The following is a 225693-nucleotide window of genomic DNA, read 5'->3' on the forward strand; positions in this document are numbered from 1 at the left end:
AGATGTGTATAAGAGACAGCCCCCGCGCCCGCGCCCGTCCGCGCCTCCCGCCGCGCCACCGCCCGCGGATCCACCGCGAACACCGCCGCCACGATCGTCAGCACCGCGTACACCCCGAGGTACCCGCACAGGATCCACGGCGACCCGCCCCCGAGCTGCACGAACACCGCGGCCAGCAGCGGTGTCAGCCCCACCGAGAAGATCGACCCGATCTGGTACCCGAGCGACATCCCCGAGTACCGCCGCCCGGTCGGGAACTGCTCGGCGAACCACGCCGCCTGCGGCCCGTAGATGCTGTCGTGGAACACGCACATCCCGATCAGCGCCACGAGCGGCAGCAGCACGAGCGGCCCGGCGTCGAGGAACGCGAAGAACGGCCAGATGAGCACCGCGATGCCCACCGCCGACCAGATCGTCAGCACCCGCCGCCCGACCCGGTCCGACAGCCACCCCCAGAACGGCGTCGACACGAGCGACACCGCCGAGATCACGAGCACGGCCTGCAGCCCGGCGTCCGAGCCCTCCGGTCCGCGCACGTTGCCGAGGTAGGTCAGCGAGTACGTCGTCAGGATCGAGTACAGCGCCGGCTGCACGAGGCGCAGGCCCGCCGTCACCAGGATCGACCGCGGGTGCTGCCGGATCGCCTGCCACACCGGGAACCGTTCGACCCCACCCGAGGCGCGCAGCTCCTGGAACACCGGGGCGTCCTGCACGCCGAGTCGGATGACGAGCCCGACCGCCACGATCACCGCCGAGAACAGGAACGGCAGCCGCCAGCCCCAGGCCAGGAACGCCTCGGTGCCGAGCAGCGACCGCACGAGCGTGAAGACCCCGGTCGCCAGGAGCATCCCACCGGCCGACCCCATCTGCGTGAACGCCCCGAACAGCCCCCGGTGCCGCTCCGGCGCGTGCTCGACGGACAGCAGCGCCGAGCCACCCCACTCGGCACCGGCCGCGACGCCCTGCAGCAACCGCAGGAACACGAGCGCCACGACGGCACCGACCCCGATGGTCGCGGCGGACGGGATCACCCCGATCAGCGTGGACGCGATGCCCATCAGCACCAGCGAGGCGACGAGCAGCTTCTTCCGCCCGATCCGGTCGCCCAGGTGGCCGGCGATCACGCCGCCGAGCGGCCGCGCCACGAACCCGACGCCGTAGGTCGCGAACGACGCGATGACCCCGACGGCCGGCGTCACGGACGGGAAGAACGTCGGTGCGAACACCAGCGCCGAGGCCGTCGCGTAGAGGTAGAAGTCGTAGTACTCGACGGTCGTCCCGACGAACGACGCGAGGGCGACCCGACGACGGGTCGCGGTGGTCGACGGTGCGGCGGGACGGCCTGGAGGCGCGGTGACGGTGGTCTGGCTCGGCATGCCTCAGGAGCATGGTCGCGTCCAGGGCCGCGGGGAACACCGCGCGTAACGGGAGGTCACGTCGCTGTCGTCGGATGGTGCCCGCCGACCACGATGGGACGCATGAGCGATGCACCGAACCGCCCGCTGCGCTTCGCGGCCTTCGTCATGAACACGACCTCGCACATCCAGCACGGCCTGTGGCGGCACCCCGACGCCCGGCAGGTGGACTTCGACGACGTGACGCTGTGGACCGACCTGGCGAGGACCCTCGAGCGCGGCAAGTTCGACGCGATGTTCTTCGCCGACGTCGTCGGTACCTACGGCCCCGGTCGCGGCGACTACTCGACCAACCTGCGCGAGGGGCTGCAGATCCCCTCGAACGACCCCTCCGTGCTGCTGTCCGCGCTCGCCGTGTCGACCGAGCACCTCGGGCTCGCGTTCACCTCGAGCGTCATCCAGGCGCACCCGTTCGACTTCGCCCGCAAGGTCTCCACGCTCGACCACATCACCCGGGGCCGCATCGGCTGGAACGTCGTCACGAGCGCCCTCGACAGCGCCGCCCGGAACTTCGGGGCCGACCGGCTCGAGGAGCACGACGAGCGCTACGTCTGGGCCGAGGAGTACCTCGAGGTCTGCGCGAAGCTCTGGGAGGGCTCGTGGGAGGACGGCGCCGTGCTGAAGGACCCCGTCCGCGGCTACGCCGACCCCGACAAGGTGCACCGCATCGACCACCACGGCACCCGCTACGACGTGCAGGGCCCGCACCTGTCGGCACCGTCGCCGCAGCGGACCCCGGTGCTGTTCCAGGCGGGGTCGTCCCCCGCCGGCCGGGCCTTCGCGGCCCGGAACGCCGAGGCGCAGTTCATCCTGACCTCGAACCGGGACGCCACCGAGCAGCTCATCCGCGAGACCGGTGACCTGGCCGAGGCCGCCGGCCGGCAGCGGGACGACATCGCGTTCTTCCTCGGCCTCACCTTCGTCACCGGCTCCACCGAGGCCGAGGCGAAGGCCAAGGAAGCGGAGATCGACGAGTACCTGGCCGCCGACGGGTTCCTGGTGCACTCGAACCTCGGCTTCGACCCGGACACCGGCGAGCCCCTCGACCCGGACACCCCGCTCTCCGAGGTCCGCACCCACGCCGGGCAGTCGCACCTGCAGTGGCTCCGCGAGGCCGCCGGGGACCGCGAACCGACGATCGCCGACCTGGCTCGCCTGTCAGCGAAGCTCCGCGCCCGGGTCGTCGGGACGCCGGAGCAGATCGCCGACGAGCTCGCCGGCTGGCAGCGCGTGGGCGTCGACGGCGTCAACGTCATCAACTGGACGCTGCCCGGCTCCTACGAGGAGTTCGTCGACCACATCGCGCCGACCCTGCAGGAGCGCGGGCTGATGCAGTCCGAGTACCGCGAGGGGACCCTGCGCGAGAAGCTCTTCGGCCACGCACAGCTGCCGGGATCGCACCCGGCCAGGCGGTGGCGCGGGGCGTTCTCGGGGGGCTCTGGCGCCACCGCGCCGGCGACCGTCCCGGACGACGCGACCCGTGCGGTGGAGGTGCCCGCGTGACGCCGGCGACGACGACCGACGGAGCCGTGACGGGCCTCCCGGCCGACCGTCTGGCGACCCTGCGCGAACGCTTCGCGCCCGTGTTCGCCACCATCCGCGACGGCGCGGTCGAGCGTGAGCTCGCGTCCGGGAGGCCCGGCGACCGGCCGCTGCCGCACGCCGAGGTCCGGGCGCTCGCCGACGCGGGGTTCGGGCGGCTGCGCGTGCCGGAGGACCGCGGCGGCTTCGGGGTGACGCTGGTCGAACTCGCGCACCTGGTGGCGGACCTGGCGGCGGCGGACTCGAACATCGCGCACCTGTGGCGCGGACACTTCGGGTACACCGAACTGGTGCTGCTGCGGCCGCACTCCGCGTCACGCGACGAGTGGCTCGACCGGATCGTCGGCGGCGCGATCGTCGGGAACGCGACCTCGGAGCGGACCGGGACGACCCTGGCTGACATCTCGACGACGGTGACGCCTGCTGGTGATTCCCTCCGCCTCGACGGGCGGAAGTTCTACTCGACCGGCACGCTCTACGCGGACTGGATCTACCTGGCGGCGGACCGCGACGGGGAGCGCGTGACGTTCGCCGTCGACGCCTCCGCACCGGGCGTCAGGAGCATCGACGACTGGGACGGGTTCGGGCAGCGGTTGACCGCGTCCGGCACCACCGTGTTCGACGGGGTGTCGGTCGACCCTTCGGTGGTGTCGGCGTACCGGGACGCCCCGCTGTCGCACATCCAGGCCTTCTACCAGCTGTACCTGCTGGCGGTCCTCGCCGGGATCGGGCAGGCGGTGTCCGACGACGCCGTGGCCTTCGTGCGACCACGGACCCGCACCTACATCCACGCCAACGCGGCCGTGCCGGGGGAGGACCCGCAGGTGCTGGCGGTGCTCGGGCGACTGTCGGCCGGGGCGTTCACCGCCCGGTCACTCGTCGTCACCGCCGCGGGACTGCTCGACGGGGTCGTCGCCACGAACGAGCCCGGGGTCGGCGTCGACCGCGTGGTGCTCGACGCTGCCGAGAACGCCGTGTACCAGGCGCAGATCGAGATCGGGTCGCGGGTGATGCGGTCGGCGTCCGAGCTGTTCGAGGTCGGCGGGGCGTCCGCGGCCGAGCGGACGCGTGCGCTGGACCGGCACTGGCGGAACGCCCGGGTGGTGGCGTCGCACAACCCGGCGGTCTACAAGGAGCGGATGGTGGGGGAGTACGCGCTGCACGGGCGGGGGCCGGTGGGAGCGTGGGAGAAGTACCACGAGGTGGGGCCGACCCGGTTCTGAGGGGCGCGGCGGCTCGGGGGTGGTGCCGAGTCTCGGCCCTGCGGACAGTTCGTGGGCGCCGATGCCCGCGTGCTGTCCGGCTGGCCGAGACTCGGTTCGCTACGCCCAGCCGAGCTCGTGCAGCCGCTCGTCGTCGATGCCGTAGAAGTGGCCGATCTCGTGCACGAGGGTGGTGTGCACCTCGTCCTTGAGCTCCTCGACGGTGTCGCACTCGGCGAGGTGCTGCTTCCGGAACACCACGATGCGGTCGGGCAGCTCGCCGAAGCCGTACTGCCCGCGCTCGGTGGCCGCGATGCCGTCGTACACGCCGAACAGCTCTTCGCCGTTCTCGGGTTCGTCCTCGACGACGAACACCACGTTGTCGAGCCCGTCGACCATCTCGTCGGGTAGCAGGTCGAGTTCGTCGGTCACGAGTTGCTCGAACGCTTCGGCGGACATCTCCATCACGCAGGGATCGTCCCACACCGCGCTGACCACTCGCGGCTGACCACTCGCGGCGAAGCCGCACGGCGCCGGAGGTGCCCAGACAAACACGGAGGGAGAGCCCCGGTTGCGCCACACGCAACAGGACTCTCCCTCGACCGGGGTGAATAACGGGTCTCGAACCCGCGACCTCCTAGACCACAACCAGGCGCTCTACCAACTGAGCTATATCCACCATGTTCGAACCGGCTGACCGGCGCGACCACTCAATAGTAGTACATGCGGGACGGGGCGCGGACCACCCGTGTCGCTACTCGGCCGCGGGCTGCGCCAGCCGTGACTCCCACTTCGCCACGACGTCGGCCTGCACGGCGCGTACGTCGTCCGTGCTCGGGCCGGGCTCGGCGACGAAGCCGGCGCGGCGGTAGTACTCGAGCTCCCGGATCGACTCGAGGATGTCCGCGAGGGCCCGGTGCCCACCGTGCTTCTCCGGCGCGTTGAAGTACACGCGGGGGAACCAGCGGCGGCAGAGCTCCTTGATGCTCGACACGTCGACGCTGCGGTAGTGCAGGTGCCCGTCGACCCGCGGCATGTACTTCGACAGGAACGCGCGGTCGGTGCCGATGGTGTTGCCGGCCAGTGGGGCGGAGCCCTCGGCGGGGACGTGCTGGAGGATGTACTCGAGCACCTGGTACTCGGCTTCCGCCAGGCTCACGCCGTTCGGGATCTCCTCGATGAGCCCCGAGGTGACGTGCATGTTCGTCACGAACTCGTTCATGTTGTCGAGCGCCGACTGGTCCGGCTTGATGACGATGTCGAATCCGGGGTGCACGGGCTCGAGGTCGAAGTCGGTGATGACCACGGCCACCTCGACGAGTTCGTCGACCTCGAGGTCGAGGCCGGTCATCTCGCAGTCGATCCAGACGAGGCGGTCATTCGCGGTTGCCATGTCCTCGATCCTATTCCCGCGCTGCGTGCCTCCCGTACGTGCCGTTGCGCCCGCGCTGACCGCGCCCGCGCGTGCTCGCCCGTGCTCGGTCGTGCTCGGTCGCCCGTTCCGCGAGTTCCGCGCGTTCCGCCCGTTCCGTGAGTTCCGCGAGGCCGATCCGCGCGTCCGATCCGCGAGCGGGCGAAATGCCGCGGTCGCCCTGCGGACGCACCCGGATGTTCTGCCCGCTCGTCCAGGACGTGAGCCGCATGCGGTGCAGGCGACCGCCTGGAGGCTCATCGCGACCCCGGCAGGCCGCCCCGCGCCTCCAGGCTGTCGCTTCCACCCCGTCTGCCGCACCGATCCCACCCGGCTCCGCTTCGTCACCGCGAGCGGGCGAAATGCCGTGTCACCCGGCGGACGGACGGTGGTGTTCCGCCCGCTCGCCGACGGCGGCGCCCCGGTTGCGCCTTCGCACGCCGGCGTCCAGCCGAGCGGGCGAAATGTCGCGGTCGCCCTGCGGACACCCCCGGATGTTCCGCCCGCTCGTCGGCCACGTGAGCCGCGAGCACCGCAGGCGACCGCCTGGAGGCTCGCCGCGACCCCGGCAGGCCGCCCCCGCGCCTCCAGGTCGTCGCTTCCACCCCGCCTGCCGCACCGCTCCGGCCGACCGTGAGCCGACCGCGCGAACGGGCGAAATACCCGAGTCGCCCTGCGGACGAAGCCGGGCATTTCGCCCGCTCGCGAGGGGAAGGAGGGGGGCGTGGGGGAGAGAACCCGCGTGGGGGAAGCTCGCGGACGCACGAACGGGCGAAATGCCGACGTGCCCAAGGGGGACACTCCGGCATTTCGCCCGTTCGTGGGGAAGCGGGGAAGTGGGGAAGTGGGGAAGCAGGGAAGCGTGGCGCGGGTGGAGGGCGCACTTGCCCGTGGCTAGGCCATGTCGCCGGCGGTGATGGCCTCCGCCTCGACGCGCTCCGGCTCGGCACCGTCGTCGACGCGGCGCAGGACCCTCGTGGTGCAGAGGATCACGACGAAGGCGACCGCGACGGACGCGCCCGCGAAGACGTACGCCGCCGAGGGCGAGTACGCGTCGGCGAGCAGGGTCGCGACGGGCGGGGCGATGGCGCCGCCGATGAACCGGACGGCGGAGTAGGCGCTCGAGGCGACCGAGCGGGGGAGGTCGGTGGCCTCCATGACGCACTCGGTGAGCACGGTGTTCAGGACACCGAGCACCAGACCACCGATGACGACGCAGATGATCAGGCCGACCTGGGAGCGCACGACGAGGGCCGCGGCGAACAGGTCGAGCGCGAGCAGGGGCAGCGCGACCTTCAGCACGGTCGTCCGGCGCATCCGAGCGGTGAGCATCGGGGCGACCCACACCGACGTGATCGCGAGACCGACACCCCAGCCGAAGAACGTGAACCCGATCCCGAGCGCGCCGAAGCCGAGCGGGAACGGCGTGTACGCCAGCAGGACGAAGAAGCCGATGTTGTAGAACAGCGCGGTCGCGGCGAGGGCTGCGAGTGCCGGACGGGTCAGGGCGCGGAAGGGGGCGGAGAGCTTCGTCGGCGTGGGCTTCTCGAGGCTGCCGGTCTTCAGCAGGGCGACGATGGCGATGAACGCGACGGCCATCAGGGTCGTGACGCCGAAGAACGGGCCGCGCCAGCTCACCGAGCCGAGCAGACCTCCGACGAGGGGGCCGACGGCGATGCCGAGCCCGAGCGCTGCCTCGTACAGGATGATCGCCGAGGCGGTGCCGCCCGACGCCGCCCCGACGATGGTCGCGAGCGCGGTGGAGATGAAGAGCGCGTTGCCGAGGCCCCAGCCGGCGCGGAAGTCGATGATGCTCCACACGCTGTTCGACGTCGCCGCGAGCACCGAGAACACCACGATCAGGGCGAGTCCGATGAGCAGGGTGCGCTTCGCGCCGATGCGGCTGGAGACCCAGCTGGTGAAGAACATGGCGACACCGGTGACGGCGAGGTAGCTCGTGAAGAGCAACTCGGTCTGCGCCGGCGTCGCCTTCAGGGACGCCGCGATCGCCGGGAGGATCGGGTCGACGAGGCCGATGCCCATGAACGCGACGACGCAGGCGAAGGCGATCGCCCAGACCGCGGACGACTGCTTGAGGATGGAGCCGGACTGGCCGGCGGGTGCGTGGGCGTTCACGCGGGGATCTCCGTTCCGTTGGGGGTTGTCCGGGTGCGCTGGGCGATCAGGTTCGCCGCGTGGTGCAGGACGTCCCAGTCGTCGTCGGTCAGGTCGGCGAACAACGGGCCGACCGTGCTGGTGAGGGTGGAGCGCCAGGAAGCGAGCCGTTCGCGTCCGGCCTCGGTGAGTTCGATGAGCTGCCCGCGGGAGTCGTCCGGGTCGACGCTGCGGCTGACGAGGCCGTCGGCGAGCATGCCGGCGACGAGTCGGGTCATCGTGGGCTGCGCCACACGGGAGGCGGTGGCCAGTTCGCCGAGTCGCAGTGGCTCGTCGGTCTCGAGGATGCCGAGCGTGCGCCAGACCGCGGCGGACGTGGTGTTGCCCGTCGACTGGACGGCGCTGCGGATCAGGCGGTTGACGGAGACGAGGAGGGTCTCGATCGTCTGCTCACGCGGTGTTTCCATAGTTGAACTATATAGCCGTGCTATGCAAAATGCAACGGCGGGCAGTCGAGCGACGACGGCCCCGAACAGACTGCACCAGCCGCCGCCTGGTAGAAGGGAGGCATGAGCGACATCACCATCCACGAAGGCGACGAGTACACCGCGATCTTCCACGGCGGCCCCTTCGACGGCACGACCGACACCCGCACCGCCACGAGCGACGCGCTGGACGACGAGGTCACGGTGTTCGCCGACGTCGAGGGCCTGCAGACGGCCTTCACCTACCGCGCCACCAAGTCCCGCCAGGTCCTCGACCAGATCTCGGTCGAGTTCACCTACGAGCCGGAGGAGTCCGACCCGGTGGACGACCTGCAGGACCGCGGCGACCGCAGCGGCGAGTTCGACCGGGAGTAGAACCCCCACCCGCCGCGTTGCAGGACCACATGCAGCTCGACCTCTGGACGTCCGCCTTCTGTGCGCCGTGCGCCGCCGCCCGCCGGGTGTCGGCCGAGGCCTCGGCGCTCGTTCCCGGGCTCACCGTGACCGAACGCGACGTGGCGGCACACCCCGACGACGCGGAGGACCTCGGTATCCGGTCCACGCCCACGATCATCGTGCGGCAGGACGACGGCACCGAGGTCTTCCGTTCACCCGGCGTCCCGACCCGCGACCAACTCCTGCTCGCGGTGGCCAGGGCGCTCTGAACGAGCGGTCGCCGCAGCCGCAGCCGCAGCCGCCGCCCGAGCGGCCACCCCGGCGGCGGCCCCCGGCGCGGGTGCAGCGGCGCGGACCTCCGGATGGACCCCCGCGCGCTGCGACGTCGGCGCCGCCACCACGACGGGTGCCGGCGGATCGACAACCGCCCGCACACGTCGCGCCAGACGCTTCGCGCCCCTGATCGGCGCCCCGATGCTCAGCGCCACCAGCCCGAGCGGGCTGCGATCCGCCCCGCCGAGGGCGTTCTTCCGCTCCCACGCGCGGCGCAGCAGCCCACCGCGGCTCCGCCGAGCCGGCGCCCGGTCCACCAGGGCCCCGGCATCCCGTCGGGCCATGAGCTCCACCAGCCGGTGCTGCCAGTCGTCCTCCGAGGCCGGGTGGAAGTAGTTGTCCCGCATCCACTCCGGCCGGACGACACCGAACCGTCCGTCGACCAGGTTGACGGCGTCGCCCTCGAGGCCGCTCCCCACGAACACCTCGTTGATCAGGTGCCGCCCGATGCCGAAGTCGGTCAGCGTGAGAGCCGGGACGCCCCGCGCCGCCGCCTCGAGCACCGCGGTCGAGCTGATCGTCACGAGTGCCACCGCGCGGTCGAGGTGCTCGGCCATCGGCCCGCTCTCCACCACGAGGTTGGTCGGCGCGTCCGCCGGTACCAGGTCCGGGTAGGGGTGCTCCTCGCGGTGCGTCTGGTGCTCGCCGGCCGCCGCGCGCGTCTTGATGACGACGCGCCACTCCGGGTGCGCCCGTGCCGTCTCGACGAGCCACCGCACGATGATCGCCCGATCGGCCCGCTCGAACGGCACACTCGGCTGCGCCGCGAAGACGACGGAGTCGCGGACGGTCGGCCCGACACCGCCGACACCGCCGACAGCGTCGGTTGCGTCGGCACCACCGGTCGCGCCGGACCCCCGGGCGAACGGCAACGTGGCGAGCGCGAAGTGCGGCTCGACGCCGCCGTCGCGCGCCGTCTCCTCGTACGCGCGGACCTCACGGTGGCTGTGCAGCACGAACAGGTCGGCCCGGGCGCGGAAGAAGATGCCCTTCCACTTCGAGGGGAACGAGATCCCCGGCAGCCCCGACACCAGCACCGGCCGGTCCGGGATCCGCCGGTGCACCTCGTCGATCACGAGTTCGGCCACCGGTCCGATCAACGACACCAGGACGGCGTCCGGCGGGTCCTGGCGGAGCTCCTCGACGACGGCGTCGACGTCCTTCGGCGCGGGCGGTTCGCGGTGCAGGTGGGCGAGTCGCCGGTCGAGCCCGCGGAACGCCGACCGCAGCTGCTTCGGACTCGCTGACCGCGGGGTCGCCACGGTGCGCAGCTCCAGGTCCCAGTCCGCCGGGGCGCTCGCCAACAGGTGCGCGCCCCACTTCGCGAACGAGTCGGTGTCGACCAGGCCGACCACGCGTCGGACGCGTGGTGACGCGTCGGACGGGAGGCGCGCCTCCAGTCCGTCTGTCGGCCCGCCGCCGTCACCCGGCCCGCTCAGGGCGCTGGTCCCGTCGACCGGGCCGCTCACGCGCCGACGCGACGCAGCTTGGCGAGCGGTGCCTGCTCGCCGGCGGTCGGATGGGGACTGCATGCGCTCACGCGCCGACGCGACGCAGCTTCGCGAGCGGTGCCTGCTCGCCGGCGGTCGGATGGGGACTGCATGCGCTCACGCGCCGACGCGACGCAGCTTGGCGAGCGGTGCCTGCTCGCCGGCGGTCGGATGGGGACTGCATGCGCTCACGCGCCGACGCGACGCAGCTTCGCGAGCGGTGCCTGCTCGCCGGCGGTCGGATGGGGACTGCATGCGCTCACGCGCCGACGCGACGCAGCTTGGCGAGCGGTGCCTGCTCGCCGGCGGTCGGATGGGGACTGCATGCGCTCACGCGCCGACGCGACGCAGCTTCGCGAGCGGTGCCTGCTCGCCGGGGAAGATGCGCTTCACGCCGTCGCCGAGGGCGGTCTCGATGATGCGGAGGTCGCGGGCGAGCGTCTTCAGGCCGTGCGGCTCGAGCGATGCGGCGTGGTCGGAGCCCCACATCGTGCGGTCGAGCGTGATGTGCCGTTCGACGGCCGTGGCACCGAGGGCGACGGCGGCGATGGAGATCTGCAGGCCGGGCTCGTGGCCGGAGTACCCGACAGGGACGCCCGCGTACCGGTGGGCGAGGGTGTCGATCATGCGGAGGTTCGCCTCCTCGGCCGGCAGCGGGTAGGTCGAGGTCGCGTGCATGAGGACGAGTCGCTCGGTGCCGAGGGCCTCGACGGCGGCGTCGATCTGCTCGAGCGTGGACATGCCCGTCGACAGGATGACGGGCTTGCCGGTCGCGGCGACGGCGGCGAGCAAGCCGAGGTCGGTGACCGACGCCGAGGCGATCTTGTAGGCGACGACGTTGAGGTCCTCGAGGAAGTCGACCGACGGCTCGTCCCACGGCGACGCGAACCAGTCGAGACCGCGGAGGGTCGCGTGGTCACCGATCTCGATGTACTGGTCGCGGTCGAACTCGACGCGGTAGCGGTACTCCAGGTAGGTCATGTCGCCCCACGGGGTGCTGCGCGGGGTGTTCTTCATGTGCTCCGGCGTGGAGATCGCGGGGGTGCGCTTCTGGAACTTCACGGCCTGCAGGCCCGCGTCGGCAGCGACGTCGACGAGCTGCTTCGCGATGTCGACGTCGCCGTTGTGGTTGAGGCCGATCTCGCCGATGAGGTACGCGGGGTGGCCCGCGCCGATCGTGGACGTACCGATGGTGACGGTCATGGTGCTCCGTTCGGTGCGGGGGTGGCCCGCGTCGGGGATGGGTCTCGGGTCGTGGTGGGTGCTGGGGCCGCGGCGCCGACGCGTTCGTCTGCCGTGAAGTCGGTCAGCGCGCCGGCCAGCGCTTCGGCGAGGGCCAGGTCGGCCTCGTCGTCGACGTCGATCGCGCCGGCACCGTCGACGACGGCCAGCTCGACGCGGCCGTGGAACCGGTGCCGGTTCTCGAGGAACCCCGCCGTCCGCATCACGTAGAAGGCGCCGGTCTCGCGGTACTCGGGCTCGCGGTCCTGCCGACGGGGCCTGGTCGCAGCGTCGTGGTTCACCGCGACCGCCGTGCCGTCCGGGGCGGTCCGCCACAGGAACGCGTGCGACGGGGCGGCGGCGAACACCGCGTCGGCGTGCCCGTCGACCACGCGCGCGACGGCGGCGTCGAGGTCCGCCGGGTCGATGAACGGCGAGGTCGCCTGCAGGAAGACGAGGACTTCGGGCAGCGGGGTGCTGATCGCGTCGAGGACGTGCAGCAGGGCGGACTCCGAGGACGCCTCGTCCCCCGCGAGCTCGGCCGGACGGCGGACCACGGCGGCACCGGCGGCGACCGCCTCGGCGGCGATGGCGTCACCGTCGGTCGTGACGACCACCCCGTCGATGCGCGTGGCACGTCGTGCCGATTCGACCGCTCGACGGACCAGCGAACGACCCGCGACCGTGCGGAGGTTCTTGCCGGGGATCCCCTTCGACCCGGCGCGTGCGGGCACGACGGCGAGGACGGAACCGGTGGTGCGCATGCTCCGGACGCTACGAAGCGTGGGTGTCGCGGAGGGGAACGGGGAGCAGACGGCGGCCGACCGTTGGGCGACCGCCGAGCCCGGTCACGGCGACGCGGCGGGGTGTGCATCGAGCGTCTGAGGGCCGCTCGCCGCTACAATCGACGCTGCTCGCCTCCGTAGCTCAGTGGATAGAGCAGGTGGTTTCTACCCACCGTGCCGCGGGTTCGATTCCTGCCGGGGGCGCCGAAGACGAACAGGGCCGCCATCCTCTCCGGATGGCGGCCCTGTTCTCGTCGTGGTGGCTGTTACTCGTCGTGCTGGCTACTACTCGTCGTCGTCCGCGGCGCGGCGCCGGAGTTCGGCGGCGCTGATCGGCTGCGTGTACGGCGCCTCCGACGTCTCGTTCGCGTCGGCCGGCTCTGCGGGGGCCTGGTTCAGGCGGGTCGGGACGGACGTGGTGTTCGTCGCGCCGGGGGTGTCGACCCGGGGCGCCGAGGCGGGCGGGACGTCGTTCGCGGGTGCTCGATTGACGTGTGCGTCGGCTGCGGTGGGCGTCGCGACGGGGCGGTCGGACGAGGACGGACGGTCGTTCCGCGGTGCGCGGTCGGAGTCGCCGAAGGCTCGGGTGGCGCTGTCGTCGTCCACGACCTCGGTGTCGTCCGTGCCGCGGCCCTGGGCGGAGCGGAAGGGCGAGGTCGGGGTACCGAGCGCCGGACGGACCGGTGGTGCAGCCTCGTCGTCGCCGTAGACGCGGGTGGTGTTGTCACCGAACGAGCGTGTGGCGTTCGGGTCGGCGTTGCCGCGGTTCGGGTTCGTGCCCGCACCGCGGTTCACCGAGAACGACGGGGTCGTCCCGCCGGCAGCACCGACTGACGCAGCACCGGCTGACGCCGCACCGGGTGCAGCAGCGCCGGGCGCAGCAGCGGCCGGCGCCGGAGGGGTCGACGGCGCGGACGTGGGGCGCTGCGCCGGACGCAGCGAGGTCGTCGTCGGGGTGGGACGCTCGGCGGGAGCGGCCGGGGCCTTTGCCTGCGCCTGCGTGCGTGGGGCCTCGGCCTGGTCGGCGTTCCAGTCCTGCTGCCGCTTGATCAGGTCGGCGTCGGGGTCCGGCGACTCGAACTTCCAGCGCTCGAGGTCGGCCTTGAAGAGCTTGCGCGCACGGTTCGGTCGCGACTGCCAGTCGAGCAGGCGGTCACGGAACTCGGCGAGGGACTGGTCGGCCTGGAAGCTGAACGTCGACGAGTTCTTCTTGATGTCGGCGATCTCGTGCTGTGCCCAGTTGGCGGCCAGTGGCGCACCCTGCACGGGGAGCAGGCGCAGCCGGATGTCGGCGTCCTCGGCGAGGTGGTCGGCGTAAGCCCGCTCGTCGTGCCCGAGCGATCCCCACGCAGCTGCCTTGCGCGCAGCCGTCAGGATCGCGGCCACGGCCGCGTTCTTCGATTCGCGCTCCTGCAGCGCCACGACCCGCTTGGTCGCGCTGCGCCCGATGAGCGCCGCGATGACGCCCGCCACGACGATGGCGACGAAAGGGATCACAGCGCCCGAGAGCACCCGCCAACCCGTGTCGGACGAAGTCCAGTCGGTCAGGTCGTTCCACCAGTCCATGCGCGCACCATACCCACGGAACGGTCAGGCGTCGGGGACGCCGGACGGCGTTCCGTGCATCCCATCGCAGATGATTCCAATCTGGAACATCATGACCAGCGCAGGGTGTCCACGGCGTCGTCGGCGGACCACACGCTCGGCAGCTCGACGAACCGGCGCTCGGTCGCGACGTACCGGCGGGCACGGTACGCGGTGTCACCGGCGACGTCGATGCGGTCGACGTACCCGACGATCTCGCCGTTGGCCCGGGTGACCCGGCTCAGGTCGTCGCGGACGTCGAGGATCCGGTAGTCGCCCCGGGCGCGGGCCAGCGGGACGGTGCGGATCCGCAGTGCGGGTTCGGTGATGGTCTGCATCGCTGGCCTCCTGGTCGGTGTGGTGCCGACGCTACGGGGGACCACCGACACGCCGAGGGGTGCCAGCAGATCTGGGGAACAGGGTCTCCGCGCACACTGTTGTGGAGGAACGAGGCTGCTGCATCGGCGGCCCGGAGAGAGGGAGTGGCCATGACCACGTTCGTGCTCGCAGGTGGATGTTTCTGGTGTCTCGACGCCGTGTACCGCACGCTCCAGGGGGTGCAGGACGTGGTGTCCGGCTACGTCGGCGGGCAGGTCGAAGAGCCCTCCTACGAACTGGTGTGCACCGGCACGACGGGGCACGCCGAGGCGGTCGCCGTGACGTTCGACGAGTCGGTGATCCCGGCCGACGTGATCCTGGACGTCTTCTTCACGCTGCACGACCCCCGCCAGCTGAACCGTCAGGGCGCCGACGTCGGCACGCAGTACCGCTCGGCGATGTTCCCGGCCGACGACGCGCAGCGCGAGGTGTTCGAACGGGCCGTCGAGCGAGCATCCGACATCTGGGACGGCGGCATCGTCACCACCATCGAGCCGCTCTCGACGTTCTACCGCGCCGAGGAGTACCACCAGGACTTCTTCGCGAAGAACCCCGGCCAGGGCTACTGCCTCGCAGTCGCGCTGCCCAAGGTGAACAAGGTCCGGAAGGCCTACAGTCAGTACATCCTGGCGTCCTGACCCCGGGGCGGCAGGGCCACAAGGAGGTGGTTCGAACATGACGGACAACACGGGAACCTGGGTCGCCATCGGTCCGGCCGGAGCGGTGGGCAGCATCCACCGTGCGGCGGACGGCTTCGAGGTCGAGCTCTACGGACGCCGACGGGCGGGCGGGCCCTACCCGTCCCTCGAGTCCGCGAAGGGTGCGGTCCACGCCGCGCTCGGACCGTTGGCTGCCCGGCCCGAGTTCCGAGCACACTGAGCGGGTCTGTCCAGGAGGCCCGGGGGACTCGTCCTCCACAGGTTGCCTGATCGGATCCACACGCCACAGATCGAGCCCGGGGCCGCTGACGCGGCCCCGGGCTCCGTGACGATCGACGCATGAACGACATCATCACCGTCTGCGGAATCGTCGCCACCGAGCCCCGGCACCTCGTCACCGAGACCGGCATCGCCATCACGAGTCTCCGACTCGCGTCGCCCTCACGCCGTTGGGACCGGGCCACCGCCGCCTGGGTCAACGGCGCGACCAACTGGTACACCGTCACCGCGTTCCGGTCGCTCGCGTCGAACGTGTTCAAGTCCCTGAAGAAGGGTGACCGGATCGTCGTCGCCGGCCGGGTCCGCATCCGCACGTGGGAACGCGACGGTCGGGGTGGGACCTCGGTCGAGATCGACGCCGACGGCATCGGGCACGACCTGGCGTGGGGGATCAGCAACTGGGTCAAGGTGCCTCGACACACCTCGGACTCGGCGGTGACGCCGGGTGCCACCGCGGACGTCGACCCCCGGACCGGGGAGGTACGCGGCCCGACCCCGGACGAACCCGGGTCCGCTCCTGGGCACGACCAGGCCCGGGCAGACGGCGAGGAGCCGGTCGATCACGTCGAGCCCGACCACGTCGATCGGGACGACGAACACGACCACGATCTCGACGACGCCGGGCCGGTCGACGGCCTGCGTGACTTGGACGTACCCGAGGAGCACGAGCGTCCGGCCGCGTGATGCCCGTCCCGCGGATCAGTGTCCGACGGTCACCAGCGCTGGGTGATCATGCCGATGCCCGCCACTTCGGTCGTGTCCCAGTTGCCGCCCTTCGGCAGGCCACTCACACGGCCGTCCACCCAGAACGTCGCTCCCTGGACCGCCGGCGAGTTGACCTGGCGTGCCTTCAGACCGTGGAACGAGAAGTTCGTGTTCCACTTGCCCTGCAGGCCGCTCACGCCGGGCTTGTTGCGCACCGTGATCTTCACGTTGCGCATCGACGAGTGGACGACGTCGCCGTTCAGGCGGCCGTTCCCCTCGACGTTGAAGAACAGGCGCCCCTTCAGGTTCAGGCCGACCGCCGCGATCGTGTGGCCGTTCGCGAAGAAGGTCCCGACGTTGTTCGGGTAGAAGCGGAGTCCGACCGGGGTCACGTTGTGGGTCGCCGGGCCGAGGTAGCCGTACGTGAACTTGCCGTTCTGCACGCGCTCCCAGATGAACCGCGGCGCCCCCTTGCTCACGGTGGACCCCTTGTCGGACTGGATCCCCACGGAGAACGCGTTGTTGTACGCGTCGTGCACGTTGATGTACGACGAGTACCCGGTCCCGGCCCCGCCCTCGGTGATGTCGGCGGTGTACTCGACCAACGGTGTGCCGTGCGGGGCGACGGTGGCTGCCGAGGCCGTCGCGCCGGTGGGTGCGACGAGGCCGACTGCGAGTGCGACCGCTCCGACGAGGGGGAGCGCGAGCCGGCGGATTCGTGTTGTGGGCATGTCCCTGATCCTGATCTCCGTGTGGACGACGAGGCCTCTGGTGGAAGGCGAGGCAACGGTACGTCGAAGTGCGCCGATGCAACACCCCTTGTGCGCGTTCCGGCAGGGGGCCGGGTTCAGTAGACTCATCGGGATATGGCTGAGTACATCTACCAGATGGTCCGCGCCCGCAAGGCGGTCGGCGACAAGCTGATCCTCGACGACGTCACGATGTCGTTCCTCCCCGGTGCCAAGATCGGCGTCGTCGGACCGAACGGTGCTGGCAAGTCGACGATCCTGAAGATCATGGCGGGTCTCGACCAGCCGTCCAACGGCGAGGCGAAGCTCACGCCGGGCTTCAGCGTCGGCATCCTCATGCAGGAGCCGGAGCTCGACGAGAGCAAGACCGTGCTCGAGAACGTGCAGGAAGGCGTGGGCGAGATCCACGGCAAGCTCGCGCGCTTCAACGAGATCTCGGCGCTCATGGCCGAGCCGGACGCCGACTTCGACGCGCTCTTGGCCGAGATGGGCACGCTGCAGGAAGACATCGACGCCGCCGACGCGTGGGACCTCGACTCCCAGCTCGAGCAGGCGATGGCCGCGCTGCAGTGCCCCCCGGGGGACGAACTCGTCACGCACCTGTCCGGTGGTGAGAAGCGCCGCGTCGCGCTCTGCAAGCTGCTGCTCCAGAAGCCCGACCTGCTCCTCCTCGACGAGCCCACCAACCACCTCGACGCCGAGAGCGTGCTCTGGCTCGAGCAGCACCTGCAGCAGTACCACGGTGCCGTCCTCGCCGTGACCCACGACCGGTACTTCCTGGACCACGTCGCCCAGTGGATCGCCGAGGTCGACCGCGGCCGCCTGTACCCGTACGAGGGCAACTACTCGACCTACCTCGAGAAGAAGCGCGCTCGCCTCGAGGTCCAGGGCAAGAAGGACGCCAAGCTCGCGAAGCGCCTGTCCTCGGAGCTCGACTGGGTCCGGAGCAACACGAAGGGCCGCCAGGCGAAGTCGAAGGCCCGTCTCGCCCGCTACGAGGAGATGGTCACCGAGGCCGAGCGCACCCGCAAGCTCGACTTCGAGGAGATCGTGATCCCGGTCGGCCCGCGTCTGGGTTCGCAGGTCATCGACGCCGAGCACCTGCGCAAGCAGTTCGGTGAGCGCGTCATCATCGGCGACCTGTCGTTCACGCTGCCCCGCAACGGCATCGTCGGCGTCATCGGCCCGAACGGTGTCGGCAAGACCACGCTCTTCAAGACGATCGTCGGCCTCGAGCCCCTGGACGGCGGCACGCTGAAGATCGGTGACACCGTCCAGATCTCCTACGTCGACCAGACCCGCGGCGGCATCGACCCGAACAAGAACCTGTGGGAGGTCGTGTCGGACGGACTCGACTACATCCAGGTCGGCAAGACCGAGATCCCGTCCCGCGCCTACGTGTCGCAGTTCGGGTTCAAGGGCCCGGACCAGCAGAAGCGCGCCGGCATCCTGTCCGGTGGTGAGCGCAACCGTCTGAACCTGGCGCTGACGCTCAAGCAGGGCGGCAACCTGCTGCTCCTCGACGAGCCGACCAACGACCTGGACGTCGAGACGCTCGGCAGCCTCGAGAACGCCCTGCTCGAGTACCCCGGTTGCGCCGTGGTCATCACCCACGACCGGTGGTTCCTCGACCGCATCGCCACGCACATCCTGGCGTGGGAGGGCCTCAACGAGGACGGCACGCCGAACTGGTACTGGTTCGAGGGCAACTTCGAGGCCTACGAGGAGAACAAGATCGAGCGCCTCGGCGCCGATGCCGCGAAGCCCGGGCGCGCGACGTACCGCAAGCTCACCCGCGACTGACCCTCGTGGCGAGACTGCACGCTCCCATCCGCATGCGGTGGAGCGACATCGACGCCTACGGTCACGTCAACAACTCCGCGATGCTGCGCCTGCTCGAAGAAGCGCGCATCGTGGGGTTCTGGGGTGCGGACCCGGGTGAGGACCCGGACGGCGGCCTGCCCGAGCCGATCATCGACGGTCGGCCCGGTTCGGGCACCATGACGGTGATCGCGGGCCAGCGCCTCGAGTACCTGGCGTCGATCCCGTACCTCCGTCAGCCGCTCGACATCCAGATGTGGATCGGGCGGCTCGGGGGTGCGAGCATCGACGTCTCGTACGAGGTCTGGTCGCCGGCGGGGCATCACCCTGCCGTCCTGTACACACGGGCGACGACCGCACTCGTGATGGTCGACGCGGCGACGAACCGTCCGCGTCGGCTGACCGACACCGAGCGCGCTGCGTGCGAGCGCTACCTCGAGGAACCGGTGCAGTTCAGCCGGCCGTAGGCACCCGCATCATGCCCTCCTGGGCGACGGTGGCCAGCAGCTTGCCGTCACGGGAGAACATCCGGCCGAACGCGAGTCCCCGGCCGCCCTGCGCGCTCGGGGACTCCTGCGTGTACAGGATCCACTCATCGGCGCGACCGTCGCGGTGCCACCACATGGCGTGGTCGAGGCTCGCGCTCTTGACCCCCTTGGTGCCCCACGCGACGCCGTGCCGCCGCATGATCGGCTCGAGGATGGACAGGTCGCTCGCGTACCCGAGCACCGCACGGTGGAGCGCCGGGTCCTCCGGCAGGTCGCCCTGCACCCGGAACCAGACCGCCTGGTGCGGCACGTGCTCGCCCTGCACATCGACGAACACCGGTCCCTCGACGTGTCGCAGGTCGATGGACCGAGCGGCCCAGGCACGTGCGACCGGGTGGTCGATCGCGGACAGGATCGACGCGGCCGACGGCAGGGACTCCGGGTCCGGGGTGTCCACCGGGTACGGGTCCTGGTGCTCGATGCCGGTGTCGGGCACCTGGAACGACGCGATCATCGAGAAGATCGGGACACCGCGCTGGTACGCCTGCACGCGTCGGGCCGCGAACGACCGGCCGTCGTGGATGCGCTCGACGCCGAAGGTGATCGGCACGTCGATGTCGCCGGGCCGCAGGAAGTAGCCGTGCATCGAGTGGACGTCGCGTCCCTCGATCGTGCGCTGCGCGGCGACGATGCACTGTGCCAGGACCTGGCCGCCGAACACCCGTCCGCCGGGTGACCAGTGGCTGGCGCCGGTCAGGATCGTCTCGCCCGTGCTCGCGCCGGTGTCCTCGAGTCGCAGGGTCCGCAGGAAGTCGGGTTCGCCGTTCACGCTGTGCAGTCTACGAACGGCTGCCCGCCGCCGTCGCAGGTCGTCGCGCCCAGGCTGCGCGGTCCCGATGGCCGGTAGGATCGGGGACGACATGGGCAACTCGTTCACGCTTCCCGACGCCGCCTCACTCGGTGACCTCCGCACGTACCTCGGGCGTGCCGCTCGGATCGAGGACGGCTCGGTCCGGCTCATCGCCGACTCCGGCGTCCTGGCCGTCTACACGGCGATCCTCTACCCGCTCGGGCTGCTCGACGAACTGCCGACGGTGCTCGGTCTCCGCACGTTCTCGCTCACCGAGCCCGCGTCGATCGACACCGTGGTCCCGCTGCAGTCGCTCCTCGAGCGCCTCCGCCTGCTGGCCGAGGCGCAGGACGCCGAGCGCGCCGAGGGTGCCGACCCGACGCGGGCCACCCCGATCGAGGTCGAGCTGCCGCACGAGGTGCACACCGTGACGTGGGCGGCCATCTCCCCGCCCCGCGGTGGCTGGGTCCCGCTGCCGGACGTCTCACCGGAACTCCTCCGCCGAGCCACCCGCGACGGCATCGCCGAGGTCGCCGACGCCGTGCCGTCCAACGCGGGCGAGGCCATCGTCCGACGGATCCGTGCCGAGGTCTGGGGCCGACCGGTCCCCGGCGTCGAACACCTGCCCGCCGGTGCCGGCTTCGCGGGCGAGAGCCTCGGGTTCCTCGGGCACGACCCGGTCCGTCTGTTCGAGACGGGTCCGTGGAGCCGACTCACGACCTCGCGCGGCCACGTGCTCGTCAAGCGCCGCGCCTGGACCCTGAGCTCCTAGGGACGACGACGACGACGACGGCGACGACGACCGCGACGCCGCCGGGCCACCGTGGTTGGCTGGCCGCATGCACGTCTTCCTCACCGGTGCGTCCGGCTACATCGGCTCCTCCGTCCTCCGCTCCCTCGTGGCCCGCGGCGACGAGGTCACAGCGCTCGTCCGGTCCGACGAGAAGGCCCAGCACGTCCGTGACGCCGGTGGCCGTGCCCTGGTGGGCGACGTCACCGACACCGACGTCGTCGAACGGCTGCTGCACGAGAGCGACGGTGTGGTCCACACGGCATCGGCGCCGGGCGTCGACCCGGGCTTCATCCGCACCGCGATCGGTGCCCTGGGCGGCACGCCGAAGCCGTTCGTGCACACCGGTGGGATCTTCACCTTCGGCGACTCGACGGACATCTCCGAGCAGTCGCCGATCGACCCGCCGGCGTTGACCGCCTGGCGCGGGCCGAACGAGGCCCTGCTGCGGGAGAGCGACGTGCGGAGCACCATCGTCGCGCCCGGCATCGTGTACGGGCGCGGCGCCGGCATCCCGGCGATGTTCGTCAGCGACGGCGAGCAGCCGGTGCGGCTGGTGGGCGACGGCTCCCAGCGGTGGACGACGGTGCACGTCGACGACCTCGGCGAGCTCTACGTCCTCGCGCTGCACCGCGGCGAGCCCGACGGGTACATCGTCGCCGCGACCGGGGACAATCTGACCGTCCGAGAGGTAGCCGAGGCCGGGTCCCACGGTGCACCGGTCGTCCCCGAGAGCGTCGACGCGAGCCGCGAACGACTCGGGCGGGAGTACGCCGACGCCCTGCTGCTGCACCAGGAGGCGTCCGGCGCACACGCCCGGTCGACCTTCGGCTGGCGTCCGTCACGGCCGTCCCTGGTCGAGGACCTCGCCTCCGGCTCGTACGTGCGCTGAGACGCGCTGTCCGAAGACGCCGGCGTCCCGCGGGCACGAGAACGCGGGGACCGGCGGACGGGAGGCCCGTGGCGACGCCGCCACGGGCCTCCCGTCCGCCACGGGCGGCGTCCACCGCGCCGGTGTCGCGCCCGGCGCGCGTCAGTCGAAGGTGTTCGTCATCGCGTGGGCAGCGCGGTCGAGGTAGCCCCAGAGCTCGGCTTCGTCCAGGGGCGCGAGCTCGAGCGACTCGACCGCTTCGTGCATGTGGTGGAGCCAGCGTTCCCGGGCCTCGGACGTGATGCGGAACGGGTTGTGCCGCATCCGCAGGCGGGGGTGCCCGCGCTGCTCGCTGTAGGTGCCCGGGCCGCCCCAGTACTGCTGCAGGAAGGCGGAGAGGCGCCAGATCGCACCCTCGAGGTCGTCGGCCGGGTACATCGGCCAGATGACCTCGTCCTGCTGCACGCCCTCGTAGAAGCGACGGACGAGCCGGTCGAAGGTGGGGGCGCCGCCGATCCGCTCGTACAGCGACCCCGTGGCCGAGGCGCCGTGCTCCCCGACGCGCAGAGTGATCGGCTGGGCCGGGACGCCGACGGCGCTGGACGAGCCGGGCATGCCGAGCGAGCCGCGTGCTCCGGGCCCGCCCGTGCCGCTCGGGGGTGTGGGGTCGATCATCGGGGGTCCTTCCCGCTGTCGGGGTCGTCCGTGCGGATCGGCTGCCCGAGGATGTTGCGCTTGGTCCGCCGGGGCTTGGTGGGTGCCGGCGTCGGCTGGGTCCGGACGGTGCGCAGGCCGTTGATCGAGGTGGCGTTCTCCCAGCCCTCGGGCATGATCATCGCCATCGCGGGCAGGGTGATGCCGAGTTCGTCGACGGCGTGCTTCAGTCGGGTGCGGAGCTCCCGGCCGACGACGTCGAGCTCGGACGCGCGGGTCTTCACGACCAGGCGGAAGACCATGCCGGCGTCGGTGATGGACTGCAGGCCCCAGATCTCGGGCTTCTCGACGACCCGCTGCCGCCAGCGGGACTCCTGCGACATCGTGACGGCAGCCTTGAGCAGGGCGTCCTGCACGGCGTCGATGTCGGTGTCGTAGGGCACGGTGATGTCGACGAGCACGCGCGACCAGCCCTGCGACAGGTTGCCGACGCGCAGGATCTGGCCGTTCGGCACGAACCACAGGATCCCGTTCACGTCGCGGATCTGCATGACGCGCAGCCCGACGTTCTCGACGACGCCCGTGGCCTGACCGGTGTCGACGACGTCACCGACGCCGGCCTGGTCCTCGAGGATCATGAAGACGCCGGACAGCAGGTCCTTGACGATCGACTGGGCGCCGACGGCGAGGCCGGCGGCGACGAGGGACGCACCGCCGACGATGCCGACCGCGGCGCCCTTCCACACGGCAGTGGCGATGATGACGAGTGCGATCGCGACCACGACCACGGTGGCGAGGTTCTCGAGGACGCTGCCGAGCGTCCGGGTGCGCTGGACGACCCGAGCCGTCTGCACGGGCGACGCGATGAGGGCCTGGGTGTCAGCGGCTCCTTGGCGCTTCTTGACGCCGTTCACGATCCGGTCGACGACCTGCTTGATCATCCGGCGCAGGATCAGTCGGAGGATGATCGCGGCGATGATCGTGATGACGATCGTGATCGGCGCCTGCCAGGTGTCGACGAAGTCCGTGAACGCGTTCGAGAGCAGTTTGGACGTGTCTTCGGTCGTTGCAGCCAAGTTCATATCCGGTCGATGCTAAGCGGCGGGGCCTCGGCATCCCTGGAGGAACACCAAGACCCCGCCGGATCAGAGCAGGGGTCAGGCGTCGGCGGCCTGGACCCGGAGCGCGCGCTCGGTGCCCGCGAGGCTCTCGGACACGATGCGGCGCAGCGCCGGCGTCTCCGGGTGCTCCTCGAGCCACGCGGCTGCGGCGTCACGGAGCTCGGCCGACGCGAGCGGCGCCGGGTAGAGGCCCGAGACGATGGTGTCCGCCATGTGGTAGCTACGCTCGGCCCAGATGCGCGTGAGCACCTCGAAGTACTTCGGCACGAGCCCCTCGAGCAGCACCGGGCTGTTCACGTGCTGGAACCCGACCGTGGTCTGGCGCACGATGGCGTTCGGCAGCTCGGACGAGTCGACCAGCGACGAGAACGCCGCCAGCTTGCCCTCGGCCGTGGGGATCGTCGCCCGGGCGCGTGCCGCGGCCTGCTCGCCCGACGCGGTCTTGTCCGCGGCGAGCTCGGCGTCGATCTCGGCGTTGTCCGCAGCACCCGCGAGCACGAGGCCCTCGAGCAGTTCCCAGCGCAGGTCCGTGTCGATCTCGAGGCCCTGCAGCGTGACCGATCCGTCGCGGAGACCCTGCAGGGTCGCGACGTGCTCGGGCGTGGACGGGATCTGCGCGAAGAACTTCACGAACTGGAACTGCGCGTCCGAACCGGCCTCGGCCGAGGACGCGAGCTGCCAGAGCGTGTCGCCGACGGTGCGGACCGTGGCCTCGACCGAGCCCGGTGCCACGTAGTTGCGTGCGGTGAGCAGCAGCTGCGAGAGCGTCGTGCGGATGGTCGTCGACTCGGTCTCGGTCGCGATGTTGCCGAGCACGAGGCGGACGTAGTCGCTCGCCGGGGACTCGGCGTCGCGCGTGGCGTCCCACACCGAACCCCAGACGATCGAGCGGGCGAGCGGGTTCGCGATCGAGGCCAGGTGCTCGATCGCGGTGCGCCGGGAGTGCTCGTCGAGACGGATCTTGGCGTAGGCCAGGTCGTCGTCGTTCAGCAGCACGAGGTCGCCGCGCTGGACACCGACGAGCTCGGGCACCTCGGTGCGGGCGCCGTCGACGTCGATCTCGACGCGGTGGACCCGCTCGAGCTTGCCGCCGGCGGAGGCCGTGTCGGCCCCGAACGGCGCGGACTCGTCGTTCCGGAAGGCGTAGACGCCGATCGCCAGACGGTGCGGGCGCAGCGTCGGGTGGTCGGCGGGGGCTTCCTGCAGGACGGTGAACGACGTGATGACGCCGGACTCGTCGGTCACGATCTCCGGGCGGAGCGTGTTGACGCCCGCGGTCTCGAGCCAGAGCTTCGACCACTCGGTCAGCTCACGGCCGCTCGTCGCCTCGAGCTCGACGAGCAGGTCGCGGAGCTCGGTGTTCGAGTGGTGGTGCTTCTTGAAGTAGGCGGAGACACCGGCGAAGAACGCATCGATGCCGACCCAGGCGACGAGCTGCTTGAGGACCGAGCCGCCCTTCGCGTAGGTGATGCCGTCGAAGTTGACCTGGACGTCTTCGAGGTCGTTGATCGTCGCGACGATCGGGTGCGTCGAGGGGAGCTGGTCCTGGCGGTAGGCCCAGGACTTCTCCATCGCCTGGAACGTGGTCCAGGCCTCGGTCCACTCGGTGGCCTCGGCCGTGGCGATCGTCGAGGCCCACTCGGCGAACGACTCGTTGAGCCACAGGTCGTTCCACCACTTCATCGTGACGAGGTCGCCGAACCACATGTGGGCGAGCTCGTGCAGGATCGTGACGACCCGGCGCTCCTTGATGGCGTCGGTGACCTTCGACCGGAACACGTAGGTCTCGGTGAAGGTGACGGCCCCGGCGTTCTCCATCGCGCCGGCGTTGAACTCCGGCACGAAGAGCTGGTCGTACTTGTCGAAGGGGTAGGCGACGTCGAACTTCTCCTCGAAGTACGCGAAGCCCTTCCTCGTGATGTCGAACACGTACTCGGGGTCGAGGTACGAGGCGAGCGACTTGCGCGCGAACACGCCGAGCGGGATCGTCCGGCCGTCGCGGCTGGTCAGCTCGTCGCGCACGACCTCGTACGGGCCGGCGACGAGCGCGGTGATGTAGCTCGAGATGCGCGCGGTGGGCGGGAAGGACCAGGTCGCGACGTCGCCGTCGACGTGCGGCTCCGGCGTGGGGGAGTTCGAGACGACCTGCCACCGCGACGGCGCCGTCACGGTGAAGGAGAACTCGGCCTTCAGGTCGGGCTGCTCGAACACCGCGAACATCCGTCGGGAGTCGGGGACCTCGAACTGGGAGTACAGGTACACCTCGTCGTCCACCGGGTCGACGAAGCGGTGCAGGCCTTCACCGGTGTTCGTGTACAGCGCGTCGCTGACGACCACGAGCTCGTTCTGCTCCTGCAGGTCGTCGAGCTGGATGCGCACGCCGTCGTTCACCGCGGCGACGTCGAGCGCCGTGCCGTTCAGCGTGATGGAGTGCACGGTCTTCGTGATGGCGTCGATGAAGGTCGACGCGCCGGCGGTGGCGGTGAAGCGCACCCGCGTGGTGCTGCCGAAGGCCTCGGCACCGCGGGTCAGGTCGAGCTCGACGTCGTACGTCTGCACGGCGACGACGGCCGCACGCTCCTGGGCTTCGATTCGGGTGAGGTTCTCTCCGGGCACGCAACGCTCCATCTTCGCTGGGGACGCGGACGATCGGTGTCCGCGTACGGGGCCCCGGACGGCGTCGTGCGCCGGCGGGACGATGGGTTCCAGCCTAGCGACGCCGCGTACGCTCGCACCGTGACCGAGACGACTGTGGACAACCCGACCGACGCCACCACCGAGCGCACCGCCGTGGAGTTCTGGTTCGACCCGAACTGCCCCTGGGCCTGGATGACGAGCCGCTGGGTGGGTGAGGTCGCCGAGCATCGCGACCTCGACGTGACCTGGAACGTGATGAGCCTGTTCGTCCTCAACGAGGACCAGGACGTCCCGGACACCTACAAGGAGCGCCTGCACGCCGGCCAGGTCTACCCGCGCATCGTCACGGCGGCGAGGCTCCGGCTCGGACAGGACGTCGTCAAGCCGCTCTACGACGCCCTCGGCGAGCACATCCACCACCGCCAGGAGTCCGACCCGGAGCAGGTCGTCCCCGCCGTGCTCGCCGAGCTCGGCCTCGACGCCGACCTGCTCGAGTACGCCTGGACGGACGAGGTCGACGCCGCCGTGCGCGTCAGCCACCAGGACGGCATCGACCGCGTCGGCCAGGACGTCGGCACGCCGGTGATCGCGGTCGAGGGCACCGCGTTCTTCGGACCGGTCATCTCCCCGGCGCCCAAGGGCCAGGAAGCGCTCGACCTGTGGGACGGCGTCGTCGCCGTCGCGAAGTACCCCGGCTTCTTCGAGCTCAAGCGCTCGCGCACGGTCGGTCCGGTCTTCGACACCACCGACTGACGGACTGGAGGCACGTGGCGGCGCCGCCACGCGCCTCCAGACGGCACTGTGGTGGGTTCCGTCGGTGAAGTATCAGGGGATGCGGATCCACATGGGGGAGTCGTACAGCGTCGACCGCGCCGCGTCCGCGAGGACCGTCGCGGACGTCCGGACGGCCGCGTCCGGCGTCAGTCGACACGCGGAGGAGTTCGAGCGAGCGCTCGACGGACTCGCCGGAGCGGTGAGCGGAAGGCCGGTGATCGCGGCGGCGCTTCGATCGTTCGCGTCGGCGCGCACGGGGACCGCGATGCGGATCGGGACCCACCTCCAGGCGGTCAGCGCGGCCGGTGCGATCGCACTCGCCGCCGTCGACGAGGCGGACGATCAGATGGCGCGCACCGCCGACCACGCGGCAGAGCGATGAGCGGCATGGTCTCGGTCGCGTCGCTCGACGAGATCCGTCTCGACATGAGCGCCGTGGTGGACGCAGCCGCGACGCTCCGTGCCGCATCCGACGGCGTGCGGACCGCAGCATCGGACGGCGAGCACTCCTGGTCCACCATGCCGACGGCGTTCGAGATGCCCGGTGTGAGCGCCGCGACGCCCGCCATGACGCACCCGCGAGGTCGACACTCCCGAGGAGGTCGTCAAGGCATGGCGTGAGCTCAGCCGAGGCGGCACACTCGCTCCGGGATCGACACGCGATCGCATCCAAGTCGTCCTCCCTGACGGAACACGCGTCCAGTACCGACGCGACTCGGGAGGGCCAGTGGTCGAAGTACACAACTCGAAGACGTCGGAATGGGAGAACGTGAAGGTGCATCTTCCCGAGGGGTCGGCGCCGCATGACCTGCCCGACGACGCGATGCCGGAAGGATGATGTCGATGAACGAGTTCACCTACTACTGTCTGGCGTCTGTTCAGGACGGGACCGGCGAGAACCTCTGGGCCTGGACCGGCAACATCGAGAAGCGACGCCGTCGGCCGTTGGGGGAGACTCGTGAATGGCTCCTCGGCGTGCTCGGTCGTTTGCTCGAGCGTGATCTGGTGTGCGTCGGCAACTTCGAGGAGAACGGCACTGGGCGTGCCGGTTGGGAGACCTGGACAGGGAGCGTCGAGGCCGTCGTCGACAGAGTCGCGTCGATCTACACGGTCGACCTTGCTGCTGACGAGGTGCAGTACTGGCCGTGCTACCTGATGCGGACGGAGGCAGGCGCGCAGCTCTACGGACGAGAGCGATCGAGGCGAGAGCTCGCCGATGAGGACCCGGTCCCGCGACTTCGTGCGGTCTGGGACGAGGACGGCAACGTCATCGAAGAACACGGAGACGAGATCGTCGTCTGACGCCGGCCTTGAGTGCGTCCCCTCCTGAACGCATCGCTGTGGTGCTTCCGGACGGAACTGGCGTCCAGTACCGACGAGGCAGCAAATCCGGTGCTCCGGTCGTCGAAGTGCAGAGCAACGGTGCGAAGCCGGTCAAGCTGCACATGCCCAAGGGAGCCGACGCCCACGATCTGCCCGATGACGCATGACCAGAGGGATTCGAATGAACGAACTGACCTACTACGTCCTCGCGACGACCTACAACGGAACGGGCGAGAACCTCTGGGGCTGGGCAGCGACGTTCGAGATCGAACGACATCGTCCCCGCGAGGAGACGCGCGATTGGGTACTCGACAACCTTCGCCATCTCCTCGCCGAGGGGCTCGTGTCCGTCGGCACGTCCGCGCGGGACGGGCCCGGACGTGCCGGCTGGGACGAGTGGCAGGGCCCGCCTGACGAGATCGTCGAACGAGTCGCTGCTGTCTACACACTCGAGCCGGGCGACGTCGAGGTCCCGTTCTGGGATTGCTACATCATGGACACGCCGAAGGGAAATGCCCTGTTCGAAGCCGAGCGTGCCCGACGGATCGCCGCCGGCCTGGACCCTTTCGCACGGGATGACGGCATCTGGGACGAGGACGGCAACGTCATCGAAGAACACGGAGACGAGATCGTCGTCTGACGCCGGCCTCGAGTACGTCCCCTTCCCTGCAGAGGAAGTCCGCTCCATGCCGGACGGCTCCGTCGCCGCGATGCGTGAACCCCTCCCCGGGCACGAGGCCTACATCGACGCCATCCCGCCCGCTGACGCCGAGGACCCCCGGGTGCAGCGGCGCAGTGTCCGGCACGACGTCGGCCTCGCGCCGAGCCCGGAGCCAGCGCCGCGGACGCCCGAAGAGCAGCTGCTGCTCGACCTCACTGAGTTCAACCGGAACGGGTGCGCGACCGACCTCCGCGCCCTGCACCGTATGGCGCGGACCGACCACGAACCCGACGGCACCCGAGCCCGCGCGATGGCGTTGCGGTGCGTCGAGTTCGGCATCCGGCGGGGGCTCCTGGCGAGCGGGATGTTCGTCCGAGCAGGATCCGAACTCGCGTTCGTCGAACCCGAGCGGACTGCTGACGAGCAGATCGCGACCGTCCGGGGTCGCTACGCCAGCGCGCCCGTCGCCGGCGAGTCCGACGGTGACCTGGCGAACTCCGTGTGGCTGATGAACACGACGGACGGCGAGCGGTTCGCACGGACGCACGGCGCCGAGGCGGACGGGACCGCCGAACCGAGCGAGGCACGCTCGAGCGTCCCCGCGAGCAAGCCGGCGGTGGTCGTCCGTTCGCAGGGCGACGCGTGGGACGACAAGCACCACGAACTGCTCGCCGGCAACGTGTTCGAGGAGCTCCGGAACGGCCCACTCTCGTGGGACACGGGCATCGGCGACGATGCACTCAAGAGCATCGCCTGGGGCATCGCCGCGGAGATCGTCTACGCCTTCGACGTGAAGTGGTCGCCGAACTGGGTCGCGAAGGGGTACCCGCACCGGTGGCACGACGCGGACGGGTGGCACACACGGTGCAACGACTGCCTCGACGAGAGTCCGGCCGAGGCCGACGAAGCGGTCGCGTACTCCTGGTTCGCCGACCACCGTCCGATTGCGCACGGTGACATCGCGCCGCCGTTCCGAAGGTCGCCACCGCCCCTGGACGTCCCGATGCCGGGCACGGACTGACCGGCGACGGTCAGACGAGCGGCAGCCGCATCATCGTCAGGTCGAGCCACCGGCCGAACTTCCGCCCGACCTCGGGCACGACCGCGACCGTGGTGAACCCCAGGCGTTCGTGCAGGGCGATCGACCCCGTGTTGGTGCTGCAGATCCCGGCCATCATGACGTGCCGGCCCTCGGCGGTGGCGCGCGCGACCAACTCGGCCATCAGGGTCGTCGCGATGCCCCGGCCGCGGAACGCCTCGACCACGTAGACGCTGTGCTCGACGGTCTGCCGGTACCCGTCCGGCTGCCGCCACTGCGCGTACGCCGCGTAGCCGGTTACGACCCCGTCGACCTCGGCCACGATCACCGGGTACCCGCCGCCGTGCCGCTCGGCGAGCCACCCGTCGAAGTACGAGCGCGGGTGCGGTGTGTCCTGCCAGATGGCGGTGGAGTGCAGCACGGCATCGACGTGCAGGGCGTGCACGACGTCGAGGTCGGCCGGTGTGCAGTCGCGGATCACGACCCCGTTCGTCGCATATGCTGTCGTCATGTCTCACATCGTAGACGACTCGCACGCTGATCCCGCAACCGACGCCGACGACGCCTCGGTCGCCGAGCAGCGGGCGCTCGGTGAACGCCTCCAGCGCCTCCGCACGGAGCGGAAGTGGAGCCTCACCGAGCTCGCCGAGGAGTCCGGCGTCTCCCGCGCGATGATCAACCGCGTCGAACGCGGGGTCTCCAGCCCCACCGCGACGATCCTCGGTCGCCTGTCCGGTGCCTTCGGCCTGACCATCTCGCAGCTCCTCGACGATGCCCTGGAGCACGAGGTGCCCAGGGTGACGGACCCCGATGAGGCGCGCGGGGTCCAGCGCGGCGCGACCGCCGATTCCTGGACCGATCCCGACACCGGGTACCGTCGCCGTCCGGTCTCGAGCGCGACGTTCCCCGCCGACGTCACCGAGGTGCGCCTCCCGGCCGGCCGCGAAGTGGCCTACCCGGCGTCCGCCTACGCGTTCCTGCGGCACTGCATCTGGGTCGTCGACGGCGTGCTCGAGGTGGTCGTCGGCGGCGAGCCGACGCGCCTGGCCGCGGGGGACCGGATCGAGCTCGGCGAACCCGCCGACGTCGTCTACCGCAACCCCGGCGAGGACCCCACCCGGTACCTCGTCGTGGTGGTCCGCGCGCCGTAGGCAGTGGTGGTCCGCGCGCCGAAAGCAGTGGTGGTCCGGGCCCCGGAGCCGCAGGAATATGATCGGTTCCATGCGCATCCACCTCGGAACGGACCACGCCGGCCTCGAGTTCAACAAGACCCTCGCAACCCACCTGACCGAAGCCGGGCACGAGGTGGTGGACCACGGTCCGACCGAGTACGACGCGCTCGACGACTACCCCTCCTTCTGCATCAACGCCGCGCACGCCGTGGTGCAGGACCAGCGTGCCGGTGTCCAGGCCCTCGGTGTCGTCTTCGGTGGTTCCGGCAACGGTGAGCAGATCGCCGCCAACAAGGTTGAGGGCATCCGCGCCGCGCTCGTGTGGAACGAGTCGACCGCCCTGCTCGCCCGTCAGCACAACGACGCCAACGTCATCTCCATCGGCGCGCGCCAGCACACCGAGGACGAGGCGATCCGGTTCGTCGACCTGTTCATAGCCGAGCCGTTCTCCGGCGAGGAGCGCCACGCCCGTCGCATCGCCCAGCTCGCCGAGTACGAGACCACCGGGCTGATCGCCGGCCGCCAGATCGACGCGTAGTCCGGCCCGTCAGGGGTACCGGGTAGAACGGTAGTCATGCCCGAGGGTCACTCCGTCCACCGCATCGCCAACCAGTTCACCCGGCACTTCGTCGGCAAGCGCTGCGAGGTGTCGAGCCCCCAGGGTCGCTTCGCCGCCGGGGCCGCGCAGCTCGACGGCAAGCGCATGATCGCCGCGCGTGCGGTGGCGAAGCAGATGTTCCTGGAGTTCGAGGGCGACCTGTTCCTCCGCGTCCACCTAGGGCTGTACGGCGCGTGGGACTTCGCGGGCGTGATCTCCACCGCCGAGGCGCTGTCCGACGACGACGACCGCGAAGAGTCGCTCAGCTCGATCGGCGCACCGCGGCTCGCCCGCTACCGGATGGCCGAGCAGGAGCAGGCGGAGGACCCGATCGAGTCCTTCCCGCCGGACCCGGTCGGCCAGGTCCGGGTGCGGATCCTCACCGAGGACACCGTCGCCGACCTGCGCGGCCCGACCGCCTGCGTGGTGGAGACCCCGGCCGAGGTGCAGCGCGCGCTCGACAAGCTCGGCCCCGACCCGATGAACGACGACGGGCCCGATGCCGAGAAGACCTTCGTCGACAACGTCCGCCGTCGGAACGTCGCGATCGGGCAGCTGCTCATGGACCAGTCCGTCGTGGCCGGCATCGGCAACATCTACCGCGCCGAGCTGCTGTTCCGGCAGCGCATCGACCCGTACAAGCCCGGCAAGAAGATCACGGTCAAGCAGGCCAAGGCGCTCTGGGCCGACTGGTCGAAGCTGCTGCACGACGGCGTCCGCGACGGCCTGATGATGACGATGGACGACCTGTCCGAAGCCGACCACAAGAAGGCCCTGCGTTCACGCAAGGACCGGCACTGGGTCTACCACCGACAGGGCGAGCCGTGCCGGGTGTGCGGCACCGAGATCCGGATGGCCGACATGGCCGGCCGGAAGCTCTACTGGTGCCCGAAGGACCAGAAGTAGCGCACGGGGAACAAGTACGCCCGCCCGCTCACACCTCCCGGTGGGTGAACCGTCCGGCGACCGCCGTCCCGAGCACCCGCATGCTGCGCAGCGCGGCGGACGGTGCCGCCAGCGGATCGGACTCGACGAGCACCAGGTCAGCCACGTCGCCGACGGACACCCCGACCCGCCCGTCGGTGGACCCCTGCCACGCGACGAGTGCCGAGAGTCGTTCGGCCGGGTGCCACGGCGCTCGCCCGTCGCGGTCCCGCCCGACGGCCGCAGCCATCGACACCCACGGGTCGAGCGGCGCCACCGGAGCGTCCGACCCGAGCAGCAGGCGCGCTCCGGCCCGGGCGAGCGACGCGAAGGCGAAGGCCCGGTCGGTGTGCCCCGCCCAGTGCCGGTCAGCGATGTCCCGGTCGTCCATGGCGTGCTCGGGCTGCACCGACGCGGCGACCCCGAGCCGGGCGAACCGGTCGACGTCGGTGTCGACGAGCAACTGCGCGTGCTCGATCGTGCCGCGGGCCCCGACGGCTTCGAAGACGTCGAGCGCCAGGGTGTTCGCACGGTCGCCGATCGCGTGGATCGCGGGGACGAGTCCGGCGTCGACGGCCCGGCGGGTGATCGCGACGAGGTCCTCGAAGGCCCACGCGAGCACGCCGGAGCCGTCCGTCATCGCGGCGGTGCGGGTGCCCAGCGACCCGTCGGTGATCACCTTGAAGGGCCCCATCGTGAGCAGCCCCCGCGTGCCGTCGACCACGTCGCCGGTGCGCAGGCCCCGGGCGATCACGTCGTCGAGCTCGTCCGCGTACACACCGGACGCGACCCGGATCGCGTCGGTCCCGGCGTGGATCCGGCGGCGCCAGCGGTCGAGCCCGAAGCGCATCTCGAGGTCGACCACGCCCGTCACCCCGCGGACCGCCGCGGCCTCGGCAGCATCTGCCGCGTAGGCGTCGAGCAGGTCGTCCGGCACCTGCGACAGTGCTCCGGTCACGTCGAACGCGTCCTGCTCGCGCAGGACCCCGTCCTCGCCCGTGTCGAGCGGTCGGCCGACAGCAGCCGAGAAGTGCGCGAGCGCCAGCGCGTTGCACCACACCGCGTGCAGGTCCGCGCTGATCACGACGACCGGGAGGCCCGGTGCGGCACGGTCGAGTAGCTCGCGTCGTGCACGGCGCGGCCACATCCCGTCGCGGAAGCCGTGTCCGACCAGGACGCGGTCCGCCACGCCCGCCCGCGCGACGGCGGCGAGCAGGTCGGCGGTCGCCTCGGCGGAGTCGCAGCCGGTGACGTCGACACGGCGGCGGACGAGCGCCCACTGGTCGAAGTGCGTGTGGTGGTCGCGGAGCCCCGGGCCGAGCCAGGCGCCGGCAGCCTCGACCACGTCGGTGTCGACGCTCGTGGGGTCGAGCGTGCCCGCCCGCGCGATCTCGGTGACCCGCCCGTCGACGACGCGGACGTCGGCAGGGGCCCCGGAGGTGCCCACCCTGCGGACGGTGCGCAGCAGGATCTCGCTCATCCCCGCCGTCCCTCCAGGCTGTTCGCCGGGGACGGGACCGGCCGGACCCGCTCGACCTCGTCGGCGAGCGCCGGCGACGCGTAGGGGCCGTCGCCCCGAAGGCCGGCGACGATGCGGTCGATCACCTCGGGGGCCTTGTTCTGGGACAGCTTGGCGCGGGCGTCGAACCGGGTGACGCGGATCCGGATGCCGACGGTGCCCTTCGCCATCCGGCGGGCCGTCTCCTCGTCGATCTGCAACGACACGGGCGACGGCATGACCCGCTCGAAGTGGTCGACGAGCTCGCCGAGCACCCGGAAGTTCTCGTCGTCGGACAGGATCTCGGGGGTGCCCCAGACGTGGGCGGTGACGTGGTTCCAGGTCGGCACGAACTGCTCCGGCGGGTACCAGGCGGGGGAGACGTAGCCGTGCGGGCCCTGGAACACGACGAGGACCTCGTGCTGTCCGAGTTCGTGGGCGACCTCGTCGGGTCGGCCGACGTGGGACACCAGGACGAGGGCGTCCGGGTCGTCGTCGGGACCGGGGGTCTCGAGCAGCACCGGGTAGTGCGAGGCGACCAGCCCGGCCGCGGTGTGCGACACGATCGTCGCCCACGGGTTCCCGGTGATGAGGCGTCGGACCTCGTCGACGTCGGTCATCAGGAAGTGCGGTGTGTGGCGCATGCTCCGAGCGTGGCACAACGGGCCCGGTCGCGCGACGGGTGTCGTTTCGTCAGTGTTTCTGCGCGGTAAAACTCTCAGAGCGCATTGAAAGAAGTCTTGTGGTCGGGATTCGAACCGTCCTAGCTTTCCCACCACGACGACCGGGCAGGGATCCGGCCGCACCCGATCGAGGAGAGATCATGCGACGCAGGACGATCGCCGCGCTGGCCGCGGCGGCAACCTTGGCACTGCTGGCGACCGGCTGTTCGGCGGGTGGCGCGGCCGACGACGACGCTCCCTCGAGCCTGGTCTACGCGACCGGCGAGCCCGACCACCTGACCCCGGGCCGGCAGACCGTGGCCTTCGACCAGGTGATGAGCGTCTTCGCGCCGCTGACCCAGACCGACGCCGACGGCGACCTGCAGTACGTCGCGGCGAAGAGCGTCGAGAGCGATGACGCCACCACCTGGACGATCACGCTGCGGGACGGATGGACGTTCCAGAACGGCGAGGCCGTCACACCCGAGAGCTACGTGAAGGCCTGGAACCACGTCGCCTACGGCCCGAACGCGTGGGAGAACAGCGGTCAGCTCGCCGGGATCGTCGGGTACACCGACCTCAACCCGGCGAAGGGCACCCCGAAGACCAAGGAGATGTCGGGGCTCGAGGTCACCGGCAAGGACACCTTCACGGTCACGCTCACCCACGCGGACAGCCAGTTCCCCCTGCAGCTCAGCCAGGCCCAGACGGCGTTCTACCCCATGCCCGAGGCCGCCTACGACGACCTGGAGGCGTACGACGAGAAGCCGATCGGCAACGGCCCGTACGAGATGAGGAAGGCGTGGAAGGCGGACCAGGAGTTCACCGTCACGGCCTGGGCGGACTACGAGGGGACGAAGCCCGCCACCGACGAGGTGACCTTCCGCAGCTACTCCGACATGAACACCGCCTACACGGACGTCCTGGCCGGCAACGCCGACGTGCTGTTCCTGCCGACCGACAAGATGACGAGCGCGAAGGCCGACTTCGGTGACCGCCTGCACTCCTTCGACGCCCCCGGCATCGACTACCTCGGGTTCCCGCTGTGGGACGACCGGTACTCCGACCCCGACGTGCGCCGGGCGATCTCGATGTCGATCGACCGTGACGAGGTCAACGACGCGATCTACGGCGGCCTGTACGACCCGGCCACCGCGCTGACCCCACCGTCGATGTCCGGCACCGAAGAGGGCATCTGCGGCGACGCCTGCGAGTTCGACCCGGCAGCGGCGAAGAAGCTCCTCGCCAGCGCCGGCGGGTTCGACGGCACCATGACACTCGTCTACCCGGGCGGCACCGGCCTCGACTCCCTGTACGAGGCGTACGCCAACCAGATCCGGCAGAACCTGGGCGTCGACGCCGAGGCGAAGGCCACCACCGACTGGGCGTCCTACTACTCGGAGCTCACCGACAAGACCGTCGCCGGCCCGCACTTCGGCCACTGGGGCGCGCTGTACATCAGCCAGCAGAACACGCTCCGCGCGCTGTTCACCACGGCCGGCGGCTGCTCCCCGTGCACCGGCTACTACCAGTCCGACGACGTCGACTCGCTGCTCGCGAAGGCCGACTCCGCCGGGTCCCAGGACGAGGCGAACGGGTACTACACGAAGGCGCAGGAGGCGGTCCTCGAGGACTTCCCGATCGTCCCGACCTTCTTCGACAAGTACTCGTACGTCACGAGCGACAAGATCGCGAAGCTGCCGGCGGTGGCGGGCAGCCCCGTCATCGCGCAGATCGCCGTGAAGTAGGGCGGGCATGGAGCAGCACACCGTCCTCGACCTGGTCCGCGACGTCCCCGACCGCGACGGCTTCCCGCTCGTCGACGACCTGCACGCACGGTTCGCCGAGCTCGCCGCGGCACACCCGGACCGGGTCACGGTCACCCGGATCGGCACGAGCCGCCTCGGCGAACCCCTGCACAGCTACCGCATCGGCACCGGGTCGCACGCGGCCGTCGTGGTCGGCGGGGTGCACCCGAACGAGCCGATCGGTTCGTGGACGGCGCTGCACCTCGCCGAGACGGCCCTCGGCGACGAGCGAGTGGCCGGGCTCGACGTCACCTGGCACATCGTCCCGACGATCGACCCGGACGGCATGCGGCTCAACGAGGCGTGGTTCCACGACCCGCACGACCGGGTCTTCTACTCGCGGCACTTCTACCGGCCCGCCCCGGACAGCCAGGTCGAGTGGACGTTCCCGAACAGCTACAAGTCGGTGTACTTCGACCAGGTGCTGCCCGAGACGCTCGCGTTCATGCGGCTCATCGACGACACCGAGCCGGACCTGCTCACGTGAGCCTGCACAACGGCGAGATGGGCGGCGTCTACTACTACCTGTCCGAGGACCTGCCCGACGTCGTCGACACCCTGCACGCGGTGCCGGCCGCACTCGGGCTGCCGCTCGACACCGGGGAGCCGGAGTCCCCGTACCTGCGGGAGATCGGCCCGGCGGTGTTCGCGATGGACGGCATCGAGACGGCGTACGACTACCTCGAGGAGCTCGGCGTGGATCCCGGCGAGCACATCCACGGCGGGTCGAGCGCGGCGTGGGCGATGCGCCACGGCGCCCTCTGCGTGGTGGCCGAGCTGCCGTACTGGAGCCACCCCGACGCCGACGACCAGACCCCGACCGACGAGTCGTACGCCGACCTGCTGCGCCGGTGCGCGGACGAGCTCGGTGCCTCGGGTGCGGAACTGCAGGCGTTCCTCGACGAGGCGTCTCCGATGCTCTCGATCCCGTCCCCGTTCGTCGAGGCCTCCCGGGCGTTCGTCCCGATGCTCGTCGGGATCGCGGACACCGACCGCCGCCGGGCCGAGCGGGAACCGGCCGACCGGACGGCCACCGTCGCGGAGCGCTTCGGCTGCGAGGACCTCGTCCGCTGCTTCCGCCTGCGTTACGGCGGCATGCTCCTGCGGGCCGTCGAGGCGGAGACGACCGCCGGCACGGCGTCCGCGCCGCTCCGGCGGCTCCGCGACCGCCTGGCCGAGCGGTACGCGCACTGGCAGGCGGACGCGTCGACGGGTGCGCAGCCGATCCCGGTGGGGAAGCTCGTGGGCGTGCAGTACGGGGCGATCCTCGCCTGCGCGGCGCACGTGGCGAACCCGACCCGCGCCTCCCGACCGTCACTGGTCACCCCGGGAGAGCCTGGGCCCACGCCGCCGGTTCCGGACCGACGCGCCAGCGGCGGGCCGGCCGTGCCGGTGGGGAGAGGCGCGTGATGCGTCCGACGCTCGCCGTCGGTCGCCGACTCGGCGGCCTGGTCATCGTGTTCCTCGGGGTGACCTTCCTGATCTACGCGATGACGTTCGCGCTGCCCGGCGACCCGATCAAGGCGCTCGGCGGTGAGCGCCCCCTCACCGACTCGGTCGTGCGGGCGCTGCGGGCGGAGTACCACCTGGACCAGCCGCTGTGGCTGCAGTACGTGCAGTACCTGGGCGGCCTGTTCCGGGGTGACTTCGGCACCGACTTCAACGGGCAGTCCGTCGGCGAGCAGATGGCCTCGCGGTGGCCCGTGACGATCACGCTGGCGCTGAGCGCATGGGCGCTCGAGATCGTCCTCGGCATCGGGCTCGGCGTGGTCTCGGCGCTCAAGCGCGGCACCGTGCTCGACAAGACGGTGCTCGTCGGCACCATCGTCGTCGGCGCCGTGCCCGTGTTCGTGCTCGGCGTGGCCCTGCAGCTGGTGTTCTCGGTGCGGCTGCACTGGTTCCCCGTCGCGGGCGTCACCGCCGGGTGGCCGACCGCGTACGTCCTGCCGGCGTTCGTGATCGCCCTGTTCGGCCTGGCCGCGGTGTCCCGACTCACCCGGACGTCGATGATCGAGACGCTCGACGCCGACTACGTGCGGACGGCCCGTGCCAAGGGGCTCGCGCCGGGCCGGATCGTCGGCGTGCACGTGCTGCGGAACTCGCTCATCCCCACCGCCACCTACCTGGCGACCGACCTCGGGTACCTGATGGGCGGCACCGTCATCATCGAGGGCATCTTCAACCTGCCGGGTGTCGGCAACCTGCTGTTCCAGGGCATCCGTTCGCACGAGGGCGCCGTCGTCGTCGGCATCTCGACCGCCCTCATCCTGGTGTTCCTCGTCACGAGCGTGCTCGTCGACCTGCTGCACGCCGCCCTCGACCCGCGCGTCCGGACAGGAGCCTCCCGATGACCACCGAAGCCCTCGGCGCCACCGTCGAGCCCGTCGTCGGAGTCCGGCGCCGGCCACTGCTCGCCGCCGCACGGACGCCGGGGTTCTGGGTGCCCGGGTCGGTGCTCGTGGTGGTCCTGCTCATCGCGGCGTTCCCGCAGCTGTTCGCCGGGCTGTTCGGCCACGGCGACCCCCGGGTGTGCGACCTCGGCCGGAGCGGGGCGTCACCGACCGCCGGGCACCCGTTCGGCTTCGACCTGCAGGGCTGCGACGTGTACGCGAACGTCGTCTGGGGCACCCGGTCGTCGATCGCCGTCGCGGTGCTCACGACCCTGCTCGCCGGCATGGTCGCGGTCGTCGTCGGGACCGTCGCGGGCATGGTCGGCGGGTGGGTCGACGCCGTACTCGCCCGGCTCACCGACGTGTTCCTCGGCTTCCCGTTCCTGCTGGGCGCCGTCGTCGTGCTGAACAGCGTGGGGGAGCGGTCGGTGCTCACGGTGTCGCTCGTGCTCGCCCTGTTCGGGTGGCCGACGATGGCCCGGCTCGTGCGGTCGAGCGTCCGCAGCGTCCGGGGCGCCGAGTTCGTGCTCGCCGCCCGGACGATGGGGTTGTCGACGTGGCGGATCACCACCCGGTACGTGCTGCCGTCGTCGATCTCGCCGCTGCTCGTGCTCGCCACCATCACCGTCGGCGGGGTCGTCGTGTCCGAGTCGTCGCTGACCTACCTCGGCATCGGGCTGGAACGTCCGGCGATCTCGTGGGGGCTGCAGCTGTCCGCGGCGACGTCGCAGTTCCTCCGGGCCCCGCACATGCTCATCGCCCCGGCGGCGTTCCTCGCCGTGACCGTGCTCGCCGTCATCGCGCTCGGCGACACGCTGCGCGCCGCACTCGACCCACGTCGGCGCTGACGCGCCAGACTCGCTGCAGAACCGTTCTCGAAAGGACCACCGTGACCGACACCCTCTCCGCGTACCGGAAGACCCTGCCCTACATCCGGGAGTGGGTGTCGTACAAGGTGTGGCAGCTGCGGGTGCCCGGCGTGCAGGTCGCCGTCGGGTACGGCGGCGAGGTCCTGTTCGACGAGGCCTGGGGCTACGCCGACGTCGAGGCCGGGCGTCGGCTGACCACCACCGACCTGTTCCGCATCGCTTCGCACTCGAAGACCTTTACCGCGACGGCCCTGCTCCAGCTCGCCGAGCGCGGGTCGCTCCGGCTCGACGACACCGTCGGCACGTACGTCCCGGCACTGGTCGACGGCGGCTCCCCGCTCGCCGACGCCACCCTGCGCGAGCTCATGGAGATGGGTGCCGGCGTCATCCGCGACGGGCACGACGGCGACTACTGGTCCCTGCTCCGGCCGTTCCCCGACGAGCAGGAACTCCTGGCGCTCGTCCTCGACCGGGGCCAGAAGGTCCCGACCGGCTCGTCGTTCAACTACTCGAACCTCGGCTACTCCCTGCTCGGCCTGGTCATCGCCGCGGTGTCCGGGCGGTCGTACAACGACTTCGTGCGGGAGTCGATCATCGAACCCCTGGGCTTGCGGAACACCGGCCCCGACTGGGACCCCGCACGCGCCGACGACTTCGTGGTCGGGTACACCGGCTTCCACACCGCGCGGCACCGGCAGCGCATCGACCACGTCGACACCCGCGCGATGGCCGCCGCCACCGGGTTCCACGGCACCGCGTCCGACCTGGTCCGTTACTTCTCGCAGCACGTGATCGGGCAGGGCACCCTGCTCGACGACCACTCCAAGCGCCTCGCGCAGCGGAAGGCCTGGAGCGCCACCGACGACCCCGCCGCCCGGGGCTACGGCGCCGGCTTCATCGTCGACCGGATCGGCGGACGGGAGATCCGCGGCCACTCGGGCGGGTTCCCGGGGCACATCACCCAGTCGATGTTCGACCCGGCGTCCGGGCTCGTCGTGTCCGTGCTGACGAGTGCCGCCGCCGGACCCGCCACGCTCATCGCCACCGCGGTCATCGCCATGCTCGACGCGGCAGCCGACGCCGACGCCCCGGGGACCCCGGTGCCCGACGACGTGGACACCTCCGCCTTCACCGGGCGCTTCGCCAACCCGTGGGGCGTCACCGACGTCGCCCGGATCGGTGACCGGCTCGTCGAGGTCGACCCGTCCGGCGCCGAACCGATGGACACCCCCACCCGGCTCGAGGTCGTCGACGCCGACACCCTGCGGATGACCCACGGCAACCGCTTCGGCTCGGTCGACGAGGACATCACCTACACGCGCGACGACGACGGCACCGTCCGGGCGATCCGCGGCGGCGGCGGCATGTCGCAGGAGCCGTGGTCGATCCCGGAGGAGCGACCCGAGGCGGCCGCCGGGCTCGCCTCGTGACCGACGACAGGGGCACCGGCGACGGGGCCCCCGACGACGACCGGCTGCTCGGACCGGAGCGCCAGGCGTTCGTCGAGGAGTTCGCCCTGATGCTCAACGACGGCGCGGGCATGCCCCTCACCGACGCCCGGGTGCTCGGCTACCTGATGATGACCCGCGCACCGCACTCGTCGTCGTCCGACCTGCAGGCAGCGCTCGGCGCCAGCTCGGGGTCGGTGTCGATGGCCACCCGGCGGCTCGTCGACTCCGGGTTCGTGAAGCGCCACATCGTCCCCGGCGAGCGCAGCCACTACTTCCGCGCCGAGGCCGACGTCTGGGGCTCCTGGCTCGCCAGCGAACGGAAGTACCTCGACCGGCAGCGCGACATCATCGGCCGCGGGCTCGCCGTCGTCGAGGGTGCCGGCCGTACCGGCACGGGCGACGTGGACGCCGAGGTCCGCGAGCGCCTGCTCAACGGCCGCGACTACATGCAGTGGCTGCAGGGCTACCACCGCAAGATGCTCGAGGAGTGGGAGGCCTTCAAGGCCGCCCGCGACGACACCGACCCCCCGGAGACCCCATGAGCGGCACCACCGACGTCCTGATCGTCGAGCACCTCACCGTCACCTTCGACGTCGACGGCGAGGTCGTCCGCGCCGTCGACGACGCCTCGTTCACCGTCACCCGGGGCGAGGTCGTCGCGGTCGTGGGGGAGTCCGGCTCCGGCAAGAGCATGACCGCGATGACCGCGATGGGCATCGCCCCCGACGGTGCGCACGCCTCGGGGAGCATCCGGCTCGGCGACCTCGAGGTCATCGGCACCGACGAGCGCACCCTCCGGTCGGTCCGGGGCCGCAGCGTGTCGATGATCTTCCAGGACCCGTCCGCGGCCCTGAACCCGGTGTTCACCATCGGGTTCCAGCTCGCCGAGGCCGTCCGACGCACCGACGGGCCGCACGACCGCGCCGCCGTCCGGGAACGCTCGCTCGAGCTGCTCCGCGCCGTGGAGGTCCCCGAACCCGAACGCCGCCTGGGCCAGTACCCGCACGAGCTCTCCGGCGGGCAGGCCCAGCGCGTGATGATCGCGATGGCGCTCGCCGCCGACCCGGACCTGCTCATCGCGGACGAGCCGACGACAGCCCTCGACGTCACCGTGCAGGCCGAGGTCCTCGATGTCCTCCGCGCGCTGCGCGAGCGCACCGGCACCGCGATCCTGCTCATCACCCACGACATGGGCGTCGTCGCGGACCTCGCCGACCGCGTGGTCGTGATGCGCCGCGGACGCGTCGTCGAGACCGGCACCGCCGACGCGGTCTTCGCCGCACCGTCCGCCGACTCCACGCGGGAACTCCTCGCTGCGGTCCCGCGGATGGGCACCGGGTCCGGACAGGAGGCTCGGCTCGACCCCGCCACGGAGCCCCCGGCCGCCGTCCTGGACGTCCGGCACCTCGTGGTCGAGTACGGCGGCGCCCTGCGGGGGCGCTTCCGCGCCGTCGACGACGTGTCGTTCACCGTCGGCCGTGGCGAGATCGTCGGCCTGGTGGGGGAGTCCGGCAGCGGCAAGACCACCATCGGCCGGGCCGCGGTCGGCCTCGCGCCGATCACCTCGGGTTCGGTGGTCGTCGACGGCGCCGACGTCGCCGGCGCACGACGAGCCGCCCGCCGGCAGATGCGCCAGCACGTCGGCGTGGTGTTCCAGAACCCGCTCCGGTCGCTCAACCCCCGGTACACCGTCGGGCAGACCGTCGCCGAGCCGCTCCGCCAGATCCTCCGGCTGCCGGCGGTGCAGGTCGAGGAGCGTGTCGAGCGACTCCTCGCCGACGTCGGTCTCGACGGTGGGTACGCCGAGCGCTACCCGCACGAACTCTCCGGCGGCCAACGGCAACGCGTCGCGATCGCCCGCGCGGTGGCCCTCGACCCCGCGCTCCTGATCGCCGACGAGCCGACGAGCGCGCTCGACGTGTCGGTGCAGGCCCGCGTGCTCGACGTGTTCCGCGAGCTGCAGGAGCGCCTCGGGTTCGCGTGCCTGTTCGTCACGCACGACCTGGCCGTGGTCGACACCCTGTGCGACCGGGTCGTCGTGCTGCACGGCGGCCGGGTCGCCGAACACGGGACGCGCGACGCCATCCTGCGCTCGCCCCAGGACCCGTACACACGACGGCTCATCCAGGCCGCCCCCGTGCCGGACCCCGGGGAGCAGGCACGCCGACGCTCCGAGCGCCTGGCCGCCCGCGCAGGCTGAGGGGGGAGAGTCCGGGTCAGCGCACCTGGGCCGATGCCCACAGCACGCCGACGCCGCGGCCCACCGGGCGCAGCAGCGGCACCGCGACGAGCACCGCCGCGCCCAGGTACGCGACGGTCTGCAGCAGCCCCGGGAGCGCGAAGGCCACGCCGAGGGACTCCTGCGGGAGCGCCGTGAGGAGCACGGTCTCCGACAGCAGTGCGGTGACGAACCACGCCGCAGCCGCCACCGTGACGATCCAGCCGAAGGCCCGCTGCACACCCGGCGCACTCCGGACGGTGACGACGCCGAAGGCCACGAGCGCCGCCTGCGCGACGACGAGGAACACGTCGATCAACAGGCCGGGAACCAGCGACACGAGCGCGAGCACGGACACCGCGAACGTGAGCGCCCGGCGGTCCCGAGCACGCACCGCGGCGACGAGCACGACGACGGCGGCGATGCCGGCGACGACCGTGGCGCCGAGGAGCAGCCCGCGGGGCAGGTCCCAGGGCGCCAACCAGACCGTCCCGACCAGTCCGGCCGCCCCGAACACCAGCGCCGCCACCACCGCGGCCGCCGACACCACCCGTACCCCCGTGCTGCTCTGCATGCCCGCACCCTATGCCCCGGCACCCCGCCAGGGGAACACGCTCCCCACCGTTCGGCGCCCCGACGACACGCCCGTCCGGCCCCGGGTGCTCGTCCAGACGACGCGGTCGACTTGACTGTCGTTCGAACACACGTTCGAATACCGTCGTGGGACGGCGTCGTGAGAACCGGTGGCAGCCCCCGGAACACCCGGAGGTCGAGCGTCCGCGCGCGTACTCCCTGTCCGAGGACGCCCGCGGCGGTGACGTCTGCCACGCCGTCACCCCGAAGCCGGTCTGGGCGTGGGTCCAGTTCCCGACCTTCCACGTCCGGGTGAAGGCCTTCGCGAAGAGCTGGACCCGCGACGCCGTGCTGGTGGAGTGGGCGCAGTTCGGGCAGCAGGCCGAGGCGTGGGTGTGGCGCTCCGCGGTGAAGCACCGCACGCTCCGTGCCGACCGGGACAGCGCGAACCGGAGTCCGCAGAGCGCACTGCGTTGACTTCCGCCCGCACCCCGAGGATGGTTTAGCGAACACGGGTTCAGCAAGTAGCTCACTGATCGAGGCATCCGGTCCGGACCCCTGTTCCAGAAGGAGGCACCATGAAGAACGCAGCGGTGCCGTCCTGGGTCGCCCACGTGCTCACCCCGCCCGAGGTCATCAGCGCCTACGTCGAGCGTCGGATCAACGATCCGTCCCTCCTGTCGGGCGAGCAGTCGGAACCCACGTACGCAGACTTCCTGCGCGACGAGTAGACGGTCTTTTCCCAGGAGGCCCGGATCACGCACCGCTGTCGGCGGACGTGATCCGGGCCTCCTCTTCGTTCACCCCACCGGTCCGCCGCGTCGGCGACGCGCCGACAGCGTCACGCCGACGCTCGCGGCGGTGACGCACGCCAGGGCGACCGTCTCGAGCACCGTCAACCCCTCGGCCAGCACCACCAGGCCGGCCAGGGCGGCGATCGCCGGGCCGAGGCTCTGCAGCACGCCGAACACACGCGTCGGCATCCGGCGGAGCGCGAGCATCTCGAGGGCGTACGGCAGCACGCTCGACAGCACGGCGACCGCACCGAAGACGAGCAGGAGCGTCGGTTCGTGCAGGACGCCGTCGACCGCGGACCGGAGCCCGAACGGCAACGACACGAGCATCGCGACCACCATCGACACGACGAGCCCGTCGACGCCGGGGATCGCGGCGCCGACGTGCCGGTTCATCACGATGTAGCCCGCCCAGCACCCGGCGGCCAGGACCGCCCAGACGACACCGCCCACCTCGGTCACCGCGGTCGGGCCCACGCCGAGCAGCACGACCCCGGCGAGCGCCAGCACGGCCCACAGCGCATCGCGCCACCGCCGGGTGTGCACGAGCGACAGGGCGAGCGGCCCGAGGAACTCGATCGTCACGGCGACACCGATCGGGATGCTCGCGAACGACAGGTAGATGAAGACGTTCATGCCACCGAGCGCCAGGCCGAGCCCGATCGCACCGAGCCACTGCGCCCGCGTCCAGTGCCGGATCCGCGGGCGGATCACCAGGGCGAGCACGACGGCGCCGATGACGAGCCGGAGCGTGGCCGCCCCGACCGCGCCGACGTCGTCGAAGTGGGTCTTCGCGATCGCGGCGCCGAGCTGGACGGACACCATCGCGGTGAGGGCCAGCAGGGGCGCGGGGACCCGGTTCATCCCAGGTAGGCGAGGACGGCGAGGACACGGCGGTGGTCCTCTCCGGTGTCCTCGAGTGCGAGCTTGCCGAAGATGCTCGACACGTGCTTCTCGACGGCGCCGGTGCCGATCACCAGGGCGCGGGCGATGGCGGCGTTCGTGCGGCCCTCGGCCATCAGCCCGAGCACGTCACGTTCGCGCGGGGTCAGGGCTGCGAGCGGGTCGCGACGGCGGCTCATCAGCTGCGTGACGACCTCGGGGTCGAGCACGGTGCCGCCGGCGGCGATGCGGCGGACGGCGTCGTCGATCTCCTCGAGCCGGGTGACGCGGTCCTTGAGCAGGTAGCCGATGCCGGTCGCGCCGGCGGCGAGGACGTCCTCGGCGTAGGTGGCCTCGACGTACTGGGAGAGCAGGAGCACACCTGTCCGTGGAGCGATCCGGCGGGTCTCGACGGCGGCCCGGACGCCCTCGTCGGTGAAGGTGGGCGGCATCCGCACGTCCATCACCACGACGTCGGGTGCACCCTCGGGCAGGGTCGCCAGGAAGGCCCGGGCGTCGGAGTACTGCCCGATGACGTCGATGCCGGCCTCGTCGAGCACGCGGGCCAGGCCCTCGCGCAGCAGGACGGCGTCGTCGACGACGACGGCCCGGATGCGTGCTGCATCCGGGCCGTCTGTCATGCCGACCAGCCTAGTGGGAGCGCGGACGCCCCTGTGGGGTCACGACCGCTGGTTCGCCGCCGTCGGCACGCCGTTCAGGGCCCCGAGGGGGATCCGGGCGGTGGCCTCGGTCGGGCCGCCCTCGGGGCTCGAGACGACCAGGTCGCCGTCGAGGGCCCGCATGCGGCCGATCAGGCCCTCGATCCCGTGGCCCTGCTGCGGCCGGGCACCACCCCGGCCGTCGTCGGTGACGCTGACGGTCAGGTACCAGAGGCCCGAGGCGTCGACGACCAGGCCGAGGTACACCCCGGCGGTGGTGGCGCCGGCGTGCTTCATGGTGTTCGTCAGGAGCTCGCTCACCGTGAAGTACACGTTGCGCTGGATCTCCGTGGCGAGCTCCAGGCCCTCGGGCAGCCGGACGTCCAGGCCCACCGGGATCGGGGTGCGGGCGACCAGTGCCTCGAGCGCCGCGACGAGTCCGCGGTCGAGCAGGATCGGCGGGGCGAAGCCGCGTGACAGTGCGCGCAGTTCGTCGAGGGCGTCCTGGGCGTGCTCGGATGCCTCGCCGATGAGCTGCTTGGCCTTCTCGGGGTCCTTCTCGAAGGCGCGCTCGGCGGCGGACAGGTCCATGCGGAGTCGCACCAGCCGCTGCTGCGGGCCGTCGTGCAGGTCGCGCTCGATCTGGCGGAGTGCCTGCCCCTCGGCGGTGACGGCACCGGCGCGGGAGGCCTGCAGGCCGGCGACGCGCTGCTCGAGTTGCTCGGCCCGGAAGCCGCCCAGCAGGCCGAAGTCGACCCAGTAGTGCGCCAGGACGGACCCGCGGGCCCAGAGCGGGAAGAGCACGACCGAGGCGGCCATCGACAGCAGCCCGGCGACGCCGATGCCGGCCACCACGCCGTAGTCCCAGCTCGGGTACGACAGCCCACCCACGCCGCCGAACGCCCATGCGCCCGCCACGACGACCGGCCAGGTGAAACCGAGGATCAGCAGTGCGCCGGCCCCGACGGTCACGACCGCGACGAGCGGGTACACGACCGCGGCGTGCAGCAGGTAGAGCCAGTAGTGCGGGTTGGCGACGGCCGACCCCGTGCGGGTCCACCAGTTCTGCTGCCAGCGGGGCGTCCAGTCCACCGGGCGGATCGGCCTCGGGTCCGCCCAGCTCATGCGGAGCTTCTCGAACTGTCCGAGCCACCGCGCCACGAACAGCGCGATGAAGAACATGAGCAGGACGAAGGGGTTGAACAGGTCCCGGAACCCGCCACCGAAGATCGCCGTCGGGAACGCGAAGTACAGCGTGCAGAGCAGCACGGCGGTGAGCGCCATGTAGCCGAAGTCCCGCGGCAGGCGCTTCCACGCGTCGCGGTAGAACTGCCCGGCGGTCATGCCGGACCCGCGACCGGAACCACCGACCGGACCGGACCCGACCCGCGGGGTGGCGCTCCACGACGCCGGCGGGGACTGCGCGGCGTCCTGGGAGTCCTGGGGGTCCTGGTGGTGCTGGCGCGGGTACTGGGGCATCGGCTTGGTGGCTCCAGGGGGCACGGAGTCGCCCAGCGGGACGGTCTGGGCCTGGTCGGGCGAAGGCGTAGCGTCGTCCAGCGGGACGGTTCGCGCCTGGTCGAGGCGGTCGGTGTCGGTCATGCATCCAGCCTCGCGATCGCGGAGCCGTTCCCCCATCCTGCCCTCTCCCCACCCCGGGTGGGGTTATCCCCCCTCTTCCACGGACCGTCCGATCCACGCCCGCGCGTCCTGCCCGTGGATCACGCTCGTCGGATGGGTGATGCGCTCCGCGCACTGATCGACGCCGTCGGGCTCCAGGTCGGGCCGGGCACCGAGGTCCGGTCCGACGACGAGGCGTGGACGCTCGACTTCGAACCGACGGGCACCCGCGTCTGGGTGGCGACGCGGTCCCGCTCCGTGTGGATCCGGCGCGGACACGACATCGCGATCGTCGACGCCGGCACCGCTGCCCTCGTCGAAGGGCACGCGACGATCACGATCAGCACGGGCCCGGAGCGCTCCGGCCCGCCCGATGCCGCTGCGACGTACGCGTTCCCGCACGAAGCACTCTTCGCGCTGACCGGTGTCCTCGTCGGTGCCGCAACGCTCGGACCCCTCGCCGACGAGGTCCTCGCACTCCCGGCCATCGCGACGACCGGTCCGCCCGGGGCTCCCTCACCCGATGTCGGCCTCGCGCTCCGCCACATCGGGCACCTGGACGGCGGGAGGTGGCACGGCGCGCAGCAGCAGGCCCTCGCCCGACTCGTCGTCACGACGGTGCTCCGCGACAACCCGCCCCCGATGCTCGGCGACAACGGTCTCGCGCGAGTCCTCGACCGCCTGTTCGATCCCGCCGGTCAACCATCCGTGCGGGAGCTCCTCGTCGGCATCGACATGTCGGAGCGCACCCTCGAGCGCCGGTGCGTCGCAGCGACGGGATGCTCGCCCGCGCAGCTCGGCCGCTGGTACCGCAGTCTCGCCGTCCGGAGCGCGCTCAGTCGTGGAGACCGCCCGTCCGACGTCGCGACCCGCTTCGGCTTCAGCACGACGTCGTCCATGCGGCGGGCCCTCGAGCGGGTCCGACCCCCGACGAACCGCCGGTGACCGTCGACCGCGGGGGAAGGCAGTTCCGCTTCGCATCGATGACGGTTCTGGTTCACGATCCTCGGGTTTCGTGAGCCAGAACCGTCACGGCGCGGAGAAGACCACGTCGTCCCGCGCCGTCGCAGGTGCGGTGTGGCGCGCCGGTCGCGGCGGCAGCACGAGTGAGTCGTCGGCGCCGACCTCCGGAGCGGTCAGACGGGGGCGCGGCCGGTGGACTCGCGGACGCTCAGGGCGAGCGAGGGGCCCGCGCGTGACGGGAGCGGGGTGCTGGCGTCGATCTGCGCGCGCAGCAGGGTCGCCGCACGCTGCCCGAGCTCGACCGTGTCGCGGGTGAGCGAGGTGATCGCCGGCCGGACGAGCCGGATCATCGCCGAGTCGTCGAAGGACACGATCGAGACGTCGCCGGGCACCGCGACGCCCATCTCGCTCGCCACGCCCAGCCCGGCGACGGCGAGCACGTCGTTGTCGTAGACGATCGCGGTCGGTCGGACGCTCCTCGACAGCAGGGTGCGGGTGGCGCTCGCGCCGGCCTCGGCCGAGTAGTCCGTCGGTACCGAGACCGCGTCGTCGAGCCCCTCGTCGGCCGCGAACGCCCGGAGCCGGTCCATGCGCATGGCGGTGTGCTCGAACTCGGGCCTGCCGGCGACGTGCGCGATGCGCCGGTGCCCGAGGGCGTGCAGGTACCGCAGAACCGTGTCGGTGGCGTCCGAGTCGTCGATCCAGACCGTGGGTGCGGCGCCGTCGGGGGAGGGGTGCGAGCCGACGACGACGGTCGGCATGCCGAGGTCGGCGAGCAGGGCGAGCCGGGCGTCGTCGCGACGGGGGTCGATCACGATGACGCCGTCGACACGGTGTCCGCGCCACCAGTCCCGGTAGGTCTCGAGTTCCTCGTCCGCGTCACGCGCGACGAGCAGGTTCATGCCGACGTGGGTGCCGGCGAGCCCGAGCTGGATGCCGGAGATCAGGTCGCCGAAGAACGATTCCGTGCCCAGGGTCCGGGCGGGGCGGTTCAGCACGAACCCGATGGAACCGGCCTTCGCACCGCCGAGTGCCCGGGCCGCGGTGTGCGGCTGCCAGTCGAGCTCGAGGGCGATCTCGCGCACGCGGCGGCGGGTCTCGTCGGAGACACCGGGGCGGTCGTTCAACGCGAACGACACCGCGCTGATGGACACGCCGGCTCGCGCGGCGATGTCGGCGATCGTCGTTCGACGCTTGGTGGCCACGGGGTTGACTATAGCGCTTTAGTCATTCACAGTGGCTGCCACACCCGGGTTCGGTGACTGTTGCTGAACCGGTTCAGCTATGACGAGGGAGTCAGACGCCATGAGGACCACCACACGCATGACGAGGGGCCGCGCCACCGCGCTGCTCGCGACGGCCGCCGCGACGGCGCTCGTCCTGACCGGCTGCTCGAGCGGCGGGAACGCGGCCGACGGCGGCGACGGCGAGATCAGCGGCACCATCACCCTGCAGACCTGGGCGCTCACGCCGACCTACACGGGCTACCTCAACGGGGTCATCGAGGACTTCGAGCAGGCCCACCCGGACGCGAAGGTCAAGCTGCAGGACCAGCCCGGCGACGGGTACGCCGACAAGGTGCTCAGCCAGGCTTCGTCGAACAGCCTGCCCGACGTGATCAACCTGCCGCCGGACATCGCCCTGCCGCTGGCGAAGCGCGGGTTCCTGCAGGACGTCGCGAAGGACGACTCGAAGCTCGACAGCACGTACGTCGCCGGGGCACTGGCCTCGTACGAGTACAAGGGCGTCGACGGCACGTTCGGGTACCCCTGGTACCTCAACACCGACGTGAACTACTGGAACTCGACGATGTTCGCCAAGTGCGGCCTCGACGCGAAGAACCCGCCGAAGACCACCGACGAGCTGTTCACGCAGGCGAAGACCATGCACGACAACTGCCCGACCGACTACCTGATGAGCCGGAAGCCGGGCCTCGGTGACTTCACGCTCGCCGGGGTCAAGGTGCTCAACGCCGACGGCACGAAGTTCACCTTCGCCGACTCGTCGAAGGCCGCCGACCTGATCGACCGCTACAAGGACGCGTACCAGGACGGCTACATGCCCTCCAACGTGCTGAACAGCGACTACCTCGGCAACTCCACCCTGTTCACGCAGGCCAAGGTCGCCTGGACCACCGGTGGTGCCACCTCGCTCGCCGACTTCGAGAAGAACAACCCGTCGCTCAAGGGCAAGGTCACCGTCAGCCCCGCACTCGACACCCCGCCGCTCTACGTGCAGGGCCTGTCGGTCTCGAGCAAGTCGAAGCACCTCGCCACCGCCGAGGCCTTCGCGAAGTTCATGACGAACGCGAAGAACCAGGAGGCGTTCGCCCACGAGGTGAACATCTTCCCGTCCACCACGTCGTCGCAGTCCGACCCGTACTTCTCGAAGGACGACGGCACCGTGAACGGCGAGGCCCGGGTCCTGGCGAACGAGGCCCTGAAGACGGCGAAGGTCATCAACCCGGTCGAGGCGAACTCCGCGATGACGGACTTCCTCGACCAGCAGATCGCCCTCGCGATGAAGGGCCAGGTGGCGCCCGAGAAGGCGCTGCAGACCGCCCAGACCAAGATGAACAGCCTGCTGGCCAACGGCTGATCCAGCCCCGAAGAAGGAAGAGGGAGGATCGTCATGCGTGCCAACCGTTGGTACACGCCCTGGTTGCTCGTCCTGCCGGCACTGATCTGGCTCGTCGCGTTCAGCCTGTGGCCCTCGATCAACACGGTCCGGTTGTCGTTCACGAACGCCAGCCCGCTCGGCGGCGTCAGCCAGTGGGTCGGGGTCGAGAACTTCGAGACCCTGCTCGCCGACCCGCAGGTGTGGGAAGCGCTGCTCAACAGCGTCATCTACATGGCGGTGTGCCTGCCGCTGCTGACGGTCCTCCCGCTCCTCATCGCGGTGCTCGTGCAGCAGAAGCTGCCCGGGATCGCGTTCTTCCGCACCGCGTTCTACACGCCGGTCATCGCGTCCGCGGTGGTCGTCGGGCTCATCTGGACGTGGATCCTCGACGACCGCGGCGTCATCAACGAGATGGCGCAGGCCCTCGGCGTCGTGCAGGGCAGCGTCCCGTTCCTGACCGACCGGTGGCTGCTGCTCCTCAGCGCCATCAGCCTGACGGTGTGGAAGGGGCTCGGCTACTACATGATCATCTTCCTGGCCGCCCTCGGGAACGTCGGCAAGGACCTGCACGAGGCCGCCGCGCTCGACGGCGCCGGCGCGGTCCGGCGCTTCTGGTCGGTCACGATGCCCGGGGTCCGCGGCACCATGACGCTCGTCGGGATCCTGGTGTGCGTCTCCGCGCTCCGGGTGTTCAGCGAGCTCTACATCCTCACCAACGGCACCGGCGGGCCCGGCGGGCAGGACAACTCGCTCGTCATGCTCATCCAGCAGTACGCCCGCGGCTTCACCGGCAACCTCGGCTACGCGTCCGCCCTGAGCCTCCTGCTCTTCGTCGTGACGCTCGTGCCGATGCTCGCCCTCGCCCGGATGAACAGCAAGGCGGACAAGTGACGAACACGACCAGCACGACCGAACCCGTCATCGGCGGCGCGCAGGGCGCAGCCAGCCCGACGCCGGACGTGACCGGCGCGACGGGCGCGGGGCGGGCCTCCAGGCAGAACGGACGCGACGGACGCAAGCGGCGCCGCGCGGTCTGGGGCGTCATGTCCACCCGCGAGAAGGTCGTCCGCTACGTCCTGCTCATCGTGGTGCTCTTCATCACGATCGGCCCGTTCCTGTGGCAGCTGTCCACGTCGCTCAAGGGCGCTGGCGAGGACATCTACACGGCGAACCCGTCGTTCATCCCGTCCGAGCCGACCATCGAGAACTACCTGAAGGTCGCCGCCGCGATCCCGGTGTGGCGGTACATCGGCAACTCACTGCTCGTCGCCGCGATCGACGTGCTCGGCAACATCGTGTTCGCGACCCTCGCCGGCTTCGCCCTCGCCCGTCTGCAGTGGCGACACCGGAAGCTCGTGCTCGGCCTGTTCCTCGGCACCCTCGTGCTGCCCGGCGAGGCGACGATCATCTCGCAGTTCGTCACCGTGAAGGACCTCGGCCTCGCCGACAACCTGGTCGGCGTCGCCCTGCCCGGCATGATCGCGGCGCTCAACGTCCTGCTGATGTTCAACGCGTTCCGGCAGATCCCCGAGGAGATCGACCAGGCCGCGGTGATGGACGGTGCGAACGCCCTGCAGCGCCTGCGCTACATCTCGCTGCCCGCCGTGCAGGGGACCATCGCCGTCATCGCGATCTTCTCGTTCATCGGTGCGTGGGACGACTTCCTCTGGCCGCTCATCGTGCTGCAGTCGCCCGAGAACCTCACCCTGACCGTCGGGTTGCAGTACCTGCAGGGCACGTTCGCCACCGACCAGCGGATGATCGCGGCCGGCACCATGATCGCCTTCATCCCGATCGCCGTGATCTTCGCCGTCCTGCAGCGCTTCTTCTTCAAGGGCGTCGAAGAGGGCGGTGTGAAGGGCTGATGCGCTTCGGGGTCAACTACACGCCCTCGGTCGGCTGGTTCCACTCGTGGCTCGACTTCTCGCGGTCGGACACCGCCAGGGACCTCGAGGCCATCGCGTCGATCGGCGCCGACCACGTGCGCATCTTCCCGCTCTGGCCGGTCGTCCAGCCGAATCGGACACTCATCCGGCAGCAGGCCCTCGACGACGTCGCGACGGTCGTCGACCTCGCCGACTCGTTCGGGCTCGACGTCAACGTGGACGCCCTGCAGGGGCACCTGTCGAGCTTCGACTTCGTGCCGTCCTGGCTGGACAGCTGGCACCGCCGCAACATGTTCACCGACCCGGACGTGGTCGCGTCGACCGCCGCCTACGTCCGGGCGCTCGCCGGAGCGGTCGCCGACAGGCCGAACCTGCTCGGGATCACCATCGGCAACGAGGTCAACCAGTTCGCACACGCGCCGCACCCCGCACCGCACGCGATCACGGCGGAGCAGGGGCACGCGTGGGCGGCGGCGATGGTCGCGGCGGCGCGAGCGGGGCTGTCGGACGGGTCGTCGGGGTCGGCCGGGTCGTCGGGGTCAGCCGCGTCGTCCGTGTCGGTCGGCCTGGAGGCACGGCTCGACCCCGCCTCGTCGGTCCCGTCCGCCATCGGGTCGCGCCCCGGGCCGCTGGTCACCGTCGCGCAGTACGACGCGGCGTGGTACGACGACGCCCAGCCCTTCGGCCCGGAGCACGCGGCGGACCACGGTGACGCCACGGTCACACACTCGTGGGTGTTCAACGGCTCGGCGGCCCTGCACGGCGCCCTCGGGGCCGGGTCGGTGCGGCACGGGGAGTACCTGCTCCAGCTCGCCGCGGCCTGGAACCGCGACGCCGCCCGTCCGAACTGGCTGCAGGAGGTCGGGGCCCCCACCAACGTCGTCGACCCCGCCGACGCCGCCGCGTTCACCGAGCAGACCATCCGGCACGTCCTCGACGCGCAGCAGGTGCTCGGGGTGACGTGGTGGTGCTCCCACGACGTCGCCCGGTCGCTCGCGGACTTCCCGGAGCTCGAGTACGACCTCGGGCTGTTCACGAACGACGGACGACTGAAGCCCGCCGGCGAGGCGTTCGCCGCCCTCGCCCGCGCCGAGCACACCCGCGACGCCCGCGCCGCACCGCCGGCCACCGCGCTCGTCCTCGACGACGTGCTGTCCGACGGCACCGACCGGCGCGGCACCCGGGCCGACTGCGCCCCCGGCGGTCGGTTCGCCGCCGCCTGGCTCGCCCTGGCCGAGGCCGCGCCGGACGGCCGCGGCCCGCAGGTCGTCCTGCGCTCCCGACTGTCGGACACCGCGCTGCTGGCCGCCCGCGGCATCGACCGCTGCGTCGACGTGCCGTCCGACCTCGACACCACCACCGTCCGCGTCGCCCACCCGGCGACCACGCCCTGACCCCGGAAGGCCCCATGCACGACGACATCCCCCTCACCACCGGACGCGCCCGCCGGGTGCTCGACGAGCGGATCACCCCCGCGGTGCACGCGACCACGACGGCCCTCGAGACCGCCTGGCACGAGCTGCCGGGGGAGCCGATCCCCCCGACCGAGGGGCTCGCGCTCACGTTCGAACCCTACGAGGTCGGCACGCCGTGGGGTGCGGCCTGGGGCACGACGTGGTTCCGGCTGACCGGGACTGTGCCGACCGAGTGGGCCGGACGCCGGGTGGAGGCCGTGATCGACCTCGGCTTCGACAAGAACATGCCCGGGTTCCAGTGCGAGGGACTCGTCTACCTGGCCGACGGCACACCCGTGAAGTCGATCAACCCACGCAACCAGTGGGTCCTGGTCACCGAGCGGGCCGAGGGCGGGGAGACCGTCGAGCTCTTCGTCGAGGCCGCGTCGAACCCCGTCCTGCTCGACTACCACCCCTTCCTGCCGACGCAGGAGGGCGACGTGCAGACCTCGTCGTCGAAGCGCCTGTACGCCACCCGCCGGATGGAGCTCGCCGTGTTCGAGTCCGAGGTGCACGAACTCGCCCTCGACGTCGACGTCCTGCTCGAACTGCAGGCCGAGCTGCCCGCCGGACCCCGACGCATGCGGATCCTGCAGGCCCTCGACGACGCCCTCGACGCGCTCGACCTGCAGCACATCCCGGAGACCGCCGGTGACGCCCGTGCGGCGCTCGCCGAGGTGCTCGCCGCTCCCGCCGAGGCCTCGGCGCACACGATCTCGGCCGTCGGGCACGCCCACATCGACTCCGCCTGGCTCTGGCCCGTGCGCGAGACCATCCGCAAGGTCGCCCGCACCACCTCGACCATGGCCGAGCTCATCGACCAGACCGACGACTTCCTGTACGGCATGTCGAGCGCGCAGCAGTACGCGTGGATCAAGGAGCACCGTCCCGAGGTCTACGCCCGCGTCAAGGCTGCGGTCGAGGCCGGCCGGTTCCTGCCGATCGGCGGCATGTGGGTCGAGTCCGACACCGTGATGCCGACCGGCGAGAGCATCGTCCGGCAGTTCTCGCAGGGCCAGCGGTTCTTCGAGCGCGAGTTCGGCATCCGGCCCAAGGGCGTCTGGCTGCCCGACAGCTTCGGGTACTCGCCGGCGCTGCCGCAGCTCATGCGTCGTGCGGGCTTCGAGTGGTTCTTCACGCAGAAGATCTCGTGGAACCAGGTGAACAAGTTCCCGCACCACACGTTCCTGTGGGAGGGCATCGACGGGTCGCGGGTGTTCTCGCACTTCCCGTCGATGGACACCTACAACTCGCGGTTGTCCGGCAGCGAGGTCGCGAAGGCCTCCCGCCAGTTCCGCGAGAACCGACTCGCCACCGGCTCGATCGCCCCGGTCGGCTGGGGTGACGGCGGCGGTGGGACGACCCGCGAGATGACCGGCACCGCGGCACGGCTGGCCGACCTCGAGGGCAGCGCGAAGGTCCGCTGGGAGCACCCGGACGCGTTCTTCGACCGGGCGAAGTCCGAGCTGACCGACCCCCCGGTGTGGGTGGGTGAGCTGTACCTCGAGCTGCACCGCGCCACGCTCACGTCGCAGCACGGCACGAAGCAGGGCAACCGCCGCTGCGAGCAGCTGCTCATCGAGGCCGAGCTCTGGGCCGCGACCGCCGCCGCCCGCACCGACTTCGCCTACCCGTACGACGAACTCGACGCCCTGTGGCAGCAGGTCCTGCTCCAGCAGTTCCACGACATCCTGCCGGGCACCTCGATCGCGTGGGTGCACCGCGAAGCGGTCGAGCGCTACGCCGAGACGGCCGCGGCGCTGACCGCGATCATCGACCAGGCGCTCTCGGCGCTCGCCGGCACCGGAGACGCAGCCGTCGTCGTGAACCCGGCCCCGTTCCTCCAGGCCGGTGCACCAGCGCAGGGAGCGGTCCTGGCGACCGACGTGGCGGCGGCGACCGCGGTGTCGCTGACCGAGCAGGACGGCGGGTACGTGCTGGCGAACGACCTGGTGCGGGTCGTCGTCGACGCGCGGGGGCTCGTGACGAGCGCCGTCGACCTGGCGAGTGGGCGCGAGGCCATCGCGGCCGGCCAGGCGGCGAACCTGCTGCAGCTGCACCAGGACTTCCCGAACATGTGGGACGCGTGGGACGTCGACCGGTACTACCGGAACCGCGTCGAGGACCTGGTGTCGCTGTCGGCCCTCGACGCATCCGTCGACGAGGCCGGGGTCGCACGGGTCGTCGTCTCGCGGGTCTTCGGTGACTCGACGGTGACGCAGGAGATCGTCCTGGCGCCGGGGTCCCGCACGGTCGAGTTCGACCAGGTGACCGACTGGCACGAGACCGAGAAGTTCCTCAAGGTGGCGTTCCCGCTCGACGTCCGTGCCGAGCACACCGTCGCGGAGACGCAGTTCGGCGCGCAGAAGCGGGTGACGCACACGAACACCTCGTGGGAGGCCGCGAAGTTCGAGACCTCGATGCATCGCTACGTGCTGGTGTCCGAGCCGGGCTTCGGCGTCGCGCTCGTGAACGACTCGATCCACGGCTTCGACACCACGCGTGACGCCGTCGACGGGCACGTCACCACCACCGTGCGGCTGTCGCTGCTGCGGGCACCGCGGTTCCCGGACCCCGAGACCGACCAGGGCGTGCAGACGCACCGGTACGGCATCGTCATCGGCACCGACCAGCTCGGAGCCACGTCAGCCGGCGTGCGGATGAACGCGGGCGCGCGGACGATCACCGGGGCGCACGGCTTCGACCCGCTGGTGCAGGTCTCCGGCGACGTCGTGCTGTCGAGCGTGAAGCTCGCCGACGACCGGTCCGGCGACCTGGTCGTGCGCGTCTACGAGCCGTCGGGGCAGCGGGGGACCGGGGGCATCGAGGCCGACGGCGCGGAGTTCGGCCCGGCTGCCGAGGTGACGCTGCTCGAAGAGCCGCTGACCCCGGCCGGGGTGGTCGACGCGTCCTCGTTCGCCGTCGACGCCTACGAGGTCCGCACCTTCCGCTTCCCACGCGAGTGATCGATCCATCCACACAAGGAGGAACGCCATGAAGAAGTCCACGAAGTTCAGCATCGCGACCGTACTGGTCGCCATGCTCGCGGCACCACTGGTGCCCGCCGCAGCATCCGCGGCGCCCTCCTCGTCCGGGTCCAGCCACGGGCACGGGCACGGTCCGTCCCACGGCGGCGGTCACGGTCACGGGCACCACGCTGCGCCCACCAAGTCGGGGCCGACGAGCATCGCCTACGTCGAGGTGAACAACGACGAGCTCGCCAACGTCGGTCGGTACACGCTGGCGAACGGCGCGAACGCGTTCGACGTGGCGATCATCTTCGCCGCGAACATCAACTACGAGGACGGCAAGGCGGTCCTGTACAACAACGAGAACGTGCAGCGCACCCTCGACCAGGCCGCCACGCAGATCCGCCCGCTGCAGGCCAAGGGCATCAAGGTCACGCTCTCGGTGCTCGGCAACCACCAGGGCGCCGGCCTCGCGAACTTCCCGACGAAGGCCGCGGCGCGGGACTTCGCGGCGCAGGTGTCGGCGACGGTGAAGCAGTACGGACTCGACGGGGTGGACCTGGACGACGAGTACTCCGACTACGGCGTGAACGGTACCCCGCAGCCGAACCAGCAGTCCATCGGCTGGCTCATCAGTGCCCTGCGTGCGGACATGCCGGGCAAGATCATCTCGTTCTACGACATCGGCCCGTCGTCCGACGCCCTGAAGACGGCGAACCCGTCGATCGGTGGGAAGCTCGACTACGCCTGGAACCCCTACTACGGCACCTACACGGCGCCGACGATCCCGGGCCTGCCGAAGTCGAAGCTGTCCGCCGCCGCGGTCGACATCCAGAACACCCCGCAGGCCACCGCAGTGTCGCTCGCACAGCGCACGAAGGCCGACGGGTACGGCGTCTTCATGACGTACAACCTGCCGGGAGGCGACGAGTCGGCGTACGTGTCGTCGTTCACGAACGTGCTCTACGGCCAGGCCGCGTCGTACCGCTGACGCTCGCATCCTGACGGAGGCTCGCGCCCCGTGCTCCCCGGCTCCGGCCTGGAGGCGCGGGGCGCGTCCGTCGTCCGGTCCCGCTGGTCCGGGGGAGGCACCAGTTCCTCCTCGCGAATGACGGTTCCGGTTCGCAGACCCCGGCGATCGTGAACCGGAACCGTCATCCACCGAAAACGAATCCCGGCCCGGCGCGCTCGACGCCGCGGTCGTACGATCGCCGCATGGAGCTCGAGTTCCGCGGCGAGGTGATCGAGTGGCGCGGCCCGTCACCGTTCTTCTTCGTCGTCGTGCCGCCGGACGCCGCCGAGGTCATCGCGGACCTCGCGCCGGTGCTCACCTACGGGTGGGGTGTGATCCCGGCCCGCGTGACGATCGGCCCGGTGACGTGGACGACGTCGCTGTTCCCGAAGGACGGCGGGTACCTCGTGCCGTTGCGGGCGGCGGAGCGGAAGCGTGCCCGTGTCGATCTCGGTGACTCCCCGGAGATCACCCTCGAGTTCGCCGACCCCTGACGGGAGAGGTGAGGTTGTGGAGGGGATGACGGGAATCGAACCCGCGTAGCCAGTTTGGAAGACTGGGGCTCTACCATTGAGCTACATCCCCGCGCCTGCGCACCAGGCGCAGCCCGACCATCGTAGCGGACGAACGAGCACCGACATGCCGACGCGCGTCATCCCGAAGCCAGACCCCGGCGCCGCGCGGACCATCCGCTGGTCGCGGGTGGTCTCGTACGTGCTGGTGGTCCTCGCCGCCGCGGTCCTGTCCCTGCGCCCCGACCTGTTCGGCGATCCGCAGTCGCAGCCCGCGCACGCACTGCTGCACGTCTGGCGGATCGTCGTCGGACTGCTGCTCGCGGTCGCCGCACTCGGGGTCCAGGTGGCCGTCGGGATCCGTTGGCGACGCGGACTGCGACGTGCCGCTGACGACGACTGAACAACGTCCGGGAACAGCGCGGCGTCGGACCGCTAGACTCACCGGGGTCGCATGCGCCCTGCGCGTGCGCGGCCGATCCCTGGCACACACCAACGGGGCGTAGCTCAGCTTGGTAGAGCGCCCGCTTTGGGAGCGGGAGGTCGCAGGTTCAAATCCTGTCGCCCCGACCAGGTCCTTCGAGCACCACCGACCACACGAACGTCAACCAACAGGAGAACATCCCTTGGCCACCAGCACCGTCGACAAGGTGAGCGACACCCGCGTCAAGCTCACCGTGAACGTGACGCCGGACGATCTCAAGCCGAGCATCGACCACGCCTACAAGCACATCGCCGAGCAGATCAACATCCCCGGCTTCCGCAAGGGCAAGGTCCCGCCGGCGATCGTCGACCAGCGCGTCGGCCGCGGCGAGGTCCTGAACCACGCCGTCGGTGACGCCATCGACAACTTCTACCGCCAGGCGGTCGAAGAGCAGGAGCTGCGCATCCTCGGCCGTGCCGAGGCCGACGTCGCCGAGCTGCCGAACGTCGCGGACTTCACCGGCGACCTCGTCCTCACCTTCGAGGTCGACGTCCGCCCTGAGTTCGACCTGCCGGACTACTCCTCGTACGAGCTCACCGTCGACGCCGTCGAGGTGTCGGACGACGAGATCGAAGAGGAACTGCAGAACCTCCGCACCCGCTTCGGCACGCTCGTGACGGTCGACCGTCCGGCGAAGACCGGCGACTTCGCGCAGATCGACCTCACCGCCAGCATCGGTGACGACGAGGTCGACTCGGCCACCGGCGTCTCCTACGAGATCGGCTCCGGCGACCTGCTCGAGGGCATCGACGAGGCGCTCGAGTCCCTGACCGCCGGTGAGTCGACGACCTTCGAGTCGAAGCTCGTCGGTGGCGACCGCGAGGGCGAGACCGCCCAGATCGCCGTCACCGTCACCGCCGTCAAGGAGCGCGAGCTCCCCGAGGCCGACGACGAGTTCGCCCAGATCGCCAGCCAGTTCGACACCATCGACGAGCTCAAGGCGGACCTCAAGGAGCAGATCGCGAAGTCCAAGACCTTCGGTCAGGGCGCCGCGGCTCGCGACAAGCTCGTCGAGAAGCTCACCGAGGACGTCAACATCCCGATCTCGGAGCAGCTCATCGCCGACGAGGTGCACCGTCACCTCGAGCAGGAGAACCGCCTCGAGGACGAGGAGCACCGCAAGGAGGTCTCCGAGTCCAGCGAGACCGCCTTCCGCTCGCAGATCCTCCTCGACGCGATCGCCGAGAAGGAAGAGATCCAGGTCTCGCAGGAGGAACTGACCCAGTACCTCATCCAGGCCGCCGCGCAGTACGGCATGGAGCCGGCCGAGTTCATCAAGGTCATCGACCAGAACGGCCAGATCCCCGGCATGGTCGGCGAGGTCGCCCGTTCGAAGGCGGTCGCGACCGTCCTGTCGAAGGTGACCGTCAAGGACACCAACGGCGACGCCGTCGACCTGTCCGCCTTCACGGCGGGCGTCGCGCAGGAGCCGGCAGGGGACGCCGAGTAACGATCTCGACGCCACCAGCACGACTTGACGGGAGGCACGGTGCCAGCTGGCACCGTGCCTCCCGTCCGTCGTTTCCGCACCTTCGCATTGCCGACAGCGAACAGACGAGAACTGGTGCGTTGCACCCGATAAGTTCGACAACAAGCGACAACTGAACGGGAGCTTTTCCATGGCCGAAGCAACACTGAACCCCAGTGTTTTTGACCGCCTTCTGAGAGACCGGATCGTGTGGCTCGGCTCCGAGGTCCGCGACGACAACTCGAACGAGATCGCAGCCAAGCTGCTGCTGCTCGCCGCCGAGGACCCTGAGAAGGACATCTACCTCTACATCAACTCGCCCGGTGGTTCGATCACCGCCGGCATGGCGATCTACGACACGATGCAGTTCGTCCCGAACGACATCGTCACCGTGGGCATCGGCCTCGCCGCGTCGATGGGACAGTTCCTGCTGTCCTCCGGCACGCCCGGCAAGCGCTACATCACGCCGAACGCGCGCGTGCTGCTCCACCAGCCGTCCGGTGGCTTCGGCGGTACCGCCGCCGACATCCAGACGCAGGCCAAGGTCATCCTCGACATGAAGCAGCGCATGGCGGAGCTCACGGCCGAGCAGACCGGCAAGTCGGTCGAGCAGATCCTCAAGGACAACGACCGCGACAACTGGTTCACGGCGCAGGAAGCGCTCGAGTACGGCTTCGTCGACCACCTCCGCGCCTCGAGCGCCGAGGTCATCGGCGGTGGTGGCACCGTCGGCGACGGCGAGACGCCCACCAGCGCAGCCGAGCCCGACGCCCAGTCCTGATCACCACCGAAGAAAAGGAAACGAGAATGCATCTCCCCATGCTCGGTGGCGCGCAGAACGTCCCGGCTCCGTCCAATCGGTACATCCTGCCGAGCTTCGAAGAGCGCACGGCCTACGGCTACAAGCGCCAGGACCCGTACGCCAAGCTGTTCGAGGACCGCATCGTGTTCCTCGGCGTGCAGGTCGACGACGCGTCGGCTGACGACGTCATGGCCCAGCTGCTCGTGCTCGAGTCGATGGACCCCGACCGCGACATCGTGATGTACATCAACTCGCCCGGTGGCTCGTTCACCGCGATGACGGCGATCTACGACACGATGCAGTACATCCGTCCGCAGATCCAGACGGTCTGCCTCGGCCAGGCTGCCTCGGCCGCGTCGGTGCTCCTCGCCGGTGGCACCCCCGGCAAGCGCCTCGCGCTGCCGAACGCCCGTGTGCTGATCCACCAGCCCGCGACCCAGCAGGGTGGCGGTCAGGCGTCCGACATCGAGATCCAGGCGGCGGAGATCCTCCGCATGCGCACCTGGCTCGAGGAGACGCTGTCGAAGCACTCCAACAAGACGCCGGAGGAGATCAACCACGACATCGAGCGCGACAAGATCATGTCCGCGCAGGAAGCCGTGGAGTACGGCCTGATCGACCAGGTCCTCACCAGCCGCAAGAACCTGCCGGCGCTCGTCAAGTAGCACCAGCACGAACGACGAAGGCCCCGCACCGAACGGTGCGGGGCCTTCGTCGTTGCGCGGTGGTCAGTCGTCGGTGTCGTCGGACTCCGGGGCCGGCTTGCGACGCAGGAGCAGCAGCACCGCGACGACCACGCCGACCAGCACGATGCCACCGGCGCCGATCCAGATCGCGTCGGACGCCGCCGAGTCGCTCGACCCCGAGGCCGTGCCGGTGGCGGTGTCCGAGCCGGTGTCGTCGTCACCCGCAGTGGCGCAGGTCGGGGGCTTCGCCGCACCCGAGGCCGGAGTGAAGCCCGACGGTGCCTTCCAGGTGAAGGGGTACTCGTCGGACACGGTGTGCCCGTCGGCTGAGACGATCTGCCACTCGACGGTGTACCCGCCCGAGTCGCCGAGTGCGGCGGTCGTGGTCATCGACGGCCCCTCGACGTCGACGCAGCCGTCCTCGTAGTACCTGCCGTCGGGGCCGACGATGCGGAACGCGAAGCCCGACCCCGAGTCGCCGATGTCGAGCAGCTTGTCGTTCGTCGTGATGTCGAACGTCTCCGGCAGTTCGGTCAGGGTGCCGCCGACCTCGGGGTCGGACGAGACCAGGTAGTTGTGCGCGCTGGCCGGACCGGCGAGCCCGAGGACCGCACCACCGGCGATCGCGACGGCCGCGGCGGTCCCGGCCACGAGCCTCCAGGCAGAGGGCCGCGGGTGGGACCGACGCGAGCCGCGCCGCGTCACTTGGCGGAGCTCCGACGACGCGTGCCGGCGACGGCGACGACCAGTGCGACGGCACCGAGCACCAGGCCGCCGAGGCCGAGGAAGCGACCGACCAGGTCGGGGTCGCTCGAGGCGGTCGTGCCGGCGGCCTCGGCCGTCGGGGTCGCGGCGATCGGGTCACCGTCGTCGTCCGTCGCCTCGGCGGCGGTCAGCGTGATCGAGGGTGCCGGGTGCTCGGGCTCGGCTTCGCCGGCCTGCTGCTCCTGGTTCCACTCGACGCTGCCCTTCTCGCAGGTCTGGATCGCGGGGAACTCGACGAGGTCACCGGCCTTGCCGTCCGGCAGCGAGAACGAGAGTGCGAAGGTGTCGCGCTCGTCGGCGGGCAGGGGGGTCTTCGCGGTGTACGTGACGCTGGTGACACGCTCGGCGGCCGTCTCGGCGTGGTCCTCGTCCGATGCCGAGGCCGACGGGTCGGTGTAGGGCTCGGTCGCCTTCGTGATCGTCCAGTTCGGGTTCACGGTGGGCGTGACCTCGATGACGGACTCCGGCACCTGGAACTCGATCTTGGTGGTGGGGGAGCCGTCGCAGCCGTGCGGGACCGAGAAGGTCGCCGTGGTGTACGAGTTCGCTGCGGTCGACGTGGCCGTGGCGGACACGTGCGCGCTGGCCGTCGTGGCGCTACCGAGGACGATGACGGCCGCGACACCGAGGGTGACGGCGCCGCCGGCGGCGAGACGCTTCTGCATGGGGTTCCTTCCGGGGTGGTTCTGCACCTGCTGTTCTACAAGATGTAGAGAAGTCCGGATCACCGTAGCAGGGTCGCACGCCCAGGGCGAACGCGCGGGCGGATTCCGGAGGGGCATCGCGGTCGGTGTCACCGGTTGCGGTTAGGCTCGTGTCCACGACGAGGTGCCCACCAGCAGCGGTGCACCAGCGGTGGTGCGACAGCGCGGCCGACATGTCCAATCAGGGAGGCACGGGAATGGCACGCATCGGAGAGAGCGGCGATCTCCTCAAGTGCTCGTTCTGCGGCAAGAGCCAGAAGCAGGTCCAGCAGCTCATCGCCGGACCGGGCGTCTACATCTGCGACGAGTGCGTCGAGCTCTGCAACGAGATCATCGAGGAACGTCTGGCCGAAGCCGGCGAGGACACCTCGAGCGGGGACTTCGAACTGCCCAAGCCGCGGGAGATCTTCGACTTCCTGCAGGAGTACGTCATCGGGCAGGACCCGGCGAAGCGCGCCCTCGCCGTGGCCGTCTACAACCACTACAAGCGCATCCGGGCGCAGGGGCAGATCACCGCCGCCGAAGACCGCGACGACATCGAGATCGCCAAGTCGAACATCCTGCTCATCGGCCCGACCGGCTGCGGCAAGACGTACCTGGCGCAGACGCTGGCCAAGCGCCTCAACGTGCCGTTCGCCGTCGCGGACGCCACCGCCCTGACCGAGGCCGGCTACGTCGGCGAGGACGTCGAGAACATCCTCCTCAAGCTCATCCAGGCCGCCGACTACGACGTGAAGCGCGCCGAGACCGGCATCATCTACATCGACGAGGTCGACAAGATCGCCCGCAAGGCCGAGAACCCGTCGATCACGCGCGACGTCTCCGGCGAGGGCGTGCAGCAGGCGCTGCTCAAGATCCTCGAGGGCACGGTCGCCTCGGTCCCGCCGCAGGGTGGCCGCAAGCACCCCCACCAGGAGTTCATCCAGATCGACACGACGAACGTGCTGTTCATCGTGGCGGGTGCGTTCGCCGGGCTCGAGGACATCGTGTCCTCGCGCGTCGGCAAGCGTGGGATCGGCTTCGGGGCGCCTCTGCACAGTGCGACCGACCACCAGGACCTCTACTCCGAGGTGCTGCCGGAAGACCTGCACAAGTTCGGTCTCATCCCCGAGTTCATCGGCCGTCTGCCCGTCGTCACCACGGTGTCGCAGCTCGACCAGGCGGCGCTCATGCAGATCCTCACCGAGCCGAAGAACGCGCTGGTCAAGCAGTACCAGCGGATGTTCCAGATCGACGGCGTCGAGCTCGAGTTCGACCAGGGTGCGCTCGAGGCCATCGCGGACCTCGCGGTGCTGCGCCAGACGGGCGCCCGCGGGCTCCGGGCGATCCTCGAAGAGGTCCTCGGCCCGGTGATGTTCGACGTCCCGTCCGACGACGACGTCGCCCGCGTGGTGATCACCCGTGAGTCCGTGCTCGAGAACGCGGCGCCGACGATCGTGCCGCGACCCCGGGCCAAGCGCGTCGAGAAGTCGGCGTAGCCCTCCGGAACCACGAAACGGACACAGCACCTCGGAATTCCGTGGTGCTGTGTCCGTTTCTTGGTGCGAGCCGGGGCCGGTGCCCGTGCCGGTGTCGCCGCCGGGGACGGTGCCGGTGTCGCCGCCGGGCCTACTCCAGCCCGCGGCGCCGCAGCAGCGGGCCGACCTCGGCGTCGCGGCCGCGGAAGTCCCGGTACGCCTCCAGCGGGTCCTTCGCCCCGCCGACCCCGAGCAGCCGCTCGGCGAACCGCTTGCCAGCCCCGCGGTCCAGCCCGCCGTTGTCGCGGAACCACTCCACCGTGTCGGCGTCGAGCACCTCGGACCAGATGTACCCGTAGTACCCGGCGTCGTACCCGCCCGAGAACGTGTGCGCGAAGTACGTCGACGAGTAGCGCGGCGGCACGGCCTCGACCGCGATGCCGGCGGCGGCGAGGGCGTCTCGCTCGAAGTCCGCGACGGACGTCACCGCCGCGGCGTCGGCTGCCGAGAGCCGGTGCCACGCCTGGTCGAGCAGTGCTGCGGCGAGGTACTCGGTGGTGCCGAAGCCCTCGTTGAACCCCTCGGACTCGCTGAGCCCCAGGACGAGCTCGGGCGGCAGGGGCGCGCCGGTCTCGTGGTGCTTCGCGTAGTTCGCCAGCACGGACGGCCACGACAGCCACATCTCGTTCACCTGGCTCGGGAACTCGACGAAGTCCCGCTCGACGTTCGTGCCGGAGAACCGCGGGTAGGTGGTGCGGGCGACGAGGCCGTGCAGGGCATGCCCGAACTCGTGGAAGAGCGTCTCGACCTCGTCCTGGATGAGCAGGGTGGGGGAGCCGGCGGACGGCTTCGCGACGTTGAGGTTGTTGACCACGACGGGCAGGGTGCCGAGCAGCTCGGACTGCTCGACGACGGGGTTCATCCACGCGCCGCCGCGCTTGCCGTCGCGCGTGTAGAGGTCGAGCAGGTACAGTCCGACGGGCTCGTCGTCGTCGCCGGTGACCTCGAAGACCCGCACCTCGTCGTTGTAGCCGTGCAGGTCCGGGCGCTCGGTGAAGGTCAGACCGTACAGGGCGCCCGCGGCGTGGAAGACCCCGTCGTGCAGGACCCGGTCGGCCTCGAAGTACGGGCGGAGCGCGGTGCTGTCCGCGGCGAACTGCTCGCCTCGCAGGATCTCGGTGGCGTACGCCCAGTCCCACGACTCGATGTCGAAGCCGACCGTGCGCGACCGGACCGCGCGTTCGTCGTCGGCGTTCCGTGCAGCAGCGCCGACGAGCGAGGACAGCAGCCCGTCGACGGCCTCGGGGGTCTTCGCCGTCTCGTCGGCGGTGACCACAGCGGCGTGGTTCGGGAACCCGAGCAGCTCGGCGCGCTCCGCGCGGAGCCGGACGATGCGGAGCAGCACGTCGCGGTTGTCGTACTCGTTGCCGCGACGACCGCGGGCGAGCGAGGCGCGCATGATCCGCTCGCGCAGGTCCCGGTTCGCCAGCGAGGACAGCCACGGGTGTCCTGTGTAGAGCGGCAGCGTGATGAGCCAGCCGTCCAGGCCCCGGTCGGCAGCGGCGGCGGCCGCGGCGGACTTCGCACCGTCGTCGAGCCCCTCGAGCTCGTCCTCGCTGGTCACGTGCACGGCGGAGTCGTTGGTGTCCTCGAGCAGGTTCCGCTCGAAGGTCGTCGTGAGGGTCGAGAGCTCCTGGTTGATCGCGGTCAGACGCTCCTTGCCCGCGTCGTCGAGGCCCGCGCCCGCCAGGGTCATCTCGGCGTGCGTCCGCTCGACCAGTCGCAGCGCCTCGCCCGCCAGTCCGGCGGCCTCGGCACCGTCGAGCACCGCCTGCACGCGGGCGTACAGGCGGGAGTCGAGCGTGATCGCGTCGCGGTGGGCGGCGAGGAGCGGGGAGACCTCGGCCTCGAGGTCGTGCAACTCCGGGGTCGAGTCGGCCGACGACAGCGTGAAGAACACGTGGCTGACGCGGGTCAGCAGCTGCCCGGATCGCTCGAGTGCGACCAGGGTGTTCTCGACCGTCGGGGCGTGCGGGTCGGTGGCGATGGCCTCGACCTCGGCGCGCTGCTCGGCCATGCCGGCCTCGAACGCCGGTCGGTAGTGCTCGAGTCGCACGTCGTTGAAGGGCGGCAGGGCGTAGGGGAGGGTGCTCGGGACGTCGAACGGGGTTGCCATCTGCCCACCCTATGCACGGGTGCTGGAGTGCGTTCCTTCCCATGACGCCCGGACTGGGAAGCGGATTCGGGCGTACCTGGTCGAAACAACCCACCCGGTACGCCCGGAAACACCAGGTACGCCCGGAAACAACAGGTACGCCCGGAAGCACCAGGTACGCCCGGTACGCCCGAAACGACCAGGTACGCCCGGAACGACCCGGGGAGCGCACCCGCGCCCGGCGCGACCAGCGAGCGGACGGGAGGCCCGTGGCGGTCTCGCCACGGGCCTCCCGTCCGCATCGTGGTCGCGTGTCAGCGCATCGCGGCGTCGATCAGGGTCACCGCGGCTCGGCGCGCGTGCGCGGCCGGCGCCGTGGTGCCGGCGATGGCCGCGGTGGTCTGCGCGCCCTCGGCGAGCAGTGCGAGCTGCGCGGCGAGCTCTTCGGCGTGCTCGGGGTCGGTGACGACCTCGGCGGTGAGCCGCTGCACGAACCGCTGGAACGAGTCCTTGTGCTCGCGCGCGATCTCGGCGACCGCGGGCGAGGTCGCGCCGAGCTCGCCGAACGCGTTGATGAACCCGCAGCCGCGGAACGTGTCGTCGCCGAACCACGACTCGAGGAAGTCGTAGACCGCCAGGAGCTTGTCGCGCGGGCTGGCCGCAGCCTCGACCGCGCCGTGCACGCCCTGCTCCCACATGTCGTGGCGGCCGGCGAGCACCGCGGCGATGAGCTGCTCCTTGCCGGGGAACGCCGCGTACAGCTTCTTGAGGGAGACCCCTGCGCCCGTCCGGATCTCGTCCATCCCCACGGACTGGATCCCGCGCGTGTAGAACAGCTGGTCCGCGACCTCGACGATGTGTGCTCGGACGTCCGGCTCGACGGTGCTGGTGGCCATGTGTGTACCCCGTTCCCTGAGTGTTCACCGTTCTCGACTTGCGCCGGGAACGGGCGTTCTCTACTGTAGTCCACATCGGCGGAGAACGATCGTTCTCCGCGATACCCAGGGAAGGAACGATCATGGGTGCCATCACCGTCGGAACCGAGAACAGCGTCGACATCGAACTCCACTACGAGGACAAGGGCCAGGGGCAGCCGATCGTGCTGATCCACGGCTTCCCCCTCGACGGCAACTCGTGGGAGGGGCAGGTCCCGATGCTCCTCGAGGCCGGCTACCGCGTCATCACGTACGACCGCCGTGGCTTCGGCCAGTCCTCGCAGCCGTCCACCGGCTACGACTACGACACCTTCGCCGACGACCTGCACACGGTCCTCGAGACCCTCGACCTGCGCGACGTGATCCTCGTCGGCTTCTCGATGGGCACCGGTGAGATCGCCCGCTACATCGGCCGCCACGGTGAGGACCGGATCGCGAAGGTCGCGTTCCTGGCCTCGCTCGAGCCGTTCCTCGCCATCACCGACGACAACCCCGACGGCGCCGGCCCGATGTCGTTCTTCGAGGGCGTCGCCGCCGACGTGGCGAAGGACCGCTACGCGTACTTCACGAACTTCTACCAGGACTTCTTCAACCTGTCGGAGAACCTCGGCTCCCGCATCTCCGAGGAGCAGGTCCGCAACGCCTGGAACATCGCGGCCGGCTCCGGCTCGATCGCGTCCGCTGCAGCACCCCTGACCTGGCCGACCGACTTCCGCCAGGACATCCCGAAGGTCACCGTCCCCGCCCTGATCGTGCACGGCACGTCGGACAACATCCTGCCCATCGACGCCACCGGCCGACGCTTCACCCAGGCCCTGCCCGCGGCGGAGTACGTCGAGATCGAGGGCGCCCCGCACGGCCTGCTCACCACGCACACCGCCGAGGTGAACGAGGTCCTGCGCACCTGGCTCGCCGAGTCCTGATCCCTCGGCGATCACGCGGGCGCTCCCCGGAGGGGGCGCCCGCAGCGTGAGCACGAATGGTCGGGTCCCCACCGGGGACCCGACCATTCGTGCACACCGAGCGAGGTCCGCGCAGCGGACCACGCGCAGTGCGCCGCGCGCTAGTCCTCTTCGCCCGCGTCGTCGGGGTTGGTCACCTGGGCGTGCCCGAGCGCGTCGAGGTGGATCGAGGTCCCGTCGTCGAGCTCGACGATCGGCTTGCCCTCGAGGAACGTCAGGGTCCAGCCCCACGTCGCCGTGTCGACGGACTCCGCCGCGAGCTCGTCCTCGACCTCGCGCACGGCGACGACCATCACCTCGGGCAGTCGCGCAGGCGGCTCCCCACCCACGTTCCAGCGTGTGCCCAACTGCATCCGTGCCTCCAGTCCGTTCGTTTCGTGAGCAGGAATGGTCGGGTCCGCCTGACGGACCCGACCATTCCTGCTCACCATGCGTCGTGCGCGAGCCTACGACGCCGGCTGCTCCGCGAGCTCGATCTCGGTGACGGCGAGCTCGTCGCCGTCGACGAACGACAGGTTCTCGATCCGGCCCACGGCCGCCAGGTCCACCGCTGCGCGCTCGATGAGCACGCGCGTCTCGGCGGGTGCCGCCACGACCGCACGCGTCACGGGCGTCTTCTGCGACGCCTTCGCCGCCGTCTTCGCGCCGCGGATGCCGATGAGCGCCTGTCCGACGGCCGCGAGCAGCCCGGTGGGGGCCGCGTCGGTCGGCAGGTCGGCCGCGGTCGGCCAGGAGGCCCGGTGCACGCTGGTGTCGTGGGTCCAGGCCCACACCTCTTCCGTCGCGTACGGGAGGAACGGTGCCAGCAGCCGGAGCAGCACGTCGATCGCGCCGCGCAGCGCCAGGACCGCACTCGCCTGCGTCTCGTGCGTCGCGTCGGACGCGGTGCCGTAGGCGCGCTCCTTCACGAGCTCCAGGTAGTCGTCGCAGAACGTCCAGAAGAAGCGCTCGGTGATCTCGAGGGCACGGGCGTGGTCGAAGCCGTCGAACGCCGCGGTGGCCTGCTCGACGACCGCGCCGAGCTCGGCGAGCATGTCGACGTCGAGTGCCTCGGTGACGCTGGTGGCGCCCTCGGGCAGCGGGAAGCCGTAGACGAACTTCGCCGCGTTGAGCACCTTGATCGCCAGGCGGCGGCCGACCTTGATCTGCTTCGGGTTCTGCGGGTCGAACGCCGCGTCGGTGCCGAGCTTCGACGAGGCGGCCCAGTAGCGGACCGCGTCGGCGCCGTGCTGCTCGAGGATCGACAGCGGCGTGACGACGTTGCCCTTCGACTTCGACATCTTCTTGCGGTCGGGGTCGACGATGAAGCCGGAGATCGAGGCGTGCTTCCACGGGACCACGTCGGCCTCGAGCTGGCTGCGGAGCACGGTGGTGAACAGCCAGGTGCGGATGATGTCCTGCGCCTGGGGGCGGACGTCGTACGGGTACACCAGGTCGTAGAGCGCCGGGTCGGTCTCCCACTTGCCCGCGAGCTGCGGGGTGAGCGACGAGGTGGCCCAGGTGTCCATGACGTCGAGCTCGCCCTGGAACCCGCCGGGCACGCCGCGCTGGTCCTCGGTGAAGCCGGGGGCGGGCTCGGAGGCCGGGTCGACGGGCAGCTGCGCCTCGGTCGGCACGATCGGCTGGTCGAACACCGGGTTGCCGTCGGCGTCGAGCGGGTACCAGACCGGCAGCGGCACGCCGAAGAAGCGCTGGCGCGAGATGAGCCAGTCGCCGGAGAGGCCACCGACCCAGTTGTCGTAGCGGACGCGCATGAAGTCCGGGTGGAACGCGATCTCCTCGCCGCGCTGGCGCAGCGTGCTCTTCAGCTGCTCGTCGCGCGCACCGTTCACGATGTACCACTGGCGGGTCGACACGATCTCGAGGGGCTTGTCGCCCTTCTCGAAGAACTTCACCGGGTGCTGGATGGTCTTGACGTCACCGATCAGCTCGCCGGACTCGGTCAGGGCGTCGACGACGACCTTCTTGGCCGAGAACACGGTCTTGCCGGCCATCTCGGCGTAGAGCTCCCGGCCCGTCGCCGACTCGATCCAGGCGGGCTCGTCGGAACGCACGCGGCCGTCGAAGCCGATGATCGCGCGGTTCGGCAGCTGCAGCTCGCGCCACCACACGACGTCGGTGGTGTCACCGAAGGTGCAGACCATCGCGATGCCGGCGCCCTTGTCCTTCTGCGCCAGGTGGTGTGCCAGCACCGGGACCTCGACGTCGAACAGGGGGGAGCGGACCGTGGTGCCGAAGAGGTCCTGGAACCGCTCGTCGTCCGGGTGTGCCACCAGGGCGACGCAGGCGGGCAGGAGCTCCGGGCGGGTGGTCTGGATGACGACGTCGTCGCCGCCGTCGGTGCGGTGGAAGGCGATGCCGTGGTACGCGCCGGGCATCTCCTTGTCCTCGAGCTCGGCCTGCGCGACCGCGGTGCGGAACGTGACGTCCCACAGGGTCGGGGCGTCGGCCTGGTAGGCCTCGCCACGCTCGAGGTTGCGCAGGAACGCGCGCTGGGCGCTGGCCCGCGAGGTGTCGTCGATGGTGCGGTACGACTGGGTCCAGTCGACCGACAGGCCGAGCGTGCGGAAGAGCTCCTCGAACTGCTGCTCGTCCTGCACGGTCAGGCGCTCGCACAGCTCGATGAAGTTGCGGCGCGACACGGGCAGCTGGTCGGCGGCCTTCGAGGACTTGCCGTCCCCGCCCTCGAACGGCGGCGTGAACTCGGGGTCGTACGGCAGGGTCGGGTCGCAGCGGACCCCGTAGTAGTTCTGCACGCGACGCTCGGTGGGCAGGCCGTTGTCGTCCCAGCCCATCGGGTAGAACACGTGCTTGCCGCGCATGCGCTCGAACCGGGCCTTGAGGTCGGTGTGCGTGTACGAGAACACGTGGCCGATGTGCAGCGAGCCGGAGGCGGTGGGCGGCGGGGTGTCGATCGACCACACGGCGTCGCGGTGACCGGCGGCGTCGCGGTCGAAGCGGTAGGTGCCGTCCTGTTCCCAGACGGGCCCCCAGACCTGCTCCAGTCCGTCGACGCTCGGCTTCTCGGGCATGGGCTTGGTCATGGTGCACCTTCCGTCCGTGTGTGCGGCACCGAGTCCGTGATGAGGTGCCTGAGTGTTCCGCGCCTGACGCGCGGTGCCCCAATCGTAGCGGCCGCGCACGGGCGCGCAGCCGGACGACGGGCGGCTCGCGGCCATCGCCGATCGGCGCCTAGCACACCGAACTGTCGGACACGCCCGGAGCCTGCTAGTCTTCCTGGGTTTGTCCGGCGAGCGCAGGGTTCGCAGGAGCTGCAACGTCGCCGTCCGCCGGACGCCCGAAGGAAGCACCGCACCCCGGAGGAACGACTTGGCACCGAACAACGCACCCCACCAGCACGGCGATCGGCCGTTGCGCACGAAGGGCGCCGCGAAGCGCGCTCGTCGCGATCTGACGAAGGACGACGTCACCGTCGTCGAGGAGTCGCTGCTCAAGCGTGCCGTCGCGGCTGCCGCGCTCGGCAACGCCATGGAGTGGTTCGACTTCGGCATCTTCGCGTACCTGACGGTCACCATCTCGCAGGTGTTCCTGCCGCAGGGCGACCCGGCGGCGAACATCGTCGCCACGTTCGGCTTCTTCGCCGCCGCGTTCATCGTGCGCCCGATCGGCGGTGCCGTGTTCGGCCCGATCGGCGACAAGATCGGCCGCCAGAAGGTCCTCGCGCTGACGATGATCCTGATGGCCGCCGGCACGCTCATGATCGGCCTGATCCCGTCGTACGACACGATCGGCTTCTGGGCCCCGGTCCTGCTGCTCGTCGCCCGCTTCGTGCAGGGCTTCTCGACCGGTGGTGAGTACGGCGGCGCCGCGACCTTCATCGCCGAGTACTCGCCCGACAAGCGCCGCGGCTTCATGGGCTCGTGGCTCGAGTTCGGCACCCTCGCCGGCTACGTGCTCGGCGCCTCGATCGTCACCGGCCTGCAGTTCGGCCTGTCCGAGGACGCCCTGCTCAGCTGGGGCTGGCGCATCCCGTTCATCATCGCGGGGCCCCTCGGCCTGATCGGCCTCTACCTGCGTCTCAAGCTCGAGGAGACCCCGGCGTTCCAGAAGCAGCAGGAGCAGGCCGCCGAGCGCGAGGGCCAGAAGACCCCGTTCCTCAAGCTCTTCGCCGAGAACTGGCGCTCGCTCATCATCTGCATCGGCCTGGTCCTGGTCTTCAACGTGACCGACTACATGCTGCTGTCGTACATGCCGACCTACCTCGAGCAGAACCTCGGCCAGAACGCCACGTTCGGCCTGATCCTCATCGTCATCGTGATGCTGCTCATGATGGTCGTCATCACCTTCGGTGGCCGACTGTCCGACAGGTTCGGGCGCCGTCCGGTGCTCGCCGCCGGCTGCATCGGCTTCATCCTGCTGTCCTGGCCGGCCCTCAAGCTGGTCCAGACCGGCACCGGCGTCGGCGTCTTCGCCGGCCTGCTGATCCTCGGCGTCGTGCTGGTCACGTTCACCTCGACCATGCCGTCGACGTTGCCCGCGCTGTTCCCGACGATCATCCGCTACGGCGCCCTGGCGATCGCGTTCAACGTGTCGGTGTCGCTCTTCGGCGGGACCACCCCGCTCGCGACCGCCGCGCTCATCAACGCCGCGAAGGACGCCGGGTACGGCTGGGCCGAGGACATCCCCGCGTTCTACCTGATGCTCGCCGCCGTGATCGGCCTGGTCGCGGTGTACTTCACCAAGGAGACCGCCGCGAGCCCGCTCATGGGCTCCGGCCCGACGGTCGGCTCCGAGGACGAGATCGCCGGCGTCATCGAGGACTACAACGACCCGACGTCGGAGCTCGCGAAGTCCGACTGGGCGAAGGACTTCTCGACGAGCGAGATCCCGATCATCTCGGCCGACGCGGCGCAGAAGGAACCCTCCGGTTCCTGACCACGGGGCCGCGGTGACGTCACGCGCGCAGCGACAGTCCACGGGCGCGAGCGCGCGTGGACTGTCGCTCAGCCCGTGAGGTCGGTGGCGGACCCGTCGGCGGCGGGGCCCGCTGCCAGCCGCTCGGCGGCGTGCAGCAGCCGTGTGGTCACCGGGTGGGCGGGGTGCGCGAAGACCTCGGCGGCCGGTCCGTGCTCGACGACCGCGCCGCGGTGCACCACGAGGACGTCGTCCGCCATCCGACGGACCGCTCGCAGGTCGTGCGACACGAACACCATCGCCACCCCGGTCTCGTCGCGGAGCCGTTCGAGCAGCCGCAGCACGGCGTCCTGCACCGTGGCGTCGAGGGCGGTCACCGGCTCGTCGAGCACGATCACCTCGGGGTCGGTCGCCAGGGCGCGGGCGATCGCGAGCCGCTGCCGTTGCCCGCCGGACAGGGTGCGGGGGGAGCGGGACCGCAGCACGGGGTCGAGGTCGACCTGCCGCAGTGCCGCGTCGACCCGTTCGCCGAGCGCATCGCGAGCCCGCCGTTCGTCACCGCGCGAGAACGCGTCGGCGAGGACCCGCTCCACGCTCCACCGTTCGTCGAACGTCGCGCCGGGGTCCTGCACGACGGCCGCGAGCCGGTGCCGTCGTGGGCGTCGCTCGCGCTCGGGCAGCGGGACCCAGGGCTCGTCGTCGAGCGTCACCGTGCCGGCGTCGGGCGTCTCGAGCCCGAGGAGCATCCGCGCCAGCGTCGTCTTGCCCGAGCCCGAGGCGCCGATCACCCCGAGCACCCGTCCCCGCTCGAGCCCGAACGACACGTCGTCGACCGCGAGCAGCTCGCCGTACCCCCGCGAGAGTCCCTGCGCCGCGAGCACCCCCCTCGCACCGTGCGAGGTCGGCTCCGAACCGTGCGAGGGCGGAACGGCAGCGGGCGCCGCCGCAGCACCGGCCGCGCGCACCAGCGCCCGGGTCGCGGGGTGCGTCGGTGCCGCGAAGACCTCGGCGACCGCGCCCTCCTCGACGATCCGGCCCTCGTGCACGACGGCGACCCGGTCGGCCCACCCCGCGACGAGCCCCAGGTCGTGCGTGATGACGAGCAGTCCGGCGCCCCGTGTCTGCGCCGCCCGCAGCTGCTCCATCACGGTGACGGCGACCCCGGCGTCGAGCGCGGTCGTCGGTTCGTCGGCGACCAGCAGCGCGGGGGACCCGACGGTGGCCGCGGCGATGAGGGCCCGCTGTCGCATCCCGCCCGACAGCGTTCCGGCGAGCCGACCGTCGGTCGCGATGTCCGGGTCGAGGCCCACCGCGGTCAGGGCGTCGCGCACGGCGTCCACGCGCTCGGCCGCACGCATCTCGGTGTGCAGGCGGAGGCTGTCGGCGACCTCGCGCCCGACGGGGCGCAGCGGGTCCAACGCGCCCAGGGCCTCCTGGCCGACGTAGCCGACCCGTGATCCCCGCAGCCGGCGCCACCGCCGGTCCGTGTACCCGTCGACGTCGACACCGTCGACCGCGAACACGTCGGCCTGCACGGCGGCGCCGGGCACGGACAGGCCGAGCACGGCGCGGGCGGTGACGGTCTTGCCGGAGCCGGACGCCCCGACCAGGGCGACGCACTCGCCGGCGTCGACGCGCAGGTCGACACCGTGCAGGATCGGGGTGCCACCGATGGCGACGGTGAGCCCGCGGACGTCGAGGACGGCGCTCACCGCGTGGCCCCGGTCCGTCGGATCGCCCGGCCGAGCACGGTGACGGCGGTCGCGAGCACCACGATCGCGAGTCCGGGGAAGGTGCTCATCCACGGCGCGGTCTGCAGGTAGGTGCGACCGTCGGCGAGCATCGCGCCCCACTCCGGCGCGGGCGGGGGCGTGCCGACGCCGAGGTAGCTCAGCGCCGAGGCCCACACGACCGCCTGCCCGACGCCGAGCGTGGCGACGGCGACGACGGGCCAGAGCGCCGTCGGCAGCACGTGCCGGACCACGGTGCGGGCGGGGGAGCGGCCGAGCAGCACCGCCGTCTCGACCACCTGCGAACTCCGGGCGGTCCGGACCAGGCCGCGCACGATCCGGGCGTAGCCGGGAGCGGTCGCGAACCCGACCGCGAGCACCGCCGGCACCGGACCCGGACCGGTCACGGCGATGACGACCAGGGCGACGAGCAGCAGCGGCAGGGCGAACGCGACCTCGGTGACGCGGCCGATGACGGCGTCGAGCAGGCGTCCGGGTCGTCCGGCCCCGGCACCGAGTCCGGCGACGACGCCGAGCAGGACGCCCACGCCGCCGCCGATCAGGGTCGCGGCGACGCCGACGACGAGCGATGCCCGGGTCCCCGCGACCACCCGTGCCAGGACGTCGCGGCCGGACTCGTCGGTGCCGAACGGGTGCGCGCCGCTGGGCGCAGCCAGGGCGTCTGCGGGGTGCACCGCGAGCGGGTCCCCGCCGCCGAGCAGGGCGGGCCACGCCGCCGCCACGACGGCGACCAGGACGACCACCCCCGCGGCGATGCCGCCGGCGCCGAGCGTCCCCCCACGGACGCGCTCGGTGCCGGCGGCGGTCTGGTGGCCGGGCGCTCCGGTCTGGAGGCCCGGGTCGGCGATCCCGCTCACCGCGCGCCCGCCGGACGGCCGGGTCCACGGCGTCGCGCGTCGCCAGGGCGGGAGGTCGCGTTCCGTGCGGTGCTGCGCGGGTCGACGGCACGCTCGACCAGGTCGGCCACGGCGAGTACGACGACGTACGCTGCCGCCGACACCATCGCGATGCCGGCGACGAGCGGCATGTCCCGCTGGGTGACGGCGGTGACGAGGGCACGGCCGATGCCGGGCAGGGCGAACACGGACTCGACGACCACGGCTCCGGAGACGAGCGACCCGAAGGCCCACGCGGACAGCGCGATCCCGGGCAGCGCTGCGTGCCGGAGCAGGTGGCGTCCGAACAGTCCGACGCGGGTCTCGCCCCGGCCCCGGGCGGCGAGTGCGAAGGCCGAGCGCTGCGCGTCGACCACGCCGTCGCGCACGGTCTCGGCCAGGTACCCGGCGACCGGCACGGCCACGGTCAGCACCGGGAGCACCCACCCGCGCGCGGTGCCGTCACTGACCGCCGGCACCCACCCCAGGGAAGTGGCGAACACCACGATGAGCACGCTGCCGAGCCAGAAGTGCGGCATCACGCTCGCGGTGACGCTCAGGGCGCTGGTGAGCCCGGCGGCGATCCGGCCGCGCTGCGTCGAGGCCCACGCGGCGATGATCGCCAGCACCCAGGCGACGACGAGGCCGGCGACCGCGAGCGTCAGCGTGACGGGCAGCTGCTGGGCGAGGAGCGTCGCGACCGGGGTGCGGAAGGCGTACGAGTCCCCGAGCTGGCCGGTCACCAGGCGTCCGAGGAACACCGCGTACTGCACCAGGACCGGCTGGTCGAGGCCGTACTCGTGGCGGACCTGGGCGACGGCCTCGGCCGAGGCCTGCGAGCCCGGTCCGCCGAGGATCGCGAGCGCCGGGTCACCGGGGATGAGCCGGATCGCGACGAAGACGATCGTCGCGACGGCCCAGAGCACGCCGATGCCCCCGGCGAGCCGCCGGACGGCCCACCAGACCCATCGCATCCGGGTCAGCGGTCGATCCAGGCGGTGCCGAACCAGGGCGTCGAGACCGGGGTCGTCTGGATGCCGTGCACGGCCGAGCGCACCAGGAAGTGGTTCTGCTGGTCGTACAGGGGGAGCACCGTGCCGCTCGCCAGGATCGCTTTCTGGGCCTGCTCGTACAGGTCGGCGCGCTCGTCGGCGTCCGAGGTGCGGGCGGCCCGCTCGAGCAGCCGGTCGAGCGCGGGGTCGTCGAGCTGGGCGAGGTTCGCGAAGTAGCCGGACGGTGCCGGTTCGATGCTCGCGCTCTCGTACAGGATGCGCAGGACGTCGGGGCCGACCTTCGTGTACGGGGCGCTGACGAGGTCGTACTCGTTCGCTGCGAGGGCGGCGTACCAGCTGGACAGGTCGAGTTCGTCGAGCACGACCTTGAACCCGACGGCCTTCTCGGACGCCTGGATCTGCTGGAACAGGCTGCGCTCGGCCGGCACCGACTGGTTCGTCGAGACGGGGAACGTCACGGTGAGCTGCTGGCCGTCCTTCTCGCGGATGCCGTCCGAGCCGACCTTCCACCCGGCGTCGTCGAGGAGCTGCTTCGCCTTGGACGGAGAGTGGTCGAACCGGCTCTTCTCCGAGTACGCGAGCGGCTCAGCGCTCGAGAGCACCGAGTACGAGCGCTTCGCGGTGCCGAGGAACAGCGACTGCAGGCCGGGGTCGATCTCGGCACCGGCGATGAAGGCCTGGCGCACCGCTTCGTCGCGGAAGACCCCGTGACCGGAGTTCAGCTCGAGCCGGTTCGAGGCGCCGGGGCGCGGGGCGTCGAGGTCGCGGATCGCTCCCTTCGCCGACGCGGCCTTGAGCTGGTCGGGCTGGGCGTTGTCGATCACGTCGACCTGGCCGGACTGCAGCGCGGCGTAGCGCGAGGTCGAGTCCGGCAGGAACCGCCACGTGATGCCGGACAGGCGCGGCTTCGTCGCCCCCCAGTAGTCGGTGTTCTTCGTCAGGGTGACGCGGTCGCCGTGCTTCCAGCCGGTGACCCGGAACGGGCCGGTGCCGACGGGGGACTCGCAGTTCGTCGCCTGCTCGCGCTCGAGAGCCTTCGGGGACTCCATGCCCACCCAGGGCTGCGAGAAGGACTCGAGCAGCGCGCTGTCCGGCCGGCTCAGCGTCAGCGTGACGGTGTGCTCGTCGGTGGCGGTCGCCTTCGTGATGGACTGCAGTGCCAGGTAGCCGGTGCTCGAGGCGGTGGCCGGGTCCTGCACGTGCTCGATGTTCGCCACGACCGCAGCGGCGTCGAACGGGGCGCCGTCGGTGAAGGAGACGTCGTCACGCAGGGTGAACGCCAGGGTCTTCCCGTCGTCGCTCGTGGTCCACTTCGTCGCGAGCTCGGGTGTCGGCTTGCCGTCCTCGAGCCCGACGAGCTCCTCGATGTACTGCGTCGCCAGGAGCGCCTGCGGGTAGTTGCCGCCGACGTGCGGGTCGAGGCAGGTCGGTTCGGCGTCGCCGGAGGCGTAGGTGAGCGTGCCGCCCGCGACCGGGGTGCTGCTCCCGGTGCTCGTGCCCGGTCCGCTGCAGGCAGCCAGGACGAGCAGGACCGCCGAGGCGCCCGCGACTGCGGTGAGGGTTTTCTGTACTGAGTCCAAGATCATGGCGGATCGAGTCTAGCGGTTTACTGGGGCCCATGGACGAACCGATCCGCCGCGGTGGCCGCCCCCGACGATCGAGCGCCGAGGTGCTCGCGGACGCCGCCGCCGAGCTCTTCCTCGAGCAGGGGTACGGACGCACCACGGTCGACCAGATCGCCGCCCGCGCCGGGGTCAGCCGCGCGACGTTCTTCAACTACTTCCCGGCGAAGGCCGACGTGATGTGGCTCGAGCTCGACGCCGCCGTCGCCGGGCTGCCCGGGTACCTCGCCGCGTCGACCGAGCCGAGCGTCGTCCGGGCCGTCGAGCAGGCGCTCCTCGCCGCAGCCCGTGCCCACGACCCCGAGCGGGTTCCGTGGGCCGTCGCGCAGGCCGAGGTGATGGGCATCGGGCCCGAGCTGGTGGCGGGCGCCGCGGTCCGGGTGACGGCGCAGCACGAGGCCGTCGCCGCCTTCGTCGCGGGCCGCACGGGGGAGCAGCCGCGCTCGCTCTGGCCGCAGACGGTGTCCGGCGCGATGCTCGGGGCCGCCGCCGCTGCGTTCGGGGTGTGGGTCACCGACGGGGTCGGCCGCCGTGCGCTCGTCGAGTACGTCGCGGCGGCGCTCACCCCGGTGGTCGCGGGCCTCGACGCCCGCTGACACGCCGGCGTTTCGCCGCGACGAGACGCGATCGTGTTGCGCGAAGGTCCTGACGCAAGACGCGGTCGTGTCGGCACCACGCCCCGTTCCCCGCGAGACGCCGCCGAATTCGGCGGCGTCTCGCGCACGTGGCGGCGTCTCGCGGTGACGCCGGCGTCTCGCGGTGACGCCGGCGTGATGCGCAGACGCAGACGCCGGCGTCGTGCGGTGGGCGCAGCCGGTGGCGGGCCGGGAGGCTCGTTGCGGGCTGGTGCCGCGCCTCCAGTCCGGTGGTGGGCCGCGTTCTCGTGCGCGCAACACGCCGGCGTCCTCGCAAGACGCCGCGCAGCTCGCGAGACGCCGCCACGTTCGGCGGTGTGTTGGCGACCTGGCGGCGTCAGCGGAACACGACGGCGTTTCTCGGCCAAGCCACGACCCTCCCGACCGCCCGAAGCTCGCCCGACGCCCACCCGTCCGGCCTCGGACGCGTCACTCCGTGCGCAGGGTCCCCGCACCGCCGGACGCCACGTCCGAAGCGGTGCCGTCCCGGACGACCTCGGGCACGTCGCCGTCGGTCGGCACCAGCGACTCGTCGCCCGGGTAGCTCAGGGTGAGGACGGCCTCCTCGATGTACGGGCTGTCCTCGAGCGACTTCTCCACGTCACGCAACCGCACCGCCACGTGCTCCTCGGTCTCGTTGCCCGTCAGGTCGACGGCCGCGACGAGGTACACCCGCGACGGCCCCACGAACTCCAGGTGCAGGTAGGTGACCCGCTCGACCTGCGACCGGCCCAGCAGCTCGACGAGCACCGCGTTCTCGAGCTCGGGGGACGTGCTCTCGCCGAGCAGGAACCGGCGGTTGCGGTCGATCAGGACGATCGCGACGACCCCCAGCAGCACACCGATCGCGATGGAGCCGAGCGCGTCGAAGACCGCCAGCCCGGTGACCTGGTGCAGGAACACCCCGAGGAACGCCACGACCAGGCCGATCAGCGCCGCCGCGTCCTCGGCGAACACCGCACGGAGCGTCGGGTTCGACGACTGCAGCACGTGCCGCAGCACCGGGACCTTGCGCTTGGTCGCGGCACCGTGCGCCTGCCGGTAGGCCTGCAGGAAGCTCGTGCCTTCGAGCAGGAACGCGACCCCGAGCACGACGTAGTTGAGCACGACGTCCTCGGCCGGCCCGGTGTCCCCGAACTCCGAGATGCCGTGGTAGATCGAGACGATCGCACCGGCCGTGAACAGGCCGAACGCGGCGAACATCGACCAGATGTAGGTCTCGCGTCCGTACCCGAGCGGGTGCGCGGTGTCCCGCTTCTTGCCGCCGCGTCGTTCCGCGACGAGCAGGAACACCTCGTTGCCGGTGTCCGCCCAGGAGTGCGCCGCTTCGGCCACCATCGAGGCCGAACCCGAGACGAGCGAGGCGATCGTCTTCGCGATCGCGACGAGCAGGTTCGCCCCGAACGCGATCAGGACGGTGACGAGTGACTCGGGGCGTTCTTCTGCGGCCATCACTCAAGCATGCTCCCGTCCGGTAAAGTCGTGTTCCAAGAGCGTCGATCCGGCCATCACCGGGGAGCTTCCGGAAGAACGCGGAGCGCATCAGCGCCTCCGTCAGTAGAACCGGGCGGGTTCGGGACCGTCACCACCCCCGACACAGAGTGGTCGCACAGCGCACGTTGGGCGGCAAACGAGGTGGTACCGCGGAACCTGCTTCCGTCCTCGTGGAGATTGAGCGAACCCACAAGGAGTCCCGGTGCCGTACCCGTTGAACGCCGATGCCGATGGCGTCGTCCCCTCGCCGAGCTTCCCCGCCGTCGAGCGGGGCATCCTCGCCTTCTGGAAGCGCGACGACACGTTCCAGGCGTCCATCGACGCGCGCGAGGGCTGCCCGGAGTGGACCTTCTACGACGGCCCGCCCTTCGCCAACGGCCTGCCGCACTACGGGCACCTGCTGACGGGCTACGCCAAGGACGTCTTCCCGCGCTACCAGACCATGCGCGGCAAGCAGGTGCACCGCCGCTTCGGCTGGGACACCCACGGCCTGCCCGCCGAGCTCGAGGCGATGCGCCAGCTCGGCATCACCGAGAAGCACGAGATCGACGCCATGGGTATCGACGTCTTCAACGCCGCCGCCAAGAAGTCCGTGCTGCAGTACACCGACGAGTGGCAGGAGTACGTCACCCGCCAGGCGCGCTGGGTCGACTTCGAGGACGACTACAAGACCCTCGACGTCACCTTCATGGAGAGCGTGCTCTGGGCGTGGAAGCAGCTCTGGGACAAGGGCCTGGCGTACGAGGGCTTCCGGGTCCTGCCGTACTGCTGGAACGACCAGACGCCGCTGTCCAACCACGAGCTGCGCATGGACGACGACGTCTACAAGATGCGCCAGGACCAGTCCGTCACGGTCTCGTTCCCGCTGCACGGCGACCGCGCTTCCGCGCTCGACCTGGCCGGTGTGCGTGCGCTCGCCTGGACGACGACCCCCTGGACCCTCCCGACGAACGCCGCCCTCGCGGTCGGCCCGGACATCGCGTACGCGGTCGTCCCGGCGGGCCCTGGAGGCGCGGCTGACGGTGGCGAAGCGGGTTCCGCCTCGTACCTCCTCGCGTCCGACACCGTGGCCGCGCACGCGAAGGAGCTCGGCTACGCCTCGGGCGACGAGGCGCTCGCCGCCGTCGCGCGCACGCTGACGGGCGCCGAGCTCGATGGCGTCGAGTACGAGCGCCTGTTCGACTTCCTGGCCGAGCAGGAGGGGTACGACAACGCCTGGCGCATCCTGGTCGCCGAGTACGTCGAGACCGGGGAGGGCACCGGCATCGTGCACCAGGCCCCGGCCTACGGTGCCGACGACCAAGAGGTCTGCGCAGCAGCCGGCATCCCCGTCGTGCTGTCGCTGGACGAGGGCGGCGTCTTCACGTCCCAGTTCGGCGAGGTCGCCGGGATGCTCTGGTCGGACGCGAACAAGCCGCTGACGAAGGCCGTCCGCGACGCCGGGCGACTGCTCCGCCAGGCGTCCTACGAGCACAGCTACCCGCACTGCTGGCGGTGCCGGAAGCCCCTCATCTACAAGGCCGTCTCGTCGTGGTTCGTCCGCGTCACCGAGCTCCGCGACCGCATGGGCCAGCTCAACCAGGACATCAACTGGGTGCCGGACAACGTCAAGGACGGCCAGTTCGGCAAGTGGGTCGGCAACGCCATCGACTGGTCGGTCTCGCGCAACCGCTACTTCGGCACGCCTATCCCGGTGTGGCAGTCCGACGACCCCGAGTACCCGCGCACCGACGTGTACGGCTCGCTCGCCGACATCGAGCGCGACTTCGGCCGCCTGCCGCTGAACGGCGAGGGCGAGGTCGACCTGCACCGCCCGTTCATCGACGATCTGACGCGGCCGAACCCCGACGACCCCACGGGCAACTCGACGATGCGCCGGATCACCGACGTGTTCGACGTGTGGTTCGACTCCGGGTCGATGCCGTACGCCCAGGTGCACTACCCGTTCGAGAACCGGGAGTGGTTCGAGTCGCACAGCCCGGCCGACTTCATCGTCGAGTACATCGGGCAGACGCGCGGCTGGTTCTACGTCATGCACGTGCTCTCCACCGCGCTGTTCGACCGACCGGCGTTCCGGAACGTCATCAGCCACGGCATCGTCCTCGGCTCGGACGGCCAGAAGATGTCCAAGTCGCTCCGGAACTACCCGGACGTCTCCGAGGTCTTCGACCGCGACGGCGCCGACGCCATGCGCTGGTTCCTGATGTCCTCGTCGGTGATCCGCGGCGGCAACCTCGTCGTCACCGAAGAGGGCATCCGCCAGGGCGTCCGCGAGTTCATGCTGCCGCTGTGGTCGACGTACTACTTCTTCACCCTGTACGCGAACGCCTCGGGTCCCGACGGGTACCGGGCCCAGCGCCGGACCGACTCGACCGACGTGCTCGACCGGTACCTGCTCGCGAAGACCCGGGTCCTCGTCACCGACGTCCGGACGCACCTCGAAGCGCTCGACACCCCGCTCGCTGCCCAGGCCGTCCGCGACTTCGCCGACGTGCTGACGAACTGGTACGTCCGCCGCTCGCGCGACAAGTTCTGGACCGGGGCCGACGCGGACGCCGGGGTCGAGACCCGCGCGGCGTTCGACACGCTGTACACCGTGCTCGAGACCCTGACCCGGGTCGCCGCCCCGCTCGCGCCGCTCGTCACCGAGGAGATCTGGAAGGGCCTGACCGGTGGGCGCAGCGTCCACCTGACGGACTTCCCGGACCCCGACGAGTTCCGCGCCGACGACGCCCTCGTCGACGCGATGGACCGCGTGCGCGACGTCGCCTCGAAGGGGCTGGCGCTCCGCAAGGCCACGGGCAAGCGCGTCCGGCTGCCCCTCGCCACGCTGACCCTGGTGGTGCCGGACCCGGCGGCGGTCGAACCGTTCGCCGACATCCTGCGCGACGAGCTCAACGTGAAGCGCGTCGTGCTCGAGGAGCAGGCCGAGGAGTCGCTGGCGCAGTACGGCATCGAGCGGAAGCTCACCGTGAACGCCCGCGTCGCCGGCCCCCGCATCGGCAAGCAGGTGCAGCAGGTGATCCCGGCAGCCAAGAAGGGCGACTGGACCGCGACCGACTCCGGCGTGACCGTCGGCGGCGTCGACCTGATCGAGGGCGAGTACTCGCTCGACCTCACCGTGGCCGACGCCTCGGTGGCCGTGGCGTTCCTCGACGAGGGCGGCTTCGTGGTGCTCGACACCGTGACCACGCCCGAACTCGAGGCCGAGGGGCTCGCCCGCGACGTCGTCCGCGCCGTCCAGCAGGCCCGCCGCGACGCCGACCTCGACGTCAGCGACCGCATCGCCCTGACCCTCCGGGTGGACGACACGGCCGACGGCGCGGTCCGCGCGCACCAGGAGCTCATCGCGGGGGAGACCCTGGCGACGAGCGTCGAGATCCTGCCCCTCGGGGCGGACGACACCACCACCGACGTCGGTGACGGTGCGAAGGTATCCGTGGAGGTAGCACGCGCATGAGTGACGACGACCAGTACGACGACCACGAGGCGAACGAGGAGTTCGTCGGACACGACGAGTTCGACGGCCGCGACGAGGACGGCATCCGGATCCCGGTCGGCCCCTCCGGAGACGCTCCAGCCGACGCCGTGCCCTACGGGGGCGACGACGACGAGGTCCGCCGCGTCGAGGCCGCCCTGTACGCCCGCATCGGTGAACAGGCCCCCGAGCGCCGGCTGACCGCCACCCGCCGCGCCGTCGAGCTGCTCGGCGACCCGCACCTGGCGTACCCGGTGATCCACGTGACGGGCACGAACGGCAAGACGTCGACCGCGCGCACCATCGAGAGCATCGTCCGGGCACACGGTCTGCGCACCGGTCTGATGACGAGCCCGCACCTGGTGTCGATCCGGGAACGCATCGTGGTCGACGGCCAGCCGATCGCGGCGGACCGGTTCGTCGAGAACTGGGACGACATCGCCCCGGTGCTCGAGATCACCGACCGCGAGCTCGCCGACAAGGGCGAACTCCCGCTGACCTTCTTCGAGGCGCTCACCGTGCTCGCCCTGGCGTGCTTCGCCGAGGCGCCGGTGGACGTCGCCGTGATCGAGGTCGGCATGGGCGGCGAGTGGGACTCCACCAACGTCGTGCAGAGCCAGGTGTCGGTGTTCACGCCGATCGCCATCGACCACGCGAAGCAGCTCGGTGCCACGGTGGCCGAGATCGCCCGCACCAAGTCGGGCATCGTCAAGCCGTCGTCCGCCGTGGTGTCGAGCCGGCAGGTCCCCGAGGCCCTCGCCGAACTCGAGCGCGCCGCCGAACTCACCGAGTCCACGCTGGCCGTCGAGGGCGCCGTGGGCCCCTTCGAGCCGGTACCTGACCGTCGCGAAGCGGCGGGCAGGCCGAGCTCGCAGGGATTCAGCGTCGTCGACGTCACCCCGGCCGTGGGCGGACAGCTCATCACCGTGCAGGGCATCGCCGGCCGCTACGACGACCTGTTCCTGCCGCTGTTCGGCCGGCACCAGGCCGAGAACGCCGCCGTGGCGATCGCGGCGGTCGAGTCGTTCCTCGGCCGCGGGGCCCAGGCCCTCGACGAGGACGTCCTGTCCGAGGGCATCGCCGGCACGACGAGCCCCGGTCGCCTGCAGCCCATCGCGACCGACCCGACCGTCGTCGTCGACGCCGCGCACAACCCGCACGGTGCGAAGGCCCTGGCCGAGGCGCTGCCGGTCGCGTTCCCGTCCGAGCACGTCGTCGGCGTCGTCGGGATCCTCGGAGACAAGGACGCCCGCGGGTTCGTCCGCGCGCTCAAGGACACCGTCGCCACGTTCGTCGTGACGCAGCCGCCGGGGGAGCGAGCGCTCGACGCGGACGAGTTCGCCCGGGTCGTCGTCGACGAGGTCGGCGAGGACCGCGTCGTCGTCGAGCCGTCCCTGGCGTCCGCACTGCAGGAAGCGCGCAGCCTGGCCGACGAGGCGGACGCCGAGGACGCCCTCGTGCTCGTCGCGGGCTCCATCGTGATGGTGGGCGCGGTCATGGACCTCGTGCACCGCGAAGGCGAGGCGAAGTGACGGACGCACCAGGGGCCTCCCGGCCGGGCCGCGCACCGCGCACCCGGAAGCCGCGCCGCGAACGCGGGGCGCAGGAGAGCCTGCTCTCGATCACCCTGGTGCTCGAGGCGATCATGTTCTTCTTCCCCATGCTCGTCGTCTTCGGCAAGGGCACGCTTCCGCCCGCAGCGGCCTTCGGCGGCGGCATCGGCGCGATCATCGTCCTCGCAGCTGCCTCACGTCTGACGGGCAACCCCGCCGGTGTAGGGTTCGGGTGGCTGCTGCAGGCGGCCATCCTCGCCACCGGGTTCATCGAACCGTTCATGTTCGCGGTCGCCGTGGTGTTCCTGGCGCTGTGGGTCTTCTGCTTCGTCAAGGGCGGTCAACTGGACCGCCAGAACGCCGCGCGCCGAGCGGCCATGGGCGAGGACTGACCACCACATTCGACCCCGAACACAGGGAGTACTGCGTGTCCGACTTCGAAGAGACCCTCGTCCTCGTCAAGCCCGACGGCGTCGCCCGCCAGCTGACCGGTGAGATCCTCCGCCGGATCGAGACGAAGGGCTACGAGCTCGTCGACCTGAAGATGCTCACCGCACCGCGCGACCTGCTCGACGCGCACTACGAGGAGCACCAGGGCAAGCCGTTCTTCGAGCCGCTCGTCGAGTTCATGCAGTCCGGTCCGGTCGTCGCCGTGCGCGTCGCCGGCAACGGTGCGATCGCGGGCTTCCGCTCGCTCGCCGGCACCACCGACCCGACCTCGGCCGCGCCCGGCACCATCCGTGGTGACCTCGGCCGCGACTGGGGCCTCAAGGTGCAGCAGAACCTGGTCCACGGTTCGGACAGCCCCGAGTCGGCCGCGCGCGAGCTCGCGCTCTGGTTCGCCTGAGCGGCGGGCACGACGTGACGAACAACGACCGACCCACCAAGAACGAGCGGCGTCAGCACGCCCGAGAGGTCGCACGCCAGCGAGCCGACGCCGAGAAGCGCCGCAAGCGCCGCAACAAGTGGTTCCTGCAGGGCGGCATCGGCCTGGGCATCGTGGCGATCGCCGCGATCATCGCGATCGTCGTGGTGAACGTGAACAACGCGCCCGTGGTGTCCGCAGCGGGACCGAAGAACATGGCCACCGGGGCGATCCAGTTCACCGGCCAGGACGGCAAGGTCACCCCGGTGACCACGCCGGCCGTCTCCGCGACGGGCTCGGCCTCGCCGGTCCCGACTGCGAACAGCGACGGTGCCGTGACGGTCACCGAGTACGTCGACTGGGCCTGCCCGGTCTGCAAGCAGTTCGAGGCGGCCTACTCCGACCAGATCCTCGACAAGGTGAAGTCGGGCGACGTGACCTTGGCGATCCAGCCGGTGTCGATCCTCGACCGCAGCTACGCGGGCTCCCGCTACGCCAGCCGTGCCGCGAACGCCGCCATGTGCGTGGCGAACTACGCGCCGGACAAGTTCCTCGACGTGCAGACGCAGTTCTTCGAGAACCAGCCGGCCGAGGGCACCAAGGGCCTGACCAACTCCGAGATCGCGAAGCTCGTCAAGGCGGGCGGCGCGACAGGTTCGGACCTGTCCGAGTGCCTGTCGTCCGAGCAGTTCAAGGGCTGGGTGACGAAGTCCACGCAGGCCGTCACCACGAACGAGGCGCTCGCGGGAACGCAGGGCTTCGGCACGCCGACGATCGTCGTCGACGGCAAGCGCCTGGACGACCTGAGCACCGTCATCACCGCGATCGACGCCGCGGCGAAGTAACACTCTCCGAACGACCGACGGCCCTCGCTCCCATGCGGGAGCGGGGGCCGTTCGTCGTGCGGCGGGCGGGCGGTCGCGCGGTCGCGCGGCGAGGACGCGGCGGGACGGTGCGCGCGGCTAGGACGCCCTGCCGTGCTTCCGGACGAAGGCCGCGAACGCGTCGACGTCGGCGAGGGACGCCGCGCCGTCCGCGTTGTACTGCTGGCCGTCGACGATGATCGTCGGCGTGCTCGTGATCCCGTCGAGCGACGAGTTCGGCACCGGGTCGTTCATCGCCCGGTTGGTCGCGTCGGCGACCCACCCGGCGAAGTCCTGCCGGGTGATGCACGGTGTCACGGCCGGGTCCGTCGCCCCCGCTCCGCGCGCGAGGGACGCCAGCTCGTCGTTCGTGAGTCCGCGCGTGCTCTCCGAGGGCTGGTGTTCGTACAGCGAGCTGTTGAACGCCAGGAACGCGTCCGGGTCGTGGTCCGCCACGCAGGCGGCAGCCGCAGCCGAGCGGGTGGAGTACCGGGATCCGAGCGACACGCGGTCGAGCAGCCCGAGCGGATGCAGCTCGAGGGTCGCGGTGCCGTCCTCGACCCACTGCCGGATCCGGGACATCTGGGCCGTCTCGAACTGGTTGCAGTACGGGCACATGTAGTCCGCGTAGATCGTGATCGCGGTCTCGGAGCCGTCCTGCTCGGTCGGCGTCGGGGTCCCGCCGTCGGGCACCGCCCGCGTCTCGACGGGCACGATCCTGCCGTTGACCCCGGTGAGCAGGACGCCGTCGCTCGCCGTGTTGCGCGGCCCCGGACCGGCGGGCTGCACGGAGTTCGCGATCACCAGGACCACCACCGCGATCACCGCGAGGCCGCCGACGATGATCCCGCTGATGCCGAGTGTGCGGAGGCGGCGTCGGCGCGACTGCTCCGCCGCCCGTGCCGCTCGCGCGCGCTCACGTGCGGCGTCCCGGCGCGCCCTGCTGCTCTCGTTCTCGTTCATCGATCCCGAGCGTAGGGGCAGCGGGGACGGCTCAGAAGCTGGTGAGGACCGCGGGGAACTTGATGATGATCGTGACGATGATGACCAGGTAGTTCGCCAGCGCGAACGCCCAGCTGAAGGGCAGGAGCGACCGCCCGACACGCTGCGCTCCGGCGCCGAAGCGACCCTGGGCGGCGTTCCAGATCGTGAACACCCAGAACATCGGGATGGTCATCGACCAGACGAGCATGCACCACGGGCACAGGGCACCGATGACGAAGACGGTCTGCGTGAACAGCCAGGTCACGAACACCCACGCCAGGAGGACACCGGCGTTGAACGCGATCCAGAACCAGCGCGAACCGTTCCGGAACCCGGCGAGCAGCAGCACGGCGACGGCGATCGGCGCGACGAACCCCATGACGCCGAGCAGCGGGTTCGGGAACCCGAACAGGTGCCCCTGCCAGCTGGCCATCACGTCGGAGCAGTTGATGAACGGGTTCACGTCACAGCTCAGGACGGCCTTCGGGTTCTGGTACTTCGTGAACTCGTCCAGGACGAGCCGGAACGAGCCGAACAGGCCGACGATCCCGGTGACGAGCAGGAAGACCGCCATCGCGATCGGACGACGGGGGGCAGGTGCAGACGCGGTCACGCGGTCATCATCGCATGCGGGTTCCGGTGCTTTCGGGGTGTGGCATGCGATAATGCCTGGAGGTCGTGCGGCCAACCGCACACCGAAGAGAGCTTTCCGAGTGACGCCCCACCGGGCCGAACCCGGACGATCCGGTGCGGTGAGAGCGCACTGTGGTCGGGACAGCGTCACTCCGACGCCGAGCCGACCCGGGCCGGGTGCCCGGACCGGAACGGGCGCGGACGCAAGCGAAGTTGACGCAGACCGGTCACGAGACAGCGAGCGCGGGGGCGTCGACGCCGCCCGCCACAACTACAGAATTCCCGCCGCCCGAAAGGGTGCGAGTGGGGCCGAGGAGTGCACCAGTCCATGGTGGAGCAGAACAACGACAACACGACCAACGACGAGAACGCGCCGAAGCGCCGGAGCCGCCTGTTCGGCGGTCGCCGCGCCCGGTCGTCCGGCCAGGAGGCCCGTGGGGGCGCCGAGCAGGCACCCCACGCCGACGAGACCCTCGCGCTGACGGGCGGCGCTGACGCCCGTCCCGCGGCCAGCGTCGGGTCTCCCGACTCGCCGGATTCTCCCGATTCGCCGGACTCCCCGGCATCGCCCGTCGAGCCGACCGACACCGGGGCGGTCTCCGTCGCGGTCGAGGCCGTGGCCGACAGCGGTGCCGAGCCGCACGACGTGAGCACGCTGACCGGTGACCTGCCGGTCGTGACGGGCGACCAGCCGGGCACCGCGAGCGACGGGGCGGACGCGGACCGCGCCTCCCGTCCGGCCGATGCCGCACCGACGGCCGCGGCGAACGACGACGCCGCACCCGCCGACGAGCCGTTCGTGCCGAAGGCCACGAGCACGCTCAGCCTGATCTTCCACGCGCCGGTGCTGCCGGAGCTGCCGCAGCGCGCGCCCCGGTTCGAGCGCGATCGTGACCGCGACCGCGACCGCGACCGCGACGAGGACGACCGCTACGACCGCGAGGACCGCTTCGACCGCGATCGCGACCGTGACGACCGCGACGACCAGGGCGGCTCGCGCCGTCGCTCGCGTCGCCGTGGTTCGAGCGCCGACCGCGAGGCCCGCGAGCCGCGCGACCACCAGGAGCCGCGCCGCCGCGAGCCGGAGCTCATCACCGAGCCGCAGCGCATCAAGGGCTCGACCCGACTCGAGGCGAAGAAACAGCGCCGTCGTGACGGCCGCGACGCCGGACGCCGCCGTCAGGTGGTCAGCGAGGACGAGTTCCTCGCCCGCCGCGAGAGCGTCGACCGCCAGATGATCGTCCGCTCCAGCTCGTCGACGATCGAGATCGGCGTGCTCGAGGACGGCATCCTCGCCGAGCACTACATCACCAAGTCCGAGAACGTGTCGCTCATCGGCAACGTCTACCTCGGCAAGGTGCAGAACGTCCTGCCCTCGATGGAGGCGGCGTTCGTCGACATCGGTCGTGGCCGGAACGCCGTGCTCTACGCCGGTGAGGTCGACTGGAACTCCGTCGAGACCGGCAACCACGGTCGCCGCATCGAAGCAGCGCTCAAGCCGGGCGACAAGGTGCTCGTGCAGGTCACGAAGGACCCGGTCGGCCACAAGGGTGCCCGCCTCACCAGCCAGATCTCGCTGCCGGGTCGCTACCTGGTCTACGTGCCGAACGGCTCGATGAACGGGATCTCGCGCAAGCTGCCGGACACCGAGCGTGCCCGACTGAAGAAGATCCTGAAAGAGGTCCTGCCGGAGCACGCGGGCGTCATCGTCCGCACCGCTGCCGAGGGCGCGACCGAGGAGCAGCTCACCCGCGACGTGCAGCGCCTGACCAGCCAGTGGGAGGCCATCCAGAAGAAGGTCGCCGGCGGTCACGCCCCGGTGATGCTGCACTCCGAGCCCGACCTGCTCATCAAGATCGTCCGCGACGTCTTCAACGAGGACTTCACGAAGCTGATCATCGACGGCGAGGCCGCCGGCGGCACCATCGACGAGTACCTGTCGGCCGTCGCCCCGGACCTCAAGGACCGCGTCGTCCGGTACGAGGGCCCCGACTCGTTCGAGGAGTTCCGCCTCAACGAGCAGATCGACAAGGCGCTCGACCGCAAGGTCTGGCTGCCCTCCGGTGGTTCGCTCGTCATCGACCGCACCGAGGCCATGACGGTCGTCGACGTCAACACGGGCAAGTTCGTCGGGTCCGGCGGCAACCTCGAGGAGACGGTCACGAAGAACAACCTCGAGGCCGCCGAGGAGATCGTCCGGCAGCTCCGCCTGCGGGACATCGGCGGCATCATCGTCGTCGACTTCATCGACATGGTGCTCGAGGAGAACCGCGACCTCGTGCTCCGCCGTCTGGTGGAGTGCCTGAGCCGTGACCGGACGAAGCACCAGGTCGCCGAGATCACCTCGCTCGGCCTCGTGCAGATGACCCGCAAGAAGATCGGTGTCGGTCTGCGCGAGTCCCTCGACGAGGTCAACGCCAAGATCAACGACAACAACGCCGACCCGGGCCCGAGCAAGGGTCGTCGCAAGGGCCGTGGCGGGAACGGCAACGAGAACGGCCGGTCCGGCAACGGCGGGAACGGCAACGGGAACTCCGGTTCGTCGGGGTCGTCGAACGGGGCGTCCAGCCAGGCGCACCAGATCACCGACGACGTGAAGAACGCGCTGTCGCGGATCGCCGCCTCGACCCTGTCGCACGACGAGCAAGAGGCGGCAGCTGCTGCCGTGACCGCCACGGAGGCCGCGGCACCGTCGTCGGCCGACGCGTCGACCGGCACGGACAGCACGGGTGGCGAACAGCCGACCGGCTCGAAGCGTCGTCGTCGTGGTCGTGGAGGCCGCGGGGCTGACCAGCAGACCGGAGACCAGCAGAACGGCGAGCAGCAGGCCGCTGCACCGGCTGGGGCCACCGAGGCGCCGCAGGCACCTGCCGCCGAGCAGTCGGACGCACCGGAGTCCTCGGCCACCGCCGAGTCCGCCGTGGTCGTCGAGCCCGAGGCGCGCGCGCCGAAGGGCGCTGCTCCGGCCGTCACGGAGCCCGCGGCCGCACCGAAGGCGAAGGCCCCGGCCCGCCGTCGCGTGAGCTCGAGCGCCACCGTGACCCCGACCGACAACACCGTCGCGATCCTGGACATCCCGATCGCCGCGGCACCCAAGCGCGAGCCCCGCGCGGTCGCCCCGGACGCCGAGTCCCTGCTCGACTCGGTGCTCCAGGCGCTCCCGGAGCCGAAGCAGCCCGGACAGGGGCGCTCGCGCTCCCGCCGGGTCTCGTCGCCGAGCATCAGCGCTCCGGCCACGCCGACGGAGGAGCCGACCGACGACGCCGACGGCTCCGACGGCGCAGTGATCCTGGGGAACTGACGTGACGAACCCGGGCGACCCGCAGCAGCAGCGTGGGTACTACGGTGCGGGCTGGTCCCAGCCCGCACCGCCCGGCCCGGGTGCCCAGCAGCCCGGTGGCCCCGTGCCGCCGCAGCAGGGCGGTGTGCCGCAGTACGGGCGTCAGCCCGGTGCCGGCGCGCCGTACGCCCCACCGCGGCCGCCCCGTGCCCCGGCAGACCCGCGTCGGGCCTTCGCGCCCGGGGCATCGGTGACGAACACGGCCGGTGCGCTCATCGCCGTGGTGGCCCTGGTGCTCGTCGAGTTCGTGTCCGGGCTCTTCGGGCTGCTCGGCACCTCGCTCGTGGTCAGTCCGTTCCGGCACTACGGCGCCGGCACGAGCCTGCTCGGCAGCTTCACGACCGGAGTCTTCGTGGCGCCGTTCCCGTACTACGTCGGCGCGTTCCTGGCCCTGGCGTTCCTGACGCCGATCGACCGCCGCAGCCCGCTGCCGAGGCTCCTGCTCCGCGTGGTCCTCGCCGGCGCCGCTGGCACGGTGGCCCTGATGCTCGTCGGGGTCTTCACCGGGTCGCTCGGAGCGGCCACCGCCGGCGCTTCCCAGCTCGTCATCGACGTGCTCACGCGGCCGCTGCAGAACGGTCTGCCGTTCACCGTGATGCTCCTGGCGACCGCCACGGCGGCCTGGCTCTGGCTCGGTCGACCGCGCCGCGGACGAGGCACGTCGACGACCCCGGGCATGCCGGGCACCGTCCGACCCGCCGACGCGGTCCCGCCGTCGACGATCCAGCCGCAGCAGCAGCAGCCTCCGCAGCAGCCCCCGGCGAACCCCTGGGGCGGACCAGCGCCCCGCTGAGCCCGTTCCCGGCCCCTCGCACGCGCAGCCCTGCGAGCCGGCGGCGCGCCGTGCGAGGTGCCGCGTGGGGCGGACCCGCACCGGGCCTCCCGGCCGTCCTGAGGCGCTGTCAGAGGCCGCGCTTGTCGCGCTGCGCCACGCGCAGCCCACTGCGGATCAACCGCAGCACGAGCTCGCGACCGGTCACCGCCGAGGCGCCCGCGGCCACGAGTTCGTCGTACCGCGCGAGCGGGACGTCGTAGTGATCGTGGTCGAACGCACGGCGCGGCACACCTGCCCGCGCAGCGAACGCGTGGAGTTCCGCGTAGGATTCATCACTGACGAGGTGCGACCACAGTGTGTCGTGGGCGGGCCACGTCGGTGGGTCGATCAACACGGTCACCGTGCAATCGTACGGGTGTCGCCGTTTGACCGGACCCAGGGTGATCGAGTATTCTCGGTCCCTGGTGTCAGCGGGCCGTTCTGCCTGCGTCGCCGATCGGGCCCGGCCTTCCCGGGAGCCGCTCGTGCAGAAGTGGGCACCCGAGACTTCCCTCAAGCAGAGTTACGTAAGGATTTCCACGTGGTTTACGCAGTAGTGCGCGCCGGCGGCCGTCAGGAGAAGGTCGAGGTCGGCACCATCCTGACCATCGACCGTGCCAAGGCGGACGACAAGGGCAACATCGACCTCGCCCCCGTGCTCCTCGTGGACGGTGACAAGATCACGTCGGCGGCTTCCGAGCTCGCGAACGTGACCGTCACCGCCGAGGTGCTCGACGACCTCCGTGGTCCCAAGGTCATCATCCAGAAGTTCAAGAACAAGACCGGGTACAAGAAGCGCCAGGGTTTCCGCGCTGAGCTGACCCGCGTCAAGATCACCAAGATCGCGTAAGGGAGTCAACTCATGGCACACAAGAAGGGTGCGAGTTCCACTCGCAACGGTCGTGACTCGAACGCACAGCGCCTCGGCGTGAAGCGCTTCGGTGGCGAGGTCGTCAACGCCGGCGAGATCATCGTCCGCCAGCGCGGGACCCACTTCCACCCGGGCGCCAACGTCGGCCGCGGTGGCGACGACACGCTGTTCGCCCTCTCGTCCGGTTCGGTCGAGTTCGGCACCAAGGGTGGCCGCAAGGTCATCAACATCGTCAACGCGTAGTCGTTCGAACGACTGCAGCTGGAGGGGCGGGCCGAGTGCCCGCCCCTCCTTCGCTTTTCCCGCCGACGATCCCGTCGGCACAACGAAACACCAGGAGTGGACCATGGCGACCTTCGTCGACCGCGTGACCCTGCACCTCAGCGCGGGGCACGGCGGCAACGGCTGCGTGTCGGTCCGCCGTGAGAAGTTCAAGCCCCTCGCCGGGCCCGACGGCGGCAACGGCGGTGACGGCGGCGACATCGTGCTCGTGGCCGACCCGCAGGTCACGACGCTGCTCGGCTACCACCGTTCCCCGCACCGCTCGTCGAAGAACGGCCAGCCCGGCATGGGCGACCACCGCAGCGGTCTCAGCGGCGAGGTCCTCGAGCTCCCGATGCCCGTCGGCACCGTGGTGTACGACGAGTCCGGCGAAGTCATCGCCGACCTCACCGAGCCCGGCATGCGCGTCGTCGTGGCTCCCGGTGGACAGGGCGGCCTCGGCAACGCGGCGCTCTCCACCACGAAGCGCAAGGCCCCCGGCTTCGCGCTGCTCGGCACCGAGGGCTGGGCGGGGGACATCAGCCTCGAGCTGAAGACCATCGCCGACGTGGCCCTCGTCGGGTTCCCGAGCGCCGGCAAGTCCTCGCTCATCGCGGCCGTCTCCGCCGCCAAGCCGAAGATCGCGGACTACCCGTTCACGACCCTCACCCCGAACCTCGGCGTCGTCGAGTCCGGTGACACCCGGTTCACCGTCGCCGACGTCCCCGGTCTGATCGAGGGCGCGTCCGAGGGCAAGGGCCTGGGCCTCGAGTTCCTGCGCCACGTCGAGCGGTGCGAGGCGCTGCTCCACGTCATCGACTGCGCCACGCTCGACCCGGGCCGCGACCCGATCAGCGACCTCGACGTCATCCTCGGCGAGCTCGAGCGCTACCCGGTCCCCGAGGGCCAGGTGCCGCTGCTCGAGCGCCCGCAGCTCATCGCCCTGAACAAGATCGACGTGCCCGAGGCGCAGGAGCTCGCCGAGTTCGTCACCGCCGAGCTCGAGGGCCGCGGCTACCGCGTCTTCCCGATCTCCACGGCGTCCCGCAAGGGGCTCCGCGAGCTGACGTTCGCCCTGGCCGACATCGTCGAGCAGGCCCGCGCCGCCCGTGCTGCCGAGCCCGTGCCGGAGCGCATCGTGCTCCGCCCCCGCTCGGTCAACGAGAAGCCCTTCACCGTGCGCGCCGAAGGCGGCGAGGAGCACCGCTTCTACCGCGTCCGCGGCGCCAAGCCGGAGCGCTGGGTCCAGCAGACCGACTTCACGAACGAAGAGGCGATCGGCTACCTGGCGGACCGGCTCGCGAAGCTCGGCGTCGAGGACGGCCTGTTCAAGGCCGGAGCCGTCGCCGGCTCGACCGTCGTCATCGGTGGCGACGGCGGCATGGTGTTCGACTGGGAGCCCACGCTCACGTCGACCGCGGAGCTCATCACGAGCGCCCGTGGGACCGACGCCCGCATCGGCGCGACCTCGCGTCCGACCCGCAACGAGCGGCGCGAGGAGTACTTCGAGCGGATGGACGCCAAGGCGGCCGCCCGTGCCGAGCTCGAGCAGGAGCGCGTCTCCGGGCTCTGGGTAGACGACGACGTGGTGACCAGCGACCAGCTCGGCACCAGCGACCAGGTCGAGACCAGCGACCAGAAGGACTGACCGCGGCATGACCGACACGACCGCCCGCACCGACCTCGGACCCGTCACACGGCGCGAGGACATCCCGCGTGCGCGGCGGATCGTGGTCAAGGTCGGCTCGTCCTCGGTCAGCGGTGACGCCGCCGGCCAGATCGGCCCCCTGGTGGACGCTCTGGCGGCCGCCTACGGTCGAGGGACCGAGGTCGTGCTCGTGTCGTCCGGTGCGATCGCGACCGGGTTCCCGTTCCTCGGGCTCGAGGGGCGACCGGACGACCTCGCCACGCAGCAGGCGGCGGCCGCAACCGGGCAGAACGTCCTGATGTTCCGGTACCAGAAGGAACTCGACCGGCACGGTGTCGTCGCGGCGCAGATCCTGCTCACCGCCGGTGACCTGCAGAACCCCACGCACCGTGTGAACGCCCAGCGGGCCATCGACCGGTTGCTCGCCCTGCGCGTGCTCCCGATCGTGAACGAGAACGACACCGTCGCCACGCACGAGATCCGCTTCGGCGACAACGACCGGCTCGCGGCCCTGGTGGCTCGGCTGCTCGGGGCCGACGCCCTCGTCCTACTCTCCGACGTCGAGGCGCTCTACACAGCACCCCCGGAGCAGCCGGGCGCGACCCGCATCGACGAGGTGCCGTTCGGCGACGAGCTGGCCGGGGTCACCTTCGGCTCGATCGGCACCGCGGGCGTCGGCACCGGGGGAGCAGGGACCAAGGTCGCCGCCGCGCGGCTCGCGGCCGAGGCGGGCACCGCGGTGCTCGTGACCGACACGGCGCTGGTCGACCGCGCGCTGGCGGGCGAACACCTCGGCACCTGGTTCCACGCCGCGCCGCGTCCCTGACACGGCCCGCAGTGCGCCACGCCGCGCCGCGCCGCGCCGCGCCTCGCGGGTGGCACCGAGTGGTCGCGACTCCCCGTTGGGACGCGGTCGTGTGGTCGGGAACCGTCGCTGCGGGCGGCGCGGAGCGTCGATCTGCGACCGCTCGGCGGGCGGGGGACGACGTGTCGTGACCGCTCGGAGCGGCCGGTCGACGGGGTGGACGCGACCGCCTGGAGGCCCGGTGCGTGTCCGGGGACCGGTGGCGGGCCTCCAGGCGGTCGCGACTCCCCGTTGGGTCGCGGTCGTGTGGTCGGGAACCGTCGCCGCGGGCGGCGCGGAGCGACGATCTGCGACCGCTCGGCGGGCGGGGGACGACGTGTCGTGACCGCTGGGCGCGGCGGACCGGGCCTGGAGGCACGGCGAGCGTCCGGCACGCCCGTCACGAACCGGGGGACGGACCTACAATCGGTCCATGTCGTCGATCGCGCCCGCCCCGACCCTGACCGACAAGCTCGTGGCGGCACGGGCCGCCTCGTCGGCGCTCGCGACCGCGACGACCGCCGTCAAGGACGCGGCCCTCGGCGCGATCGCCTCGGCGGTGCGTGCCGCAACCGACGAGATCGTCGCCGCGAACCACGACGACCTCGTTGCCGGCGAGGACGGCGGACTCTCGTCCGGGCTGCTCGACCGGCTGCGACTCGACCCCGTCCGGATCGAAGCCCTCGCCGCCGCGGTCGAGCACGTCGTCGGGCTGACCGACCCCGTGGGGGAGCACGTGCGCGGGTCGCAGCTGCCGAACGGACTCCAGCTCACCCAGGTGCGCGTGCCGTTCGGTGTCGTCGGGGCCATCTACGAGGCACGCCCGAACGTCACCGTCGACATCGCCTCGCTCGCGCTCAAGTCGGGCAACGCCGTCGTGCTCCGTGGTGGGTCGGCGGCCCAGCACACGAACGCCGTGCTCGTCGCCCGGATCCAGGACGCGGTCGAGTCGGTCGGCCTGCCCCGCGACCTGGTGCAGACCATCGACGAGTTCGGGCGCGCCGGTGCAACCGAGCTCATGCGCGCACGTGGCCTGGTCGACGTGCTGATCCCGCGGGGGAGCGCCACGCTCATCCAGACCGTCGTCACCGAGTCGCAGGTACCCGTCATCGAGACCGGTGCGGGCGTCGTGCACGTGTTCCTCGACGCGTCCGCGCCGGAGCAGCGTGCGGTCGACATCGTCCTGAACAGCAAGGTGCAGCGGCCGAGCGTGTGCAACGCCCTCGAGACCCTCCTGGTGCACGAGGCCGCGGCCGAACGACTCCTGCCGGTGCTGGCCGACCGGCTGCGGGCGTCCGGTGTCACGCTGCGCGGCGACGACGCCACGCGGGCGATCGTGCCCGGGGTGCTCCGAGCCACCGAGGACGACTGGGCGACCGAGTCGATGGACCTCGACCTGTCGATCCGCGTCGTGCCCGACGTCGACGCGGCGATGGCGCACATCGCCCGATGGTCGACGCACCACACGGAGTCGATCGTCACGAACGACGTCGACACCGCCGAACGGTTCCTGGCGACCGTCGACTCGGCGGTCGTGATGGTGAACGCCTCGACCCGGTTCACCGACGGCGGCGAGTTCGGTTTCGGGGCCGAGGTCGGCATCTCGACGCAGAAGCTGCACGCGCGTGGTCCGATGGGCCTGCCGGAGCTCACGAGCACGAAGTGGATCGTGCGCGGCTCCGGGCAGATCCGCGGCTAGACTGAACGGCGTCTTTCCCCGACCGAACGGAGCACGAACGATGACCTTCCTCGCAGAAGCTGCTGAGCACGCCTCCGGGGCGCCCGCGTTCGTGTTCCCGATGGTCGGCGCCCTCTTCTTCATCTTCCTCGGCTTCGTGACCTGGAGCTTCCGCGACGTGGCCTACCGCCACTCCCAGAAGTTCGAGGCCACCCGCCACCACGAGACGGGTGTCGACGAGTTCGGCCACACCAAGATCTGACCGACCACTCGATGCTCGAGACCACCGGACGGCCACGCATCGGCGTGATGGGTGGCACGTTCGACCCCATCCACCACGGGCACCTGGTCGCGGCGTCCGAGGTGGCGCGGGCGTTCGACCTCGACGAGGTCGTCTTCGTCCCCACCGGACAGCCGTACATGAAGTCCGACGTCACCGACGCCGAGCACCGGTACCTGATGACCGTGATCGCCACCGCGTCGAACCCGATGTTCACCGTCAGCCGCGTGGACATCGACCGCCCGGGGCCCACGTACACCGTCGACACCCTGCGGGACCTGCACGAACAGCGACCGGATGCCCAGCTCGTCTTCATCTCGGGCGCAGACGCCGTTCAGCAGATCGTCGACTGGAAAGACCATGATGGCCTCTGGGACCTCGCGCACTTCGTGGCCGTGACGCGTCCGGGACACGCCTTGAGCATCACCGGATTGCCCGAGCGGGACGTAAGCTTGCTCGAAGTCCCTGCACTGGCCATATCCTCGACGGATTGCCGTGACCGGGTTCGACGGGGTTTCCCCGTCTGGTACTTGGTTCCCGACGGTGTCGTCCAGTACATCTCCAAGCACCATCTGTATCGGAGCGTTGCATGAGTTCGTCCGACGCGCAGCCGCCCCTGTCGCGGCGCCAGGCGCGCGAGCGGGAGCGTGCCGCCGCGGCCGGTTCGCAGCCCGCGACGCCGCCCCCGACCGTCGCCGCACCCGCCGCCGAGACCCCCGAGTCCCGCCGCCGTCCCGGGTAGCACGTCGCCCCGGCCCCCGGTGGCCCCGCCCAGTCGTCCGCGCCGGCATCGGCGCAGACCGCGCCCGGGTCCGTCCCGGCGTCGGCGCCCGCCGCCGGTGTGCCGCCGTTCCCGCCGGCCTCCGCGACCGAGATCGTCCCCGGCAGTGGTGGGCTCACCCGTCGGCAGATCCGGCAGCTCCGTGCCGCCGAGCGCCAGGCGGTCCTGCCGGTCCCGCTGCAGAACCCCACGCCCCAGTCGTCCGACCGCACCGTCGAGGACGTCCTCGGGTCGGTGGACACGATCGACCCCGCCGCCGCGCCGCAGAGCGCTCCGGACGCCGAGGCCGCGCACGAGGAGCAGCCCGCTGCCCCGACGGTCCTCGACCAGGCCGCTGTTGCCCAGGCCACCGAGGCCGACGGGTCCCCGGACGCGCTCGAGCCCCTCGATGAAGCCGCCGCGCACGCCGAGGAGCCCCGCCGCCACCGGTCGACGTGGTCGCCGCCCGCCGACGCCACCGAGTCCGACGCGTCGGCGACCGACGCCCCTGCGGACGAGGCGACCGACGTCGCCCCGGCGGACGAGACGTCCGAGGACGCTCCGGCCCGCTCAGCCCACGACGCTCCGGCTCCCGCTGCCGGGTCGCAGCCCGCCGTCACGCCGGTGCCGATCCCCACGAACGCCGCCGCAGCGACCCCCGCGGTGTTCCCGCTCTCGCTCGACGCCGAGGACGACGACACCAACGAGGTGCCGCTGCCCGAGCCCGCGACCGAGGCCCCGAAGGTCCCCGCCGCGTTCCAGCGTCCGACCGAGCCGAAGCCGGTGACCACGGCCTTCGCGCCGCCCGCCGGCCACTGGTCCCAGCAGGCGCACGACTCGAACGACTCCGAGGTGCACGACGCCGAGACCGGCACCCGCCGCGTCGCGGTGACGAACACGAACGCGATCATCCTGCCGAACTCGGCCCTGGCCGACCCCACCGGCGCACTCAACGCGACGGGCGAGGTGATCCTGACCGGGTCGATCGACCTGCCGGCGTCGCTGTCGTCGACGGGGTCGCACCGGCCGATCGACGGCGCCGAGGTGGACCGCCTGCTCGAGCAGCAGGACGAGCAGCCCGACACCGATGCCAGCCCGGTCCGGGCCAGTCGCGCGGTGTCCAGCCACACCTCGACCCGCCAGGTCGTGCTCGCCGCCGCCAAGCCGAAGGAGTCGCGCACGCCGCTGATCCTCGGTGTGACGGTCGGCGCGGTCGGGCTGGCTGCGGCCGGTGTCATCATCACCGCACTGCTCACCACCCACGCGTTCGGCGGCTGACCGCTGCCGTCCCCGACGTCCGTTCTCCACCACCCCGCCGACCCTGGCCTGGCCGCTGTCGGCGGGGTGGCTTATGATCGTGACCCATCAAGCGAACCGGCTGTCCGTCGGTTCGACGACCGGAAGGAATCCGTGACCGCCTCCACTCGCGCACTGGAACTCGTGCAGGCCGCAGCACTCGCGGCCGACGCCAAGCAGGCCGAGGACCTCGTCGCTCTCGACGTGACCGGGCCGTTGCAGCTCACGGACGTGTTCCTGCTCGCAACCGGTCGGAACGAGCGCAACGTGCAGTCCATCGCCGATGCCGTCGAGGAGCGCCTCCTCGAGCTCGGCGCCAAGACGCTCCGCCGCGAAGGCCGTACCGAGGGCCGCTGGGTCCTCATCGACTTCGGCGAGATCATCGTGCACGTCTTCCACGACGAAGACCGCCAGTACTACTCGCTCGAGCGTCTCTGGGCCGACTGCCCGACGATCCCGCTCGAGCTCCCGGTGGACCACACCGCCTGATCAGCGACGCGCCCGGGTGACGGCTTCGATTTCGTCGCCCGGCGTTCGCATGGTGTACGCTTCTATGGTGCCTCCGGGGAACCGGTTGGTGCAAAAGCAACACAATCTGGGTCTGTGGCGCAGCTGGTAGCGCACCTGCATGGCATGCAGGGGGTCAGGGGTTCGAGTCCCCTCAGATCCACCCAGAACCCCCATCGTTCCTCGGAACGGTGGGGGTTTTCTCGTGCGTCCGACAGTGCTTCTCGTGCGTCCGACAGTGCTTCTCGTGCGTCCGACAGTGCTCGGTGGCCCGATACGCTGAGCGCATGAGCAACGCCGCGCCGCTGTCCGGGTCCCCGCTGACGATCGCCTCCGCCGGGTACGCGGCCGACATCGCCACCGTCGGAGCGACACTGCGGACCCTGCGGCACGAGGGCCGAGACCTGGTCGTCCCGTTCGACGCCGACGAGGTCCGCCCGGTCTTCCGCGGTGCCGTCCTGGCCCCGTGGCCGAACCGGATCGTCGACGGCGAGTACTCCTTCGGCGGCGTCGACCACGAGCTGGCCCTCACCGAGCCCGCACGGCACCACGCCCTGCACGGACTCGTCGCGTGGACGGACTTCCGCGTGCAGGAGCAGGCGGACGACCGCGTGGTGCTCGCCACGACCGTCCAGGCGCAGCAGGGCTACCCGTACCGCGTCGAGGTCACCGTGGAGTACCGGCTCGACGCCGAGGGGCTGCACACCACGATCACCGGGACGAACACCGGGGCCGAGGCCGCGCCGTGGGGGACCGGCCCGCACCCGTACCTCGTCGCGGGTGCCGGCACCGTGGACGACTGGACCCTGACGCTCCCCGCCGCCCAGGTGCTCGAGGTGACGCCGGACCGGCTCGTCCCGACCGACCTGGTCCCCGTGCACGACGAGTTCGACCTGCGCACGCCCACGCTGATCGGTGACCGGTTCATCGACCACGCCTTCACCGGCTTCGACCGCGACACCGCCGGCCTCGCCACCATCGCGGTCACGGCTGCGGACGGTCACGGGGTCCGTGCGACCTTCGGGCCGGAGTGCGGCTGGGCGCAGGTGCACACCGCCGACCACGTCGTCCCCGAGTACCACCGCGCCGGTCTCGCCGTCGAGCCGATGACGTGCGCCCCCGACGCCTTCAACGACGGCGAGGACCGCGGCCTCGTGGTGCTCGCGCCCGGTGCCTCGCACGCCGCCGCATGGACGATCGCCGCGATCTGAGCACCCCCGACCCCGGCGTCCGCGTCGAGGTCCGCCGACTCGATCCGGTCCCCGACCTCGCGGCCCTGGCGGCGCAGGTCGCCGGGGACCTGGTGTGGCTCGACTCCGGCCTGCCGGACGGTGCTCCCGCCACGGCTCGGCCCCGGGCGCGCTGGTCCGTGCTGGCGTGGACGGACGGGCCGTTCGCCGCCCGGTTCCGGCACCAGGACCGTCGTGCGCACCTGACGGTCGCCGCGCCCGCCGAGGAGTGGTTCGGGCCTGCCCGATCCGGGGAGCGTCCGGCCTTCGCGGTGCTCGCGGACCTGCTCCGACGCACGCCCCGCCTGCCCGAACCGGTCGTCGGGTGCGGGTTCGCGCTGGGCTGGGTCGGGTTCCTCGGCTACGAGCTCGGCCGCGAGTCCGGCGGCCCGGACCGCACCGCCGACGGGCACGCCGACGCCGACCTGCGTTTCGTCGACCGAGCCGTCGTCGTCGACCACACCGGTGGCGCCTGGGCGCTCGCGCTCGTCGCCGAGGCGGAACCGGCGGCCAGTGCGCGCAACCGCGCGTGGCTCGAGGAGCTGAGCACCCCCACGACGTCGGCCGGCGTCGTGGACGCGGCCACGGGCCTCCCGGCCGGGGTGTCCACGGCGACCGGACGCGTGACGCGTGCCGCCTACGAGCGGGCGGTCGACGTGTGCCGCGCGGAGATCCGCGAGGGGAACGCGTTCCAGGTCTGCCTCACCACCACCTTCGCGGTCGGACAGGAGGCCCGTGGCGGCCCCGGTACGGACCCCCACCTGGGCGAGTACCTGCGGATGCGGGCGTCCGACCCCGTCCCGTTCGGCGCGTTCCTGCGGCTCGGCCCGCTGCGCGTGGCGAGCCGGTCACCGGAGCGGTTCCTGCGGATCGACGCGGTCGGAGCGGTGCTCGCGGAACCGATCAAGGGCACGCGGCGGCGGCTCGCCGACGCGGTGGCGGACGCGGTCGCGCGGGACGACCTGGCGGCGAGCCCGAAGGACCGCGCCGAGAACGTGATGATCGTCGACCTGCTGCGGAACGACCTGCTGCGGACCGCGGTGCCCGGGTCGGTGCACGTCGAGCGGCTGTGCGCCGTCGAGACGTACGCCAGCGTGCACCAGCTGGTCTCGACGATCGGGGCGGTGCTGCCGCCGGGGACGTCGCGGGCCGACGTGGTGCACGCGGCGTTCCCGCCGGGGTCGATGACCGGGGCGCCGAAGAGCAGTGCCACGGCGATCGCGGACCGGCTCGAGGGGGCGCCGCGCGGGGTGTACTCGGGTGCGATCGGGTACTTCTCGGCCAGCGGGGCGGTCGACCTGTCGGTGGCGATCCGTAGCCTCGTGACCGTGCTCGACGAGTCGGGGGCGGTGCGTTCCCGGACCCTCGGAGCCGGGGGAGCGGTGACCTGGTCGTCGGTGCCCGCGGACGAGGCGGACGAGGTCGAGACCAAGACGCGGTCGGTGCTCGGCGGAGTCGGGGCGGTGGCCAGCTGGTGAGCTGATGCCCTGATCCGAACACGTGTTCGACCAGAACTGTCCACAGATGTCGGACGCGATTGACATCATCGAACACATGTTCGAATATGAGGGCATGCAGACGGCGGCGGCACTCCGGTCGCCCACCCCGGACCGGGGCGGGCGGAGCGGTGCTGCACGCGGCGGCAGCGGCGCGGGCGGTGGCGGTGCGCGCCGTGGGACGGATCACCTGAGCGATGCCCGGGCCGCGCTCGACCGCATCACGTCCCTGCGGTCCCGGGTGGCCGACATGGAGTCCACGCGGGTCGACACCGCCGGGCTCCCCACGGCCCCGGCGCTCGAACCCCTGCTGCCCGGCGGCGCGATCCGGGTCGGTGGCACCTACGCCGTCCCCGAGTCGGTGCTGCTCGCGATCACGATGCTGCAGGCGGCCTCGGCGGCCGGGGCGTGGTGTGCGGTCGTCGGGGTGCCGTCCTTCGGGATCGAAGCCGCCGCCGCCGCGGGGATCGACCTCGAACGGCTCGTGCTCGTCCCCGATCCCGGTGACCAGTGGCTCGCCGTGACGGCGGCGATGGCCGACGTCGCCCAGATCGTCCTCACCCGACCGCTCGGCCGGGTCGTGCCGGGCGACGTGGCACGGCTGTCGGCTCGGCTGCGACAGCGCGGTGGCGCACTCGTCGCGCTCGGCTCCTGGCCCGGGGCGGACGTCACGCTGCGGGTCACGTCCTCGACGTGGAGCGGCATCGGTCAGGGCCACGGCCACCTGACGGAGCGCCGGGCCACCGTGACCGCGACCGGGCGTGCCGGCGCGGTGCGTCCGGCGACCGCCGAGCTGCTCCTGCCCGCGGCCGACGGTGCGGTCCGGGCCGCCAGAGCGGTGCCGACGGTGGGCTCCGGGGACACCCGCGTGCTGCGGCCCGTGGCGGTGGCGTCGTGATCGCCTCCGGGCGCGTCCGGACCGACGCGATCACGCGGGGAGCGGCACTGCCCGAACCACCCCCGACCCGGACGATCGTGCTCTGGTGCCCGGACTGGCCGGTCATCGCTGCGGCTCGGGCCGGTGGCACCCCGCCGGAGCAGCCACTCGCCCTGACCGCGAAGGGGCTCGTGTTCGCGAGCTCCGCGTCCGCGCGTGAGCAGGGTGTCGTGCGGGGGCTCCGCGTGCGTGAGGCGCAGGCGCGGTGCCCCGAGCTCCTCGTGCAGCCCTACGACGACGCCCTCGACCACCGCGCCTTCGAGCCCGTCATCCGTGCGGTCGAGGCGGCGGTCCCCGGGGTCGAGGTGCTGCGGCCGGGCACCCTCGCGCTCCGCGCCCGCGGGCCGGCCCGGTACTACGGCGGTGAGCGCGCGGCGGCGGCGACCCTTGCCGGCATCGCGGCCGACCACGGCGCCCCCGCGGTACGGGCCGGGGTGGCCGACACCCCGTTCGCGGCGGACCAGGCCGCCCGGGCCCGTCCGGTGCGTCCCGGTGAACGGGTGCGGCTCGTGCCCGTCGGGGGATCGGCCGACTTCCTCGCGCACCTGCCGCTCGGTGTGCTCGGCGACCCCGACCTCACGACGGTGCTCGACCGGCTCGGCATCACCACGCTCGGCGACTTCGCGGCACTCGGCGACGAACAGGTGCGGGACCGCTTCGGCGTGGCCGGGGCGTTCCTGCACCGGTTGGCCGGGGGCCGCGACCCCCGCGAGATCGCGGCGCGGGAGATCCCGCCGGAACTCCGGGTCGAGGCGTCGTTCGAACCCCCGCTGGACCGTGCCGACCAGATCGCGTTCGCGTTCCGGCGTTCCGCCGACGACTTCGCCGAGCGACTCCGGGCCGCGGGGCTCGTGGCGACGACCATCCGCGTGGGGATCGTCGACGAGCGCGACATCCTGCTCGAACGGACCTGGGCGCACCCGCGCTGGTTCGACGCCGCCGACGTGGTCGACCGGGTGCGGTGGCAGCTCGCCGGCGGGGTGGACCCCAGCGGGCTCGAGGCGCCGGTCACCTCGGTCGTGCTCGAGCCGGTCGCCGTCGACGACATGGCGAACCACGAGCGCGGGCTGTGGGGCTCCGGCCCGGACGAGCGCGTGCACCACGGCCTCGCCCGGATCCAGGGCATGGTCGGCCACGACGGTGTGGTGAGTCCGCGCATCGGTGGTGGCCGCACCCTGTCCGAGCGCGTGGTGCTCGTGCCGTGGGGCGACGCGCCAGCCGGTGGTGAGCGAGCCCTGGCGACCGTGCGCGACCGCCCGTGGCCCGGCAAGCTACCCGGCCCGCCCCCCGCCACCGTGCTCGAGCGCCCCCGACCGGTCGACGTCGTCGCCGTCGGTGGTGTGAGCGTCGACGTCGACGAGCGCGGCGTGCTGTCCGGCGCACCCGAACGGTTCCGTGCCGAGGGCGACCGGGGCGGCGGCTTCTCGGCCGTGACGGCCTGGGCGGGTCCGTGGCCGCTCGTCGTGCGGTGGTGGGAATCCGGCGGCCGACGCCTGCACCGGTTGCAGCTCGTCGACGCCGAGGGGCGTGCCTGGTACCTGGTGCTGGCGGACCACCGCTGGTGGGCCGAGGCGATCGCGACGTGACCCAGACCACCACCACCAACAGGAGCGTGACCTGATGGGCTACAGCAACCCACCCATCCCGTGGTCGCAGTTCGAGCGCGCGCTGTCCGACAAGCGGAGCCCGGGCACGGCGCACGACGGCGACGGCGGCGACAGCCCGGCGTGGTCGCGGAAGCGCGAGCCGTACGTCCCGTCACCGCTCGACACCGACGGCGGACCCGTGGTGCCGTACGCCGAACTGCACGCGCACTCGGCCTTCAGCTTCCTCGACGGCGCCAGTCAGCCCGAGCACCTGTTCGAAGAAGCTGCTCGGCTCCGACTGCACGCCCTCGCGCTCACCGACCACGACGGCTTCTACGGGGCCGCCCGGATGGCCGAGGTCGCCGAGTCGTACCCGCAGGTCGGCACCGTCTTCGGCACCGAGCTGTCCCTGGGGTTGACCGAACCGCAGAACGGTGTGCCCGACCCCGAGGGCTCGCACCTGCTCCTGCTCGCCGACGGCCAGGACGGCTACCACCGGCTCGCCGGCGCGGTGACGAGCGCACACCTGGCCGCCGGGTCCGAGAAGGGCAGCCCGCAGTACGACCTCGACGACCTCGCCGCGCGGGCGAACGGGCACTGGCGCGTCCTCACGGGGTGCCGGAAGGGCTCCGTGCGGCAGGCCCTCGAGCAGGGTGGCGAGTCCGCCGCCGAGACCGCGCTCCGGGTGCTGCTCGACCGGTTCGGCAGCCGCAACGTCGTCGTGGAGCTGCTCGACCACGGCGACCCGCTCGACAGCGCCCGCAACGACGCCCTGGCCGCCCTCGCCGCGAAGCACGCGCTGCCCCTGGTCGCCACCGGCAACGTGCACTACGCCACCCCCGACCGGTTCCCGGTGGCGACCGCACTCGCGGCGGTGCGCGCCCGCCGCAGCCTCGACGAGATCGACGGCTGGCTGCCGGCCGCCGACACCGCCCACCTGCGCTCCGGCGCCGAGATGGCCAGACGGTTCGGGCGCTACCCCGGCGCGATCGAGCGGACCGTGGAGCTCGCCGACGAGCTCGGGTTCCGGCTGAAGACCGTGCAGCCCGGGCTGCCCGACCTCGACGTCCCGGACGGACACACCGCGATGTCGTGGCTCCGCGAGCTCACGTGGACGGGTGCCCGGCGGTTCTACCCCGGCAGCGCCGACGGCGTCGACCCCCGCAAGCGGGAGCGCATCGAGCGTGAGCTGTCCGTGATCGAGGAGAAGAACTTCCCGGGGTACTTCCTGATCGTGCGCGACATGGTGCAGTACGCCCGCGGTCGGGGCATCCTCTGCCAGGGGCGGGGCTCGGCGGCGAACTCGGCGGTCTGCTACCTGCTCGAGATCACCGCGGTGGACTCGATCCGGTACGGGCTGCCGTTCGAGCGGTTCCTGTCGGCGATGCGCGACGAGGAACCCGACATCGACGTCGACTTCGACTCGGATCGCCGCGAAGAGGTGATCCAGTACGTGTACGCCAAGTACGGCCGGCACAACGCCGCCCAGGTCGCGAACGTCATCACCTACCGGCCCAAGGGTGCGGTGCGTGACATGGCGAAGGCGCTCGGCCACAGCCCCGGGCAGCAGGACGCCTGGTCGAAGCAGGTCGAGCGGTGGGGCTCGGTGACCGAGAGCCAGGACCACGACATCCCGCCGGCGGTCGTCGGGCTCGCGAGCGACGTCCTCGGGTTCCCGCGGCACCTCGGCATCCACTCCGGCGGCATGGTGCTGACCGACCGTCCGGTGGGCGAGGTCGTGCCGATCGAGCACGCCCGGATGGACGGCCGCACCGTGCTGCAGTGGGACAAGGACGACTGCGCCTACATGGGGCTCGTGAAGTTCGACATGCTCGGGCTCGGCATGCTCGCGGCCCTGCAGTACTCGTTCGACCTGGCGGCAGAGCACTGCGGGGAGCGCTGGGAGATGCACTCCATCCCGAAGGAAGAACAGGGGGTCTACGACCAGCTCTGCCGCGCGGACACGATCGGGGTGTTCCAGGTGGAGTCCCGCGCGCAGATGGGCACCCTGCCCCGACTGCTCCCGCGGCGGTTCTACGACCTGGTGATCGAGGTCGCACTCGTCCGACCCGGGCCCATCCAGGGCGGCGCGGTGCACCCGTACATCCGCCGGCGCACGGGCGAGGAACCGATCACCTACATGCACCCTGCGCTCGAACCCGTGCTCGAACGCACCCTCGGGGTCCCGCTGTTCCAGGAACAGCTCATGCAGATGGCGATCGCGGTCGGCAACTGCTCCGGTGACGACGCCGACCTGCTGCGACGGGCGATGGGGTCGAAGCGCGGGCACGAGAAGATCGACCGGTTGCGGGACAAGCTCTACACGGGGATGGCGGACAACGGCATCCACGGTGCGGACGCCGACGCGATCTACGCGAAGATCCAGGCCTTCGCGAACTTCGGCTTCGCGGAGAGCCACTCGATCAGCTTCGCCCTCATCGTCTACGCGAGCGCGTGGATGCGGCTGCACTACCCGGGGGCGTTCCTGGCGGCGCTGCTCCGGGCGCAGCCGATGGGGTTCTACTCACCGCAGACCCTGGTGGCCGACGCCCGACGGCACGGCGTCCGCGTGCTGCGACCGGACATCCTGCGGTCCGGGGTCGACGCCACGCTCGAACCGCTGCCGGACGGGGACGCCCCGGCCGGTGACGACGCCTGCCTGGCCACCGAGCAGCCGCCGGTGCTGCCCTTCGACAAGGCGCTCCCCGACGACACCGCGAGCCACCGTCGCGACGGTGCCTTCGCCGTGCGGCTCGGGCTCGCCGAGGTCGCGTCGCTCAGCCGGAAGGGCGCCGAGAAGATCGTCGCGGAGCGGGACGCGAACGGTCCCTTCCGCGACATGTCGGACCTGGCCCGGCGGGTCGGGCTCACCACGCCGCAGCTCGAGGCCCTCGCCGCCGCCGACGCCTTCGCCCCGTTCGACATCGACCGCCGCGGTGCGATGTGGTCGGCTGCCCAGGCGGCCGCCGAGCGTCCGGACCAGTTGCCGGACACACAGGTGTTCGTGCAGCCGCCGCTGTTCGGTCAGATGACGAGCGGGGACGTGCTCATCGCCGACATGTGGTCGACGGGCATGACGACCGACGACCACCCCGTCCGGCACGTGCGCGACCGGCTCGCCGCCCGCCGGGTGCTCAGCGTGCAGGACACCGCGACCGCCGAGACCGGACGACGGGTCGAGGTCGGCGGGATCGTGACGCACCGGCAGCGTCCGGCGACGGCCTCCGGCATCACGTTCCTGAACGTGGAGGACGAGACCGGGCTGGTCAACGTCATCTGCAGCGTCGGGGTCTGGGGGCGCTTCCGCCGGGTGGCGCGGGAGTCCCCGGCGGTGATCGTCCGGGGCATCCTCGAGCGCTCACCCGACGGGGTGGTCAACCTGGTGGCGGACCGCATCGAGCACCTGTCGCTGTCCGTCCGCACCCGCTCGCGGGACTTCCAGTGAGCGGTCGTGCGCAGGTGAGCGGTCGCACTCGAGTGAGCGGTCGTGCCCGAGCGAACGGTCGTGCTCAGCGCACCTCGGGCAGGCGGACCGTGACCTCGAGTCCACCGGCAGGCACGTTGCGGAGGGACGCCGTGCCTCCCGCCCGTTCCGCCACCGCACGCACGATCGCGAGTCCCAGCCCGGAGCCGCCGGGCAGGGCGCCGGCACCGGTCGACGGGTCCGGGTTCGGGCGGGACGTCCGGGCTTCGTCCGGACGGGTGAAGCGGTCGAACGCCACCGGGATGAAGGACTCGGGCACGCCGGGGCCGTCGTCGGTGATCTGCAGCACGCCCTCGCCGCCGGTGCTCCGCCAGGACACGAAGATGCCGCCGCCGCGGGGGAGTGCGGACACGGCGTTGCCCGCGATGTTCGTCACGAGCTGGGCCATCCCGCCGGTGTCGATCCGGTACCGCGGTTCGACGGTGCCGCCGCCGATGCCCGGGCCGGAACCGCCGACGGCGACGGGCGGCTCGAGGTCGAAGTCGACGGTGACGTCCTTCGCCGAGGCGATGAGCCGGACGCGGTCGACCGCGGCCATCACCTCGTCGCCGAGGTCCGACCACGCGGTCTCGGGGCGCCGGTCGCCGTCCTGTTCACGGCGCTCCGACTCCTCGATCCGCGACAGCGCGAGCAGGTCGTTCGCCAGCCGCGACAACCGCGCGACGCTGTGCTTGGCGCGTTCGATGTGGGCGGCGAGGGCGGCGGCGTCGTTCCCGTCGAGCGAGGCGAGGTCGAGCTGGGTCGTCAGGATCGCCAGGGGTGTCCGGAGCTCGTGGCTGGCGTCCGACACCATCTGGCGTTCGCGCTCGGTCGCCTGCCGGGTCCGGGCGAGGAAGGCGTTGAGCGTGGTCGCCAGGGATGCCAGCTCGTCCTGGGCAGGGCCCACCGGCAGTTCGGCACGCTCCGGGGCGACGGAGAGCCGTTCGGCCTCGCGGCGCATCCGGTTCACCGGGCGCAGCGCGGTGGTCGCGAGCACCCAGGACGCCACGCCGAAGGCGAGCAGGATGGCCAGACCGGTCAACGACAGGGTGGTCGTGAGGTCGTCGACGACGATGGCCTCGGCCTGCGAGTTACGAGCGGCCACGACCGTCCAGCGGCCGGCCTCGTTGACGGGGTGCTCCACCACGACGCGGTACTCCGAGCCGGAGACGGTGATGATCGAGGTGCCGGCAGGGGTGGACCGCAGGCTGCCGAGCGCCTGCTCGACACGATCGGGCATCGTCGACAGCACGATCTCGCCGGACGGGGACACGACGGCGACGAGCTGCGCGTTGCCCGGCGGCGACAGGTCGGGGTCGCTGTCGACCTCGAGCGTGGCGACGTACGGGTCGGCGTCGGCGTCGAGCAGCGTGCGCGTCGCACTCGCGACGACGCTCACCACCTGGAACCGCATCACCAGGACGAGCAGCAGGATGACGATCGCGGCGATCGCCGTCGAGCCGATCGTGATCCGGGCACGCAGCGACAGCAGACGCAGCGGCCGGATCGGACCGCCGCGTCGGCGGTCCGATCGTGGGGCGTCGTCGGCCCCGCTCACGCCCCGAGCAGATCCAGGCGGTACCCGCGACCGCGGACCGTGGCGATGGCGACGGTGGCCTCGTGCGCGGTGAGCTTCTTGCGGAGGTACGAGATGTACTGCTCGACCACGTTCGGGTCGACGTGCTGCGAACCGTCCCAGACCTCTTCGAGGATCTTCGGGCGGTCGACGACACTGCCTGCGGAGCGGGCGAGCAGTCGGAGCAGGGCGAACTCGGTGGGGCTCACGGCGACGCGCTGCCCCTTGATCGAGATGCGGCGCGCCTCGGAGTCGATCGACACGTCCCCGACCTCGATCGTGCGGGGCGCCCCGGCGGACTCGCGACGGCCGAGGGCACGCAGCCGGGCGGTGAGCTCGGCGAAGGCGAAGGGCTTGGTGAGGTAGTCGTCCGCACCGGCGTCGAGCCCGAACACGCGGTCGTCGACGGCGTCGCGCGCGGTCACGAGCAGAATCCGCACGGGGTCCTCGCGCTCACGGATCCGTCGGGCGAGCTCGAAGCCGGACATGCCGGGCATCATCACGTCCACGACCGCCAGGTCGAACGCCTGCTCGCCGAGGGCGATGAGCGCCTCGACACCGTTCTCGACGGCCGTGACCCGGTACCCCTCGGCCGCGAGTCCGCGTTCCATCAGGGCACGCATCTCGTCGTCGTCCTCGACCACCAACAGCCGCATAGTGGACCTCCTCGGACCCATCGTGGCATCGAACCGGCGCGGAGGGCCGTTCTCCGGGGCCGACTCGCTGAATCTCGTCACAGGACGGAGCAGAACGGTCTGTCCCACGTCCTGGGGACGTGAGCGCGGCTTGCTTCGTTGCTAGGCTCCGGCAGCGGACAGCGCGACCCGATGCGCCGCCCGCACTGGGGGATCATGAACGACTCGATCGACCACCCGGCCATCGTGCGCCTGCGCGTCGAACTGGACGCCGCGTGGAAGGGCATCGGCGCGCTCGCGCAGCTGGAGGACGCTCCGCGCGACCGCGTGGTCGCGGAGCTGCGGACGGCGGTGCCGGACGTGGCGAGCCGTGCTGCACGCGAGGTCGGCACCGAGGCCGTCGTCGCCGAGATCAGCCGGTACGCCGACGCCGGCATCCCGGGTGCGACCGCGACCGACGTCGTGCCGACCGCGGTGATCTGGTCGGACGTCGTCCGGACAGCGTCGGAAGCGGCCTGCGCAGCGCGCTGAAGCGGACCGACTAGTCGTCCTCGCCGAGCAGCTCGCCACGCACCCGTCGGATGTCCTCGAGCAGCGCCCCGATGAGCACCCAGTGCCGGGAGTTCGGGCGCACCACCTCGAGCGGCGCGGTGAGCGCCGGCTCCGAGGCCTCGGCCCACGGCTCGGCGTCCGGTCCGAAGGCGCTGGCGTCCGTCCGGCCGAGCCCGTCCACCGGGTCGAGCCGTGTCGATTCGACCCGCGCACTGAGTGCTCGGACGTCCGCACCGATCCGTGCCACCTCGGTGGCGATGCCGTGCACCACCGGGTCGTCGCGCAGGTCCGGTGCGGTGTTGTCGCGGATCGCCCGGGTCATCCCGGTGACCCGGGCCACCAGGACGCGCAGGTGGTCGGTGATCGCCACGTCGCGGTCGAGGATCGTCCGGTGCCGGCCGCCGCGCGGGTTCATCGTCAGGGACTCGCGCGCCGACCCCAGGGACGCCTCGGCCTTGGCGTGCTGCTGCCGCAGTGCACGGGCGGCGACGAGCGCCTCGTCCCAGCGCTCGCGGTCCCACCCTTCGGTCAGGCCGATCGCGATCCGCTCGAACGCCACCGCGGTGTCGCGGGCGAGCCGGGCGACGGCGAGGTGCGCCGGTTCGAGCAGCACGGGCGGCACGATGAGCGCGTTCACGACGAGGGCGACGATCGCACCGATCACGGTCTCGAGGACCCGGTCGGCGGAGTAGTTCGGCGTCACGACCCCGGCGGTGAGCACGAGCATCCCGCTGATCCCCACCTGGGTGGCCGAGGTCGGGGTGAGCCGGAGCGCCCACGCGATGAGGATCGCGAGCACGATGACGAGCAGCACGACGAAGACGCCGTCGCCGAGCAGCAGGTGGAACCCGGTGGCCAGCACGACGCCGATCACCACGCCGGCGCTCCGCTCGAGCCCCTTCACGAACGACTGGTTGATGCTCGGCTGGACCACGAGCAGGGCAGCGATCGCCGCGAAGGTGGGGAACGGCCCCTGGATGACCAGGCGGCAGAGGAGCACGGCGGCGACCACCGCGACGGCGGTCTTCACGACCTGCAGGAACGGCGTGCGACTGGAGCTGCGGAGGCGCGCGACCGGGTTCACACCGACCACGGTAGCCACCGGCCCCGCGCCGAGCCGTGCACGAACGCGACGAAACCCGCGCGACACTGTTGACTGATCTCGTGTGGCCCAACCATGAGCGCGTCATCCCGCAGGCCTTCGCCGGCTCCGGGACCTCTGTCGTGGCCGCGCGGGCGCACTCCGTCGAGCCCTCGGGCAACGGTTACCTGTACGGCTACGAGGTCGACACGGTGGACCGCAACGGCCAGCGCGCCACGGTCCTGACCTACGTCGACACCGGCGGCACCCACGACCAGAACAGCGCGATCGTCACCGACCCCGCGACGGGCGACCCGGTGTCGGTGTGGGCGTACCCGAACGACCCCGGCCTGCCGGTGCTGCCGCAGGTCACCTACCGCGACGCCGTCGCCGAGCTGCTGACCACGCTCGGCATGCCCGTCACGGACCCGGTGCTCACCGTGGCGGCCTACCGGCCCGGCAAGCGCGCGGTCGTGCGCGTCGACGCCCCCGAGCGCACCCTGTTCCTGAAGATCGTCCGTCCGCACCGGGTCGCGCCGATCGTGCAGTCGCACGAGCAGTTCGTCGCGGCCGGTCTGCCGGTGCCGCGCGTGCTGTCCAGCCGTGGCGACGGCCTGCTCGTGCTCGAGCGCATCCGCGGCGTGCCCGCGGGCAGCCGCATCCTCGACATCGCCGACGACCCGCGTTTCGTGGCGTCGCTCGCCGCGCTGAGCGGTCGGGTCGCCACCGTCCCGATGACCCAGCAGGCGCGCGCCGACGCGATGGACCACGCCGACTGGCACCGTCGCACGCTCATCGCCGCGCTTCCGCGCGACGCCGAGGAGATCGACCGCCTGTACGACGCCATCGGCCGCCGCTCCATCGGCTGGTCGAGTTCGACCAAGCAGGTCGTGCACGGCGACCTGCACCTGGAGCAGGTGTTCGTCGACGAGGACGAGCCGTGGCGCATCTCCGGCCTCCTCGACATCGACACCGCGGGCTGGGGCTTCCCCGTCCGTGACGTCGGCGCCGTCGTCGCCCACCTCGTGGTCACCGGGCTCTGGCACCGGTCCCGCGGGGACGCCGAGCGCGGTGCCGCCGCCGAGCGCCTCGCCGACGCGATCGCCCGCGACTGGGTCACGCGCAACCCGCGCGAGGCCGACCGCATCGGACCCGCCATCGGCGCCCAGCTGCTCGCCCACGCCGGCGGCCAGGCGACCACCGGCTCCGCCAACGGGATCCAGACCGCCCAGCAGCTCCTCGCCGCGACGCAGGCCGCCCTGGCGGACGCGGCCCCGACCCTCCCGACCGGTGGCTCGACCCGCCCGCGGTCCGCACCGCAGGCCTGAGACGCGACCGAAGGACGGACCGGAGGCGCGGGTCGGGTCCGCAACGGGCCTCCCGTCCGCCGTCGCGACGCGCGCGGGCAACGCGCCGGTCGCCTCTGTCGGTCGTCCCGGAGTAAACTGAGCGCGCACGCACCGCGTTCCCGCGTGCCGCGTCGATTCCGGACGCAGCCGTCGATCACTTGATCGACGCGGGGACCGGGCCGTGACCGCCCCGAGGGGGCATCACGTGCGTGTGACGACGCCGGATCCCGGCGCGGACCGTCCGAACCTGCTCCCGGCAGGTGCTCGTGTGGAACGGCTCGCGGGAGTCCACCGGACGTCCCGAAGCGGGGACCGGCGATGCGGTGGGCCACGGTGGCCCGCAGCCGAACCGGAGCCGCGCCAGGCCCCGGTGCAGGACTTCCCGCCCCACGGGCGGATCGCCCCGACGTGTGGGCGGAACAGGAGGAGCGTTGGCTCGATCAGGCACCCGGCGTGCTGCCGGCGGGACGCGGACCGCGTCACGTCGCACCAGGCCGCTGGACAACGACGGCGTCATCCCCGTCCTCGCCCGCGCTGTGCGCGAGGTCGAGGCCGCGGCACAGCGCGGACCGCTCAAGGCATCGAACCGGACGAAGTTCCAGGCGGTCGCCCTGCTCATGCGCGAAGAGCGCGCGCGGGTGAAGGCCGACACGGAGCTCACCGACGCGCAGCGCGCCGAGCAGCTCAAGCGGCTCGACGGCGTGGCCACGATCCTGGCGAAGACGGCGGCGCGCGACACCAGCGTCATCCAGCTCCTCGCCGAAGAGGTGCAGGTGTCCGAGGCGACGCGTGCGGTCAAGCGCGACATGATGATCGCCGGCGGCATGGAACTGCAGCCGGAGGACCTCGTCATCGCGTCCGAGCCCGCCGCGGTGGTCGAGACCCCGGTGCGGGCCGTCGTGCCGCAGGCGGTCGTGCAGCGCCAGCTCGCGAACCCGTTCATGCCGCCGGACTTCGCCCTCGCCGACCAGCCCGTCGCGCACCCGCGTCGCCTGGCGAACTGGGAACTGTTCGGACCGCTGTTCAAGTCGTTCGAGTACGGCGCGGGCGGGGGAGCGGCGTCGATGCCGCTGCCGGAACCCACGACGCTGCACTCGCGCTCGGGCACCACGCTCATGAAGCACCAGGCGGAACTCGTCGCCGCCGCGGCGCAGGGGCACCGCACGTTCCTGCTCGCCGACGAGCCCGGCCTCGGCAAGACCGCACAGTCGCTGCTCGCCGCCGATGCCGCGAACGCGTTCCCGCTGCTCGTCGTCGTGCCGAACGTCGTGAAGACGAACTGGGCGCGTGAAGCCGAGCGGTGGGTGCCGAACCACCGCGCCACGGTGATCCACGGGGACGGCAACGACCTCGACGGGTTCGCCGACATCGTCATCGTGAACTACGAGATCCTCGACCGGCACGCCGGGTGGCTCGGCAACTTCGGGTTCAAGGGGATGGTCGTCGACGAGGCGCACTTCATCAAGAACAAGGACTCGCAGCGCGCCCGGTTCGTGCTGCAGATCGCCGAGCGCATCCGGCAGCGCACCGCCGCGCCGCTGCTCATGGCGCTGACCGGTACCCCGCTGATCAACTCGGTCGAGGACTTCCGCACCATCTGGGAGTACCTCGGCTGGATCGACGACAAGAAGCCGCGCGCGAAGCTCATGAACGAGCTCGAGGAGATCGGCCTGACGCCGGCCGACCCCGGCTTCTTCGTCGAGGCTCGCCGCGCCGTCATCGACCAGGGCATCGTCCGACGCCGCAAGGTCGACGTCGCCGCGGACATCCCCGCCCGCCGGATCGCCGACATCCCCGTCGAGCTCGACGGTGACGAGGGCCGCTCCATCCGCGACGCCGAGCGCGAGCTCACCGCGAAGCTCGTCCGGCGCTACCACCAGGCGCTCGACGCTCGCACCGGGCAGGACCCGGTCGTCGGCATCGACCACAAGCTGGTCCGCCAGGTCGCGCGCTGGGAGCTCGAGGACCAGGACGCCTCGTCGACCGGCGAGAACGTGTTCTCGATGGTCCGCCGCATCGGCCGGGCCAAGGCCCAGCTCGCGGCCGACTACGCGGCACAGCTCGCCTCGAACGTCGGCAAGGTCGTGTTCTTCGCGAAGCACCTCGACGTGATGGACCAGGCGGAAGAGGTGTTCGCCCGTCGCGGGCTGCGCACCGCCACGATCCGCGGCGACCAGACCCCGACGCAGCGCACGGCCGAGATCGACTCGTTCGTGAACGACCCCGACGTCGCCGTCATCGTCTGCTCGCTGACCGCGGCCGGGGTGGGCCTGAACCTGCAGGTGTCGTCGAACGTCGTGCTCGCCGAGCTGTCGTGGACGAGCGCCGAACAGACCCAGGCGATCGACCGTGTGCACCGCATCGGGCAGGAAGAGCCCGTCACCGCGTGGCGCATCATCGCCGCGCAGACGATCGACACCAAGATCGCCGAGCTCATCGACTCGAAGGCGTCCCTGGCCGCCCGCGCGCTCGACGGTTCGGACGAAGAGGTCGTCGACTCCGGCGACATCCAGCTCGACGCGATGGCCGCGCTGCTGACCGAGGCGCTCGGCGGCTAGGGCCGGCGCGCGGCGCTGTTCCGGACAGCAAAACACCGGTGTTCGTGCACTGAACCGCGTCATGCGCGTGTTCGGAGCGTGAACACCGGTGTTCTGCGAAGGGGCGCCGCGGCGCGACCGCTCAGATGCGGGACTGCACCTCGGCCAGGGACGGGTTGGTCGCCGTCGAGCCGTCGGGGAACACCAGCGTCGGCACGGTCTGGTTGCCGCCGTTGACCTCGGCGACGAGCTCGGCCGTGCCCGGGGTCTGCTCGATGTCGACCTCGGTGAAGGGCACCCCGGCCTTCGACATCTGGTTCTTCAGCCGGGCGCAGTAGCCGCACCACGTGGTGGTGAACATCGTGACGCCGCCGGCTCCGGGCGTGAACTGCTCGCGGGTGATCGTGTCGCTCATCCCTGCAGGCTAACCCCGGGTGCGGGGAAACCCCGCAGTGCCTGGTAGACAAGAGCGTGTGAGCCACACGCACCTCGAGATCGAGCGCACCTACGACCTGCCCGAGGGCGGTGCCCTCCCCGACCTCGTCGGCGCGGGCGGCATCCTCCGCACCGAGCACCAGGAGCCGTTCGAACTGGACGCGACCTACTGGGACACCGAGCGGTACGACCTGGTGGCCGCGCGGGTGACCGTGCGCCGCCGCACCGGCGGCCCCGACGCCGGTTGGCACATCAAGCGCTCGGAGTCGGACACGGTCCGCCACGAGCAGCAGTTCCCCCTGACCGACGACGCCGACACGGTGCCCGACGAGGTCCTCGCCGCGCTCTTCACGGAGCGTCGTGGCCGCGGGCTGCGTCCCGTCGTCCGGATCACCACCACCCGCACCGTCACACGACTGCTCGACGAGGACGGCGACCAGATCGCCGAGCTCGCCGACGACCAGGTCACCGCCCAGCGCCTCGACGACGACGCTCCGGAGACCCCGCGCACCTGGCGCGAGGTCGAGGTCGAGACCGTCGACGGCGTCGACCCGCAGATCGCCCACGAGCTGTTCGCGGCCCTCGACGGGCGCTTCGCGGCCGTCGGCGCCGGCCCCGCCGCCGTCGCGTCCAAGCTGGCACGGGGGCTGGCAGGAGCACCGGCACCGCGCCTCCAGACCGAGGAGAAGCCGGCCAAGGGCACGACCGCACGCATCCTGGCGAAGCGGGTGCGCAAGCTGCGTGTCGCGCTGCTCGGTCAGGAGGCCCGGCTCCGCTCCGGCGACACGGCCGACCTCCGGCAGGCGGCCGACACCACCCTCGAGATCGCGGCGATCCTGGGCGCCTACCGCCCGGCGTTCCCCGACGGCGAGGCCGTCGACCGCGCCGCCGAGGCGGCGGACGGCCTGGCGGGCGTCACCGCGCGTGCGGCGCTGGCCGAGTACCTGATCGACCGGCTGCCGCGGGCGTCGTCGCCGGCGCAGGACGACCTGGTCGACGCGATGACCCGTGAGCGCATCCTCGCCTCGACCCGGGAACGTCGCGACCAGGCGGTGCGGGACGTCGTCGCGTTCCTGCACGGCGAGCCGTTCCTCGAACTGCTCGACGCCCTCGACGACGCTGCCGAGCGTCCTGCGCCGACGGCGTGGTCGCTCCGCGCACCGAAGCAGGTCGCGCAGGACGTCGGCGCCGACGTGAAGCCGCGCGTGCGCGAGCTCGTCCGGGCCGCCGTCGCCGACGACACCTCGGACACCGCCGCCGAGCGCGAGGCCGCTGACCGGACCACCACCGAGGCCGCGTGGCAGGAGACGATGCGCGCCCGGATGGCGATGGACGTGCTCGGCGACGACGCGTTCCCGCACGCGCTGTGGAAGCGGATCGGCACCGCGGCCGACGTGCTGACCGAACGGGTGCGGTCCCTGCACGCCCTCGACATCCTGCGGGCGAACGCGGCGATCGCGGAGCGCGGGGGTGAGGGCACGTTCGGGTACGGGGTGCTCGCGGGGGACCGGGTGCGCCTGGCCGAGGAGTCCTACGACGAGGCGGTGCACGCGCTCAACCGCGTGTGAGCGCGGTGCGGGCGCTGCGTGCGCCGCTGTTCGCCGCTGTTTGCTTGGTGAGCAGAAGAGGTCGGGTCCCGCTTCGGACCCGACCTCTTCTGCTCACGAAGTGCGCGGAACGGCTCAGCCCGCGGCGATCGGGTTGGCGGTCGCGGCGGCCGGCGTCTCGTCGGCGAGCCCGAGCACGTCGAGCAGCCAGGCGAGTTCGAACGCCCGCTCCTTCCACGATGCGTACCGCCCGCTCACGCCACCGTGGCCGGCGGACATCTCGGTCTTCAGCAGCACGGGCGCGCCGACCTCGCGGAGCTTCGCGGTCCACTTCGCGGGCTCGACGTAGAGCACGCGGGTGTCGTTGATCGAGGTCACGGCGAGGATCCGCGGGTACTGCACGTCGTCGCGGACGTTCTCGTACGGGGTGTACTCGCTCATGTAGCGGTAGACCTCGGCGTCGTGCAGCGGGTCGCCCCACTCGTCCCACTCGATGACGGTGAGGGGCAGGTCCGGGTCGAGGATGCTCGTCAGCGCGTCGACGAACGGCACGGCGGCCAGGATGCCGGCGAACCGCTCGGGTGCGAGGTTGGCGACCGCACCCATCAGGAGCCCGCCCGCGCTGCCGCCCTCGGCCACGAGCCGGTCGGCGCTCGTCCGGCCGGACTCGATCAGGTGCTCGGCGACCGCGACGAAGTCGGTGAACGTGTTCTTCTTCGTCAGGGTCTTGCCGTTCTCGTACCAGTGCCGGCCGAGCTCACCGCCACCACGGACGTGCGCGACGGCGAAGACGACACCGCGGTCGAGCATCGACAGGCGCATGACGCTGAAACCGGGGTCGATCGAGTGCTCGTACGAGCCGTAGCCGTACAGGTGCAGCGGTGCCGGGGCGCCGTCCTCGACGGCGTCACGACGCCAGACGAGCGAGATCGGCACACGGGTGCCGTCCGACGCGGTCGCCCAGTCACGTTCCTGCACGTAGTCGGCCGGGTCGTAGCCGCCGAGCACGGGCTGGCGCTTCAGGACGGTGACCTCGCCGGTGGCCAGGTCGAGGTCGCTGACCTCGGAGGGGGTGACGAACGACGTGTACCCGATGCGGAGGGTCGGCTGCTCCCACTCCGGGTTGCCGCCGAGACCCGCCGAGAACAGTGCTTCGTCGAAGGGGACCTCGTGCGCGTCGCCGTAGCCGTCGCCCTCGATCGGGATGATCGCGACGCGGGGGAGCGCCTCGGACCGGTACTCCAGGGCGAGGTGTCCGGCGAAGGCGTCGACCGACTCGATGCGGCGCTCGGTGTGGTGTGCCACGACGACGCGGCGGTCACGCTCGGACGTCGGGTCGTCGGCGGGGACGTCGACGAGCTCGAAGTTCTCGGCGCCGTCGTTGTGCAGCACCAGGAACCGGTCGCTGCCGCCGACGATGGCGTGCTCGATCTCGTACTCGACGCCCTCGCGACGGGGCCAGACGACCTGGAACTCACCCGTCGGGTCCGCGGCGTCGAGGACGTGCGCCTCGGACGTGATCTTCGAGCCGAGCTCGATGACGATGTACTGCGAGGAGCGGGTGACACCGACACCGACCCAGTAGCGGTCGTCGGGCTCCTCGAACACCAGGACGTCCTCAGACGCCGCGGTGCCGACCGTGTGCCGCCAGATCTTGTCCGGACGCCAGGACTCGTCGACCGTGGGGTAGAACACGTAGCGTCCGGCCGGGTCGAAGGTGGCGCCGGCCCCGGTGTTCGGGATGGCGTCGCCGAGGTCGGTCCCCGAGGCCAGGTCCCGCACGTGCAGGGTGTACCGCTCGTCACCCTCGACGTCGATGCCGTAGACCAGGCGGGTGCCGTCGTCGCTGATGTCGTAGGTGCCGAGGGAGAAGAACTCGTGGCCGTCGGCCAGCGCGTTGCCGTCGAGGACCACCTGCTCGCCGGGGAGCGTCGACTCGCCCTCGACGACGGCGGGCGGTGTCCAGTCGTCGCGGCCGGCGATGGGTGTGCGGCAGTGCACGCCGTACTGGCTGCCCTCGGCGGTGCGGGTGAAGTACCACCAGTCGCCCATGCGGACCGGCACCGAGAGGTCGGTCTCCTGCACGCGGCTCTTCACCTCGGCGAAGATGCGGTCCCGCAGCGGCGCGAGGTGCGCGGTCGCGGCGTCGGTGTGGGCGTTCTCGGCTTCGAGGTACGCCAGGGTGTCGGGGGATTCCTTGTCCCGCAGCCACTCGTAGTCGTCGACGAAGTCGATGCCGTGGTGGGTCCGTGTCACGGGCCGCTTGGCGGCGCTGGGCGGGGTGGATGCGGTGTGCTCGTTGCTCACCGTCCCACCCTATTCGCCCGCACCCCCGGTCAGGCCGCCGTGCGCTCGCGCCCGCCCACAGCGGCGTGCACCCGCTGCTCGAACGCCTCGAGCTCGGCGACCACGGCGGGTGCGACCCACGCGCGGTCGCGGCGTCGACCGGTGACCGGACGGAGCACTCCCGCCAGCACCAGGTCGTGCGTGACGCGCTCGACCTCGTCGGCGGTGAGCAGGGTGTCCAGGTGCGCTTCGGTCAGGACGGGGTCGTCGGCGAGTGCCCGGCCGACCACGGCGTGCGGGCCCGAGGCACAGGGGCCGGCGGACCGGTCGGCGTCGTGCTCGGCGAGCAGCAGGGCGCTCAGCGTCGCCTCGTCGCACACCGTCCCGATCGCGAGGGCCAGGTCGACCACGAACCCGGTGACCCGGCCGTCGCGGAACTGCTCCAGGTGCCGGAAGTACCGCAGCCGGTCCGCCGCGAGCGCGGTGGCGACCGGTGCCGTGAGCGTCGTCGTCACCCCGCGTCGCCGCAGGACGGCCCCGATCAGTGCCCGCCCGATCCGACCGTTGCCGTCGGTGAACGGGTGGATCGACTCGAACTGCGCATGGGCGATCGCCGCCTGGGCGATCGGGTGCAGGTCCACGCGGTGCACGAACGCGAACAGGTCGGCCATCAGCGGTGCCACGAGTTCGGGCGGCGGTGGCACGTGGACGGCGTCGCGGGGTGTGGCGCCGCCGCCGATCCAGTTCTGCACCTCGCGGTACCGGCCGGCGTACCGTCCGTCGACCGGATCGTCGCGCATCAGCAGGCGGTGTGCCTCGAGCAGGGAGGCCTCGGTGACGGTGCCCGAGTCCGCTCCGGACACCAGGTGCTCGACGGCGCCGCCGGCCCGGACGACCGCGGTGGCACCAGCGTTCGCCCGGATGCCGACGAGGGCCCGTGCCAGGTCGTCGATCGTCGCGGACTCGTCCTCGATCCGCGACGACGCGACGGCTTCGGTCCGGCCGAGCACGGACCCGAGCGGTGCGAGCCGCGAGCCGTGGCGGACGTCGAGGGTGCGCAAGGCCGTGGCGCTCCGGTCGAGCAGCGCGACGGTCTCGTCGTCGGGTGTCCACCGAGCCCTCGCGATGGACGGGGGCAGCGACACCCGCACGGTGGTCACCAGCCGGTCGTCGCGGCACCCGCGGACGGTGCTCCGCCACGGTCGCTCGGTGCGCTGGTGCGCGGGCCAGGTCTCGCTTCGGTGTGCCATCCCGCGACGGTAGGGCCGCCCGGACGCTCGACGCCAGGAATCGGTGTTTCGCCCGCTCGCCCCCAGGCCCGCCCGGAGCCCGACCGCGCCCTCCGCGTACCGTTGGTGCCATGAGCAACTCCTTCGCGATCACCGGTGCCCACGTCGTCCCCGTCTCCGCCCCCGCCTTCGACGGCGGCGCGGTCGTCGTCGAGGACGGCCGGATCACCGCGATCGGTCCGGACGTGACCCCGCCCGAGGGGATGCCCGTGGTCGACGCAGCCGGTTCGTGGCTGGTGCCCGGGTTCGTCGAGGCGCACGGCCACGTCGGCATCCACGAGGAGGCCAACGGTGAGGCGGGCAACGACACGAACGAGATGACCGCCCCGAACACGGCCGGCGTCCGCGCGATCGACGCGATCGACATCGACGACGAGGGCTTCCGGGACGCGCTCGCCGGCGGGATCACGAGCATCGTCGTCAAGCCCGGCTCCGGCAACCCGATCGGCGGTCAGAGCGTCGCCATCAAGACCTGGGGCGGCCGCACGATCGACGAGCAGCTCATCTCCGACTCGGTGAGCGTGAAGAGCGCCCTCGGCGAGAACCCGAAGCGCGTCTACGGCGGCAAGGGCCAGACGCCCTCGACCCGGCTCGGTGTCGCGAAGATCATCCGCGACGCCTTCGTCGAGGCGCAGAACTACCGGGCCGCCCGTGACGCCGCCGCCGCGAAGGACGAGCCGTTCGCCCGCGACCTGACGAAGGAGACGCTCGTCCGGGTGCTCGACGGCGAGCTCGTCTGGGACCAGCACACCCACCGTCACGACGACATCGCCACCGCGATCCGCCTGTCCGAGGAGTTCGGCTACCGGCTCGTCGTGAACCACGGCACCGAGGCGCACAAGATCGCCGACGTGCTGGCCGCCAAGGACATCCCGGTCATCTACGGCCCGCTCTTCACCAGCCGCTCGAAGGTCGAGCTCCGCGACCGCGGCATCCCGAACCTCGCCGCCATCGCGGCGGCCGGTGTCCGGGTCGCCATCACGACGGACGCGCCGGTCGTGCCGATCAACATGCTCGTCGACCAGGCGACCGCCGCCGTGAAGGAGGGCCTGCCCGCCCAGACCGCACTCGAGGCGCTCACGGTCAACCCGGCCGAGTTCCTCGGGTTCGGGGACCGCGTCGGTCGCCTGGCCGAGGGCTACGACGCCGACCTCGTGCTCTGGGACGGCGACCCGCTCGACGCGACCAGCCGCGCGACGCGCGTCTGGATCGACGGCGAGCCCGTCTTCACGTGGGCCGACGGAGCCGGCGTCACCACGCCGCGCTGGTAGCGAGCACGACACGCAACTGGAGGCGCGGTGCCAGCTGGCACCGCGCCTCCAGTCCGTCGTGGACCCACGCCGCATTTCGCGGTGCGCGACACCTCACGCGCACGCCGCCCCGTGACGTGTCGCTCAGCACGAAACGCGCGCGGCGCACGCGGCGGGGGCGCCGTGTGCTCAGACCTCGCGCGCCAGCAGGTGGTCGTTGATGCGCGTCGTGAGCTCGGCGTCGATCGGACGTGCGTCGCCGTTCACCGAACGGATCGGCGCAGCCTGCCGCACACTCGACACGAGCCAGAGCGCGTCCGCCGCCGCCAGGTCGGCGAGCGTGACGAGTTCGTAGGCGGTCTCGATGCCCTCCTGCTCAGCGAAGCGGAACACGTCGGCCTGCGTCGTGCCGGCCAGGATCCCGATGTCGGTGCGGGGCGTGACGAGCCGGTCGCCGACCTTCATGATCAGGTTGGCGCGCGTGCCCTCGAGCACGTAGCCGTCGTTCGAGACGAACAGGGCGTCGTCGGCGCCGCGGCGGACGGCCTCGCGCAGGGCGGCCATGTTGACGCCGTACGACAGCGTCTTCGCGCCCTGCAGCAGCCACGGCGAGGTGCGCTCGACGTCGTGCCGGTACCCGCGGTCCAGGACGACGACGGAGATGCCCTCGGTGCGTGCGGCCGTGGAGTCGCCCGACGGCGCGGCGTAGACCCACCCGGTCGGGCGGTCGGTGCCCTCGACGCCGCGGGTCAGGACGGTCTTGGCGAAGGCCTCGCGCACCGGGTCGAGGCGGGCGCAGACGGCCTCGATGGCCTGGCGCCAGGCCTCCGGGTCGGGGGCGGGCAGGTCGAGCATCGCGGCGGAGCGGCCGAAGCGGGCGAGGTGCGCCTCGAGGGCCTGGGGCCGGCCGTCGATCACCGTGATCGTCTCGAACACGCCGTCGCCGCGCGTGACGCCGAGGTCCTGCACCTGCACGTGCTCCTCGAGCGGCTTCGCCCAGGTGAAGGCATCGGCCGCGGGGTCGTGCGGCGCGGCGTCGCGGGAGGGCTGGTTGAGGACGGCGAGCACGGTTTCGGTCATGCGTCCATCCAACCCCACGCGGGTGCGTGCGTGCGCGGTGCCGCGGTGTGCGCGCGTGCGTGCGCCGGCGCGCGCGTCAGCCCGCTTCGGGCAGGGCGCCGAGCAGCTTCCACACGGCGGGCGTCAGCTCGGGGTGCTGCAGCGCGATCCGGCGCAGCCGGTGGTACTCCTCGCCGAGCCTGGTGCCCTGCCCGGACGCCGGGTGGCTCGACCACTGCGCGTGCCGCTTGCCGATCGCCTCGTCCAGGTCGACGGCGTCCGCGCGCAGGATCAGCACGACCTGCTCGTCGACGGTGGGGAGCGTCGGCATGAACTCCCACGGGTCCTCGCCCTGACGGCTCCGGTGCTCGACGAGCATCGAGATCTCCTCGGCGGCCTCGGCGCGCAGCACTTCGAGGCTGCGCCCGGTCCTGCGGGGCTCAGCCATGGTGCCCCCGCAGCACGCCTGCCATGGGGAAAGCGTACGACACTCCATCGGTCACACTGGACGCGTGACCCTTCGCGACGAGAGCAAGTCCCAGCATCCCCGGGTGGTGGTCGTGTACCTGCTGCGCGACGGCGAGTCAGGCCCCGAGGTGCTGCTGGGGGAGAAGCGCCGCGGCCTCGGCACGGGCCGTCTGGTCGGCCCCGGCGGCAAGCGCGAGCCCGGTGAGTCGGCGGTCGAGACCGCCGTGCGCGAGGTGCGAGAAGAGGTCGGCCTGCGGCTCGACGCGGTCGACCTGGAGGCCCGTGGCACGTTGGACTACCGGTTCCCGTACCGACCGTCCTGGTCCCAGGTCTCGGACGTCTTCGTCTGCCGCCGCTGGCAGGGCGACCCGTCGGGCTCGGACGAACTGGAGCCGCGGTGGATCCCCGTCGACACCGTGCCCTACGACGCGATGTGGGACGACGCCCGCTACTGGCTGCCGGGGGTGCTCGCCGGCGGCAGCGTCCGCGCGCGGTTCACGTTCGCCGAGGACGACGCGACGGTCGCCGGGTTCACCGGGACGGGCGTCGGCGTCGACGCGGGAGACTAGCGGCCAGCGGCCAGCGGCCAGCGGCCAGCGGCCAGCGGCTAGCGCGGCTGCTGGGTGCGGGTGCTGCCGGTGCGCGCTTCCTCGGCGGCGGCCATGACGTCGGCGTCGCCGCTCCGGCCACCCAGGGGTCGCACGAAGAAGTCGATGATGCCGACGACGATCGCGCCGATCATCGAGAACATCGCCCACCCGACGAACAGCCCGGCGGTGCCGCGGCCGTCGGCGGGCGCGAGCAGGACGCTCGCGGCGTAGAAGCCGACCGTCAGCACGAGGAACACGACGACGACGGTGATGAGGACGCGGTGCCAGGTGATGCGCGGGTTCATCCGATCAGGATACGCGTCAGCGGCACCTCACCGATCCGCGTGCCGGCACGGATGATGCACGCGCATCATGCGACAGAACTCGCGTCGTTCGACTGGTGCACTGTCGGAACATGCGCAAGCAGTCGGTCTGCGCGAGCGGTGCGACCGTCAGGAACGAGCTACCGGTCCGCGTGCCGGCCGTGCGGCGGCTCGTCCGACGTGTCGGACCGAGCCGACGCCCTGGAGCCCTCGGTGCGTGGGACGGGACGCGTGCGCGGTCCGGTCCCCGCGCCTCCTGGCCGTTGCACCGGGCCGGTGCGGTCCCCGGGGCGCTGCACGGCGATGCGACCGGTCGGTGTCGCGTCCGGCTCCAGGCCGTCGCGACCGCCGGTGAAGACGTCGCCGCCGGTGCGGTCGTCCTCCCAGTCGTCGTCGCGCAGCACGCTCAGGGTGCCGGTCTCGGTGGAGGTCAGGCCGTGGCGCTCGAGCTCGGCGTCGCGCTGCCCACCGAGGAACTCGCGGTTGGCGGTGTTGGCGTCCTGGAACATCGTGGTCCTGCCGGTGACGATCGCCCGGATCCGTCGGCGCTCCCACCACTTCTTGCCGAAGTACATCAGCACCAGGCCGGCCGTGGCGTAGCAGGCCATCGTGATCAGGCCGCGGGCCGGGCCGGGGCCGACGCCGTAGACCTGGTGCTTGATCATGTCGACCATGCTCGAGCCGACGACGACGTTGTTCAGCCAGGCGAAGGGCTCGGGCATGAACCACTTCGGGTAGGCGCCGCCGGACGAGGGCATGGACAGGAAGACGAAACAGATCATCGCGGGCGCGGCGATGAACCGGCCGACGAAGTAGCTCAGGCCGTTCACCGCCAGGCCGATCGCCACGATCCAGCCCCACGCGATGAGCACGAGCTGGATCCAGTGCCCGTGGATGGCACCGAGCACCGGCCCGGCGAGCGTGTTCGTGATGAGCGAGATGACGAGGCCGCCGACCACGATGACCGTCATCCGTGTGCGGTGCCGGAGCGGGCCGCCCATGATGCCGATGAACATCGCGACCATGTAGCCGCCGATGCACCACGCGAGCATGACGTACATCGCGACGGTGCCGTACTCGTCCCACGCCGGCAGGGGTGCGAGCTCGGTGACCTTCGGGGTCGCGACGCCCAGGCCGGTCAGCACCGCGGTGAGGGTGGCCGGTACGAGGCTCGCGACCTGGAACTGGTGCGCGCTCGCCTTGAAGAACTCGTTCGCAGCGGGGTCGTACGCGACCGCCATCGAGCCGCCCACCACGTCGCGCTTCGCCTGCGCGAGCGAGTCGTACGAGTGGAACACGAACTCGCCGGGCAACGCCTGCTGCACCGCCTGGACGAACGCCGGGTCGCTGCCGATCAGGGCGATGGGGACGTCGTGCGGATGCGGGGCGTGGAACGCGAAGACGTAGCACAGGCAGAACCCGACGATGAAGAACAGCGGCATCCAGAGCTGCAGGCCGATCAACTGCAGCGACGGGTGCAGGGTCGAGTACCACCGGCGGTAGGCACCGTGCTGCTGGGGCGCGGGCACCGGAGCCTGTCGTCGGGGTACCGAACGCGTGTGCCCGGCGACCTTGCCACCACGACGCGGCTTGGTCCCACGTGCCGAGGGGCGGGTCCCGCGCGGCTTCGGCGGCGTGGGACGGGAACCGCCGGGGCGCTCCGGTCCGTCGTCGTTCCTGGGGACGTCGTTCCGCGGCGTGCTCACTCGGCGCTCTGCTCCTGCTCTCGATCGGAGCGCCAGGATACGCCCGGGGTGCTCAGGAGCGACTGCGCGACGCCTGCGCCGAGTCCATCGCGAGTTCCTCGGCGTCGAGGGTCACGAGCACACGGCGCATGACCTCCTCGTCGAGGTTCCCCTTCTCCCGCTCCTCGAGCACGATCTCGCGGCGGCGGTCGAGGAGCTCGCGCCGGATGTCCTGGATCTGCGAGCCACGCAGGCGCAGTGCGACGTTCCGCCCCTCGTCCTCTTCTTCCTCGGCGTCCTGACGGAACGTCTCGGCCTGACGCTCGAGTCGCGCCTTCAGCCGGTTCACCACCGAGTCGACGGCTTCCGAGCCGTACTGCTTCGCCCACGCCGGACGCCGCTTCTCGAGCAGCTCGATCGCGGCCTCGGTGGTGCGCTGGTTGAGCCGCATCTCGCTGCGCACGTCCTCCTCGCCCTCGGCCGGGTCCTGCACCTTGAGCGCGCGGATGACGAACGGCAGGGTGAGTCCCTGCAGCAGCAGGGTGCCGACGGTGACGAAGAAGGCGATGATGAAGATCGTGTCCTGCGCCGGGATCTGCGTGGGGCTCGCGACGACGGACACCGCAGCCGCCAGGGTCACCACACCGCGCATGCCCGTCCACGAGATGACGGTGAGCTCCCGCCAGTTGAGCTTCGGCTCGGCGGAACCGCGCATCCACCGCAGCGACGGGTGTCCTCGGGACAGCTTGATCCGCAGCGGCCGGAGCCACTTCCCGTTGATGCGGTTGCGCGCGTAGGACTCGAACACGAACAGCGGCCGCACCAGGATCACGACGACGAGCACGACGGCCGCAGCGGTGAGCGTCTGCCCGAGACTCCGCTCGCTCTCGACCAGGTCCTGCACGACGGTGTTGAGCTGCAGGCCGATGAGCGCGAACACGAAGCCCTCGAGGATGACGTCGATGCTCGTCCAGAGCGGACGCTCCTGCAGTCGGGTGGCGTAGCCCTCCTTGGGCGAGTTGTAGCCGATGTACAGGCCGGCCGTGACGACCGCGATGACCCCGGAGCCGGACAGGTCCTCGGCGAGGATGTAGGCGACGAAGGGCAGCAGGATGCTCATGATCGTCTCGACCACGGGGTCGTTGATGCGCATCCGGATCCAGTGCACGACGACGCCGAGCACGATGCCGACGACCAGACCGACGCCGATCGCCAAGCCGAAGATGCCGAGGTCCTGCCAGATCGTCAGTGACGTGCCCGCGATGATGAGCGTGAACACCCGCACCAGGGTCAGCGAGGCCGCATCGTTGATCAGGCTCTCGCCGGACAGCACGGTCATGACGCGCCGGGGCAGTCCGAGCTTCCGACCGATCGCGGCGGCGGACACGGCGTCCGGCGGCGCGACGATCGCGCCGAGCAGGATCGCCGCAGGCAGGGTCATGTCCGGGATGAGCAGGTACGCCACCCCGCCGACGACCAGGGCGGTGACGATCACCAGGAAGATGCCGAGCCGTCGGATCTGCTTGATCGAGCCGCGGAAGCTCTGCCACGACACGTCGAGGGCGGCCGAGTAGAGCAGCGGCGGCAGGATCACCGTGAGGATGACCTCGGAGTCGATCTCCATCGGCGGCAGCCCGGGCAGGAACGAGGCGGCCAGGGCGACCGCCGTGACGAGCAGTGGAGCGGGGAGTCCCTTGGCCCGGGCGAACCCCGTCACCGCGAGCGATCCGATCAGCAGGATGAGGAGCTCAGCGGTGTCCATGGACGCATTCTCCCATCGGCATGGTTCCGAAGCTGAACGAGCGTGAAGCTGCGGTGAACGACAGGTTGCCGATCAGGTTTGCTCGAAGGGCCGACGCCTGGGACACTTGCCCGCGGTGGACATCACACTCATAGTCGTCCTGGTCATCGCGTTGGCCCTCTTCTTCGACTTCACAAACGGTTTTCACGACACCGCCAACGCGATGGCGACCCCGATCGCGACCGGCGCCATGAAGCCCAAGGTGGCGGTCACCGTCGCTGCGGTGCTCAACCTGGTCGGTGCGTTCCTCAGCACCGCCGTGGCGACGTCGATCTCGCACGGGTTGATCAACGAGGGGCCCGGTGGCGTCGCCATCAGCCCGGAGATGATCTTCGCGGGCCTGATCGGGGCAGTCGTCTGGAACATGATCACGTGGCTCCGTGGGCTGCCGTCGTCGTCGTCGCACGCACTGTTCGGCGGGCTGATCGGTGCCGCGATCGTCGGCGCCGGGTTCCAGTCGGTCAACTACGTCGCGCTGCTGACGGTCGTGATCATCCCGGCGTTCGCCTCGCCCGTGATTGCCGCGCTCGTGTCGTTCCTGTCGACGCGCATCGCGTACCGGATCACGAAGCGTCCGGTGTTCCCGAACGAGCGCGGCGGGTTCCGCATCGGGCAGGTCTTCACCAGCTCGATGGTGTCCCTGGCACACGGCACCAACGACGCGCAGAAGACGATGGGTGTCATCACGCTGACCCTCATCGCCTCGGGCGCGCAGTCGTCGAACCAGGGCGTGCAGTTCTGGGTCGTCGTCGCCTGTGCCCTCGCGATCGCCCTCGGTACCTACACCGGCGGTTGGCGCATCATCCGCACCCTCGGCTCGGGCATCACCGAGATCCGTGCGACGCAGGGCTTCGCCGCCGAGGCCTCGACCGCCGCGACGATCCTCGCCTCCAGCCACCTCGGCTTCGCGCTGTCGACCACGCAGGTGTCCTCGGGGTCCATCATCGGTGCCGGGCTCGGCCGTCGTGGCTCGAAGATCCAGTGGTCGACCGCCGGCAAGATCGTCATCGCCTGGTTCATCACCCTGCCCGCGGCCGCCGCGGTCGGTGCGGTCGCCTCGGGCATCGCCCGCCTCGGCGTCATCGGGCTCGTGCTCGACGCCGTGATCGGAGCCGTCGTCATCCTCGGCCTGTACCTGTGGTCGCTCCGCAAGCCGCACGAGCAGGCCTCCGCGATCGAGGTCGACGTCGCCGCGAACGCGGTCCTGACCCGCAAGGAGCTGCGTGACATGCAGCGCAAGAAGCGTGCCGACGCGGTCGCCCAGCGTCGCGCCGAACTGAGCCGCGAGCGCACGCTCCGTCGCATGGCGGCCCGCAAGGGAGGCCGTCGCTGATGGGCATCGACTGGTTCGCATTCCTCACCGTGGCGCTCGTCGCCGTGGTCTCGTCGTGCTTCGTCGTCGCCGTGTACTCGGTCGGCCTCCGTTTCTGGAGCGCCGCCGACACCCGCGAAGGCAAGTTCACCGTGAAGGACGACGGCACGATCGGCCCGGCCACCGCCGGCTTCCCGAACCCGGCCGGAGCCTCGGCGGCCGCACGTGCGCTCCGTGCCGCGGCCATCGCGTGCTTCGTCGTGTGCGGCGCCGTCGTGCTCTACGGCATCTACCTCATCGTCCCGCAGTTCCACTGACGGGCACGCTCACCGGGTGAGCAGAAGACGCCGGGTCGCCCCTCGCGACCCGGCGTCTTCTGCGTCCGCTGCTCGAACTGCGCACTTCGGGAGCAGAAGCGGCCGGGTCGCGGTCTGCGAGCCGACCCGTTCTGCTCACGACGTGTGCGCGAGGGCGCCCAGGCGTGAGCACGGTGCGAGCGGGCGAAATGCCCGCGCCTTCGCGCGCTTGCACCCCGGTCTTTCGCCCGCTCGCGGCGGGGCGTGACCGCGGGTCGGACGGGAGGCCCGTGGCGGCTTGGCACCGGGCCTCCAGGCCGTCGCGTGGCGAGCGGGCGAAATGCCGCGGTGCGCTGCGGAGGCAACCCCGGTATTCCGCCCGCTCGCGCGGGCGGGGCGTTCTTGGTGAGCAGGAGATGTCGGGTCGCGGTCGGCGGCCCGACCCGTTCCGCTCACGAAGTGTGAGGGCGCCCACCTCGGGCGTGCGCCCCTGGCGCGAGCGGGCGAAATGCCCGCGTCTTCGCGCGCGGGCACCCCGGTCTTTCGCCCGCTCGCGGCCGGGCGTGACCGCGGGTCGGACGGGAGGCCCGTGGCGGGTTGGCACCGGGCCTCCAGGCCGTCGCGTGGCGAGCGGGCGAAATGCCCGCGTGCGTTGCGGAGGCGACCCCGGTGTTCCGCCCGCTCGCGCAGGCGGCGCGTTCGGTGAGCAGAAGATGTCGGGTCGCCGTCTGGGACCCGACATCTTCTGCTCACGAAGCGACGGGAGGCCCGTGGCGGCCTGGCACCGGGCCTCCAGGCCGTCGCGTGGCGAGCGGGCGAAACGCCCGCGTGCGGTGCCGAGGCGACCCCGGTATTCCGCCCGCTCGCGCAGGAACGCCGCCGGTCCCACCAGCCCCGGCGCGTTCCCGGACCGGCCGGACGGACGGGACTAGCCTCGACGTGTGACCGGCAACGAGGAGGCACCTGTGACGACGACGACGCGGACCGAGAGCGACTCGCTGGGATCACGGGAGGTCCCGAACGACGCGTACTGGGGCATCAACACGTTGCGGGCACTGGAGAACTTCCCGATCACCTCCGTTCCGATCGCCGTGTACCCGGACCTCATCGAGGCGCTCGTCACGGTGAAGCAGGCTGCGGCGCGGGCGAACCGGGCGATCGGTGTCCTCGACGAGGAGCGCGCCGATGCGATCGACCGCGCGGCGCAGGAGGTCCGCGACGGGGCCCTCCGCGAGCAGTTCGTCGTCGACGTCGTGCAGGGCGGTGCGGGGACGAGCACGAACATGAACACGAACGAGGTGCTCGCGAACCGGGCGCTCGAACTCCTCGGACGGGAGCGGGGCGACTACGCGTACCTGCACCCGATCGACCACGTGAACCGCAGCCAGTCGACGAACGACACGTACCCGACGAGCATCAAGATCGCGATGATCTTCGGCGTCCGCCGTCTGATCGTGCAGCTCGAAGAGCTCTCCGCGGCGTTCGCCGAGCGGGGCCGCGCCTTCGCCGACGTGCTGAAGGTGGGCCGGACGCAGTTGCAGGACGCGGTGCCGATGACCCTCGGGCAGGAGTTCACCGGCTTCTCGCACACGATCCAGGAGGACGCGGACCTGCTCCGCAAGGTGATGCCGCTGCTCGCCGAGATGAACCTGGGCGCGACGGCGATCGGCACCGGGATCACCGCGGACCCGCTCTACCGTGACGAGGTCCGTCGGCAGCTGCAGGAGGCGAGCGGCATCGACGTCGTCACCGCCCCCGACCTCATCGAGGCGACGAGCGACGCCGGTGCGTTCATGACCCTGTCCGGCACCGTGAAGCGCAGCGCCGCGAAGCTCTCGAAGATCTGCAACGACCTGCGGCTGCTGTCGTCCGGTCCGCAGGCGGGTCTCGGCGAGATCACCCTGCCGGCTCGCCAGGCCGGCTCGTCGATCATGCCGGGCAAGGTCAACCCGGTGATCCCCGAGGTCGTGAACCAGATCGCCTACGCGGTCGCCGGGGCCGACACCACCGTGACGATGGCGGCGGAGAGCGGGCAGCTGCAGCTCAACGCCTTCGAGCCGATCATCGCCCACTCGATCCTGCAGTCACTGCAGTGGATGTCCCGCGGCTGCGCGACCCTGCGTGAGCACTGCGTCGTCGGCATCGAGGCGAACGAGGCGAAGCTCGCGGCCCAGGTCGACACGAACGTCGGCGTCGTCACCGCGCTCACGCCGTACATCGGGTACGCCGCGGCGGCGTCCATCGCGCACACGGCGCTGACCACCTCGACGCCGATCTCGACGCTCGTCGTGGCCGCGGGGCTGATGGAGGAGGACCAGGTCATGCGGGTGCTCAGCCCGGCGCGGCTGTCGGGCATCGAGCTGGCGACGGGCGCGATCCCGATCATCACCGAGGAGATGCTGGACGCCGAGGCGCGCAAGCGCTGACGCGGGGCGCCCGCGGGCCCACGCACCCACCCGTCACGGCAGCGGCCGCTCGCCCACCCGCACCTGCTGCGCCAGCGCCCGCAGGTGCTCCTCGCCCGGGGTCGGCTCGGCGTCCTCTTCCTCGGCCACCCGCGCGGCCTCGGCCCGGACGTGCTGCGCGGCCGCGATGTCCTGGTCCCGCCAGCGCGCGAGCGTGAAGTTCCGCGTGACGTCCCGCAGCGGCAGCCGGATCGACTCGTCCGCCTCGATGCCTGCGAGCAGTTGCCGCATCCGGATCACCTCGGAGTCGAGCTCCCCGCCGACCACGAGCACGAAGTTCGAGATGTACAGGTACACGAGCAGCAGGATCGCGCCACCGAGCCACCCGTAGGCGCGGTTCCCGCCACCGAGGGTCTCCACGTAGAGCGCGAACCCCACCGTGGCGACGGCCCAGGTCACGATCGCGAACGCGGCACCGGCCGACACCCACCGCAGCTGCGGGGTCTTCACGTTCGGCGTCGCGTAGTAGAGCACCGCCACCATGACGACGAGGTCGGCCGCGAGCACCGGCCACTTCACCACGTTCCACACGTCGTCGATCCAGGGCGCCCACCCGAGCTGTCGGATGACGGCCTCGGAGATCGTCGGCGTGCCGAGCAGGATGACGATGGCGACGGCGCCGCCGACCATGACGAGCAGCGTGACGAGGAGCATCATGCTGCGGAACTTCCAGATCCGCCGGCCCTCCTCGACCTCGTAGGCGGTGTTCATCGCCCGTCCGAACGCCGTCGCGTAGCCGGACAGTGACCAGAGCGTCAGCACGACGCCGATCGTGAACCCGAGCCAGGGGTTGTCCAGGGTCAGCAGCTGCCGGAGCGGCCCCTCGAGGTGCTCGGCGGTCTCCGGCCTGACGATGAACCCGAGGACCTGGACGATGTCCGTCAGGCTGTCGCCCTTGCGGTCGACGATCGACAGCGCCGACACGACCGCCAATGCGGTCGGGAAGACCGTGAGCAGGGCGAAGAACGTCAGCGACGCGGCCGCGTCGACGACGCGGTGCCGGATGACCGAGTGGTAGGTGCGCCGGACGACGGCACGGACTCCGGTCCGCTGGAGGTCGCGCGATGCGCTGTCCGGCATGTGTCGTACGGTACCCGACACGTGCGGTCCTGGAGGCGCGGTGCGGGCCCGCCTCGCGCCTCCGGTCCTGGGGTGGTCGCGTCCCACCCGCAGCCCGCGTAGCCGAGTCTCGCCCCGGCGGACAGTCTCCCGCGCGTTCGGCCGCGGAACTGTCCGCGTAGCCGAGTCTCGGCGAGGCGAGTCGAGGCGACCCGACCGCACCGCACCGCCTGTCAGTTGGCGTGGGGGTGCAGCGCGTCGTAGCGGCGGAACGACGGGACCATCCGGAGGAGCAGCGCGACGAGGCCGATGATGAGCACGCCGCCGATGACCGGCGGGTACGCGATGCCGGCCGCGACGACCAGGCCGGCGTACAGGTCGCCGAGCCGCGGGCCGCCCGTGACCACCACGATGAAGATGCCCTGCAGCCGACCGCGCATGCCGTCCGGCGACGCCGCCTGCAGGATCGTGTTCCGGAACACCGAGCTGACGTTGTCCGCGCCGCCGGCCATCGCCAGGAACAGCGCCGCGAGCCCGAGTGCCGGCAGGATCTCGACGCCGAACGCCTCGCCCGAGCGGCCGCCGAGCACGTGCGCCAGCGCGATGACCACACCGAACGCCGCGATCGCGCCGCCGTACGCGGTGATGGCCCAGCCGACGGCCTCACCCTGGCGTCGGACGTGCCCGAGCGGCCCGGAGAACACGCTCGACAGCAGCGCCCCGATCGCGTACGCGGCGGTCAGGGTCCCGACGGTGATCGACCCACCGCCGATGACGAGCGCGCCGATCGCGGGGAACAGCACACGCGGCTGCCCGAAGGTCATCGCGACGATGTCGAGCACGAACGTCATCGTGATGTTGCGTGACCGCCGCAGGAACTTCGCGCCCTCGATGAGCGAGCCGAGCCCGGGCCGCAGTGCGTCGTGGTCGGCGGCCATCCGGGGCAGCGTGAACACCCCGAGGAACGCGAACGTGAAGAGCACGACGTCGATCGTGTAGGTCGGCGCGAACCCGACGCTCGCGATGAGCACGCCCGCGATCGCCGGACCGACGGTGACCTGGAACCCCGACGCGATCCCGCCCAGGGCGCTCGCCGCGGGCAGCAGGTCGGTGCCGACGAGCCGCGGGACGATGGCGGAGCGGGAGGCGTTGCTGACGGTGGCGGCCACGGCGTTGACCGTCGCGAGCACGTAGAGCAGTGCGACGCTGTGCAGGTCGAGCCAGGCGTGCGTGGCGATCAGGGCGACGGCGACCCACGCGATCATCGACGACACGAGCGCGACGAGGCGTCGGTCGAAGGCGTCCGCGAGCATGCCGCCGTACAGGCCGGCGACGATCATCGGCACGAGCGCGATGACACCCACCAGGGCCACGGCGAAGGTCGAGCGGGTGATCTCGTAGACCTCGAGCCCGACGGCGACGGTGGTCATCTGGGTACCGATGCCGGCGATCGCGGTGCCGGCCCAGAGCCGGGCGAAGGCGGGGGAGCGGCGGAGCGGGGTGAGGTCGGCGAGCAGGCGGCGGCGCGGCGGTGCGGGAGTCGATGGTGTCACGGTGGAACCATTCTGCGGGCTGGACGCTCGTTGCGCGTGCCCGGTGCGCGCTCTGGTTGACTGATCGGCATGACTGACCTGAACAGCAAGCCCGAGTTCGACGCCCCCGAGGGCCCCGCCCCCACCGAGCTCGTCATCACCGACATCGTCGAGGGCTCCGGCGAGGAAGCGTCGTCCGGCTCGACCGTCAAGGTCCACTACGCCGGCGTCGAGTACGAGACCGGCGAGGAGTTCGACAGCTCCTGGAACCGCGGCGAGCCCATCGACTTCCCGCTCGCGGCCCTGGTGCGCGGCTGGCAGGAGGGCATCCCCGGCATGAAGGTCGGCGGCCGACGCAAGCTCGTCGTCCCGCCGGAGCTCGCCTACGGACCCGCCGGCGGTGGCCACTTCCTGTCCGGCAAGACCCTTATCTTCGTGATCGACCTGCTCGGGGTCCGCTGATGCAGGTCGGCGCCCCGACGATCGAGCTGAACGACGGCCACCGGTTCCCGGAGCTCGGCCTCGGCACCTACGGCCTGAACGGCGACGAGGGCGCGGCGGCGGTCGGCACCGCGATCACGAGCGGCTACCGGCTGCTCGACACGGCGCTGAACTACGGCAACGAGGACGCCGTCGGCCGCGCCGTCCGCGAGTCCGAGGTGGCACGCGAGGACCTCGTCGTCACGTCGAAGCTGCCCGGCCGGCACCACGGCTACGACGAGGCACACCGCTCGATCGACGAGACCCTCGGCAACCTGGGGCTCGACCACGTCGACCTGTACCTGATCCACTGGCCGAACCCGTCGGTGGACAAGTTCGTCGACACCTGGAAGGCGTTCGTCGACCTCCGTGACAGCGGCAAGGTCCGCTCGATCGGCGTCTCGAACTTCACGCCGGAGCACCTCCGCCGGATCGTCGACGCCACCGGGGTCGCCCCGGCCGTCAACCAGGTGGAGCTGCACCCGTACTTCCCCCAGGCGGAACTGCGGAAGGTGCACCAGGAGCTCGGCATCGTGACCGAGAGCTGGAGCCCGCTCGCGAAGCGGTCGGAACTGCTCACCGAGCAGCCGATCGTCGACGCCGCCGCCGCGCACGGTGTGGCCCCCGGCCAGGTCGTGCTGCGCTGGCACGTCCAGCTCGGTGCCGTGCCGGTGCCGAAGTCGGGCGACGCCGCCCGCCAGAAGGAGAACCTCGACGTCTTCGGCTTCGAGCTGACCGACGACGAGGTGCAGGCGATCTCCGCGCTCGAGCGCGGTCGCCTGTGGGACGGCGACCCGGACACACACGAAGAGATGTGACTCCGACGCGACCCTTCGGGGACAGCGGGGCTCCCGGTGGGCAGTACACTGGTTCCCCCTCTTCCCGAAGGGTTGCGTGTGTCCGAACCGACCGAGATCGACCGTGAACGCGGCTACGTCGACGGCCTCTTCCGTCGTCTCGACGAGCTGACCGCCGAGGCCGAGCAGCGCCTCGCCGAGACCCGCCGACAGGCGGTCGGCGGGAACCACCAGAGCCGCAGCGAGCGCGACGCGTACGCGCGGCTCTACGAGGACACCGTCGCGACGCTCGAGCGGGTGGGCGACCGCCTGGTCTTCGGCCGGCTCGAGGTCGCCGAGCCCGACAACTCCGACGACACCTTCCGGTACATCGGCCGCGTGGGACTGCGCGACGCCGAGCACCGGCCGCTGCTGCTCGACTGGCGCGTCCCCGGCGCCAGTGCCTTCTACCAGGCCACCGCCGCGCACCCGATGGGCATGCGGTCCCGCCGGCACCTGTCCCTGCAGGGTCGACGGGTGGTCGGCGTCGAGGACGAGGTGTTCGACGCCTCGCTCTACGACGACGAGCGCACCCACCTGCAGGGCGAGGGAGCGCTGCTCGCCGCGGTCACCGCCGAGCGCACCGGCCGGATGACCGACATCGTCGCGACGATCCAGGGCGAGCAGGACCGCATCATCCGCTCCCCGCTCGAGGGCGTGCTCATCGTGCAGGGTGGCCCCGGCACCGGCAAGACCGCCGTGGCGCTGCACCGGGCCGCCTACCTGCTCTACTCGTACCGCGAGCGGCTGCGGGGATCCGGCGTGCTCATGGTCGGTCCGTCTCCGGCGTTCCTGACGTACATCGAGCAGGTGCTCCCGTCGCTCGGCGAGACCGGTGTCGTGATGGCGTCGCTCGGCTCGCTCTACCCGGGCGTGCACGCGACGACGCACGACACCCGCGACGTCGCCGCCGTGAAGGGCGCCGCGCAGACGGCGTCGCTCCTGCGCCGCGCGGTGCGCTCGCGCCAGGTCGTGCCGACCGAGTCGGTCACGCTCGACATCGAGGGCGAGCGGCTCGTCGTCCCGCCGCAGCTCGTCGCCGACGCGATGAAGCGTGCGCAGGACCGCGGCAAGCCGCACAACGCCGCCCGCGTCACGTTCAACAAGATCGCCCTCGACGCGATGACCCGCCTGCTCGCCGAGCAGCTGCGGGAGCGCGGTACCACGGTGGACGAGGCCGACGCGAAGGTCCTGCGCGAGGACATCCGGAGTTCGTACGACGCCCGGGTGCTGCTCAACACCGCGTGGTTGCCGTTGCCGCCGGAGAAGTTCCTCGAGGACCTCTACGCCCGGCCGAACTGGCTCGCCTCGCTCACCCCCGACTGGACCCCGGAACGCCGTGCCCTGCTGCAGCGCGCCCGCGGCACGGCCTGGACCGTCGAGGACGTCCCCCTGCTCGACGAGGCCGCCGAACTGCTCGGCCCGTTCGACCCGACCGGCGGCGCCGCCAAGCGCGCGGCGAAGGCCAGCCGGAACCGCGACGTCGAGAACGCCCGCCAGGCCATCGAGAACATGGGTGTCGAGGGCATCGTCAGCGCCGAGCAGGTCGCCGGCTCGTTCGCCGAGGGCGGCGACCCCCGCTCCACGGCCGAGCGCGCCGCCGACGACCGCGAGTGGACCTACGGGCACATCGTCGTCGACGAGGCGCAGGAGCTGTCGCCGATGCAGTGGCGCGTGCTCGCCCGCCGCAACCCGCTGCGCTCGTTCACGATCGTCGGCGACATGGCGCAGGGTTCCTCGCCGGGTGCCGCACGCACCTGGGACGACGTCATCGGAGCGCTCGCGCGTCGCCGCCGCGGCCGTGCGCCGCAGGTGCCGCTCGACCACCGCATCGAGCAGCTCACGGTGAACTACCGCACCCCGCGCTCCATCGTCGAGGCCGCCGGGGCCTTCGCGGACAGCGCCGGCCTCACGGTCACCCGCAACGAGGCCGTGCGCGACGGCGACCCCGTCGAGCGCGTCCGCGTCGCCCGGGCCGACCTGCTCGACACCGTCGTGGCGGTCGCCGACGCCGAGCGTGCCCGGATCGGCTCCGGCACCATCGGCGTCATCGTCCCCGAGTCCCAGGTCGACACGATCCGGCAGCGGCTCGCCCGCACCGAGGCGGACGTCCGGGGGCTCGCCTCGCCGAACGCCGGCTCGCTCACGGTGCTGACGGGTGCGGACGCCAAGGGCCTGGAGTTCGACGGCGTGCTGCTCGTCGACCCGGACGGCGTGGGGGCCGATGCCGCCCGTGCCGCCGCCGCGGTGTACGTCGCGATGACGCGTCCGACCCGTCGCCTGACGGTCATCGACGTCGACTGACGGTCGTGTGCGCGTCCCCGCGCGCTTCGTGAGCAGGAACGGTCGGGCCCGCCGGTCCCACGCGACCGTTCCTGCGCACGATCGATGGGTGGTGGCGTCACCGCGGGGCGGACAGGAGGCCCGGTGCGGGCCCGCCACGGGCCTCCCGGCTCAGGTCGGGTCGCCCTCGGAGCGCACACGCGCGACCAGGTCGGCCCACGGACCGTCGAGGCGGCGACCCGGGATCGTCACGGTGGTGCGCTCGACGGTGATCGTCCAGTTGAAGTCGTCGGGGACGGGCGGTGCCGTCGGCGCCGGGGTGCGCTGCAGCGCATCGACGACGTCGGACCACGCCGTGGGGTCGCCGCTCGTGTCGGTGTCGACCCGCCAGCGCCGTGTGGTGCCGGCGAAGCCACCGGAGCGGCGGACCTCGATGCGCATGCCCCCGACGCTACGCCCGGGTGGCGCGATCAGTCGAGCACGCCCACCCGCTGCCAGGCCTGACGCACCGCGGTCTGCTCGGCGGAGCCGTCCCCGAACCGTCGCCCGGCCGCGTCGACGGTGACGGTGGCGAAGCCCGCGAAGTCGACCGAGGCAGTCACCTCGGGCGACGTCAGGGCGTCCCACCAGACGGCACCGGCGCCCAGCCAGGCGGGGCCGCCGATGGCCGTGGCCACCAGGAAGAACGCGTGGTTCGGGATGCCGGAGTTCGTGTGGACGCCGCCGGCGTCGTCGGTGGTGACGACGAACCCGTCCATGGTCGCCGGTTGCGGGTCCTTCCCGAGCACCGGGTCGTCGTACGCGGTACCGGGGGCGCGCATCGACCGGAGCGCGTCGCCCTGCACGGCGTCGGTGAACAGCCCCTCGCCGATGAGCCAGCTCGCCTGCTCCGCCGTCTGCCCCGCCGCGTACTGGGCGACCAGGGAGCCGAAGACGTCGCTGATCGACTCGTTGAGGGCGCCCGACTGGCCCTGGTAGGTCAGGTCGGCGGTGTACTGCGTGACGCCGTGCGCGAGCTCGTGGCCGATGACGTCGAGCGCGACGGTGAAGCGGCGGAACACCTCGTCGTCGCCGTCGCCGAACACCATCCGGCTGCCGTCCCAGTAGGCGTTGTCGTAATCCTGGCCGTAGTGCACGGTCGCGTCGAGGGGGAGTCCGGCACCGTCGATCGACACCCGCTCGAAGACCTCGAGCCAGAAGGCGTGCGTGGCGCCCAGGCCCGCGTAGGCCTCGTCGACCGCGGCGTCACCGGAGTCGGCGTCGCCCTCGCGCCGGACGACGGTGCCGGGCAGCGTCGTGGTGCCGTGCGCGTCGGTGATCGTCCGCTGCGGGGAGCGGTCGACGGCACCGCTGACGCCGCGCGGTGCGACCAGGTGCTCGTGCTTCGGCGCCTGCACGGCGTCGAGCGAGGCCAGTGCGGTGCGTGCCGCCGAGGCCGCCCGGGGGAATGCCTGGGCGTCGGCGACGGCGCGGAGCAGGTAGGGCGGGACGACGGAGCGGATGCGGTCGGTCGCGGTCATGCGCACATGCAACCACCGGGCACCGACACGGTCCTGCGCGGGCCGTCTCCGTGACGTGGTCAGTCGCGCTTGCGGTGCTCGACCAGGGCCAGCGCGTACGACTCCCACCACTGGCCGGCAGCGGGGCCGCCGTTGCAGGTGCCGTCGCTGAGCCCCGGCGTCTTCACCCAGAGCAGGGCGTCGAGCCGGGTGCTGCCGCCGGTGACGTGCGGCTCCTGGCCGAGGCCGGCGCCCTCGGGGTTGCACCAGGTTCCCCGCCACCCCTGCCCGTTGCGGGAGACGTCGACGACGAAGTGCGGGTCGCCACCGATCGCGTCGGCGAGCTCGTCCGCGTACGCGCGCTCCTGGTCGACGCGGTAGAAGTTCGACACGTTCGTGAAGAAGCCCTGCACCTCGTCGACGCCGGCCTGCCGCAGCCAGTCCGCCATGGTGGCGCTGGGCACACGGTTCTCGTTGCCGCCGTCCAGGTACACGGTGAGCCCGTGGCCGGTCAGCGCGTCGACGGCCTTCCGCAGCAGGGGCAGGCGTGCGTCGCGCAGTCGCTCGCAGTTCTGGATCTGGGCGATCGAGTCGGGTTCGACGAGCACGACGGCGTGCGAGCCGGCCATCGCCCGGACGGCGGACCGGACCCACGGCAGGTAGGCGTCGTCCTCGGTGCCGCCCTTGGAGTAGCTGCCGCAGTCGCGGTCCGGGATGTTGTAGAGGACGAACACGGGGGTGCCGCCACGTTCCTCCGCCGTGCTGACCACCGACCGGATCGTCGAGCGGGTCTCGGCCCGCGAGGTGTTCGTCAGCCAGGTCGCGATCGGCTGGTCGGCGATCACGGCGATCTGCTCGGCGGTCGCGGCGTCGCCCTCGGCCCGTGCCTGTCGCTCGCGGATGCCGGCCTGGTTCACGGCGGTCGGCTGGCGCGCGAGCCCGCCCGGGAACGCCTCGGCCGCGGTCTTCCGCTCGGCGACGGTGCGCCCGCTCGGGGTGGCGTCGCCGTCCGGCTGGCCGCCGTTCCACGGGCCGACGACCACGAGCGTCGTGACGACCGCGGCGACGACGACGGCGGCGACGGTGATCCACCCCCACTGCCGCAGGCCGCCGGTGCGGTTGCGGCGTGGGGTGTCGGGTGCCTCGTGCTCCGGCATGCTGCGGTGCTCCTGATCTGCCCGTGCGGTGTCGGTGGTGTGGGCACCGATCGCGCCCCGACCCATGCTGACAGGTGCGGGGGAGTCCTGACCAGCGCCGATGCGCGATCCCCCAGGAGTCGTACCGCCCGCTGACAGGAGCGCTCCAGCGACCGGCCAGGACCGTGCAGCACACTGTCCGGATGTTCCGTCGACTCCTCCTCCTCGCCCTGACCGCGGGCTACGCCTGGGTGATCTGGCGGATGACGCTGACCCCGCAGGTCTTCACCTCGGCCCAGAACTCGCTCGTGCTGCATGCGATCGCCTGGGTGCAGCAGCTGCCGCACGGTGCGTGGTTCACGTACGAGCGCACCGAGTTCCTCGCCAACATCGCGATGTTCGTGCCGGTGGGGGTGCTCGCGGCGCTGTGGCTGCCCCGGCGCTGGTGGATCCTCGGCGCGCTCGTCGCGGTCGCGCTGTCCACGGGCATCGAGTTCGCGCAGGCCACCTACCTGCCGTACCGCGTCGCGGACCCGCGCGACGTGCTGTCGAACGGCCTCGGCGGACTGCTCGGCGCGACGCTGGTCGGACTCGTCCGCAGTCTGCTGCCGGAGCGTCGCCGACGACGCCGTCTGCGCCCCAGGACCGCCTAGGACTCTGGTAGTCTTGTGCGGTTGCCGTCGAACGGCCGCGGACAAAGAGCGCTCGTGCATCAGGCACGGGCACCGCGCAACGGACAGGAAGGGGATCACCATGGCACTTGACGCACAGGTCAAGCAGGAGATCATCGAAGAGTACGCGACCCACCCGGGCGACACCGGATCCCCCGAGGTCCAGGTCGCAGTTCTGACGCGTCGCATCAACGACCTGAACGAGCACCTCAAGGAGCACAAGCACGACCACCACTCGCGTCGTGGCCTGCTCCTCATGGTCGGTCAGCGTCGCCGTCTCCTCGGTTACCTCTCCGACGTCGACATCGCCCGCTACCGCACGCTCATCGAGCGCCTCGGCCTGCGTCGCTAGTCGACCGACACACGCTTGACCGAACGCCCCGGACCTCTTCGTGAGGACCGGGGCGTTCTTCGTTCCCGGGGTGTTCGACGCTCGGTGGCGGCCCTGCTCCGTCCTCGGTCGGTCACGACACGTCGCCCGCGCTCGTGCGGCGGTCACGATTCGTCGATTACCGCGGTCTCACGCGACACTTCGCGACCGCTCCGCAGTCAGCACGCGGGGAGTCGTGACCGATCGGCACGCCGCTCGGCGCGGGAATGGTTGCGACGACGACCCGGTTGGATGCTATGTTCATGCAAACGCATCGAAAGTCGGGAAGCATCATGACCACCATCGCCGTCGTCTCCGCCGGACTCTCCGAGCCCAGCTCCACCCGCCTGCTCGCCGACCGTCTCGGGGAGGCCGCCGTCGCATCGCTCGTCGCCGAGGGCACCCCGGCACACGTCGTGCACGTCGAGCTCCGGCCGCTCGCGCACGAGATCACCGACGCGATGCTCACCGGCTTCGCGGCCCCGGCGCTCTCCGCAGCGATGGCCGCCGTGGTCGAGGCCGACGCCGTCGTGTTCGTCACGCCGATCTTCACCGCGGGCGTCAGCGGACTGGCGAAGTCGTTCCTGGACGTGCTCGACAAGGACTCGATGGCCGACATGCCCGTCCTGCTCGGTGCCACCGGCGGGACCTCGCGCCACTCCCTCGCGATCGACCACGCCCTCCGGCCGGTCTTCGCGTACCTGCGCGCGGCGATCGCCCCCACCGGGGTCTTCGCCGCGACCGACGACTGGGGGACCGACGGTGACGCGGCCGCCCTGGACGGTCGCATCCGCCGGGCCGGAGCCGATCTGGCCTGGGCGATCCGGGCCTCCAGGCGGGCCCCGCAGGAAGCCGACGCGCTCCCCGCGACCCCGGACTTCGCGAGCCTGCTCGGCGGTCTCGGCCACTGACCGTCGGTCCCGCCGCCGGCTCAGTACCAGTGCGGGTTGACGCTCATCTCGTGGCCCCACGCGCCGCAGGGTGAGCCGTAGGCGCTCTTGATGTACGCGAGCCCCCAGTCGATCTGCGTGTTCGCGTTGGTGCGCCAGTCGGCTCCGGCGACCGCCATCTTCTCGGCCGGCAGCGACTGCGGGATCCCGTAGGCGCCGCTCGAGGCGTTCAGGGCGTTCGCCCGCCACCCGGACTCCTGCGTCCAGAGCGACACCAGGCACGAGAACTGGTCGGAGCCCCACCCGTACGACCCGAGCGCGCTCCGTGCGTAGGCCTGTGCGGCCGTGGGGTCCACGGCGACGCCCCCGGTGCTCGGGTAGGACGAGCCGGTGCCGCCGCTCGTCGCGCCGCCGCTGCCGGCGTTCGCCGCGGCAGTGTTCGCCGCAGCCTCGGCCGCCGCCGCTGCGGCCCGCTTGCGCTGCTGCTCCGCCTTCTGCGCGGCGACCCGCTGGCCGAGCTCGTACCCGGCCTCCTGCTTCGCGGTGCTGTCCTTGAGCGACGCGAGCTGCGCGTACAGCTCGTCGCTGTGCTGCTCCGTCGACTCGACGGCGGCGTCCGCCGCCTGTTCCGCCGCCTTCGCCGCGGCCGAGCGTTCCTCGGCCGCCTGTGCGCGCGTCGCGCGTTCCGTCTCGGCCCGCTCGGCCTGCTCGTGCAGCGACGACGCCGTGCCGGCCGCGACGGACGCCTCGTCCATGACGCCGGACCAGGTCTCCGACAGCTGGTCGAGCGCGCCGAGCTGGTAGAGCAGCTGGTCGGGGTTCTCCGCGGTCGCGATGCGGGTGGTCATCTGGTTCGTGCTGCCGTCGCGGTACAGGTTCGCGGCCAGTTGGCCGGCCCGCTGCTGGGCACGGTCCGCCGTCTCGCTCGCGTGCTGCGCCTGGGCCTGGAGGCTCGTGGCGGCCTGGGCGGCCGCCGCCGACTCCGCCTCGGCCGCGTCCGCCTTCGACGAGGCCACCAGGGCGGCCTGGGACTTCGCGGCTGCTTCGTCCTGCGCCGACTGCAGTGCAGCCTGCACCTTCTGCACCTCGGCGCGCTTCGCGGTCTCGTTGCCCTTGGCGCGCTGGACGTCCTGCCACGTGGGGTACTCGGTGGCGTTCGCGGGGGCAGCGGTCAGGGCCGGGGCGACGAGCGCGCCGACGACCACGGCGGCCGCGACGAGCACGCCCCGTGAGGGGGTGAGACGCATGGCGGCAGGCTACCGATGTTCACCAGCAGTCCAGCGAGCCGCGCCGCCCACAGCCTGAGGACTGGTAAAGTCCATCGTGTCCGAGGACTCATTCCCCGGACGTCACACACAACACTGCGCAGGCCGGGCACGGAGCTGGTCATCGGTGGTGGCTCGCGGGCCGGAACGGTTTCCCGAGTGCTTCTACTGCTGGCCAGACATGCGTCCGGAACGATCGGCGCGCACGCACCATCGAGTGCCGTCGCCATGGCCTGCCGGAAACACATCAAGGAGGCGCCCTTTTGGAGGGTCCCGAGATCAAGTTCGCCGAAGCCGTCATCGACAACGGCAAGTACGGCAAGCGCACCGTCCGGTTCGAGACCGGTCGGCTCGCACAGCAGGCCCAGGGCGCGGTCGCCGCGTACCTGGACGAGGAAACGATGCTCCTCTCGGCCACCAGCGCCGGCAAGCACCCGCGTGAGGGCTTCGACTTCTTCCCGCTGACCGTCGACGTCGAGGAGCGCTCCTACGCCGCCGGCAAGATCCCCGGTTCGTTCTTCCGCCGTGAAGGCCGTCCGTCGACCGAGGCCATCCTCGTGTGCCGTCTCATCGACCGGCCGCTGCGTCCGTCGTTCGTCGACGGCCTGCGCAACGAGGTGCAGATCGTCATCACCGTCCTGAGCATCGCTCCGGACGAGTTCTACGACGCGCTGGCGATCAACGCCGCGTCCGCGTCGACGCAGATCTCCGGTCTGCCGTTCTCCGGCCCGATCGCCGGTGTGCGCCTCGCGCTCATCGGTGACCAGTGGGTCGCGTTCCCGAAGGCCTCGCAGCTCGCCGACGCCGTGTTCGACCTGACCGTCGCCGGTCGTGTCGTCACGGACGAGGCCGGCAACGAGGACGTCGCGATCATGATGGTCGAGGCCGAAGCCACCGAGCACGCCTGGGACCTCATCCAGGGCGGCGCCACCAAGCCCGACGAGGCCATCGTCGCCCAGGGCCTCGAGGCGGCGAAGCCGTTCCTCAAGTCCCTCGTCGACGCCCAGGCCAAGCTCGCCGCGCAGTCGGCCAAGGAGATCCAGGACTACCCGGTCTTCCCGCCCTACGCGCCCGAGGTCTACTCGGCCGTCGAGGCCCTCGCGCTCTCCGAGCTCGGTGACGTCTACAAGATCGCCGCCAAGACCGAGCGTCAGGACGCCGACGACGCGCTCAAGTCGCGCGTCAAGGAGGCCATCGCCGCCAAGGTCGAGGCCGGCGAGCTGCCGACCGAGGCCAACGGCCAGGTCAGCGCCGCGTACAAGTCGGTCACGAAGAAGGTCGTCCGCGGCCGCATCCTGACCGAGCAGGTCCGCATGGACGGTCGCGGCCTCGCCGACATCCGTCCGCTCGACGCCGAGGTCGCCGTGATCCCGCGCGTCCACGGTTCGGCGATCTTCCAGCGTGGCGAGACGCAGATCCTCGGCGTCACCACGCTGAACATGCTCAAGATGGAGCAGCAGATCGACTCGCTGTCGCCCGTCACGAAGAAGCGCTACCTGCACCACTACAACTTCCCGCCCTACTCGACCGGTGAGACCGGCCGTGTCGGTTCGCCGAAGCGTCGCGAGATCGGGCACGGCTTCCTCGCCGAGCGCGCCCTCGTGCCGGTGCTGCCCTCGCGCGACGAGTTCCCCTACGCCATCCGTCAGGTCTCCGAGGCGCTCAGCTCCAACGGCTCGACCTCGATGGGTTCCGTCTGCGCCTCGACCCTGTCGCTGCTCAACGCCGGTGTGCCCCTCAAGGCCCCGGTCGCCGGCATCGCGATGGGCCTGGTCTCCGACACCGTCGACGGTCAGACCCGCTACGCGGCCCTGACCGACATCCTCGGCGCGGAAGACGCCCTCGGCGACATGGACTTCAAGGTCGCCGGTACCTCGGAGTTCGTCACCGCGATCCAGCTCGACACCAAGCTCGACGGCATCCCGTCGACGGTGCTCGACGCGGCGCTCAAGCAGGCCAAGGAGGCCCGCTCGGCCATCCTCGGTGTGCTGAACGAGGCCATCGACGCCCCCGACGAGATGGCGGACACCGCTCCTCGCGTCATCTCGGTGCAGATCCCCGTCGACAAGATCGGCGAGCTGATCGGCCCGAAGGGCAAGACGATCAACGGCATCCAGGACACCACCGGTGCCGACATCTCGATCGAGGACAACGGCACCGTCTACATCGGCGCCGTCGACGGTCCGTCGGCCGAGGCTGCTCGTGCCCAGGTCAACGCGATCGCCAACCCGACCAACCCGGAGATCGGGGACCAGTTCCTCGGCACCGTCGTGAAGATCGCCACCTTCGGCGCCTTCGTGTCGCTGCTCCCGGGCCGTGACGGTCTGCTCCACGTCTCCGAGGTGCGCAAGCTCGCCGGTGGCAAGCGTGTGGAGAACGTCGAGGACGTGCTCGGCGTCGGCCAGAAGGTCCTGGTCGAGGTCACCAAGGTGGACGACCGCGGCAAGCTGTCGCTCGCGCCGGTCGTGGCCGACGAGACCGAGGGTGACTCCACCTCGGCCGAGACGGTCCGCGCCCACGCCGAGGACCCGGCCGAGGGCTGATCCGCTTTCGCGTCCTGACGCACGAACGGCCGCCGTCCCTTCCGGGGCGGCGGCCGTTCGCCGTTGCGGGGGCGTGCGTGCCTTGGCCGCGTGCGTGCGTTGGCCGCGTGCGTGCTTTCGCGGCCAACGACACCTCACGGGCACGGCGCCGCGTGAACTGTCGTTGGCCGCGAAAGATCGCGGCGCGGTGCCGCGTGCCGGTCAGGCCGCGGGGGTCTCCTGCGTGCCCATGAGCTGCGCGCGCCCGAGCAGGTGCCCGCGGAGCATGAAGCCCACGACCGCGGGGGTTGCGTCGGCGGGGACCTCGAGCACGGGGACGTCGAGGGCGCTCAGCGTGAAGAAGTAGCGGTGCACACCGTGGCCCGCGGGCGGTGCTGCCCCGAGGAACGTGTCCGTGCCGAACTCGTTGCGGCGGCGGAGTGCCTCGGCGGGCAGCAGGGCGTCGTCGGTGCCGGCGCCTGCGGGGAGCGAGGTCGCCGAGCCCGGGATGTCGCTCAGGCTCCAGTGCCAGAAGCCCGAGCCGGTCGGGGCATCGGGGTCGTAGACGGTCAGGACGAAGCTCTTCGTGCCCTCGGGCGCGTCCGACCACTCGAGTGCGGGGGAACGGTCCTCACCGCCGACGTCGGAGCCGCGTGCCGAGGTGGGCAGCTCGCCTCCGTCGGTGAAGTCGGGGCTCGTGAGGGTGAAGGACGGGACGTCGGGCAGGTTCCAGTTGGGGTCGTTGGCCATGACCCAAGCCAACACCCGCCGGCTCGGGCTGCGCTCGGTGCGCGCGCTGGGCTGTGGGAGTTCGCACGCGACGGCCTGGAGGCACGGTGCGGGCCCGCCACGGGCCTCCCGTCCGCCCGCGGTCGCCTCGACAGCCCCGCCAGAGCGACAGATCTGGCGACAGCCGGGCGTCAGCCCGCGAGCACCCGGTCGACCACTCGGTTGAGCGCAGCGGTGGCGGCGATCGCGTCACCGGCGTACGCCCCGGCCATCGCACCGTCACGCGCGAGCATGAGCTCGTCGGCACCGTCGCCGGGCAGGGGGTGTCCGGCCTCCTGCAGCAGGGTCGCGAGTCGCTCGGTGTACCAGTCGCGGTGCACGGCGACGACCTGGCGGACGGGGTCGCGCGGGTCGTGGTACTCGGCGGCGGCGTGCAGGAACGCACAGCCGCGGAACGCCGGGTCGTTGACGTCGTCGGCCAGTGCGGCGACCCACGCACGGACGGCCCGGTCGGGGGAGCCGGCGTCGGCGATCAGCTGCTCCATCCGCTCCTGCACGCGCTCGTGCTGGGTGCGGATGTAGGCGAGGATCAGGTTGTCCTTCGACCCGTAGTGCTTGTAGAACGTCGCCTTCGTGACGCTCGCCTCGGAGATGAGGCGGTCGACGCCGACGCTGTGGATGCCCTCTTCGTAGAAGAGTCGCGTGGCGGTCTCGAGGACACGGACCTTCGCGCCGCCGGAGCGGGGAGTCGGGGGGACGCTCGACCCGTCCGGCGACGCGAGGTTCGTGCTCGGGCCGGGGAGACGCTGGACGGCCGGTTGGGGGGAATCGACCGTCACAGCGTGTACTCCTCGGACTCATCGGCTCCGCGACCGGAGTGGGGGGACTCGGTGGTCGCGCAGGACTGATGTCCCGAGCCGCCGGATCGGAACTTAGGGGGGCTTTCGATCCGGCGTGGCCAACAGTAGCACAAGGAGGACAGACAGACGAGTCGGTCTGTCCACACTTTCTGTACCCCACTTCGAGTGGCACGCGACCGAGACCGGGAAACTGGGCGGGAGGCATCGACGGATCAGTAGGCTCGTCTGCGATGAACCAGCCAGTGCCACTGCCGCTCGGGGCCCCGGACACGTCGTTCCTGACGTCCGGCGGGGCCTTCGTCCGTCGCACCGTGCTGCCCTCGGGTGTCCGTGTGCTGACCGAGGCGGTGCCGGGTGCCGCGTCGACGAGCATCGGGTTCTGGGTCGGCGTCGGTTCGCGTGACGAGCGCGACGGGCAGTTCGGGTCGACCCACTTCCTCGAACACCTGCTCTTCAAGGGCACCGAGACCCGATCGGCGCTCGACATCGCCATCGCGTTCGACTCGGTCGGCGGTGAGCACAACGCCGCGACCGCCAAGGAGTACACCTGCTACTACGCACGGGTCCGGGACACCGACGTCCCGATGGCCGTGAACGTCATCGGTGACATGGTCACCGGTTCGGTGCTCGAACCGGACGCCTTCGCCGTCGAGCGTGGGGTCATCCTCGAGGAACTCGCGATGGCCGCCGACGACCCGGCCGACGTCGCGGGCGAGGCCTTCTTCGCCGCGGCCTTCGGCGGACACCCCCTCGGCCGTCCGATCGGGGGGACCCCGGACAGCATCCGGGCGGTCCAGCGCGACGACGTGCTGGCCCACTACCGCGAGCACTACGCACCGAACGGCATCGTCGTGACCGCCGCCGGTGCCGTCGACCACGACCGGTTCTGCGAACTCGTCGCCGGCGTCTTCCACGACGCCCCCGACGCCGAGCCGCTGCCGCGCCGGACGCCCGAGACCGTGGCCGACCCGGTCGAGGCGAAGCTGTCCGTGGTGCACCGCCCCACCGAACAGGTGAGCATGCTCCGCGGCTCGCAGGGCCTCGACCTGCGCGACGACCGCCGTCCCTCCCTCAGCGTCCTGAACGCCGTGCTCGGTGGGGGCATGAGCTCGCGCCTGTTCCAGGAAGTGCGCGAGCGCCGCGGTCTGGCCTACGCGGTGTCGTCGTTCGCCCCGGCCTACCTGGACAACGGCGCCTTCGGTGTCTACGCGGGCTGCGCGCCGGACAACGTGGCCGGTGTCATCGACATCGTCGACGCCGAGTTCCGCCGGATGGTCGACCACGGCATCACCGACGACGAGCTCCGACGTGCCAAGGGCCAGATCGAGGGCGCGCTGACGCTCTCGCTCGAGGACTCCGACGCCCGCATGACCCGCCTCGGCCGCTCCGAGCTCGGCACCGGCGAGTACACCGACCTGTCGACGGCGCTCGAGCGTGTCGACCGCGTCACGACCGACGGCGTGCTCGAACTCGCGCGCGACCTGCTCACCCGGCCGACGATCACGTCGGTCGTCGGTGCCGTGCAGCAGGACGAACTCGCCGCGGCCATCGGGATCGGCAGCTGAGCAACGGACATGTCGCACTACCTGTACCTCGTCCGACACGGCGAACACCAGGACGCCGAACACGGCCTGCGGGACGGCAAGCTCTCCGAACGCGGCAAGCGTCAGGCGACCCTGATCGCTGACCGTCTCGGCGGTGTGCCCTTCGACGGCGTGTACCACTCGCCGCTCGAGGCCCCGAGCGAGACCGCCGCGTTCCTGTCGCAGCGCCTGCCGTCGATCCAGCCCGAGCCCTCGACGCTGCTGTTCGACTGCATCCCCTCCGGCCCGACCCCGGACATGCCGCACGCCTACCAGGGCTGGTACGGCGGCATCACCGAAGAGGAGATCGTCGCCGGGCAGGCCCAGATGGGCGACGCCGTGTCGGAGTGGTTCACCCCGGCGCGCGAGGACCGGCACGACCTGCTGATCACCCACAACGCCGTGATCGGCTGGTTCGTGCGCGAGGCGTTCCAGGCCCCGGAGTGGCGCTGGATGGGCACGAACGTCGCCCACACCGCGCTCACGATCATCCGGATCCGGTCGGCGAAGCCCGCCGAGGTCGTCACGCTGAACGACCTGGCCCACCTGCCCGTGGAGCTGCGCACCGGTCTGCCGGTCGACCAGCCCGTCTAGCGGCTGCCCGTCCGGTACGCGGCGACGCGGCCGGGAGGCCCGTGGCGGCTCAGGCGATCGGCTCGCGGCCCGTCTCCGTGCGGTCCACCGCCCTGCGGTACCAAGCGGTGGCGTTCGGGTTGTCGTTGAACGGCTCGACCCGCTGGTACCCGCGACCGCGGTACATCGCGCCGGCCGCCACGAGCGAGTCGTTCGTGTCGAGGACGATGCTCGTCGCACCGAGGTCGGCCCCGGCCCGCTCGAGCAGGTCCATCACGGCCGTCGCCACGCCCGTGCCGCGCCCGGCCGGCACCACGAAGACGTGCTTGACCTCGAACCGGACGTCGACGGCACCGGTCGCGTCGACCCCGTCCGCGATCCGACGGAGGCCGCCGCATCCGACCGCGACGCCGTCGTCGTACGCCACCGCGAACACCCCGTTCGGCGGCGTGAACTCGGCCGCGGGGGTGCGCTTCCGCGAGTACGTGCCCTGCGCGCTCGGGAACGTCGCCTCCCGTTCGTCCAGGTACGCATCGAGCAGCGCGTCGACCTCGGGCAGATCGGCCGGCACGGTCCTGACCTCGACTGACATGCGTCGATCCTAGGATGGACCGCATGGTCACTCCCGTCGCCGTCGTCGGCGCCACCGGTCGTCTCGGGGGCCTCGTGGCGTCCGTCGTCGAGGAACTCCCGGAGTTCGAGCTCGTCGCCCGCCTGTCGTCGAAGGACGGCGCGCACGAGGCGCCGCCGTCGGTCTTCGGCGGCGCGGCCCTCGTGGTCGACGTGACGGTGCCGTCGCTCAGCCCGGCGATCGTGGAGAACGCGCTCTCGAGCGGCGCGAACGTGCTCGTCGGCACCTCCGGCTGGTCGCTCGACCGGCTCGCGAAGCTCCGCACCGGGCTGCAGGAACGCCCGGACCAGGGGGTGCTCGTGGTCCCGAACTTCTCGATCGGCTCCGTGCTCGGCACGCACCTGGCGACGATCGCGGCCCCGTGGTTCCCCGCCGCCGAGATCGTCGAGACCCACCACGCCGGCAAGATCGACTCGCCCTCGGGCACCGCGGTGCGCACCGCCGAGCTGATGGCCGACGCGCGGCGCGAGGTCGGTCCCGTGGACGCCCCGCACGTCGACCAGCGCGCCCGCGGCCAGCAGGTCGCCAGCGTGCCCGTCCACTCGCTCCGGCTCCCCGGGGTGAAGGCCGTGCAGGACGTCGTGCTGAGCGGCCCCGGCGAGACGCTGACGATCCGGCACGACACCAACGACGACGTCGCCTACGTCGCGGGCATCCGTGCGGCGCTGGCGAACGTCGTCGCGGCGCGGGGCCTCACCGTGGGCCTCGGCAGCGTCCTCGGCATCGGCTGAGGCATCATGGGTCGGATGGAGCGGGCCGGACGCACGATCCGCTCGCCGTTCTGGGGAGCGGCGCTGATGGCGGTGCTGCTCGCCCTGTACATCGTGCTGGTCGGGCAGCGCGCCGTCGCCTTCATCGCGACCGGGATCCCGATCGGCATCGGCATCGGCGTCGCGCTGTTCGTCGTGGCCGCGATCGGGGCGCTCCTGCTCGTGCTCGAGTTCCGTTTCGGCATCCGCATCACCCGGCTCGGCGGACGGCTCGAGGCCGAGGGCGGCACCCCGGACGACGTCGTCCCGGTTCGGCCGTCGGGCCGACCGATCCGCGACGCCGCCGACGAGCTGTTCCCGCGGTACCGCGACGCGGTCGAGCAGGACCCGGCCGACTGGCGTGCCTGGTACCGGCTCGGCGTGGTCTACGACGCCGCCGGTGACCGCAAGCGTGCGCGATCGGCGATGCGCACCGCCCTGGCGCGCGCCGCCGACCGCTGACCGACCGCCCGGCGTCGGGTCAGAAGACGGCGTCGATCGCGTCCGCAGCCTGCGTGTACCGGAACGTGTAGCCGGACTCGAGCAGCTTCGTGGGGACCATCCGCTGGCTCGACAGGAGCATGTCGTCGGCGGCGTCCCGCAGTGCCAGGCGCAGGGCGAACTCGGGGATCCGGAAGAGGTACGGGCGGTGCAGGACCTCGGCGACGTGCTTCGTGATGCGGTCGGCGACGACGGGCTCAGGACCCGCCAGGTTCACCGGGCCGGAGACGTCCGGGGCCGCGGTCGCCAGGTGCACGATCGCGCCCACCTCGTCCTTGAGCGCGATCCAGGGCCAGTGCTGGCCACCGGTGCCCAGCCGGCTGCCGACGCCGAGCTTGGTCAGCGGCACGAGCGGCGCGAGTGCACCACCGCCCTCGCCGATGACGATGCCCGTGCGGAGCGTGACGACGCGGACCCCGGCGGGAGCGGCGTTCGCGGCTGCTTCCCACGCGGTGCAGACGTCGGCGAGGAAGCCCGTGCCCGGGGCGGCGTCGTCCTGCAGCACGTCGGCCGGGCGGTCGCCGTACACGCCCGAGGCCGAGCCCGACAGGAACAGCGCCGGGGGAGTGGCGGCGTGCCGCATCGCCTCGACCAGGGTGTCGGTGGCGTCGATGCGCGAGCTGCGGATCTCCTTGCGGTAGGCGTCCGTCCACGGCAGCTTGCCGATGTTCGCGCCGGCCAGGTTGATCACCGCGTCGGCGCCGTCGAGGATCGCCGGGTCGAGCGGACGCCGCCCCGGCGCCCAGCGGAACTCGGTGGCGGTGCGCGCTTCGCGGCGGACGAGCGTGGTGACGTGGTGCCCCGCCTCGCGCAGGGCGCGGACGAGGGGCGTTCCGATGAACCCGGACGAGCCGGCCACCAGGATCGAGAGCGGTTGTTCCGTCGTGTCGGGCATGCCCGCAACGCTACTCACACCGACGTAGGCTTCTGTGTGTGACCGACAGCGAGACCGTACAGCCCGACGCCTCCGTCCCGACCCCCTACGAAGACCTGCTCCGCCGGGTCCTGACCGAGGGATCGCCGAAGGGTGACCGCACCGGCACCGGCACCCGCAGCCTGTTCGGCGCGCAGCTCCGCTACGACCTGTCGAAGGGGTTCCCCCTCGTCAGCACGAAGCGCGTGCACTTCAAGTCGGTCGCGTACGAGCTCCTCTGGTTCCTGCGCGGCGAGGGCAACGCGACCTGGCTGCAGGAGCACGGTGTCCGGATCTGGAACGAGTGGGCGGACGCCGACGGCGACCTCGGCCCGGTGTACGGCGTGCAGTGGCGCTCGTGGCCCACCCCCTCGGGTGAGCACGTCGACCAGATCGCCCAGGTCATCGAGCAGATCACGACCAACCCGGACAGCCGTCGGCTCATCGTCTCGGCGTGGAACGTCGCCGACGTGCCGGACATGGCGCTCGCCCCGTGCCACGCGTTCTTCCAGTTCTACGTCAACGACGGCAAGCTCTCGTGCCAGCTCTACCAGCGGAGCGCCGACATGTTCCTCGGCGTCCCGTTCAACATCGCCTCGTACGCGCTGCTGACCCACATGATCGCGGCGCAGACCGGGCTCGAGGTCGGCGACTTCGTCTGGACCGGCGGCGACTGCCACATCTACGACAACCACGTCGAACAGGTCGAGGAGCAGCTGTCCCGCACGGCGTACCCGATGCCGACGCTCGAACTCGCACCGCGCGACTCGATCGACGACTACGAGTACGAGGACTTCACCATCGTGGGCTACGAGCACCACCCGGCGATCAAGGCAGCGGTCGCCGTCTGATGATCGGCATGGTCTGGGCCCGTTCGACCACCGGTGTCATCGGTGCCGACGGCGGCATGCCCTGGCACGTGCCCGAGGACCTGGCGCACTTCAAGCAGGTCACCGGCGACGCGACCGTGCTGATGGGCCGACGCACCTGGGAATCCCTGCCCCAGCGCTTCCGGCCGCTGCCCGGTCGTCGCAACGTCGTGCTCACCCGTGACACGACGTGGACGGCCGACGGCGCCGAGGTCGTGCACGACCTGCAGGCCGCGCTCGACACCGACGAGACCGTCTGGGTCATCGGCGGCGGCCAGGTGTACGACGCCGCACTCGACGCGGCCGACCACGTCTCCGAGACCCTGATCGACGTCGACGTCCCCGGCGACACCGTCGCACCCACGCTCGGCGAGGCGACCGGTTGGACGCTCGCCGACGAGGGTCCCTGGCAGGAGTCCCGGAACGGCGGCACCCGCTACCGGTTCCTCGAGTGGCACCGCAGCGCGTGACCACTCGGAACCAGGTTCCGGACACAGCACCGCGCTGTCCCGTGGTGCGGTGTCCGGAACCTGGTTCCCACCGGGCGTGACCGGCGGGACGGACGTGATCCGGGCCTCCCGGTCGCGCCGCAGGCGGTCCACCGTCCACACGGTCGGCGGTCCTCGCGCGCATCCCCGGTACGCTGGTGCCCGTGTCCCCGCGTGAGAATCCCTTCGGTCAGGTCCTCGTCGCCCTCGTGACCCCGTTCACGGCCGACGGCGAGGTCGACTGGCCCGGCGTCGAGCAGCACATCGACGACTGCATCACCGCCGGCGCCGACGGCATCGTCGTCACCGGCACGACCGGCGAGACGTCGACGCTGACCGACCCGGAGAAGCTCCGTCTGGTCGAGGTCGGCAAGTCCGTCGCCGCCGGTCGCGCGAAGATCATCACGGGCGGTGGCTCGAACGAGACCGCGCACGCGATCCACCTGTACAAGCAGAGCGAGAAGGCCGGCGCGGACGGCGTGATGATCGTCACGCCGTACTACAACAAGCCGACGCAGTCGGGTGTCCTCACCCACTTCCGGATGATCGCGGACGCGACCGACCTGCCGGTGATCCTGTACGACATCCCGGGCCGCACCGGCATCCCGATCACGTACGACACGATCCTGCGCGCGTCGAAGCACCCGAACATCCTCGCCGTGAAGGACGCCAAGGGCGACTTCGCCGAGGTCTCGCGGGTGCTGAACAACACCGATCTCATGTACTTCTCCGGCGACGACACGAACGTGCTCCCGCACCTGTCGATCGGCGCCACCGGCCTGATCGGCGTGACCGCGAACATCACGTCGGCGCCGTACCGCACCATCGTCGACGCCGTGAACCGGGGCGACCTGGCCACCGCGACGGCCGAGCACAGGCGACTCGAGCCGCTCGTCCGCGCCGTGATGACGCACGTTCCCGGTACCGTGGCCGCGAAGTACATCCTGCACGGGCTCGGCCGCATCGGCAGCCCGCGCGTCCGACTGCCGCTCGTCGGCCCCGAGGACTCCGAGGCGTACGCCATCGAGACCTCCCTCGAAGCCGTGCGCGACGTGCCCGGCGCCGACTTCTCGAACTTCCGCCCCGACCGCAACGCGGCGGCCGGCGGTGCACTACCGAAGGTGCCAGGCACCACCCGCTAGCGAACACCGCGGCGCGCAGCACGCGCGTCGCCCGAATCCGTAGGACCGAATGCCCACACAGATCTCCGAACCGCAGCCGCTCGAAGCCGGCACCCTCCGCGTCGTCCCCATCGGGGGCCTCGGCGAGATCGGTCGCAACATGACCGTCTACGAGTACGAGGGCAAGCTGCTCATCGTCGACGCCGGCGTGCTGTTCCCCGAGGAGCACCAGCCCGGTGTCGACCTGATCCTGCCGGACTTCTCGCCGATCCGTGACCGCCTCGACGACGTCCTCGGCGTCGTGCTCACGCACGGCCACGAAGACCACATCGGCGCCGTCCCGTACCTGCTCAAGCTCCGTGACGACATCCCGCTGATCGGCTCCACGCTGACCCTCGCGCTGGTCGAGGCGAAGCTCAAGGAACACCGGATCAAGCCGTACACGCTCGTCGTGGCCGAGGACCAGACCGAGCAGATCGGCCCGTTCCACCTCGAGTTCGTCGCCGTGAACCACTCCATCCCGGACGCGCTCGCCGTCGCGATCACGACCCCCGCCGGTCGTGTGCTGCACACGGGTGACTTCAAGATGGACCAGCTCCCGCTGGACGACCGCATCACCGACCTCCGTGCGTTCGCCCGTCTGGGCGAGGCCGGCGTGGACCTGTTCCTGCCGGACTCCACGAACGCCGACGTGCCGGGCTTCACCGCTCCGGAGCGCGACATCGGCCCGGTGCTCGAGAACATCATCATGCGCGCCCGCAAGAAGGTCGTCGTGGCGAGCTTCTCGTCGCACGTGCACCGTGTGCAGCAGGTCCTCGACGCCGCCGCAGCCGCGAACCGCAAGGTCGCGTTCATGGGGCGCTCGATGATCCGCAACATGACGATCGCCGCCGACCTCGGGTACCTGCGGGTGCCGGAGAACGTGCTCATCGACACGAAGAAGGCGAAGAACGTCCCGGACGACCAGATCGTCTACATGTCGACCGGGTCGCAGGGCGAGCCGATGGCCGTCCTGGCCCGCATGGCGAACCTCGAGCACCAGATCGAGATCGGCGAGGGCGACACCGTCATCCTCGCGTCGTCGCTCATCCCGGGCAACGAGAACGCCGTGTACCGCGTCATCGACGGGCTGACCAAGCTCGGTGCGAAGGTCGTGCACAAGGGCAACGCGAAGGTGCACGTCTCCGGACACGCCTCCGCCGGCGAACTGCTCTACTGCTACAACATCCTGCGGCCGCGCAACGTGCTCCCCGTCCACGGCGAGCACCGCCACCTGTACGCGAACGCCGACCTGGCGATCCAGACGGGTGTCCCGCCGCGCAACGTGATCCTCGGGCAGGACGGCATCGTCGTCGACCTGAAGGACGGTGTCGCGACGGTCGCCGGCCAGCTCGACATCGGCTACGTCTACGTCGACGGCTCCACCGTCGGCGAGATCACCGACGCCGACCTGAAGGACCGCCGCGTCCTGGCGGAAGAGGGCTTCATCTCGATCTTCGCCGCGGTGGACTTCACCACCGGGCAGTGCGTGATCGGCCCGGAGATCCAGTCGCGTGGCTTCGCCGAGGACGACTCCGTGTTCGACGACGTCCGCCCGCAGATCGCCAAGGCGATCTCCGAGGCTGCCGCCAACGGCACGCGCGACTCGCACGCCTTCGCGCAGGTCGTCCGTCGCACGGTCGGTCGCTGGGTGAACACGAAGCACCGTCGTCGTCCGATGATCGTCCCGGTGGTCATCGAGGCGTAGCGCCCGTTCCCGCCCTGGAGGCCCGTCCAGCGTCCGTCACGGACGCTGCGGCGGGCCTTCCTGCGTTTGTCCTGAGCGGGCGTTAGGGTTCTGCCCATGGCCGGAGGCACCAAGTCGACCACGCGCTCGCGCGCGTCCACGTCGTCCCGTGGCAACGGGACGCGCGGTTCGTCGCGCACCCAGGCCACGACGAAGAAGCTGCCGCAGGCCGCGCCCACGCCGGTGTTCCGCGAGCAGAACCCGCTCGTGACCTTCTGGCTCGCGATGGCGCACGGCGTCGGCGCGATGTTCCGGCTGCTCGGCAAGGAGACCCTCGAGAAGGACCAGCGGCGCGACGGGTTCCCGTTCCTGCTGTTCCTGCTGGCCATCGCCGGCGGGGTCGTCGAGTGGCTCAACCCGACCAACAGCGTCTCCGTCGCACTCGACGCGTACACGTTCGGTGGGCTGTTCGGCCGCCTGGCGTTCGCCCTGCCCGTCATCATGATCGTGTTCGCCGGGTGGCTGTTCCGGCACCCGGCCTCCGTGCACGACAACACCCGGATCGGCATCGGCCTGGGCATCCTGATCGTGTCGATCGCCTCGCTCTGCCACGTCTTCGGTGGCCGACCGAGCGCGGCCGACGGCATGCCCGCGCTGGCCGCCGCCGGCGGGGTGCTCGGCTGGGTGGTCATCGGCTGGCTCGTCACGATCGCGACCGCCTGGGTGGCCGTGCCCGTGGCGATCGTGCTGCTGGTGCTCTCGCTCTTCATCATCACCAAGACGCCGCCGAACAAGCTCGGTCGCCGACTGCACGAGCTCTACGCCTACCTGTTCGGCGCACCGGCCCCCGCAGCGGAGCCCGAGGCCGACGCCGCCGCCGTGGCGGAGCCCGCCGCCCGCGCCCGCACGTCCAAGCGCGGCAAGAAGGGCGACGCCGACTTCCAGCTGTTCGACGACCTCGGGTTCGGTGACGAGCAGGCCGCTGCCGCCGCCGAAGCCGATGGCGACAACGTGCCGTGGTGGCGCCGGAACAAGTCCGGGCGCGAAGAGGACCCGGCGTACGACAGCCCGGTGCTGCCCCCGGCCACCGGGGTCGCCCCGGCTGCCGCTGCCGTCGCGCCTGCTGCGCCTGCTGCGCCCGTCGTGCCCGCTGCGAGTCCGAACGCCGGTGCCGCCGCCGGGCTCGTCGACCTCACGCCGGCCGAGCCCGCGTCGGTCAACCTCAACGACTCCGTCGAACAGGACCTGCAGGACGCCGAGCAGGCGCTCCGCGCGTTCGGCACCGACGTCCCCGCGCGGCCGGAGCCGACGGCCGACATCCGTCCCGCGGTGCCCGAGGTGCTGTCCGAGCCCGAGATCGTCGACGAGCCGGAGGACATCGACGCCGACGCCGAGCTCAGCGCGGCCGCCGCCGGGTCCGACGAGGACCCGTCGAAGCCCTACCGACTGCCCGCCGCCACCACGCTGAGCTCCGGAACGCCCTCGGTCGCGCGCAGCCAGGCGAACGACGACATCGTCGCCGCCATCACCGGGGTGCTCACCGAGTTCAAGGTCGACGCGAAGGTCACCGGGTTCTCCCGCGGGCCGACGGTGACCCGGTACGAGATCGAGCTCGGCCCCGGCGTCAAGGTCGAGCGCGTCACGGCCCTGTCGAAGAACCTGTCGTACGCGGTCGCCTCGAACGAGGTCCGCATCCTGTCGCCGATCCCGGGCAAGAGCGCCATCGGCGTCGAGATCCCGAACACCGACCGCGAGATCGTCTCGCTCGGCGACGTGCTGCGCTCGAACGCCGCCCGCAAGTCGAAGCACCCGATGACGATCGGCGTCGGCAAGGACGTCGAGGGCGGCTTCGTCGTCGCGAACCTGGCGAAGATGCCGCACCTGCTCGTCGCCGGCTCCACCGGTTCCGGCAAGTCGGTGTTCATCAACTCGATGATCACGTCGCTGCTGATGCGCGCGAAGCCGTCCGAGGTCCGCATGGTCCTGGTCGACCCGAAGCGCGTCGAGCTCTCGATCTACGCCGGTGTCCCGCACCTCATCACGCCCATCATCACGAACCCGAAGAAGGCGGCCGAAGCGCTGCAGTGGGTCGTGAAGGAGATGGACATGCGGTACGACGACCTGGCGTCGTTCGGGTTCCGCCACGTCGACGACTTCAACAAGGCGATCGAGAACAACGAGATCGTCCTGCCCGCGGGCAGCGAGCGGAAGCTCAAGCCGTACCCATACCTGCTCGTCGTCGTCGACGAGCTCGCCGACCTCATGCTCGTGGCTCCGCGTGACGTCGAGGAGTCGATCGTCCGCATCACCCAGCTCGCGCGAGCCGCCGGTATCCACCTGGTGCTCGCGACGCAGCGCCCCTCGGTCGACGTCATCACCGGGCTGATCAAGGCGAACGTGCCGTCGCGCATCGCCTTCGCGGTGACGAGCGTCACGGACTCCCGCGTCATCCTCGACCAGCCCGGTGCCGACAAGCTCATCGGTCAGGGCGACGCGCTCTTCCTGCCGATGGGTTCGTCCAAGTCGCTCCGCGTGCAGGGCGCCTGGGTGCAGGAGGGCGAGGTCGCCGAGGTCGTCCAGCACGTCACGCGGCAGGCGCAGCCCGAGTACCGCCAGGACGTCCAGGCCGTGGTCGAGCGCAAGGAGATCGACGCCGACATCGGCGACGACCTCGAACTGCTGCTCGCGGCCGTCGAACAGGTCGTGTCGACCCAGTTCGGTTCGACGTCGATGCTGCAGCGCAAGCTCCGCGTCGGTTTCGCCAAGGCCGGTCGCCTGATGGACCTGATGGAGTCGCGTGACATCGTCGGGCCGTCCGAGGGCTCGAAGGCCCGCGACGTCCTGGTGACCGCCGACCAGCTGCCCGCGGTGCTCGCGAAGCTCCGCGGCGAGGAGCCGCCCGCCGCGGCCGCTCCGGCAGCGCCGGCGCCGACGCCGTCCGGCGACGGTGACCGCTACGGAGCAGACCCGGTCGGGGACATGACCCGCGGGTACGATGAAGTCCACGACGAGCCCGATGAGGACGCGTGGGGACTGACGGGCAGGGAGTGACGGCGATGACCGCCTCGGACAGCACGAACACCACGCACGGCGCACGGTTCCCGTGGCGCGGGCGGCTGCTGCGCAAGGGCCCCGGCCCGGCGTCGACCGCGAACGTCGCGAACATCATCACGGTGGTGCGGATCCTGATGGCGCCGCTGTTCTTCGTCCTGCTGCTCGCCGACGCCGGCGACGACGGACCCCTGCGCATCTGGGCGGCGGTCGTCTTCGTCGTGGCGATCGTCACGGACAGCGCCGACGGCATCATCGCCCGTCGGCAGAACCTGGTCACGGACTTCGGCAAGCTCGTCGACCCGATCGCCGACAAGGTCCTCATCGGGGGTGCGCTGGTGGCGCTGTCGATCCTGGCCGAGCTGCCCTGGTACGTGACCGTCCTGATCATGGTGCGCGAGATCGGCATCACGGTCTTCAGGTTCGCGGTGCTCTCCGACCGGGTGATCCCGGCCAGCCGCGGCGGCAAGATCAAGACCGTGCTGCAGGCCGTCGCCCTGACGGCCGCGCTGTTCCCGTGGTGGAACCTGGTCGGCGACTGGGCGCACTGGGTCAACGGCATCCTGATGACGGCCGCGTTCCTGGCAACGATCCTGAGCGGGATCGACTACCTCTGGCAGGCATGGAAGCACAACCGCACCCCCGCCTGACCGGACCCGAGCGCTCGACGCAGGCCGCCCCTCCCGTCCCGGTCGCACCGGGACTCATCGCCGAACTGACGGCGCGGGGCGAGACCCTCGCCGTGGCGGAGTCGCTGACCGGCGGCCTCGTGGTCGCGACCCTCGTCGACGTGCCGGGGGCGAGCGCCGTCGTCCGCGGCGGCGTCGTGGCCTACGCGACGGCCGTGAAGCACTCCGTGCTCGGGGTCTCGGCGGAGCTGCTCGATGCCGAGGGTGCCGTGCACCCGGAGGTCGCCCGGCAGATGGCCGCCGGTGTCCGGATCGCGCTGTCCGTCGACGGGGAACCCGCGACGTGGGGGATCAGCACGACGGGCGTCGCCGGCCCGGATCCGCAGGACGGCAAGCCCGTCGGCACCGTGTACGTGGGGATCGCCTCCGCCGCGGGGGCTGAGGCCTTCGAGCTGCACCTCGACGGTGACCGGGGAGCAATCCGGCACGCCACCGTCTCCGAACTCCTTGCACGGATGTCGTCCGAGGTCCGGGGCCGGGAATAGGTCCCGTTTCCACTGGGTTACATCTCACGAAATCTCCAGCAGTACGGCAGCCAGCCTGGCTAACATGCTGCAACCGGCAACGCTATTGTTGCTGAACCCGAACTCGATCCACCGGACCGAGCGGGCGCGGAGACGACAGAGAGGAGGAGTTCTCATGGTTCTCGTTCGTCAGGAAATCGGCGATGTGCTCCGGGACTTCCGCTTGCAGAAGGGCCGGACCCTCCGTCAGGTCGCGTCCAAGGCCAGTGTCGCGCTCGGGTACCTCAGTGAGGTCGAGCGTGGGCAGAAGGAAGCCAGCTCGGAGATCCTCGCGTCCGTCGCGGATGCTCTGGACACGCCCATCTCGACCATCATGCGCGAAGTGGGCGACCGCCTCGCGATCGTCGAGGGGCTGACCCCCGTCCCCGACACGCTCCCGGACGACCTCGTCGCCGAGTTCGACAACGACCTCGCGGTGCGCTGAGCGAATCGCACCGAACGCCCCCGCCGGTCCTTCCCGGCGGGGGCGTTCTGCGTTCCGGCCCACGACCACGCGCCTAGGCTGGTCGGATGCGCGTGAGTGAGTTCTGGCGAGCCGTCGACCAGGTGTTCGGTGAGGCCTACGGTTCCGTGGTCACCCGTGACGTCGTGCTCGAAGGGCTCGGCGGTCGCTCCGCCGTGGACGCCCTCGCCGCCGGTGTCGATGCCCGCCGGGTGTGGGACGCGCTCTGCGACTCGCAGGACGTCCCGATGGACCGTCGGCACGGCAAGGGCCTGGCCGAACCCCAGGACTGAGGCGGTTCCGCGAGGCCGGGTACCCGAAACTGTGTTCGGCGTGTTGCTCGAACGCGTGTTCGATCGGTGGTAGCTTCATCCACAGCGGCGTCGCCCGGGTGTTCCATCCACAGATCGCGTGACCGTCGGCAGTGATGTCGGTGGCTCGCCATAGGTTGATGGACATCGGGAACAGCCCGAAGCCTTGTCGCAGAACCATCGGCCTTGCACCATCGGCCGGCGTGGACGCGACAGCCTACAGGCGGCCGAACACGAGCACGAAGGAGCACCCATGCCATCACCGGCAGACCGCGAGAAGGCCCTCGAGACCGCACTCGCACAGATCGACAGGCAGTTCGGCAAGGGTGCGATCATGCGCCTCGGTTCGGACGAACGCGCCCCCGTCAACGTCATCCAGACCGGGTCGGTGGCGCTGGACGTCGCGCTCGGCATCGGTGGCCTGCCCCGTGGCCGCATCGTCGAGATCTACGGCCCGGAGTCGTCGGGTAAGACGACCCTCACCATCCACGCCATCGCCAACGCCCAGCGCGCCGGTGGCATCGCGGCCTTCATCGACGCCGAGCACGCGCTCGACCCCGAGTACGCCAAGAAGCTCGGTGTCGACATCGACGCCCTGCTCGTGTCGCAGCCCGACACCGCCGAGCAGGCGCTCGAGATCGCGGACATGCTGGTCCGCTCCGGCTCCATCGACCTCATCGTCATCGACTCCGTCGCGGCCCTCGTGCCGCGCGCCGAGATCGAGGGCGAGATGGGCGACTCGCACGTCGGTCTGCAGGCCCGCCTCATGTCCCAGGCCCTGCGAAAGCTCGCCGGTGGCCTGAACCAGACGCAGACCACGATGATCTTCATCAACCAGCTGCGCGAGAAGATCGGCGTGTTCTTCGGTTCGCCCGAGACCACCTCGGGCGGTAAGGCGCTGAAGTTCTACGCGTCCGTCCGCCTCGACATCCGTCGCATCGAGACGCTCAAGAGCGGCACCGACGCGGTGGGCAACCGCACACGCGTCAAGGTCGTCAAGAACAAGATGGCGCCGCCCTTCAAGCAGGCCGAGTTCGACATCCTGTACGGCGTCGGCATCTCGCGCGAAGGCTCGCTGCTGGACTTCGGTGTCGACCACGGCATCGTCAAGAAGTCGGGTGCCTGGTACACCTACGACGGCGACCAGCTCGGGCAGGGAAAGGAGAACTCGCGTTCCTTCCTGATCCAGAACCCCGAGATCGCTGCCGACATCGAAGGCAAGATCCTCGCCAAGCTCGGCGTCGGTGGCGCCAAGGCCGAAGATGCCCCGGTCGAGTCGATCGCGCCGAAGCTCGCGGAGCGCAAGGGCGCGTGAGCACCGACCACGACGACGACGGCCTCGCACCGGTCACCGACCTGTTCGGTGCGAGGTCGCGTCGTCGCGCCCCCGTCACCCCGGTGACGCCCGCGATCCCCGAGCCTCCGGTGTCACCGGACGAACCGCGCGACACCGATGGTTGGGCGCTGCCCGAGTCGGACGAAAGCCGGGTGGACGAGTTCCCCGCATCGTTCGACGCCGATTCGCCGGTGCCGCTGCACGGTGCCCGCCGGCCGGCAGCGTGGGTGTCGCCCGTGATCGGCGACGGCAGCGGGCGCTCGAGCCGTGCGGAGCAGGACGGCTACGACTCCGAGACGGCTGATGCCAGCACCGCGTCGGTGTTTTCCATCGCCGGCGGCGAGGAGATCGACCCGGCCGACGCACCGCGTCCGCTCGACGAACAGCGGGCGGATGCCGAACGGATCAGCCTGCGCGCTCTCGGGCGCAAGGGCGTGAGCGAGTCCGAGATGCGGACCCTGCTGCTGCAGCAGGACCTCGACCCCGACGTGGTCGAGCACGAGATCGAACGCTTGACCCGTGTCGGGCTCCTCGACGACGTCGCCCTCGCCACCGACCTGGTGGATCGACTGCACGCCCGCAAGGGCCTCGGTCGACAGGGTGTCGTGACGGAGCTCCGTCGCCGGGGGATCGACCAGGTGGCGATCGACACCGCGCTCGACGAAGCCGCCGATGACGAGGACGACGAGTTCCTCCGCGCGCAGGAACTCGCCGACAAGCGGGCGCCGCAGATGCGCGGGCTCGACCGGGCCACTGCGGAACGCCGTCTGTCCGGCTTCCTGATGCGCAAGGGCTACAGCTCCGGGGTCGTCCGGATCGCTGTTGCACGTGCCCTCGACGGCGGTGGGAAACGGCCGCAACCCGGCCGCGGGACCGTACGGTTCGAGTAGTCGCCCCGACCTACACTGGAACGACCATGGCCACCGTCGAAGCGCGCCCCCGCACCTACGAAGTCCGCACCTACGGGTGCCAGATGAACGTGCACGACTCCGAGCGGTTGAGCGGGTCCCTGCAGGCCGCGGGCTACACCGCGGCGGACGGTGCGCAGGCCGACGTCGTCGTCATCAACACCTGTGCGGTGCGCGAGAACGCGGACAACCGGCTGTACGGCAACCTCGGGCAGCTCGCGGGGATCAAGCGCGAGCACCCCGGCATGCAGATCGCCGTCGGCGGGTGCCTGGCGCAGAAGGACAAGAACGTCATCCTCGAGAAGGCGCCGTGGGTCGACGTCGTCTTCGGTACGCACAACATGGGCTCGCTGCCGACCCTGCTCGAGCGGGCGCGGCACAACGACGAGGCGCAGATCGAGATCCTCGAGGCACTCGACGTCTTCCCGTCGACGCTGCCCACCAAGCGCGACTCGACGCACAGCGGGTGGGTCTCGATCTCGGTCGGCTGCAACAACACCTGCACGTTCTGCATCGTCCCCTCGCTCCGCGGCAAGGAGAAGGACCGCCGTCCCGGTGACGTCCTGGCCGAGATCCAGGCGCTCGTCGACGACGGCGCGATCGAGGTCACGCTGCTCGGGCAGAACGTGAACTCCTACGGGGTCGAGTTCGGCGACCGACAGGCGTTCGGCAAGCTGCTGCGGGCCACCGGCGCCATCGAGGGGCTCGAGCGCGTCCGCTTCACGAGCCCGCACCCGGCGGCCTTCACCGACGACGTCATCGACGCGATGGCGGAGACCCCGAACGTGATGCCCCAGCTGCACATGCCGCTGCAGTCGGGTTCCGATCGCGTGCTCAAGGCCATGCGCCGGAGCTACCGCAGCGAGCGGTTCCTCGGCATCCTCGACCGCGTCCGCGCGAAGATCCCGCACGCGGCGATCTCCACCGACATCATCGTCGGGTTCCCCGGCGAGACCGACGCCGACTTCGAGGACACCCTGCGCGTCGTCGAGCAGGCGCGGTTCGCCTCGGCGTTCACGTTCCAGTACTCGATCCGTCCGGGCACCCCGGCGGCGACGATGGACGACCAGCTGCCGAAGCACATCGTGCAGGAGCGCTACGAGCGACTCGTCGCCCTGCAGGAACGCATCACCGCGGAAGAGAACGCGCTGCAGGTCGGCCGGAGCGTCGAGGTGCTCGTCGCCTCGGGCGAAGGACGCAAGGACGACGCCACCCGCCGGCTCTCCGGTCGCGCGGAGGACTCCCGGCTCGTGCACTTCGCCGTGCCCGCCGGCTCCGAGGTCCCGCGCCCCGGCGACGTGGTCACCGTCGACGTCACCCGTGCCGCGCCGCACTTCCTGCTCGCCGACGACGACGCTCCGCTGCGCATCCGACGCACCCGGGCCGGTGACGCCTGGGACCGCGCGCAGGCCGAGAGCTGCGGCGTGCCCACACCCGCTGCCGCCGCGGGAGACGGGCCCCGTCCGGTCTCGCTCGGGCTGCCCACGCTCCGTGTCGGGCGCTGACCTGCCGACCGCCGGACCGTCGGGTGTTCCGCCCGTCGCCTCCGGAACGCTGTCCGGCGCCGGTGCCGGTGCCGCTGCCACTGCCGACCTGATCGCGGTCGTCGGGGCGACGGGCACCGGGAAGTCCGACCTCGGCATCGCGATCGCAGAGCGACTGCGTGCTGCCGGTCGCCCCGCGGAGATCATCAACGCGGACGCCATGCAGCTGTACCGGGGCATGGACATCGGTACCGCGAAGCTCCCCCCGGCCGAACGGCACGGCATCCCGCACCACGAGCTCGACGTGCTCGACGTCACCGACGAGGCGAGCGTCGCGGCGTACCAGGTCGCCGCCCGAGCCGACGTCGACCGGATCCAGGCCGACGGTGGCGTGGCCGTCCTCGTCGGCGGCAGTGGCCTCTACGTCTCCGCGGTGCTGTTCGACCTGGCGTTCCCGGGCACCGACCCCGCGCTCCGCGCGCAGCTCGAGCGCGAGCACGAGGAGCTCGGCCCGGGCATCCTGCTCGAGCGACTCCGCGCCCTCGACCCGGCGGCCGCCGCGACGATCGACGCACGCAACCCACGGCGGTTGATCCGTGCACTCGAGATCGCGAGCCGATCCGAGGTCGTGACCCCGAGCCTCCCGGCCTCGCCCCGCGCCTGGCGACCGTCCCGGATCCTGCACCTGCGGCGTGACCGCGAGCAGCTCGTGTCGGCGTTGCACGAGCGGGCCGCGCGGATGTTCGAGGCCGGACTCGTCGACGAGGTCGCGGCGCTCCGCGAGCAGGGACTCGAGCAGGGCAGGACCGCGCGCGGCGCCATCGGCTACTCGCAGGCGCTCGAGGTGCTCGCCGGCACAGCCACGCGCGAGCACGCGGTCGAGGCGACCGGCATCGCGACCCGGAAGTACGCCCGGCGGCAGGTGTCCTGGTTCCGCCGGTACGCCGATGCCGAGACGCTCGACGTCACAGGGGCGGACCGCGGCGACCTGTCGGAACTGGCCCGTAGGATCGTGCCGTGACCGAGCTGCACTTCACCAAGGGCCAGGGGACCGGCAACGACTTCGTCCTGTTCGCCGACCCCGACGCCACCGTCGACCTGACCCCCGAGCGGATCCGCGCGATCGCGGACCGACGCTTCGGCGTGGGCGGCGACGGTGTGATCCGCGCGGTGCGGTCCGAGGCGATCCCCGAGGGGCGTGCGCTCGTGGCCGTCGAGCCCGAGGCGACGTGGTTCATGGACTACCACAACGCCGACGGCACGATCGCGGAGATGTGCGGCAACGGCATCCGCGTGTTCGCCCGGTTCCTGACCGAGTCCGGCCTGGTCGAGCTCGCTCCCGGCGAGACGCTCACCGTCGGCAGCCGCAAGGGGCTGGTCGACATCCAGCGCACCACGAACGGGTTCGCCGCCGACCTCGGCCGCTGGGGCCTGGGCATCGAGGGCGGGGGCTCTGACGACGTGCTCGTGCGGGCCAAGAACCTCGACGGGGCGCGGCCCGGCATCGGCATCGACGTGGGCAACCCGCACGTGGTCGTCGCCGTCGAGACCGAGGACGAACTGGCCGACCTCGACCTGACCTTCCTGCCGGTGCTCGACCCGGCGCCGGAGCACGGTGCGAACGTCGAGTTCGTGCTGCCCGGCGACCCCCTCATCAAGGACGGCGTCGGCGAGATCACGATGCGGGTGCACGAGCGGGGGAGCGGAGAGACGCTCTCGTGCGGCACCGGGGCCGTCGCGGCTGCCCTCGCCACCCGCTACTGGGTCGGTGCCGGGGCGCCGGACACCTGGCGGGTGCGGGTGCCGGGCGGGCTGCTGACGGTGCGGATGACGGCGACCGAGGATGGCGAACACGTGTCGTTGTCCGGGCCCGCCGAGCTCGTGTTCTCAGGCGACCTGACGGTCTGAGGCGGACGCGGCGCGCGGCGCGGCGGTCGCGCGGCGCGGCGGTCGCGCGGCGCGCGGGCGCTTCGTGAGCAGGAATGGTCGGGTGCCCAGGGGCGACCCGACCATTCCTGCTCACGAACTGCGTGCCTCCGCGCTGCGGTGCACCCGGATGACGCGGAAGCCCTTGGCCGTCGACTCCCGGGTGACCGAGAACCCCTCGCCGAGTGCCCCGACGAGCCACTTCTGCAGCGAGTCGCCCCCGAGGTCCTTCGACACGACGAGCCAGGCGTCGCCCCCGACCTCGAGCCGGGGCAGCCACGTCAGCAGGATCTGGTGCAGTTCGTCCTTGCCGACACGGATCGGCGGGTTCGACCAGATCGTGCGGAAGCGCAGGTCGGCCGGCACGTCGTCGGGCAGCGCGATCGTGACGTTCGACGCCCCCGCAGCAGCCGCGTTGGCGCGCGCGAGGCCGAGCACCCGCTCGTTGACGTCGACGCCCCACACGTGTGCGTCGGGGGACTGCAGTGCCATGGTGATCGCGATCGGGCCCCAGCCGCAGCCGATGTCGAGCAGCGCTCCGTCGGCGGCGGGTGCCGGCACCGAACCGAGCAGGACCTTCGTGCCGCGGTCGACGCCGTCGGGGCTGAAGACCCCCGCAGCGGTCGACAGGGTGAGGGGCTGACCGGCGAGCGTGACGTGCACCTGGCGCGGCCGGAGTTCGCTCTCGGGGGTGGCCGAGAAGTAGTGGTCGTTCGCCATGGATGAACCGTACCGGCAACCGAGTGTGTCGGAGGGCCTCCGGAGGTAGCCTGTGCACAGGATGACGGATACCCATCAGCAGAACAACCAGACCAACGACGACAGCGCAGACGGTGTCGTCGAGAGGGTGCTGCGCAACGCAGACCACCGCGCAGCATCGTCCATCTTCGCACCCGCCCAGGCCATCCAGACGCAGTCGGTCGACGACCGCAGCTGGACCGGCGACGGCGACCAGTACGACCGTGAGGACCGAGCGGCGCTGCGCCGTGTCGCCGGCCTCTCCACCGAACTCGAGGACGTCACCGAGGTCGAGTACCGCCAGCTGCGGCTCGAGCAGGTCGTCCTCATCGGCGTGTACCCCCAGGGCGACGCGCAGGACGCCGAGAACTCCCTGCGCGAGCTGTCCGCCCTTGCCGAGACGGCCGGCGCGGTCGTGCTCGACGGGCTCCTGCAGCGCCGGCCCCACCCGGACGCCTCGACCTACCTCGGCAAGGGCAAGGCCGAAGAGCTCGCGATGATCGTGAAGGCCACCGGCGCCGACACCGTGATCGCGGACACCGAGCTCGCTCCCTCGCAGCGCCGTGCGCTCGAGGACGTCGTGAAGGTCAAGGTGATCGACCGCACGGCCGTGATCCTCGACATCTTCAGCCAGCACGCCAAGAGCCGCGAGGGCAAGGCGCAGGTCGAACTCGCCCAGCTCGAGTACCTGCTGCCGCGACTGCGTGGTTGGGGTGACTCGATGTCCCGGCAGGCCGGTGGTCAGGTCTCCGGCGGCGCGGGCATGGGTTCGCGTGGCCCCGGTGAGACCAAGATCGAACTCGACCGGCGTCGCATCCACACCCGGATGGCCAAGCTCCGCCGCCAGATCGCCGGGTTCCGCCCCGCGCGCGAGGCCAAGCGTGCCGAGCGCAACCGCAACGAGGTGCCCAGCGTCGCGATCGCGGGCTACACCAACGCCGGCAAGTCGTCGCTGCTCAACCGGCTCACGAGCGCGGGCGTGCTGGTGCAGAACCAGCTGTTCGCGACGCTGGACGCCACGGTCCGCCGGACCGAGAGCACCAAGGGCCGTGAGTACACGTTCGCCGACACCGTCGGCTTCGTGCGCAACCTGCCGCACCAGCTGGTGGAGGCCTTCCGCTCCACCCTCGAAGAGGTCGGCGACGCTGACGTCATCGTGCACGTGGTCGACGGCTCGCACCCCGACCCCGGGGCGCAGCTGTCCACCGTGCGCGAGGTCATCGGCGACGTCGGTGCCGGCGACATCCCGGAGATCGTCGTCTTCAACAAGGCCGACCTGATCGACGACGCGCAGCGCCTCGTGCTCATCGGACTCGTCCCGGATGCGGTGTTCGTGTCGGCGCGCACCGGCGAGGGCATCCCGGAGCTCCTCAGCGTCATCGAGGACCGCCTGCCCGAGCCCGACGTCGACCTGACGATCGTGGTGCCGTACGACCGCGGCGACCTGGTGTCGTCGCTGCACGACACCGGCTCGGTCGAGTCGGTCGACTACGTCGAGGACGGCACGCGCCTGCGGGTGCGCGTCTTCCAGCGGCAGGTCGCCGAGCTCGAGCCCTACGTGGTCACGCCGGTCCCGACCGTCTGACGGCCGGCCCCGGTGGGCGCTGGCGCTGGCGAGCGCTGCCGCGCGGCCTGGAGGCCCATCACGGGTCCGCCGGACGCCGTCGCGTCACCGAGACGCCCCGGAACACACGAAACGCCGCCGTATCCGGCGGCGTTTCGTCGTGCAGGGGGCGTCGTACGGTGACGACGGCGTCTCGCGCCGGTACAGCGCGGGAGGCGGTCAGAGAGAGCGGAGGACCGCGACGACCTTGCCGAGGACCGAGGCCGCGTCGCCGAGGATCGGCTCGAAGGCGGAGTTGCGCGGCAGCAGCCACGTGTGACCGTCGCGCTGGCGGAAGACCTTGACCGTCGCCTCTTCGTCGAGCATGGCCGCGACGATGTCACCGTTCTCGGCGGTCTGCTGCGACCGGACGACGACCCAGTCGCCGTCGCAGATCGCGGCGTCGATCATCGACTCACCCACGACCTTGAGCATGAAGAGCTCGCCGGTGCCGACGAGCTGTCGGGGGAGCGGGATGATCTCGTCGACGTGCTGCTCGGCGGTGATCGGGACACCTGCGGCGATCCGGCCGACGAGCGGCACGAGCGTGGTGGCGTCGATGTCCGGGCCGCCGACGTCGGACGACGGCTCGTCGACCAGGACCTCGAGCGCACGCGGCCGGTTCGGGTCGCGGCGGATCCAGCCCCCGAGCTCGAGCTGGCCGAGCTGGTGGGAGACGCTGGAGAGCGAGGAGAGCCCGGCGGCGTCGCCGATCTCGCGCATGCTCGGCGGGTAGCCCCGTGAGGCGATCGACGCACGGATCGCGTCGAAGATCGCCTGCTGCTTCGGCGTCAGCGGCTTCTGGCCCCGCAGTTCGTCCACCACGTCGTCTCGCTTTCGTCGGTGCCGGTCCGGCCACGGCGGGAATGTCGGTGGTCCCCGTCAGGCTTGTCCCAGTCGATCGAAACAGTATCCGACCAGCCAGGGCCGGACAAACACCTGTTCGAGCGTGTCGCAAGAAAGCCCCGCAGAAATCCCCTCCCAGGACTTGTGCGTCATCTGATTCGAAACTATGTTCGGTACACGACTTCGGTTCCACCGAACGGGAAGGCAAGAACGACATGAGCACCATCGCCATCGCTGACATCCAGCGCACCGCGGCGCCCGCCGTGCGTACCCGCCTGCGTCTGACGCGTCGCGGCCGCATCGTCTTCACGACGCTCGCCGCGCTCCCGCTCCTCATCGTCGTCGCCCTCGGTGTGCTGAACGGTGGACAGGCCTCCGCCGGTGACGCCACCGCCGGCGGCGCCCGCACCCAGTTCGAGACCGTGACGATCCAGCCGGGCGAGACCCTCTGGCAGCTGGCCGAGCAGACGGCCCCCGACTCGGACCCGCGCGACTTCGTGCAGGACGTCGTGAGCCTCAACGCGCTCGACGGCTCCGCGTTGCAGGCCGGCGAAGAGATCGCCATCCCCACGAAGTACACCGACGGCGAGTAGCCACTCGGGCAGCGCCGTCCAGACGGCTGGTCGTCGCACGGTGACAGCGGCCTACGATGGATCGGTGGCATTCACGCTCGAAGACCTCCCGATCCGAGACGACCTGCGCGGGCAGAGCCCTTACGGCGCCCCGCAGAAGCACGTCCGCGTGCAGCTCAACGTCAACGAGAACACGCATCCCGTTCCGGACGACGTGGCTGCCGACATCGTCGAGTCGATCCGGCAAGCGCTGCTCACGGTGAACCGGTACCCGGACCGCGAGTTCACCGAGCTCCGACAGTCCCTCGCCGACTACCTCGGGCACGACCTGACCGCCGAGCAGCTCTGGGCGGCGAACGGGTCGAACGAGGTGTTGCAGCAGCTCCTCCAGGCGTTCGGCGGGCCGGGTCGCTCGGTGCTCGGGTTCCCGCCCACCTACTCGATGCACTCGATCCTCGCGTCGGGCACCGGCACCAGGTGGATCCCGGCCCAGCGGGACGACGAGTTCCGCATCTCACCCGAGACCGTCGTGGCGGCGATCCGTGAGCACCAGCCGGACATCGTGTTCCTGTGCGGGCCGAACAACCCGACTGGCACCCCGCTCGAGATCGAGACGATCGCGGCCGCCTACGACGCGACCGACGGCATCGTGATGGTGGACGAGGCGTACGCCGAGTTCATGCCGTCCGACGCTCCGAGCGCCCTCACGCTGCTGCCCGGTCGTGAGCGCCTCGTGGTCTCCCGCACGATGAGCAAGGCGTTCGCGTTCGCCGGTGCCCGGGTCGGGTACATGGCCGCGCACCCCGCCGTCGTCGACGCCGTCCGGCTGGTCCGGCTGCCGTACCACCTGTCCGCGCTGACCCAGGCGGCGGCGATCGCGGCACTCCGGCACGCCCCCGAGATGCTGGCGATGGTCGACGACATCAAGGGGCAGCGCGACCGCATGGTCACCGCGCTCCGGGCCATGGGGTACCGCACCTACGAGACCTGGTCGAACTTCGTGCTGTTCGGTGGTGTCGCCGACCCGCACGCCGCGTTCGAGGCACTGCTCGAGCACGACGTCATCGTGCGCGACCTCGGCATCCCGAACCACCTGCGGGTGAGTGCGGGGACCGAAGCCGAGACGACCGCGTTCCTCGACGCCATGCGGCAGGTCGCCGCCGAGCAGCCGCCGGTTAGGGTTGAGGCATGACCGCCCGCACCGCCTCGATCAGCCGTTCGACGAGCGAATCGAGTGTCGAACTCGAGCTCGACCTGGACGGCACCGGGACCTCGTCGATCTCGACCTCCGTCCCGTTCTTCGACCACATGCTGACCGCGTTCAGCAAGCACTCCCTGATCGACCTGCGGGTGCGCTCGACGGGTGACACCGAGATCGACGTGCACCACACGGTCGAGGACACCGGCATCGTGCTCGGACAGGCGATCAAGCAGGCCCTCGGCGACCGCTCCGGCATCGGCCGGTACGGCGACGCCCTGGTCCCGCTGGACGAAGCGCTCGCCCAGGCCGTCGTCGACGTCTCCGGGCGTCCGTTCCTCGTGCACTCCGGCGAGCCCGCGGGCTTCGAGTTCCACCGCATCGGTGGTCACTTCACCGGCTCGATGGTCCGCCACGTGTTCGAGGCGATCACGTTCAACGCCGGCATCACCGTCCACGTCCGCGTGCTCGAGGGCCGCGACCCCCACCACATCGCCGAAGCCGAGTTCAAGGCGTTCGCCCGAGCCGTGCGCAAGGCGGTCGAACTGGACCCGCGCGTCGACGGCATCCCCTCCACGAAGGGCGCACTGTGACCGCCGCCAAGCCGAACGTCGTCGTCCTCGACTACGGGTCGGGCAACGTCCACTCCGCCGCCAAGGCGCTCGAGCGCGCCGGGGCTGATGTCACGCTGACCTCGGACAAGCAGGCGGCGCTCAAGGCCGACGGCCTGCTCGTCCCCGGCGTCGGGGCGTTCGCCGCCGTGATCGACCAGCTCGAGGGCGTGCAGGGCGGGGAGATCGTCGACCACCGTCTGGCCGGCGGGCGACCCGTGCTCGGCATCTGCGTCGGCATGCAGGTCCTGTTCTCGCGGGGCATCGAGCGTGGTGCCGACGTCGAAGGGCTCGGCCAGTGGCCCGGCACGGTGCAGGAGATCCAGGCCGAGGTGCTGCCGCACATGGGCTGGAACACCGTGCAGGCCCCCGAGGACTCCGTGCTGTTCGACGGGCTGCACGACGAGCGCTTCTACTTCGTGCACTCCTACGGCGTGACCGACTTCCCGCTCGAGGCGTACGGGCCGTTCCGCGCGCCCCGTCTGACCTGGGCCGAGCACGGCCAGAAGTTCATCGCCGCGGTCGAGAACGGGCCGCTCGCCGCCACGCAGTTCCACCCCGAGAAGTCCGGCGAGCCGGGCATCCGCCTGCTCTCCAACTGGGTGCGTTCGCTCTGAACCCGGCCGGCGCCGGGCGCGACGGCCGTGCCGGACGCGCACCGGGCCTCCCGGCCGTCCGCAGCCCCTTCTCCACCGCAACGAAACCGACAGGACCATGACCGACCTCACCGACACCCCGCCCCTCGTCTTGCTTCCGGCTGTCGACGTCGTCGACGGACAGGCCGTGCGACTCACCCAGGGCGAGGCGGGGAGCGAGACCGGCTACGGCGACCCCGTCGCCGCTGCCCGGACCTGGCGTGACCAGGGCGCCGAGTGGATCCACCTCGTCGACCTCGACGCGGCCTTCGGGCGTGGCGACAACCGCCGGGTGATCGCGCACGCCGTCCGCGAGGTCGAGGGCGTCTCCGTCGAGCTGTCCGGCGGCATCCGTGACGACGCCTCGCTCGAAGCGGCACTGGCGACCGGTGCGGCACGCGTGAACCTCGGGACCGCGGCGCTCGAGAACCCCGACTGGGCCGCCCGTGTGATCGGTGAGTACGGCGAGCAGATCGCCGTCGGGCTGGACGTCCGCGGCACCACGCTCTCGAGCCGCGGCTGGACCGAGGACGCCGGTGACCTGTGGGAGGTGCTCGACCGGCTGGAAGCCGCCGGTTGTGCCCGCTACGTGGTGACCGACGTCACCAAGGACGGCACGCTGCAGGGGCCGAACGTCGAACTGCTCCGCCAGGTGTGCGACCGGACCGACCAGCCCGTGGTGGCTTCGGGCGGGATCTCGACGCTCGACGACCTCCGTGCGCTCCGCGAACTCGTGCCGTACGGGCTCGAGGGCGCGATCATCGGCAAGGCGCTGTACTCCGGGGCGTTCACGCTGCCGGCCGCACTCGACGTCGCCTCCGAGTAACGCCGTGGGGGGCATCTCGAACGGCCGCGGCACCGGGCCCGACGCCGACGACGCGCACACCCCGGGTGGGGCGGCGGACTCGGCGGGCTTCTCGTGGGAAGGTCGCACGTTCGACCACCACGACACCGCGTTCGCCGATGACGACGGGCTCGCCGACCCCGCGGTGGTCGCGGCCATCGGTGCGCTCGCCGACGGAGCCTCCCAGGCCGCGATCGTCGAGGCACTCCGCTCCGCGCGCCTGCTCATCCCGCTCATCGCCGAGGCCGGCGACGTGGGGGAGACCGATGAGGGCAAACTCGTCGACAAGACCCAGGAACTCTCGATCGTGACGGTCGCCGGTCCGGACGGTCGCAGCGCGATGCCGGCGTTCACCTCGGTGGACGCCGTGCACGCGTGGGATCCGGAGGCGCGCCCGGTGCCGGTGGAATCCCGCCGTGTGGCGATGGCCGCGGCGAGCGAGGACACCCAGCTCGTCGTGCTCGACCCGAAGTCGCCGACCGAGTTCGTGCTGCGTCGTCCGGCCGTGTGGGCGCTCGGGCAGGACCTGCCGTGGACCCCGTGCTTCGAGGACCCCGAGGTGGCCCGGGCCTTCGCCGCCTCGGTCGAGGGGGAGCCCGACGTCGCCCGTGTCGAACTCGCGCCGGGCGACCCTTTCGGACGGTTCGCCGGGCCGGAGCTGACGGTGGGCCTGGCGCTGCACCCGGGGCTCGACCGCGAGCGGGTCGGCGAGCTCGTCGGTCGGCTGCAGCAGCGGTGGTCGACCGACCCCGTGATCGCGGAGCGGGTCGACAGCATGCGCGTCGCCCTGCGCGCTGCCTGACGAGCAGCAGCGGCCGCGGCCAGGCTGCCAGCGAGCAGCGGCCGCGGCCAGGCTGCCGGCCAGCAGCGGCCGCGGCCAGGCTGCCAGCCAGCAGCGCAGGGGTCCCGCGGCGGTGCGGCCCGGCCCAGCCCGAGGTCGCCGGTACGATGACGGGGTGAGCCCGAACCCGACGACCAACCCCACCGGCGCGACCACCCACGGTCCGACGGGGCGTCCCGTCCGGGACTTCCCCGTACCCGAGGAGCTCGACAGCACCGGACCCGCCCGCATCATCGCGCTCTGCAACCAGAAGGGCGGCGTCGGCAAGACCACGACGGCCATCAACCTGGGCGCCGCGCTCGCGGAGTACGGCCGCAAGGTCCTGGCCGTCGACTTCGACCCGCAGGGCGCGCTGTCCGCGGGTCTCGGGGTCCGGACGCACGACATCCACACCGTCTACGACCTGCTGATGGGTGCCGTGAAGGACCCGAACCAGGTCATCCAGCCGACGAACACCCCCGGCCTCGACGTCATCCCGGCGAACATCGACCTGTCCGCGGCCGAGGTGCACCTGGTCAACGAGGTCGCCCGCGAGCAGATCCTGGCGAGCGTGCTGCGCAAGGTCGCGAACGACTACGACGTGATCCTGGTCGACTGCCAGCCGTCGCTCGGCCTGCTCACCGTGAACGCCCTGACCGCGGCGCACGGCGTGCTCATCCCGCTCGAGTGCGAGTTCTTCGCGCTCCGCGGTGTCGCCCTGCTCATCGAGACGATCGACAAGGTGCGTGACCGCCTCAACCCGGCGCTCAAGCTCGACGGCATCCTGGCGACCATGTACGACTCGCGCACGCTGCACTCGCGCGAGGTCATGGAGCGGGTCGTCGACACCTTCGACGACCGCGTGCTCGACACCGTCATCGGCCGCACCGTGAAGTTCCCGGACGCCACGGTGTCCGCACGCCCGATCACGCAGACCGCGCCGGACCACCCTGCCGCCCACGCCTACCGGCAGCTCGCACGAGAGCTCGTCCAGCGTGGCGCCGTCGCCTGACGCGGGGTTCCGGGTCCGGCTCGCCAACTTCGACGGACCGTTCGACCTCCTGCTGTCGCTCATCACGAAGCACGAGCTCGACATCACCGAGGTGTCGCTCGGTGCCGTGACGGGGGAGTTCATCCAGTACGTCCGGCAGGCCGAGTCCGCCGACGAGCTCGACGAGGCCAGCGAGTTCCTGGTCGTCGCGGCGACCCTGCTCGACCTGAAGATCGTCGGGCTGCTGCCCCAGGGTGAGCTCGTGGACGCCGAGGACGTCGCCCTGCTCGAGGCCCGTGACCTGCTGTTCGCCCGGCTGCTGCAGTACCGGGCCTTCAAGCAGGCCGCCGACTGGTTCGGGGAGCGCTGGGGCGTCGAGTCGCGCCGGCACGTCCGCAGCGTCCGGCTCGAGGAGCGGTTCCGCGCCCGCACACCCGAACTCGTCTGGACGCTGTCGGTGCAGGACTTCGCCGCACTGGCCGCGTTGGCCTTCGCCCCGCGGGAGATCCCGACCGTCGGCCTCGACCATCTGCACGCCCCGCTCATCAGCATCCGCGAACAAGCCGCGATCGTCGTCTCGATCCTCCGCACCCGCGATGGTGAGGGCGTCTCGTTCCGCGAACTGGTCGCGGGCGTCGACCAGACGGGTATCGTGGTGGCTCGCTTCCTCGCGATCCTCGAGCTGTACCGGAACGCGTCGATCTCGTTCGAGCAGCTCGAGCCGCTCGGGGAGCTGACACTGCGGTGGACCGCCGAGGACTGGTCCGACGAGAGCCTCGCGAACCTGGGAGCCGACTATGACGGATGACGTGCACGACACGTCCAGCGCCGAACCCGGCGGCGCCGACGAGATGGCCGACGCCCGCGCGATCGAGCACGAGATCCACGAACGCGCCGCGTCGCCGGCCCACCCCACCATCCCCATCGACCGTCAGCTCGAGGCGATCCTGATGATCGCCGACCAGCCCCAGTCGCTCGTCGCGCTCGGCGCTGCGGTCGGTTCGCCCGTCCCCGCCGTCCGCCAGGCGATCGAACGTCTCGTCGCGGACTTCGACGGCGTCGACGGCACGATCCGCCGCGGTTTCGAACTGCGCGAGGTCGGTGGCGGCTGGCGCTTCTACGTCCGCGCCGACCTGGACCCCGTGGTCGAGCAGTTCGTCGAGGCCGAGCGCCCCTCGCGGCTGTCCCAGGCCGCGCTCGAGACCCTGGCTGTCGTCGCCTACAAGCAGCCGATCACCCGCTCGCAGATCGCTGCGATCCGCGCCGTCAACGTCGACGGCGTCGTCCGGACCCTGGTGGCACGCGGCCTCATCGAGGAGTCGTTCACCGACGCCGAGACCGGCGCCATCAACTACGTCACGTCCGACCTGCTCCTGCAGCAGCTCGGCATCAACTCGCTCGACGAGCTGCCGCTCATCTCGCCCCTCCTGGACGACGGTGCGGACGGCTTCGAGCAGAACGAAGGGATCCCCGATGGCAGGGTTTGACGACCGGGGGCGCGGCGCGCCCCGAGACCGAGACGACCGCAGCGGACGCTCAGGAGGCCCGGATCGCTCCGGCCGACCGGCCGGCGGACGCGGCGGGGCCGGCTCTGGTGCCGGTGGCCGCTCCGGCGGGTACGGTCGCGACGACCGCGGGGGCGCACGCCCGCCGCGTGACGACGACCGGCGCGGCGGGTACCCGTCGCGCGACGATCGTGGCGGCGACCGTGGTGGGTACCGCGGGGCTTCGGCGCAGCGGGACGAGCGTGGTGGAGACCGCGGTGGCTACCGAGGCTCCGCTCCGCGTGATGAGCGTGGTGGCTACCGAGGTTCGGCGCCGCGCGATGACCGCGGTGGCTACCGCGGCCGTGACGACCGTGGTGGCTCCGCGCCGCGTGACGACCGCGGTGGGTACCGTGGTGCCCCGGCTCCGCGTGACGACCGAGGTGGCTACCGGGGTCGTGACGACCGTTCCGGTGGTGGCGATCGCGGTGGGTACCGCGGGGCTTCGGCGCCGCGTGACGACCGTGGCGGGTACCGGGGTCGCGACGACCGTGGTGCTTCCGCTCCGCGTGACGACCGGGGTGGCTACCGAGGGTCGGCTCCGCGTGATGACCGTGGTGGGTACCGGGGTCGTGACGACCGTGGTGCTTCGGCTCCGCGTGATGACCGCGGTGGCTACCGCAGCAACTCGGCTCCCCGTGACTACCGGGGTCGTGACGACCGTGGGGCTTCGGCTCCGCGTGATGACCGTGGTGGGTACCGGGGTCGTGACGACCGCTCCGGTGGCGGCTACCGCGGGGCTTCGGCTCCGCGTGATGACCGTGGCGGCGACCGTGGCGGCTACCGCGGCAACTCGGCTCCGCGTGATGATCGTGGTGGGTACCGGGGTCGTGACGACCGTGGGGCTTCGGCTCCGCGTGATGATCGTGGTGGGTACCGGGGTCGTGACGACCGTGGGGCTTCGGCTCCGCGTGATGATCGTGGTGGGTACCGGGGTCGTGACGACCGTGGGGCTTCGGCTCCGCGTGATGATCGTGGTGGGTACCGGGGTCGTGACGACCGTGGGGCTTCGGCTCCGCGTGATGATCGTGGTGGGTACCGGGGTCGTGACGACCGTGGGGCTTCGGCTCCGCGTGATGATCGTGGTGGGTACCGGGGTCGCGACGACCGTGGCAGTTCCGCTCCCCGCGACGACCGCCGCACCCCCGACGGCCAGCAGAGCCGCGTCTGGCACAACGGACGCCGCTACGTCGGCGGCACCACGAGCGTCCGCAACAGCGACCGCACCACGCCGAAGCCGAGCGGGCAGCGCGACGACCGGGGCAACCCGGCCGAGGGCACGCCCGAACGGCCGATCATCGAGGACTGGGACGCGGCGGACGGAACGGCGCCTGCCGGGGCCGAGCCGGGCCTCCAGGCAGAGGGTGAGCGCCTGCAGAAGGTGATCGCCGCTGCCGGCGTGGCATCCCGCCGCGTCGCGGAGAACCTGATCGTCGAGGGCCGCGTGACGGTCAACGGCGAGGTCGTGGACGCCCTCGGGCGTCGCGTCGACCCCGAGAAGGACGCGATCAGCGTCGACGGCGTGCCGGTGCAGATCGACTCGTCGCGGCGGTACATCGTCCTGAACAAGCCGACCGGTGTCGTCTCGAGCCTGCAGGACGAGCGCGGTCGACGCGACCTGACCGAGTTCGTGGACCGCTACGAGGAGCGCCTGTTCAACGTCGGCCGTCTCGACACCGAGACCTCCGGGCTGCTCGTCCTGACGAACGACGGCGACCTGGCACACGTGCTGGCGCACCCGTCGTTCGGCGTGCAGAAGACGTACATCGCGAAGGTCCACGGCAACGTGAACCCTGCCGTGGTGCAGCGCCTGACCGAGGGCGTCGAGCTCGAGGACGGTCCGATCAAGGCCGACAAGGTGCGGTTGCTCGAGTCCTCGCGGGGTGAATCGCTCGTCGAGATCACGCTGCACTCCGGCCGCAACCGCATCGTCCGCCGCATGCTCGAGGCCGTCGACCACCCGGTCCTCGAACTCGTCCGCCGGTCGTTCGGACCGCTGCACCTGGGCAGCCTGCCGCCGGGCAAGATGCGCGAGCTCGGCACGGTCGAGGTCGGCAAGCTGCTCAGCACCGTCCGTGACGCGAAGCCGTCCGCTCGTGACGACCGCGACGTCGCGCTGGACCAGGACGACGACGAGTACGAGGACGAGTCGGCCGATTGACCGAGCCGGGTCTCGGGCATCGACCGATGCCCGAGACCCGATCGGTAGGCTTGCCCGGTGACCGACGTGAACCCGACCGACATCGACCGCCGTCTGCGTGGCCCGGTCCGGGTCGTCGGTGCCGGGTTGCTCGGTGCCTCGATCGGTTTGGCCCTGCGTGAGAAGGGCGTGGACGTCGTCCTCGACGACGTCTCACCCGCCGCACTGGCGCTCGCCGTGGACTACGGCGCCGGGCGTCGATCGGCTGCCGGCGACCAGCCGGAGCTCGTCGTCGTCGCGGTGCCGCCTGACGTCGTCGCGACCGTGGTGGAGCGAGAACTCGCCGCCTACCCGGACGCCGTGGTGACCGACGTCGCCAGCGTGAAGTCCGGGCCGCTCGCTGCCCTGGTGGCTGCCGGCGCCGACGTCTCCCGGTACATCGGTTCGCACCCGATGGCGGGGCGTGAGCGCAGCGGGCCGACCGCCGCCCGCGCCGACCTGTTCTTCGGGCGCCCGTGGGTGATCGCCGGGCACGACGGCATCACGTACCAGCGTGCCGCGGCGGTCGAGGACCTCGCGCTCGACCTCGGTGCCACCGTCGTGCCGATGGACCCGGAGTCGCACGACCTCGCCGTGGCGTACGTCTCGCACGCACCGCAACTCGTGTCGACGCTGATGGCCTCGCGCCTGCGGGACGCCCCGGACGGGTCGCTCGGCCTGGCCGGCGGCGGCGTGCGCGACGTCACCCGGATCGCCGCGAGCGACCCCGGGCTGTGGGTGCAGATCATCGGGGCGAACGCCGGGCACATCCGGCCGGTGCTCACCGACCTGCGCGACGACCTGTCCCGCGTGATCGACGCCCTCGGCGACCCGGACGGTGCCGGTTCGCCGCGCACCATCGCCGAGACCATCGCCGACGGCAACCGTGGGGTCGAACGGCTGCCGGGCAAGCACGGCACCACCAAGCGCTTCGCCCAGGTGGTCGTCCTCGTCGACGACACCCCCGGGCAGATCGCCGCACTCCTGACGTTCATCGGGGAGATCGGCATCAACCTCGAGGACATGCGCCTCGAGCACTCACCGGGCGCACAGATCGGCATCGTCGAGGTGTCGGTGCTGCCCGAGCAGGAACAGCGACTCGTCGAGGAACTCGAGGGGCGCGGATGGAGGATCGCAGCAGCATGGGCCTGAACGACGACACGAACGCAGCGACGAACGACTCGGGTGTGGCCGGCGGGCGCGCTCCGGCTGGCGGGACCGACGGGCCCGACTCCGGCTTGCCGACGCCGACGCCGACGCCCGGTGACGGGGCACGCGGCGGTGCTGAGGGCGGCCCCCTCGGCGGTCCGGCTGGCGGCATGGGCCAGCCCGGCGGCGAGCCCGGCTCGACCAGCGCCCCGATTCCGTCCGGCCTGGCCGACGGCGCCTACGTGGCGAAGATCGTCATCGCGGTCGACGGCCCCGCAGGCAGCGGCAAGTCGAGCGTCTCCCGTGCGGCAGCCCGCGCCCTGGGCTACGGCTACCAGGACACCGGCGCCGCCTACCGTGCACTCGCGTGGCACGCCCTGCAGCAGCGGGTCGACCTCGACGACGCCGCGGCGATCCTGGCGAGCTGGGACACCTTCGACTACGCCATCGGCACCGACCCCGACGACTACTACGTCAAGGTGGGGGAGACCGACGTCACCGACGCCATCCGCACCCCCGACGTCACCGGCGCGGTCGCCCACATCGCGAAGCTCCCGGACGTCCGGAAGCGCCTGGTCCAGCTGTTCCGGAACGTGATGCGGAAGACCGACGCCCCGGGCATCATCACCGAGGGCCGGGACATCACCACGGTCGTCGCGCCGGACGCCGAGGTCCGGATCCTGCTGACGGCCGACGAGTCCGTTAGAATGGCGCGACGCTCGGCAGAGGTCACGACCCAGTCGGCCGCCGAGACCTCCGCAGCACTCGCTCGTCGCGACGCGGCGGACGCGAAGGTCGTCGACTTCATGAACGCCGCCGACGGCGTCACGACGCTCGACTCCACCGACCTCGACTTCGACCAGACCGTGCAGGCGGTCGTCGACCTGGCCCGCGCGGCCACGCACTGACGCAGACCGGACCGCCTCGGCGGGCCGATCACGCACTGACGCAGACCGGACCGCCTCGGCGGGACGGTCCACCACGGCCGGACCCCCGGCCCCGGCCGGCAACGGCCACCGACACCGCGGCCCCGGCCGCTCGCGAGGAACACAAGATGGCTCAGCTGGACAACCCGGACAACGACGACTTCCCCGAGTACGACGACGCCCTCGGCGAGCGGCTCGCCGGACTCGACGAGGCAGAGGCCGAGCAGCGCGCCACCGCGCTCCGCGCCGGCCTCGAGGAGTACGACCTCGAGGACGAAGACCTCGCCCTGCTCGAAGCGGGCCAAGTCGGCGAAGACGGCCTGTACTACCTGCCGGCCTACCCGGTGCTCGCGATCGTCGGTCGCCCGAACGTCGGCAAGTCGGCGCTCGTCAACCGCATCCTCGGTCGCCGTGAAGCCGTGGTGCAGGACGTCCCCGGCGTCACGCGCGACCGCGTCAGCTACAAGGCGGAGTGGAACGACAAGCGCTTCACCCTCGTCGACACCGGCGGTTGGGAGCCCGGCGCCGAGGGCATCAACGCCTCCGTCGCCGCGCAGGCCGAGGTCGCGATCGACCTGGCCGACGCCGTGCTCTTCGTCGTGGACGTCACGGTCGGCATCACCGCCACCGACGAGCACGTCGTGAAGATGCTCCGCGGCACCGACCGCCCCGTCATCGTCGTCGCGAACAAGTCCGACGACGAGCGCCGCGACCTCGACGCCTCCGAGCTCTGGAACCTCGGTCTCGGTGAGCCGCACCCGGTCTCCGCGCTGCACGGCCGCGGCGTCGCGGACCTGCTCGACCTGATCATCAAGACGCTGCCCGACACGTCGGCCGTCGCCAAGCAGGAGGTCGGCGGCCCCCGCCGCGTGGCCATCCTCGGGCGCCCGAACGTCGGCAAGAGCTCGCTGCTCAACAAGGCCGCCGGTGAAGAGCGGGTCGTCGTGAACGACCTCGCCGGCACCACCCGCGACCCGGTGGACGAGCAGATCGAGCTCGGCGGCAAGGTGTGGCGCTTCGTCGACACCGCCGGCATCCGCAAACGCGTGCACCTGCAGCAGGGCGCGGACTTCTACGCCTCGCTCCGCACCACCGCCGCGCTCGAGAAGGCCGAGGTCGCCGTCGTCGTCCTCGACGTCACCGAGCCGGTGTCCGTGCAGGACCTCCGCATCATCGACCTCGTCCTCGAGTCCGGCCGTGCCCTCGTGCTGGCCTACAACAAGTGGGACCTGCTCGACGACGAGCGACGCCGTTACCTGGAGCGCGAGATCGAGCAGGACCTGGCGCACGTCGCCTGGGCCCCGCGCGTGAACATCTCCGCCCGCACGGGCCGCCACCTCGAGAAGCTCGTGCCGGCGCTCGAGACCGCCCTCGAGTCGTGGGACACCCGCATCCCGACCGGCAAGGTCAACGCCTTCATCGCCGAGCTCGTGCAGGAGCACCCCCACCCCGTGCGCGGCGGCAAGCAGCCCCGCATCCTGTTCGGGACCCAGGCGTCGAGCCAGCCGCCGACCTTCGTGCTCTTCACGTCGGCGTTCCTCGACCCGCAGTACCGACGCTTCATCACGCGTCGGCTCCGCGAGGTCTGGGGCTTCTCCGGCACGCCGATCAACGTCAACATGCGGGTGCGCGAGCGCCGGAAGCGCTGAGCCCTCCCACCCGTCACGCAGAACGCGCCTCGATCCGTCGGGGCGCGTTCTGCGTGCGCGTCCGGCCTGGAGGCCCGGAGCCGGTCCGGCGCGCCCGTGCGGCATCATGGGTGCGTGCGTACCGGGCCGTGGGCAGCGGACCGACGTCGGCTCGCCCTGGTGGGCGTCCTCGTCGGTGTGGTCGTCGTGGGCTCCGTCTCCCTGTGGGCGGTCTCGCACACGTCCGACGACGCCGACACGGTCACGCGTGCCGACGCCGTGGCCCCCGAGCCGGCGCGGTCGCCCGACGTCCGACTGCAGCCGTCCAACAGCCTCGAGGAACCCATCGAGCCCGAACCCGTCCGTCCGGTCGACGGCTCGCCCATCGACCCGTGGTGGCGCCGCGTCCCGCCGGTGTCCGGTGACATCGTCGGCATCGGGGCTGCGGCCTCCGGGCACGTCCGGATCGCCGCGAACAGGAGTGACGAGACCCTCGCGGTGGAGATCGACCACCTGGAGACCGGCGGGGACGGCCCGGTCGACGTCGTGCTGTCCGCGGGGACGGTACGCGGTGGTTCGAAGCCGGTGTGGACACCCGCCGGGGAGTCCTACGACCTGTTCCAGGCCGCCGGGGTCGAACAGGGGCTGACCGTCGTGCTGAGCGACCCGTGGTCACTGCCCGACGAGGTCCGGTCCCTGGTCCTGCTCGACGCCGGGACAGGCACCGTGCTGGGCGGCGCGGCACTCGTCCCGTCCGACTGAGCCGTCGGTGCCCCGGGCTGCGTCCGCCGGGGGCCTCGGGATGGGGCACGATGGAGTGGTGACGCAGCAGAACGACGGACTCGGCGTGCTCGCCGACAGCGTGTGGTGCCGTCTGCGCCTCGATCGGTTGGCCGGAGGTCGACAGTCGGGGTACGTGATACGCGAGGACATGCTCGAACACCCGGACACCGTCCGCTCGTTCCGCTGGATCCGGTGGCTGCTCGTCGCGGAGACCGTCGTCGGGCTCACCGCCATCGTGGTCGCCGTGCTGCTGACCCGCGCGGGGGACACCCTGTCGTGGGCGGTGTGGTTCCGGTCCACCGTGGTGCTGCTCATCACCCTGACGCTCTACGTGTTCGCCTGGCGGGCGCAGCTCGGGTACTACTGGGCGTACCAGAGGCTGCGGTTGTTCAGCCGGATCTTCCCGATCGTGACCCTGATCGTCGCGGCGATCCCGGGGCTCTACCCGTTCTGGATGGTCATCGAGCAGATCCTGTTCTCGGTGCTCATGGTCGGCATCGGCGACGTGCTGACGTCCGACCACATGCGGGCGACGTTCCCCAAGCCCGCGCGGCTGTAGGCCTCCGGCAGGCGGCGGACCGGATCTGCGACAGAACACGCGTCGATCGACGCGTGGAGTGTCGCAACGGTGGTGCGAGACCGGCGCGACCGGGCTACGCGACCGTCGCCAGCGCGAACGGGAGCACGGCGGCGGCCCCGGCGCGCCGGAGCTCCCGGCCGGCGACGGTCATCGTCCACCGGCTGTCGACCAGGTCGTCGACGAGCAGCACCGGGCCCTCGTGCGCCTGCAGGGCGGCGGCGAGCGATGGATCGACCACGAAGGTGTCCCACACGCCGGACAGTCGGTAGGCGCTGTTCGTCGCACCGTCGCCACGGGGGGTCCCGCCGGCGCGGCCGAGCGTGCCGAGGAACTGCAGCCGCCCGATGGTGGACAGCGCCTGGGCGAGGGACCCCACGAGCTCGGGCCGCGACCGCGAGGACATCGCCACGACGCCGGTCGGCCGGGTCTCCCACGGCCAGTCCTTGAGCGCCCGGACACAGCCGTCGACGAGCTCGCGCGAGATCGGGGCATCGGGGGTGGACGGTGAGAACAGCGCACGCAAGGGACCTCCCCAGCCGAGATCGGTCAGACGCGCCACCGCACGGCCGGGCTGCACGAGCTCGTCCGCGCCGATCTTGCCCCGCACCGAGACCCCGAGCGACGACATCCCCGAGGGCCACTGGGCACGCGGGGCGATCTCGACGCCGACCTTGTCGAGCGCGGCCGCGGCTCCGGAGGAGTCGGTGTCGGACACGGCGGTCGGGAACCACGCCCCGGCGCAGTTGTCGCACCGGCCGCAGGGCTCGGCCGAGGGGTCGTCGAGGTCCTGCTGCAGCAGCTGCATGCGGCAGGCCGAGGTGGACTCGTAGTCGAGCATCGACGCTGCTTCGGCAGCGCGCGCCGCTGCGACCCGCTCGTACCGGGGTGCGTCGTACTCCCACGGCTGCCCGGTCGACACCCAGCCACCGGTGACGCGTCGGACGGCGCCGTCGACGTCGAGCACCTTGAGCAGGAGTTCGAGGGTGGAACGCTTGATGTCGACCAGGCCCTCGAGCGCCACGGTCGACATCGCGGTGTCGGTGGACAGGGCGCCGAGCACGGCGGCGGCGCGGGCCTCGGTCGGCATCGAGGCGCTGGCGAAGTACTGCCAGATCTCGCGGTCCTCACGCCCGGGCAGGAGCAGGACGTCGGCGTTGTCGGTCGCACGACCCGCACGACCGATCTGCTGGTAGTAGGCGACGGGCGACGAGGGAGCCCCGACGTGCACGACGAACCCGAGGTCGGGCTTGTCGAACCCCATGCCGAGCGCGCTCGTGGCGACCAGGGCCTTCAGCTCGTTGCCCTTGAGCTGCTGTTCGAGCTGTTCGCGCTCGTCGGTGTCGGTGCGCCCCGTGTAGGCACGGACGGCGTACCCGTTGTCGCGCAGCAGCCGGGCGATGTCCTCGGCCGCCGAGACGGTGAGCGTGTAGATGATGCCGCTGCCGGGCAGGTCGCCGAGGTGCGCGAGGAGCCAGCCGAGCCGCTGCCGGGCATCGGGCAGCGTGAGCACGCCGAGGCGCAGGGACTTGCGAGCCAGGGACCCGCGGATGGTGAACACCGGGTCGGCCGGGCCGGCGGTGAGCTGTTCGGCGACGTCCTCGACCACGCGCTCGTTCGCCGTCGCGGTGGTGGCCAGGACGGGGACGCCATGGGGGAGCGACCGGATGAGTTCGGCCAGTCGGCGGTAGTCCGGCCGGAAGTCGTGGCCCCAGTCCGAGATGCAGTGCGCTTCGTCGACCACGAGCATGCCCATCCGGGCGATCAGGGTCGGCATCTGCTCGTCGCGGAACTTCGGGTTGTTCAGTCGCTCGGGGGAGACGAGGAGCACGTCGACCTCGTCACGGGCGAGGGCGGCCTGGGTCTCGCCCCACTCGTGGGCGTTCGCGGAGTTGATCGACACCGCACGGACACCGGCCCGCGCGGCGGCGGCGACCTGGTCGCGCATCAGGGCGAGCAGCGGCGACACCAGGACCGTCGGGCCGCCCCCGCGTCGGCGCAGCAGCAGCGTCGCGAGGAAGTACACCGCGGACTTGCCCCACCCGGTGCGCTGCACCACGAGGGCGCGCTGCCGGTGCTCGACCAGCGCCGAGATCGCCTCGAGCTGGCCGGGGTGGAACACCGCGTCGGGGCGCCCCGTGAGCGCAGCGAGCGCCTGCTGCGCCTCGGCGGCGATGTCCGCAGAAGGCGGGGCGGCAGACGGAGCGGCGGTGGGGGTGTCCATGCCCCCATGCTGTCAGGAGCAACCGACGAAACCCGACCCGCGCCTCCAGTCTGTGGACAACGCGACGGGGCGCGCTTACTGGTACGTGACCAACGACGGCGTCGGCTGCACGTCCTGCATCGTCTGCGCGGGCGTCAGCATGGGCGTGTCCTCGTCGTAGAAGTTCTTCCAGCCCCAGTGCAGCCCCTCCGGCGCGCCCTGGTGCAGTGCCTTCCAGGTCGCCTGCTTGTCCGGCTGCGACCCCTGCCCGTCGACGTGCACGAGCATGTCGAGCTCCGGGTGGGTCTGCAGTGCGGAGCGGTCCTGGATCATCGACAGCCGGAACTGGTGCAGCACCAGGGCCTTCGGCGGCAACCCCTCCTTCTGCACCAGCGCAGCCAGCCACGAGGACACCTCGTTCACCTCGGACGCCGACACGCTGCCGATCTGCTGCAGGGGCACCTGGTCCTTCGTCAGCCGCCACTCCGGGTCGAGCGCCAGCCAGACGCCGGGCTTCTTCAGCAGCGACTCGTACTTCTTGGCCTGCGACAGGAAGTCCGACCGCCCGGGCTGCAGGTCGATGATGACCGGCATGTCCGCGTCGTGCGCGGCGTCGACGTAGGGCTCGAGCGTCGACACCGGCAGCTCCGTCGAGTAGTCGCCGTCGGCTCCGGCGTCCCCGGCGGCGACGGTCGCGATGACCTCCATCGCGGGCGTCACGAGCTCGTCGGACTCCGCCCGGTACGGCTTCGCGACCTGCTCGGCGCGCTGCACGGTCTCCTTCGGCCCCTGCTCGCCGAGCACGCCCAGCGCCGGCGCCCCCGGAGCCCCGTACAGCGCGACGTACCGGTGCCCGTCGAACGGCCGCTGGCCGCCGTTCCGCAGCTGGAACCCACCCTCGGCGGCCCGCACCGTCCACTCCGGGTCCGGCAGGGCGTCGAACGCCGCGCCGACCAGGACGGTCGGGTGGTCCCGTCGTTCGTGCAGCGCCGTCACCACGTCGGGTGCGGCAGCCGGGTCGGTCACCCCCTTCGGCATGGTCACGACGCGGGCACCGGCGGCCTTCGCGGTCGCCACGGCAGCGGCGTCCGCACTCGCGTCCGCCACCACCACGGTCGCCTGCCGGGAGGCCCGGGTCGACTCCGGCGCGTCACCGCCGTCCGGCGCCTGCCGCTGTTCGACGTCCGTGTCGAGCGACCCGTCGCCCTCGGCCTGGTACCAGTCGGCGCCGAGCCGGTCGAGCTCGCGGGCGACGGCGGTGCTCGTGTTCTTGTCGTCCTTCGCCGTCAGCAGCACCGGGACGTGGGCGCTCGCCGCAGCCTTCGCCGCATCACGGATCCCGTCGGTGTCGTCGGCCCGGGCGACGACCGCTCCGGGAGCACTCGCGAACAGGGCCTCGCTGACGCGGACGGACCGGGCTGCGGCGTCCGAGGCGTCGGCGACGGTGACGGTGTCGGCCGAGGCCTTCGCCAGGGTCGGGCGGCTCGTGTCCGGTCCGCTCGACGTGCACCCGGCGGCTCCGAGCAGCAGCCCGGACACCGCGATCGCGAGCAGGAAACGAGGGGTGGAACGAGAACGCATCGAGCCACCATACGAGTCAGACGGAGAGGTCCCTGGGAATCCGACGGGTGTCGTCTCGTAGAAGGGAGGCATGCCCCACCACCCCGACGACCGCCCGCTCATCGGACCGGTCCGGTCGCCCGAGGTGCACTGCATGACGCTCAACGTGCGTCGCCGCGTGCCGCGACAGCCGACCCACCCGGACGCCTGGGAGCGCCGCCGCGACGCCGTCCTCGCGCTCGTCACGTCCGAAGCGCCCACCGTCCTCGCCGTCCAGGAGGCCCTGCCCACGCAGGCAGACGACCTGACGTCCGGCCTCGGGTCGGGTTGGGAGCCCGTCCTGGCCGGGCGGGGAACGCGCGGCGGTGGCGAACAGGTCGGCCTGTTCCTCGACCGCTCCCGCCTCGACGTCGTCGAGCGCCGTACCTGGGCACTCTCCCGCACACCCCACCGCCCCGGCTCGCGGTCGTGGGCCACGTCCTTCCCCCGGCACGCCGTCGGAGCCGTCGTCGACGACCGCGCGACCGGCGTCCGGTTCCTGGCCGTCGCCACCCACCTCGACGTCGCCTCGCCGTGGGCCCGGCTGCGGTCCGCCGAACTGCTCGGCCGGATCGTCCGGCAGCGCGGCCTGCCCGCCGTGGTCATGGCCGACTGGAACAGCCCCGCCGGTTCCGCGCCATGGCGAGCCCTGGCGGAGGCGGGGGTCGAGGACAGCTGGGGGCGGGCCTCCAGGCAGGTGGGTGAGCCCTACGGGACGTACCCGCACTACGGGAGCCCGCGCGTCGGTGGCCGGCGGATCGACGGGGTGCTCGTGACGTCCGAGGCGGAGGTGGACCGCGTCGCGGTCGACGTGCGGCGGCCGGGCGGCGTGTGGCCGTCCGACCACGCTGCCGTGCACGCGGTCCTGCGGTGGGCGTCGTGATCGCCATACTCGGACCGACGTTCCTGCGGCCGCGGTTCCTGGTGGCCGACGTGGTGCGGGCGCTGACGCTCGTGAGCGTCGTCGTGGCGAGTGTCGGGTGGGGCGGGACGGCGTTCCCGGTCATGGCACTGGCGCTGCTCGGGGTCGTGGTGCCGCGGATGCTCGGGCTGCGGCCGGCGTTCGACGTGGCGGTGTGCGTGCTCGTACTCGTCGCCGGGTGGTCGAGCGTGCTCGAGTGGTACACGACCGTCTTCCTGTGGGACAAGTTCATGCACGTCGTGCTGACCGGGCTGCTCGCGGCGGTGCTCTACGTCATCGGTGCCGACCTGCGGGCGGTGCCGGCCCCGCACGCCGAGCGCCGGGTGGTCGTCGCGGTGCTCGCGCTGTGTGCGGGACTCGCGGTCGGGGCGGTCTGGGAGATGGGGGAGTGGCTCGGGCACAACTTCGTCGACTCGAAGATCTTCGTCGGGTACGACGACACGATCGGGGACCTGGCGGCGGACGGGTCCGGCGGGCTGCTCGTCGGGCTCGGGTTGCCGTGGTTGGCGGCGCGGCGCGAGGTGGTGCGGCCGGGCTGAGCGTGTCGTTCGGGTCGCGTTGCTCCGACTCGCCGTGGCACGGAGGGGGTCTGACGTCCGCTATGCTGGACCGGTCGCTCGCGCTCCGGTCGGACGTGGGCGAGGATCCTCCGGGATCCTGAGTTCTCCGGAACTCGCGGGCTGTGGCGCAGCTTGGTAGCGCACTTGACTGGGGGTCAAGGGGTCGCAGGTTCAAATCCTGTCAGCCCGACCGAAACGTGTCTGACACGACGACAGAAGCCCACCGAGGATCTCGGTGGGCTTCTTCGTTCCTGTGCCTGTCGTTGGGTCGTCCGCACAGGGCTGCCTCATTGCGACGTTCAGCGGACCACCTATGTGCGACATGAGTCTTCTCGCGGATCGTCCGGTTCGAGCCTGAGTCCGAGTTGGACACCGAGGTGCGTGGGAGGACCGGCTACCGAGCAGTAGACGGCGGCCGGGGAGGTGCTGCTTCACTCGGCGCTGGTACTGGTCCAACGCGTCGCCGGCGAGCTTGACGACGTGGAACGGGTCTATCACCGGGACCGCGTCCGGGAGCAGCGGCCGAGCGCCATGTCCAGCAGCTTGGCCTGCCCGGTGTCGGTGCGGTTCGGGGTGGGGTCGATGATGCCGAGCTGGCGGGCGGTCGTGACCGCTCCCCGGGTGAACGTCCCCGTTGTCACCACGATGCCGAGCTGCGCACGATGAATTGGTAGGACGCCGTTGAGCTCTCGGACCGTCGTCACACCGGCGCTGCGTGGGATCTGCAGCGGAGATGACGAAAGCCCCCGACCGCCGGAGCAGTCGAGGGCCATCGCCATTTGGCGAGTTCGAGGGAAGCGGAACCACCCACGACACCCCGTCGGCTAGTCCACGGGCTTCTTCACCAGTTTCCGTGCAGACGCGGCGATCATCGCCGCTCCGAGCATCATCGGGTATCCAGTCGCCGCGCCGACGCCGAGGAGCGCCCCTGGGTTCAGGGAACCTGCATCGTTCGACGTCCACGTGACGTGCTGGAACACCGCGTACGCAACGATGGCGAGAATGACGATCCCCGCGGTGAGTCCGAGAGTCGGCCACTGATCAGCTACCAGCACCGCGGCAGCGGCGACCACGCCGATCAGGACCAGCATCAGAGGGCTGATGAAGAACCCTCCGGACGAAGGAGCGGTCGACACTGCCGCGATGGCGTAGTACGCGACCAGCCCGAACACCACTCCGAGCGCAACGGACGCGATCCGGTGCCGTGCCGGCCGGCGCACTTCCGTGGTCGGCGGATGAAGATCGGAGATTGCCATGATGCCTCCCTAGATTGGCTGCAGCTTAGACGCTGCAGGCCAGCTTCACTTCGGCGGATTGCGCGGTCACCGACGAACCGATCGAGTTCAGCCCGTGCCACCTGGTGCTTGACGTTCCCTTGCACTTCTTGTCGGTTGCCCAGTACAGAGTTGAGTTCGGCGTGACTGTCACCGTCTCGAAGTCCTGAGCGTTCCACCCGAGAAGACCCGGTGTCTCGAGAAGGCCATTGACGGAGGTGGACCCGGAGCACCCGGCACTCAAGTGGTGCGAGTGGTAGCTCCACGCGTACCCAGACTCCTTGTAGGGCTTCTCCGCGGTGGAGGAGCTCGTGCACGCCGCGCTGATTGCCGTGTGGATCGCGGTGCCATCCGCGTAGTTGACCTGCACGGTCTGTCCCGGCTCGAGGGAGACACCTGCGGGGAGCGGAACCTCTTCGGATGACTTGATGCTGTTCGGTGCGGCACTGGCGACGCGGGGGCTCGTCGATGACGGCGACACGTCCAGGCGTGCTTTCAGCGCCGACATAGCTGCGTGGTCGACGGGCATCGCGGTTGATGTCTGGTCGATTACTCGGGTCCCAGTGGCAGCGGTCGTGTCTGCCTGCGCCGGCGCGGCAGCTCCAATGGTAAGAGCCGCGAGCGTCATCGCCCCACCCAGAGCCGCAACACGAACGTACGAATGCTTACGCATGAATCCCCCTTGATTCGGAACCTGCACATCGTTGTCCAGGTACCCGAAACACAGACCCATCGTTCTACATAGCAAAGTCACAGTCGCATAACGCCCAATCGCAAAACAACAGTCGCGGCACAGGTCATCAACCAAACGAAGCAGCCAGACCCGCCCACGCCGCGCCGAGCCGCGCTTCACCCTCAGGTCCGCCGGTAACGACGGCTGCAGGGCCGGAGCGGCCGTGACGTCCGACTGTTCCCGAGGCGTCCACGGGGCGGCTGCGGCTCGCACGACGGCAGGGAGGTGATCGGCGCCGGTGATGGTGAACGGCGCCGCCTGCAGGACTGCAGGGTTCCGGAGAACCACCGACCACGTGTCGTAGGTGCTGTCCTTCGCTGAGACGACCCGCGGCCGCCGACTGGCGATGCTGCCGAGCACCTCGACGATGCCCACGTGTCTCGGTAGCCGATCGGCTTTCGGAACGACTTTGAGGGCGCCGATCGTCGTCAGGGCTGCAGTGCGCGACTCATCTCAAGCAGCCGCATCGTCTGATTGCCGGGACGGCGGTCGCCGAGGAGCTGTAGGGGACGGTATCGGCCGGTGGGATGGAAGCCTTGCCGCGAGTAGAAGCGCATCGCTGGTACCGCGTGCTCGTAGACGTACAGCCGCAGAGTTGGGCCGCGTCTGGCAGCCCAGTCAACGACGTTTTTCAGGAGCGCGTCTGCGATGCCATGACGACGGCCTCGGAAGTCGGGGCTGACGTACACCCCGGTGAGTACCGGGGCCATCCCGTCGACATCACCGTGCTGGGCGCTCATCATTCCCACCCAGCGTCCTGACGTGCGCTCGATCGCGGCCACGCTTGTCGAGTCGGGGCCGTCCCCGCGCTTCGCGCGCAGCCGCCAGTCGCTCTCCGTCATGTGGAGCGTGTACTCCAGGCTGGCCCCGTAGGAGATCGGATTGTCGGTCGCATTCTCGATGCGAAGCTCACGAACCCGCTCCCAGTCATCTTCGGTGGTGGTGCGGATCAGGAACAGCTGGGCCATGCAGCCACGGTAGCGATGAGCAGCGTCCCGGAAACCGATCGGCTACCGGCGGGCCGGGGTCGTCTTGGCGAGCGGATGAGGGATCACGGGCAATCCGTTCTACGGTGTTGCAATGACGAGTGACGTCGAGGGCGGACCTGGCTGGGTCATCCGGGGCGCTGACCTTCGGCCAGCGATCACCGATCTCGCGAAGTTCCGTGACGGCATGGCAGGTGACCCGCTGGTTGCAGTCATTGAACTGTTGTGGACCGGTCACGCGCAGAACGCCCTCGAGCGCCTCGAACGACTCCCAGAGAGCATGCGCGTGCGAGCACTGATCGCAGACTGCAAACGTGATCTGGGTGATCACCTCAGCGCGGTCCGGGAGTATGACCGACTCGTTGCGGAGTGCGCTGGAACAGCCCGGGAGGCCGTCATGCGGCAACACCGAGCGAAGGCGTTGCTCGCCGCCGGCCGCGCGGACCGAGCAATCGAGGACTTCCGTCAAGCGGTCGAGCTCCGACGCGGACACGACACCGCTCTTCTCGCCTCAGCCGAGCAAGGTCTCGCCGCGGCCCAAGCAGCCGCACTCCGGCCACCGCTGGCGTAGCAATCTGTCTCGCTGACGAGTCGTTCAACGGACGTGCTTGCTCGAAGCCGCCAGGCGGGGACCCTCGATGGTTCTGGTCCCGGGTGGGGCTCCGCTCTCGGACGCCTACGTCTGAGAGCGGAGCTGAGGATTTAGCGGTTGGGGTGCGCTTGTCGGTTGACGCAGCGGTAGACGGTTGCGCGTCCGATGCCGAACAGCTCGGCGAGTTCGGCGACCGAGTGCGTGCCAGCTTCGTGGACCTCGAGGAGGTGGCGTTGTTGCGCGGGGCTGAGTTTGGGTTGCCGGCCGCGGAGGTGGCCTTTCGCTTTCGCGATCTGCATTCCTTCGCGCGTTCGGGCGCGGATGAGGTCGGACTCGAACTCGGCCACCATCGCGAGGACGTTGAACAGCAGTCGGCCGATGGGGTCGTTCGGGTCGTGGACGGAGCCGCCGATGTTGAGCTTGACGTTCTTGGCGGTGAGTTCGTCGACGATGTCCTTCGCATCGCGGAGGCTTCGTGCGAGCCGGTCGAGCTTGGCGATGACGAGTGTGTCCCCGTCACGACAGGAGGCAAGCGCTTCGCGCAGCCCTGGTCGTGATCTATTCGTGCCAGTCAGGCCATGATCGGTGTGGATGTTGGGCGGGAGGACTCCAAGCCGTTCCAGCGCGACGCGCTGGGCGGTGAGGTCCTGTTCGTAGGTTGAGACGCGGGCGTACCCGATGAGTAGAGCGTTCATGGCGCGAGGATCCGCCGACTTCCCGAGTCCGCCTCGTCTCGCACCGCGATCGTTGACCGGGCGCGCATGGGGATTGGTGGGATGCTTCCGGTATGCAGGCGAACATCCGGCTGGTGACCGTCCATGGCGAGCAGCAGGGCCGCGATGCGGACCTGGACCATGTGCAACAGTTCGAGGTTGAGACGGACGCTGGCCACAGGTACCTCGTCGTGTGTCAGGGCCCTCCTGTTGGCTCACCGTCGGACTGGGATGTGTCCAGCGCAGAGGATCGCCGCCCGGTGGGTCATGTGCGTCTGCTCGGGGCGGGCATGTCGGGCGCTACGACCTACCGATTCAAGAAGGCTGGAGCGCTCTTCGCCGGCGGGAAGCAGATGGACCTCTGGAACGCGGTGCAATCGCTCCTGGAGTGACTTACGACCGGTAGCCGATCCCCTACCGAGGCGGTCACCGGAGAGGGCAGAGTTCGGTGGTCGACGAGCCACTCGACGGCGATAGCAAACTAAACCTTTCATCCGGTATAGTTTGAAGGATGCATCTCTCCTCCCGTCGCAGATGGACCCTGCTCGCCGTGGTCACAGCGTCGTTGCTTCTGATCTCCCTGGACAACTCGATCCTCTACACGGCCCTACCGACCCTGACCGAGGAGATCGGCGCCACCGCGAACGAGGGTCTGTGGATCATCAACGCGTACCCGCTGGTCATGGCGGGTCTGCTGCTGGGAGCCGGAACACTCGGCGACCGCGTCGGGCACCGGCGGATGTTCCTGACCGGAATGAGCATCTTCGGGATGGCGTCACTGGTTGCTGCGTTCTCCCCGAACCCGGAGGTCCTGATCGCAGCACGAGCGATCCTGGCGGTTGGTGCGGCATCGATGATGCCGGCGACGTTGGCGTTGATCCGGGTGGCGTTCACGAACGACCGTGAGCGCAACGTGGCGATCGCGGTGTGGGGTAGCGTCGCGGTGCTCGGCGGTGCGCTGGGGCCGATCGTCAGCGGTCTGCTGCTCGAACAGTTCTGGTGGGGGTCAGTGTTCCTGATCAACGTACCTGTCGCCGTCATTGCCCTCGTCGCCGCCCTGTTCGTCGCCCCACCGAACGACCCTGATCCGACAAAGAAGTGGGATTTGCTTTCGTCGGTGTACGCGATGATCACGCTCGTCGGGGCAGTCGTTGCGATCAAGGAGATCGCACATCGTCCCCCGTCGGCGCTCGTGATCGGTGGGGCGCTGGCCGCCGCGGTCATCGGTGCCGTGCTGTTCACTCGCCGTCAGGCCCGGTTGCCGTATCCGTTGCTCGACTTCACCATCTTCCGGAACCCCGCGTTCTCTTCTGGGCTTCTCGGGGCTGGCCTGGGCATGTTCGCGTTCGCGGGCGTTCAACTCGTGACGACGCAGCGGTTCCAGCTCCTCGAGGGTATGACCCCGTTCCACGCGGGTCTGCTCGTGGCGCTGATCGCCGTGGGGACCCTCACCACCTCGCTCGCTGGCGGTTTCGTGCTTCACCGGGTCGGTCTACTTCCCCTCATCGCGGGCGGACTGGCGCTGAGCGCCGTCGGTGTGGTGATCATCGCGGTGTCCTTCCACTCTCTGAACGGCTGGCTGTTCCTGGGGCTGATCGTCCTCGGCGCCGGCTCCGGCGCGACGATGTCGGTCGCGTCCACGGCGATCGTCGGCAACGTGCCAGCCCGACGTGCCGGCATGGCTTCTTCAATCGAGGAAGTGTCGTACGAAGTGGGGAACCTTAGCGCTGTCGCGATCCTGGGCAGCATCGTGACTGCGATCTACTCCGCACTCGTGCGGCTCCCGAGCGGCATCGTGAACGCTGATCAAGCGCGTGAGAGTCTGTCCGCCGCGGCGGAAGCCGCACGAGCTTCGGACGATGGCCGCAGCATCCTCATTGCCGCCGGCAGCGCGTACGACACGGGCTACTTCGTGGTGATGGTGATCGTCGCATCAGTACTCGGTGTTGGGGCCATCGTCACCGGGATCCTTCTCCGCAGACACGGACCGGGATCGAACGCGACCATCCCGGACGCAGACCACTGACCTGGAAGGGCCTCTTCATGCGCGAGAGCAAACGCACCCTCGTTCTCGAATCCGCGGCACGGATCGTCGAGTCGTCGGGGATCACCGCGGTCACGTTCGACTCGGTTGCTGTCGAGTCAGGCCTCACCAAGGGCGGCCTGCTGTACCACTTCCCGACCCGGGAAGCCCTCCTCGAAGCGCTCCACGAGCACGAAGCCGCTCGCTGGGAACAGCAACTCCTGGATGCCCTCGAGGTGCCGTTCGACACCTCGACACGGGAGCAACGCCTCGCCGCGTACGTGGCAGTGTCCATGCGGTCCGCCTCGACAGCGGAACTCATGCTCCTGCTCGAGGCAACGTTCACCCCGACGCACGCGGAATCCTGGCGGACCGTCCTCAACCGCTGGACCGTCGGCGATGCAGCCACCGCGGCCGCGATGCCGATCGACCACCTCATCGTGCGGCTCGCGGCCGACGGGTTGTGGATGCACGAAGCCACCGCCGGCTTCGCGTTCGACGCCGCCACCCGAGAAGCGCTCCGCGAACGTCTCACGGAACTCCTCACCCGATCCACCGAGACCGACGGCGACCGGTAGACGATCGGCTATCGGATGCCGCGGCTACGTGTGGTGATGGAGCATGCCATCGGTCCGGTCGTGAGCGCATTCGTCGGCGACAGGGTCTTGATCGGCTATTGGGCCTGCAACCCTTGAGCGCGTGTACCAGTGTCAGACTGCGCGGTGGGATCGATGACGAGGGGCGCGATGAACCAGATTGAGGGCGTCGACGCTGAACGTGCACGGTTAGAACGCGTCGCGTGGGGGTCCGCATTGACACCTGCGGATGCGGCCCGCGCGCGGAGCGCCCTTGCCGCCCTGAGCAACGCTGAGCCCGACGCCGCCGACCGCACCGCGCTCGGACACGAGGTGTCTGACAGCAAGGAGTCTGAGGTCGGGGGCGTGGGTATTGCTACTGCCGCCGAGGAGCGTGGGGCGGGTGTCTGGCGGCGAGGCGGCCGCTTCCGCGGTACCAACCACCGGGTTATGTGGGCCCTTGGCGCAGCAGCCGTCGTGATCGCCTTCGTCGCGGGTACTGCGGTCGGTGTGTCCGTGGGTGGCCGCGCCGTCGAGCCGGCGTCGACTGTGACGCCGGCGACCGGGGCGGTGGCGGTCGACCGGCGGCTCGAGCAGCCGCAGACCGCTGCTGACCTGCCGCCGGCGGGGATCGTGACGTCGATGGAGTCCTCGAGCGCCCGGCTGGTGTTCACGAATCGTTCGCTGTCGGGCGACGATGCGGCGACGCCGTGGAACGTTTGGGCCGGGGTTGGGCGGGACGGGTCGACGATCTGCCTTGTCGCGTCGGCTGATCAGCTCGAGGGGACGAGTGCTTGCTACCCGCGGCGGGCGGCGCTGCACGGGCAGGTGTCGCTGTCGGCGACGGCGCTCAGCGGGACGTTGACGGTCCGCTTGGTCGGCGGTGGGGTGCGGGCATCGGTGGTGACTGGTTCCGAACCGATGTACACCGCCGGTCCGGTCGACTAATGCAGCCTCCCCTCCCGGCGCCCGACCCCGTACCTAGGGCGCGATCCACTTGATGGGCAGCTCGTGTGCAAGTACGGTGCAGCCGACCGTTCACCGATCTTTTACCGGACGACGCTATCCACTTCGCAGTCGGCCCTGTCTCGTAAACGGCCGGCACGACGCAAACGCTGCCGAGCTCCTGCGACACACGGCTGCGAGGGGATCAACGCTGGGTCTGCTGCGGCACATAACCGTGCTCCTGATACGCAGCGTCGGCAGGCCGAACCCCTCGTCACGCTTCGACGACGGACCCCAGAAGGACACTGAGCCGGTCACGGTCTGCAGCAGGGACATTATTGAGTAGCGGTGCAAGCGCTGCGAAAGTCCGTTCCTCGACTTCCGCGGCGAAGGTGTGCCCTCGCTGCGAGAGGGCGACTGTGAAACCGCGCTTGTCGTTGGCAGCGGGCTCGCGTTCGACGAGGCCGCGTCGTTCGGCGCGTGCGATCAGGCCCGACGTGCTGGAGCGATCTGTTCCGAGCGCCGCCGCCAGCTCAGCCATACGCAGTCGCCGGTCCCGGAGGATCGCAAGCATCGGCAACAGCGTCAGCGACATGTCCTCCTCGGCCGACAGCTTCGCGAGTCGCCCCATCACCTCGAACGACACTCGTGCGAGCAGTTCAGGGAGTTCTCGTTCCTCTGGCGTTGACATAGTTCGTAACCGCTCTTCCTCGCAACTGATATGCGGGATGTGTCCCGGCATGCTTGTACCGAAATCTCCGACCAGCCAGGGTCCCCGCCGTCTTCTCCGTGACGTCGTCTACGAGCAGATGCTCGAGGCGATCGAAAACGGCACGCTCGACACTGTTCTCGGTGTCCCTCGAGACCGCGGAGCCGAGTGGCCCGGGAATCCTGCGACTGTTCGGGACCGACCTCAACATGGAGGGACTCGAGCTCGAGCCCGATTCACACGCGGCGAAACGGGAGATGTTCGCCGAGTTCTTCAGCCGCGACCGTACTGCGCGCGCGTGATCGGGGATCTGGAGCGCAACCACTGACGGACCGGAGGCTCGGTGCCAGCTGGCACCGTCCCTCCAGGCTCGGCCGTCACCCCGCTGGCGCGGTGCGCCGGTACCGGCTGGTGGGGCCCACCTCCAGTCCCTCACGTGCCGCGCGCGATGAGTTGCTCGTGGTGGAGCTGGAGTTGCCGTCCACATCGCTGTGCAACGCGCTCACTGTGGGTGACGATCACGAACTTGCTTCCTGCTTGCTGCAGCCGGTCGAAGAGGGCGAGCACGTCGTCTTCGGTCGTCTCGTCCAGTGCGCCGGTGGGCTCATCGGCGAGGACGACGGCAGGGCGCTTCGCGATGGCTCGAGCGATCGCGACGCGCTGCGCTTCTCCTCCTGACAGTCGTCGTGGGCGCTTGCCAGCGAGGTGACTGATGCCGACCGCCTCGAGGGCGTCATGTGCTCGGGCGGCAGAATCAGCGCGAGCAGGAACGCCGAGCCGGACGTTGTCGAGCACGCTGCGGTCGCTGAGGAGGCTGTGGTCCTGGGTGACGATGCCGATGTGTCGCAGTCGGTGCGCCGCCATCCTCCGTGCGGTGCGCTCGAGCACGCGCCCGTCGTGCTCGTAGGTCCCGCCGAAGTCCGTGTCGAGGCCGGCGAGGATCCGGAGGAGCGTGCTCTTGCCGGATCCGCTCCGCCCGGTGATCGCGACCGAGTGATCGTCTTCATGAAGGTCGAAGTCGAGTCGGTCGAACAGTGCTCGGGTCGATCCGTCGGGCTCGGTGATGGTCTTCGAAACGTCGCGCAGCACGATCATCGTGGGGTACCTCTTCGGCGTTGGGCGGTCAGTTCGATGCGGACGGCTCGTCGACCGAGTACGCCGTCCGCCACACACCAGAGGAGCAGGGCGGTGCCGGCTCCGAGTCGTGCCATCGCACTGTCGTTGGGGAGCAGCGCGCTGGTCGCGAGGAACAGCCCGAGCGCGGCGGTGTACTCGGTCAGGCGGCTTGCGCGGAACAGTCGGTTCGTGGCATCCGGGCTCCTCCCGAGGAGATGGTGCACCCGTGCCACTGGCGCTCGACGGTGATGCAGGAGCCGGTGGAGGAACGCCGTGATGATGCCCACGCCCGTGGTGAGGACGGCGAGCAGCGCGGTGACGAGCACCAGGTTGTCCTGGATGAGCTGGCGGACGAGGGAGAGCTGCACGAGGTAGGCCGGAACTCCGAGCAACGTGTACGACCGGAAGCCGGTGTCGTTTCCGATCGCGTCGAGACGCGCGACGACGCCTCCCAAATCGAGGCGGTGATCGACGGCGAGATCGGCGTTGAGCATCTGGAACACCAGGCGCCCGAACAGCTCGGGATCCAGCCGGTCCAGTGCTGCTCGGTCGAGTCCGGCGAGTGTCGGCGGGTAGGGCACGATGACGGTGTCGTCGAGGTAGTGGTTGGCTTCACCGCGGAAGTACATGGCGCTGTTCGGTTCGAGGAATCCGACGACTTCGAGCTCCTGCTCCTGCAGGATGACCGCTCCGGTGAGTCGCTCGCCGAGCTCGTACACGCCGCGGTACTCGTTGCCGAGCAGCACCGGGATCCGGCCGGATCCCCAGTCGACAGCGCTCCACTCGATCGGCTTGCCGTCCTGCACGGAGAGCCCCGCGAACTCGTACGCGGTCTCGTTGAGCTGGATGGACTTGATGTCCTGAACGCTCCGTCCAGACTCGTCCTGGTACTTCCCGTTGAGCGTGTACTCGGTGCCGTACCCGACGTCGAAGCGGTCGTCGCCGCGGAAGTCCTGGACGGTGACGGGCTGGTCGTACGAGGAGATGAAGTCGAACCCGGGCTCGTCGTCGATGCGGTCGGCGAATGATGCGACTGCGTCGAGCGCGTGCTGGTCTCGCCGGATCGCTTCGAAAGCGTCCGGGTCGAGATCGTCGATCACCGTGTAGAGGTCGACGTCGGCATCGGCGGACAGGCCCTGGGCCACGGCCTGCGATGTGGACTGGGTGAACGATGCCACGTTGTGCCAGCAGAGTGCGAGCAGCACGAGCAGGACGATCTTGGCGACGATGATCGTCCAGTTGGACCGGAGGTCGTTCAGCAGTTCCATCGTCGGGTTCCCTGCCAGAACGAAGCGACGGCGACGGCGAGCATGACCGTTCCGACCGCGACGACTGCGGTGGTGACGTCGAGGTCGAGGCTGGTGGTCTGCCTGACGAGCGCCGCGCCCGCGAGGGCAGCCGTAGAGGCGGCGGTGCCGATCGCAGCCACTCTGGCGGCCGCGCTGCGAAGGGTGTTCAGTGGTCGGATCCCCGTGGTGAATCGGACGGCGGCGGCGCGGAGTTCCCATCGTCCAGCTTGCAAGCCAGCGACGACGGCGACGAGCACGACGACGAGTGCGCCCAGCGCGACCAGAACTGGCGACACAGCGTCGACGTTCGTCCTGCGGTTCGTGCCGTCGTCGATGATCTCGACGCTCCTGTCGGGGAACTGTGCGCTGTAGTGGTGGGCGCTGCTCGGGCCGTCCAGGAGTAGCCGCTGTGGTGACGCGGAGAACCGCGACGGATCGGCGATGACCACCTCATCGGACAGCAGACTGTCGGCGCGGACGCCGAGACGTCCCACCACGTTGTAGGTCGTGCCACCGACCGCGATGTCGTCACCGTGGACGCTGACGTCCGCGCCGGCGAGGGCTTCGCCGGGACCACTGGTCAGGGCATGCCCTTCGTGCAGGGGGACATCTGTCCACCGTCCCGACAGGATCGCAACGGCGCGGACACGATCATCGAGTTCCACGAACACCTTGGTTCCCGGTTCGAAGGCGCTCCGCGCACGCTCGAGATCGTCGAGGGTCGCGGTCACCCACGCGCTCTGGCCCGTGCGGAGGTCATTGCCTTCCGCGGCGATCACACGTCGGCGAGCGTCGAACACCCCGATCAAGACCGCCAACAGCGTGGCCAGCAGGAGCAGGCCCGCGATTGCCGTGATCTGTTGCTTCGTCACGTCTTCTCCTCACGCCGCAGCGGGTGTACATGCTCACGAGCCGTTAACATGTCAGACGTAGAACGTTTTGTCGAGCAACCTTGTTTTCGGTCGCAACCGTCCTGCGGACGCCTGATCGGGGATCTGCAGCGCGACCGCGGACGGACTGGAGGCCCGGTGCCAGCTGGCACCGGGCCTCCCGTCCGTCGATCAGTTCCGCCCAGGGCGACAGATCAGGCGGGCTCAGGCACGCGCGCGCCGTCGCCGGCTCCGCAGCGTCCACACCAGTCCACCGGCCGCGAGCAGTGCCGCCGCCAGCAGCCCGAGGGGGAGCAGGTTCGCGCCCGTCCAGGCCAGTGCGCCGCCCGGGTCGCTGCCCGCATCCGCGCCACCGTTGCCCGGCGCTGCCGCGCCCGGTGTACCGGATCCGCTGTCACCCGGCGTCGGAGCGCCGCTGCCCGGCGTGCCTGCGCTCGGCGACGCTGTCGGCGCCGGAGCAGCCGCAGCCACGACGGTGAAGGCGGCCCGAGCCAGGGCCACACCGTCGACCGACGCGGTGACGGTCACCCGACCGGACGCCGTGCCCGGCACCCGCAGGTCGGCTGAGAACGCACCGCTCGCGTCGGTGTGCGCGGTGGCCCCGCCGATGCGTGGCGCGGTCGCCAGCGCCACATCGGTGTCGGCCGGGAACCCGCTGCCGGTCACGGTCTGCGTGTCGCCCGCATCGACCCGAGGCGACTCGACCCGCAGGGCCGGGGTCGCCGCCGCCTTGCTGCTGAAGGCCACGACCGTGCGCTTCGTCACGGACCGCTCGTCGACCGGCACGGTGATGGTGCGGGTGGCGGCGTCGTAGGTCCACGCGGTGTTCGTGATCACTCGGCCGTCGATGGTGACGGTGCGGGGGCGGTCGGCGTTCGTGAACGTCGCCGTCCACGAGCGGTCCTGCACCTGGCCGGCGAAGGAGCCGTCGGTGGGGGCGATGGCGAGCGAACCGCCGGTCGCCTGCTGCGTGTAGCGGACGGCGGTGGAAGCGCTGCCCGCCGCGGCCTTCGCGGACGCGGCGGCCGTGGTCATCGCGCTCGACTTCGCGGTGTCGGCGGCGTTGTCCGCAGCGCCGTCCTCGCCGGCGTCTTCGTGCAGGTCGAACGAGCCGTTCGCTCCGGTCGCCACCGTCAGGGTGACGGCATCGAGCGGTGCGGCGTCGTTCCCGACCTGCTCCGAGCGGGTGGGGACGATGCCGCCGCTCTTCACGAACACCGGCATGCTGTTCAGGTCGGTCGTCACGTCGGCGGTGGTGCCGCCCGCGTACGTCTTGCCGGTGAACCAGTCGGTCCACGAGCTGCCGGCCGGGAACCAGACGGACCGAGTCGCCTTGCCGGAGTCGTCGTTCGCGGTGGTGACCGGGGCGACGAGCACGTCCGGGCCGTACAGGTACTCCGAGCCGGCCTGGGCGTAGGACTCCTGCGCCTCGGGGTACTGCAGGTAGAGCGGCTGCAGGATCGGCGTGCCGGTCTCGGTGGCCTGGGCCGCGAGCGTGTAGGTCAGGGGGACCAGGGCCTCGCGGAGGTTCAGGAACTGCTTGGCCGAGGCCTCGGCGGCGGCCGGGTACTGCCACGGCAGCCGGTCGCTGTGGTTGCTGTGCAGGCGGTCGATCGGCTGGAAGGTCCCGAGCTGCACCCAGCGGGCGTAGAGGTCCTCGGGCAGCTGGGTCGTGCCTTCCTCGGCGCCCTCGATGCCGTACTGCCCGCCGTTGTGGCCACCGATGTCGTGGCTGACCGAGGCCAAGCCGGTCGCAGCGGACTCACCCGGGGTGTACCCGACCTCGGCGAGCAGCATGTCCCACGACGACGTGGTGTCGCCGGTGAAGTGCACGGTCGTGCGCTTGTCCGCCCACGGTCCGGTCGGGACCGCCTGCGGGTTGCCGTAGCCACCGGCGGTCAGCGAGCCGTACGCCCGCGAGAACGCGAGCCCCCGGCCGCCGAGCGCCTGGTCCGTGTACTTCGCGTACTGCTGGTTGATGAACGCGTCGGGGGTGACGCCGTTCGCGGAGTACTTCGAGTTCTCGCTGCAGCACCAGTCGAGCCACCACATGTCGACGCCCTTCGGCTGCAGCGAGGTGTGCAGGTCGAAGTAGGCCTTCAGCTGGTCGGGGTCGGACCAGTCGAACAGGTACCGGTCGCCGTCGCCCTTGGTGAGCTTGCCCTTCGCAGTGGCCTGGGCCTTCGCGAACTGCGGGTCCTGGCTCGAGATCGACGGGTGGATGTTGAGGGTGTTGTGGATGCCCTCGGCGTGCCAGTCGGCGAGCAGGCCGGTCATGTCCGGGATCCGGGACGGGTCGACCGACCAGCCGTTCCACTTGCTGTCGCCCTGGTTGGTGGTGCTGCCGATCTTGTAGTCGGTGTCGATCGCCATGACGTCGACGGGCACGTCCTCGTCCTCGAACTGCTTCGCGATCGCCAGGTAGTCGGCCTGCGAACGGTCGTAGTACTCGGAGTACCAGACGCCGTACGCCCAGCGGGGGAGCAGCTTCGTCGGACCGGTCAGGACGGCGAGCTCCTGCAGGGCATGGCGGTAGTCGGAGCCGTACCCGAAGACGTAGCCGTCCTGGTAGCGCTCGCCGCCGTGGTCACCCGCCGGCGTGACGGTGTCGTTCGCCTGGTCGTACAACGCCGAGGCGCTGTCGTCGAGGAGTGACCAGCCGTCCTGGTAGAGCAGACCCGGGTTCGTCTTCACGGATCCGTTGGCGGTGTCGAGGTCGCGTCGGTACCCACCGAGCGGGGCGTGCGCGGCGAGGACCGGCGACGCGGTGTCGACCACGGCGACGGTGTCGAAGTTCACGTTGCAGTTGTTCGCCACGGTCGGGCACCCGATCACGACGTCGTTCCTGCCGGCGGCCAGGTGCACCGGCACGGTGGCGGTGTTCCAGTAGTCCCAGCCGCTCGTCTTCGGGAGCGGTGCAGTGGTCGCCTGTTGACCGGCCGGGGCCGCGGTGAGCGTCGGCGTCCCGGCGGAGCCGTTGGCGTAGCGGACCTGCAGGGCGTAGTCGCCCGCGGCCGGCACGCCGGTGACGTGGGTCGTCAGCTGCGCCCCGGCACGCTCGAACCCGGCGACGAAGCCGGTTCCGGCGAAGCCGTTGTGGTTCGTGGCGGTCGTCGCAGGGGCTGTCCGTGCCGAGTCCTCGGCCTGGCACACGGTGCCGAACGCGCAGTCCTCGCCGGTGACCGTGGTCGACGGCGCCGGGTAGGCAGCACCGGTGCTGACCAGGGCCAGGCTGTCGACGTTCACCCGGCCGGAGTCGTCCGCGGTGCGTTCGATGCGCACGCGGTGCTCGCCCGCCGTCAGGTCGAGCGTCGTGGCGGCGGTGGTCTTCCAGTCGTCCCAGTTCGCGCCGGGTGCGAGCCGGATCGTCTTGGCGGCTCCGCCGTCGACGGTCACGCTGAGGGTGCGGGTGGCGACCTGGCCGTCGCCGCCCTGCGAGTTGGCGTAGCGCAGGGCGAGGTCGTACGATCCGGCACGTTCCGCCGTGGTCGTGAAGGTCATGGCGTTGCCGACGGACTCGAAGCCCGCGGCGAACCCGGCTCCGGTGAAGCCCGTGTGGTCCGTGGCGAGGGACAGACCGGTGAGTCCGAGCGTCTCGGCCTCGCAGAGCGACCCGATCGTGCAGGACGGGGTCGGCGTCGACACCCACGGGGTGCCGGTGACCCGCTGGCCGGACGCCGTGGTCACGGTGGTCTGCAGGGTGTCCTGCGTGAACGCCCCCGAGCCCTCCTTGTAGCGCACGGTCATCGCGCCCGTGTCGAGCGTCAGCCAGCCGTCCCGCTCGGTCTTCGTGAACGTCGTCGGGGCGAAGTCGTCACGCCCGATGACGTTGAAGGTGCTGCCGTCGGTGAACTGGGAGTCGCCGGCGTACTCGGTGCGGATCAGCGTGGGGGAGAGCACCTCGAACCGGGCCTGGCCCGAGACGACGGTGCGCGCCGCTGCGGGGTCCGCGGCGGCCGGGATCGCGGCGATCCCGAGCATGCCGAGGGCGGTCGTAGCGACGATGCCCGACGACAGCGCGCGGCGCAGCCCTCGGGAACGGAAGGAGATGGGGCGCAAGTGGGTGCTCCTCGTGGACGTCGTCGTCCATCGGGCCGTGCAACGGCCGTGACCTGCGGGCCGTCCCTGCGGCGGCCCGTTTACAACGCTGTAAACCATACGACGCGGATGGCCCCCGAGGAAGGGGCAGCCGTCGGCGGCTCGTTTCGCGGCTCCCGCCGCACCGGTCAGTGTCGTGGTCGCGTCGTGCGCGGCCCTGGACTCGAGCCGCTGACGGACTGGAGGCCCGGTGCCAGCTGGCACCGTGCCTCCAGTCCGGCCGTCACCCCGCTGGCGCGGTGCGCCGGTACCGGCTGGTGGGGTCCACCTCCAAGCACGGCCGTCACCCCGCTGGCGAGCGCCGTTCGTGGAGGGTTGCTGCAAGCATTCGCTCCCGGGTTCCGCCTCGTGTGCTCGGCCTGGGTGACGGAGAACGAAGACGGCCGGCTGAAAGTTCTCGGCCCGCCCCTACGACGCGAGCATCTGCGCCACCACCGCGTACAGCTCCTTGGGGTCGCCGGCGAGCATCTGCTTGATCAGCGCGGCCTGCTCGTCCACCACGACCTCGTAGTCGTCGCGCTCGACCCCGTCCAGGGTCGCGCGCGCCACGTCTGCCGGGTCGGTCTTGGCCATCGAGACCCCCGCGGTCATGTCGGTGTCGGCCACTCCGAGGTGCACGGACATCACCGCGGTCCCTTGTCCGGCCAGCTCGTGGCGCAACGCGTTGCCCATGTTCCACAGGGCGGCCTTCGACACCGCGTAGGCGGAGGCTCCGGGCATGGCGAGCCACGAGGCGCCCGAGGCGATGTTCACGATGCTCCCACCGCCGTTCGCCGCCAGGACCGGCGCGAACGCGCGGATCACGGACAGGGTGCCCCAGACGTTCGTGTCCATGTCGGCGTGCGCTGCGTCCAGATCGCCCAGCAAGGTCGCCGTGGTCGCGATCCCGGCGTTGTTGATCAGGAGATCGACGTCGGTGGCGACCGCGGCGGCCGCTGTGACGGACGCGGGGGAGGTGATGTCGAGGGCGAGGCGCTCGACGCCCTCGAGGTCGATCAGGTCAGGGCGTCGGGCGGTGGCGTAGACCTTCGCCCCACGGGCGATCAGCTGCGCGGCGAGGTGGCGTCCGATACCGCGGTTCGTGCCGGTGACGAGGGCGGTGGCTCCAGAGAGGTTCATGCCCGCTACGCTAGAACCTGACGTCAACGTCAGAATCAAGTCCGAGGGGCAGAACGATGCGGATCGGTGAACTCGCAGAACGGGCCGGCGTCAGCGTCCGGTCGCTGCGGTACTACGAGGAACAGGGCCTCCTCGAGTCCGAGCGGACCACGGGCGGACACCGGGAGTACCGCGAGCCCGATGTCGCGCGGGTGCGCTTCATGCAGATGCTCTACGCGGCGGGCATGCCGAGTCGTCGGATCGTCGAACTCCTGCCCTTCCTCGACACCGGGGTCGCGACGCGGACGATGCTCGACCACTTCGACGAGGAGAGCGATCGCATCCGACGCCAGATCGAGACCCTCGGTGCCACCCACGACCGCCTCGCGCGGCTCCGCGACATCGCGGCGGAGTCCGTCGCGGGGCGGCCGCCGGAGGAGTGCCGCTCGTCGGCGAACGCCGCCGCCGCCTGAGCGCCCCGACTAGCTGGCGGCGGGCCTGCTGAACAGGTTGACGACGTTGCCGTCCGGGTCGCGGACCAGTGCGGAGCGGTTGCCCCACGGCATCGTGGTCGGTTCGAGGACGACGTCGTCGCTGCTGAGCTGCAGTCCGGCGAAGTCGCCGTCGACGTCGGCGACCTCGAACTCGATGAGCACGGAGCGGTTCGTCGCGGGCGTCAGCGCGTCGCCGAGCATGGCCACCGTCGCGGTGCTGGCGATCGCGAGGGTCCCACCCGGGCCGCTGAACTGCGCGAAGACCGGTGCGGGGCGCTCGGCCTGCTGGCCGGTGACCCGTTCGTAGAAGGCGACCATGCCCTCGAGGTCGTCGGTGATGATGCGGACGGATGCGAACGACATGGGGTTCCTCACGGTGGTGCTGCTGACTCGGAGTGACCAGCTTCTCCGGCCGTCGCGACACCGTCCTGTCGGTGTTTCCGGAAACCGACGGCGCAGCTACTCGTCGAGGACCGGCCGGAGTCGTCCGTACTGGATCGCGAGGTCCTCGGATCGCAGGACGCGCTGCGCGGGCCGCTCGTCGGTGACCTCGACGGACAGCATCCGGTCACCCCGGAACGCCCGCACCCCGTCGCGCATCCGGCACCAGGCGATCAGGTACCACTGACCGTCCTTCCCGATCGACCCCAGCGGTTCGACGTCTCGGACGGACTCCGCTCCGTCGGCGTCCCGGTACCGGAGCCGCACGACTCGATCCGCGCGCAGGGCCGCCGCGAACTCGGCCGGGACCACCGTGTCCTCGTCGTCCTCCAGGAAGTGCACCCGGGATGCCAGTGCGCTGGCTCGTGCGGCGTCGCCGGCGGGCATCACCGCGAGCGTCTTCCTGGCCGCGGTGTGCGCGGCGTGCCGGAACGGACTGCGCCCCAGTGAGCCGAGCCCGATCAGCACCGCGAGGGCCTCATCCGGCGTGAAGCCCGCCGGGCCGAGCGTCGCGGACGCGTCGATGACGTACCCACCCGTCCGGCCGGGCTCAGCCCAGATCGGCACACCCGACTGCTGCAACGCGGAGATGTCCCGTTCGATCGTCCGCACCGACACCTCGAACCGTTCCGCGAGACGACGCGCGCTCCGCGGTTGCGGGGAGACAGCGCGCAACTCCTCCACGAGGCCGTAGAGCCGGTCGGTGCGGTTCACCTCGTCATCTTCCCCCGCGCGTCGACCTTCCGTCCGATCCACGCCGTCTCGTGTGACGGGGGCTTACTCCGCGGAGCGCAGCTCCTGCACATCGCCGTCGGAGCACTTCGAGACGCCGGTGATGCTGTAGCGCTGCGGGTAGGCGTTGAAGCCGATCGAGGTGACGGGGCCGTCGACGCCGCGGATGCCGGTGAGCGGGTCTGCGCCGCCGCTCTCGAACCGTTCCGTCGTGATCCCCTTGGCCTTCCAGAGTTCCTCGACGGTGCGGATGTCGGCTGCCGGATCGCCGCCGCCGTCCGTGCCGCTTCGCTCCAGGATGTACACGAAGCGGGCGCCTTCCTGGCCGCCCGACCGGGTGCAGACCTCGGCAGCGGGGCCGCGGTAGACGGTCCAGTCGCCGCCGACCGCGTCGGTCGACTCCTTGACGACATCGACGATCGACTTCTCGGCGTCGGACGGGTCCACGGTCTTGCCTCCGGGGGTGTTGCTACAGCCGGTCATGGTCAGCGCCGCTGTCAGGACGAGGACGCCGGTGCTGGTGCGGGCGAGGCCGCGGAATCGTTCGTTCACGGTCACAGTGTCCACTGCGGATTCTCCAGGAGCCGGGACTCCGCTTCCTCGATCTCGACGGCGGCACGGTTCCCTGGTGACGCGTCCCGGTGGCCGGGCTGCGGCACTCGACGGGTGACGACGACGGACTGGAGGCACGGTGCCAGCTGGCACCGTGCCTCCAGTCCGTTGCGGCTCACGTCCGGCTCAATGCCCGGTGAGCGCGCGGTGGGCGAAGTCGAGTCGAGCGGCCGACCGAGACGCGGGGAGCCGCCCGCCGATCTCGAGGGTCGCCAATCCGTGGAGCGTCGCCCATGCCACCTCGGCCTCGGTGCCGTCGGGCCCAGGGAACGCCTCGTGGATCGCGGCGAAGGCGCGCTGGAGCGCGTCCGGGGCGGTGCCCGCCCCGAACTCGATCCCGGACGGCATGGAGAACATCGCGTCGTACACCCGCGGCTGGTCGACGGCGAACCCGAGGTACGCCTGCATCCGGGCCCGCGGGTCCGCTGGCACGGCTTCCATCGCGACCGCGATCGCCTTGAACCCCTCGAGCGCGACCGCGTCGATCAGCGCCTGTCGGCCGCCGGTGAACGCGGAGTAGATGACGGGCTGCGTCACCCCGATCTCGGACGCGAGTCGTCGCATGGTGACGGCGTCCCACCCTTCGGCTGCCGCGACCCCGCGAGCCGCCTGGGTGATCTGCGCGCGCCGGTCGTCGAGGTCGGGAGCGGGTCGAGGAGACATGGTGAAAGGGTAACAGAACAAGGTTACCTAACAATACTAGACATGGGGAAAGGGCCGCATTAACGTCGTTACAGAACGACGTTAGGCAATCACCGGAAGGTTCCCCCATGTTCATCGCCGCACTCGCAGTCGCCGTGCTCGGATGCCTCTTCATCCTCTTCATCGGTGGCCGGTTCCTCCTCGCACCGACGGTCGCCACAGCCGGGTTCGGCGTGGCAGAGGACCGCCGCAGGGCATTCACGAGCATCAAGGGGGTCCGCGACATCACCTCCGGCATCGTGCCGCTGGTGGTCCTGCTCGTCGCCGGTCCGCACGCGTTCGGCTGGGTGCTGCTCGCCGCCGCCATCACCCCGATCGGTGACGCGATCATCGTCGTCACGAACGGCGGGACGCTCCGCCAGGCGCTCACCGTCCACGGTGCGACGGCGGTCGTGCTCATCGTCGCCGGGCTCGTGCTCGCCCTCGGCTAGAGCTTCGCCGTCGACCCCGTGGCGCGGATCGTCATCGCTCGACGACCTCCGCCGCTCGTACGGCACGCACCCGCAGGAAGTCGAGCTTGTCGGCGTCGGGGCCACTCTCGGGCGTGGAGTAGACGACGAGCTTGATGTCGGAGTCGGGCACGGTGACGACGTCGCAGTCCAGGACCACGTCGCCGACGGTCGGGTTGTGCACCGTCTTCACGAGCGACTGGTGTGCCGCGGCTCGTCCTTCGTCCCAGTACCCGGCGAAGCGTTCGCTCTCGGTCCGGAGCCGGGCGATGAACGCGCGGAACGCGGGGTCGCCGCCGAGGCTGCCGGCGGTGCGTCGGAGGTCGGCGACGAGGGCGCGTTCGAACGGTTCCGGCCCACCGTGCGCCGTCGCGATCTCGGCGATCCGGTCGTCGAGGAAGGTCTGCACGATCAGGTTCTGTTCGGGGTCCCCGCGCACCGACGGCGCGTCGAAGAGCGCCTGCCAGAGCGGCGTGGAGTGCAGCAGTGTCCAGTCGGCGGCGAACACGGCGAGCGGCAGGTCACCCATCCGGACGAGCATCCGCTGGACTCCGGGTGGGATGTGGCGGGACACCACGCCGGCCCGGGGTGAGGCGAGTCCGGCGGCGCGGTGGAACAGGTCCGTCTCGGCTCGGTCGAGCTGGAGCGCACGGGCGAGCGCCTGGACGACCTGGGCCGAGGGGGTGCGGGAGCGGCCCTGCTCGAGCCGCATCACGTAGTCGGCGCTGACACCGGCGAGCTGCGCGAGTTCCTCACGGCGGAGTCCCGCCGTCCTGCGCCGACCGTACGACTCCATCCCGACGTCCTCCGGGGTCAGCCGACCCCGCCACGATCGGAGGAGATCGCCGAGGGCTTCGACCTGGTCTGCGGACACCCCACCATTCTCCGCGCGGGGACCCGCCGCTGGGTAGGACTGTCCTTCCGTGGCTGGAGATCCCGCAGCGGCGCACGCTGGTCACCTCACCACCAGCAACGAGCTCGAAGGAGATCCATGACGAACACCCTCATCACCGGCGGCAACAAGGGCATCGGCCGAGAGACCGCGCGACGGCTGATCGCCGCCGGGCACACCGTGTGGATCGGCGCCCGCGACACCGATCGCGGTCGGCGAGCCGCCGAGGAACTCGGGGCGTCGTTCGTGCAGCTCGACGTCACGGACGACGCCTCGGTCGTCGCGGCCGCGGCGACGATCCTCGACCAGGCGGGGCACCTCGACGTCCTGATCAACAACGCCGGCATCCTCGGGGACGTCACCGCACCCGAGGACATGACCGTCAACCAGCTGCGCGCGGTCTACGAGACGAACGTCTTCGGCGTCGTGCGGGTGACGAACGCGTTCCTGCCGGTCCTCCGGCGGTCCGCGCAGCCCTCCGTGATCAACGTGACGAGCGGCCTCGGATCGTTCACCATGATCCACGACCCCGAACGCGTGGAGTCGCGGTACCCGCTCGCGGCCTACGGGTCGTCGAAGACGGCGGTCACGATGCTGACCATGCAGTACGCGAAGACGACGCCGGACGTCCGCTTCAACGCGGTGGACCCCGGCCAGACCGCGACGGAGTTCACCGGGAACCTCGGGCACAGCGTCGAGGAGGGCGCCGACGCGGCCGTCCGGGTCGCGACCCTCGGTGCGGACACGCCCACCGGCACCGTCACGGATCGCGAGGGCACCCTGCCCTGGTGACGGCGCGGCGATCCCCACTCCGTGACGGGCTGGAGGCACGGTGCCAGCTGGCACTGTGCCTCCCGTCCGTCCGCTGGTCGCGTCGGGCGACCGACGCCGGCTTGTTCACCCAACCGACGCATGCGCGTGGCAGGGTGGTGCGGGGGCATCGTCGCCCGCAGCCCAGCCAGCCGCCAGCGGAGCACGATGCCAACACCCGACCTGATGATCGTCACGGACCTCGACGGGACGTTCCTCGACCACCACGACTACTCGTTCGACGCGGCCCTGCCGATGCTGGAACAGCTGCGGGCGGACGACGTCCCCGTGGTGTTCTGCAGCAGCAAGACGCGTGCCGAGATCACGGCGCTGCAGGCACGCTCCGGGCTCGACGGGCACGCGTTCGTGGCGGAGAACGGCGCGGTCGTCGTCGGACCGGCGGGCGACGTGCTGGTCGGACCGGGCGACGGCGAGCTCGAGCGGCTGCACGCAGGACTCGCCCGCGTCCGCCGGGCACTGCATCTGCGGTTCGAGACCTTCGGTGGCGTGACCGATGCGGTCGTCGCCGCGTGGACGGGGCTCGACCTCGAAGCGGCCGGACGAGCGCAGCAGCGCGAGGCGTCCGAGGTGCTGCTCTGGCACGCCGAGGACGACGACCGGGCGGACGCGTTCCGCGCGGCGCTCGCCGCGGTCGGCCTCGACCTGGTGCGGGGCGGCCGGTTCTGGCACGTGCTGGCGGCGGGCCGCGACAAGGGCGCGGCGGTCCGGACGTTGACCGCCGACCACGAGCGTCGGACGGGGACGGTCCCGCGCACGATCGGACTCGGTGACGGCCCGAACGACACGGCGATGCTCGACGCGGTCGACTTCGCCGTCGTGGTCCGCGGACACGGCCCGGCACCCGGACCACTCGCCGACGACCGACCCGAGCGCGTCCACCGCACGACCGCCCCCGGCCCGCAGGGGTGGACCGAGGGCCTCACCCGATTCACCACCCCGTCCGTCAGGAGCCACCGATGAGCGACTTCCACCAGAACGGCGTCATCACGACGTTCCACGACCTCGGTCGCCGCAGCACCGCGAGCCTCGAAGAAGACCTGCGCGGCTTCGCCGAGAAGCGCCCGATGAGCCTGATCCTGCCGGCGCTGTACTCCGAGCTCGAGCGTCCGGCCCTGTCGCGGATCGTCGACGAGCTGGCCGAGGCCGACTGGCTCAGCGAGATCGTGATCGGGCTCGACCGGGCCGACCGCTCGCAGTTCGAGCACGCCCGCGAGTTCTTCTCGCGGCTGCCGCAGCGGCACCGGATCCTGTGGAACGACGGGCCGCGGCTGCGCGAGCTCGACGCCGAACTGGAGCGCGCTGGCCTGGCACCGGGGGAGCCCGGCAAGGGCCGGAACGTCTGGTACTGCACCGGGTACGCCCTGGCGTCGGAGCGGGCGGACTGCATCGCCCTGCACGACTGCGACATCACCACCTACGAGCGGGGCATGCTCGCGCGGCTGTTCTACCCGGTCGCGAACCCCGCGTTCGACTACGAGTTCTCGAAGGGCTACTACGCCCGCGTCGCCGACGGTCGGATCAACGGCCGCGCCGCACGGCTGCTCGTCGGGCCCCTGCTCCGCTCGCTCCGCCAGGTCTACGGGGAGTCCGAGTACCTGGAGTACCTCAGCAGCTTCCGGTACCCGCTGTCCGGCGAGTTCGCGATGCGTGCCCACGTGCTGAACGGCCTGAAGATCCCCGGCGACTGGGGACTCGAGATCGGCATGCTCTCCGAGGTCTACCGCGACTACGCGACCCGGCAGGTGTGCCAGGTGGAGATCGCCGACGCGTACGACCACAAGCACCAGCCCCTCGCCGAGGCCGACGGCACCGGCGGCCTCGCACGCATGGGCAACGACATCGTGCAGTCGCTGCTCCGGAAGCTCGCGACGATGGGCGTCCCGCTCACGGCCGACTCGTTCCGGGTGCTCAAGGCGACGTACTACCGGAACGCGCTCGACATCGTCGAGGTGTACCGGCACGAAGCCGAGATGAGCGGGCTCGCGTTCGACCAGCACGCCGAGGAAGCCGCGGTGGAGCTCTTCACCAAGGCGATCCTCGACGCCGGCGGCGCGTTCACGGCGCGGCCGAACGACAAGCCGTTCATCCCGAGCTGGAGCCGGGTGCGCTCGGCGGTGCCGGACGTGCTCGACCGGCTGCGGGACGCGGTGGAGGCGGACCAGCAGGACTGATCCGGCGCCCTGGGCGTGCGCCCTGGGTGCGGGTCAACGGTGGACGGGAGGCACGGTGCCAGCTGGCCCCGTGCCTCCCGTCCGTCGCTCTGGCGCCGTTCTCAGGCCGCGCGCTTCGGTGCCCAGCCGAGTTCCGGACCCAGCCGCTCGGCGATGTCCGTGGTGATCTGGACGTAGTCGTCGGGCTCGAACGAGAACGGGAGCGCGAAGGCGACCTCGGTGACCGCCTGGTAGCCGACGTCGGCACGCAGCCGGTCCGCGATCTCGGCCGACGTGCCCACCAGGTCGGCGGCGAAGAGCATCCCGGCGGGTCCCATCGGCACGCCGACGCGGCCCGAGCGCCTGTCGACGTAGGCGCGGTAGCGGGCCTCCTGCTCGGCCGTCGCGGTGTCGGTCGGGATGACGACCAGGCCCTGCGAGACGCGGGCGGCAGCGGGGTCGGGGTGGACGTCGAGGTAGGCGTCGATCTGGGCGCGCTGGTTCGTGGCGAAGTCCGTGCCGACCTCGCTGCGCGTGACGCTCGAGGTGAGCAGGTGGAAGCCGTTCTCGCCCGCCCACACGGCCGACCTCGTGCTGCCGGTGCCGTACCAGATCCGGTCGGCCAGGCCGGCGCTGTGCGGCTGGACGGTGCTCGCGAACTCCTCGATGCCACGACGTTCCACGGTCTCGGTCACCGGGTCGCCGCGCACCAGGTCACGGAAGCGCAGGAGCCGCCCGTTGCCGAGGTCCTCGTGCTCCAGGGTGTCGGGGTAGATCGCGTCGCTGTACAGGTCGAAGTGCATCGGGGTGCCGACCGAGAACCCGGGGTTCAGGCGGCCACCGAGGAGCACGTCGACCGTGCTGAGGTCCTCCGCCAGTCGGAACGGGTTCTCCGCGCCGATCGGGGTGACGGCGGTGCCGAGGTCGATGCGCGAGGTGCGTTGCGAGGCGGCGGCCAGCACCGCGACCGGCGAGGAGATGCCGTGCTGCAGGTGCCGGTGGCGCAGCCAGGCGCTGTCGAAGCCCAGGGCCTCGGCGCGCTCGATCACGCGCAGGGTGTCCTCGTGGCCCTCGGACGGTCGGGCGGGGTCGAACGACCCGATCGTCAGGAAGCCGAGCCGGTGCAGGGGAGTTCCGTCGAGGGGCATGGGTCGATCGTGCCAGACGCGCCGTGCCGGGTCCGTCGTGCCCGGTGCGTCGCCCAGACCCCGGTCTTGCCGGTCAGGGCCGGGTCTCCTTGATCAGCGCCTCGACGTTGTTGCCGTCCGGGTCGGACACGAATGCCGTGTACGCGCCGTACTCCGGCCAGTAGCGCGGCTCGTGCCGTGACACCCCGCCGGCGGCGACGGCCTCGCGGTGGAAGGCGTCGACCTCGCTCCGTGATCCGGCCTCGAACGCCAGGTGGAGTCCGCGCGTCGTCGCCTCGGAGGTCCGGGCGGTCTCGAGCGAGACGCTCGGGGTGTCGTCCCCGTGCTGCCAGAACTCGGCGACGGAGTCCGTGCGGTAGCCCGCCCCGATGCCGAGGGGCGCGAGGGCGGCGGTGTAGAACGCGGCGCTCGCGGCGAAGTCGCTGGCGAAGACGCCCAGGTGGTGGATGAGGTGACGACCCGGCATGGGACGACCCTAGGCCGAGATCGCGGCATCCGTCCGGGCAGCACCCCGGTCCCGCTGGCAGGCTGGATCCGTGCACATCACCCTCGACTCCGCGACCGACATCGTCATCTCCGGCATCCGTTTCCCGGAGGGCAACCGCTGGTACGGCGGTCGGCTCTGGTACTCCGACATGCACACCGGCCAGGTGTTCTCGGTCGACCCGTCCTCGACCGACGGCGCCCGGCTCGAGGCCACCGTCGACGGGCAGTCGTCGGGGCTCGGCTGGCTCGCCGACGGGCGTCTGATCATCAGCTCGATGGAGTCCCGCACGGTCGTCGCCGTCGAGCCGGACGGCAGCACCTCGGTGTTCGCCGACCTCTCCACGATCGAGTCGTCGCTCGTGAACGACCTGGTCGTCGACGCCCAGACCGGCCGGACGTACATCGGCGCCTTCGGGTACGACCTGTACGCGGGCGAGGAACTGCGGCCCGGCCCGCTCTACGTGATCGACCCCGACGGCTCCGTCCGCCTGGCCGCCGAGGGCCTGGTGTTCCCGAACAGCGCCAACATCCTGCCCGGCACCCGGACCCTGGTGGTCAGCGAGACGTGGGGCGGCCGGCTCACCGCGTTCGACATCGAGGACGACGGTTCGCTGACCGGGCGTCGCGAGTGGGCAGCCCTGCCCGGCGGCGTGACCCCGGACGGCAGCACCGTCGACCGTGACGGCGCGATCTGGGTGTGCTCGGTCGACACGGGGGAGTTCCTGCGGGTCGTCGAGGGCGGCGAGGTGACGGACCGCATCGACGCCCCCGGGGACTGCGCGATCGACTGTGCGCTCGGTGGCGAGGACGGTCGCACCCTCTACCTGGCGACCGCCGACAGCTACGACCCGGCCGTGACGGCGACGACGCGCGCCGGTCGGATCAGTTCGGTGCGGGTCGAGGTCCCCGGGTGGTGAACCCGAGCGACCTCGCCGAGGCGACGCGTCGTGCCGAGCACCTGGTCGAGCACGGGCCGACGGTGGTCGTGATGTCGCAGCAGGCGGGGTTCGCCGGCATGTCGATCCTGTGGGCGTTCATCAGCCTTCCCTCCGTGCTCCGCACCGACTCGGTGATCTGGTTCCTGTTCGCCCTGGCCGGAGCGGTCGTGAACGTGACCGCATGGGTCGGTGCTCGACGCCACCGCAGGCTGCTGCCGTATCTCGTCGAGACGCCGGAACAGCCGCTCGGCGCGCTCACGCCGGCGGACCGCAAGTCCGTCACCCGACAGATCAGCGGACGGGCACCGGTGACGCCCGAGGCCGTGCCGCTCGTGCGGGCGATGCTCGCGTGGCAGCGACGCTCCACCTGGACCTCGGCCCCGACCCTGATCGGCACCGGGCTGAGCCTGTTGGGACTCGGAGGTGCCTCGGCCACGACGTTCGGTTGGGGTTGGGCGTTCCTGGTGTTCATCGCCGTCGTCGTGATGTTCGTCACGGTCGCGACGGTGATCGGCGTACGTCGAAGCCGCCGGGTCCTGGCCGAGCTGGACCGGGCAGGGACGCCGGTCTCCTGACCTCGGGTATGCCGCCTCCAGCGTCGGTCAGCGTGGGTACGGTGAGGCCGAGATGGACAGTCAAGGTCCGGGGGAGGCCAGGCTGGTCCCATGTCGGACGAGATTGTCGAGCAGGAGTGGTTCCGAGCCGTCCTGCGCTCGGTCGGCGGGTCGGTGGACCGGGTCGAACGGCTGCACGGCGGGGCGGTGAACCACACCTACCGGGTGGACCGCGCGGGTGCTGCACCAGTGGTCCTGCGGTTCCCCGTCGACCCGCTCCGGCAGGACGAGTACCCCGTCGAGTCGTGGGCCGCTCGGAGCGCGAGCCGGGTCGGCATCCCGGTCGCCGAACCGCTCGCCCACGGAACGGAGGGCGGTGTCCCCTTCTCGGTGTCGGAGTACGTCGCGCCCGACCCACGACCGATCGACCGCCCGTGGCGGTGGCTCGGTAGCGCCGCCCGAGCCGTCGCCACGATCCCGCTCGTCGATGCGCCTCGGTCGTTGTTCTCGCGGTTCGGCGACGACCTCCGGCTCGCCTGGACCGCGCACCTCGACTACGACCTCGATGCGCTCGGCGACGACGATCCGCTGCTCCGTGACGGTGCCTACGCGTCGCCGGACCGGGTGCGTGATCGTCTCGCCCCGCTGTCGGACGTGCAGTTCGAGTTCGGGCTGGCCCACGGCGACCTCGCACCTCGCAACCTGGTCTCCCGCGGTCCGGACCGGCCGCCGGTGCTCATCGACTGGGGCGCAGCGGAGACCGGTCCGGCACCGTGGACGGACGCCCGCCGGGTCTTCGTGTGGACGTTCATCGACGGGTCCGTCACCCGCGCGGACCACGACGACTTCATGACGGCTGCCGGACTCGCCTCGGACGACGACCACCGCCGGCTCGCGTCGATGACCGCGCTGCACCTGATCGACGTCACGCGGTGGGCGCGTGACCGGCGACCGGACCTGTACGACGAGTACCTCGGGCGCTGCCGCAGCGGACTCGAGCGCATCGAGGAGGTCGTCGGCCCGGCCTAGCGCAGGCGACAGGGACACCAGACGACACGGACCCCCGCCCACCCGCGTCACCTGCACCCCTCCGGGTACGGCAGACTGCACGGACAAGCATCCAGGAGTGATCGTCATGTTCGTCGCCGCCATCGTCTTCCTCGTCATAGCGCTCGTCGCGCTCTTCTTCCGAACACGCACCTACTCCACCCCCGCACGACCGGCCACACCCGGTCGCGAGGCACGCCCCGCCGTCCCGACCCGCCGCCCGAACCTCATCGCGACGTGGACCGCGGCCGCTGCCGGCGTCTTGTTCGTCGGGCTCACGCTCGGCAGCACCCTGTACGCGCAGGACACGGGCGAGTCGAAGGTGCAGGTGGACATCTCCGGCAACATCGTCGGGCAGAGCACGGACTCCGGGTTCCACTTCAAGGCTCCGTGGGCCACGCTCCACACGTTCAACATCCGGAACCAGACCGTCACCTACATCAACGCGGTGAACGGCTCCGACTCGGACAACAACGGCAACGTCCGCTCCGGCCCGTACGTCACGGTGCAGGACCAGGACGGCGTCTCGTCGAACGTGAGCCTCAACCTGCAGTACAGCATCGACGCGAAGTCGGTCACCGACATCTACCGGTCGTACAAGACCGAGGAGAACTTCAAGACGCAGTTCATCGGCAACTCGGTGCGCAGCGTCGTGCGCCAGGTGCCGAACGACTTCACCACCATCGAGCTGATCACCAAGCGCGGCACCGTCGAGAAGGCGATGATCCAGGCGCTCGAGAAGCGGTGGAAGGGCTCGGGCGTACACGTCGACAACTTCGCCCTGCAGGAGATCACGCCGCCGAAGTCCGTCATCGACGCCTACGCCACCGCGCAGCAGGCGCAGATCCAGGTCACGAAGGAGCGCGCGCTCCTGGACGCCAAGAAGGTGCAGGCGCAGCAGCAGGTCGCCGAGGCGCAGGGTCAGGCCGACGCCAACGAGGTCCTCAACGAGCACCCGCTCTCCGACGCCGCCCTCAAGCAGCGCGAGATCGAGGCCCTCAAGAGCGCCGGCGACAACGGCTCGCTGATCGTCGTGCCGCAGGGCACGGACAACATCCTCAGCCTGCCGGGCACCTCGGGTTCGAAGAGCAAGTAGCGCGCGCCGAGACACCGCCCAGTAGCCGAGACGCCTCCGTTGTCGCCAGGCGTCTCGCGCACGGGGCGGCGTCGGGGGAACACGACGGCGTCTTCCGGATCCGAGACGCGCGCCGAGACGGACGGGAGGCCCGGTGCCAGCTGGCAACGGGCCCCCCGTCCGTCGGTGTGGCGGGGTCCGGGTCCCCGCTCAGGCCGCGCCGTGACTGGCGCGGCTGCGCCGCGAGAGCGAGTCGATGATGACGGCCAGCAGCAGCACCGCGCCGGTGATCATGTAGCGGATCGACGAGTCGAGGCTCAACAGGGTGAGCCCGTTCGAGATCGACTGGATCACGATGATGCCGAGCAGCGCCGACCAGGCGCTGCCACGGCCGCCGAACAGGCTGGTCCCGCCGATCACGGCTGCGGCGATCGCGTTGAGGTTCGTGTCACCGGCGCCGGACGACAGGCTCGCCGAGTTCAGGCGGGCGGCGGCGAGGATGCCGCCGACGGTGGCGAAGAGCGAGGTCAGCATGAACACCGAGATGTAGATGCGGTTCACCCGGATGCCGGAGCGTCGTGCGGCCTCGACGTTGCCGCCGACCGCGAAGACCGAGCGGCCCCAGCGGGTGCGCTTCAGCACGAAGTTCATCAGCACGACCAGCACGACGAAGAACACGAACGAGGTGCCGGTGCCGAAGTCGCGCGACAGGTACCAGACCATCAGCGCGAGACCGAGGAACAGGGCGACGGCCTTCACGACGGTCAGGGACATCGCCCCGGTCGACAGCCCGGCACGGCGGCGGCGGGCAGCGCGACGGATCTCGGTGAAGAAGAGTCCGCCGGCGGCCAGGACGGCGAGCAGGTACGCGAGCCACGGCGGCAGGTACGAGGCCGAGGCGAACTGCACGATCGGCGAATCGTACGGCAGGTTGATCGAGCCGTTCGGCCCGAGGATGAGCAGCTGCAGCCCGAGGAACCCGAGCAGACCGGCGAGCGTGATGACGAAGCTCGGCACTCCGAAGCGGGTGAACAGCAGGCCGTAGAGCAGGCCGGCGGCGGCACCGACGGCCAGGGCGACGGTGAGCACGAGCCACAGCGGCCAGCCGAGTGTGGTGAGGCCCTGGCCGAGGATCGCGGCGGAGAGCCCGCTGACGCTGCCGACGGACAGGTCGATCTCGCCGAGCAGCAGCACGAGCACGATGCCGATCGCGATGGTGCCGACCGCGGCGCACTGCAGGGCGAGGTTGACCAGGTTGCCCGGGGACAGGAAGTCGGGGGAGAGCGCCTGGAACACCGCC

At 71.1% G+C, this 225693-nt stretch carries 217 protein-coding genes, 6 tRNA genes and 1 pseudogene (1 of these 224 only partly in view); 140 read left to right on the plus strand and 84 right to left on the minus strand.

All coding sequences use genetic code 11. From position 1 onward, the window contains the following. Positions 1-1376, minus strand: a 1376-nt coding sequence (locus DEJ30_RS03980) for an MFS transporter (protein WP_110859162.1), incomplete at its 3' end; no start/stop codon positions are given. A 102-nt stretch (positions 1377-1478) separates the two neighbouring features. Here DEJ30_RS03980 and DEJ30_RS03985 point away from each other — a divergent pair. Next, complete coding sequence (locus tag DEJ30_RS03985; RefSeq protein WP_110859163.1) at positions 1479-2918, plus strand: LLM class flavin-dependent oxidoreductase; 1440 nt, start codon at positions 1479-1481, stop codon at positions 2916-2918. 26 nt (positions 2919-2944) lie between these two features. Beyond that, positions 2945-4180, plus strand: a complete 1236-nt coding sequence (locus DEJ30_RS03990) for an acyl-CoA dehydrogenase family protein (RefSeq protein ID WP_258369808.1) — start codon at positions 2945-2947, stop codon at positions 4178-4180. Between the two features lie 99 nt (positions 4181-4279). Here DEJ30_RS03990 and DEJ30_RS03995 read toward each other — a convergent pair whose 3' ends face one another. The 5 genes from DEJ30_RS03995 to DEJ30_RS04020 all read right to left on the minus strand — a co-directional run bounded on the left by DEJ30_RS03995 (position 4280) and on the right by DEJ30_RS04020 (position 8152). Then, positions 4280-4624 (minus strand): metallopeptidase family protein, encoded by a 345-nt coding sequence (locus tag DEJ30_RS03995; protein WP_017886056.1) that lies wholly within the window; start codon positions 4622-4624, stop codon positions 4280-4282. A 141-nt stretch (positions 4625-4765) separates the two neighbouring features. Then, positions 4766-4838, minus strand: a tRNA-His gene (locus DEJ30_RS04000). A 75-nt stretch (positions 4839-4913) separates the two neighbouring features. After that, positions 4914-5552 carry an oligoribonuclease gene (orn, locus tag DEJ30_RS04005; RefSeq protein WP_110859165.1) on the minus strand — a complete coding sequence of 213 codons (639 nt, stop codon included), beginning with the start codon at positions 5550-5552 and terminating at the stop codon, positions 4914-4916. A gap of 912 nt (positions 5553-6464) precedes the next feature. Beyond that, a complete protein-coding gene (locus tag DEJ30_RS04015; protein ID WP_110859167.1) occupies positions 6465-7706 on the minus strand; it encodes an MFS transporter in 1242 nt (413 codons plus the stop codon). Further along, the gene (locus DEJ30_RS04020) at positions 7703-8152 is read right to left on the minus strand and encodes a MarR family winged helix-turn-helix transcriptional regulator (protein ID WP_027464646.1); all 450 of its coding nucleotides are present in this window, start codon (positions 8150-8152) and stop codon (positions 7703-7705) included. Before DEJ30_RS04020 ends, DEJ30_RS04015 begins: the two co-directional genes overlap by 4 nt. Before the next feature lie 102 nt (positions 8153-8254). On the opposite strand from DEJ30_RS04020, the gene DEJ30_RS04025 reads away from it, so the two are divergent. Further along, positions 8255-8545 (plus strand): hypothetical protein, encoded by a 291-nt coding sequence (locus DEJ30_RS04025; RefSeq protein ID WP_027464647.1) that lies wholly within the window; start codon positions 8255-8257, stop codon positions 8543-8545. 29 nt (positions 8546-8574) lie between these two features. Further along, positions 8575-8835, plus strand: coding sequence for a thioredoxin family protein (locus tag DEJ30_RS04030; RefSeq protein WP_110859168.1), 261 nt, complete (start codon positions 8575-8577; stop codon positions 8833-8835). On the opposite strand, the gene DEJ30_RS04035 is transcribed toward DEJ30_RS04030, so the two are convergent. The 3 genes from DEJ30_RS04035 to DEJ30_RS04045 all read right to left on the minus strand — a co-directional run bounded on the left by DEJ30_RS04035 (position 8779) and on the right by DEJ30_RS04045 (position 12374). Beyond that, positions 8779-10368: a DUF6716 putative glycosyltransferase gene (locus DEJ30_RS04035; RefSeq protein ID WP_146238489.1), complete on the minus strand. Its 1590-nt coding sequence runs from the start codon at positions 10366-10368 to the stop codon at positions 8779-8781. The two genes, DEJ30_RS04030 and DEJ30_RS04035, sit on opposite strands and share 57 nt — an antisense overlap. Positions 10369-10719: 351 nt before the next feature. Then, entirely contained in the window at positions 10720-11592 is an 873-nt protein-coding gene (locus DEJ30_RS04040; RefSeq protein WP_110859170.1) for an N-acetylneuraminate synthase family protein, read from the minus strand. Beyond that, positions 11589-12374, minus strand: coding sequence for a cytidylyltransferase domain-containing protein (locus tag DEJ30_RS04045; RefSeq protein ID WP_110859171.1), 786 nt, complete (start codon positions 12372-12374; stop codon positions 11589-11591). Before DEJ30_RS04045 ends, DEJ30_RS04040 begins: the two co-directional genes overlap by 4 nt. Positions 12375-12526: 152 nt before the next feature. Here DEJ30_RS04045 and DEJ30_RS04050 point away from each other — a divergent pair. After that, positions 12527-12599 (plus strand) — tRNA-Arg (locus DEJ30_RS04050). Positions 12600-12680: 81 nt separating this feature from the next. On the opposite strand, the gene DEJ30_RS04055 is transcribed toward DEJ30_RS04050, so the two are convergent. Continuing rightward, positions 12681-13961 carry a hypothetical protein gene (locus tag DEJ30_RS04055; RefSeq protein ID WP_110859172.1) on the minus strand — a complete coding sequence of 427 codons (1281 nt, stop codon included), beginning with the start codon at positions 13959-13961 and terminating at the stop codon, positions 12681-12683. Positions 13962-14050: 89 nt separating this feature from the next. After that, positions 14051-14317: a hypothetical protein gene (locus DEJ30_RS04060; protein ID WP_017886047.1), complete on the minus strand. Its 267-nt coding sequence runs from the start codon at positions 14315-14317 to the stop codon at positions 14051-14053. 150 nt (positions 14318-14467) lie between these two features. On the opposite strand from DEJ30_RS04060, the gene msrA reads away from it, so the two are divergent. The 3 genes from msrA to DEJ30_RS04075 all read left to right on the plus strand — a co-directional run bounded on the left by msrA (position 14468) and on the right by DEJ30_RS04075 (position 15979). Beyond that, the gene (gene msrA / locus DEJ30_RS04065) at positions 14468-14995 is read left to right on the plus strand and encodes a peptide-methionine (S)-S-oxide reductase MsrA (protein WP_110859362.1); all 528 of its coding nucleotides are present in this window, start codon (positions 14468-14470) and stop codon (positions 14993-14995) included. 37 nt (positions 14996-15032) lie between these two features. After that, on the plus strand, positions 15033-15236 hold the full coding sequence (locus tag DEJ30_RS04070) for a hypothetical protein (protein WP_017886045.1): 204 nt from the start codon (positions 15033-15035) through the stop codon (positions 15234-15236). Positions 15237-15355: 119 nt separating this feature from the next. Next, entirely contained in the window at positions 15356-15979 is a 624-nt protein-coding gene (locus tag DEJ30_RS04075; protein ID WP_110859173.1) for a single-stranded DNA-binding protein, read from the plus strand. A gap of 29 nt (positions 15980-16008) precedes the next feature. Here the strand turns inward: DEJ30_RS04075 and DEJ30_RS04080 are convergent, their stop codons facing one another. Continuing rightward, positions 16009-16731, minus strand: a complete 723-nt coding sequence (locus tag DEJ30_RS04080; RefSeq protein WP_110859174.1) for a hypothetical protein — start codon at positions 16729-16731, stop codon at positions 16009-16011. A gap of 135 nt (positions 16732-16866) precedes the next feature. Between DEJ30_RS04080 and ettA the strand changes: the two genes are divergently transcribed. Further along, entirely contained in the window at positions 16867-18552 is a 1686-nt protein-coding gene (gene ettA / locus DEJ30_RS04085; RefSeq protein ID WP_071405516.1) for an energy-dependent translational throttle protein EttA, read from the plus strand. A 32-nt stretch (positions 18553-18584) separates the two neighbouring features. Continuing rightward, positions 18585-19037, plus strand: coding sequence for a thioesterase family protein (locus tag DEJ30_RS04090; protein WP_110859175.1), 453 nt, complete (start codon positions 18585-18587; stop codon positions 19035-19037). Here DEJ30_RS04090 and DEJ30_RS04095 read toward each other — a convergent pair. Next, positions 19024-19887, minus strand: a complete 864-nt coding sequence (locus DEJ30_RS04095) for an acyl-CoA thioesterase II (RefSeq protein ID WP_110859176.1) — start codon at positions 19885-19887, stop codon at positions 19024-19026. The two genes, DEJ30_RS04090 and DEJ30_RS04095, sit on opposite strands and share 14 nt — an antisense overlap. Before the next feature lie 91 nt (positions 19888-19978). Between DEJ30_RS04095 and DEJ30_RS04100 the strand changes: the two genes are divergently transcribed. Continuing rightward, a complete protein-coding gene (locus tag DEJ30_RS04100) occupies positions 19979-20680 on the plus strand; it encodes a hypothetical protein (protein ID WP_110859177.1) in 702 nt (233 codons plus the stop codon). A gap of 67 nt (positions 20681-20747) precedes the next feature. Continuing rightward, on the plus strand, positions 20748-21590 hold the full coding sequence (locus DEJ30_RS04105) for an NAD-dependent epimerase/dehydratase family protein (protein ID WP_110859178.1): 843 nt from the start codon (positions 20748-20750) through the stop codon (positions 21588-21590). Positions 21591-21731: 141 nt separating this feature from the next. On the opposite strand, the gene DEJ30_RS04110 is transcribed toward DEJ30_RS04105, so the two are convergent. The 3 genes from DEJ30_RS04110 to pepN form a co-directional block, all read right to left on the minus strand. After that, the gene (locus DEJ30_RS04110; RefSeq protein WP_258369829.1) at positions 21732-22184 is read right to left on the minus strand and encodes a globin; all 453 of its coding nucleotides are present in this window, start codon (positions 22182-22184) and stop codon (positions 21732-21734) included. A gap of 56 nt (positions 22185-22240) precedes the next feature. Further along, positions 22241-23305 carry a mechanosensitive ion channel family protein gene (locus DEJ30_RS04115; RefSeq protein WP_110859179.1) on the minus strand — a complete coding sequence of 355 codons (1065 nt, stop codon included), beginning with the start codon at positions 23303-23305 and terminating at the stop codon, positions 22241-22243. Between the two features lie 75 nt (positions 23306-23380). Then, a complete protein-coding gene (gene pepN / locus DEJ30_RS04120; protein ID WP_110859180.1) occupies positions 23381-25960 on the minus strand; it encodes an aminopeptidase N in 2580 nt (859 codons plus the stop codon). A 120-nt stretch (positions 25961-26080) separates the two neighbouring features. On the opposite strand from pepN, the gene DEJ30_RS04125 reads away from it, so the two are divergent. The 6 genes from DEJ30_RS04125 (at position 26081) to DEJ30_RS04150 (ending at position 29760) form a co-directional block, all read left to right on the plus strand. Further along, entirely contained in the window at positions 26081-26734 is a 654-nt protein-coding gene (locus DEJ30_RS04125) for a DsbA family protein (protein ID WP_258378416.1), read from the plus strand. 79 nt (positions 26735-26813) lie between these two features. Further along, positions 26814-27137: a hypothetical protein gene (locus tag DEJ30_RS04130; protein WP_146238490.1), complete on the plus strand. Its 324-nt coding sequence runs from the start codon at positions 26814-26816 to the stop codon at positions 27135-27137. Then, entirely contained in the window at positions 27134-27376 is a 243-nt protein-coding gene (locus tag DEJ30_RS04135; protein WP_146238491.1) for a hypothetical protein, read from the plus strand. Before DEJ30_RS04130 ends, DEJ30_RS04135 begins: the two co-directional genes overlap by 4 nt. A gap of 222 nt (positions 27377-27598) precedes the next feature. Continuing rightward, positions 27599-28057: a hypothetical protein gene (locus tag DEJ30_RS04140; protein WP_146238492.1), complete on the plus strand. Its 459-nt coding sequence runs from the start codon at positions 27599-27601 to the stop codon at positions 28055-28057. 202 nt (positions 28058-28259) lie between these two features. After that, positions 28260-28718, plus strand: coding sequence for a hypothetical protein (locus DEJ30_RS04145; protein ID WP_110859184.1), 459 nt, complete (start codon positions 28260-28262; stop codon positions 28716-28718). Positions 28719-28764: 46 nt separating this feature from the next. Further along, positions 28765-29760: a hypothetical protein gene (locus DEJ30_RS04150; RefSeq protein ID WP_110859185.1), complete on the plus strand. Its 996-nt coding sequence runs from the start codon at positions 28765-28767 to the stop codon at positions 29758-29760. 10 nt (positions 29761-29770) lie between these two features. Here the strand turns inward: DEJ30_RS04150 and DEJ30_RS04155 are convergent, their stop codons facing one another. Then, positions 29771-30289 carry a GNAT family N-acetyltransferase gene (locus DEJ30_RS04155; RefSeq protein WP_110859186.1) on the minus strand — a complete coding sequence of 173 codons (519 nt, stop codon included), beginning with the start codon at positions 30287-30289 and terminating at the stop codon, positions 29771-29773. Here DEJ30_RS04155 and DEJ30_RS04160 point away from each other — a divergent pair. The 3 genes from DEJ30_RS04160 to DEJ30_RS04170 all read left to right on the plus strand — a co-directional run bounded on the left by DEJ30_RS04160 (position 30288) and on the right by DEJ30_RS04170 (position 32454). Continuing rightward, entirely contained in the window at positions 30288-30929 is a 642-nt protein-coding gene (locus DEJ30_RS04160) for a helix-turn-helix domain-containing protein (RefSeq protein ID WP_110859187.1), read from the plus strand. The two genes, DEJ30_RS04155 and DEJ30_RS04160, sit on opposite strands and share 2 nt — an antisense overlap. Positions 30930-30999: 70 nt before the next feature. Continuing rightward, complete coding sequence (locus tag DEJ30_RS04165; protein ID WP_027464669.1) at positions 31000-31488, plus strand: ribose-5-phosphate isomerase; 489 nt, start codon at positions 31000-31002, stop codon at positions 31486-31488. 36 nt (positions 31489-31524) lie between these two features. Further along, a complete protein-coding gene (locus DEJ30_RS04170) occupies positions 31525-32454 on the plus strand; it encodes an Fpg/Nei family DNA glycosylase (protein ID WP_110859188.1) in 930 nt (309 codons plus the stop codon). 28 nt (positions 32455-32482) lie between these two features. On the opposite strand, the gene DEJ30_RS04175 is transcribed toward DEJ30_RS04170, so the two are convergent. Both DEJ30_RS04175 and DEJ30_RS04180 read right to left on the minus strand, forming a co-directional pair. Beyond that, positions 32483-33952, minus strand: a complete 1470-nt coding sequence (locus DEJ30_RS04175; RefSeq protein ID WP_110859189.1) for an amidohydrolase — start codon at positions 33950-33952, stop codon at positions 32483-32485. Continuing rightward, positions 33949-34614, minus strand: a complete 666-nt coding sequence (locus DEJ30_RS04180; RefSeq protein WP_110859190.1) for an FMN-binding negative transcriptional regulator — start codon at positions 34612-34614, stop codon at positions 33949-33951. The genes DEJ30_RS04175 and DEJ30_RS04180 overlap by 4 nt, the downstream gene beginning before the upstream one ends. Before the next feature lie 179 nt (positions 34615-34793). On the opposite strand from DEJ30_RS04180, the gene DEJ30_RS04185 reads away from it, so the two are divergent. From DEJ30_RS04185 to DEJ30_RS04220, 8 genes are read left to right on the plus strand one after another with little or no spacing between them, the layout of a single operon-like run. Continuing rightward, positions 34794-36380 (plus strand): ABC transporter substrate-binding protein, encoded by a 1587-nt coding sequence (locus DEJ30_RS04185; RefSeq protein WP_258369809.1) that lies wholly within the window; start codon positions 34794-34796, stop codon positions 36378-36380. A 7-nt stretch (positions 36381-36387) separates the two neighbouring features. After that, complete coding sequence (locus DEJ30_RS04190; protein ID WP_110859191.1) at positions 36388-36927, plus strand: M14 family zinc carboxypeptidase; 540 nt, start codon at positions 36388-36390, stop codon at positions 36925-36927. Beyond that, a complete protein-coding gene (locus DEJ30_RS04195) occupies positions 36924-37850 on the plus strand; it encodes a hypothetical protein (protein ID WP_110859192.1) in 927 nt (308 codons plus the stop codon). Before DEJ30_RS04190 ends, DEJ30_RS04195 begins: the two co-directional genes overlap by 4 nt. After that, complete coding sequence (locus DEJ30_RS04200; protein WP_110859193.1) at positions 37850-38791, plus strand: ABC transporter permease; 942 nt, start codon at positions 37850-37852, stop codon at positions 38789-38791. Before DEJ30_RS04195 ends, DEJ30_RS04200 begins: the two co-directional genes overlap by 1 nt. Then, positions 38788-39678, plus strand: coding sequence for an ABC transporter permease (locus DEJ30_RS04205; RefSeq protein ID WP_110859194.1), 891 nt, complete (start codon positions 38788-38790; stop codon positions 39676-39678). Before DEJ30_RS04200 ends, DEJ30_RS04205 begins: the two co-directional genes overlap by 4 nt. Positions 39679-39719: 41 nt before the next feature. After that, positions 39720-41129 carry a serine hydrolase gene (locus tag DEJ30_RS04210; protein WP_258369810.1) on the plus strand — a complete coding sequence of 470 codons (1410 nt, stop codon included), beginning with the start codon at positions 39720-39722 and terminating at the stop codon, positions 41127-41129. Beyond that, positions 41126-41692: a GbsR/MarR family transcriptional regulator gene (locus DEJ30_RS04215; RefSeq protein WP_110859195.1), complete on the plus strand. Its 567-nt coding sequence runs from the start codon at positions 41126-41128 to the stop codon at positions 41690-41692. The genes DEJ30_RS04210 and DEJ30_RS04215 overlap by 4 nt, the downstream gene beginning before the upstream one ends. After that, the gene (locus DEJ30_RS04220; protein ID WP_110859196.1) at positions 41689-43350 is read left to right on the plus strand and encodes an ABC transporter ATP-binding protein; all 1662 of its coding nucleotides are present in this window, start codon (positions 41689-41691) and stop codon (positions 43348-43350) included. Before DEJ30_RS04215 ends, DEJ30_RS04220 begins: the two co-directional genes overlap by 4 nt. Before the next feature lie 16 nt (positions 43351-43366). Here the strand turns inward: DEJ30_RS04220 and DEJ30_RS04225 are convergent, their stop codons facing one another. Beyond that, positions 43367-43942 (minus strand): hypothetical protein, encoded by a 576-nt coding sequence (locus DEJ30_RS04225; RefSeq protein WP_146238493.1) that lies wholly within the window; start codon positions 43940-43942, stop codon positions 43367-43369. Positions 43943-44088: 146 nt separating this feature from the next. On the opposite strand from DEJ30_RS04225, the gene DEJ30_RS04230 reads away from it, so the two are divergent. Both DEJ30_RS04230 and DEJ30_RS18060 read left to right on the plus strand, forming a co-directional pair. Beyond that, entirely contained in the window at positions 44089-44418 is a 330-nt protein-coding gene (locus DEJ30_RS04230; RefSeq protein WP_110859198.1) for a hypothetical protein, read from the plus strand. 101 nt (positions 44419-44519) lie between these two features. Next, the gene (locus tag DEJ30_RS18060; protein WP_163343414.1) at positions 44520-44672 is read left to right on the plus strand and encodes a hypothetical protein; all 153 of its coding nucleotides are present in this window, start codon (positions 44520-44522) and stop codon (positions 44670-44672) included. 69 nt (positions 44673-44741) lie between these two features. On the opposite strand, the gene DEJ30_RS04235 is transcribed toward DEJ30_RS18060, so the two are convergent. From DEJ30_RS04235 to DEJ30_RS04245, 3 genes are read right to left on the minus strand one after another with little or no spacing between them, the layout of a single operon-like run. Further along, a complete protein-coding gene (locus DEJ30_RS04235) occupies positions 44742-45599 on the minus strand; it encodes a DMT family transporter (protein WP_110859199.1) in 858 nt (285 codons plus the stop codon). Further along, positions 45596-46258 (minus strand): response regulator transcription factor, encoded by a 663-nt coding sequence (locus DEJ30_RS04240; RefSeq protein WP_027464682.1) that lies wholly within the window; start codon positions 46256-46258, stop codon positions 45596-45598. Before DEJ30_RS04240 ends, DEJ30_RS04235 begins: the two co-directional genes overlap by 4 nt. A gap of 39 nt (positions 46259-46297) precedes the next feature. After that, the gene (locus DEJ30_RS04245; RefSeq protein ID WP_110859200.1) at positions 46298-47878 is read right to left on the minus strand and encodes a sensor histidine kinase; all 1581 of its coding nucleotides are present in this window, start codon (positions 47876-47878) and stop codon (positions 46298-46300) included. A 132-nt stretch (positions 47879-48010) separates the two neighbouring features. On the opposite strand from DEJ30_RS04245, the gene DEJ30_RS04250 reads away from it, so the two are divergent. Continuing rightward, positions 48011-48841, plus strand: a complete 831-nt coding sequence (locus tag DEJ30_RS04250) for a helix-turn-helix domain-containing protein (protein WP_110859201.1) — start codon at positions 48011-48013, stop codon at positions 48839-48841. A 191-nt stretch (positions 48842-49032) separates the two neighbouring features. Here the strand turns inward: DEJ30_RS04250 and DEJ30_RS04255 are convergent, their stop codons facing one another. After that, positions 49033-50064, minus strand: coding sequence for a LacI family DNA-binding transcriptional regulator (locus DEJ30_RS04255; RefSeq protein ID WP_110859202.1), 1032 nt, complete (start codon positions 50062-50064; stop codon positions 49033-49035). Between the two features lie 118 nt (positions 50065-50182). On the opposite strand from DEJ30_RS04255, the gene DEJ30_RS04260 reads away from it, so the two are divergent. The 7 genes from DEJ30_RS04260 (at position 50183) to DEJ30_RS04290 (ending at position 59293) form a co-directional block, all read left to right on the plus strand. Continuing rightward, positions 50183-51457, plus strand: coding sequence for a sugar ABC transporter substrate-binding protein (locus tag DEJ30_RS04260; protein ID WP_110859203.1), 1275 nt, complete (start codon positions 50183-50185; stop codon positions 51455-51457). A gap of 33 nt (positions 51458-51490) precedes the next feature. Further along, positions 51491-52369 (plus strand): carbohydrate ABC transporter permease, encoded by an 879-nt coding sequence (locus DEJ30_RS04265; protein WP_110859204.1) that lies wholly within the window; start codon positions 51491-51493, stop codon positions 52367-52369. Further along, the gene (locus tag DEJ30_RS04270; protein WP_196783367.1) at positions 52366-53343 is read left to right on the plus strand and encodes a carbohydrate ABC transporter permease; all 978 of its coding nucleotides are present in this window, start codon (positions 52366-52368) and stop codon (positions 53341-53343) included. Before DEJ30_RS04265 ends, DEJ30_RS04270 begins: the two co-directional genes overlap by 4 nt. Beyond that, positions 53343-54758, plus strand: coding sequence for a cellulase family glycosylhydrolase (locus DEJ30_RS04275; protein WP_110859205.1), 1416 nt, complete (start codon positions 53343-53345; stop codon positions 54756-54758). Before DEJ30_RS04270 ends, DEJ30_RS04275 begins: the two co-directional genes overlap by 1 nt. A 14-nt stretch (positions 54759-54772) precedes the next feature. After that, entirely contained in the window at positions 54773-57784 is a 3012-nt protein-coding gene (locus tag DEJ30_RS04280; protein WP_110859206.1) for a glycoside hydrolase family 38 C-terminal domain-containing protein, read from the plus strand. A 28-nt stretch (positions 57785-57812) separates the two neighbouring features. Then, entirely contained in the window at positions 57813-58778 is a 966-nt protein-coding gene (locus DEJ30_RS04285) for an endo-beta-N-acetylglucosaminidase H (RefSeq protein ID WP_110859207.1), read from the plus strand. Between the two features lie 224 nt (positions 58779-59002). Then, complete coding sequence (locus DEJ30_RS04290) at positions 59003-59293, plus strand: DUF1905 domain-containing protein (protein WP_110859208.1); 291 nt, start codon at positions 59003-59005, stop codon at positions 59291-59293. A gap of 17 nt (positions 59294-59310) precedes the next feature. On the opposite strand, the gene DEJ30_RS04295 is transcribed toward DEJ30_RS04290, so the two are convergent. Then, positions 59311-59384: transfer RNA gene (locus DEJ30_RS04295), tRNA-Gly, on the minus strand. A gap of 54 nt (positions 59385-59438) precedes the next feature. Here DEJ30_RS04295 and DEJ30_RS04300 point away from each other — a divergent pair. From DEJ30_RS04300 to DEJ30_RS04320, 5 genes are all read left to right on the plus strand, one after another. Beyond that, the gene (locus DEJ30_RS04300) at positions 59439-59714 is read left to right on the plus strand and encodes a hypothetical protein (protein ID WP_110859209.1); all 276 of its coding nucleotides are present in this window, start codon (positions 59439-59441) and stop codon (positions 59712-59714) included. A 93-nt stretch (positions 59715-59807) separates the two neighbouring features. Continuing rightward, positions 59808-59884: transfer RNA gene (locus DEJ30_RS04305), tRNA-Pro, on the plus strand. A gap of 53 nt (positions 59885-59937) precedes the next feature. After that, positions 59938-61245: a trigger factor gene (tig, locus tag DEJ30_RS04310; protein ID WP_027464695.1), complete on the plus strand. Its 1308-nt coding sequence runs from the start codon at positions 59938-59940 to the stop codon at positions 61243-61245. 169 nt (positions 61246-61414) lie between these two features. Beyond that, the gene (locus DEJ30_RS04315; RefSeq protein ID WP_035807635.1) at positions 61415-62044 is read left to right on the plus strand and encodes an ATP-dependent Clp protease proteolytic subunit; all 630 of its coding nucleotides are present in this window, start codon (positions 61415-61417) and stop codon (positions 62042-62044) included. Between the two features lie 26 nt (positions 62045-62070). Further along, the gene (locus tag DEJ30_RS04320) at positions 62071-62730 is read left to right on the plus strand and encodes an ATP-dependent Clp protease proteolytic subunit (RefSeq protein WP_027464696.1); all 660 of its coding nucleotides are present in this window, start codon (positions 62071-62073) and stop codon (positions 62728-62730) included. Between the two features lie 63 nt (positions 62731-62793). On the opposite strand, the gene DEJ30_RS04325 is transcribed toward DEJ30_RS04320, so the two are convergent. Further along, entirely contained in the window at positions 62794-63402 is a 609-nt protein-coding gene (locus DEJ30_RS04325) for a copper resistance CopC family protein (RefSeq protein WP_181419998.1), read from the minus strand. Positions 63403-63452: 50 nt separating this feature from the next. Then, complete coding sequence (locus DEJ30_RS04330; protein WP_181419999.1) at positions 63453-64181, minus strand: YcnI family protein; 729 nt, start codon at positions 64179-64181, stop codon at positions 63453-63455. 236 nt (positions 64182-64417) lie between these two features. Between DEJ30_RS04330 and clpX the strand changes: the two genes are divergently transcribed. Beyond that, positions 64418-65698, plus strand: a complete 1281-nt coding sequence (gene clpX, locus DEJ30_RS04335) for an ATP-dependent Clp protease ATP-binding subunit ClpX (protein ID WP_017886000.1) — start codon at positions 64418-64420, stop codon at positions 65696-65698. 130 nt (positions 65699-65828) lie between these two features. On the opposite strand, the gene DEJ30_RS04340 is transcribed toward clpX, so the two are convergent. Beyond that, positions 65829-67853: a M3 family metallopeptidase gene (locus tag DEJ30_RS04340; RefSeq protein WP_110859212.1), complete on the minus strand. Its 2025-nt coding sequence runs from the start codon at positions 67851-67853 to the stop codon at positions 65829-65831. A gap of 293 nt (positions 67854-68146) precedes the next feature. Next, complete coding sequence (locus DEJ30_RS04345; protein ID WP_110859213.1) at positions 68147-68728, minus strand: TetR/AcrR family transcriptional regulator; 582 nt, start codon at positions 68726-68728, stop codon at positions 68147-68149. Positions 68729-68850: 122 nt separating this feature from the next. On the opposite strand from DEJ30_RS04345, the gene DEJ30_RS04350 reads away from it, so the two are divergent. Beyond that, complete coding sequence (locus tag DEJ30_RS04350) at positions 68851-69690, plus strand: alpha/beta fold hydrolase (protein ID WP_110859214.1); 840 nt, start codon at positions 68851-68853, stop codon at positions 69688-69690. 140 nt (positions 69691-69830) lie between these two features. On the opposite strand, the gene DEJ30_RS04355 is transcribed toward DEJ30_RS04350, so the two are convergent. After that, complete coding sequence (locus DEJ30_RS04355; RefSeq protein ID WP_181420000.1) at positions 69831-70082, minus strand: hypothetical protein; 252 nt, start codon at positions 70080-70082, stop codon at positions 69831-69833. Positions 70083-70175: 93 nt separating this feature from the next. Next, entirely contained in the window at positions 70176-72773 is a 2598-nt protein-coding gene (gene valS, locus DEJ30_RS04360) for a valine--tRNA ligase (RefSeq protein WP_258369812.1), read from the minus strand. Positions 72774-73059: 286 nt separating this feature from the next. Here valS and proP point away from each other — a divergent pair, with 286 nt between their 5' ends. Then, a complete protein-coding gene (proP, locus tag DEJ30_RS04365) occupies positions 73060-74625 on the plus strand; it encodes a glycine betaine/L-proline transporter ProP (RefSeq protein WP_258369813.1) in 1566 nt (521 codons plus the stop codon). Between the two features lie 68 nt (positions 74626-74693). Here the strand turns inward: proP and DEJ30_RS04370 are convergent, their stop codons facing one another. From DEJ30_RS04370 to DEJ30_RS04385, 4 genes are read right to left on the minus strand one after another with little or no spacing between them, the layout of a single operon-like run. Further along, a complete protein-coding gene (locus DEJ30_RS04370; RefSeq protein ID WP_110859215.1) occupies positions 74694-76316 on the minus strand; it encodes an ABC transporter ATP-binding protein in 1623 nt (540 codons plus the stop codon). Further along, positions 76313-77212 carry an ABC transporter permease gene (locus DEJ30_RS04375; protein WP_110859216.1) on the minus strand — a complete coding sequence of 300 codons (900 nt, stop codon included), beginning with the start codon at positions 77210-77212 and terminating at the stop codon, positions 76313-76315. Before DEJ30_RS04375 ends, DEJ30_RS04370 begins: the two co-directional genes overlap by 4 nt. Further along, positions 77209-78204 carry an ABC transporter permease gene (locus tag DEJ30_RS04380; RefSeq protein WP_110859217.1) on the minus strand — a complete coding sequence of 332 codons (996 nt, stop codon included), beginning with the start codon at positions 78202-78204 and terminating at the stop codon, positions 77209-77211. The genes DEJ30_RS04375 and DEJ30_RS04380 overlap by 4 nt, the downstream gene beginning before the upstream one ends. A gap of 5 nt (positions 78205-78209) precedes the next feature. After that, positions 78210-79829 (minus strand): ABC transporter substrate-binding protein, encoded by a 1620-nt coding sequence (locus DEJ30_RS04385; protein ID WP_110859218.1) that lies wholly within the window; start codon positions 79827-79829, stop codon positions 78210-78212. 32 nt (positions 79830-79861) lie between these two features. Between DEJ30_RS04385 and DEJ30_RS04390 the strand changes: the two genes are divergently transcribed. After that, positions 79862-80461, plus strand: a complete 600-nt coding sequence (locus DEJ30_RS04390) for a TetR family transcriptional regulator (protein WP_110859219.1) — start codon at positions 79862-79864, stop codon at positions 80459-80461. 468 nt (positions 80462-80929) lie between these two features. Here the strand turns inward: DEJ30_RS04390 and DEJ30_RS04395 are convergent, their stop codons facing one another. Beyond that, positions 80930-81952 carry a cation diffusion facilitator family transporter gene (locus DEJ30_RS04395; protein WP_110859220.1) on the minus strand — a complete coding sequence of 341 codons (1023 nt, stop codon included), beginning with the start codon at positions 81950-81952 and terminating at the stop codon, positions 80930-80932. Positions 81953-82196: 244 nt separating this feature from the next. Here DEJ30_RS04395 and ileS point away from each other — a divergent pair, with 244 nt between their 5' ends. Genes ileS through DEJ30_RS04420 form a run of 5 tightly spaced genes read left to right on the plus strand, consistent with a single transcriptional unit; the run spans position 82197 to position 88735 of the window. Beyond that, the gene (gene ileS / locus DEJ30_RS04400) at positions 82197-85454 is read left to right on the plus strand and encodes an isoleucine--tRNA ligase (RefSeq protein ID WP_110859221.1); all 3258 of its coding nucleotides are present in this window, start codon (positions 82197-82199) and stop codon (positions 85452-85454) included. Continuing rightward, complete coding sequence (locus tag DEJ30_RS04405; RefSeq protein WP_181420001.1) at positions 85451-87004, plus strand: folylpolyglutamate synthase/dihydrofolate synthase family protein; 1554 nt, start codon at positions 85451-85453, stop codon at positions 87002-87004. The genes ileS and DEJ30_RS04405 overlap by 4 nt, the downstream gene beginning before the upstream one ends. Then, positions 87001-87417: a DUF4233 domain-containing protein gene (locus DEJ30_RS04410; RefSeq protein WP_110859222.1), complete on the plus strand. Its 417-nt coding sequence runs from the start codon at positions 87001-87003 to the stop codon at positions 87415-87417. Before DEJ30_RS04405 ends, DEJ30_RS04410 begins: the two co-directional genes overlap by 4 nt. Positions 87418-87452: 35 nt before the next feature. After that, a complete protein-coding gene (ndk, locus tag DEJ30_RS04415; RefSeq protein WP_110859223.1) occupies positions 87453-87872 on the plus strand; it encodes a nucleoside-diphosphate kinase in 420 nt (139 codons plus the stop codon). Positions 87873-87886: 14 nt separating this feature from the next. Next, on the plus strand, positions 87887-88735 hold the full coding sequence (locus DEJ30_RS04420) for a thioredoxin domain-containing protein (RefSeq protein ID WP_110859224.1): 849 nt from the start codon (positions 87887-87889) through the stop codon (positions 88733-88735). A 117-nt stretch (positions 88736-88852) separates the two neighbouring features. On the opposite strand, the gene DEJ30_RS04425 is transcribed toward DEJ30_RS04420, so the two are convergent. Then, the gene (locus DEJ30_RS04425; RefSeq protein ID WP_110859225.1) at positions 88853-89716 is read right to left on the minus strand and encodes a thioredoxin domain-containing protein; all 864 of its coding nucleotides are present in this window, start codon (positions 89714-89716) and stop codon (positions 88853-88855) included. 31 nt (positions 89717-89747) lie between these two features. Beyond that, positions 89748-90350, minus strand: coding sequence for a vitamin K epoxide reductase family protein (locus DEJ30_RS04430; RefSeq protein WP_258369814.1), 603 nt, complete (start codon positions 90348-90350; stop codon positions 89748-89750). A 348-nt stretch (positions 90351-90698) separates the two neighbouring features. Here DEJ30_RS04430 and DEJ30_RS04435 point away from each other — a divergent pair, with 348 nt between their 5' ends. Both DEJ30_RS04435 and DEJ30_RS04440 read left to right on the plus strand, forming a co-directional pair. Further along, positions 90699-93671, plus strand: a complete 2973-nt coding sequence (locus tag DEJ30_RS04435) for an Rne/Rng family ribonuclease (protein ID WP_110859227.1) — start codon at positions 90699-90701, stop codon at positions 93669-93671. 1 nt (position 93672) lies between these two features. After that, positions 93673-94503: a hypothetical protein gene (locus DEJ30_RS04440; RefSeq protein ID WP_110859228.1), complete on the plus strand. Its 831-nt coding sequence runs from the start codon at positions 93673-93675 to the stop codon at positions 94501-94503. A gap of 109 nt (positions 94504-94612) precedes the next feature. Here DEJ30_RS04440 and DEJ30_RS04445 read toward each other — a convergent pair whose 3' ends face one another. Continuing rightward, the gene (locus DEJ30_RS04445; RefSeq protein ID WP_110859229.1) at positions 94613-94885 is read right to left on the minus strand and encodes a DUF4031 domain-containing protein; all 273 of its coding nucleotides are present in this window, start codon (positions 94883-94885) and stop codon (positions 94613-94615) included. A gap of 180 nt (positions 94886-95065) precedes the next feature. Here DEJ30_RS04445 and rplU point away from each other — a divergent pair, with 180 nt between their 5' ends. From rplU to DEJ30_RS04520, 16 genes are all read left to right on the plus strand, one after another. Next, entirely contained in the window at positions 95066-95374 is a 309-nt protein-coding gene (gene rplU, locus DEJ30_RS04450) for a 50S ribosomal protein L21 (RefSeq protein ID WP_027464715.1), read from the plus strand. A 12-nt stretch (positions 95375-95386) separates the two neighbouring features. Further along, positions 95387-95638 carry a 50S ribosomal protein L27 gene (rpmA, locus tag DEJ30_RS04455; RefSeq protein WP_017885976.1) on the plus strand — a complete coding sequence of 84 codons (252 nt, stop codon included), beginning with the start codon at positions 95387-95389 and terminating at the stop codon, positions 95636-95638. Between the two features lie 103 nt (positions 95639-95741). Then, positions 95742-97304 carry a GTPase ObgE gene (obgE, locus tag DEJ30_RS04460; protein ID WP_110859230.1) on the plus strand — a complete coding sequence of 521 codons (1563 nt, stop codon included), beginning with the start codon at positions 95742-95744 and terminating at the stop codon, positions 97302-97304. 7 nt (positions 97305-97311) lie between these two features. Continuing rightward, complete coding sequence (gene proB / locus DEJ30_RS04465; protein WP_217499638.1) at positions 97312-98130, plus strand: glutamate 5-kinase; 819 nt, start codon at positions 97312-97314, stop codon at positions 98128-98130. A 451-nt stretch (positions 98131-98581) separates the two neighbouring features. Beyond that, the gene (locus DEJ30_RS04470) at positions 98582-99847 is read left to right on the plus strand and encodes a glutamate-5-semialdehyde dehydrogenase (RefSeq protein WP_110859231.1); all 1266 of its coding nucleotides are present in this window, start codon (positions 98582-98584) and stop codon (positions 99845-99847) included. A 40-nt stretch (positions 99848-99887) separates the two neighbouring features. Further along, the gene (locus tag DEJ30_RS04475) at positions 99888-100088 is read left to right on the plus strand and encodes a hypothetical protein (protein WP_110859232.1); all 201 of its coding nucleotides are present in this window, start codon (positions 99888-99890) and stop codon (positions 100086-100088) included. 11 nt (positions 100089-100099) lie between these two features. Continuing rightward, a complete protein-coding gene (nadD, locus tag DEJ30_RS04480) occupies positions 100100-100699 on the plus strand; it encodes a nicotinate-nucleotide adenylyltransferase (protein ID WP_110859233.1) in 600 nt (199 codons plus the stop codon). Continuing rightward, the gene (locus DEJ30_RS18065; RefSeq protein ID WP_181420002.1) at positions 100696-100848 is read left to right on the plus strand and encodes a hypothetical protein; all 153 of its coding nucleotides are present in this window, start codon (positions 100696-100698) and stop codon (positions 100846-100848) included. The genes nadD and DEJ30_RS18065 overlap by 4 nt, the downstream gene beginning before the upstream one ends. Before the next feature lie 99 nt (positions 100849-100947). Beyond that, a complete protein-coding gene (locus DEJ30_RS04485; protein ID WP_110859234.1) occupies positions 100948-102144 on the plus strand; it encodes a hypothetical protein in 1197 nt (398 codons plus the stop codon). 132 nt (positions 102145-102276) lie between these two features. Then, the gene (gene rsfS / locus DEJ30_RS04490) at positions 102277-102651 is read left to right on the plus strand and encodes a ribosome silencing factor (protein ID WP_027464721.1); all 375 of its coding nucleotides are present in this window, start codon (positions 102277-102279) and stop codon (positions 102649-102651) included. A 108-nt stretch (positions 102652-102759) separates the two neighbouring features. Then, a tRNA-Ala gene (locus tag DEJ30_RS04495) sits at positions 102760-102832 on the plus strand. A 124-nt stretch (positions 102833-102956) separates the two neighbouring features. Next, positions 102957-103880, plus strand: coding sequence for an aldose 1-epimerase family protein (locus tag DEJ30_RS04500; protein ID WP_110859235.1), 924 nt, complete (start codon positions 102957-102959; stop codon positions 103878-103880). Further along, a complete protein-coding gene (locus DEJ30_RS04505; protein ID WP_110859236.1) occupies positions 103859-105376 on the plus strand; it encodes an anthranilate synthase component I family protein in 1518 nt (505 codons plus the stop codon). The genes DEJ30_RS04500 and DEJ30_RS04505 overlap by 22 nt, the downstream gene beginning before the upstream one ends. 76 nt (positions 105377-105452) lie before the next feature. After that, entirely contained in the window at positions 105453-106292 is an 840-nt protein-coding gene (locus DEJ30_RS04510; protein ID WP_181420003.1) for a hypothetical protein, read from the plus strand. Then, positions 106289-107917, plus strand: coding sequence for a DNA polymerase Y family protein (locus DEJ30_RS04515; protein WP_110859237.1), 1629 nt, complete (start codon positions 106289-106291; stop codon positions 107915-107917). The genes DEJ30_RS04510 and DEJ30_RS04515 overlap by 4 nt, the downstream gene beginning before the upstream one ends. Before the next feature lie 34 nt (positions 107918-107951). After that, entirely contained in the window at positions 107952-111362 is a 3411-nt protein-coding gene (locus DEJ30_RS04520; protein WP_110859238.1) for an error-prone DNA polymerase, read from the plus strand. A gap of 64 nt (positions 111363-111426) precedes the next feature. Here DEJ30_RS04520 and DEJ30_RS04525 read toward each other — a convergent pair whose 3' ends face one another. Continuing rightward, a complete protein-coding gene (locus DEJ30_RS04525; RefSeq protein ID WP_110859239.1) occupies positions 111427-112938 on the minus strand; it encodes a cell wall metabolism sensor histidine kinase WalK in 1512 nt (503 codons plus the stop codon). After that, positions 112935-113612: a response regulator transcription factor gene (locus tag DEJ30_RS04530; RefSeq protein WP_017885962.1), complete on the minus strand. Its 678-nt coding sequence runs from the start codon at positions 113610-113612 to the stop codon at positions 112935-112937. The genes DEJ30_RS04525 and DEJ30_RS04530 overlap by 4 nt, the downstream gene beginning before the upstream one ends. 195 nt (positions 113613-113807) lie before the next feature. On the opposite strand from DEJ30_RS04530, the gene DEJ30_RS04535 reads away from it, so the two are divergent. Then, the gene (locus tag DEJ30_RS04535; protein WP_111191956.1) at positions 113808-114122 is read left to right on the plus strand and encodes a hypothetical protein; all 315 of its coding nucleotides are present in this window, start codon (positions 113808-113810) and stop codon (positions 114120-114122) included. Between the two features lie 10 nt (positions 114123-114132). On the opposite strand, the gene DEJ30_RS04540 is transcribed toward DEJ30_RS04535, so the two are convergent. Beyond that, positions 114133-115227, minus strand: coding sequence for an aromatic acid exporter family protein (locus DEJ30_RS04540; protein WP_110859370.1), 1095 nt, complete (start codon positions 115225-115227; stop codon positions 114133-114135). A gap of 80 nt (positions 115228-115307) precedes the next feature. Here DEJ30_RS04540 and DEJ30_RS04545 point away from each other — a divergent pair, with 80 nt between their 5' ends. Together DEJ30_RS04545 and DEJ30_RS04550 are read left to right on the plus strand one after the other, a co-directional pair. Next, complete coding sequence (locus DEJ30_RS04545; RefSeq protein WP_110859241.1) at positions 115308-116552, plus strand: phosphotransferase enzyme family protein; 1245 nt, start codon at positions 115308-115310, stop codon at positions 116550-116552. 452 nt (positions 116553-117004) lie between these two features. Beyond that, on the plus strand, positions 117005-119131 hold the full coding sequence (locus tag DEJ30_RS04550; protein ID WP_071245021.1) for a DEAD/DEAH box helicase: 2127 nt from the start codon (positions 117005-117007) through the stop codon (positions 119129-119131). 121 nt (positions 119132-119252) lie between these two features. Here DEJ30_RS04550 and DEJ30_RS04555 read toward each other — a convergent pair whose 3' ends face one another. Further along, positions 119253-119525, minus strand: coding sequence for a mycoredoxin (locus DEJ30_RS04555; RefSeq protein WP_110859243.1), 273 nt, complete (start codon positions 119523-119525; stop codon positions 119253-119255). A gap of 58 nt (positions 119526-119583) precedes the next feature. Here DEJ30_RS04555 and DEJ30_RS04560 point away from each other — a divergent pair, with 58 nt between their 5' ends. Then, the gene (locus DEJ30_RS04560) at positions 119584-121113 is read left to right on the plus strand and encodes a CYTH domain-containing protein (RefSeq protein ID WP_071405572.1); all 1530 of its coding nucleotides are present in this window, start codon (positions 119584-119586) and stop codon (positions 121111-121113) included. A 114-nt stretch (positions 121114-121227) separates the two neighbouring features. On the opposite strand, the gene DEJ30_RS04565 is transcribed toward DEJ30_RS04560, so the two are convergent. Both DEJ30_RS04565 and DEJ30_RS04570 read right to left on the minus strand, forming a co-directional pair. Further along, on the minus strand, positions 121228-123399 hold the full coding sequence (locus tag DEJ30_RS04565) for a S9 family peptidase (RefSeq protein ID WP_110859244.1): 2172 nt from the start codon (positions 123397-123399) through the stop codon (positions 121228-121230). A 29-nt stretch (positions 123400-123428) separates the two neighbouring features. Further along, positions 123429-124628: a Fic family protein gene (locus tag DEJ30_RS04570; protein WP_110859245.1), complete on the minus strand. Its 1200-nt coding sequence runs from the start codon at positions 124626-124628 to the stop codon at positions 123429-123431. A 110-nt stretch (positions 124629-124738) separates the two neighbouring features. Here DEJ30_RS04570 and DEJ30_RS04575 point away from each other — a divergent pair, with 110 nt between their 5' ends. Next, positions 124739-125938, plus strand: coding sequence for an amidohydrolase (locus DEJ30_RS04575; protein ID WP_110859246.1), 1200 nt, complete (start codon positions 124739-124741; stop codon positions 125936-125938). Positions 125939-126106: 168 nt separating this feature from the next. Here the strand turns inward: DEJ30_RS04575 and DEJ30_RS04580 are convergent, their stop codons facing one another. Together DEJ30_RS04580 and DEJ30_RS04585 are read right to left on the minus strand one after the other, a co-directional pair. After that, complete coding sequence (locus DEJ30_RS04580; RefSeq protein ID WP_110859247.1) at positions 126107-126997, minus strand: aminodeoxychorismate lyase; 891 nt, start codon at positions 126995-126997, stop codon at positions 126107-126109. A 76-nt stretch (positions 126998-127073) separates the two neighbouring features. Next, the gene (locus DEJ30_RS04585) at positions 127074-127424 is read right to left on the minus strand and encodes a tryptophan synthase subunit alpha (RefSeq protein ID WP_027464736.1); all 351 of its coding nucleotides are present in this window, start codon (positions 127422-127424) and stop codon (positions 127074-127076) included. A gap of 64 nt (positions 127425-127488) precedes the next feature. Between DEJ30_RS04585 and DEJ30_RS04590 the strand changes: the two genes are divergently transcribed. Continuing rightward, positions 127489-128013: an 8-oxo-dGTP diphosphatase gene (locus tag DEJ30_RS04590; protein ID WP_181420004.1), complete on the plus strand. Its 525-nt coding sequence runs from the start codon at positions 127489-127491 to the stop codon at positions 128011-128013. Positions 128014-128051: 38 nt separating this feature from the next. Here DEJ30_RS04590 and DEJ30_RS04595 read toward each other — a convergent pair whose 3' ends face one another. The 3 genes from DEJ30_RS04595 to DEJ30_RS04605 all read right to left on the minus strand — a co-directional run bounded on the left by DEJ30_RS04595 (position 128052) and on the right by DEJ30_RS04605 (position 131804). Continuing rightward, positions 128052-128339 carry a hypothetical protein gene (locus DEJ30_RS04595; RefSeq protein ID WP_027464737.1) on the minus strand — a complete coding sequence of 96 codons (288 nt, stop codon included), beginning with the start codon at positions 128337-128339 and terminating at the stop codon, positions 128052-128054. A gap of 158 nt (positions 128340-128497) precedes the next feature. Next, complete coding sequence (locus DEJ30_RS04600; RefSeq protein WP_110859249.1) at positions 128498-129886, minus strand: ABC transporter permease; 1389 nt, start codon at positions 129884-129886, stop codon at positions 128498-128500. A gap of 229 nt (positions 129887-130115) precedes the next feature. Next, complete coding sequence (locus tag DEJ30_RS04605) at positions 130116-131804, minus strand: sodium:proton antiporter (protein ID WP_110859250.1); 1689 nt, start codon at positions 131802-131804, stop codon at positions 130116-130118. 115 nt (positions 131805-131919) lie between these two features. Between DEJ30_RS04605 and DEJ30_RS04610 the strand changes: the two genes are divergently transcribed. The 3 genes from DEJ30_RS04610 (at position 131920) to DEJ30_RS04620 (ending at position 135877) form a co-directional block, all read left to right on the plus strand. Continuing rightward, positions 131920-133176: an inorganic phosphate transporter gene (locus DEJ30_RS04610; RefSeq protein WP_035807670.1), complete on the plus strand. Its 1257-nt coding sequence runs from the start codon at positions 131920-131922 to the stop codon at positions 133174-133176. After that, positions 133176-133472, plus strand: coding sequence for a hypothetical protein (locus tag DEJ30_RS04615; RefSeq protein ID WP_110859251.1), 297 nt, complete (start codon positions 133176-133178; stop codon positions 133470-133472). The genes DEJ30_RS04610 and DEJ30_RS04615 overlap by 1 nt, the downstream gene beginning before the upstream one ends. A gap of 944 nt (positions 133473-134416) precedes the next feature. Next, positions 134417-135877, plus strand: a complete 1461-nt coding sequence (locus DEJ30_RS04620; protein WP_258367025.1) for an aspartate ammonia-lyase — start codon at positions 134417-134419, stop codon at positions 135875-135877. 33 nt (positions 135878-135910) lie between these two features. Here DEJ30_RS04620 and DEJ30_RS04625 read toward each other — a convergent pair whose 3' ends face one another. Both DEJ30_RS04625 and DEJ30_RS04630 read right to left on the minus strand, forming a co-directional pair. Continuing rightward, positions 135911-136996 (minus strand): YihY/virulence factor BrkB family protein, encoded by a 1086-nt coding sequence (locus DEJ30_RS04625; RefSeq protein ID WP_110859253.1) that lies wholly within the window; start codon positions 136994-136996, stop codon positions 135911-135913. A 212-nt stretch (positions 136997-137208) separates the two neighbouring features. After that, the gene (locus DEJ30_RS04630; protein WP_110859254.1) at positions 137209-138528 is read right to left on the minus strand and encodes an MFS transporter; all 1320 of its coding nucleotides are present in this window, start codon (positions 138526-138528) and stop codon (positions 137209-137211) included. Positions 138529-138597: 69 nt separating this feature from the next. Between DEJ30_RS04630 and DEJ30_RS04635 the strand changes: the two genes are divergently transcribed. The 3 genes from DEJ30_RS04635 (at position 138598) to DEJ30_RS04645 (ending at position 142127) form a co-directional block, all read left to right on the plus strand. Further along, positions 138598-138969, plus strand: coding sequence for an FKBP-type peptidyl-prolyl cis-trans isomerase (locus tag DEJ30_RS04635; RefSeq protein WP_110859255.1), 372 nt, complete (start codon positions 138598-138600; stop codon positions 138967-138969). Next, complete coding sequence (locus tag DEJ30_RS04640) at positions 138969-139805, plus strand: aldo/keto reductase (RefSeq protein ID WP_110859256.1); 837 nt, start codon at positions 138969-138971, stop codon at positions 139803-139805. The genes DEJ30_RS04635 and DEJ30_RS04640 overlap by 1 nt, the downstream gene beginning before the upstream one ends. Before the next feature lie 78 nt (positions 139806-139883). After that, positions 139884-142127 carry an ATP-binding domain-containing protein gene (locus tag DEJ30_RS04645; protein WP_258369816.1) on the plus strand — a complete coding sequence of 748 codons (2244 nt, stop codon included), beginning with the start codon at positions 139884-139886 and terminating at the stop codon, positions 142125-142127. 150 nt (positions 142128-142277) lie between these two features. Here the strand turns inward: DEJ30_RS04645 and DEJ30_RS04650 are convergent, their stop codons facing one another. The 3 genes from DEJ30_RS04650 to DEJ30_RS04660 are packed head-to-tail and all read right to left on the minus strand — an operon-like array spanning position 142278 to position 144762. Next, positions 142278-142547 (minus strand): protealysin inhibitor emfourin, encoded by a 270-nt coding sequence (locus DEJ30_RS04650; protein ID WP_110859258.1) that lies wholly within the window; start codon positions 142545-142547, stop codon positions 142278-142280. Between the two features lie 29 nt (positions 142548-142576). After that, on the minus strand, positions 142577-143626 hold the full coding sequence (locus DEJ30_RS04655; protein ID WP_110859259.1) for a M4 family metallopeptidase: 1050 nt from the start codon (positions 143624-143626) through the stop codon (positions 142577-142579). Positions 143627-143685: 59 nt separating this feature from the next. Next, positions 143686-144762 (minus strand): glycoside hydrolase family 6 protein, encoded by a 1077-nt coding sequence (locus DEJ30_RS04660; RefSeq protein WP_181420005.1) that lies wholly within the window; start codon positions 144760-144762, stop codon positions 143686-143688. A 182-nt stretch (positions 144763-144944) separates the two neighbouring features. Between DEJ30_RS04660 and DEJ30_RS04665 the strand changes: the two genes are divergently transcribed. The 3 genes from DEJ30_RS04665 (at position 144945) to DEJ30_RS04675 (ending at position 146693) form a co-directional block, all read left to right on the plus strand. Then, positions 144945-145394, plus strand: coding sequence for a VanZ family protein (locus DEJ30_RS04665; RefSeq protein ID WP_110859261.1), 450 nt, complete (start codon positions 144945-144947; stop codon positions 145392-145394). Positions 145395-145494: 100 nt separating this feature from the next. Beyond that, positions 145495-145764 (plus strand): 30S ribosomal protein S15, encoded by a 270-nt coding sequence (rpsO, locus tag DEJ30_RS04670; protein ID WP_017885935.1) that lies wholly within the window; start codon positions 145495-145497, stop codon positions 145762-145764. A 311-nt stretch (positions 145765-146075) separates the two neighbouring features. Then, positions 146076-146693, plus strand: a complete 618-nt coding sequence (locus tag DEJ30_RS04675; protein ID WP_110859262.1) for a CE1759 family FMN reductase — start codon at positions 146076-146078, stop codon at positions 146691-146693. 20 nt (positions 146694-146713) lie between these two features. On the opposite strand, the gene DEJ30_RS04680 is transcribed toward DEJ30_RS04675, so the two are convergent. Further along, positions 146714-147919: a hypothetical protein gene (locus DEJ30_RS04680; protein WP_110859263.1), complete on the minus strand. Its 1206-nt coding sequence runs from the start codon at positions 147917-147919 to the stop codon at positions 146714-146716. 281 nt (positions 147920-148200) lie between these two features. On the opposite strand from DEJ30_RS04680, the gene DEJ30_RS04685 reads away from it, so the two are divergent. Then, a complete protein-coding gene (locus DEJ30_RS04685) occupies positions 148201-150480 on the plus strand; it encodes a polyribonucleotide nucleotidyltransferase (RefSeq protein WP_110859264.1) in 2280 nt (759 codons plus the stop codon). Positions 150481-150681: 201 nt separating this feature from the next. Here DEJ30_RS04685 and DEJ30_RS04690 read toward each other — a convergent pair whose 3' ends face one another. Further along, positions 150682-151209: a YbhB/YbcL family Raf kinase inhibitor-like protein gene (locus tag DEJ30_RS04690; RefSeq protein WP_110859265.1), complete on the minus strand. Its 528-nt coding sequence runs from the start codon at positions 151207-151209 to the stop codon at positions 150682-150684. 170 nt (positions 151210-151379) lie between these two features. Then, on the minus strand, positions 151380-152027 hold the full coding sequence (locus DEJ30_RS04695) for a TetR/AcrR family transcriptional regulator (protein ID WP_110859266.1): 648 nt from the start codon (positions 152025-152027) through the stop codon (positions 151380-151382). Between the two features lie 251 nt (positions 152028-152278). On the opposite strand from DEJ30_RS04695, the gene DEJ30_RS04700 reads away from it, so the two are divergent. Next, on the plus strand, positions 152279-153613 hold the full coding sequence (locus DEJ30_RS04700; protein ID WP_110859267.1) for a pitrilysin family protein: 1335 nt from the start codon (positions 152279-152281) through the stop codon (positions 153611-153613). Positions 153614-153622: 9 nt separating this feature from the next. Beyond that, positions 153623-154225, plus strand: a complete 603-nt coding sequence (locus tag DEJ30_RS04705) for a histidine phosphatase family protein (RefSeq protein ID WP_027464756.1) — start codon at positions 153623-153625, stop codon at positions 154223-154225. 49 nt (positions 154226-154274) lie between these two features. Here DEJ30_RS04705 and DEJ30_RS04710 read toward each other — a convergent pair whose 3' ends face one another. Next, positions 154275-154796 carry a GNAT family N-acetyltransferase gene (locus DEJ30_RS04710; RefSeq protein ID WP_110859268.1) on the minus strand — a complete coding sequence of 174 codons (522 nt, stop codon included), beginning with the start codon at positions 154794-154796 and terminating at the stop codon, positions 154275-154277. 23 nt (positions 154797-154819) lie between these two features. Here DEJ30_RS04710 and DEJ30_RS04715 point away from each other — a divergent pair, with 23 nt between their 5' ends. Further along, complete coding sequence (locus DEJ30_RS04715; protein ID WP_258369817.1) at positions 154820-155566, plus strand: 4-hydroxy-tetrahydrodipicolinate reductase; 747 nt, start codon at positions 154820-154822, stop codon at positions 155564-155566. 15 nt (positions 155567-155581) lie between these two features. Next, the gene (locus DEJ30_RS04720; protein ID WP_110859270.1) at positions 155582-156046 is read left to right on the plus strand and encodes a tetratricopeptide repeat protein; all 465 of its coding nucleotides are present in this window, start codon (positions 155582-155584) and stop codon (positions 156044-156046) included. Positions 156047-156065: 19 nt separating this feature from the next. Here DEJ30_RS04720 and DEJ30_RS04725 read toward each other — a convergent pair whose 3' ends face one another. Next, on the minus strand, positions 156066-156980 hold the full coding sequence (locus DEJ30_RS04725; RefSeq protein WP_110859271.1) for a TIGR01777 family oxidoreductase: 915 nt from the start codon (positions 156978-156980) through the stop codon (positions 156066-156068). 38 nt (positions 156981-157018) lie between these two features. On the opposite strand from DEJ30_RS04725, the gene DEJ30_RS04730 reads away from it, so the two are divergent. The 14 genes from DEJ30_RS04730 to dapF all read left to right on the plus strand — a co-directional run bounded on the left by DEJ30_RS04730 (position 157019) and on the right by dapF (position 171855). Continuing rightward, positions 157019-157849: a thymidylate synthase gene (locus DEJ30_RS04730; RefSeq protein ID WP_110859272.1), complete on the plus strand. Its 831-nt coding sequence runs from the start codon at positions 157019-157021 to the stop codon at positions 157847-157849. Further along, positions 157849-158337: a dihydrofolate reductase gene (locus DEJ30_RS04735; RefSeq protein ID WP_110859273.1), complete on the plus strand. Its 489-nt coding sequence runs from the start codon at positions 157849-157851 to the stop codon at positions 158335-158337. Before DEJ30_RS04730 ends, DEJ30_RS04735 begins: the two co-directional genes overlap by 1 nt. Positions 158338-158519: 182 nt before the next feature. Further along, positions 158520-159497: a 4-hydroxy-tetrahydrodipicolinate synthase gene (dapA, locus tag DEJ30_RS04740; RefSeq protein WP_110859371.1), complete on the plus strand. Its 978-nt coding sequence runs from the start codon at positions 158520-158522 to the stop codon at positions 159495-159497. A gap of 49 nt (positions 159498-159546) precedes the next feature. Beyond that, positions 159547-161223: a ribonuclease J gene (locus tag DEJ30_RS04745; protein WP_110859274.1), complete on the plus strand. Its 1677-nt coding sequence runs from the start codon at positions 159547-159549 to the stop codon at positions 161221-161223. A gap of 96 nt (positions 161224-161319) precedes the next feature. Further along, positions 161320-164253, plus strand: coding sequence for a DNA translocase FtsK (locus DEJ30_RS04750; RefSeq protein ID WP_110859275.1), 2934 nt, complete (start codon positions 161320-161322; stop codon positions 164251-164253). A 5-nt stretch (positions 164254-164258) separates the two neighbouring features. Further along, entirely contained in the window at positions 164259-164903 is a 645-nt protein-coding gene (gene pgsA / locus DEJ30_RS04755) for a CDP-diacylglycerol--glycerol-3-phosphate 3-phosphatidyltransferase (protein WP_181420006.1), read from the plus strand. Beyond that, entirely contained in the window at positions 164876-165427 is a 552-nt protein-coding gene (locus DEJ30_RS04760) for a CinA family protein (protein WP_258369818.1), read from the plus strand. Before pgsA ends, DEJ30_RS04760 begins: the two co-directional genes overlap by 28 nt. 154 nt (positions 165428-165581) lie before the next feature. Beyond that, positions 165582-165890 (plus strand): helix-turn-helix domain-containing protein, encoded by a 309-nt coding sequence (locus DEJ30_RS04765; RefSeq protein ID WP_027464765.1) that lies wholly within the window; start codon positions 165582-165584, stop codon positions 165888-165890. Positions 165891-165976: 86 nt separating this feature from the next. Then, entirely contained in the window at positions 165977-166201 is a 225-nt protein-coding gene (locus DEJ30_RS04770) for a DUF3046 domain-containing protein (protein WP_027464766.1), read from the plus strand. A gap of 271 nt (positions 166202-166472) precedes the next feature. After that, a complete protein-coding gene (gene recA, locus DEJ30_RS04775) occupies positions 166473-167534 on the plus strand; it encodes a recombinase RecA (protein WP_027464767.1) in 1062 nt (353 codons plus the stop codon). Further along, positions 167531-168445, plus strand: coding sequence for a regulatory protein RecX (locus DEJ30_RS04780; RefSeq protein WP_110859277.1), 915 nt, complete (start codon positions 167531-167533; stop codon positions 168443-168445). The genes recA and DEJ30_RS04780 overlap by 4 nt, the downstream gene beginning before the upstream one ends. 26 nt (positions 168446-168471) lie before the next feature. After that, positions 168472-169968 carry a tRNA (N6-isopentenyl adenosine(37)-C2)-methylthiotransferase MiaB gene (miaB, locus tag DEJ30_RS04785; protein ID WP_110859278.1) on the plus strand — a complete coding sequence of 499 codons (1497 nt, stop codon included), beginning with the start codon at positions 168472-168474 and terminating at the stop codon, positions 169966-169968. A gap of 49 nt (positions 169969-170017) precedes the next feature. Continuing rightward, the gene (gene miaA, locus DEJ30_RS04790) at positions 170018-170968 is read left to right on the plus strand and encodes a tRNA (adenosine(37)-N6)-dimethylallyltransferase MiaA (protein WP_375231868.1); all 951 of its coding nucleotides are present in this window, start codon (positions 170018-170020) and stop codon (positions 170966-170968) included. Further along, positions 170965-171855: a diaminopimelate epimerase gene (gene dapF, locus DEJ30_RS04795; RefSeq protein WP_110859279.1), complete on the plus strand. Its 891-nt coding sequence runs from the start codon at positions 170965-170967 to the stop codon at positions 171853-171855. The genes miaA and dapF overlap by 4 nt, the downstream gene beginning before the upstream one ends. Before the next feature lie 111 nt (positions 171856-171966). Here the strand turns inward: dapF and DEJ30_RS04800 are convergent, their stop codons facing one another. After that, positions 171967-172593 (minus strand): class I SAM-dependent methyltransferase, encoded by a 627-nt coding sequence (locus DEJ30_RS04800; protein ID WP_110859280.1) that lies wholly within the window; start codon positions 172591-172593, stop codon positions 171967-171969. 61 nt (positions 172594-172654) lie between these two features. Here DEJ30_RS04800 and hflX point away from each other — a divergent pair, with 61 nt between their 5' ends. After that, positions 172655-174196 carry a GTPase HflX gene (gene hflX / locus DEJ30_RS04805; RefSeq protein ID WP_110859281.1) on the plus strand — a complete coding sequence of 514 codons (1542 nt, stop codon included), beginning with the start codon at positions 172655-172657 and terminating at the stop codon, positions 174194-174196. 198 nt (positions 174197-174394) lie between these two features. Here hflX and lexA read toward each other — a convergent pair whose 3' ends face one another. Continuing rightward, the gene (gene lexA / locus DEJ30_RS04810) at positions 174395-175039 is read right to left on the minus strand and encodes a transcriptional repressor LexA (RefSeq protein WP_027464773.1); all 645 of its coding nucleotides are present in this window, start codon (positions 175037-175039) and stop codon (positions 174395-174397) included. A 236-nt stretch (positions 175040-175275) separates the two neighbouring features. Between lexA and DEJ30_RS04815 the strand changes: the two genes are divergently transcribed. From DEJ30_RS04815 to DEJ30_RS04885, 16 genes are all read left to right on the plus strand, one after another. Then, positions 175276-175653 carry a LysM peptidoglycan-binding domain-containing protein gene (locus tag DEJ30_RS04815; RefSeq protein ID WP_110859282.1) on the plus strand — a complete coding sequence of 126 codons (378 nt, stop codon included), beginning with the start codon at positions 175276-175278 and terminating at the stop codon, positions 175651-175653. Between the two features lie 64 nt (positions 175654-175717). Continuing rightward, positions 175718-176824, plus strand: coding sequence for a histidinol-phosphate transaminase (locus DEJ30_RS04820; RefSeq protein WP_110859283.1), 1107 nt, complete (start codon positions 175718-175720; stop codon positions 176822-176824). Then, positions 176821-177423 (plus strand): imidazoleglycerol-phosphate dehydratase HisB, encoded by a 603-nt coding sequence (gene hisB, locus DEJ30_RS04825; protein WP_110859284.1) that lies wholly within the window; start codon positions 176821-176823, stop codon positions 177421-177423. Before DEJ30_RS04820 ends, hisB begins: the two co-directional genes overlap by 4 nt. Next, positions 177420-178058, plus strand: a complete 639-nt coding sequence (gene hisH / locus DEJ30_RS04830) for an imidazole glycerol phosphate synthase subunit HisH (protein ID WP_110859285.1) — start codon at positions 177420-177422, stop codon at positions 178056-178058. Before hisB ends, hisH begins: the two co-directional genes overlap by 4 nt. Before the next feature lie 97 nt (positions 178059-178155). After that, the gene (gene priA, locus DEJ30_RS04835) at positions 178156-178902 is read left to right on the plus strand and encodes a bifunctional 1-(5-phosphoribosyl)-5-((5-phosphoribosylamino)methylideneamino)imidazole-4-carboxamide isomerase/phosphoribosylanthranilate isomerase PriA (protein WP_110859286.1); all 747 of its coding nucleotides are present in this window, start codon (positions 178156-178158) and stop codon (positions 178900-178902) included. 4 nt (positions 178903-178906) lie between these two features. Continuing rightward, positions 178907-179722: an SseB family protein gene (locus DEJ30_RS04840; protein WP_258369820.1), complete on the plus strand. Its 816-nt coding sequence runs from the start codon at positions 178907-178909 to the stop codon at positions 179720-179722. 154 nt (positions 179723-179876) lie between these two features. After that, complete coding sequence (locus DEJ30_RS04845; RefSeq protein WP_017885900.1) at positions 179877-180752, plus strand: ParA family protein; 876 nt, start codon at positions 179877-179879, stop codon at positions 180750-180752. Further along, entirely contained in the window at positions 180736-181539 is an 804-nt protein-coding gene (locus DEJ30_RS04850; RefSeq protein WP_171907825.1) for a ScpA family protein, read from the plus strand. Before DEJ30_RS04845 ends, DEJ30_RS04850 begins: the two co-directional genes overlap by 17 nt. Further along, positions 181529-182218 (plus strand): SMC-Scp complex subunit ScpB, encoded by a 690-nt coding sequence (gene scpB / locus DEJ30_RS04855; protein ID WP_258369822.1) that lies wholly within the window; start codon positions 181529-181531, stop codon positions 182216-182218. The genes DEJ30_RS04850 and scpB overlap by 11 nt, the downstream gene beginning before the upstream one ends. Then, entirely contained in the window at positions 182215-183660 is a 1446-nt protein-coding gene (locus tag DEJ30_RS18485; RefSeq protein WP_258369832.1) for a hypothetical protein, read from the plus strand. The genes scpB and DEJ30_RS18485 overlap by 4 nt, the downstream gene beginning before the upstream one ends. Positions 183661-183674: 14 nt before the next feature. Beyond that, entirely contained in the window at positions 183675-184436 is a 762-nt protein-coding gene (locus tag DEJ30_RS18490) for a pseudouridine synthase (protein ID WP_349815121.1), read from the plus strand. 57 nt (positions 184437-184493) lie between these two features. Continuing rightward, the gene (locus tag DEJ30_RS04865; RefSeq protein ID WP_110859288.1) at positions 184494-185606 is read left to right on the plus strand and encodes a prephenate dehydrogenase; all 1113 of its coding nucleotides are present in this window, start codon (positions 184494-184496) and stop codon (positions 185604-185606) included. A 167-nt stretch (positions 185607-185773) separates the two neighbouring features. Continuing rightward, entirely contained in the window at positions 185774-186511 is a 738-nt protein-coding gene (gene cmk, locus DEJ30_RS04870) for a (d)CMP kinase (protein ID WP_110859376.1), read from the plus strand. A 146-nt stretch (positions 186512-186657) separates the two neighbouring features. Beyond that, positions 186658-188178, plus strand: a complete 1521-nt coding sequence (gene der, locus DEJ30_RS04875) for a ribosome biogenesis GTPase Der (RefSeq protein WP_110859289.1) — start codon at positions 186658-186660, stop codon at positions 188176-188178. Positions 188179-188292: 114 nt separating this feature from the next. Continuing rightward, on the plus strand, positions 188293-188919 hold the full coding sequence (locus tag DEJ30_RS04880) for a hypothetical protein (RefSeq protein ID WP_146238495.1): 627 nt from the start codon (positions 188293-188295) through the stop codon (positions 188917-188919). 58 nt (positions 188920-188977) lie between these two features. Then, complete coding sequence (locus tag DEJ30_RS04885; RefSeq protein WP_110859377.1) at positions 188978-189499, plus strand: hypothetical protein; 522 nt, start codon at positions 188978-188980, stop codon at positions 189497-189499. Positions 189500-189593: 94 nt separating this feature from the next. On the opposite strand, the gene DEJ30_RS04890 is transcribed toward DEJ30_RS04885, so the two are convergent. Both DEJ30_RS04890 and DEJ30_RS04895 read right to left on the minus strand, forming a co-directional pair. Continuing rightward, complete coding sequence (locus DEJ30_RS04890) at positions 189594-191741, minus strand: ATP-dependent DNA helicase RecQ (protein WP_181420007.1); 2148 nt, start codon at positions 191739-191741, stop codon at positions 189594-189596. A gap of 75 nt (positions 191742-191816) precedes the next feature. Next, positions 191817-193301 (minus strand): hypothetical protein, encoded by a 1485-nt coding sequence (locus tag DEJ30_RS04895; RefSeq protein WP_110859291.1) that lies wholly within the window; start codon positions 193299-193301, stop codon positions 191817-191819. Positions 193302-193371: 70 nt separating this feature from the next. Here DEJ30_RS04895 and DEJ30_RS04900 point away from each other — a divergent pair, with 70 nt between their 5' ends. The 3 genes from DEJ30_RS04900 to DEJ30_RS04910 all read left to right on the plus strand — a co-directional run bounded on the left by DEJ30_RS04900 (position 193372) and on the right by DEJ30_RS04910 (position 194991). Continuing rightward, complete coding sequence (locus DEJ30_RS04900; protein WP_110859292.1) at positions 193372-194202, plus strand: endonuclease/exonuclease/phosphatase family protein; 831 nt, start codon at positions 193372-193374, stop codon at positions 194200-194202. After that, entirely contained in the window at positions 194199-194780 is a 582-nt protein-coding gene (locus DEJ30_RS04905) for a hypothetical protein (RefSeq protein WP_146238496.1), read from the plus strand. The genes DEJ30_RS04900 and DEJ30_RS04905 overlap by 4 nt, the downstream gene beginning before the upstream one ends. A gap of 137 nt (positions 194781-194917) precedes the next feature. Beyond that, positions 194918-194991: transfer RNA gene (locus DEJ30_RS04910), tRNA-Pro, on the plus strand. Between the two features lie 218 nt (positions 194992-195209). On the opposite strand, the pseudogene DEJ30_RS18630 reads toward DEJ30_RS04910, so the two are convergent. The 5 genes and pseudogenes from DEJ30_RS18630 to DEJ30_RS04935 form a co-directional block, all read right to left on the minus strand. Beyond that, positions 195210-195317 (minus strand): annotated as a pseudogene (locus DEJ30_RS18630) (transposase); the annotation flags it as partial. Then, positions 195296-195580, minus strand: a complete 285-nt coding sequence (locus tag DEJ30_RS18635; RefSeq protein ID WP_375231866.1) for a restriction endonuclease — start codon at positions 195578-195580, stop codon at positions 195296-195298. The pseudogene DEJ30_RS18630 and the gene DEJ30_RS18635, both read right to left, overlap by 22 nt. A gap of 45 nt (positions 195581-195625) precedes the next feature. Continuing rightward, entirely contained in the window at positions 195626-196057 is a 432-nt protein-coding gene (locus DEJ30_RS04925) for a hypothetical protein (RefSeq protein WP_146238497.1), read from the minus strand. Between the two features lie 25 nt (positions 196058-196082). Further along, positions 196083-197183: a hypothetical protein gene (locus DEJ30_RS04930; protein WP_110859295.1), complete on the minus strand. Its 1101-nt coding sequence runs from the start codon at positions 197181-197183 to the stop codon at positions 196083-196085. A gap of 53 nt (positions 197184-197236) precedes the next feature. Then, the gene (locus DEJ30_RS04935) at positions 197237-197776 is read right to left on the minus strand and encodes a GNAT family N-acetyltransferase (protein ID WP_110859296.1); all 540 of its coding nucleotides are present in this window, start codon (positions 197774-197776) and stop codon (positions 197237-197239) included. Positions 197777-197888: 112 nt separating this feature from the next. Between DEJ30_RS04935 and DEJ30_RS04940 the strand changes: the two genes are divergently transcribed. Beyond that, positions 197889-198365 (plus strand): hypothetical protein, encoded by a 477-nt coding sequence (locus DEJ30_RS04940; RefSeq protein WP_110859297.1) that lies wholly within the window; start codon positions 197889-197891, stop codon positions 198363-198365. Positions 198366-198496: 131 nt separating this feature from the next. Here DEJ30_RS04940 and DEJ30_RS04945 read toward each other — a convergent pair whose 3' ends face one another. Next, the gene (locus DEJ30_RS04945) at positions 198497-199081 is read right to left on the minus strand and encodes a recombinase family protein (protein ID WP_083295199.1); all 585 of its coding nucleotides are present in this window, start codon (positions 199079-199081) and stop codon (positions 198497-198499) included. A gap of 92 nt (positions 199082-199173) precedes the next feature. Here DEJ30_RS04945 and DEJ30_RS04950 point away from each other — a divergent pair, with 92 nt between their 5' ends. From DEJ30_RS04950 to DEJ30_RS04965, 4 genes are all read left to right on the plus strand, one after another. After that, positions 199174-199491, plus strand: coding sequence for a hypothetical protein (locus tag DEJ30_RS04950; protein WP_110859298.1), 318 nt, complete (start codon positions 199174-199176; stop codon positions 199489-199491). Positions 199492-199610: 119 nt separating this feature from the next. Beyond that, a complete protein-coding gene (locus tag DEJ30_RS04955; protein ID WP_110859299.1) occupies positions 199611-201125 on the plus strand; it encodes an MFS transporter in 1515 nt (504 codons plus the stop codon). 17 nt (positions 201126-201142) lie between these two features. Beyond that, the gene (locus tag DEJ30_RS04960; RefSeq protein ID WP_110859300.1) at positions 201143-201700 is read left to right on the plus strand and encodes a TetR/AcrR family transcriptional regulator; all 558 of its coding nucleotides are present in this window, start codon (positions 201143-201145) and stop codon (positions 201698-201700) included. A 168-nt stretch (positions 201701-201868) separates the two neighbouring features. After that, complete coding sequence (locus DEJ30_RS04965; RefSeq protein ID WP_110859301.1) at positions 201869-202645, plus strand: hypothetical protein; 777 nt, start codon at positions 201869-201871, stop codon at positions 202643-202645. 271 nt (positions 202646-202916) lie between these two features. Here DEJ30_RS04965 and DEJ30_RS04970 read toward each other — a convergent pair whose 3' ends face one another. After that, positions 202917-203384, minus strand: coding sequence for a MarR family winged helix-turn-helix transcriptional regulator (locus DEJ30_RS04970; protein ID WP_110859302.1), 468 nt, complete (start codon positions 203382-203384; stop codon positions 202917-202919). Between the two features lie 110 nt (positions 203385-203494). On the opposite strand from DEJ30_RS04970, the gene DEJ30_RS18070 reads away from it, so the two are divergent. Further along, on the plus strand, positions 203495-203653 hold the full coding sequence (locus DEJ30_RS18070) for a hypothetical protein (RefSeq protein ID WP_181420008.1): 159 nt from the start codon (positions 203495-203497) through the stop codon (positions 203651-203653). Positions 203654-203783: 130 nt separating this feature from the next. On the opposite strand, the gene DEJ30_RS04975 is transcribed toward DEJ30_RS18070, so the two are convergent. From DEJ30_RS04975 to DEJ30_RS05000, 5 genes are all read right to left on the minus strand, one after another. Then, positions 203784-204446 (minus strand): ABC transporter ATP-binding protein, encoded by a 663-nt coding sequence (locus tag DEJ30_RS04975; protein ID WP_110859303.1) that lies wholly within the window; start codon positions 204444-204446, stop codon positions 203784-203786. Continuing rightward, positions 204443-205735 (minus strand): hypothetical protein, encoded by a 1293-nt coding sequence (locus DEJ30_RS04980; RefSeq protein ID WP_110859304.1) that lies wholly within the window; start codon positions 205733-205735, stop codon positions 204443-204445. Before DEJ30_RS04980 ends, DEJ30_RS04975 begins: the two co-directional genes overlap by 4 nt. Further along, on the minus strand, positions 205723-206628 hold the full coding sequence (locus DEJ30_RS04985) for a hypothetical protein (RefSeq protein ID WP_110859305.1): 906 nt from the start codon (positions 206626-206628) through the stop codon (positions 205723-205725). The genes DEJ30_RS04980 and DEJ30_RS04985 overlap by 13 nt, the downstream gene beginning before the upstream one ends. Before the next feature lie 222 nt (positions 206629-206850). Further along, a complete protein-coding gene (locus DEJ30_RS04990; protein ID WP_220032928.1) occupies positions 206851-210705 on the minus strand; it encodes a TIM-barrel domain-containing protein in 3855 nt (1284 codons plus the stop codon). A gap of 447 nt (positions 210706-211152) precedes the next feature. Further along, on the minus strand, positions 211153-211863 hold the full coding sequence (locus DEJ30_RS05000) for an SDR family oxidoreductase (RefSeq protein ID WP_110859307.1): 711 nt from the start codon (positions 211861-211863) through the stop codon (positions 211153-211155). 56 nt (positions 211864-211919) lie between these two features. Here DEJ30_RS05000 and DEJ30_RS05005 point away from each other — a divergent pair, with 56 nt between their 5' ends. Further along, on the plus strand, positions 211920-212315 hold the full coding sequence (locus tag DEJ30_RS05005; protein ID WP_110859308.1) for a MerR family transcriptional regulator: 396 nt from the start codon (positions 211920-211922) through the stop codon (positions 212313-212315). A gap of 9 nt (positions 212316-212324) precedes the next feature. Here the strand turns inward: DEJ30_RS05005 and DEJ30_RS05010 are convergent, their stop codons facing one another. The 4 genes from DEJ30_RS05010 to DEJ30_RS05025 all read right to left on the minus strand — a co-directional run bounded on the left by DEJ30_RS05010 (position 212325) and on the right by DEJ30_RS05025 (position 214784). After that, positions 212325-212699: a VOC family protein gene (locus DEJ30_RS05010; RefSeq protein WP_110859309.1), complete on the minus strand. Its 375-nt coding sequence runs from the start codon at positions 212697-212699 to the stop codon at positions 212325-212327. A 96-nt stretch (positions 212700-212795) separates the two neighbouring features. Further along, entirely contained in the window at positions 212796-213491 is a 696-nt protein-coding gene (locus DEJ30_RS05015) for a YafY family protein (protein WP_110859310.1), read from the minus strand. 63 nt (positions 213492-213554) lie between these two features. After that, positions 213555-214061, minus strand: coding sequence for a hypothetical protein (locus DEJ30_RS05020; protein WP_146238498.1), 507 nt, complete (start codon positions 214059-214061; stop codon positions 213555-213557). 186 nt (positions 214062-214247) lie between these two features. Next, positions 214248-214784 (minus strand): TetR/AcrR family transcriptional regulator, encoded by a 537-nt coding sequence (locus DEJ30_RS05025; RefSeq protein ID WP_110859312.1) that lies wholly within the window; start codon positions 214782-214784, stop codon positions 214248-214250. A gap of 107 nt (positions 214785-214891) precedes the next feature. Here DEJ30_RS05025 and DEJ30_RS05030 point away from each other — a divergent pair, with 107 nt between their 5' ends. After that, a complete protein-coding gene (locus tag DEJ30_RS05030; RefSeq protein ID WP_110859313.1) occupies positions 214892-215254 on the plus strand; it encodes a DUF4267 domain-containing protein in 363 nt (120 codons plus the stop codon). A gap of 31 nt (positions 215255-215285) precedes the next feature. On the opposite strand, the gene DEJ30_RS05035 is transcribed toward DEJ30_RS05030, so the two are convergent. Then, positions 215286-216146, minus strand: coding sequence for a helix-turn-helix transcriptional regulator (locus DEJ30_RS05035; protein WP_110859314.1), 861 nt, complete (start codon positions 216144-216146; stop codon positions 215286-215288). A gap of 117 nt (positions 216147-216263) precedes the next feature. Here DEJ30_RS05035 and DEJ30_RS05040 point away from each other — a divergent pair, with 117 nt between their 5' ends. The 3 genes from DEJ30_RS05040 (at position 216264) to DEJ30_RS05050 (ending at position 219166) form a co-directional block, all read left to right on the plus strand. Then, the gene (locus tag DEJ30_RS05040) at positions 216264-216956 is read left to right on the plus strand and encodes an SDR family NAD(P)-dependent oxidoreductase (protein ID WP_110859315.1); all 693 of its coding nucleotides are present in this window, start codon (positions 216264-216266) and stop codon (positions 216954-216956) included. 186 nt (positions 216957-217142) lie between these two features. Next, positions 217143-217955: a mannosyl-3-phosphoglycerate phosphatase gene (locus tag DEJ30_RS05045; protein WP_110859316.1), complete on the plus strand. Its 813-nt coding sequence runs from the start codon at positions 217143-217145 to the stop codon at positions 217953-217955. Further along, complete coding sequence (locus DEJ30_RS05050; protein ID WP_110859317.1) at positions 217952-219166, plus strand: glycosyl transferase; 1215 nt, start codon at positions 217952-217954, stop codon at positions 219164-219166. Before DEJ30_RS05045 ends, DEJ30_RS05050 begins: the two co-directional genes overlap by 4 nt. Positions 219167-219267: 101 nt before the next feature. Here the strand turns inward: DEJ30_RS05050 and DEJ30_RS05055 are convergent, their stop codons facing one another. Together DEJ30_RS05055 and DEJ30_RS05060 are read right to left on the minus strand one after the other, a co-directional pair. After that, positions 219268-220293 (minus strand): LLM class flavin-dependent oxidoreductase, encoded by a 1026-nt coding sequence (locus tag DEJ30_RS05055; RefSeq protein WP_110859318.1) that lies wholly within the window; start codon positions 220291-220293, stop codon positions 219268-219270. Positions 220294-220366: 73 nt separating this feature from the next. Then, a complete protein-coding gene (locus DEJ30_RS05060; protein WP_110859319.1) occupies positions 220367-220759 on the minus strand; it encodes a VOC family protein in 393 nt (130 codons plus the stop codon). A 70-nt stretch (positions 220760-220829) separates the two neighbouring features. Between DEJ30_RS05060 and DEJ30_RS05065 the strand changes: the two genes are divergently transcribed. From DEJ30_RS05065 to DEJ30_RS05080, 4 genes are all read left to right on the plus strand, one after another. Beyond that, complete coding sequence (locus DEJ30_RS05065; protein WP_181420009.1) at positions 220830-221696, plus strand: SMP-30/gluconolactonase/LRE family protein; 867 nt, start codon at positions 220830-220832, stop codon at positions 221694-221696. Further along, positions 221693-222292 carry a hypothetical protein gene (locus DEJ30_RS05070; RefSeq protein WP_146238499.1) on the plus strand — a complete coding sequence of 200 codons (600 nt, stop codon included), beginning with the start codon at positions 221693-221695 and terminating at the stop codon, positions 222290-222292. Before DEJ30_RS05065 ends, DEJ30_RS05070 begins: the two co-directional genes overlap by 4 nt. A gap of 90 nt (positions 222293-222382) precedes the next feature. Further along, positions 222383-223300, plus strand: coding sequence for a phosphotransferase family protein (locus DEJ30_RS05075; RefSeq protein WP_110859322.1), 918 nt, complete (start codon positions 222383-222385; stop codon positions 223298-223300). 106 nt (positions 223301-223406) lie between these two features. After that, positions 223407-224414 (plus strand): SPFH domain-containing protein, encoded by a 1008-nt coding sequence (locus DEJ30_RS05080; RefSeq protein WP_214523964.1) that lies wholly within the window; start codon positions 223407-223409, stop codon positions 224412-224414. 189 nt (positions 224415-224603) lie between these two features. Here DEJ30_RS05080 and DEJ30_RS05085 read toward each other — a convergent pair whose 3' ends face one another. Continuing rightward, on the minus strand, positions 224604-225693 hold the 3' portion of the coding sequence (locus DEJ30_RS05085) for a sugar ABC transporter permease (protein WP_110859323.1). It continues 179 nt past the right edge of the window; 1090 of the gene's 1269 nt are visible here — the last part of the coding sequence; its start codon lies beyond the right edge, outside the window; its stop codon occupies positions 224604-224606.

The organism is Curtobacterium sp. MCPF17_003 (genome assembly GCF_003224385.1).
Taxonomy (GTDB): Bacteria; Actinomycetota; Actinomycetes; order Actinomycetales; family Microbacteriaceae; genus Curtobacterium; species Curtobacterium flaccumfaciens.

Coding starts and splice junctions, on each gene's coding strand:
- DEJ30_RS03985 (WP_110859163.1), top strand. CDS start 1,479: ATGAGCGATGCACCGAACCGCCCGCTGCGCTTCGCGGCCTTCGTCATG.
- DEJ30_RS03995 (WP_017886056.1), bottom strand. CDS start 4,624: ATGGAGATGTCCGCCGAAGCGTTCGAGCAACTCGTGACCGACGAACTC.
- orn (WP_110859165.1), bottom strand. CDS start 5,552: ATGGCAACCGCGAATGACCGCCTCGTCTGGATCGACTGCGAGATGACC.
- DEJ30_RS04020 (WP_027464646.1), bottom strand. CDS start 8,152: ATGGAAACACCGCGTGAGCAGACGATCGAGACCCTCCTCGTCTCCGTC.
- DEJ30_RS04025 (WP_027464647.1), top strand. CDS start 8,255: ATGAGCGACATCACCATCCACGAAGGCGACGAGTACACCGCGATCTTC.
- DEJ30_RS04030 (WP_110859168.1), top strand. CDS start 8,575: ATGCAGCTCGACCTCTGGACGTCCGCCTTCTGTGCGCCGTGCGCCGCC.
- DEJ30_RS04040 (WP_110859170.1), bottom strand. CDS start 11,592: ATGACCGTCACCATCGGTACGTCCACGATCGGCGCGGGCCACCCCGCG.
- DEJ30_RS04045 (WP_110859171.1), bottom strand. CDS start 12,374: ATGCGCACCACCGGTTCCGTCCTCGCCGTCGTGCCCGCACGCGCCGGG.
- DEJ30_RS04055 (WP_110859172.1), bottom strand. CDS start 13,961: ATGGACTGGTGGAACGACCTGACCGACTGGACTTCGTCCGACACGGGT.
- DEJ30_RS04060 (WP_017886047.1), bottom strand. CDS start 14,317: ATGCAGACCATCACCGAACCCGCACTGCGGATCCGCACCGTCCCGCTG.
- msrA (WP_110859362.1), top strand. CDS start 14,468: ATGACCACGTTCGTGCTCGCAGGTGGATGTTTCTGGTGTCTCGACGCC.
- DEJ30_RS04070 (WP_017886045.1), top strand. CDS start 15,033: ATGACGGACAACACGGGAACCTGGGTCGCCATCGGTCCGGCCGGAGCG.
- DEJ30_RS04075 (WP_110859173.1), top strand. CDS start 15,356: ATGAACGACATCATCACCGTCTGCGGAATCGTCGCCACCGAGCCCCGG.
- DEJ30_RS04080 (WP_110859174.1), bottom strand. CDS start 16,731: ATGCCCACAACACGAATCCGCCGGCTCGCGCTCCCCCTCGTCGGAGCG.
- ettA (WP_071405516.1), top strand. CDS start 16,867: ATGGCTGAGTACATCTACCAGATGGTCCGCGCCCGCAAGGCGGTCGGC.
- DEJ30_RS04090 (WP_110859175.1), top strand. CDS start 18,585: ATGCGGTGGAGCGACATCGACGCCTACGGTCACGTCAACAACTCCGCG.
- DEJ30_RS04100 (WP_110859177.1), top strand. CDS start 19,979: ATGGGCAACTCGTTCACGCTTCCCGACGCCGCCTCACTCGGTGACCTC.
- DEJ30_RS04105 (WP_110859178.1), top strand. CDS start 20,748: ATGCACGTCTTCCTCACCGGTGCGTCCGGCTACATCGGCTCCTCCGTC.
- DEJ30_RS04110 (WP_258369829.1), bottom strand. CDS start 22,184: ATGCCCGGCTCGTCCAGCGCCGTCGGCGTCCCGGCCCAGCCGATCACT.
- DEJ30_RS04115 (WP_110859179.1), bottom strand. CDS start 23,305: ATGAACTTGGCTGCAACGACCGAAGACACGTCCAAACTGCTCTCGAAC.
- DEJ30_RS04130 (WP_146238490.1), top strand. CDS start 26,814: ATGCGGATCCACATGGGGGAGTCGTACAGCGTCGACCGCGCCGCGTCC.
- DEJ30_RS04135 (WP_146238491.1), top strand. CDS start 27,134: ATGAGCGGCATGGTCTCGGTCGCGTCGCTCGACGAGATCCGTCTCGAC.
- DEJ30_RS04140 (WP_146238492.1), top strand. CDS start 27,599: ATGAACGAGTTCACCTACTACTGTCTGGCGTCTGTTCAGGACGGGACC.
- DEJ30_RS04145 (WP_110859184.1), top strand. CDS start 28,260: ATGAACGAACTGACCTACTACGTCCTCGCGACGACCTACAACGGAACG.
- DEJ30_RS04150 (WP_110859185.1), top strand. CDS start 28,765: ATGCCGGACGGCTCCGTCGCCGCGATGCGTGAACCCCTCCCCGGGCAC.
- DEJ30_RS04160 (WP_110859187.1), top strand. CDS start 30,288: ATGTCTCACATCGTAGACGACTCGCACGCTGATCCCGCAACCGACGCC.
- DEJ30_RS04155 (WP_110859186.1), bottom strand. CDS start 30,289: ATGACGACAGCATATGCGACGAACGGGGTCGTGATCCGCGACTGCACA.
- DEJ30_RS04165 (WP_027464669.1), top strand. CDS start 31,000: ATGCGCATCCACCTCGGAACGGACCACGCCGGCCTCGAGTTCAACAAG.
- DEJ30_RS04170 (WP_110859188.1), top strand. CDS start 31,525: ATGCCCGAGGGTCACTCCGTCCACCGCATCGCCAACCAGTTCACCCGG.
- DEJ30_RS04175 (WP_110859189.1), bottom strand. CDS start 33,952: ATGAGCGAGATCCTGCTGCGCACCGTCCGCAGGGTGGGCACCTCCGGG.
- DEJ30_RS04180 (WP_110859190.1), bottom strand. CDS start 34,614: ATGCGCCACACACCGCACTTCCTGATGACCGACGTCGACGAGGTCCGA.
- DEJ30_RS04185 (WP_258369809.1), top strand. CDS start 34,794: ATGCGACGCAGGACGATCGCCGCGCTGGCCGCGGCGGCAACCTTGGCA.
- DEJ30_RS04190 (WP_110859191.1), top strand. CDS start 36,388: ATGGAGCAGCACACCGTCCTCGACCTGGTCCGCGACGTCCCCGACCGC.
- DEJ30_RS04200 (WP_110859193.1), top strand. CDS start 37,850: ATGCGTCCGACGCTCGCCGTCGGTCGCCGACTCGGCGGCCTGGTCATC.
- DEJ30_RS04205 (WP_110859194.1), top strand. CDS start 38,788: ATGACCACCGAAGCCCTCGGCGCCACCGTCGAGCCCGTCGTCGGAGTC.
- DEJ30_RS04220 (WP_110859196.1), top strand. CDS start 41,689: ATGAGCGGCACCACCGACGTCCTGATCGTCGAGCACCTCACCGTCACC.
- DEJ30_RS04225 (WP_146238493.1), bottom strand. CDS start 43,942: ATGCAGAGCAGCACGGGGGTACGGGTGGTGTCGGCGGCCGCGGTGGTG.
- DEJ30_RS18060 (WP_163343414.1), top strand. CDS start 44,520: ATGAAGAACGCAGCGGTGCCGTCCTGGGTCGCCCACGTGCTCACCCCG.
- DEJ30_RS04235 (WP_110859199.1), bottom strand. CDS start 45,599: ATGAACCGGGTCCCCGCGCCCCTGCTGGCCCTCACCGCGATGGTGTCC.
- DEJ30_RS04240 (WP_027464682.1), bottom strand. CDS start 46,258: ATGACAGACGGCCCGGATGCAGCACGCATCCGGGCCGTCGTCGTCGAC.
- DEJ30_RS04245 (WP_110859200.1), bottom strand. CDS start 47,878: ATGACCGACACCGACCGCCTCGACCAGGCGCGAACCGTCCCGCTGGAC.
- DEJ30_RS04250 (WP_110859201.1), top strand. CDS start 48,011: ATGGGTGATGCGCTCCGCGCACTGATCGACGCCGTCGGGCTCCAGGTC.
- DEJ30_RS04260 (WP_110859203.1), top strand. CDS start 50,183: ATGACGAGGGGCCGCGCCACCGCGCTGCTCGCGACGGCCGCCGCGACG.
- DEJ30_RS04265 (WP_110859204.1), top strand. CDS start 51,491: ATGCGTGCCAACCGTTGGTACACGCCCTGGTTGCTCGTCCTGCCGGCA.
- DEJ30_RS04275 (WP_110859205.1), top strand. CDS start 53,343: ATGCGCTTCGGGGTCAACTACACGCCCTCGGTCGGCTGGTTCCACTCG.
- DEJ30_RS04280 (WP_110859206.1), top strand. CDS start 54,773: ATGCACGACGACATCCCCCTCACCACCGGACGCGCCCGCCGGGTGCTC.
- DEJ30_RS04285 (WP_110859207.1), top strand. CDS start 57,813: ATGAAGAAGTCCACGAAGTTCAGCATCGCGACCGTACTGGTCGCCATG.
- DEJ30_RS04290 (WP_110859208.1), top strand. CDS start 59,003: ATGGAGCTCGAGTTCCGCGGCGAGGTGATCGAGTGGCGCGGCCCGTCA.
- DEJ30_RS04300 (WP_110859209.1), top strand. CDS start 59,439: ATGCCGACGCGCGTCATCCCGAAGCCAGACCCCGGCGCCGCGCGGACC.
- DEJ30_RS04315 (WP_035807635.1), top strand. CDS start 61,415: ATGGCCGAAGCAACACTGAACCCCAGTGTTTTTGACCGCCTTCTGAGA.
- DEJ30_RS04320 (WP_027464696.1), top strand. CDS start 62,071: ATGCATCTCCCCATGCTCGGTGGCGCGCAGAACGTCCCGGCTCCGTCC.
- DEJ30_RS04330 (WP_181419999.1), bottom strand. CDS start 64,181: ATGCAGAAGCGTCTCGCCGCCGGCGGCGCCGTCACCCTCGGTGTCGCG.
- clpX (WP_017886000.1), top strand. CDS start 64,418: ATGGCACGCATCGGAGAGAGCGGCGATCTCCTCAAGTGCTCGTTCTGC.
- DEJ30_RS04340 (WP_110859212.1), bottom strand. CDS start 67,853: ATGGCAACCCCGTTCGACGTCCCGAGCACCCTCCCCTACGCCCTGCCG.
- DEJ30_RS04345 (WP_110859213.1), bottom strand. CDS start 68,728: ATGGCCACCAGCACCGTCGAGCCGGACGTCCGAGCACACATCGTCGAG.
- DEJ30_RS04350 (WP_110859214.1), top strand. CDS start 68,851: ATGGGTGCCATCACCGTCGGAACCGAGAACAGCGTCGACATCGAACTC.
- DEJ30_RS04355 (WP_181420000.1), bottom strand. CDS start 70,082: ATGCAGTTGGGCACACGCTGGAACGTGGGTGGGGAGCCGCCTGCGCGA.
- valS (WP_258369812.1), bottom strand. CDS start 72,773: ATGACCAAGCCCATGCCCGAGAAGCCGAGCGTCGACGGACTGGAGCAG.
- DEJ30_RS04380 (WP_110859217.1), bottom strand. CDS start 78,204: ATGCGATGGGTCTGGTGGGCCGTCCGGCGGCTCGCCGGGGGCATCGGC.
- DEJ30_RS04385 (WP_110859218.1), bottom strand. CDS start 79,829: ATGATCTTGGACTCAGTACAGAAAACCCTCACCGCAGTCGCGGGCGCC.
- DEJ30_RS04390 (WP_110859219.1), top strand. CDS start 79,862: ATGGACGAACCGATCCGCCGCGGTGGCCGCCCCCGACGATCGAGCGCC.
- DEJ30_RS04395 (WP_110859220.1), bottom strand. CDS start 81,952: ATGGCCGCAGAAGAACGCCCCGAGTCACTCGTCACCGTCCTGATCGCG.
- DEJ30_RS04405 (WP_181420001.1), top strand. CDS start 85,451: ATGAGTGACGACGACCAGTACGACGACCACGAGGCGAACGAGGAGTTC.
- DEJ30_RS04425 (WP_110859225.1), bottom strand. CDS start 89,716: ATGAACGAGAACGAGAGCAGCAGGGCGCGCCGGGACGCCGCACGTGAG.
- DEJ30_RS04435 (WP_110859227.1), top strand. CDS start 90,699: ATGGTGGAGCAGAACAACGACAACACGACCAACGACGAGAACGCGCCG.
- rpmA (WP_017885976.1), top strand. CDS start 95,387: ATGGCACACAAGAAGGGTGCGAGTTCCACTCGCAACGGTCGTGACTCG.
- obgE (WP_110859230.1), top strand. CDS start 95,742: ATGGCGACCTTCGTCGACCGCGTGACCCTGCACCTCAGCGCGGGGCAC.
- proB (WP_217499638.1), top strand. CDS start 97,312: ATGACCGACACGACCGCCCGCACCGACCTCGGACCCGTCACACGGCGC.
- DEJ30_RS04470 (WP_110859231.1), top strand. CDS start 98,582: ATGTCGTCGATCGCGCCCGCCCCGACCCTGACCGACAAGCTCGTGGCG.
- DEJ30_RS04475 (WP_110859232.1), top strand. CDS start 99,888: ATGACCTTCCTCGCAGAAGCTGCTGAGCACGCCTCCGGGGCGCCCGCG.
- nadD (WP_110859233.1), top strand. CDS start 100,100: ATGCTCGAGACCACCGGACGGCCACGCATCGGCGTGATGGGTGGCACG.
- DEJ30_RS18065 (WP_181420002.1), top strand. CDS start 100,696: ATGAGTTCGTCCGACGCGCAGCCGCCCCTGTCGCGGCGCCAGGCGCGC.
- DEJ30_RS04500 (WP_110859235.1), top strand. CDS start 102,957: ATGAGCAACGCCGCGCCGCTGTCCGGGTCCCCGCTGACGATCGCCTCC.
- DEJ30_RS04505 (WP_110859236.1), top strand. CDS start 103,859: ATGGACGATCGCCGCGATCTGAGCACCCCCGACCCCGGCGTCCGCGTC.
- DEJ30_RS04510 (WP_181420003.1), top strand. CDS start 105,453: ATGTTCGAATATGAGGGCATGCAGACGGCGGCGGCACTCCGGTCGCCC.
- DEJ30_RS04520 (WP_110859238.1), top strand. CDS start 107,952: ATGGGCTACAGCAACCCACCCATCCCGTGGTCGCAGTTCGAGCGCGCG.
- DEJ30_RS04530 (WP_017885962.1), bottom strand. CDS start 113,612: ATGCGGCTGTTGGTGGTCGAGGACGACGACGAGATGCGTGCCCTGATG.
- DEJ30_RS04535 (WP_111191956.1), top strand. CDS start 113,808: ATGAACGACTCGATCGACCACCCGGCCATCGTGCGCCTGCGCGTCGAA.
- DEJ30_RS04555 (WP_110859243.1), bottom strand. CDS start 119,525: ATGAGCGACACGATCACCCGCGAGCAGTTCACGCCCGGAGCCGGCGGC.
- DEJ30_RS04570 (WP_110859245.1), bottom strand. CDS start 124,628: ATGGCACACCGAAGCGAGACCTGGCCCGCGCACCAGCGCACCGAGCGA.
- DEJ30_RS04575 (WP_110859246.1), top strand. CDS start 124,739: ATGAGCAACTCCTTCGCGATCACCGGTGCCCACGTCGTCCCCGTCTCC.
- DEJ30_RS04580 (WP_110859247.1), bottom strand. CDS start 126,997: ATGACCGAAACCGTGCTCGCCGTCCTCAACCAGCCCTCCCGCGACGCC.
- DEJ30_RS04585 (WP_027464736.1), bottom strand. CDS start 127,424: ATGGCTGAGCCCCGCAGGACCGGGCGCAGCCTCGAAGTGCTGCGCGCC.
- DEJ30_RS04595 (WP_027464737.1), bottom strand. CDS start 128,339: ATGAACCCGCGCATCACCTGGCACCGCGTCCTCATCACCGTCGTCGTC.
- DEJ30_RS04605 (WP_110859250.1), bottom strand. CDS start 131,804: ATGGACACCGCTGAGCTCCTCATCCTGCTGATCGGATCGCTCGCGGTG.
- DEJ30_RS04615 (WP_110859251.1), top strand. CDS start 133,176: ATGGGCATCGACTGGTTCGCATTCCTCACCGTGGCGCTCGTCGCCGTG.
- DEJ30_RS04625 (WP_110859253.1), bottom strand. CDS start 136,996: ATGCCGGACAGCGCATCGCGCGACCTCCAGCGGACCGGAGTCCGTGCC.
- DEJ30_RS04635 (WP_110859255.1), top strand. CDS start 138,598: ATGACTGACCTGAACAGCAAGCCCGAGTTCGACGCCCCCGAGGGCCCC.
- DEJ30_RS04640 (WP_110859256.1), top strand. CDS start 138,969: ATGCAGGTCGGCGCCCCGACGATCGAGCTGAACGACGGCCACCGGTTC.
- DEJ30_RS04650 (WP_110859258.1), bottom strand. CDS start 142,547: ATGCGCATCGAGGTCCGCCGCTCCGGTGGCTTCGCCGGCACCACACGG.
- DEJ30_RS04655 (WP_110859259.1), bottom strand. CDS start 143,626: ATGACCGCGACCGACCGCATCCGCTCCGTCGTCCCGCCCTACCTGCTC.
- DEJ30_RS04660 (WP_181420005.1), bottom strand. CDS start 144,762: ATGCCGGAGCACGAGGCACCCGACACCCCACGCCGCAACCGCACCGGC.
- DEJ30_RS04665 (WP_110859261.1), top strand. CDS start 144,945: ATGTTCCGTCGACTCCTCCTCCTCGCCCTGACCGCGGGCTACGCCTGG.
- rpsO (WP_017885935.1), top strand. CDS start 145,495: ATGGCACTTGACGCACAGGTCAAGCAGGAGATCATCGAAGAGTACGCG.
- DEJ30_RS04675 (WP_110859262.1), top strand. CDS start 146,076: ATGACCACCATCGCCGTCGTCTCCGCCGGACTCTCCGAGCCCAGCTCC.
- DEJ30_RS04680 (WP_110859263.1), bottom strand. CDS start 147,919: ATGCGTCTCACCCCCTCACGGGGCGTGCTCGTCGCGGCCGCCGTGGTC.
- DEJ30_RS04690 (WP_110859265.1), bottom strand. CDS start 151,209: ATGGCCAACGACCCCAACTGGAACCTGCCCGACGTCCCGTCCTTCACC.
- DEJ30_RS04700 (WP_110859267.1), top strand. CDS start 152,279: ATGAACCAGCCAGTGCCACTGCCGCTCGGGGCCCCGGACACGTCGTTC.
- DEJ30_RS04705 (WP_027464756.1), top strand. CDS start 153,623: ATGTCGCACTACCTGTACCTCGTCCGACACGGCGAACACCAGGACGCC.
- DEJ30_RS04710 (WP_110859268.1), bottom strand. CDS start 154,796: ATGTCAGTCGAGGTCAGGACCGTGCCGGCCGATCTGCCCGAGGTCGAC.
- DEJ30_RS04715 (WP_258369817.1), top strand. CDS start 154,820: ATGGTCACTCCCGTCGCCGTCGTCGGCGCCACCGGTCGTCTCGGGGGC.
- DEJ30_RS04720 (WP_110859270.1), top strand. CDS start 155,582: ATGGAGCGGGCCGGACGCACGATCCGCTCGCCGTTCTGGGGAGCGGCG.
- DEJ30_RS04725 (WP_110859271.1), bottom strand. CDS start 156,980: ATGCCCGACACGACGGAACAACCGCTCTCGATCCTGGTGGCCGGCTCG.
- DEJ30_RS04735 (WP_110859273.1), top strand. CDS start 157,849: ATGATCGGCATGGTCTGGGCCCGTTCGACCACCGGTGTCATCGGTGCC.
- DEJ30_RS04745 (WP_110859274.1), top strand. CDS start 159,547: ATGCCCACACAGATCTCCGAACCGCAGCCGCTCGAAGCCGGCACCCTC.
- DEJ30_RS04750 (WP_110859275.1), top strand. CDS start 161,320: ATGGCCGGAGGCACCAAGTCGACCACGCGCTCGCGCGCGTCCACGTCG.
- pgsA (WP_181420006.1), top strand. CDS start 164,259: ATGACCGCCTCGGACAGCACGAACACCACGCACGGCGCACGGTTCCCG.
- DEJ30_RS04760 (WP_258369818.1), top strand. CDS start 164,876: ATGGAAGCACAACCGCACCCCCGCCTGACCGGACCCGAGCGCTCGACG.
- DEJ30_RS04765 (WP_027464765.1), top strand. CDS start 165,582: ATGGTTCTCGTTCGTCAGGAAATCGGCGATGTGCTCCGGGACTTCCGC.
- DEJ30_RS04770 (WP_027464766.1), top strand. CDS start 165,977: ATGCGCGTGAGTGAGTTCTGGCGAGCCGTCGACCAGGTGTTCGGTGAG.
- recA (WP_027464767.1), top strand. CDS start 166,473: ATGCCATCACCGGCAGACCGCGAGAAGGCCCTCGAGACCGCACTCGCA.
- miaB (WP_110859278.1), top strand. CDS start 168,472: ATGGCCACCGTCGAAGCGCGCCCCCGCACCTACGAAGTCCGCACCTAC.
- DEJ30_RS04800 (WP_110859280.1), bottom strand. CDS start 172,593: ATGGCGAACGACCACTACTTCTCGGCCACCCCCGAGAGCGAACTCCGG.
- hflX (WP_110859281.1), top strand. CDS start 172,655: ATGACGGATACCCATCAGCAGAACAACCAGACCAACGACGACAGCGCA.
- DEJ30_RS04815 (WP_110859282.1), top strand. CDS start 175,276: ATGAGCACCATCGCCATCGCTGACATCCAGCGCACCGCGGCGCCCGCC.
- hisB (WP_110859284.1), top strand. CDS start 176,821: ATGACCGCCCGCACCGCCTCGATCAGCCGTTCGACGAGCGAATCGAGT.
- priA (WP_110859286.1), top strand. CDS start 178,156: ATGACCGACCTCACCGACACCCCGCCCCTCGTCTTGCTTCCGGCTGTC.
- scpB (WP_258369822.1), top strand. CDS start 181,529: ATGACGGATGACGTGCACGACACGTCCAGCGCCGAACCCGGCGGCGCC.
- cmk (WP_110859376.1), top strand. CDS start 185,774: ATGGGCCAGCCCGGCGGCGAGCCCGGCTCGACCAGCGCCCCGATTCCG.
- der (WP_110859289.1), top strand. CDS start 186,658: ATGGCTCAGCTGGACAACCCGGACAACGACGACTTCCCCGAGTACGAC.
- DEJ30_RS04890 (WP_181420007.1), bottom strand. CDS start 191,741: ATGGACACCCCCACCGCCGCTCCGTCTGCCGCCCCGCCTTCTGCGGAC.
- DEJ30_RS04895 (WP_110859291.1), bottom strand. CDS start 193,301: ATGCGTTCTCGTTCCACCCCTCGTTTCCTGCTCGCGATCGCGGTGTCC.
- DEJ30_RS04900 (WP_110859292.1), top strand. CDS start 193,372: ATGCCCCACCACCCCGACGACCGCCCGCTCATCGGACCGGTCCGGTCG.
- DEJ30_RS18635 (WP_375231866.1), bottom strand. CDS start 195,580: ATGGCGATGGCCCTCGACTGCTCCGGCGGTCGGGGGCTTTCGTCATCT.
- DEJ30_RS04925 (WP_146238497.1), bottom strand. CDS start 196,057: ATGGCAATCTCCGATCTTCATCCGCCGACCACGGAAGTGCGCCGGCCG.
- DEJ30_RS04935 (WP_110859296.1), bottom strand. CDS start 197,776: ATGGCCCAGCTGTTCCTGATCCGCACCACCACCGAAGATGACTGGGAG.
- DEJ30_RS04940 (WP_110859297.1), top strand. CDS start 197,889: ATGACGAGTGACGTCGAGGGCGGACCTGGCTGGGTCATCCGGGGCGCT.
- DEJ30_RS04945 (WP_083295199.1), bottom strand. CDS start 199,081: ATGAACGCTCTACTCATCGGGTACGCCCGCGTCTCAACCTACGAACAG.
- DEJ30_RS04950 (WP_110859298.1), top strand. CDS start 199,174: ATGCAGGCGAACATCCGGCTGGTGACCGTCCATGGCGAGCAGCAGGGC.
- DEJ30_RS04955 (WP_110859299.1), top strand. CDS start 199,611: ATGCATCTCTCCTCCCGTCGCAGATGGACCCTGCTCGCCGTGGTCACA.
- DEJ30_RS04960 (WP_110859300.1), top strand. CDS start 201,143: ATGCGCGAGAGCAAACGCACCCTCGTTCTCGAATCCGCGGCACGGATC.
- DEJ30_RS04965 (WP_110859301.1), top strand. CDS start 201,869: ATGAACCAGATTGAGGGCGTCGACGCTGAACGTGCACGGTTAGAACGC.
- DEJ30_RS04970 (WP_110859302.1), bottom strand. CDS start 203,384: ATGCCGGGACACATCCCGCATATCAGTTGCGAGGAAGAGCGGTTACGA.
- DEJ30_RS04975 (WP_110859303.1), bottom strand. CDS start 204,446: ATGATCGTGCTGCGCGACGTTTCGAAGACCATCACCGAGCCCGACGGA.
- DEJ30_RS04980 (WP_110859304.1), bottom strand. CDS start 205,735: ATGGAACTGCTGAACGACCTCCGGTCCAACTGGACGATCATCGTCGCC.
- DEJ30_RS05000 (WP_110859307.1), bottom strand. CDS start 211,863: ATGAACCTCTCTGGAGCCACCGCCCTCGTCACCGGCACGAACCGCGGT.
- DEJ30_RS05005 (WP_110859308.1), top strand. CDS start 211,920: ATGCGGATCGGTGAACTCGCAGAACGGGCCGGCGTCAGCGTCCGGTCG.
- DEJ30_RS05010 (WP_110859309.1), bottom strand. CDS start 212,699: ATGTCGTTCGCATCCGTCCGCATCATCACCGACGACCTCGAGGGCATG.
- DEJ30_RS05025 (WP_110859312.1), bottom strand. CDS start 214,784: ATGTCTCCTCGACCCGCTCCCGACCTCGACGACCGGCGCGCGCAGATC.
- DEJ30_RS05030 (WP_110859313.1), top strand. CDS start 214,892: ATGTTCATCGCCGCACTCGCAGTCGCCGTGCTCGGATGCCTCTTCATC.
- DEJ30_RS05040 (WP_110859315.1), top strand. CDS start 216,264: ATGACGAACACCCTCATCACCGGCGGCAACAAGGGCATCGGCCGAGAG.
- DEJ30_RS05045 (WP_110859316.1), top strand. CDS start 217,143: ATGCCAACACCCGACCTGATGATCGTCACGGACCTCGACGGGACGTTC.
- DEJ30_RS05050 (WP_110859317.1), top strand. CDS start 217,952: ATGAGCGACTTCCACCAGAACGGCGTCATCACGACGTTCCACGACCTC.
- DEJ30_RS05055 (WP_110859318.1), bottom strand. CDS start 220,293: ATGCCCCTCGACGGAACTCCCCTGCACCGGCTCGGCTTCCTGACGATC.
- DEJ30_RS05060 (WP_110859319.1), bottom strand. CDS start 220,759: ATGCCGGGTCGTCACCTCATCCACCACCTGGGCGTCTTCGCCAGCGAC.
- DEJ30_RS05075 (WP_110859322.1), top strand. CDS start 222,383: ATGTCGGACGAGATTGTCGAGCAGGAGTGGTTCCGAGCCGTCCTGCGC.
- DEJ30_RS05080 (WP_214523964.1), top strand. CDS start 223,407: ATGTTCGTCGCCGCCATCGTCTTCCTCGTCATAGCGCTCGTCGCGCTC.